Consider the following 191,416-nt stretch of genomic DNA (forward strand, 5'->3'; position numbering starts at 1 on the left):
CCTCACCGAGGTCCTGCGCGCCGCCGCCGCACACCCGGGCACCGCACTCGTGGAGATCTACCAGAACTGCAACATCTTCAACGACGGCGCCTTCGACGCCCTCAAAGACCGCCAGCAGGCCGAGGAGGCACTGATCCGGCTGGAGCACGGACAGCCGATCCGCTTCGGCGCCGAGGGGGCGCGCGGTGTCGTACGCGACCGGCGCACCGGCGACCTGGAGGTGGTCACCGTGACCCCGGAGAACGAGGCGGAGCTGCTGGTCCACGACGCCGGTGCCGCGTCCCCGACCACCGCCTTCGCCCTCTCCCGGCTGGCCGATCCGGACACCCTGCACCACACCCCGATCGGGGTCTTCCGCTCGGTCGAACGGCCGGTCTACGACGAGCAGATGACCGAACAGCTGGACACCGCGATCGAGCAGAAGGGCAAGGGTGACCTGGGCGCGCTGCTCGCGGGCGGCGACACCTGGACGGTCGTCGGCTGACCCCACCCGCCGATACCGGCACACCGCTTCACGAGGCCCGGGACGACCGTTCCCGGGCCTCTTCGCATGCCCGGACGATGGCCGGGGCAATGGCCGGGCGATGACCGGGGTCATATCCGGGCGAGGGTGCACTTTCTTTTAGTTAGCGCTAGCTGTATGGTTAGTGCCCCAGCCCCCTCGCAAGGAGTGTCAGAGACCATGAGCATCGTCGTCACCGGAGCCACCGGACACCTCGGCCGGCACGTCGTGGAGCAGCTGCTGGAGAAGGTTCCGGCGGAGCAGATCACCGCCGTCGTACGCGACGAGAAGAAGGCCGCGGACCTCGCGGCGCGCGGCGTCCGGCTGGCCGTCGCCGACTACAACGCGCCCGAGACCTTCGACACCCTGTTCGCCGCGGGCGACAAGGTCCTGCTGATCTCGGGCAACGAGTTCGCCAACGACCGGGTGCGGCAGCACACCGTGGTGATCGAGGCGGCGAAGGCGGCGGGCGTGGCGCTGCTCGTGTACACCAGCGCCCCGGGCAGCCTGAAGGCCACGCTGGCCGACGACCACCGGGCCACCGAGAAGGTGCTGCTGGCCTCCGGCCTGCCGTACACGCTGCTGCGCAACGGCTGGTACCACGAGAACTACACCGAGCAGCTCGCCCCGGTGCTGGAGCACGGCGCCGTCGTGGCCGCGGCCGGCGAGGGCCGGGTCTCCTCGGCCGCCCGCGCCGACTACGCGGCCGCCGCGGTCGCGGTGCTGACCGGCGAGGGCCACGAGAACCGGACGTACGAGCTGGGCGGCGACGAGGCGTGGAGCTTCGCCGAGTACGCGGCCGAGCTGAGCCGCGCGGCGGGCCGGGAGATCGTCTACAACGCGGTCACCGAAGAGGTGATGGCGGGCATCCTCGTCGGCGCCGGGCTGCCCGAGCCGCTGGCCGCCATCCTCGCCGGGGTGGACCCCTCGATCGAACGAGGCGAGCTGGTGGTCGACTCCGGCGACCTCTCCCGGCTGATCGGCCGCCCGACGACTCCGCTGGCCCAGGCCGTCGAGGCCGCGCTCAAGGACTGACCGGCGCCCGACCTGCGCCTTCTCCTACGCGCCCCCGGCTGTCATGACCGTATGGCGATACGGACATGACAGCCGGAGGCGCGCGGCGTTACCTTCGTGCCCGCGCGCACGTGGGCGCATGAGAAGCGGAGGGAGGGCCCGTGCCCGGGACGTCCAAGGGTGAGCACCGCATAGGTCTGCTGAACGGTTTCGCCGCCTATGGCATGTGGGGCCTGGTCCCCCTGTTCTGGCCGCTGATGAAGCCCGCCGGGGCGATGGAGATCCTCGCCCACCGGATGGTGTGGTCGCTGGTCTTCGTCGCCGTGGCCCTGCTGTTCGTACGGCGCTGGGCCTGGGCCGGGGAACTGCTGCGCCGGCCGCGCCGGCTGGCGCTGGTGGTCGTGGCCGCCGCGGTGATCACCGTCAACTGGGGCGTGTACATCTGGGCCGTGAACGCCGGCCATGTGGTGGAGGCGTCCCTCGGGTACTTCATCAATCCGCTGGTCACCATCGCCATGGGCGTGCTGCTGCTGAAGGAGCGGCTGCGGCCCCTGCAATGGGTGGCGGTGGCGACCGGGTTCGCCGCGGTCGTCGTCCTGACCGTCGGCTACGGCCACCCGCCGTGGATCTCGCTCTGCCTCGCGTTCAGCTTCGCGACCTACGGGCTGGTGAAGAAGAAGGTGGGTCTCGGCGGTGTCGAGTCACTGGCCGCCGAGACCGCGATCCAGTTCCTGCCCGCGCTCGGCTATCTGATCTGGCTCGGCGCACAGGGGCACTCCACCTTCACGACCGAGGGCGCGGGGCACGGGGCGCTGCTCGCCTCCACCGGTGCCGTCACCGCTCTGCCGCTGGTCTGCTTCGGCGCGGCGGCGATCCGCGTGCCGCTGTCCACCCTGGGCCTGCTCCAGTACCTGGCCCCCGTCTTCCAGTTCGTGCTGGGCATCCTCTACTTCCACGAGGCCATGCCGCCCGAGCGCTGGGCCGGTTTCGCCCTGGTGTGGGTGGCCCTACTGCTGCTCACGGGCAGCGCCCTGCACTCGGCACGCCGGTCGAGGAAGACCCTGGCCGCCCTGGAGTCGAAGGTCGCGGAGACCCGGCTCGGAACGCCCCGCACCGAGGCTCCGGGTGGGGCCTCCGTCGACGCGTGACCCCAACACCCGAGGAGCCGTAGGGGCCCGTAGCGGGCTGGTCGTTACCCCTGGTGCGCGCGGGACGGTCACACCGCTCCGTGCTCAGCCGCCCGCTCGGCCCAGGAGGCCCGGTCAGTGAGGCGCAGCATGCGCGCGCGGGGCGGATTCCGGGGGGCGGGGTCATCGGCGGGCGGGGCCCGGTTTCGGCGGAGTTCACCGGCCGGGGCTTCACCGCGCCCTGGGGCGCGGTCACGTCTGCTCGTCCCTCTCCGGCTCTCCTGCGACGGCGGCCGGGTCGGGCTCAGAGGGGTCGGTGCTGATCCGCAGGCACCCGTCCGTGCCGAATAACTCGATCAACTGCGACAGGTGGGCCCGGGCCAGGCTGCGGCCGGAGGGCTCGTCGTCGCTCATCCGCGTCCCTCCAGCTCCGCCCACACGACCTTGCCCCAGCGCCGCTCGTGCGTGCCCCAGTCGGCCGCCAGCTCCGCCACGAGGGCCAGGCCACGCCCGCCCTCCTCGTCGTCCTCCGGCGTGCGCAGTTCGGGCAGTGCGTGAGAGAAGTCCGACACGGCCACGCGGACCCTGTCCGGCGCGGTGCGCTCCACCATGACGCGGATGGACTCCCGCCGGGCGTGCCGCACGGCGTTGGACACCAGCTCGGAGACGACCAGGGCGCCGTCATCAGCCGTCCCGTGCAGGCCCCACGCCGCGCAGGCCGTGCGCACCAGGCGACGGGCGCTGGCCGCGCTCTCGGGGTCACGCGGCAGGGTCTCGCTGTAGCCGGGGCTTCCGGTTGTTTTGGGAGTGGTGGTCACGGTCATCAGGGCCCCTCGTCGGTGAGCGGGAGGTACAGCCCGCTCACGGCAAGGCGGGGCTGCTCCAGAGGGCCGCCGCACTGTCCCTTCCGGTGGCGGTCCACACTCAGTGAACGACGGGATGTGACAGCCTGTGAGGAAATGTCCGGCCGCCGTGATACGCGGGCAACCGGAAATTTCGCGCCCGCTCCAGCACGGCGACCCTGCGATCTCGCTACTTTGAAGCCGTGGACGAGAACAGGCACTTAGCGGATGCGCTCGCCGAAGCGGGGCTCACGCAGGTGGAGTTGGGGGAGGCAGTGAGTGATCACCTGCGGGCGCATGGCCACGCAGGGACCGTGGGTGACCGCACGGTACGCAACTGGCTGACCGGAAAGACGCGTTGGCCTCATTCACGGCAGCGCGAAGCCCTAGAGGCAGTATTCGACCGTACCGCCGAGGAGCTGGGCTTTGTTCCTCCGGTGGACCGACGAAGCCCTACCAGGACGGAGGACCCTGTGAACCGCAGGAATTTCCTCACCGCCGCCACCGGCACGGCCGCCGCCGTGTCCCTGGTCGCCACCCGGCCCTACGCGGTCGGAACCACCGACGTGATCAGGCTCCGTAGCGGCCTGGACGCCCTGACAGCCCTGGACGCCTCCACGGGCGGTCACGAGGCCCTGGAACGTGCCGCCCTCGCCGGCGCCGCCGAAGCCCTGGAGCTACAGAAGCGGGCCGCCTCCCAACGCGTCCGGCAGCGGTTGTACGGCGTCGCCGCCGACTATACGGCCACCGCCGCTTGGTCGGCCGTGGATGCCAGGCAGCGCGACCGTGCCCGGGACCACCTCAACCGAGCACTGCACCTCGCCGGGCTGGGCGCCGCTGCTGAGTCTGAACTCCGCGTGTGGAACTCGCACGCCATGCTGGCCTGCCAGGGACAGCACTACGCCGAAGCCGTGCATGCCGCGCAGGCAGCGCAGGCCACAAGCGCCGCGCGCCGAGACCCGCTGTTCGCCTCCCTCGCGCACGCCCGCACGGCCATCGGGCACGCGGCGTCCGGGGACCGGCAATCCGCCCTGCGGTCGCTGGGGTACGCCGAAGAAGCGCTGACGAAGTCGGCCCTGGACAGCCCGCGCCCAACCTGGGTCGCGTTCTATGGCCCCGCTGAACTGCTGGCCATCACCTCATACGTCCGGGACGACATCGGGGACCCAGCGGGCGCGGAAGCGGCATCCCACCGCGCCCTTGCCGCTCTTCCCCAGGAGTTCCGGCGAAACCGTGCGCTGGCTACCCTCCAGCTCGCTCTGACCCAGCTTCACCAGGGTGACGTGGACCAGGCGTGTGCCACGGCGGAGCAGGTGTTCACGCTCATGCGCGGCAGCACCCTGCCCGGCCGGATGCGCTCATACCTCGGAGACTTCATCCGAGACCTGACCACCCTTGCGCCGGGCTCCGGTACCGCGCGCGAGTGGGAAGACCGCTACCGATCCGAATGGAGCCGAGCTCGATGACGACCTCCGCCTTGGAGCTGCGCCACTACGGCCACGCCGACCTTCCGGAGATCCGGCAAACGCTGATCGATGTGCAGCGGGACGTATACGCCGACGTGATCGAGGACGACGAATTCCGGCAGAAGTTCCCGTGGTTCGTGGACCATTGGGGCAGGAACCCCGGCTTCTCGTGCGTGATCGCGTACGACGGCGATGAGCCGGTGGGCTTCACGTACGGCGCTCCTGGCGTGGAGGGCCGGGAGTGGTGGCGGGAGCACCTGAACCCGGCGCCGGAGAAGTCCCGCACCTTCCATTTCTCCGAGCTTCAAGTCCGCCCTCCGTGGCGGGGCAAGGGCGTTTCGGAGCGGCTGCACCGGGCGCTGATGGATGCCCAGGACGATGACCTGGCGGTGCTGCTCGTGGACGTGACGCACCCGAAGGTCCAGGCCCTGTACGAGTCCTGGGGGTACCGGAAGGTCGGAGAGGACCAGCCGTTCCCCGACTCCCCGGTCTACGCCGTGATGCTCGTGGACCTGCCGCTGTCCTGAGCCGAGCGCTTACACATACGGGAGCACAGCCGGTGAGGACTGCGGCTCCCTGGCCCCTATCTGGAGTGGGGCCTTCCCCGCTGGCAGTCCTCTACTTCCACGAGGCCATGCCGTCCGACCGCTGAGCCGGTGCCCCCCGCACCGAGGCTCCGGGTGGGGCCTCGGTGGACGCCTGATCGTTTCCGCAGCCGTGCGGGGAGCGGTCACGCCGCTCCGTGCTCGGCCGTCCGCTCGGCCCGGGAGGCCCGGTCGGTGAGGCGGAGCATGCGGGCGCGGGCGGATTCCAGGGGCCGGGGGTCGTCGGCGGCGGGGCCCGGTTCGGCGGCGAGGTCGGTCCAGAGGTCTATCAGGTCGCGGCCCAGCCGCAGCCCCTCCTCCGGGTCCCGTACGGCACGCCAGGCGGTCGAGGCGCTCTGCACATTGCCGTAGGCCGCGTCCGCGTCCCGCGCGATGCGGCGCAGTTGGGCCAGGTCCAGGGAGAGCCGGCAGGCGCGTACCGGTTCGCCCGCCAGGTAGGCGATGTAGGCGGCCAGTTCGCGCAGGTGCAGCACCTCGGCGTGGTCGGCGCCGAGGACGGTGACGGCTTCCTCGACCGTGCGCTCGACGAGTTCCGCCGCGTCCTCGATCCGGCCCGCGCGCACGGCCTCGTTGATCCGCGTCATCGGCTCGGTGAGCAGTTCGGCCCCCTCCACGGTCTCGGTGACCGGACCGTCCCCGAGCACCTCTTCGGCCACGGCGTCGAAGCCGCGGGGCGGGGTGGGAGTGGCGGTGGTCGCGGGGACGGACTCGGCGGGCCAGCCGGTGGTGGTCTCGGAGAGCCTCGGCGCGGGCGCGGGCGCGGACGCGGGCGCGGCGGTGAGCGGCCGGGGGGCACTCACGACGGGCGCGGGAGCGATCACGACGGGCGCGGGGACGTCTACGGCGGGCTCCGGTGCGTCCACGACGGGCGCCGGTACGTCCACGACGGGCGCGGCGGAAGCTACGGCGGATCCCGGCACCGCCGCCCCCATGACCGGTGCCGGGCCGAACTCGCCCCTCGGGGGCCGGAGGAATTCCGGTGCCTCGGGCTGAGCGACCCGGACGGCCTTGCCCGTGACCCGGCTGGAGCCGTCCGCGAACACCTCCAGCGGGACGACACAACCGGCGCGGTCGTCCTGGATGGTGGCCCGTATGGGGGTGCCGAGGCTGATGGCGAGGCGCTGGAGGTGGTTCAGGACGGCCTGCTGGATCTCTTCACCCGGTGCCGCCACGACCGCCGCTCCGCCCACGGACGCGCCGCCCGCGCCGTACACCCGGACGGGCACCGCCGCCGGGTGCGCCACGGGTCCCGGCACCCGCTTCTTCTCGAAGCTCAGTCGAGCCATCGGTCCTTCCCTCACTCCCCCGCGCCGCGCACCGGCCGCACGCGTCCTGCGAACCAGTGTGTCCGTTCCATGCCCGCCTCCGCGTCACGCCGACGTCACAGCCTCGTCCCAACGGCCCGCGGGGCCCGGCCGGGAACCGCGACGGCGGCCGCGGATGTGCTGTTCAACGACGCCACCTGAAGGGAGAGACGGCACCATGACCAGTGCTCGGGAGATCGCCGCGGCCGTGCGCTCCGGCGCGGCCACGGCCGTCGGGGCGGTCTCCGCCGCGCTGGCGCGGATCGAGCGCGTCGACCCGGTGCTGTGCGCCTTCGCGGAGGTGTGGGAGGAGGCCGCGCTGCGGGGCGCGCGGGCGGTGGACGAGCGGATCGCGGCGGGGGAACACCTGCCGCTGGCCGGGGTGCCGATCGGGGTGAAGGGGAAGCGGGGGCTGCGCGGGGCGGGGCCGCTGATCGCCGCCGGGTGCGTCCCGGTGGGGGCCACCGCCGTGCCGGGGCCGGGAACCGCCTGGCAGACATGGGGACTTGGGCGGTACGGCCGTACGGTCAACCCCTGGCGGTACGACCGGGCGCCCGGCGGTTCCTCGGCGGGTTCCGCCGCCGCCGTGGCCGCCGGGCTGGTGCCGCTGGCCACCGGCACCGACGGGGCGGGCTCGGTGCGGATCCCGGCCGCGTGGTGCGGGGTGGTCGGCCTGAAGGCGACCAACGGGCGGCTTCCCTCCACCGACCGCACGGGGCTCGCGGCGCCCGGCGTGCTGGCCCGGTGCGCGGCGGACGCGGAGGCGTGCTGGCGGGTGCTGACCGGCCCGGCCGAGACCCCGGGCAGCGGTGAGCGCCGTACGCCCACCGCCCTGTGGTCGGCGGACCTCGGCACGCCCACCGCCCTGTGGTCGCCCGATCTCGGCTTCGCCGGCCCCGACCCCGAGCCGGTCGCGCTCGCCCACGCCGCCGCCCGCCGGCTCGCGGACGCGGGAGCCGTACGCCTGCTGCCGCCCGGAAAGCCCCTCCGCCTCGAAGACCCGGGCCCCGCCTGGCTCGCCCTGCGGGGCGGCGGCGATCTCCGTACGGCCGCCCGCGTCCGTGCCGTCAACGACCGTCGTCTCGCCGCCCTCTTCCGCCGCGCCGACCTCCTGCTGACGCCCACCACCCCCTGCGCCGCCCATGGCCACGACGGCCCGGGAGACCGCTACTCCACCGCTCTCACCTGGGCGTTCAACCTCAGCGGGCACCCGGCGCTCAGCCTGCCCGCGGGGCTCGGCCGGGACGGCTGCCCGGTGGGGCTCCAGTTGGTGGCGGCGCCCGGCCGGGAGGAACTGCTGCTGGCGGTGGCCGGTTCGGCTAGGTGGTGATGTCCTTCGTGGTGAACCGCGCCCACGCCGCCGAGCCGAACACCGCCGCGTACAAAGCCTGGAGGCCGAGGCCGCGGACGAGGTCGTGCCAGTAGACGGGGTCGCGCATCAGGTCGGCGAAGGACAGCCAGTAGTGGGAGAAGAGGTACGGCCGTACGGCGTGCAACTGGGGGAACTGGTCGAGGATCTGGGCGGTGACGACCAGGCCGACGGTGGCCGCCATCGCCGCGATGCCGCTGCTGGTCAGGGTGGAGACGAAGAGGCCGAGGGCCGCCACGCCGATCAGGGACGCGGCCACCACCAGCGCGATCAGCAGGGCCCGCAGCAGGCCGTCGGTGAAGCTGATGGTCGTACCGGAGATGGTCATCAGGTCGCCGACCGGGAAGAGCAGTACGCCGGTCAGCAGGGCGGAGACGGCGACCACCAGCGTGGCCAGCAGGCAGAACGCCACCACCGTCGCGTACTTGACGAGCAGCAGGCGGGTGCGTCCGGCCGGGGCCACCAGGAGGTAGCGCAGGGTGCCCGCGTCGGCCTCGCCCGCGATCGAGTCGCCCGCGACGACGCCGACCGCCATCGGCAGGAAGAACGGAAGGGTCGCGGCCAGCGCCGTGCACACCAGGAAGAGGCCGTTGTCGGTGACCTGGCCGAGGAAGGCGGGCCCGGCCGCGCCGGACGAGCCGCCGCCCGCCCGGACCTTCACCACGACCCCGATCAGCACCGGCACCGCCGCCAGCACCCCGAGCAGTACGAGCGCCCGCCAGCGGCGGAGCGTGGTGAGCAGTTCGCTGCGCAGCAGGCCGAGCGTCCACAGCGGGTGGGGCCCGCGCTCGGCGGCGGCCGTGGTCGCTGTGTCAGCGCGCGACATCGAAACCCTCCCCCGTCAGTGCCACGAACGAGTCCTCCAGGGAGGCCCGGCGGAGGGTGAACCCCCGTACCCGTACGCCCGCCGCGACCAGGGCCGCGTTCACCTCGGCGAGGTCGCGGTCGGGCGGCTCGCCGGTGACCCGGTCGCCGTCGGCGGTGACATCGGCGGCGCCCTGCTCCTTCAGCACCCGGGCGGCCTCCGCCGGGTCCGGGGTGGTCACCACCAGGCGGTCGCGCGCCCCCGCCGCGAGGTCGGCCATGGCGCCCTGGGCGAGCAGCCGGCCGCGGGCCATCACGGCCACATGGGTGCACACCTGCTCGATCTCGTCCAGGAGGTGGGAGGAGAGGAAGACGGTGCTGCCGTCGGCGGCGAGTTCCCTGATCAGGGTGCGGATCTCGCGCATGCCCTGCGGGTCGAGGCCGTTGGTCGGCTCGTCCAGGACCAGCAGCCGGCGCGGTCGCAGCAGCGCGGCGGCCAGACCCAGGCGCTGCTTCATGCCGAGTGAGTACGCCTTCGCCCGCTTGCCCGCGGCCGCCGCGAGACCCACCCGCTCCAGGGCGGCGGCGACCCGGGCGGCCCGGGTGCGCGGGTCGGCGGTCGGGTCGGCCGCGTCCAGGCGCAGCAGATTGTCCCGGCCGGAGAGATGGCCGTACAGGGCGGGGCCCTCGATGAGCGCGCCGACCTGTGGCAGGACCGTCCGGGCGGCCCGCGGCATGGGCAGGCCCAGGACGCGGGCCGTGCCGGAGGTCGGCTCGATCAGGCCCATCAGCATGCGGATGGTGGTGGTCTTGCCGGAGCCGTTCGGGCCGAGGAAGCCGAAGACGCTGCCCGCCGGGACGGTCAGATCGAGACCGTCCACGGCGAGTTGCCCGCCCCGGTAGCGCTTGGTGAGGCCGCGGGTGGCGATCACGCCGTCCGCGTCCCCGGGCCGCACCGGGTCCGAATCGGGCCGTACCGGGTCCGGATCGGGCCGTACCGGGTCCGGATCGGGCCGTACCGGGTCCGGATCGGGCCGTACCGGGTCCATCGGCTTCCCCTCCTCGAATCCCGTCGGCTCCCGACGGCTTCCACCGGTTTCCGACGACTCCCGCGGGCACCCGACGACTCCCGCCGGTTCCCGACGACTCCCCCGTCGACTCCCCTCGGCGGGTGCGGCCTACTTGCCCGCGTCCGCCGCCTTCACCAGCGCGTCCTTGGTGACCGCGCCGGCGTAGACCTTGCCGTCGTCGGTCATCAGGACGTTGACCAGGCGGGTGGAGAAGACCGTGCCCTTGCCGAACTTTCCGGAGACCTTGTCGCCCAGCGAGCCGAGGAAGCCGCCGAGGTCGCCGCCCTTGTCGCCGGTGGGCAGGCCGCCCTTGGCGCCGGAGTCGAAGGTGGCGATGGAGGTCCAGCCCTTGCCGATCACCTTGGGGGCGCCCTTGCCTTCGAGGCCCTTGGCGCCGTCCGTGCCCTCCAGGCCCTTGCCGGGGCCGGGCCGCTCCGCGCCCTTGTCCGCGCCGTCCTTCAGCGAACCGTCCTGCTGCTCGGTGACCTTCGCGCCCTTCGGCGGGGTGAAGGCGAACGTGGAGGCGGCGGGCCGGGCGAAGGAGACCTGGGTGAAGCCCGCGTCGAGCACGGCGGCGCCGCCGCTCTTCGGGGTCAGGGTGAACTTCAGCGGCATGCCGGTCTTCGCGTCCACCGCGATGTTGATCGCGCCGACCGTGGTGCCGGACTGGCGGGGCTTGATCTGCAGCTTGTAGGCGTCGCGCCCGGCGACCTGGGCGGTGCCGTCGACGGTCACCGAGGTGGTGTCGTCCACCGCCTTCAGCGCCTGCTCGGCGAAGTCCTTGGGCGTGGCCGGGGGCTCGGTGCGGTCCTTGCCCGCGGCGGGCGCGGTGCCGTGGGAGACCTGGTCGCTCTTGCTGTCGTAGCCCCAGACGTCCTTGCCGTTGTGGATGACGCTGTACTCGGCGCCCTGCTCCAGGAGCGAGAGCTTCTGCCGGTCCGGGCCGTCGGCCGCGACGCGCAGGGTGTGGGTGCCGGAGAGCAGTTCGGTCAGCCGGGAGCTCGGGTCGGCGGCGGAGCCGGAACCCGCGCCGGAGCCCTGGGCCATGCCGGAGGCGAGGCCGCTCTCCAGGCCGCCGAGGTCCGGCAGGCCCAGATCGGTGCTGATCTTCACGGTGCCGGACAGCTGCTGCACGTCCGACTTGGCGATCTTGTCGATGAGCTGCTGGGCGGTGACCTTGGGCAGGTCCGGGTCGCCGGAGTCGGCGAGCGCCGGGACCAGCCCGATGGTGGCCGCGGCCACCCCGACCACCGCGACCGGGACGGCGTACCGAGCGGCCTTGCGGCGGCCCGAGCGCGTCTCCTCGTCCCGCGCGGCGCCCACTGCGTCGTCGGATTCGTACGGTGCCATGTGTGCCTTACCTCCGTCGTCGGCGGCGGCTGCCCTCACGCTGGTCCACCCGAGCCGCCATTCTCACCCGAATCGGTGAGGAGTGGTGATGTCCGTGGTGTCCATACGACCAAATCCGCGGTGAGGAATCGTCAGCCCTCGGAGCCAACTCGGCGTACGACTGCGGTATGACACGTAGGGCGCACCCCTAGGGGCTCGAACACATCCCGAACACACATCCCTACGGGCAGGATGCGACGGGAAGCGGGGGTACGGCCACCTGGTGGACGCCGAACGGGTGGTTGTCCGGGGCACGGACACGGGCGGTCACCCGGCCCGGTGCACCACCGCGTCGCACAGCTCCGTCAGCGCCACCTTGGCATCGCACTCCCGCAGCGGGGCGAGCGCGGCGCGCGCCTCCTCCGCGTACCGCACGGTGTCCCGGCGGGCCTGCTCCAGGGCCGGGTGGGCGCGCAGCGCGGCCAGCGCCTCGGCGTGCCGGGCGTCGTCGGCGAGGTCGGAGTCCAGCAGCTCGCACAGGGCGAGGTCCTCGGGCAGGCCGAGCCGGGCGGCCCGCTCGCGCAGCCGCAGCACGGGCAGGGTCGGGATGCCCTCGCGCAGATCGGTGCCGGGGGTCTTGCCTGACTCATGGGAGTCGGAGGCGATGTCCAGGTAGTCGTCGGCGAGCTGGAAGGCCACGCCGAGCCGCTCGCCGTACTGGGTGAGCACGTCCACGACCGTCTCGTCGGCGCCGGACATCATCGCGCCGAACCGGCAGGACACCGCGACCAGCGAGCCGGTCTTGCCGCCGAGGACGTCGAGGTAGTGCTCGACCGGGTCGCGGCCGTCGGTGGGTCCCGCGGTCTCCAGGATCTGGCCGGTGACCAGGCGTTCGAACGCGAGGGCCTGGACCCGGACCGCCTCGGGGCCGAGGTCGGCGAGGATCTGGGAGGCACGGGCGAAGAGGAAGTCGCCGGTGAGGACCGCGACGGAGTTGCCCCAGCGGGTGTTGGCGCTGTCCACGCCCCGGCGTACGGCGGCCTCGTCCATGACGTCGTCGTGGTAGAGCGTGGCCAGATGGGTCAGTTCCACGACCACGGCCGACGGCACCACTCCGGGCGCGTAGGGGTCGCCGAACTGCGCCGCGAGCATCACGAGCAGCGGCCTGAAGCGCTTGCCGCCGGCCCGTACGAGGTGCTGCGCGGCCCCCGTGATGAACGGGACCTCGCTCTTCGTGGCCTCTAGCAGGCCTTCCTCGACAGCCGCCAATCCGGCCTGGACATCGGCTTCGAGAGCCTGGTCCCGCACGCTCAGCCCGAACGGCCCGACGACGGTCACGAGGGGTCTCCTGTCTGCTGGTGTCTGCTGCCGATTACGCGGTTTGTCGATAGGTCGCTGCCATCACTCAAGTCAGCGTATCCGGTCCGGTTTCGATCACCGATAGCGCCCACCCCGCACCCACCCGTCCAGCCCGGGCGGTAACGGATCATGACCGGCATACCCCCGCTCGGATGATGACAACGGACATTTATCCACTTAACAGGTAATCGGGAACTTCATCGTGACCTCGGAGATGAGCGGAGTATCGACTCCGCCCCACCGAGGGACGAATCCCCCATGCCCGATTTTCCACAGTTTGCCATTTCGTGAATTGGGTCACCTGGCCGACTTCCCGCCGGTAACCCGCCGACACCCCCTCTCGCCGCGTGTCGTAAGCGAGTTGAGCGTTGGCATTCGCAAAGGATCAAGTACCCCATAGGCTGATGATCAAGGCCAAATGCCTCGATATAACAATTCAGCGCTTGTTCCCGGCATGTGCTCTCGCATACGTTCCCGAGCCATCGGGCGGACGCCTAATCCTGCCGCCGCCCGTACACCCATCGACGAACTCATTCGTACGGCAGGAGCGGGGGACCCAGGTAAGTCGCCGAACCGGACGACTCACATGGCGCAGCGCGTGACACAGCGCGCCGCACCGCGTGTTCGCACCGGACGGCTTGGGGTAAAGCCACGCCTCTCACGGGGCGCGACCGGGCACCTCCCCGCCCGAACCCGACAGCTCACCTCGCAGGCGTAGGAGAGGAAAGCCCCCATGTCTGCTGCCGCTCAGCCGCGTCGTACCCGCGCCAACCGTCTCGTCCGTCTGATCGCCGTCGCCGGCACCGGCGCGGCCGTGCTCGCCATGCCCCTCGTGGGCGCGGCGACCGCGTCCGCCACCACCGGTACGACCTCGGCCGCCACCACGCCCGCCGGGTACCCGAACAACCTCGACGGCTGGATCCGCGAGTCCCTCGCGATCATGGCCGAGAAGCACATCCCGGGCTCCTACAACGGCATCCACCGCAACATCATCCGCGAGTCCTCGGGCAACCCGAACGCCATCAACCTGTGGGACTCCAACGCGGCCAAGGGCATACCGTCCAAGGGTCTGCTCCAGGTGATCGACCCGACCTTCAACGCGTACCACGTGGCCGGAACGTCGTTCAACATCTACGACCCGGTCGCGAACATCACCGCCGCCTGCAACTACGCGGCGGCGCGGTACGGCTCGATCGACAACGTCAACGGCGCCTACTGACCGACGCCGGGCCCCAGGGCCTTCGGCACCCCCGCTGTTCCCGGCCGTCCGGCCGGGAACAGCCTTTCGAGGACGACGGCGATGCCGTCGTCCTCGTTCGACGTCGTGACCTCGTCGGCGACCGCCTTCAGCTCGGGGTGGGCGTTCGCCATCGCGACGCCGTGCGCCGCCCAGCGGAACATCGGGATGTCGTTGGGCATGTCACCGAAGGCGAGGGCGTCCGCCGCGGGGATCCCGAGCCGCTCGGCGGCCCGCGCGAGGCCGGTCGCCTTGGTCACCCCGCACGGCTGGAGCTCCACGGTCCCGGGTCCCGACATCGTGACCGTGGCCAGCGAGCCCACCACCGAGCGGGCCGCCGCCGCCAACTCGTCGTCGGACAGGGTGGCGTGGCGCAGCAGCACCTTGCTGATCGGCGCGCCCCACAGATCGTCGCGCCGGGCCACCCCGACCGCGGGCAGGGTCGGATGCGGCATCCGGTATCCGGGTTCGATCAGGGTGAGCCCGTCCGTGCCGTCCTGGTCGACGGCCGCGAACACCGGGCCCACCTCCGCCTCGATCTTGCCGAGCGCGGTCTCGGCCAGCTCCCGGTCCAGCCGGACCGACCACAGCATGCGGCCGGACCCGGCGTCGTACACCTGCGCCCCCTGCCCGCACACCGCGAGCCCCGTACTGCCGAGGGCGGTCAGCAGCGGGCGGACTCTGGGGGCCGGGCGGCCGGTGACCACCAGATGCCGGGCCCCGGCCCGCTCCGCCCGCGCGAGCGCGGCCAGCGAACGCTCGGAGACGGTGTCGTCGCCGCGCAGCAGCGTCCCGTCCAGGTCGGTGGCGATCAGTGCGTACGCGGGGGAGGAAACCATGATCCGAGAATACGGACCCACCCCCTCCACCGGCCTGTGCGTCCCACCCCGACTCCCGTGTCATTACCCGGACTTGTGTGGGAGGTGACTTCAAGTGGGCTTGGGGGACGTGGTGATGGGGGCGGGGACGGGGGCGGGGGCGGCTGTCCGGCCCCGCCCCGGTGCTCACCCGTGCGCCCCCGCTCCCCGCCACCGGTGCTCACCCGTGCGCCCCCGCCAGATGTCCCGCCAGCCTCGGTGAGGCGAATTCCGTGCCGCACACGAAGCGCATCACCGGGCCGTAGGAGGAGGCGGCCGGCAGGCCGGTGAAGTAGAGGCCGGGGACCGAGGAGACGTAGCCGGCGCCCAGGCGCGGGGTGCCGCGGCTGGTGGCGAGGTGGGTGCGCAGGGTGGGGCCGAGGAAGTCCATCGCGGCGATGTCCACCCGGTAGCCGGTCGCGGCGACGACATGGTCGGCGGTGAGGTGCTCGACGCGGCCGCCGTGCGTGCGCACGGTCAGCACCGGGCCGCCGTCCTCCGCCGCCGCGCCCAGCACCCGCTCGACGTCCGTCACCTGGACGGCGCCCTCGAACCGCTCCCGCAGCCACCAGGCGCCGAGCGGGCCGAGCACCCGGCGCACCAGGAAGTGCCGGGTGGGCTCGGGCAGGAAGCGGTAGGGGTGCGGGCAGTAGCTGAACGCCCACAGCGACCAGGCCCGCCCGAACGGCGACTCGGGACGCAGCCTCGGCTGCTCCCAGGGCGGCGCCCCGAACGCGACCCGGCCGCGCCCCCGCGCCACCACCCGCACCCGGGCCCCGGCCTCCGCCGCGAGCGCGGCCGTCTCCAGCGCGGACTGCCCGGCGCCGACCACGATCAGCTCCTTGCCGGCGAACCGCGTGAGGTCATGGTGCTGGGAGCTGTGCGAGACGGGGCCCCCGGGAGCGGGCTCGGCACCGGCCGCCCGTCGCAGCTCGGCCGGGAGATGGGCGAGGCCGGACAGCCCGGTGGCCACCACGACCGCCCGCGCGACGAACGACTCGCCCGAGTCCAGCTTGAGTTCGAAGCCCCGGCCCGCGTCCCGCCCGGCCGGCTCCACGGAGACCACCCGCACCCGCTCCAGCTGCGGCACGAGCCGCCGCTGGAACCACTCGCCGTACCCGATGAAGGTCTCCACCGGGATCACGTCCTCGTCGCTGACCAGCCGCCGGAGCCCGGCCGCGGCGCAGTAGTCGGCGAGGGTGTGGCCGGGCTGCGGGCAGTCGAGGCTGGAGGCGGCGGGGGTCGATTTCAGCAGCATGCCCTCGGGCATATGGGCGCGCCAGCTGACCATGGGGTCGCCGAAGACCCGTACGGGCAGGCCGCGCGCCCGCAGATGGGCGGCGGTGGACAGGCCGAACGGCCCCGCCCCGATGACTGCAACCGGTCGGATCACGAAGTCCCTCCCCAGGACGCGTTTCCTCATGGCCTGCTTGGGTGTGCCGCATGGCCTACTTGGGTGTGCCGCGGCGACGCTCCTGCCACAGCTGACGCAGATGCCGCGCGCCCGGCCGCACGAAGCGGGCGAGCATGGTGAGGAACGGCAGCGGATCGTCCCCCGCGAACCAGGCCAGCTCCGTCCCGCTCGCCCGCGCCGGCGCGTGCGGGGTCGTATAGCCGCCGCGGCGGTAGGCGAGCAGGGCCGGCAGATCGATGTTCTCCACGACATAGCGCCGCCCGGCACGCTGCTCCCCCTCGGGCACCGGGCGCCCGGTCAGATCGAGGTGCAGCGCCCGTACGACGTCCACGCCCGCCGCGCTCTCGAACAGCCGGAACTGCGCGCCCATCCGCGGATTGAAGTCCAGCAGCTTGTACCGCCCGTCGCGGCGGTCGAAGCGCAGATCCAGGTCGGCCACCCCGCTGAACCCGATCCGCTTCACGAACCGCGCCGCCAGGTCGGCGAGTTCGGGGTTGTCGACGACGTACGCGTGCGCGGTCATGCCCGCGTGCGGCGGCCAGGACCGCACCTTCACCCCGGTGAACAGCGCCAGCGGGTTCGCGTCCCGGTCGAAGCAGGCGTGCACGATCCAGTCCTCGGCCTGCTCGCGCGGCAGGTACTCCTGGAGGATCACCCCGGGGTCCGGCCCCCATGCGCGGGCCAGGGCGAGCAGGCCCGCGCGGGTGGCGATCCGCGTGGTGCCGGCCACGGCGGGCCGGCTGCGGCGCAGGAACGCCTCCCGGTTCTTGGCCACCACCGGGAAGCTCGCGGTGTCGGCGAAGGCCACGACCTCCTCGTACGACCGCGGGAAGGCCGCCGCCGGGCTCGCGAGCCCGTGTCCGTGCTCCTCGCACAGTTCGTGCAGCCCCTGCTTGCTGGCCACCCGGCGCGGCAGCCCGGGGTCCACCGGCGGGCAGAGGAAGGGTCCGGCCAGCTCCTCCCGGTGCTCGGCGATCAGGACGGCCGCCTCCTCGTCCGTCGGGATCAGCACGGCCGGGCGGCCGATCCGGCGGCCGATGCGCAGCAGCCCCCCGACCAGCTGCCCGGCCTCCTCCGCGCCGGTCGTCGGCCAGACGAACGCCCTGCGCAGATAGCGCGAGGCGGCCGCCGGTGTGTACGGGTCCTCGGTGATCGCGTACATGGGCACGCCGAGCCTGCCCAGGCTGCGGATCGCGCCCACCCCGCCGTGGTGCAGCGGGTAGGCGCCGAACTTGACGATCAGTCCCGGCACCTCACGGTCGACCTGCACGGACGCACCGACGGTGTCTTCGGCCACGGGTCCCCCCACGTGTCCCCCCAGGGGAACGGATCCACCCCGTCCGTCTCCCCCGGAGGACGCTAAGCCGGAACTACCGGATCCGACAAGGGTCTTTCGGACATTGCGAACTCTTGAGGCACTACGGGGGCAACCCCCCAGCCACTGCCCAAGACCGGTGTCCCGGCCGTAACGTGTGGCTCGTTCACGTGCAACGCATCGCCATGCATGGCCTGGATGAGAGCGAGGCAGTACCCCGATGCCCCCCTTCGACGTCCCCGAGGGCGACCCCTTCGGCCCGCACAACCTTCCCCTTGGCGTGTTCTCGCCCTCCGGCAGCTCGGAGCGCAGGGTGGGCGTCCGGCTCGGGGACCAGGTCCTCGACGCAGGCGCCGCGGCCGCGGCCCTCGGCTCGCCGCACCAAGCGCTGCTCGCCCGCCCCGTCCTCAACCCGCTGCTGGCGGCCGGGCGCGCCACCTGGACCGAGGTGCGCTCCGCGATCACCTCCTGGGTCACCGACCCCGCGTACCGCGAGACGCTCGCGCCCCTGTTCCACCCGCTGTCCGAGGTGTCCCTGCACCTGCCCTTCGAGGTCGCGGACTACGTCGACTTCTACGCCTCGGAGCACCACGCCCGTAACGTCGGCAAGGTCTTCCGCCCGGACGCCGCGGACTCCCTCACCCCCAACTGGAAGCATCTGCCGATCGGTTACCACGGCCGCTCCGGCACCGTCGTGGTCTCGGGCACGGATGTCGTACGGCCCTCCGGGCAGCGCAAGGGTCCCGCCGACCCGGCGCCGGTGTTCGGCCCCTCGATCCGGCTGGACATCGAGGCCGAGGTCGGCTTCGTGGTGGGCGTGCCGAGCGAGCAGGGGACCCCGGTCGCGCTCGGCGACTTCCGCGAGCACGTCTTCGGGCTGTTCCTGCTCAACGACTGGTCCGCGCGCGACATCCAGGCCTGGGAGTACGTGCCCCTCGGCCCGTTCCTCGGCAAGTCCTTCTCCACCTCCGTGTCGGCCTGGATCACCCCCCTGGACGCCCTGGAGCACGCCCGGGTGGCGCCGCCCGAGCGCACCCACCCGCTGCTGCCCTATCTGGACGACGCTGCGCCCGGCATCGAGCCCGGCGGCTACGACCTGCGGATCTCCGTGGCCCTCAACGGCGAGGTGATCTCCGAGCCGCCCTTCTCCGCCATGTACTGGACCGCCGCCCAGCAGCTCGCCCAGATGACGGTCAACGGCGCCTCCCTGCGCACCGGCGACCTGTACGGCTCCGGCACCGTGAGCGGACCCGAGGAACGGCAGCGCGGCTCCCTCCTGGAGCTGACCTGGAACGGCCGCAACCCCCTCGAACTGCCCGACGGCAAGCGCGCCTTCCTGGAGGACGGCGACGTGGTGACCCTGACGGCCTGGGCGCCCGGTCCTGACGGGACCCGGGTGGGCCTCGGCGAGGTGACCGGCCGGATCGTGCCCTCGGCCTGATCCGGTGGGCGCCGCGGGGCGGGCCGGGGGCGGACGGTTCGCTCCCGGTACCTGACTCGCGGCGCCCCTCTTCGTCATACTGGCGGCAGCACGCACCACCCACGGCGGCCACCCGCGCCGCCCCCTTTCGCGCCACCCGTCCGCGAACCCCCTCTCCGACCAGGAACCGGAGCCCCGGCATGACCGTCTGCCTGCTCCTGCTCACCGTTGTCGCCCTGACGGCGGCCGGGCCGGCACCGCGCGCGCTGACCCGGGCCGACTGGCCCGAGCGGGAACCCGTGGTCGCGCTGTGGGTGTGGCAGTGCCTGGTCGCCACCGTCCTGCTGTGCTGCCTGGCCGCGCTGACACTGGGCACCGCGGCGGTCTTCCACACCGTGCGCGACCATGTGTTCGCCCCCGCGCCGCCCGCCGTGACCGCCGCCTACGACCTGTCCGCCGCGCCGGTGTGGGCCGCCGTCCTCACCGTCCTGCTGGCCGGCGGCGCCGCCTGGACCACGGCGATGCTCGGCCGGGAACTGGTGGAGGCCCGCCGCAGCCGCGGCCAGGCCCGCGCCGAACTGCGCGAACGCGCCCCGGACCTGCCCGCGGGACTGCCGATGGCGCGGGGCCCGATGCTGGTGCTGGAGGACGAGTACCCGGACGCCTGGTGGATGCCGGGGCATCCCCCGCAGCTGGTGGTCACCACCGGCGCGCTGCACCGGCTGACCGGCCACCAGCTGGACGCCGTCCTCACCCATGAGCGCGGCCACGCGCGCGCCCACCACGACTGGCTGCTGCATCTGTCCGGCGCGCTGGCCACGGGCTTTCCCCGGGTGCCGCTCTTCGCCCACTTCCGCGACCAGACGCACCGCCTGGTGGAACTGGCCGCCGACGACGCCGCCTCCCGGCGCTGCGGCCATCTGACCACCGCGCTCGCGCTGATCGAGCTGAACCAGCACCGGGGCGTCCTGTCCTGCGCCTCCAGCCGCCGGCTGCTGGGCGAGCGGGTGGACCGGCTGCTGGAACCGCCCCCGCGGCTGCTGCGCCGCCAGCGCGCCCTGACCACGACGGTCGCCGCGCTGGTACCGCTCCTCCCGCTGCTGATCACCTTCGCACCGGGCCTCAAGGCACTGTCCTGAGCCGCCCGTTCCGGAACGGGCGGCGCCTTCCCGGTCCTGCTATATCCAGTCCTCCGGCTCCGGCTCGTCCTCCGGGCCCGGCCAGTCGTCCTCCGGGGCCTCGCCCGGTGCGGGCGGCTCGGTGGCGGCCGGAGCCGATCCGTTCAGGGAGGACAGCACGGCGAGCACCTCCTCGCCGTACGTCGCCAGCTTCTTCTCGCCGACCCCGCTGATGCCGGCCAGGTCCCGCAGAGAGCCCGGCATGCTGGAGACGATCGCGCGCAGGGTGGCGTCGTTGAAGATGATGTACGGCGGCACGCCCTGCTCCTTGGCCTGCCCGGTGCGCCACACCCGCAGCGCCTCGAAGGCGGGCTGGAGTTCCTCGGGCAGCTCGGCCACGGCGGCCTTGGCCTTGCCGCCGCCCCGCCCGGAGCCCGAGGCGGAGCGGGAGACGGCCGGCTTCTTCGGCTCCTTGCGCAGCGGGACCTCCCGCTCGCCGCGCAGCACCGTGCCGCTGTCCTCGGTGAGCACCAGCGTGCCGTACTCCCCCTCGACCGCGAGCAGCCCCTGGGCCAGCAGCTGGCGGATGGCGCCGCGCCACTCGCCCTCGGCGAGGTCCTCGCCGATGCCGAAGACGGACAGCTGGTCGTGGTCGAACTGGATCACCTTGGCGGTGCGCTTGCCGAGGAGGATGTCCACGATCTGGAGGGCGCCGAACTTCTGGCCGCGCTCGCGCTGCAACCGCACCACCGTGGACAGCACCTTCTGGGCCGCGACGGTGCCGTCCCAGGTCTCCGGCGGGGTCAGGCAGGTGTCGCAGTTGCCGCAGGCCGCCGCGCCGGGCTCCTGGCCGAAATAGGCGAGCAACTGGCCGCGCCGGCACCCGGCGGTCTCGCACAGCGCGAGCATCGCGTCCAGATGGGAGGCGGCCCGGCGGCGGAACGCCTCGTCGCCCTCGCCGGACTGGATCAGCTTGCGCTGCTGCACCACGTCATTGAGTCCGTACGCCATCCAGGCCGTGGACGGCAGTCCGTCACGGCCCGCGCGGCCGGTCTCCTGGTAGTAGCCCTCGATGGACTTGGGCAGGTCCAGATGGGCCACGAAGCGCACATCGGGCTTGTCGATGCCCATGCCGAAGGCGATGGTCGCGACCACGACCAGGCCGTCCTCGCGCAGGAACCGGGACTGGTGCGCCGCGCGGGTGCCCGCGTCCAGGCCCGCGTGGTACGGCACCGCCTCGACGCCGTTGGCGCTCAGGAACTCCGCGGTCCGCTCCACCGAGTTGCGCGAGAGGCAGTACACGATGCCCGCGTCGCCCGGGTGCTCCTCGCGCAGGAAGGCGAGCAGCTGCTTGCGCGGGTCGGCCTTGGGCACGATCCGGTACTGGATGTTGGGCCGGTCGAAGCTGGCGACGAAGTGCCGGGCCGCCGGGAGGTTCAGCCGCTGGGTGATCTCCTGGTGGGTGGCCCGGGTCGCGGTGGCCGTCAGGGCGATCCGCGGCACGTCCGGCCAGCGCTCGCCGAGCAGGCTCAGCGAGAGGTAGTCGGGCCGGAAGTCATGGCCCCACTGGGAGACGCAGTGCGCCTCGTCGATCGCGAAGACGGAGATCTTGCCGCGGGAGAGCAGGTCCAGGGTGCTGTCCAGGCGCAGCCGCTCCGGCGCCAGATAGAGCATGTCCAGCTCGCCGGCCAGGAACTCGGCCTCGACCGTCCGCCGCTCGTCGAAGTCCTGGGTGGAATTGACGAACCCGGCGCGCACACCGAGGGCGCGCAGGGCGTCCACCTGGTCCTGCATGAGCGCGATCAGCGGCGAGACCACCACGCCGGTGCCGGGTCTGACCAGGGCCGGGATCTGGTAGCACAGCGACTTGCCGCCGCCGGTGGGCATGAGGACCAGGGCGTCGCCGCCCGCCACCACATGCTCGATGATCGCTTCCTGCTCGCCCCGGAAGGCGTCGTACCCGAAGACCCGGTGCAGCGTGGTCAGCGCCTCGCTCGCGTCCGCGCCGGGTCCCTCGGTCACCACTGGCATCTCGCTGATCCCGCCCGTCGCATCCATCGTCCTGTCCCCCGCCGGTCCCCCGTGTGCCGTCGTGCGCCCGCTGCCCACCACTGCCTCAACGATAGGGGTCCGCACCGACAGCCCCGGAGTTATCCACAAGCTACGAACAGATGTGCGAGCAAGGCAGGCCCCGAGCGCCGTCCAGGCGCACGACAGTCACTTTACGTGACATAACTGTCACTCGAATGGCCGCCTCCGATGGCCCCGGCCCCCGCCCCGGAACATCCTTCTCGGTGCGACCCCGTCTCCTCCCCCAGGAGCAAGGAGCCCCGCACGATGTCCGCTCACCTGACCAGACCCGTCCTCGCCCTCGTCGCCTCCACCGTCGCCCTCGGCCTCGCGGCCTCCCCCGCCCGTGCCGACCGGGGGCCGGTCGGGCCCGCCGTCCGGAAGCAGCTCGCGACGACGGTGTCGGCCACCGCCAAGTACCGGTCCGTCCCGCTCGCCGTGGCCGCCGGATACCGGCCCAACCCCTGCACCATGGACATGAACGACGGCATGGGCGCCATGGGCTACCACTACATCAACCCCAAGTACTACGGCTCCCTCGACCCCGCCAAGCCCGCCGCCCTGCTCTACGAGGACGACGGCAAGGGCGGCCGCAGGCTCACCGGGGTGGAGTGGATCGTGAAGGCCGGCAAGAGCACCGCGCGGCCCACGATGTTCGGCCGGAAGTTCGAGGGCCCGATCACCGCGCACCACAACTCGACCATCCCGACCCACTACTCGCTGCACGCCTGGCTCTACAAGGACAACCCCAACGGCCTGTTCTACGAGTGGAACCCCGACGTGAAGTGCCCCTACCCGGGCGCCCCGGGCTGAGCCGCACGGCAGCGCGAAGGCCCCGGTTCCGTCCTCCGGAACCGGGGCCTTCCTCGCGCACGGGCGCGGTGAGCACACTCAACGCACTCAGCGCACGAACACACTCGCCTGGTTCGCCAGGTTCAGGAAGTACTGCGGCGCCACACCCAGCACCAGCGTGACCGCCACGCCGAGCCCGATCGCCAGCATCGTGAGCGGCGACGGCACGGCCACCGTCGGCCCCTCCGGCTTGGGCTCGCTGAAGAACATCAGCACGATCACCCGGATGTAGAAGAACGCCGCGATCGCCGAGGAGATCACACCGATGACGACCAGCGGGGCCGCGCCCCCGGCCGCCGCCGCCTTGAACACGGCGAACTTCCCCGCGAAGCCGGAGGTCAGCGGGATACCGGCGAAGGCCAGCAGGAACACCGCGAAGACCGCCGCCACCAGCGGGGAACGCCGGCCGAGCCCGGCCCACTTGGACAGATGGGTCGCCTCGCCGCCCGCGTCCCGCACCAGCGTGACCACCGCGAAGGCGCCGATCGTCACGAACGAGTAGCCGGCCAGATAGAACAGGACCGACGACACGCCGTTCTTCGAGGTCGCGATGACACCCGCGAGGATGAAACCGGCGTGCGCGATGGAGGAGTACGCCAGCAGCCGCTTGATGTCGGTCTGGGTGATCGCCACGATCGCGCCGCCCAGCATGGTGATGATCGCCACCGCCCACATCACCGGCCGCCAGTCCCAGCGCATCCCCGGCAGCACCACGTACAGCAGCCGCAGCAGCGCGCCGAACGCGGCCACCTTGGTCGCCGCCGCCATGAAGCCGGTCACCGGGGTGGGCGCGCCCTGGTAGACATCGGGCGTCCACATGTGGAACGGCACCGCGCCCACCTTGAACAGCAGGCCCATCACCAGCAGGGCCGCGCCGATGAGCAGCAGCGCGTCATTGCCCATGGTGTCGGCCAGCGCCGGGTTCACATCGGTGACCGAGCCGTCCACGACCTGGGCGATGCGCGCGTACGACACCGAGCCCGCGTAGCCGTACAGCAGCGCGATGCCGAACAGGGTGAACGCGGAGGCGAACGCGCCCAGCAGGAAGTACTTGACCGCGGCCTCCTGCGACATCAGCCGCTTGCGGCGGGCCAGCGCGCACAGCAGGTACAGCGGCAGGGAGAAGACCTCCAGCGCGACGAAGAGCGTCAGCAGATCGTTCGCCGAGGTGAAGACCAGCATGCCGGAGACCGCGAAGAGCAGCAGCGGGAAGACCTCGGTGGTGGTGAACCCGGCCTTGACCGCGGCCTTCTCGGTGTCACTGCCGGGCACGGCGGCGGCCTGCGCGGCGAAGGAGTCCACCCGGTTGCCGTGCGCCTCCGGGTCGAGCCGGCGCTCGGCGAAGGTGAACAGGCCCACCAGACCGGCCAGCACGATGACGCCCTGGAGGAACAGCGAGGGGCCGTCGACCGCGATGGCGCCCATGGCGGCGACATGCGCCTTCGTGGTGCCGTACCCGTCGGCGGCGAGCCCGACGACCGCGGCGAACGCGGCGCACAGGGCGACGACCGACACGAACACCTGCGCGTAGTAACGGGACCTGCGCGGCACGAACGCCTCGACCAGCACCCCGACCAGCGCGGCGCCGAGGAGGATCAGCGTGGGCGACAATTGCCCGTATTCGATCTTCGGCGCGCCGATCTGGGGGATGCGGTCGGCCGCGGTTGTCCACAGGCTGTGGACGGCTGGGGTGCTCACTTGGCCGCCTCCACCTCGGGCTTGGGGTCCTTCTTCTGGACGTCGGACATGGTGTGCTTGACCGCCGGGTTGACGATGTTCGTCACGGGCTTCGGATAGACGCCCAGGAAGATCAGCAGCACGATCAGCGGGGCGACGACCAGGACCTCACGCACCCGCAGATCGGGCATCGTGGAGACCTCGGGCTTCACCGGGCCGGTCATGGTGCGCTGGTAGAGCACCAGGGTGTAGAGCGCGGCGAGCACGATGCCGAGGGTGGCGATGATCCCGATCACCGGATAGCGCGTGAACGTGCCGACCAGGACGAGGAATTCGCTCACGAACGGCGCGAGGCCGGGCAGCGACAGGGTGGCCAGGCCGCCGATCAGGAAGGTGCCGGCGAGCACCGGGGCGACCTTCTGCACCCCGCCGTAGTCGGCGATGAGCCGCGAGCCGCGCCGGGAGATCAGGAACCCGGCGACCAGCATCAACGCGGCCGTGGAGATGCCGTGGTTGACCATGTAGAGGGTGGCGCCGGACTGGCCCTGGCTGGTCATCGCGAAGATGCCCATGATGATGAAGCCGAAGTGGGAGATCGACGCGTACGCCACCAGGCGCTTGATGTCCCGCTGGCCGACCGCGAGCAGCGCGCCGTAGACGATGCTGATCAGCGCCAGGACGAGGATCACCGGCGTGGCCCACCTGCTGGCCTCCGGGAACAGCCCGAGGCAGAAGCGGAGCATCGCGAAGGTGCCCACCTTGTCGACCACCGCCGTGATGAGGACGGCGACCGGGGCGGTGGACTCCTGCATGGCGTTGGGCAGCCAGGTGTGCAGCGGCCACAGCGGCGCCTTCACCGCGAAGGCGAAGAAGAAACCGAGGAACAGCCAGCGTTCGGTGCTCGTCGCCATGTGCAGCGAGCCGCTCGCCCGCGCCTCGGCGATCTGCTGGAGGGAGAAGTTCCCGGCGACCACATAGAGGCCGATCACCGCGGCCAGCATGATCAGACCGCCGACCAGGTTGTAGAGGAGGAACTTCACCGCCGCGTACGAGCGCTGGGTGGCGGCCGCCTCCTCGCCCTGGGCGTGGGCGCGGTCCCCGAAGCCGCCGATGAGGAAGTACATCGGGATCAGCATGGCTTCGAAGAAGATGTAGAAGAGGAAGACGTCGGTGGCCTCGAAGGAGATGAGGACCATCGCCTCGACCGCCAGGATCAGCGCGAAGAAGCCCTGGGTGGGGCGCCAGCGGCGGCTGCCGGTCTCCAGCGGGTCGGCGTCGTGCCAGCCCGCCAGGATGATGAACGGGATCAGTACGGCGGTCAGCGCGATCAGCGCCACCCCGATGCCGTCCACGCCCAGCTCGTAGCGCACCCCGAAGTCGCGGATCCAGGAATGGGATTCGGTGAGCTGGTAGCGGGCGCCGCCCGGGTCGAAGCGGACCAGGACGGTGATCGCCAGCGCGAGCGTGCCGAGCGAGACGAGCAGGGCCAGCCACTTGGCGGCGGTGCGCCGCGCGGCCGGTACGGCGGCCGTGGCGACGGCTCCCAGGGCGGGGAGCGCCGCCGTCGCTGTCAGCAGGGGAAAGGACATCGGTATCAGACCGCCCTCATCAGCAGGGTCGCGGCGACCAGGAGTGCCGCGCCGCCGAACATCGAGACCGCGTAGGAGCGGGCGAAGCCGTTCTGGAGCCGGCGCAGCCGCCCGGACAGGCCGCCGAAGCCGGCCGCCGTGCCGTTGACGACCCCGTCGACCAGGCTGTGGTCGAGGTAGACCAGGGAGCGCGTGAGGTGTTCGCCGCCGCGCACCAGGACCACATGGTTGAAGTCGTCCTGGAGGAGGTCGCGGCGGGCCGCCCGGGTGAGCAGCGAGCCGCGCGGGGCGACGGCCGGGACCGGCTTGCGTCCGTACTGCGCCCAGGCGATGCCCACGCCGATGACCAAACACACCATCGTGGCGATGGTGACCTCCCCGGCGCTGACCGGGGAGTGGCCCTCGCTGTGGCCGGTGACCGGCTCCAGCCACTTGAGGAAGCGGTCGCCGATGCTGAAGAAGGCACCGCCGAGGACCGAGCCGACGGCCAGCACGATCATCGGGATCGTCATGGTCTTCGGGGACTCGTGCGGATGCGGTTCATGGCCCTCGGCGTCGGGCTGCCAGCGCTTCTCGCCGAAGAACGTCATCAGCATCACGCGCGTCATGTAGAACGCGGTGATGGCCGCGCCCACCAGGGCCGCGCCGCCGAGGATCCAGCCCTCGGTGCCGCCCTTGGCGAAGGCCGCCTCGATGATCTTGTCCTTGGAGAAGAAGCCGGACAGGCCCGGGAAGCCGATGATGGCGAGGTAGCCGAGGCCGAAGGTGATGAAGGTGACCGGCATGTACTTCCGCAGGCCGCCGAACTTGCGCATGTCGACCTCGTCGTTCATGCCGTGCATCACGGAGCCCGCGCCGAGGAACAGCCCGGCCTTGAAGAAGCCGTGGGTCACCAGGTGCATGATCGCGAAGACATAGCCGATGGGGCCGAGGCCCGCGGCGAGCACCATGTAGCCGATCTGCGACATGGTGGAGCCGGCCAGCGCCTTCTTGATGTCGTCCTTGGCGCAACCGACGATCGCACCGAAGAGCAGCGTGACCGTGCCCACCACGGTGACGACGAGCTGGGCGTCCGGCGCCGCGTTGAAGACGGCCGCCGAGCGGACGATCAGATAGACGCCCGCGGTCACCATGGTCGCCGCGTGGATCAGGGCCGAGACCGGGGTCGGGCCCTCCATCGCGTCACCGAGCCAGGACTGGAGCGGCACCTGGGCGGACTTGCCGCACGCGGCCAGCAGCAGCATCAGGCCGATCGCGGTGAGCTTGCCCTGGGAGGCGCCGTCGACATGGCCGAAGACCGGGCCGAAGGCGAAAGAGCCGAAGGTGGTGAACATCAGCATGATCGCGATCGACAGGCCCATGTCGCCGACGCGGTTGACCAGGAACGCCTTCTTGGCGGCCGTGGCGGCGCTGGGCTTGTGCTGCCAGAAGCCGATCAGCAGATAGGAGGCGAGACCGACGCCCTCCCAGCCGACGTACAGCAGCAGGTAGTTGTCGGCGAGGACGAGCAGCAGCATCGCCGCGAGGAACAGGTTCAGATAACCGAAGAAGCGGCGGCGCCGCTCGTCGTGCTCCATGTACCCGACCGAGTACAGATGGATCAGCGAGCCGACGCCGGTGATCAGCAGGACGAAGGTCATCGACAGCTGGTCGAGGCGGAAGGTGACGTCCGCCTGGAAGCCCTCGACCGGGATCCAGGTCCACAAGTGCTGGATCAGCGTGCGGTGTTCGGCGTTCTTGCCGAGCAGGTCGGCGAAGAGGAGCAGGCCGATGACGAAGGACGCGGTCGACAGCAGGGTGCCGATCCAGTGGCCGACGCGGTCCAGGCGCCGGCCGCCGACCAGGAGGACGGCCGCTCCGAGCAGGGGCGCCGCGACGAGCAGCGCGATCAGTTTCTCCACGATTCTCCCGACCCCTTACAGCTTCATCAGGCTGGCGTCGTCGACCGAGGCCGAGTGGCGGGTACGGAACAGCGACACGATGATCGCGAGGCCCACCACGACCTCCGCGGCGGCGACGACCATCGTGAAGAAGGCGATGACCTGGCCGTCGAGGTTGCCGTGCAGCCGGGAGAAGGTGACGAACGCGAGATTGCAGGCGTTCAGCATCAGCTCGATGCACATGAAGACCACGATGGCGTTGCGCCGGATCAGTACGCCGGTGGCGCCGATCGTGAACAACAGGCCCGCGAGATACAGATAGTTGACCGGGTTCACTTCGACGCCTCCTCGGGCCGCTTGAACGTCTCCGGTTCGATCGGCGTCCGCTCCAGGCGCTCCGTGGAACGCTGTTCCAGCGCCCGCAGATCGTTGATGGCCTCCGTGGACACGTCCCGGATCTGGCCGCGTTCGCGCAGGGTCTTGCTGACGGTCAGCTCGGAGGGGGTGCCGTCGGGGAGCAGACCCGCGATGTCCACCGCGTTGTGCCGGGCGTAGACACCCGGGGCGGGCAGCGGCGGCAGGTGCTTGCCCTCGCGGACGCGCTGTTCGGCCAGCTCGCGCTGGGTCTTGGCGCGCTCGGTGCGCTCCCGGTGGGTGAGCACCATGGCGCCGACGGCGGCCGTGATCAGCAGGGCGCCGGTGATCTCGAAGGCGAAGACGTACTTGGTGAAGATGAGGGCGGCGAGGCCCTCCACATTGCCGTTGGCGTTCGCCTGGCCGGTGCCCGCGAAGTCCTTCAGGGAGGCGTTGGCGATCCCGGCGAGCAGCAGCACGCCGAAGCCGACCCCGCACAGCAGGGCCAGCCAGCGCTGGCCCTTGATGGTCTCCTTCAGCGAGTCCGCGGCGGTGACGCCGACGAGCATCACCACGAACAGGAACAGCATCATGATCGCGCCGGTGTAGACGACGATCTGGACGACGCCCAGGAAGTAGGCGCCGTTGGCGAGGTAGAACACCGCCAGGACGATCATGGTCCCGGCGAGGCTGAGCGCGCTGTGCACGGCCTTCTTCATGAAGACGGTGCACAGGGCGCCGATCACCGCGACGGTGCCGAGGACCCAGAACTGGAAGGCCTCACCGGTGGAGGTCGTATAGGCGGCGAGCTGCGCGCTCATGCGTCCACCTCCTGGTCCGCTGCCTTGTCCGCGCCGGAGGCCCCGGAGCCCTCGGCGCCCTCGGCCTCCTCGCCCTTGGAGACGGCGGCCTGGCGGACCGTGCCGGGCGCGGCCTGGGTGACCAGGCCCCGGTAGTAGTCCTCCTCGGTGGTGCCCGGGAAGATGGAGTGCGGCGCCTCGACCATGCCCTCGTCGAGGCCGGCCAGCAGCTGCTCCTTGGTGTAGATGAGGTTCGCGCGGCTGGAGTCGGCCAGTTCGAACTCATTGGTCATCGTCAGCGCGCGGGTGGGGCACGCCTCGATGCACAGCCCGCACAGGATGCAGCGGGCGTAGTTGATCTGGTAGACGCGGCCGTAGCGCTCGCCCGGCGAGTAGCGTTCCTCGTCGGTGTTGTCGGCGCCCTCCACATAGATGGCGTCGGCGGGGCAGGCCCAGGCGCACAGCTCGCAGCCGACGCACTTCTCCAGGCCGTCCGGATGGCGGTTGAGCTGGTGCCGTCCGTGGAAGCGGGGAGCGGTGGTCTTCTTCTGCTCCGGGTACTGCTCGGTGAGCCGCTTCTTGAACATGGCCTTGAAGGTCACGCCGAAGCCGGCCACGGGGTTCTGGAAACCGGGCTTGGTCTCCTTGGGTTCCTCAGCCATCGGACGCCTCCTTTCCATCCGTGGATCCCTCTGGCGATCCGTCACTCAAAGTGTCGGGCCCACCACTGACAATCAGCTCCCGCTCCCGCCCCGAGCGGCGCCTGGGCACCGGCGGCAGCTCCTGTCCGGGCAGCGGCGGCACCGGGAATCCGCCCGCCATCGGGTCGAACCCGGCCTGGTCCGCGGCCGCTTGCTCGACCGCCTGCGCCTTCTCGCGGAAGATGTCGACGACGAAGGAGATCAGCAGCAGGGCGAGCACCCCGCCGCCCACGTAGAGGGCGATGTCGGCGAAGCCGTAGTGCTCGTTGCGCAGCGCCCGTACGGACGCGACGAGCATCAGCCAGGTCACCGAGACCGGGATCAGGACCTTCCAGCCGAGCTTCATCAGCTGGTCGTAGCGGACCCGGGGCAGGGTGCCGCGCAGCCAGATGAAGAAGAACAGCAGCAGCTGCACCTTGATGACGAACCAGAGCATCGGCCACCAGCCGTGGTTGGCGCCCGCCCAGAAGGTGCTGATCGGCCAGGGGGCCCGCCAGCCGCCGAGGAAGAGGGTGGTGGAGACGGCGGAGACCGTCACCATGTTCACGTACTCGGCGAGCATGAACATCGCGAACTTGATGGACGAGTACTCGGTGTTGAAACCGCCCACCAGGTCGCCCTCGGACTCCGGCATGTCGAAGGGGGCGCGGTTGGTCTCGCCGACCATGGTGACGATGTAGAGGAGGAAGGAGACCGGCAGCAGCAGGATGTACCAGCGGTCGTGCTGCTGGGCCACGATCGTCGACGTCGACATGGAGCCCGAGTAGAGGAACACCGAGGCGAACGCGGCGCCCATGGCGATCTCGTAGGAGATCATCTGCGCGCAGGAGCGCAGACCGCCGAGCAGCGGATACGTGGAGCCGGAGCTCCAGCCCGCGAGGACGATGCCGTAGATGCCGACCGAGGCGACCGCGAGGATGTAGAGCATCGCGATCGGCAGGTCGGTGAGCTGCATCGTCGTACGGGTGCCGAAGATGGAGATCTCGTGGTCGGCGGGGCCGAACGGGATCACCGCGATCGCCATGAAGGCCGGGATGGCCGCCACGATCGGTGCGAGGACGTAGACCACCTTGTCCGCGCGGCGGACGATCAGGTCCTCCTTGAGCATCAGTTTCACACCGTCGGCGAGCGACTGGAGCATGCCCCAGGGGCCGTGCCGGTTGGGTCCGATGCGCAGCTGCATCCAGGCGACGACCTTGCGCTCCCAGACGATGGAGAACAGCACGGTCACCATCAGGAAGGCGAAGCAGAAGACCGCCTTGACGACGACCAGCCACCAGGGGTCGCGGCCGAACATCGAGAGGTCTTCAGCGGCGAGGTACGGGCTCATGCCTCCACCTCCTTGGGGGCCGCCTCGGCGGGGGCCGCCGGGCCGATGCGGACGAGATTGCCGGGCTGTGCCCCGGTGTCGGAGGCGACACCGCCGCCGCCGGAGTTCAGCGGGAGCCAGACCACCCGGTCGGGCATCTCACCGATCTGGAGCGGGAGTTCGACGGTGCCGGCGGGGCCGGTGACGGCGAGGAACTCGCCCTCCGCGACCCCCGCCTCGGCGGCCGTGGCGGCCGAGAGCCGGGCCCGGGCGGCGCGCCGGGTGCCGGCCAGCGCCTCGTCGCCCTCCTGGAGCAGACCCTGGTCGAGCAGCAGCCGGTGGCCCGCCAGTACGGCCTCCCCGGCGGCCGGGCGCGGTACGGCGCCCGCGGCCTCCCGGGGCTCGGTGGCGTACGGCCCGTCCCAGGAGCCGAGCCGGTCGATCTCCGCGCGGATGGTGCGCAGGTCCGGCAGCCCCAGATGGACGTCCATGGCGTCGGCCAGCATGTGCAGCACCCGGGCATCGGTCGGGGCCAGCCGGCGGGTCATCTGCTCCGGCTTGAGCGCGGCCTCGAAGGAGCGCACCCTGCCCTCCCAGTCGAGGAAGGAGCCCGCCTTCTCGGCGACCGCGGCCACCGGCAGGACGACATCGGCGCGTTCGGTGACCTCGCTGGGCCGCAGCTCCAGCGAGACCAGGAAGCCGACCTGGTCCAGCGCCTCGCGGGCGCGGGCCGGGTCGGGCAGGTCGGCGACCTCGACGCCCGCGACCACCAGGGCCGCCAGCCCGCCGTCCGCGGCGGCCTCGACGATCCGCTCGGTGTCGCGGCCGTAGCCCAGCGGCAGTTCGGACAGGCCCCAGGCACCGGCCACCTCGGCGCGGGCGCGCGGGTCGGTCGCGGGGCGGCCGCCCGGCAGCAGCGCGGGCAGCGCGCCGACCTCCAGGGCGCCGCGCTCCCCGGCCCGGCGCGGGATCCACACCAGCCGGGCGCCGGTCGCGGTCGCGGCCCGTACGGCGGCGGTGAACCCGCCGGTGACCGAGGCCAGCCGCTCGCCGACGACGATGACGGCGCCCTCGCCGCGCAGCGCCTCGGCGGCCCGGGTGCCGGGGGCCTCCAGGCCGACGCCGCTCGCGAGCGCGTCCAGCCACTCGGTCTCGGTGCCGGGCGCGGCAGGCAGCAGGGTGCCGCCCGCCTTCTGCAGGCCCCGGGTCGCGTGGGTGGCCAGCGAGAACACCAGCTGCTTGTGCTTGCGCCAGGCCTTGCGCAGCCGCAGGAAGACGCCGGGGGCCTCCTCCTCCGCCTCGAAGCCGACGAGGAGCACGGCGGGCGCCTTCTCCAGCGCGCCGTACGTGACCCCCGTACCCTCCAGGTCACGTCCGCGGCCCGCGACGGTGGCGGCGAGGAAGCCCGCCTCCTCGGCGCTGTGCACCCGCGCGCGGAAATCGATGTCGTTGGTGTCCAGGGCGACCCGCGCGAACTTGCTGTACGCGTAGGCGTCCTCGACGGTCAGCCGGCCGCCGGTCAGGACGGCGGCCCGGGAGCGGGCGGCGCTCAGACCGCGGGCGGCGGCCTCCAGCGCCTCCGGCCAGGACGCGGGCTCCAGGGCGCCGTCGGCGCCGCGCACCAGCGGGGTGTCGAGGCGGTCCTTGAGCTGGGCGTAGCGGAAGCCGAAGCGCCCCTTGTCGCAGATCCACTCCTCGTTGACCTCGGGGTCGTTGGCCGCGAGCCGCCGCATGACCTTGCCGCGCCGGTGGTCGGTGCGGGTGGCGCAGCCGCCCGCGCAGTGCTCGCACACCGAGGGCGAGGAGACCAGGTCGAAGGGGCGGGAGCGGAAGCGGTACGCCGCCGAGGTGAGCGCTCCCACCGGGCAGATCTGGATGGTGTTCCCGGAGAAGTACGACTCGAACGGGTCGCCCTCGCCGGTGCCGACCTGCTGGAGCGCGCCCCGCTCGATCAGCTCGATCATCGGGTCGCCCGCGATCTGGTTGGAGAACCGGGTGCAGCGCGCGCACAGCACGCAGCGCTCGCGGTCCAGCAGCACCTGGCTGGAGATCGCGACCGGCTTCTCGTAGGTGCGCTTGCGGCCCTCGAAGCGGGACTCGGCGTTGCCGTGCGACATGGCCTGGTTCTGCAGCGGGCACTCGCCGCCCTTGTCGCAGACCGGGCAGTCCAGCGGGTGGTTGATGAGCAGCAGCTCCATCACACCGTGCTGGGCCTTCTCGGCGACCGGGGAGGTCAGCTGGGTGCGCACCACCATGCCGTCGGTGCAGGTGATGGTGCAGGAGGCCATCGGCTTGCGCTGGCCCTCCACCTCCACGATGCACTGCCGGCAGGCGCCGGCCGGGTCGAGCAGCGGGTGGTCGCAGAAGCGGGGGATCTCGATGCCGAGCTGTTCGGCGGCCCGGATGACCAGGGTGCCCTTGGGCACGCTGATCTCGATGCCGTCGATCGTCAGCGCGACGAGGTCTTCCGGCGGGAGGGCCGCCTCTCCGCCACCCGCGGGAGCGTTGGTGGTCACGGTCATGCGTTCACCTCCGGGCGGTCCGCCCAGGCCGTCGACTTGGCCGGGTCGAAGGGGCAGCCCCGGCCCGTGATGTGCTGCTCGTACTCCTCGCGGAAGTACTTCAGCGAGGAGAAGATCGGGGAGGCCGCGCCGTCGCCGAGGGCGCAGAAGGACTTGCCGTTGATGTTGTCGGCGATGTCCGCGAGCTTGTCCAGGTCGGACCTGGCGCCCTTGCCGGCCTCGATGTCCCGCAGCAACTGCACCAGCCAGTACGTCCCTTCGCGGCAGGGTGTGCACTTGCCGCAGGACTCATGGGCGTAGAACTCGGTCCAGCGGGTGACCGCGCGGACCACGCAGGTGGTCTCGTCGAAGCACTGCAGGGCCTTGGTGCCGAGCATGGAGCCGGCGGTGCCGACGCCCTCGTAGTCGAGCGGCACATCGAGGTGTTCGGCGGTGAACATCGGGGTGGAGGAGCCGCCCGGCGTCCAGAACTTCAGCCGGTGGCCCGCGCGCATCCCGCCGCTCATCTCCAGGAGCTGGCGCAGGGTGATGCCGAGCGGTGCCTCGTACTGGCCGGGGCTCGTGACATGCCCGCTGAGCGAGTAGAGCGTGAAGCCCGGGGACTTCTCGCTGCCCATCGCCCTGAACCACTCTTTCCCGTTCTTCAGGATCGCGGGAACCGAGGCGATGGACTCGACGTTGTTCACCACAGTGGGGCAGGCGTACAGCCCCTCGACGGCGGGGAAGGGGGGACGCAGCCGCGGCTGGCCGCGGCGGCCTTCGAGCGAGTCGAGCAGCGCGGTCTCCTCGCCGCAGATGTACGCGCCGGCCCCGGCGTGCACGGTGAGTTCGAGGTTCAGACCGCTGCCGAGGATGTCCTCGCCGAGGAAGCCGGCCGCGTAGGCCTCGCGGACGGCCTCGTGCAACCGCCGCAGGACCGGGACCACTTCACCCCGGAGGTAGATGAAGGCATGCGAGGACCGGATGGCGTAGCACGCGATCACGATGCCCTCGATGAGGCTGTGCGGGTTCGCGTACAGGAGCGGGATGTCCTTGCAGGTGCCCGGCTCCGACTCGTCGGCGTTGACGACGAGATAGTGCGGCTTGCCGTCGCCCTGCGGGATGAACTGCCACTTCATGCCGGTCGGGAAGCCTGCGCCGCCGCGGCCGCGCAGCCCGGATTCCTTGACGTAGGCGATCAGGTCGTCGGGCGACATGGCGAGGGCCTTGCGCAGCCCCTCGTACCCTTCGTGCCGCCGGTAGACGTCCAGGGACCAGGAGCGGTCCTCGTCCCAGAAGGCCGACAGCACGGGTGCCAGCAGCTTCTCGGGGCTGGAGTCCTTGAGTTCGGCTGCCACGCTCATCACTCCCCCTCCTCTTCGGCCCGGCGCAAGGACGGCCCGTCCTGGGGTTCCTGGCTGCGGGGATGGACCACGCGCGGGGGTGCGGACTCGCCCTTGGCCAGGCGCAGGCCGACCAGCGAGGCGGGTCCGGCGCTGCCGCCCTCCTCGACGGCTCCGGGCCGCTCGTCCGGGAAGCCGGCCAGGATCCGGGCGGTCTCCTTGAAGGTGCACATCCGCGCGCCGCGGGTGGGCCGTACCTCCCGGCCCGCGCGCAGGTCGTCCACCAGGTCCCGGGCGCTGCCGGGCGTCTGGTCGTCGAAGAACTCCCAGTTGACCATCACGACCGGCGCGAAGTCGCAGGCCGCGTTGCACTCGATGTGCTCCAGGGTGACCTTGCCGTCGTCGGTGGTCTCCCCGTTGCCCACGCCCAGGTGTTCCTGGAGGGACTCGAAGATCGCGTCGCCGCCCATCACCGCGCACAGGGTGTTGGTGCACACCCCGACCTGGTAGTCGCCGGAGGGCCGGCGCCGGTACATGGTGTAGAAGGTGGCCACCGCGGTGACCTCGGCGGTGGTCAGGCCGAGCGTCTCCGCGCAGAACCGCATTCCGGTGCGCGTGACATGGCCCTCCTCGGACTGCACGAGGTGGAGCAGCGGCAGCAGGGCGGAGCGGGAGTCCGGGTAGCGCGCCACGATCTCGCGCGCGTCCGCCGCGAGGCGTTCCCGTACGTCGTCCGGGTAGGCGGGCGCGGGCGGTTCGGGCATGCCCAGGCTGACGCCGTGCTCCGAAGAAGAGGTGGTCACCGGTCGACGCCTCCCATCACGGGGTCGATGGACGCGACGGCGACGATCACGTCGGCGACCTGGCCGCCCTCGCACATCGCCGCCATGGCCTGAAGATTGGTGAAGGACGGGTCGCGGAAGTGGACCCGGTAGGGGCGGGTGCCGCCGTCGGAGACCGCGTGCACCCCGAGTTCGCCCTTGGGGGACTCGACGGCCGCGTACGCCTGGCCCGGCGGGACCCGGAAGCCCTCGGTGACCAGCTTGAAGTGGTGGATCAGGGCCTCCATGGAGGTGCCCATGATCTTCTTGATGTGGTCGAGGGAGTTGCCGAGTCCGTCCGGGCCGAGGGCCAGCTGGGCGGGCCAGGCGATCTTCTTGTCGGCGACCATGACCGGGCCGGGCGCCAGCCGGTCCAGGCACTGCTCGATGATCCCGAGCGACTGGCGCATCTCCTCCAGGCGGATCAGGAAGCGGCCGTAGGCGTCGCAGCTGTCGGCGGTGGGGACCTCGAAGTCGTACGTCTCGTAGTCGCAGTACGGCTGGGTCTTGCGCAGGTCGTGCGGCAGGCCGGTGGCGCGCAGGATCGGGCCGGTCGCGCCGAGTGCCATGCAGCCGGCCAGGTCGAGATAGCCGATGTCGCCCATGCGGGCCTTGAAGATGGGGTTCCCGGTGGCGAGTTTGTCGTACTCCGGGATGTTTCGGCGCATCTTCTTGACGAACTCGCGGATCTGGTCGACCGCGCCGGGCGGCAGGTCCTGGGCGAGTCCGCCGGGGCGGATGTACGCGTGGTTCATCCGCAGGCCGGTGATCAGTTCATAGAGGTCGAGAATCATTTCACGATCGCGGAAGCCGTAGATCATGATCGTGGTCGCGCCCAGTTCCATGCCGCCGGTGGCGATGCACACCAGGTGGGAGGACATCCGGTTCAGCTCCATCAGGAGCACCCGGATGATCTTGGCGCGGTCGGTGATGTCGTCCTCGACGCCGAGGAGCTTCTCGACGGCGAGGCAGTAGGCGGTCTCGTTGAAGAAGGACGTCAGGTAATCCATGCGCGTGACGAAGGTGGTGCCCTGCGTCCAGGTGCGGAATTCGAGGTTCTTCTCGATGCCGGTGTGCAGATAGCCGATGCCGCAGCGGGCCTCGGTGACCGTCTCGCCGTCGATCTCCAGGATCAGCCGGAGCACCCCGTGGGTGGAGGGGTGCTGGGGACCCATGTTGACGACGATGCGCTCGTCGTCGGAGCGGGCCGCCGACTGGACGACCTCGTCCCAGTCGCCACCGGTGACCGTGTAGACGGTGCCCTCGGTGGTTTCGCGTGCCGATGCGGACTCAGTGCTCACGAGTACGACCTCCGCTGGTCCGGAGCCGGGATCTGGGCGCCCTTGTACTCGACGGGGATGCCGCCGAGCGGGTAGTCCTTGCGCTGCGGGTGGCCCTGCCAGTCGTCCGGCATCATGATCCGCGTCAGGGCCGGGTGGCCGTCGAAGACGATCCCGAAGAAGTCGTACGTCTCGCGCTCGTGCCAGTCGTTGGTGGGATAGACGGGCACCAGGGACGGGATGTGCGGGTCGGCGTCCGGGGCGCTGACCTCCAGGCGGATCAGCCGGTTGTGGGTGATCGAGCGCAGGTGGTAGACGGCGTGCAGCTCGCGGCCCTTGTCGCCCGGGTAGTGCACGCCGCTGACGCCGGTGCACAGTTCGAAGCGCAGGGCGGGGTCGTCGCGCAGGGTGCGGGCGACCCGCGGCAGGTGCTCGCGCTCGATGTGGAAGGTGAGTTCGCCGCGGTCGACGACCGTCTTCTCGATGGCGTTGTCCGGCAGCAGGCCCTGTTCCTCCAGGGCGCCCTCCAGCTCGTCGGCGACCTCGTCGAACCAGCCGCCGTAGGGCCGGCTCGCCGGTCCGGGCAGCCGGACCGAGCGGACCAGGCCCCCGTAGCCGGAGGTGTCGCCGCCGTTGTTCGCGCCGAACATGCCGCGCTGGACGCGGATCTCCTCGCCGCCCTGGCCGCGCTGGCCGGGGAGGTTGGAGGCGGAGAGGTCCTTCTCGGGGTTCACCCCGTTCGCCCCGTCGCCGTGGGTGCCGTTCGCGTCGCTCACCGCAGCAGCCCCTTCATCTCGATGGTGGGCAGGGCCTTGAGCGCCGCCTCCTCCGCCTCGCGGGCCGCTTCCTCGGCGTTCACCCCGAGCTTGGTGGACTGGATCTTCTGGTGGAGCTTGAGGATCGCGTCCATCAGCATCTCGGGCCGGGGCGGGCAGCCGGGGAGATAGATGTCGACCGGGACGATGTGGTCGACGCCCTGGACGATCGCGTAGTTGTTGAACATGCCGCCCGAGGAGGCGCAGACGCCCATGGAGATCACCCACTTGGGATTGGGCATCTGGTCGTAGACCTGCCGCAGGACCGGCGCCATCTTCTGGCTGACCCGGCCGGCCACGATCATCAGGTCCGCCTGGCGCGGTGAGCCGCGGAACACCTCCATGCCGAAGCGCGCCAGGTCGTAACGGCCGGCGCCGGTGGTCATCATCTCGATGGCACAGCAGGCCAGGCCGAAGGTGGCCGGGAAGACGGATGCCTTGCGCACCCAGCCCGCGGCCTGTTCCACGGTGGTCAGCAGGAAGCCGCTCGGCAGCTTTTCTTCGAGTCCCATGTCTTATATGGCCCCTCAGTCCCATTCCAGGCCGCCGCGCCGCCATACGTACGCGTACGCGACGAAGACGGTGAGCACGAAGAGCAACATCTCCACGAGCCCGAAAAGCCCCAGGGCGTCGAAGGTGACGGCCCAGGGGTAGAGGAAGACGATCTCGATGTCGAAGACGATGAAGAGCATCGCCGTCAGGTAGTACTTGATGGGGAAGCGCCCGCCGCCGGCCGGCGTGGGGGTCGGCTCGATGCCGCACTCGTAGGCTTCGAGCTTGGCGCGGTTGTACCGCTTCGGACCGATCAGCGTGGCCATGACCACGGAGAAGATCGCAAAGCCTGCCCCGAGGGCTCCCAGTACGAGGATGGGCGCATAAGCGTTCACCGCTCCTCGCTCCTCTCAGTCGGCACTGACTGCTGGCGGTTCGCTGGGCCGATGAAGATCGAGAACATGTGAAGCAGGTCACAAGCCCAACTGCTCCGCATCCTATGCCCGCCGATCTGTGATCTGCGACACGGGGTATTCCACAAGCTTTGTGATCTCCACCACCTGACGAAGGATCATGAAGTCGGATGATGGCTGATCTTCATACACGAAGCGTTCAGTTGATCACCAGAAGTGACAATTTCGCCCGTCACCGCAGGCCAAAGAGGTCGTCTCAATATCAAGAGAGTTCGCCTGCATGCAAATTGGCGCTGGGCACCCGATCTTGATAGTGGATCCCGTTCACACATCAGGGGGAGCCGGAAGGTGCGGTGTGGACGGACGGGAACGCGCGTGCGCGCGTTCACGAGCACCCCACGCGCGGGACGCCGGCCTCCCGGCGAGCGTTCCGTGACCTCGGTCACAGTCACAGCAGCCTCTCAGGGACCGGGGTTGGCCAACCACATCAACCGGTGGTAAGCGCGGGGCAATTCGGACGTAATGATCAAAGACCGTGATCAAGGGCTTGATCACGGGCGTCCGCAATGTCCGTTACGGCGTCAATAAAGGGCGACACGCCCGGGGTTTGAGGTCTCGATCGTGCAACTGTGGCGCAGCACACGTTTCTTGAAGATACGAAGGAGCCCCTGATACCGGTTGTTCTCATGTCCCACACCGCTCACATACGCAGCCACCGGAAGCCCCGCCGCAGCGCGTCGTCCCTCGCGATGCGGGCCGGAGTTGCCGGTGGCGTCCTCAGCACCCTGGCAGTCGCCGGGGCCGCCGGTTCGGCCAACGCGGCCGAGCCGGTGACGCAGACCCTCGAACTGCCCACCCTGACGGCCGATCTGGCCACGCAGGCCGCTCAGTCCGCGGACGCCACCCAGCAGGCCGCGGCGAACTACCAGCTCCAGGCCGAGCGCGACGCGGCCGCCGCGAAGGCCGCGAAGCAGGCCAAGGCGGACCTCGCCGACGCCAAGCAGAAGGCCGCCGACGCCAAGAAGAAGGCCGAGGAGGCCGCCCGCAAGGACGCCGCCGAGCGCGCCTCGCGCAGCACGACCCGGATCGCCCTCACGGCCGACGACACCTCCGGCTCCACCTCTGCGAGCACCGGCACCAGCACCGGCTCCTCCACGGCCACCGGTTCCGCCGCGGCCGTCATCAGCTTCGTCAAGGCGCAGCTGGGCAAGGCGTACGTCTCCGGCGCCACCGGCCCCTCCGCCTACGACTGCTCGGGCCTGGTGCAGACCGCCTTCAAGCAGGTCGGCGTGAGCCTGCCGCGCGTCTCGCAGGACCAGTCGACCGCCGGCACCCAGGTCTCGCTGAGCAACCTCCAGCCGGGCGACATCCTGTACTGGGGCAGCGCGGGCAGCGCGTACCACGTCGCGGTGTACGTGGGCGACGGCATGTTCGTCGGCGCGCAGAACCCGTCCTCCGGCGTCTCGGAGCACCCGCTGTCGTACGACCAGCCGACGGGTGCCGTGCGCGTACTCTGAGGTATCCCGTACCGTTTCGCATACTTGAGGGGCGTTTCGCACCTCACGCAGGGCCGCAGCCGCTCGGGGGCAGCGGCCCTGCGGCGTTCCCTGGCATGCTCGGGCCGGACCGCCGCACGGCGGTTTCGTCCACGAGTGAAGGAGAAGACGCGATGCCACGCGTGTTCGTACAGGGCGCCCCTGTCGCCGAGTTCCCCCGGTACGCCCCCGAGGCCGGGCGCGGCGCGGTGCGCAGGATCACCGAGGTCGGCGAGGCGGTGCTGCACAAGCCGTGCCGGGACGTCACGGAGTTCGGGCCCGACCTCGCGGCGCTCATCGACGACATGTTCCGCACGATGTACGTCGCCGAGGGCGCCGGGCTCGCGGCGAATCAGGTCGGGGTCGATCTGCGCCTTTTCGTGTACGACTGCCCCGATGACGACGGAAACCGGCATGTCGGACACATCGTCAACCCTGTGCTGGAAACGCCACTCGGCGGGCGGCGGCTGCTGGACGAGGGCGAGGGCTGTCTGTCGGTGCCGGGCGCGGTGATGGCACTGCCCAGGCCGGACCGGGCGCTGGTGCGCGGCCGGGACCGGGACGGCAATCCGCTGGAGGTCGAGGGCACGGGCTACTTCGCCCGGTGCCTCGCGCACGAGACGGATCACACCAACGGGTACATCTACCTCGACCGGTTGACCAAGCGGGAGAAAAAGGACGCGCTGCGGCAGATGGGAGACCGGCGGGAGGAGGTTTACGCCCGCCGGTCCGCCCAAGAGGCCGCGCTCAGCGCCTGATCACGCCTTCGGGGTCACCTTCGTCAGGCCGTTGATGATCCGGTCCATCGCGTCGCCGCCCGTGGGATCGGTCAGGTTGGCCAGGAGTTTCAGGGTGAACTTCATCAGAACCGGGTGGGTCAGGCCGCGCTGGGCGGCGATCTGCATGACCTTGGGGTTGCCGATGAGCTTCACGAAGGCGCGGCCGAGGTTGTAGTAGCCGCCGTAGGTGTCCTTGAGGACGCGCGGGTAGCGCTGGAGGGCGATCTCCCGCTGGGCCGGCGTCGCCCGCGCGTGCGCCTGGACGATGACGTCAGCGGCGATCTGGCCGGACTCCATGGCGTAGGCGATGCCCTCGCCGTTGAAGGGGTTCACCAGGCCGCCGGCGTCGCCGACCAGCAGCAGGCCCTTGGTGTAGTGCGGCTGCCGGTTGAAGGCCATCGGCAGCGCGGCGCCGCGGATCGGCCCGGTCATGTTCTCGGGGGTGTAGCCCCAGTCCTTGGGCATGGACGCGCACCAGGCCTTGAGGATCTCGCGCCAGTCCAGTTCCTTGAAGGCGGCGGAGGTGTTGAGGACGCCGAGGCCGACGTTGGACGTGCCGTCGCCCATGCCGAAGATCCAGCCGTAGCCGGGCAGCAGCCGCTCCTGCGAGCCGCGCCGGTCCCACAGCTCCAGCCAGGACTCCAGGTAGTCGTCGTCATGGCGGGGCGAGGTGAAGTACGTGCGCACCGCGACGCCCATCGGACGGTCCTCGCGGCGGTGCAGGCCCATCGCGAGGGACAGCCGGGTGGAGTTGCCGTCGGCCGCGACGACGAGCGGCGCGCGATAGCCGACCTCGCGCTTCTCCTCGCCGACCTTGGCCGTCACCCCGGTGATGCGGCCGGTGCGCTCGTCCACGATCGGCCCGGAGACATTGCAGCGCTCGTACAGCCGCGCGCCCGCCTTCTGCGCGTTTCGGGCCAGGATCTCGTCGAAGTCGTCGCGCTTGCGCACGAGTCCGTAGTTCGGGTACGCCGCGAGGTCCGGCCAGTCCAGCTGGAGGCGGGAGCCGCCGCCGATGATGCGCAGGCCCTTGTTGCGCAGCCAGCCGGCCTCCCCGGAGATGTCGATGCCCATGGCGACGAGCTGCTTGACCGCGCGGGGCGTGAGGCCGTCACCGCACACCTTCTCGCGCGGGAACTCCGTCTTCTCCAGGAGGAGTACGTCGAGACCGGCCTTGGCCAGGTGGTACGCGGTCGCGGAGCCGGCTGGGCCCGCGCCGACGACGATCACATCGGCGGAGTGGTCGGAGAGGGGCTCGGTCACGGCGGGATCTCCCCAAGTTCGAAATCTGCGTGCCGACGGGCACTGGACATGGGCAGTCTATTCAGCGGAATAGATCACCCGGCTGAAGGGCTGCCCTGTGAACCGACCTCTTCCCGCACCGCGGCTGCGCGTTCCCACCCATGAGGACGCCCTGGCCTGGCACCGGGTGTTCGCCGATCCCGAGGTGATGGAGTTCCACGGCGGCAAGCCCGCCCCGCTGTCCGTGTACGAGGAACTGACCGCGCGCCAGCGGCGGCACGACGCCGAACGGGGCTTCTGCCTCTGGACGATCCTGGACGAGTCCGACGAGGTCCTCGGCTTCACCGGCGCCCAGCCCTGGCTGCCGCAGTGGGGTCCGGCGGGCGCGATAGAGATCGGCTGGCGGCTCGGGCGGGCGCACTGGGGCAAGGGGTACGTCACCGCCGCCGCGCGCGAGACCCTGCGGCGGGTACGGGAGGCGGGCGTACCGGAGGTGGTGGCGATGGTACGGCCGGGCAATGAGCGGTCCATCGCGGTGACCCGGCGCCTGGGCATGCGGGCCGCGGAGACGTACCCGCATCCGACGCTGGCCGAGGACGCGCTCTGCTTCCGCCTGGACCTCAACTGCCGTACCGATAACGCAGCGTAGCCATCTGTCACAGTACGACACCGGCGCCTTCCGGCCGGGAGGCGCCGGAGTTACCCTTCCAGTACCGCTGGGGGTGACATCTGTGCACACAACACCCAAAACACCCGATGTGCGTGTGCCGCGGCTGGTCGGTCTGATGGCCGTGGACGCGCGCGAGACCGCACGGGCCCGGGGGCTGTTCCTGACCGCGCCGGACCGCCCGGACTTCCACCGGGCGGTCGTGGACTACGTGGTACGCCAGTACCCGCCGCCCGGGGCGGAGGTGCCGGCGGACTCGGTGGTGTACGTGTGGTTCGACTTCGCGGAGGGCGAGGGCGGCGGAGGCGTGCGCGAACCACGCGTCCCCCGGCCGCCGACGGGCGGACTCCAGCGGGAACTGGGGGAACCGGGGGACGCGTTCGAGATGATCGGCCGGTGAGGCCTTGAGGGCTTGAGGGCGGTGCGGCGGCTCAGTCCTTGAAGCCGCGGTGCAGGGCGACGACGCCACCGGTGAGATTGCGCCAGGCGACCCTGGACCAGCCGGCCTCGCGGAGCCGTTCGGCGAGACCGGGCTGGTTCGGCCAGGCGCGGATGGACTCGGCGAGGTAGACGTAGGCGTCCGGGTTCGAGGACACGGCGCGGGCGACCGGGGGCAGGGCGCGCATCAGGTACTCGGTGTAGACGGTCCGGAAGGGCGTCCAGGTCGGGTGCGAGAACTCGCAGATCACGACGCGTCCGCCGGGCTTGGTGACGCGGTACATCTCGCGCAGCGCGGCGTCGAAGTCCTGCACATTGCGCAGGCCGAAGGAGATGGTCACGGCGTCGAAGGTGTCGTCCTTGAACGGCAGCTTCGTCGCGTCGCCCGCGGTGAACGGCAGCCAGGTGTGGCGCTTCTTGCCGACCTGGAGCATGCCGATCGAGAAGTCGCAGGGCACCACGTAGGCGCCGGTGCGGGCGAAGGGGAGGGAGGAGGTGGCGGTACCGGCGGCGAGGTCCAGGACCTTCTGCGCCGGGCGGGCGTCCACGGCCTGCGCGACTTCCTTGCGCCAGCGTCGGTCCTGTCCCAGGGACAGCACGTCATTGGTCAGGTCGTACCGTTCCGCCACGTTGTCGAACATCGAGGCGACTTCGTGCGGCTGCTTGTCCAGGGATGCGCGGGTCACTTGGCCATTGTCGCAGCAAGGTCCTGGCGGACGGCTTCGGGTGGGGCGTGCGGCGCCCCGTAAGGGGCGCGGGGCTGTGTCGATATGCGGCTGCGCCGTGTGGGCGCGATCAGCCGTATACGGCCCGCAGACGTTCGACGGCCCGAGCGACGCAGTCACCGGCGCCGATACAGCAGCCGACCCCGAATGACCGTCGCCACGCACGTCGACGCCCCCCGCTCCGCCAGCTCCCCCTCGTCCGCGACGTCGAACACGGCGAAGGACGCCACGGACCCCCGTTCCCGAGGCGCCGGTACCTCCGGCGGAACCCCGCACGCGAGGGGATCCAGGGACGGCACCCCGCCGGGACGCCCCGTACGGGGCAGCACGTCGAGCCCGGTGCGCCGTACCGCGTCCACCACCGCCGGACGGCCCAGCGCCCCCGCCACCGCCACCGTCCCGTGCGCCAGCATCCGCTGCACCCCGCGCCGCGCGCTCCCGCCCCACCGGACGTCGTCCGGCGCGAGACGGGCGAGCGCGTCGCCGAAGAGCGGCTCGGTGCCCAGCTCCCCGGCCTCCCGGGGGTCCGGGTGGTACGCCTCCTCCAGCAGCTCCGGGCCGTGGAGGTTGACGAACCCGGGCGTGAGGATCCCCGGCCAGCGCCGCACCCGCGCCCGCGGATACCCGTCGGCCAGTTCCCCCAGCACTCCCGTGCCCACGACCCGCTCCCCCTCGACGGCGAGCGCGTGCCCCCTGGAGTCGGCGTGAATCGTCAGCACGGCGCGCTCAGTTGGCGGAGAGCAGCTTCAGCTCGGGGTGCGCGGTGCCGCCCTCGATCGCCGTGGAGGAGATGTGCGAGACCACGCGGTCGTCGACCGGGTCGTTCGCCGGGTCCTCGTGCACGACCAGGTGCTCGTACGTCGTCGCGCGCTGCGCCGGCACCCGGCCCGCCTTGCGGATGAGGTCGATGATCTCCAGCCGGTTGGAGCGGTGCTTGGCGCCGGCCGAGGAGACCACGTTCTCCTCCAGCATGATCGAGCCGAGGTCGTCCGCGCCGTAGTGCAGGGACAGCTGGCCGACCTCCTTGCCCGTGGTGAGCCAGGAGCCCTGGATGTGCTGGACGTTGTCGAGGAACAGCCGGGCGATGGCGATCATCCGCAGGTACTCGAAGAGCGTCGCCTGCGTACGGCCCTTGAGGTGGTTGTTCTCGGGCTGGTACGTGTACGGGATGAACGCGCGGAAGCCGCCCGTGCGGTCCTGTACCTCGCGGATCATCCGCAGGTGCTCGATGCGCTCGGCGTTGGTCTCGCCGGTGCCCATCAGCATGGTGGAGGTGGACTCCACGCCCAGGTTGTGCGCGGTCTCCATGATCTCCAGCCAGCGCTCGCCGCTCTCCTTGAGCGGGGCGATGGCCTTGCGCGGCCGCTCGGGCAGCAGCTCCGCGCCCGCACCGGCGAACGAGTCGAGACCGGCCTCGTGGATCCGGGTGATGGCCTCCTCGACCGACACCTTGCTGATCCGGGCCATGTGCTCGACCTCGGACGCGCCCAGCGAGTGGATCACCAGCTGGGGGAAGGCGTCCTTGATGGCCTTGAAGTGCTTCTCGTAGTACTCGACGCCGTAGTCCGGGTGGTGGCCGCCCTGGAACATGATCTGGGTGCCGCCCAGCTCGACGGTCTCCGCGCAGCGGCGCAGGATGTCGTCGAGGTCGCGGGTCCAGCCCTTGGCCGTGTCCTTGGGTGCCGCGTAGAAGGCGCAGAACCGGCAGGCCGTGACACACACGTTCGTGTAGTTGATGTTGCGCTCGATGATGTACGTCGCGATGTGCTCGATACCGGCGTACTTACGGCGGCGCACCGCGTCGGCGGCCGCGCCCAGCGCGTGCAGCGGGGCGTCACGGTAGAGGGCGACGGCCTCTTCCGGGGTGATCCGCCCACCTGCGGCGGCACGGTCGAGGACGGACTGGAGGTCGGCCTTCTCGGTCACCGGGGCGTCCCTTTCGTCAAGGGTGATGGACGGACCGGACCAGCCTACGACAGCGCCGTATACGCGCCGATCAGCACCCCGACAAGGGTTCCGCCCAGCAGGAACGGCCCGAACGCGACGCCCGTCTTCCGCGAGGCCTTCCGTACGGCGACGAGCGCACCGCCGTACAGGGCCCCGGCCAGGACCGCGGCGAATGTGCCGAGCAGCACCACGGGCCAGCCGTACCACCCGAGCACGGCCCCCGCGCCGAGGGCCGACTTGGCGTCCCCGAGGCCCATTCCGCCCGGGTTCACCAGGTGCAGCACGGTGTATCCGGCGCCGAGCGCGAGGGCCCCGTACAGCGCGGTGGGCCAGTGCCCGGCGTGTCCGGGCAGCAGCGCGGCGAGCCCCAGCAGCGCGAGGGCGGCGGCGGCGAACGGCAGGGTCAGTACGTCGGGCAGCCGCCGCACCCGGACGTCGACCGCGCACAGCAGCACCCCCACCGGTGCGAGCGGCAGCCAGGCGAGCAGCTCGGGCCGGGGGCCGGTCGCGGCGGCGAGGGCGGCGCAGACCAGGGCGGTGAGGACGGGGAGGAGGAGGGAGGCGGGGGCCGGGCAGCCCGGGCACGCCGTACGCCCCAGCCACCCCCGGATCACGTGCCCGTCCGCGCACCGCTCGCGCCAGGGTTCGTCGTCCGGTACGGCGAACCGGAAGGCGGCCCTGGGCAGTACGGCCCCCGCCGCCGCACCCCAGCACGCGGCGACGGCCCACAGCAGCGCCTCGCTCATCCGGCTCGGCCCGCCCGGTGCCGGGCCGTGGGGGCCGGGGTGAAGTCGTCCGGCAGCCGGGGCGGCGGGCCCTGGGTCCACACCACGCGCAGGGCCGAGGCGGAGATCCGCCAGCCGTCGGCCGTCCTGACCAGTTCGGTGTCGGCGTGCCCGGCGGAGACGAAGACACCGCCCGAGCCGTCCGCGAGGACATGGGTGTTCAGCTGGGCGCCGCGGGCGGTGGCCCGGTCGCCGTCGATCTCGATGACGGCGTTGGTGCCCAGGTGCACGGTCCGGTCGAACAGGGCCATTCCCCGGCGGACATGGGCCAGCAGGGCGGGGCGCCCGTGGACGGTGCCGATGGGCATCTCCGCGGTGACGTCCTCGGTGTGGAACGCGCGCGCCCACTCCTCGTCGAAGTCCCCCTCGTCCAGGGAGCGCAGATAGCGGTCCATCAGGTCGGTGATCTCGGCGCGGTCGGTCAGGGCGCGCACCTGGCGCCGCAGCTCTTCGGTGTCCATGCCGGAAGGCTCCTCCCTCAAGCACTCTTGAGGTCAAGGCTGTTCAGCCGGTCTTCGTCAGCTCGGCCACCGGGTGGCCCTCCGACGCGCTCTCCGAGGTGTACTTCAAGTGGTCGCCGACCGGGGTCAGTTCGATCTGGTGGGGGGCGGGGTCGCAGCCGGGGTGGTTGTCCTTCGCGCCCACCGAGGTCGCGAGGAGCCGGGTCCCGGTGACCTTCTTCAGGGTGAGCAGGTCGGTGCAGACGGCGCCGATCTGGTCGGTCTGGCGCAGCTGCCCCAGGGACTCGCCCACCCGGGCCTGGTGGACGGTGACCCGGAAGGTGCCCATGGGCAGGGTGCCGCCGAGCCCGGTGGCCTCGCCCTCCCAGGTGCCGAGGTAGCGGGCCGGGACGGCACCGCCGGTGGGGGCACCGCCGGTGGTGGGGCTGCCGGTGGTGGGGCTGCCGGTGGTGGGGCTTCCGGTGGGCGCGGGGTCGCCGTCGCCGGGGGCGGGCCCGCCCGTCGTCGGGGCGGTCGAGGGGTGCGGGGCACTGCCCGCCTCGCTGGTGTGACCGCCGCCGGACCACGGGCGCAGCAGCGCGCCGACCCCGACGGTCCCGAGGGCGAGCGCCCCGGCGACCGCGAGCGCCACGGTGCAGCTGATCCGCCGCCCGCCGCCGTCCCCGCCCGGGGAGGCGCTGGCCGCCATGCTCACCGAGAGCTTCCCGGGCCGCCCTCCGTCCCCGTCCCCGCCCCCGTCCCGGGGTGCCGGAACGACGGTCGGGGCGCCGGGAGTCGCGGGGGCGTGGGTCGGCATCCCGGGCGCGGGGGCGTAGGCCGGTGGCGCGGGGAACCCGTGGGCGGGCGCCGACGCGGGCGGGAACCCGGACACCGGCGTCGCGGGTCCCTGCCCCATCACCGGCGCCGGCCCGAACACGCCCGCCCCTGCCCCGGTCCCGTCCACCGAGGGCCCGTCGAAGGCCACCGGCCCGGACCGGACCGAGTCCCCGGTGTCCAGGTTGAGCAGCTGCACCGCGCTCCTGCTGACCTGTTCGACCAGGGGCCCCGGCAGCCAGCCCCCGGCCATCAGGCGGGCCGCGCCCTCGGGGGCCAGTCGGTGGCCGGCCTCCGCCGGGGTGGGGCGGGCCGACGGGTCCTTCGCGAGGCAGGCCGCGGCGACGGACCGCAACTCACCGCTCAGCGATCCCAGTTCGGGTTCCTCGTGCACCACCTTGTACAGCAGCGCCGCCGAGGAGTCGCCCGGGAACGGGGCCTGTCCGGTGGCCGCGTACGTCAGCACCGCGCCGAGCGAGAAGACGTCCGCCGCCCCCAGGACGGCGGCGCCGAGGATCTGCTCGGGGGCCATGTAGCCGGGCGAGCCGACCGAGGCGCCGGTGGCCGTGAGGGACGCCGTCCCGTCGGTGGCCCGCGCGATGCCGAAGTCGATCAGCAGCGGGCCGTCCAGGGTCAGCAGCACGTTGGACGGCTTGACGTCCCGGTGCACCAGGCCCAGAGCATGGACCGCGGCCAGCGCCTCCGCGAGGCCCGCGGCGAGGGCTCGTACCGTGTGCTCGGGCAGCGGGCCCGCGTCGGTGACGGCCGCGGCGAGGGAGGGGCCCGCCGCATAGGCCGTGGCGACCCAGGGCACCGGCGCGTCCGGGTCCGCGTCGAGCACCGGCGCGGTCCAGGCGCCGCCGACCCGGCGCGCGGCCTCCACCTCGCGGCGGAACCGGGCCCGGAACTCCTCGTCCAGCGCGAACTGCGGGTGCACGATCTTTACCGCGACCGTGCGGCCCCCGGCGCTGCGCCCGAGGTAGACCCGGCCCATCCCGCCGGCCCCGAGCCGTCCCAGCAGCCGGTACGGCCCGACGGCCGCCGGTTCGTCCCCAGCGAGCGGCTGCACGGCCTCCACCTCTCCCCCGTAGACCCGACCGCAGCCTAGTGATTACGGGCGGAGCAGTTCCACCTTCACATCGGCGGGGAAGCCGGTCGTGGGGCCGACCCGGCGGGCGAACTCGGCGACCGCGGCCAGCTGGGCGTCGCCGAAGCTGAAGTCCAGGGTGGTGAAGTACTTGGCGAGCGTCTGCGCGTCGAACGCCTCCCAGTGGGCGGCCTGTTCGGCGACCTTGTCGACCTCCTCCAGGGAGATCTTCTTGGACTCCAGGAACGCCTGGTGCACCTGGTGGGTGATGAGCGGCTCGCGCTCCAGGTAGTCCCGCCGGGCCGCCCACACCGCGAAGACGAACGGCAGTCCCGTCCACTCCTTCCACAGCGTGCCCAGGTCGTGCACGTCGAGGCCGTAGCGCGGGCCGTCGTGCAGGTTGGCGCGCAGGGCCGCGTCGCCGATCAGTACGGCGGCGTCGGCCTCCCGCATCATCAGGCCGAGGTCGGGCGGGCAGGTGTAGTACTCGGGCTGGACGCCGTACCGCTCGCCGAGCAGGAGCTGGGCGAGGCGGACGGAGGTGCGGGAGGTGGAGCCGAGGGCGACCTTCGCGCCGTCCAGCTGCTCCAGCGGGACCTGCGAGACGATCACACAGGACATCACGGGGCCGTCGCAGCCCACGGCGATGTCGGGGAAGGCGACCAGGTCGTCCGAGTTCTTCAGGTACTCCACCAGGGTGACCGGGGCGACGTCGAGCTCCCCCTGGATCAACCGTTCGCTGAGCTTCTCCGGCGTGTCCTTGGTCAGCTGGAAGTCGAGGAGCGTGCCGGTTCTCGCGAGCCCCCAGTACAGGGGCAGGCAGTTCAGGAACTGGATGTGGCCGACGCGCGGCCGGGTGCGAGAAATGTCCACATCGCGGGACTCTAGCCCTCGGCTGGTACGGTGCTCGGACCGGCCCCGCCGTCAAACGGGTTACCGGCTTTCAAACATCCGAGTGAAGTGATCTTGCCCTCTATTGCTTTCGGCTGCCTGCATGCTAGGCTCGCCGCAAGTTGCAGTTTGGTTTCCCTTGCAGTACAGAGCCTGCGGAGCATGTGACCGCGGGCTCTCGTCGTTTTCAGACGAATGCAGTGGTGCAGCACGTTTTCGCACCGGCAGGTTCTGGAGCAGGGCAACCCTTTTGGGCCCAAGGAGGGCTTATGGCTACCGGAACCGTTAAGTGGTTCAACGCCGAAAAGGGCTTTGGCTTCATCGCCCAGGAGGGCGGCGGCCCCGACGTCTTCGTTCACTACTCCGCGATCAACGCCAGCGGCTTCCGCTCCCTTGAGGAGAACCAGCAGGTGTCCTTCGACGTGACGCAGGGCCCGAAGGGTCCGCAGGCGGAGAACGTCACCCCCGTCTGATCACTGCCTGATCGCAGAACCTGAGAGCAGTACCCAAGGAGCCCCGCGCCGTCTTCGGCAACGGGGCTCCTGCCTTTTCGCGGACGGTCCGCATACGGAACTATTTCTTCCGCGGTTCGCGATTCGTTCACGAACTACTACGTTTCGGGGCATGACCAAAACTCAGGACTCCCCGGACTTCCTGACCGCCACCCGCGACTTCTACGACACCGTCGCCGAGGACTACGCGGAGCACTTCGCCAATCCCCTCGCCGACAAGCCGCTGGAGCGCGCCCTGCTCGCCGCGTTCGCGGAGCAGGTGGGACCCGGAGCGGCCGTCGCGGACCTCGGCTGCGGTCCCGGCGCGGTCACCGGGCATCTCGCCGCCCTGGGCGTGGACGTCTTCGGTCTGGACCTCTCCGCCGCCATGCTGGCCGTGGCCCGCCGCGAGCATCCCGGGCTGCGGTTCGAGCAGGGCTCCATGCTGGACCTCCCGCTGCCCGACGGCGGTCTCGCCGGCGCCGTCTCCTGGTACTCCTCCATCCACACCCCCGACGAGCGGCTCCCAGAGCTGTTCGCCGAGCTGTACCGGGTCCTGGCCCCCGGCGGGCGGCTGCTGCTGGCGTTCCAGACCGGCACCGAGCCCCGCAGGCTGGAGAACCCCTGGGGGCACCCGGTCACGCTGGATTTCCGGCGGCGGCGCCCCGAGGACATGGTCCGGCTGCTGGCGGACGCGGGGTTCACCCTCGCGTTCCGTACCGTCCGCGAGCCCGACGACACGCTCGGCGAGGGTGTCGCACGGGTCGCACAAGCCTTCCTGGGCGTCTTCAAACCCGTCTGACACCCGCCCCGACACCCGTTCTGACCTGCGCAGCCGAGTAAGGGTCCCGACGGCCTCCCCGGCCCCGGTAACCGGCGGGGACGGCACAGGGACCGCTTCCCCCAAATATCGGTCGTGGCGCCGGGAGAGCCCGGCGACCGGAACCCGGTCCGTCTCTCACAAGGGGTTGCACATGCGTTCCATCGCACTGCGTACGAAGACGGCTCTGGCGGCCCTGGCGGGCGTGGGCGTCCTCGCCCTCGGCGCCGCCGCCGCGCTGCCCGGCACCGGGCTGCACCAGGCCGTGGTGCAGGGCGGCAACCACTCCGTCCAGGCCTCCGACGACCACGGTCCGGGCTTCGTCCGCTCCTGATCCCACGGAACAGCGCACGGCCGCCGCGGCACACCCCCACACTTCCCCCTCGCTCCCCCCACGCGAGCGCCCCTACGGCACCGGCCGGGTCCCCACCCACCGGTGCCGTCGCCGTATCCACCCGAACGACACGACCGGTACCGACGCCGCGTGGGACGGGGGCCGGGGATCACGGGCCGGGGACCGGGAGCTGGGGACCGGGAGCTGGGCACCGAGAACCGGGGACTGCGGGCCGGGAGTCAGGGACTGCGGGTCGGGAGCTGAGGATCGGGAGCTGAGGAGTGCGGGCCGGAAACCGGAACCGAGGTCCGGAGCCGAGGATCGCAGTTCGGAAGCCGAGCACCGGGAGCTGAGAAGTGCGGGCCGGCCGGAGACCGGAACCGGGAACCGGAGCCCGCATACCGGGCGCCGGAGCCGAGAACCGGAAACCGACGACCGCCGGTCGGGGACCGGAAGCCAAAAGCCGGAACCACGGGCCGGGAACCACGGTCGGGGAACCGGAATCCGAGGACCGAAGACCAGGAAACGGAGACTGCGGGCCGCAAGTCGGAGACCCCGGGCCGAGGATCGGAGGCCGAAGACCGGGAGCCGGGAGCCGGAATCCAGAGCCTGTGGCCGGTGATCACAGGCCGGGGCGCGAGGACCGGAAACCGGAGGCCGGGGGCTCGGGGCTGGAGGCTGGGGCTGGGAGCCGGAAACCCGAGAACCGGAGCCCGGGGACCCCAGGCCGCAGGCACCGGACCGCAGGCCGGGGCCTCGGGCCAAGAGCCGGAAACCGGGACCGGACGCCGCAGGCCGGGAGCCGGGGCCGGAGACCGGGAGCCGGGAACGGCGGCCCGCAGGCCACCAGCCACGAGCCACCGGCCACCGGTCACGGCCACCGGCCATCGCGGGCCGCAGGCCACCGGTCACAGCCACCGGACACCGCGGGCCGCGGGCCACCAGCACCAGCACCAGCACCAGCACCAGCACCAGCCAGGACTACAGTCGGCGGCCCGCCTCCGTGACGCCCATGGCGTCGTACAGGGCCCGTGCCTCCGTGTGGTGGCGGTCGGCGGTTTTGTCGTCGTCCAGGGCCTGCGCGGCCTCCGCCATGCCGTGCAGGGCGTGGGCGATCTCGATGCGGTAGCCGTGCCGGGACGCCAGTTCGTGGGCCTGGCCGTGCAGTTCCATGGCCCGCTCGGGGGCGCCGCTGCGCAGATGGACCAGGCCGACCACGTTGGACACCGTCGCCTGCCGCAGCGCCGTGCCCTCCGCGGAGACCAGGTCGAGCGCCCGCTCGGCGTGCTCCGCGGCCGAGCGCAGATCACCGAGCCGCTGGCAGACCCGCGCCCAGTGGGCGAGGACCACCGCGACATTGGCCGGCTTGCGGGACTCGTCGCACAGTTCCAGCGCCTGGGCGAGACAGGCGCGCGCCCGCTCGTCCTCGCCGGTGCCGAGATGGGCGAGGGCGAGGAAGGTCAGCGAGTGGATCTCGTTGTTGCGCTCGCCCAGCCGCCGGTTCAGCTCGGTCGCGCGGGCCGCGTTGCGCGCGCCCTCGGCATGGTGCCCGGTCCAGATCTGCACGGTCGCGAGATTGACCAGCGCCTGCGCCTCCATCCGGGACAGCCCCAACTCCCGGTGCAGCGCGATGCCCTGGTCCAGATACGCGCGCGCCTGCTCGAAGTTGCCGAGCGAGCCGTGCAGCAGCCCGAGGACGTCCAGGCAGATCGCCTCGGAGCGCGGATCGCTGCCCCGGGACAGCTCCAGGCCCTCCTGCGCGGTGGTGATGCCGTCCTGGAAGTCACCGAGCCACCAGTGCGCCACGGCCAGGTTGCACAGGCTGATGCCGAGCAGCGCGTCGTCGTTCAGCTGGCGGCACGCGGCCACCCCGATCCGGCCGACGATCCGGAACTCCTCGTACCGGCCCCGCAGATCGAGGTAGAAGAGCAGATTGCGGGCCAGCAGCGCGGCCGGGCGGTGCAGCCCCTGCGTGCCGGCCTGCGCGACCACCGCGAGCAGCGCCTCGTACTCCCGGTCGAACCAGCGCAGCGCCTGCTCGCCGTCGTCCAGCCGGGGCAGCGCGGGATCGTGTTCGGCCGGCGCCTCGCCGTAGCGGTTGCGGCCGGGGAAGAGGGTCTCGCAGGCCCGGTCCGTGCTCTGGATGTAGTACGCCACCAGGCGCTCGACGGCGGACTCCTCGTCGTCCTCCACCTCGCGCACGCTGAGCGCGTACGTGCGCACCAGATCGTGGAAGCCGTACAGGCCCGCCTCGTGCTGCTCCAGCAGATGCGCGTCCAGCAGGCACTCCAGGAGGTCCTCCGCGTCATGCCCGTCGGTGCCGAGCAGCGCCGCGGCGGAGGGCACGTCGATGGCGCTGCCCGGGTGCAGCCCGAGCAGCCGGAAGGCGGCCCGCTGGTCCTCGTCCATGGCCTGGTACGACAGCCTGAGCGTGGCCTCGACGCTGCGTTCCCCGGCGCTCAGCTCCCGCAGCCGCCGGGTCTCGTCGGCGAGCCGGTCCACCAGGTACTGCACCGTCCAGCGCGGCCGGTTGCGCAGCCGCGCGGTGGTGATCCGCAGGGCGAGCGGCAGTCCCCCGCACAGCCGGGCCAGCCGGTCCACGGCCCGCGGCTCGGCGGCGGTGCGTTCAAAGCCCAGCATCCGGGTCAGCAGGGTGGTGCTGTCACCGGGCGACAGGAGCCCCAGCGACAGCCACTCGGAGCCGTCGAGGTCGAGCATCCGGACCCGGCTGGTGACGATGGCGAGGCAGTCCTCGGACGCCGGCAGCAGCGGCCGCACCTGGGCGGCGTCGGCGGCGTTGTCGAGGAGCAGGAGCAACTTCCGCTGGGCGGAAACGGTTCGCCAGAAAGTGGTACGACGCTCCAGGTCGTCCGGTATTCGATCGTCCGGTATGCCCAGGGTGTGCAGTAAGGAGTGCAGTACGGCGCCGGGTTCCTGGGCCTTCTCGCCGGGGCTGAAGCCGCGCAGGTCCACGAAGAGCTGCCCGTCGGGATACTCGGGCGCCAGCAGATGGGCGGCGTGCACCGCGAGCGCGGTCTTGCCGCTGCCGCCCATGCCGTCCACGCCGATGATCCGGGTGCCGCCGGTGGCCGGGGCGCAGCCCACCGTGACCAGCCGGGCCAGCTCCTCGTCCCGGCCGGTGAAGTCCGGCAGGTCGTAGGGCAGGGTGCAGGGCGCGGGCTCGGTGCCCGAGGTCTGGGTGGCGTAGGGCACGGGGACCAGCAGGGCGGCGCGGTCGGCCACCGACTGCGGTACCCGGGCGGCCACTTCGGGGCTGTCGCGCAGGATCGCCTCGTAGAGCCGGGTGAGTTCGGCGCCCGGGTCGATGCCCAGCTCCTCCACCAGCAGGTCGCGCACCCGCCCGAACTCCTCCAGCGCCTCGGCCTGCCGTCCGGCCCGGTACAGCGCCAGCATCAGCCGGCCGCGCAGGGTCTCCCGCAGCGGGTGCGCGGTGACCAACTCGCGCAGCGGCCCGACCAGTTCGGCCGACTGGCCCAGCTCCAGCTGGAGTTCGAAGTACTGCTCGGCGACCGCCATGTGGCGCTCTTCGAGTGCCGCCGAGGCCCCGCTGATCACGGAGCCCCCGGCGCCCGCCATCACCGGGCCCCGCCACAGCTCCAGGCAGGCACGCAGGTGCCCGACGGCCTCCTCGGGCCGCCCGGCCGCCACCGCCTGCCTGGCCTGTCTCGATCGCTCCGTGAACTCGTAGAGATCCAGCTGGTGTTCGCCGAGCACGGCGCGATATCCGGCGCCGTCGGTGACGATCAGGGCGGCGCCGTCCGGGATATGGGTGCGCAGGGCCGCAACACACTTGCGGATCTGGTGACTTGCGGTCTGCGGCGGCTCGTCGTCCCAGGCCGCGGCGATCAGCCGGGACATCGGCACCATGCGGCCGGGTTCGAGCAGCAGGGTGACCAGTACCCGTTCCTGGGTCGGACTGCCCAGCCTCAACCGGCGTTCCCCGCACCAGCCTTCGAGCGAGCCGAGGATGTTGAAGCGCACGACAGGACGACCGGATGCCGCCGATTCCACGAACCCGTCCCCTCCGCCCCCGCCGCGCCGCCCGGCCCGAGATGTTCGGGACCACCCTAGGTTGTACCCGAACGAGCAACACGGAGGAGGTGATTCCGGCTACCTGGGGTCTTCCTCGGTCCTGGCGAACAGGCTAACCACCTCAGGCGATCTGGAGGAGGGTCGAACGCGCATCCCTGACGAGAGCGGGATCATGCCGCAAGATAGCGCTCTCAACCCGGCGCAGCGCGGGCGAGGGCTGGATGCCGAGTTCCTCGTCGAGCTGGCGGCGCATCCGGCGGAACACATCGAGCGCGTCCGCCTGCCGCCCCGAGCAGTACAGCGCGATCATCAGCTGCTCGCAGAACCGTTCACGCAGGGGGTAGTGGGTATGCGCCTCGGCCAGCTCCGCGAGCACCGCCGCATGCTGTCCGAGCCGCAGTTCCGCGTCGAATCGCAGCTCCATGGCCCGCATCCGGTACTCCTCGTACCGGGCGCCGGCGAGCTGGCACAGGGTCCCGCCGGGGAACCCGCCGAACACCGGACCCCGCCACAGCGCGAGCGCCTGCCCCAGCATCCGGGCGGTGCCCTCCGCGTCGTACGGGGACGCCGATTCCGCCTCCCGTACGGTCCGTACGAACTCGGCGGCGTCCATCTCGCCCTCGTCCACGGTCAGCCGGTAACCGGAGGGATGAATCGTCACCCGAGATACCGGACGCCCCGGTTCCAGGGCCTTCAATTTCCGTCGGAGCCTGCTCACATGCGCCTGGAGGGCGTTGGCCTGGTTGTCGGGCACGGTCTCGCCCCACATCTCCTCGACCAGGCTCTCGCCGGACACCGGCTGTCCCTCGCTGACCAGCAGCGTCTGTACGAGGGTGCGCTGGAGGTCGCCGCTGATCTCCGCCGGGCCGGACACGGTACGGACCTGTAGTGCCCCGAGGATCGAGAACTTCAGCATCCTGGCTCCGCCTCCTGTTGACGTCGCTGGCGTCGTCGTCCTTCTTCCGGCGACGTATCAACAGTGAGGCGCCCTCGTACCGTTTCGTTACCGATCCGGTCCCCGCGGCTCCGGATCAGCTGGCCTCGCCCGCGACCAGCCCGCCCAGCGAGGTCAGCCGCTGGGCGGCGGCCGCCGGGGAGTCGGCGTGCACCACGAAGTGCCCGGGGCGGCGGCCGCCCCGCGCCGGCACGAACCGGACACCGGGAATCGGCTGTTCCGGCCCCGGCGACCGGCTCGATTCGGCCGCGGCGGCGAATCGTTCCGGCCGGGCGACCTCCACGAGTTTTCCGGCCAGTACCCGTACGGCTCCGGCGGCGAGGTCGAATCCCCCGGCCACCCTGAGGAGTTCGGGCACCGGATCGTCCCCGAGCCCCGCCCGGCAGCCGGTGATCACCGGGCCCTGCCGGGTCAGGGTGACCCCGGTGTGCGCGGGCCCGTACTGGTACCCGGTCAGGTCGAGGAGCGCGGTCACCACGGCCCGTACCTCCGCCGCGGTGTCCTCCGTCAGCGGGGCCGGGGAGAGCAGGCCGTACGACATCCGGGCCGTGATCCCCACGGTCTGGTGCATGCCGTGCACGCTCAGTGTCTCCACGGTCAGCCGGGGCGCGCCGGAGACCGCCCCGGCGTCCGGCGACAGCCGGTTGTCCCGGACGAGGCGCTGTACGGCGTCCGGGTCGGCGAGCAGCCGCAGCGCGCGTGCGGGATTGACGAACAGCCCGGCCGCTGCGGCCTCCTTCAGGATGGGCCGCAGCGCGGACTCGTCGTGCGTGTCGGCCCAGGCCGACCGCACTTGTACACCGGCCCGGTGCGCCTCCCTGAGGAGGCGGGGATCCGGGTTCAGCACGAAGATCCGGCTGACGTCGTTGTCTTCTTTCATACCTCTGCTCGGATGACGAAGTCGGCGAGGGTGGAAAGGCAGGCTACGAGCGCGAGTTACCGATCCGGTCCCGGATGGTTCCCCGGCATTTGGTTGCGGACAGAACGCCCCGTACGGTACCGGTCCCACCCCCTCGCCGACCCGTCAATCGCTCACCTCGCGTGTACTTGGGCAACTTGCAAGAAGGATGCCCAGGTGGAGGGGCGAACAGTGAGGTGAGCGGCGGGAAGTTTCGAGTCGCGGATGTGGATGGCGGCGGGGTGCTCGGCGACCTCGACGCAGTCGCCGCCTTCGCCGCTGCTGTAACTGGACTTGAACCACACCGGACTGTCAGCGCTCATGCCGTCTCCGTCTTCTCCGCGTCGAGGAAGGCGGCCCAGGTGGTGGGGCGGATGGTGAGGTGGGGGGCGGTGGGTCGCTTGGAGTCACGGATGTGGATGGCGGTGGGGTGCTCGGCGACTTCGACGCACTCGCCGCCCGCTCCGCCGCTGTAGCTCGACTTGCGCCAGGTGTAGGAGAGTTCGACGCAGTCGCCGCCTTCACCGTCGCTGTAGCTGGACTTGAACCAGGCCAGGCTCTCGGTGCTCATAGCTTGTCCACTTTCTCCGCGATCAGGGCGCGGGATTGCTTGGGAGTCAGCGCCATCGCGCGCATGATCCCATAGCGGTCGGCGATCTTCCGGACCTCTTCCCGAGCGGTGATCAACTGTGGATGACCTTGTGCCTCCAGGTACGCCACCTGCTCATGTCCTTTCGGTACCAGAAGGTTGAACGCGCTGCCCAGGTTGGGATGTTCCTCCACTTTGGTCGGCATCACCTGGATCTCGATGTTCTGCCTATCCCCCAGGGCCAATAGGTGGCGCAGCTGATCGGCATGGACCCTCCGCCCGCCGATCGGCCGGTCGAGCACCACCTCTTCGAGGATGTAGCTGACGATGGGCGCGGGCCAGCGCTCGAAGACCTGCTGACGCGAGATGCGGTCGGCCACTCGTTTCTCGATGGTCTCCTCGTTGAGAAACGGTCGCCGCTTGGCGAATACAACCCGCGCGTGTGCCTCGGTCTGCAACAGCCCATGCACAACGTGGTTGCTGTAGTGGTGCAGCTCCTCCGCTTCCGCCTCGGTCGCGGCATGGTCCCGGTACCAGTCGGGATGCCGGGTCCGCGCCCTCCGCATCGCGTCCTCCACGTCGGGGATGACCGCGATCAGCATCCCGTTGGCGTTGAGGATGGGATCGGCCTTGACAAGGAAGTCCGGCCTCGGGGTCCGTACCCCCCGCTCCATGGCCGAGATATGGTCCGGGCCGTAGCGGACCAGCCTCCCGAACTCCGACTGACTGAGCCCCGCTCGCTCCCGCAGGAGCTTCAACTGCTTGCCCACCATGGCGAAGACACCTGCCGCCCCGTTCTCCTGCCCAGGAGTGTCCGGCCGCCGCTCTTGTTCGTCTACCACTCCGTCCTCCGCTCTCTCCGTACACGCGCCGACTCGTACCCGTACGACTACGCAGAGTCGCCGAGTTCCTCCTGGTCAGCGTAGGGAGAACCGGCCACGCTCGGTGTTGTGAATCTGGAAATCTCCACCCCCCTGAAAGAGTTGATCCAGCGGCTCAGCGCCACCCCACGCGGCGCGCGACTGGCCCGAAGGCTCACCGGAACCGCGCTCGACAACTGGGGCTACCCCTACGACGGGCCGCTGAGCAACACCGCCCAGCTCCTCGTCTCGGAGCTGGCGACCAACGCCGTCACCCACGGTCGCGTACCGGGCCGCGACTTCGAGCTGCGCCTGATGCTCCTGCCCGAGGAGGACACGCTGCGCATCGAGGTGAGCGACACCCGGGGCGAACGGCACCTGCAGATGCTCCGCGCCGCCTTCGGCGACGAACACGACCGGGGCCTGGTCGTCGTGGACGCGCTGTCCCGCACCTGGGGCGTACGCGAACGCATCGTCGGCAAGACAGTGTGGGCCGAGATCCCACTCGCCGGTCCGCCCGGGGCGATCAGCGACCGATGAGACCGCGGACCGCGTCGCTGACCGGGGGCAGCTCGGTGGGCAGGGCCCACTGATGGGCATCGTGCTCGGTCAGGACGACGGGTCCGGTCCACTCGACGGTGACGGCGAAGTTGAACTGTCTGGTGGTGCCGCCACTGCCGCCGCCGTAGTCGAAGTGGCCGACGTAGCCGTCCACTTGGCGGATGGCCAGGCCGGTCTCCTCCGCGGTCTCCCGGTGCAGGGCCTCCAGGAGGGTCTCGCCCTCCTCGACCTTGCCGGACGGGATCTCCCACATGCCACCCAGGAAGTCACCCGCCCTGCGCCGAAGCAACAGGAAGCGGCCGGCATCGCTGACGACGGCGCCGACCACGAACCCGGCGACACCGTCCGCACGCGCGTCCCTGACCAGGCCGGCCAGGAACTTGGGGGAAGCAACGGTCATGCCAGCAGCTCCTTGTCCTCGCGACGGCCGCTCACGGTGTCAGACAGTTCGGGTCGGCGCAAAGGTCTGAAAACACATGCTTGACGACCTACGCTGCTAGGTCGATGGTCATGCAATCGAGCGCAATCACCTCGGCAGAGGGAGACGGCATGAAGCTGCGGTTCCTCGGGATCATCCCGAACACCCCCGTGGACGATTCGCCGACCATCTGGTTGGACGAAGACACCGGGGACCTGTTGATCCAGTCGTACAAGGCGACGGAGGCCGAGGTGAAGGCGTGCCAGGAGATCGGTTCCATCCCTGGCCACTCGACGGACGTCCCGGATCACGAGGCGATCGTCCGGCTTCCGGCAGTGATGCTGAAGTACGTTCCGCGACCGGAAGGCAGCAGCGGTGAAGTACCCCGTCCGTGAGGGCCTGGCACAGGCGCGGCACTCCGCTGTGCACCTGGAGATGCGGGACCGGTACACCCCGGACGACCCCGAGTTCGCCCGCTGGCGAGCGGGGCACCGCTATGCCGGTGATCCCGCCAACTTGCCCGACTGGTGGGGATCCTGGCGGGACCTCGTGGGCGAGACGACGGCTCGCGGAGTCTCGATGCGCCGCGCCCGCGTCGTCTCCGAGCCGGTCACCGACTACATCCGGTTCGAGCACGACCTGACGTTCGCCAATGTGGCGGCGGGGGAACTGGTGCGCTGGCTCCCCCGGCGCAACGCGGCGGACATCGCGCTCCCCGGCACCGACCTGTGGATGTTCGACGGATCGGCCGTCCTGTTCACCTTCTTCTCCGGGGACGGGGATGTGGTGGACCGGGACTGGAACACGGAGCCGGCCGTGCTGGACCTCGTGAACACGGCCTTCGAGACGGTGTGGGCACGAGCCGTGCCGCACGAGGACTACAAGCCGACCTGAACCATGTCCGCCTCAGGATCATCGAGTGTGCAACGAGCCCGGCGTCTGCTCGCCGACCGTCTCAGAGAGTTGGCGAAGGACGCCGGGCTGAACGGCAAGGACGTGGCCGCCCTGTGTGGCTGGCATCCGTCCAAGGTGTCCCGTATATCGACGGCGAAGACTCAGCCGAGCGCCGACGACATCCGCGCGTGGTGCCATGCCTGCGGCGCCGACGAACAAGCCGAGGACCTCGTCGCCTCACTGCACGCCGTCGAGGGCATGTGGGTGGAATGGCGCAGGATGGAGCGCTCGGGACTGCGGCGGGCACAGCAAGCCGTGCTGCCCCTTTTCGAGCGCACCCATTGGTTCCGCGCGTACTCCTCGTGGTTCGTGCCGGGCCTGCTCCAGACCCACGGATACACCGAGGCCGTGCTGCGCGCGGTCCAGCGGCGGCGGGTCTCCGTCGACGACGTGGCCGACGCCGTAGCCGTACGTATGGAACGCCAGCGCGTACTCCACGACTCACCCCGCAGATTCGCCTTCCTGGTCGAGGAGTCCGTATTGAGCAACGGGCTCGGCGACGCCGACACACAGGCCGAACAACTTGAGCGGCTGGTGTCGGTCAGCGCCCTGCCCAACATCAGCGTCGGTGTCGTACCCACCCGTCTCGGTCGGACGCGTCTGCCCGTAGAGGGGTTCTGGATCTTCGACACGACGCAGGTGAACGTCGAACTCGTCTCGGGACATCTCACGTTGACGCGGCCCGGCGAAGTCGGCGCCTATGCCGAGACCTTCACGATGCTCGCCGACATGGCCGTCTACGGCCCGCAGGCGCGTGCGCTCATCCACAGGGCACGGGACTCGCTCGTCTGACTCGTGCGCAATCACGTGCAATCAGACGTGACCCGCTCCCCGCGGCTCAGGTTGAATCAGCGTGAGGCAGGCGCCCTCGCGCTCGCCCTGCCGGAAAGGTGCGCATGAAACGAATCATCGCCCGCGTGTGGAAACTCATTCGCGGCCCTCTGCAATGGCGCATCCTGTGGTTCGCGAACGCCACATTCATGATCGGTGTCACGGGCGTGGTGCGGAACGAGCAAGGTCAAGTCCTGTTGCTGAAGCACCGTATGTGGCCCGCAGACCGGCCCTGGGGGCTGCCGACCGGTTACGCGGTCAAGAGCGAGGAATTCCCGATGACCATCGTCCGGGAGGTCCGGGAGGAAACCGGTCTCGAAGTCGTTCCCGGGCGCCTGGTCCAGGTGACCAGCGGCTACAGACTCCGCGCGGAAATCGCGTACGAGGCACTTCACGTGGGCGGAACTCTCAAGCTCGACGGCTTCGAGATCCTGGAGGCGAAATGGTTCGACCCGGACGCACTCCCGGAGGGGATGCAGGAGTCTCACGTCCAGCTGATCAAGGCGGACGGCACACCGACCTGACGGAACTCGCGCCGAACGAGTCCGTCAACGGCGCGAAGGCCATGGCGGCACTGGCGGCCATACGCTCCGACGCGACACCGCTCATGGCAAAGCATCCCGCCCACGTCTTCCGGCCCCTGCCAGAGACGCTCAGCCGGTGGGAGGCGAGCGGCATCGACACCACGCTCTTCCGCGTCGGCGTCACGCTCGCGGGCCACCGGTACTCCGGGCACGGCCTGGCGAAGTTATTGCCGTTCGAACGGGTACTGATCGGCTCCGAATCCTCACGCCCCGGCGCCTTCGGCGGTTTCCACCACCCGGACCAGGGCTACCGGCACTTCCAGATGATGTCCGTCATCACGATGTACGGACCCATGGAACGCCGGTCCCCCGAGGACCCCGCGTCGGCCCTTCTCGATCTCCTGCGCGCGTACACACATGACTGCCTGCACTACGGGTCGCGACGCCGGTACGTGGAAGTGGCAGGCGTGCCCGTCCGCACCCAGTACGGAATCAACTACCGCCGTACCGGCGGACAGTCCTACTCGGCCGCCGACAGACACGAAAGCCGTTCCACGCGAAATCTCGGAATCGTCATGGAAGGCGCGTGTGACAAGGAAGCGCGCGCCATCACCCGCCAAACAGCGGAACACTTCGGTCTGACGGAACCTCCGGACATCCTCGGCGCGCTCACCTACCGGGACGTGACGGGAACCCTGACGGCGGAAGACACGGACCGCTCGGCGACGGTGCCGGGAAGCGAAGAACAGGCGCGATACATGGCCGCGTTGAGCGGCTATGAAAGAGCCGTCAACCGCCGGTACACGCACTTCCTCGACGAATTCGCCCCCGGGGAAGAGAGCGAGTGCCACGCACGACTCCTCAGAGCCGTCATCAGCGGCGACGCGACCGCCTTGGGGACGTGGCTGGACGACCGGCACGGCCCCGGATCCTTCGCCGGGCTCTTCCGCACACCGGAGTACTTCGACGCGTAAAGGGGTCTTCATGGACCGCCGCACCTTCCTGACCTACAGCGCGATCTCCCTGACCGGACTCGCCGCCCAGTGGGCCACCGTCGAACCCGAACGCCTCGCCTCGGCGCTCGGTGGCAAGCGCGTGGACGCGGAACTCGTGGACCGGCTGGAGGAGACCAGCGGGCGGCTGACGGCCCTGCCCACCGAGCAGCGGCAGCACACCGTCCGGCTGCTGGACGCCCACCTCGCCACCACGACCGAGCTGATCGAGGGCGGGCGCTACGACGAGGACACCGGCCGCCGGCTTCATCTGCTCGCGGCGAATCTGGCCACCACCTGCGGCTGGTACCGCTTCGACCAGGGCCGGCACTGGGCGGCCGGCAAGCTCTGGGGAGCGGCGCTTCAGTCCGCGCACGCAGCCGGGGACCGCGACCACGGGGCCGGGGTGCTCTCGGACTTCGCCTATCAGTCGAACTGGCTGGGCGAGCCGAAGGTCTCCGTCGACCAGCTCGGCCACGCCCTGTCCGGTACCCGGCACCCCACCGCCCGGTCGCTGCTGTTCCTGCGCCGGGCCCGCGCCCATGCCGCCCTGGGCGAGCGCGTCGCCTGCCATCGCGATCTGTCCGCGGCCGAGTCCGCCCTCGCGGCCGGGGCGGCCGATCCCGCCCCTGGCTGGTGCGCGTGGATGAGCCCGGCCGATCTCGCCGTCGACTCCGGGCAGTGCCTGCTCGACCTCGGCCGCGTCGCCGAGGCCCGCGCCCGGATCGCCGAGGGCATCGCCCTGCTGCCCCGCGCCCGCGACAAGACCCGCGGAATCTTCCTGACCTACCAGGCCAGGGGATGCCTGGAGGCCGACGACATCGAGCAGGCCCTGGCCGTCACCGGGGAATCGCTCGACCTGGCCACCCGCATCGGCGCTCCCCGCTGCGTCACCCTGGTGCGCGAACTCGCCCCCGCCTTCGTGCCGTACCGCTGGGTCGACGGGGTTTCGGAGTTCCTGGCACGGCTCAGGGCGGGCTGAACGAACAGCCACGGGCCGACCCCGGGACGCCGTAGCGTGCCCGGGGCCGGTTCGTCGGGGTGGGGGCCAGGGGTCAGCTGTGGTTGAAGGCGACCGAGAAGTTCTCGCCGCTGCTCAGCGCGGAGGTCGTCGCCTTGGTGGTGCTGCCCGAGGCCATGTTGATCTTGTCGGGCGAGTAGTTGCCGATGGCCTGGCCGTTGGCGGTGGCGTTGGTGAAGTTCGCGGTGCCGAAGTTCGACAGCGGCAGCACGCCGGAGGAGCTGGACGGCGCCTCGGCTATGACCTCGGCGGACGCGTTGGACAGACCGCTCTGCGTCTTCTTGGTGGTCTTCGTCCAGCCCTTGGTGCTGTCCGTGAGGGTGAGCGTGTACGAGGTGCCGCTGCGGGTGATCGTCGAGGTGAAGTGGTCACCCGCGCTCACCGCGTTGCTGTAGTTCACCGGGTACGCCGGGTACATCTCGTACCAGGACGAGTAGACCGCCCGGCCGCTGGAGCAGTCCGCCTCGGTGCCCGTCTGCTCCACGGAGTTGCTGCCGTCGCCGTCGATGCCGATCCAGAACGACGAGTACGTGGTCGAGCTGGTGCAGCTGACCGCCGGCTGCACCCAGCTCGCGGAGACGCTGGTGAACGTCGTACCGGTCGCGGCGTAGCCGGCCCAGTTGGAGCTGGTGCTGTTCCTGATGCCACCGACCAGGTGGTGACTGCTGATGTGACCGCTGACCGGGGTCATGCGCAGCGCAGGCGCGGCGACGGCGGCCGCGGGGGAGGTCGCCAGTGCCGACAGGACGGCGGCGGCGACGGCTGTGGCTGCGGTGAGGCGGATCGTGGCAGACATGCTGCTCCTTCTCGCGGGACTCGCGGTGCAGACGTAACTGGCGGCCACCAGTGGGGGGAGACGTGCGCCCGTGGTTGTCAGTGTGCAGTCAACGTGCGTCCCGTTGTCACCCGGCATCCGGGTTTTCACAGCAAAGGTCCTGCCAAGTACCTTCTACAAAAGGCGTGTTGGAGGCGATACCGACCAGCCTCCGCCGTTCCGACGGCCGCTCACACCCCGTCGTACAGCCCCTCCACCTCCCGGCCGAAGTCCGCGAGGATCCGCGCGCGCCGCAGCTTCATGGAGGGCGTGAGATGACCGGCCTCCTCCGTGAAGTCGTACGGCAGGACGGTGAAGCGGCGGATGGACTCGGGCCGGGAGACGAGGCGGTTGGTGTCGTCCACGGCGCGCTGGAGTACGGCCCGCAGGTCCGGGTCGTCGGCGACGAGTTCGGGCGGCACGGGGTGCTTCCCGTTCATCTGCCGCCAGTGGACGATGCCCTCGGGGTCGAGGGTGAGCAGGGCGGCGACGTACGGACGGTCGTCGCCGACCAGCATCACCTGGGAGATCAGGGGGTGTTGGCGCAGCCAGTTCTCCAGCGGGGCGGGGGCCACGGACTTGCCGCCGGAGGTGATGAGGAGTTCCTTCTTGCGGCCGGTGATGGTGAGATAGCCGTCGTCGTCCAGCTCGCCCAAGTCCCCTGTGTGCAGCCAGCCTTCGCGGGTGACGGGGACGACACCGCCGGCCCCCGGGTCCCAGTAGCCGCGCAGCACATGGTCGCCGGAGATCAGGATCTCCCCGTCGGCGGCGATCCGCACCCGGGTACCGGGCAGCGGCCAGCCCACGGTGCCCAGACGGGGTTTGAGCGGTGGCGTGACGGTGCTGGCGCCGGTGGTCTCCGTGAGGCCGTACCCCTCGTAGATCCCGATGCCCGCACCGGCGTAGAACGCGGCCAGGCGGCGCCCGAGCGGGGATCCGCCGCAGATGACGTGTCTGACCCGGCCGCCCATCGCCGCGCGGATCCGGCGGTAGACGAGGGGGTCGTAGAAGCCGCGCTGGGTGCGCAGGACGCGGCCGGGGCCGTCGCCGGTGCCGGACTGGCTCGCCTGGAGCGCCTCGCCGTAGCGCCGGGCGACGGCGGCGGCGCGGTCGAAGACGGCACCCCGGCCGCCCGACTCGGCTTGTGCGCGGGCCGAGTTGAAGATCTTCTCCAGCATGTAGGGGATGGTCAGCAGGGCGGTGGGCCGGAAGGCGGCGAGGTCCGGCAGCAGGTCCTCGGCCCTGAGGCTGGGCGCGTGCCCGAGGCGGACGCGGGCGCGCACACAGGCGATGGCGACCATGCGTCCGAACACATGGGAGAGGGGGAGGAAGAGGAGCACGGACGGGTCGTTGTCGTGCTGTTTGAAGACGGGGTGGAGCAGTTCGATCGCGTTGTCCACCTCGGCGAAGAAGTTGCCGTGCGAGAGGGCGCAGCCCTTGGGGCGCCCGGTGGTGCCGGAGGTGTAGACGAGGGTGGCGAGGGTGGCGGGCCCGAGCACGCCGCGCCGCACCCCGACCTCGCCCTCCGGCACCGGCGCCCCCGCATCCGCGAGCCGCTCCACATGCCCCTTCTCCATGACCCACAAGTGCCGCAGTTCCGGCAGGTGTTGCAGCTCGGGGCCGAGCGCGGCGGCCTGGGCGCCGGTCTCGGTCACCAGGGCGACGGCGCCGGAGTCGTGCAGGATCCAGCGGGTCTGGAAGAGGGAGGAGGTGGGATAGACGGGAACGGTGACGAGCCCCGCGGCCCAGGCGGCGAAGTCGAGCAGCGTCCACTCGTACGTCGTACGCGCCATGATCGCGATCCGGTCCCCGGGCACCAGCCCCTCCGCGATCAGCCCCTTCGCCACCGCGAGCACCTCCTCGGCGAACCGCGCCGCGGTGATGTCCTTCCAGTGGCCGTTTCCGAGCTTGCGGCTCAGCACCACCGCGTCCGGGTCCTCGGCCGCGTTGTCGAACGGCAGGTCGGCCAGCGACCCATGGGTCACCGGCGCCGCGAACGGCGGTACGACGGCCTCCCGTACGGCCCCGTCCAGGCGCCGGGTGTGGGGCGCGACCAGGAGGGGCCGGCCGTCGTGATCGACGGCGGAGACAGGGGAGTTGGGGTGGGGGGACACGAGCGGCTCCTCGGGCGTGCGGCGAGGCGTTCACCGGCGGCCGGGCGCGCGGCGAACGAGCTGAGGTGAGGTGTTACCGCCGGTCAGGCGAGTGATCGTACGGGCCCGTTGTGGGGGCTTTGTGCGGTTCCGGGGACGGTCCGGGGGTGGTACGGGGGTGGTACGGGGACGGGGCTGTGCGGGGTTGTCGCGGCTTCCGGCACTGGCCGACCTGGGCTTACCTGCGGTAACTTTACCGCTCGGTAACGAATTTGTTCCCGCCTTCGGGGGGTTTGATGTCGACCGTCCTCGACAAGTCACCCGCGCTGGGGCCGGTGTTGGCGGCCGGAGCGCTGCGCTCGCTGGGAAAGCGGCCCTCGGCCGGGGCGCCGCACCCGGACACCCGGCTGGTGCTGCCGGGGGTGCGCGCGGACCCGGACCGGCTGGCGAGGTACGCCCGGCTGTGCGCCTTCCCCACCCCCTGCGAGCACCTCCCGCTCCCCTACCCCCATGTCCTCGCCTTCCCGCTGGCGATGCGCCTGCTCGGCGCCCGGGACTTCCCGCTCCCGCTGCTGGGGCTGGTGCACACCTCGATCGAACTCGTCCGGCACGCACCGCTGCCCGTGTCGGGGTCGTACGAACTCACCGCTTACGTCTCGGGGTTGGCCCCGCACCGGCGCGGCACGGAGGCGACGGTGGTGACGGAGGCACGGCTGGCCGGGGAGCCGGTGTGGGAGTCCCGCAGCACATATCTGTCCCGGCACCGGACGGCGGGCGAGGCCGCCTCTCCCCCGGAGCCGCCGGACCCCCTCCCGCCCCTCGCCTCCTGGGACCTGCCCGGCGATCTGGGCCGCGCCTACGGCGCCGCCTCGGGCGACCGCAACCCCATCCACCTCACCCGCCTCACCGCCCGCCTCTTCGGCTTCCCGCGCGCCATCGCCCACGGCATGTGGACGGCGGCGCGCTGCCTGGCGGAGCACGGGGACGTCCGCGCGGCACGGGTGGAGTTCCGGGCGCCGGTGCTGCTGCCGGGGGTGGTGCGGTACGGCGCGGCACCGGAGGGCGGCCGGTTCGAACTACGGGGCCCGGACGGCCGGGTGCATGTGTCGGGGCGGGTGGGCGAGGCGTCGTAGGACGCTGGAGGGCTCGGTAAGGGGCGACCCACGTACCCTCGTCCCCATGCTGCTAGCCGCCATTCCCTCCCCCTCGGTGAACGGTTTCCACCTGGGGCCCCTGTACATCCACTTCTACGGCCTGATGTACGTCGTGGGCATCGGCCTCGCCGTCTATCTGGGCCGGCGCCGCTGGCAGGCCGCGGGCGGGGACCCGGAGCTGGTGGACGAGGTCGCGATGTGGGGCGTGCCGTTCGGCATCCTCGGCGGCCGGATCTACTTCGACCTGACCACGCCGAAGGGCATCCCTCACCACTGGTGGGGGCCGCTGGCGGTGTGGGACGGCGGGCTGGGGATCTGGGGCGGGGTCGCGCTGGCCACGGTGGTCTGCGTGTGGCGGCTGCGCCGGGCGGGGGCCTCGGTCGCCGGGATGATGGACGCGCTGGCCCCCTGCCTGCTGATCGCGCAGGCCATCGGCCGGATCGGCAACTACTTCAACCAGGAGCTGTTCGGCGGCCCGACCAGCCTTCCCTGGGGCCTGGAGATCGACCCCGCGTTCCGCCCCGCGGGCTACCTCCACAACACCACCTTCCACCCCACCTTCCTCTACGAACTGATCTGGAACCTCCTTCTGGCGGCCCTCCTGATCCGTCTGGGCCGCAGCGGCCGGATCCGACCGGGCGGCCTGTTCCCGCTCTACGTCGCCGGCTACTCCGCGTTCCGCGTCTTCGAGGAGTCCCTGCGCGTCGACTACTCCCAGTACTTCCTGGGTCTGCGCCTCAACTTCTACATCGCGGCGCTGGTGGCGCTGGCGGGCGTGGTGTGGTTCGTGCTGCTGCAACGGCGTGCGCCGCGCGAGGCGATCGCGGGGATCACCGAGTCCGCCGAGTCCGCCACGTCCGATGAATCCGCCGAGTCCGGTGAATCCGGTGAGTCCGACGCCGAGGAGACCCCGGCCCGTCCGTGACGCGTGCGCGGTGCGCGGGTGCGTGTCAGCCGGTGACGCCGGGTACGACCAGGCCGGACTCGTACGCGATCACCACGGCGTGGGTCCGGTTCTGGGCGCCGAGCTTGGTCAGCACGTTCCCGACGTGCGTCTTCACCGTCTCCAGGCTGACCCCGCACGACCGCGCGATCTCCGGGTTGGACAGACCGGTGGCCATCAGGCGCAGCACCTCCTCCTCCCGGACCGTCAGCGCCGCCTGCGGCAGGGCTTCGGCGGAGTCCAGCGGGCGGGCGGCGACCAACCGGCGCAGCGCCGCGGGGAAGAGGATCGCCTCGCCCGCCGCGACCACCCGCACGGCCTGGGCGATCTCGGGGACCGGGTGCCGTTTGAGGACGAACCCGGCGGCTCCGGCGCCGAGTGCGGCGGTGACGTAGCCGTCGTTCTCGAAGGTGGTGATCACCACGACCTTCGGCGGCTCGTCCGGTCCGGCGAGGAGCCGCCGGGTGGCCTCGATGCCGTCGAGGCGCGGCATCCGCACATCCATCAGAACGACGTCCGGCCGCAACCGCCGCGCCCGCTCCACCGCCTCGGCACCGTCGGCGGCCTCCCCGACCACCACGATTCCCGGCTGCAGCGCGAGCAACGTACGCAGCCCGCTGCGCGTCACCGCGTCATCGTCGGCGATCAGGAGGGTGACGGCCGCGTTCACATCGGGACCGGCCGCGCTCACGGGGGAGCCGGTCATGCCGGCAGGCGTACTGGCAGCCGGACCGCGAGCCGCCAGTGTTCGGGGCCGTCGGGGCCGGCCGTGATCTCGCCGTGCAGGAGCCGTACGCGCTCGGTGAGTCCCGGCAGGCCGTGCCCGGACGTGGGGAAGGACGCCGTACCCGAACCGCCCCCCGAACCGGTCCGGTTGACCACGCTGAGGCTCAGCGCGTCCGGTGCGGCCGTCACCGTGACCCGGATCGGGCCGCCCGCTCCGTGCCGCAGCGCGTTCGTCAGCCCCTCCTGGAGGATCCGGTACGCGGCCCGGGCCGGCGTCCCCCGCACCCGGGTGAAGTCGCCCGACAGCTCCGGCTCCACCACCGCGCCCGCGTGCCGCAACCGGTCGAGCAGCTCGGGCAGATCGGCCAGGGACCGGGGCGGGGCCGTACCCGCCTGCTCCTCGCGCAGCATGCCCAGCACGTAGTCCAGGTCTTCGAGGGCGGCCCGGGTCGACTCCTCGATGCTGCGCAGCGCGGCCCGCGCCGCCTCCGGGTCGGCGCCGAGCACCTCGCCCGCCACCGCCGCCTGGATCGTGGCGGCCGTCAGCGTGTGTCCGATCGAGTCGTGCAACTCATGGGCCAGCCGGTTGCGTTCGGCCAGCGCCCGCTCCCGCTCGGCCGCCAGCGCGAGCCGCTCCGCCGACGACGGACCGAGCAGCCGGGGCGCCAGCCACCGCAGGGCGCCCGTCACCGCCAGACACAGCAGCGCCGCGAGCAGCAGACAGCCGAGCGCCGCCGCCCAGCTCTGCCAGCCCCGCTCCGGCCGCAGCGACCAGCCGCGCACGCTCACCCCGGCCCGCGCACCGGCCCAGCCACCGGGCAGCAGCAGGCCCGCGCCGACCAGCAGGACGGCCGACTGCGCTCCCGCCCAGCCCAGTGCCACGTGCGACAGCAGCCACAGGGGGGTGCGCAGGCGGTCGGTATCCGGTGCCGTGGAACGGGTCGGTGCCGCCGTGGATCGGGTCGGTGCCGTGGAGCGGGTCGGCTCGGCCGCGGGGTCCGGCAGCGGCACCCCCAGCATCCGCCGGGCGCACGCGATCAGCACCCGCCGCGTCGTACGAGCCAGCCCGAGCACGCCGATCAGCACGGCCCAGACCAGCACGGTCAGGACGATCCGCACGCCCTCGGGAGCGGACGGCCACGCCAGCGCCGGCAGCGCGGCGAACGGCAGCAGGGGGAGGCTCACCAGCGCGCCGCAATAGGCGAAGAGCGCACCCGCGTACGTGGAGCCGCGCAGCAGCGGCCGGAATCCCCTGGTCATAGCCACGTCAGTATGCCCGGACGGCGCACCGGCGGCCTCCCTCGATCGGGGGAGAGGATTCTCCCGCCTTTCCGCGATGTGTTCCGCGCGCGCCGAACTCCACAATCGGGGCTCACCGGTTGACGGGACGGAAGGACGGGCCGATGAACGCCCAGGGAATCGAGACGCACCACATGGCGTCCGCGCGAACAGACGCCGTAGGGACACGGCTCACGGCACCGAGGAACGGACTGGCCACGGCCGCCCTGACGCTGGGCGTCACCGGCCTGCTCACCTCCGTCGTCTTCGTCGGCGGCCCCCTCGCCGTGCTCGGTCTGATCCTCGGCATCGCCGCGCTGATGACGGCCAGAAGGACCGGCGCGGGCCGCGGCAAGGCCGTCACCGCCCTGGTGACGTCGGCCCTCGCCATCGTGGTGTCGGGGCTGGTCGTCGTCTGCGTCGTCTGGTACGCGAACCGGACGCAGGAGTGCTACCGGCCCGACAGCTTCCACCAGTACACGCAGTGCGTCCGCCAGCACCTCGACGGAGGCCGACCGGCCTCCTCCCACCGCTGACCCGGCAGCCCACCCTCCTCGACAAGGACGAGCACACCGTGCGCAACGGAAACACCCGCCGAATCCTCCTCCTCGCCGCCGGCCTCACGGCGGCCTGCCTCTCGTCGCCGATCCCGGCCCCGGCCCTCGCCGCGTCCGGTTCGTCCGGCGTCTCCACCGCCGCGGCCCCCCTGCGGGAGTACACCCAGCAGAAGCTCCACTGGAAGCCCTGCGACGCGAAGAGCCCCCGCGCCCTGCGGTGCGCGACGCTCAAGGTGCCGCTGGACTACAGCGACCCCGGGGGCCGGAAGATCAGCCTCTCGATATCCCGGCTGAAGGCGACCAGTACGACGGAGCGCCGCGGCGTCCTGCTGCTCAACCCGGGCGGCCCCGGCGCACCCGGACTCCAGCTGCCCACCGAGCTCCAGTTCCCCGCGGAGGTGAAGCGACAGTACGACCTCATCGGCTTCGACCCGAGGGGCGCCGGCCAGAGCTCCCCCGTCAGTTGCGGCCTGACCGCCGAGGAACAGGCCGACCATCCGTACAAGGCGGAGACCTTCACGAAGGATGTCGAGTGGGCCCGCACGGTCGCCGAGAAGTGCCGGGCGAAGGCCGGTGACCTGCTGCCGTACCTCATCACCCGCAACAGCGCCCGCGACATGGACGTCATCCGTGCCGTGTTGGGCGAGAAGAAGATCTCCTACTTGGGGTACTCCTACGGCACCTACCTCGGCGCCGTCTACATGCAGCTGTTTCCCGGGCGCGCCGACCGGTTCGTACTGGACAGCGCGACCGACCCCACGCGGATCTACCGGGGGACGTTCCAGGACATGGCGAAGGGCGCCGAGCAGGCGTTCACCCGATGGGCCGAGTGGACCGCCCGGCGCGACCGTACCTATGGACTGGGCGACACCCCCGCCGAGGTCCGCGCGACCTACTGGAAGCTGATCGCGCGGGCGGACCGCGAGCCGATCACCTTCGACGGACAGGCGCTGACGGGTGACGACATCCGCGCCGACAACAGCACGTTCTTCCACGTCGAGGCGGGCGCCGAGCGGATCGCCGCACTGAAGAAGGCCGCCGAGAACGGGACCCCGGCCCCCGCCCCGTCCGGCACGACCGGCACGACCGGCACGACCAGCACGACCGGCACGACCAGCACGACCGGCACGTCCGACCAGGCCGAGGCGCCCGACGACAACTACGCCTCCATCGCCTGGTCCGTCATGTGCGCCGACACCCGGACCTGGTCGCACGACCCCGAGCGCTACCGCCGCGAGGCGATCCGCGACAAGGCCCGCTACCCGCTGTACGGCGACTTCGCGAGCGCCATCACACCGTGCGCCTTCTGGCCGCGGGGCAGCGAGCCGCAGACCACGATCGACAACACGGTCGGCGCGCTGATCACCCAGAACGAATGGGACCCCCAGACCCCCCTGTTCGCCGGCCGGGCCATGCACCATGCCCTGCGCGGCTCCCGGATGCTCACCGTCACCGGCGGCGAGGGACACGGCGTCCTCTACATGCCCGGCGGCAACTCCTGCGCGGACAAGGCCGGCACGCTCTACCTGACCACGGGCAGGCTCCCCGCCGAGGACCTGACCTGCCGGGCCACCGCGAACCCGGCCTGACCTGCCGGGCCACCGAGCTGCCGGGCCACCGCGATCCGGCCCTGAACCGCCGGGAGGTCAGGGCCGGGCGGCCGACGCCACCCCCGGCGGCGCCCACCGGTTGCCGGACATCAGGTTGCCCAGGCCGGACCAGGCGAAGTTCATCAGGGTGGTGGCGGCCTGGGCGGCGGTGGCGGTCGGGATGGTGTTGGTCCGGTCGGCCAGGGATTCGGCGGCGCCGACCAGGGCCACGGCGAGGCCCTCGATCTCCTGGGCGGGGAGGTCACGGGAGTGCGGGGACTCCTGAGCGGCGCTCGCGATCAGACGGGTGACGAAGGCGGTCATCTCCGCGCGCATGGCGTCGGCCTCGGCGGCGAACCGGGGGCCGTGGGTGCGGGCCTGGAGGTGGAGGACGGTCCAGCCGTCGGGGTGCTCGGCGGTGTAGGTGAAGAACGCCCGCACGCCGTCCCAGAGTTGGCGGTCGGCGGGGAGGGCGGGACGCACCGCCGCCCGCACGGCCTCGGTCAGCGCGGCGGCCTCGCGGCGGATGCACGCGGTGAAGAGGTCGTCCTTGGAGTTGAGGTAGAGATAGACCAACGGCTTGGAGACGCCCGCCAGTTCGGCTATCTCGTCCATCGACGCGGCCGTGTACCCGTGCCGGGCGATGATCTCCACGGCGGCGTCGAGCATCTGCCGCTCGCGCTCCGCCCTCGGCATCCGTTTGGTCCTGCCGCCACCCATGTGGGCAAGACTAGAGGGATGCCGGGGCCGCCACCCGGCCTTTGGCGATCTTGATGTTCCCGGTGGCCGGTGCCGGGTGCGACCACGGGCGAGGGGGGCGCTTTACGACGGCTGGCTCTGCGCCCGCGCGCTGTCGTCGGCGGTGTCCTCCTGGCTGCGGTTCGCCTCCAGGTTCGCCTTCATCCGGTCGACCCGGCCGACCACGTGCATCGAGGCCCGGTCCCGCTCCTTGCGCAGCACGACCCAGCTGATCGGCGCCGAGACGACCAGGGCGAGCAGGGCGATCCACAGGCCGTTGGAGTTGCCGAAGCCGCGCGGGAAGATGCCGGAGTAGACGGCTCCCCAGACGACCAAGAGGCAGCCCACGAAGATACCGAGGCGCTTCAGCGTGTAGCGGAGCATCTCAATCCACTCGTCCGATTCCAAAAGGGGTCATCGTCCAGTGAAGCATGTCTCGTGGGCGATCATGCAGCGGGGTCTGCGGGGCGGGACGGGTCAGCCGAGGGACAGCAGCATGAAGATCTCGTCGCGGTCGTCGTCCGGGGCGACGCGGACGGCGCCGGGGACGCGGCCGACCTCCTTGTAGCCGCAGGAGCCGTAGAAGTGCTCCAGGCCGTGGCCGCCGCGGCAGGACAGACGGATCGCCTCGATGCCGGGCGTCGCGCGGGCCGCGTCCTCGGCGGCGGCGAGCAGGTCGCGGCCGTAGCCCTTGCCCTGGTGACGGGGGTGGACCATCACGGAGTACAGCGACAGCCAGTGGGCGTTCAGATGCTGCGGGTTCCCGGTGAGGAACGCCGCCGCGGCGGTCGTGCCGTGCGCGTCCCGGCCGACGAGGAGGCGGGTACGGCCCTCCGCCATGTGCACGAAGTGGCGTACCAGCTCGGGCCGTATCTCCTCGCGCTGCACCGGCGGGACGAAACCGACGGCGCCGCCCGCGTTCGACACGTCCGTCCAGAGGTCGAGGAGGTCGTCGCGCAGGGCGGGGGTGATGGGGGGTTCCAGGGTGAAAGTAAGGGTCACCAGCGCATCGTATCCATTACCCGAGGGTGCGGGCAGCGATTTTCAGATCGGCGAGAAATCCCTGGTAGGCGGCGTCGCGGTCATCGGCGCGGAGCACGGACGACGGGTGCACGGTGGGGAGCAGGCGTTCGGGGTGGCCGTGGATGTCCTGCTCGATGACGGTGCCGCGCACCCGGCCGACCCGGAAGGAGGAGCCGAGCAGCGCCTTGCCCGCGGTGGCGCCGAGGATGATGATCAACTCGGGCTCTACGAGTGCCAGTTCCCTCGCAAGCCAGGGCGCGCAGGCCGACATCTCCCTCAGGGTGGGGGCGCGGTGGATCCTGCGCTTGCCCGGCTCGGACTGCGCGAACTTGAAGTGCTTGACCGCGTTGGTGACGTACGCCCGCGCCGGATCAAGCCCGGCCTCCGCCAGCGCCTTGTGCAGCAGATGCCCGGCCGGGCCCACGAAGGGCCTGCCCTGCCGGTCCTCCTGATCACCGGGCTGCTCCCCCACGAGCATCACCCGGGCGTCCTTGCTCCCCTCACCGAAGACGGTCTGGGTGGCGGGGGCATGAAGGGGGCAGCCCCGGCAGTCCGCCGCCGCCTTACGCAAGGCGTCGAGTCCGCCGCGGGCGGGGACGAAGGGGGCGGCTGTGTAGGCGTCCTCGGGGGTGGGGGCGGGGGTGCGGGCCATGACCGCCGAGTACCCGGCAGCCAGAGCGTCGTGGTGGCGAACGGGCAGTCGTCGGCGGCGTGCCGGCTCTGGTCCTCCCGCGCGTAGGCCGACGCGGCGCTGCCCTGGCCGCCCACGGCGGCCCGGGCCTGGAGCGCCGCGTAGTCAACCAGGTGTGCGCACTCGGTACGGGTGCCCGGCATCGGGAGCAGCTGGGCCGGCGCTGGAGGGGGCTACGAGGCAGCGGTACGGACGGATACTCGGCAGGGACACGCCTTCCGCCTCAGTCGGTCGGTCGAGCGGTGGTCAGCCTCGGTGTGCCGCATGCCGGAGGGCTTCGGCGCGATCGGTGCGTTCCCAGGTGAAGTCGGGGAGTTCGCGGCCGAAGTGGCCGTACGCGGCGGTCTGAGCGTAGATCGGGCGCAGCAGGTCCAAGTCACGGATGAGGGCGGCCGGGCGCAGATCGAACACCTGGGTGACGGCTCGCTCGATGGCGGCCTGGGAGACGGTGGCCGTCCCGAAGGTCTCGACCAGAAGCCCGACCGGCTCGGCCTTCCCGATCGCGTAGGCGACCTGGACCTCGCACCGGGAGGCCAGGCCCGAGGCCACCACGTTCTTCGCGACCCAGCGCATCGCGTATGCCCCACTGCGGTCGACTTTCGAGGGGTCCTTGCCGGAGAAGGCCCCGCCCCCGTGCCGGGCCATGCCGCCGTACGTGTCGACGATAATCTTGCGCCCGGTCAAGCCCGCGTCGCCCATCGGGCCGCCGATCTCGAACCGTCCGGTGGGGTTCACCAGCAGCCGGTGGTCGTCGGCTTCCAGATCGATGCCCTGCTCGGACAGCGCCTTCAGCTCCGCCTCCACCACATACGTGCGGATGTCGGGGGCCAGGAAGGAGTCGAGGTCGATGTCGGCCGCATGCTGGGAGGACACGACGACCGTATCGAGCCGTATCGGCTTGCTGCCCTGGTACTCCACCGTCACCTGCACCTTGCCGTCCGGGCGGAGGTAGGGCAGCACGCCCTCCTTGCGCACCCGAGTCAGCCGCTGGGCCAGCCGGTGCGCCAGTTGGATCGGCAGAGGCATCAACTCCGGTGTCTCGGAGCAGGCGTAACCGAACATCAGGCCTTGGTCACCGGCACCCTGCCGGTCTATCTCATCGTCGGCGACACCGGTGCGCAGCTCGTAGGCGGTGTCCACGCCCTGCGCGATGTCCGGGGACTGGCCGCCGATGGACACCGAGACACCGCAGGTCGCGCCGTCGAATCCCTTGGCGGACGCGTCGTAGCCGATCTCGGTGATCCGCCTGCGGACAAGTGCGGCAACATCGGCGTACGCACGCGTCGTGACCTCTCCAGCGACATGCACCATGCCGGTGGTCACAAGGGTCTCGACGGCGACCCGGGAAGCCGGGTCCTGCTGTAGCAGCGCGTCGAGGACCGTGTCGCTTATCTGATCGGCGATCTTGTCGGGATGTCCCTCGGTGACGGACTCCGAGGTGAACAAGCTGCGGGACATGGGTCTCCCTGGGGTCGCGGCGGCTGCCGGCTCGGACGGAACGCGGGGTGCGGGGCACTGCGGTGGCCGGGGGTCCGCGTGCGGGGGATCACGGGGCCCCCGGCCGGTCAATGGGCGGGCGCTCGGCGGCGGACAGTGTCAGACCGCGCGACAGCGCAGCAGCGCCAGCGTCGGGTTGGCGCGCCAGTCCGCCCAGTACTGCTCGCCGAACGCCAGGACACCCTCGGCGCTCACGTGCACGGGCTCCCAGCCGATGTCCGTGAACCCGGCCGCGCGCAGCGCCTCCTCGTACACGGCTCGGCGCGGGAAGTGCGCGTTGATGGTGATGGCCGGCTCCAGGAGCGCGGTGATCCTGGCCCGGGGACCGGCGTCGGCCTCCCCGTCGTGCTCATGCAGGAAGCCGTACTTGCGTGTCCCCGGCCCGTCAAAGCGGTAGTCAGGGTTCTGCGTGAGGGTGAGGAACTCGCCGCCGGCGACGAGGTTGCGGCGCACGCCGACGCACATCCGCTTCATCGCGGCCGCGGTGTCGGCGTAGTTGAGCAGGTAGGCCGCCGTCACTATGTCGAACGGAGGCTCGTCCACAAGAGGTTCGGCGGCGTCCGCGACCGCGTAGCGCACACCGCACGGACGCGCCGCCTCGTACTGCCGGGCCGCATCGATCATGGCCGCCGAGATGTCGGCCCCCACCACGCGCCCGGCACCGAGCGCCTTGATGCGCCGCGTGTAGTAACCGGTCCCGCACGCCAGGTCGAGCACGGAGCGGCCGATGACGTGATCCAGCATGCCGAGGAAGCTGGGCAGTTCTGAGTACCGGATCATCGGCAGGGACTTGAACCCCTCGTAGGCGACACCGATCTCGTCGTACTGGTCGACGCTCATGGCGCTTCTCTCCTCACCGGGCCCGCCGGGGCCGTAGGACTAGACCGTCAGGCGGTGGGACCGCCCGCGGAGATCTCGGGTGCGGCGCGCCGAGTGCGCAGGGCGACGACCGCTCCCATCAGGGACAGCAGGACGATCGCGGCACCGACGTAGCCGAGCACGTTGACGGCGGTACCGGAGCCGAGCAGGCGCGAACCGGTCCAGGATCCGACCGCGTTGCCCAGGTTGAAAGCGGAGGTGTTGGCGGCCAGCACCAGGGTGGAGCCGCCGCCGGCCGCGCCGAGGGCCCATGCCTGCAACGGCGGCACAAGCGCTCCGGAGGCCACGCCGATGAGCAGGACGGCGATGGTCGTGGGCAGGGTGTGCCGGGCACCGGCCGCGATCAGCAGCAACATCGCGGCGAGCACCGCGAGCATCCCGGCGAGAGTGGTCCGCAGGGACCGGTCGGCCAGCCGTCCGCCGAGCGCGTTGCCGATGAAGCCGCCGAGACCGAAGACGAAGAGCATGGCGGCGGCCACAGATTTGCCGAACCCCGTCACGTCGCGCAGCAGCGGGGTGATGTAGCTGTAAAGCAGAAACCAGCCGGTCTGGGAGACCGCCGTGACGGCCATCGCCCACAGCACCTGGGATCGGCCGAGCACCTTGACCTCGGTGCGCAAGGACACCTTCTGACCGCCGCCGAGTCCGCCGGGCACCAGCGTCCCGATGGCTACGACGCCGACGACCGCGGCGACCGCCACTGTCCAGAACGTGGCACGCCACCCCCACTGTTCACCGATGACCGTGCCGATGGGGCCGCCGAGCACGGTGGCGAGGCCCAGTCCGCCGGCGACCCAGGCGATCGCGGATGCCTGGCGGTTCGGCGGCGAGAGCCGGATGGCCAGCAGGATGCTCGCGGCCGCGAAGGTGCTGTGGGTGAGCGCACCGAGGGTGCGCGCGCCCATCAGAACGCTGAACGAGGGGGCGAGGGCGCCGAGGACGTTGGCAACGGCGAATACCCCGAGCAGGGTCAGCGCCAGAGGCTTGGGCGCAAACCTCGCGGTGAGCACCGTGACGACGGGTCCGCCGATGGCGACCGCGAAGGCGTAGGCGCTGAGTAACTGGCCCGCCTTGGCGACCGTGACATGCAGGTCCGACGAGACGTCGAGGAGCAGTCCGATCAAGGCGAACTCGGCCGAGCAGAGCGCGAAGACGGACAAGGACAGGGCCAGCAGGGGGATCACGGAGAACCGCTCGGCCGCGCCGCCGTCCGGCGGCTCCTGCCCGGGGACGGGCGCCTTGTCTGTGGTCAGAGCGTCGGACTGCGGATTCGTGGGGGCGGACAAGAGGTGGCCTCCTAGCCGTTCGGCCGAGTACGGGGGATGTAGGGGCGGTCGTGCGTCCGACGCGGGATGGGAACGATGTGGGCCGGACGATCGATCTGGCGGTTCGATCTAAGTCGGATCCACTATAGGTCGTTTCGACATACGCCAGTGTAAGGGCGCATCCGCGAACGTCGTCAAGCGGAATTCGGACGGCCACACGGCAACGCCCGGCCCCGGAGCACAGCCGACCCTTCGGCGAACGGCCGGGAGGATGCCGTCAGTCGACCGGCAACGGGGCCGGCCGCGACGACGGCCCCGCGGGCCAGCGCGGGGCGGGCGGACTCCAGCGCGCGACCACGTCCAGGACCTCGTCCGCGCTGTGTACGGGTATGAGGGAACGGCTCTCCTCTACGCTCATGAAGCCGTAGTTGGCGCTCTTGACCGCGAGGGACAGCAGCCGGTTCCAGTAGTCCTCGGTGTTGAGCAGCATGACCGGTTTGCGGTGATGCCCGAGCACCAAGGACGCCCAGACCTCGAAGAGTTCCTCCAGGGTGCCGATGCCGCCAGGCAGGGCGACGAAGCAGTCGCCGAGGCGCTCCATCATCGCCTTGCGTTCCCGCATCGACTCGACCACGTGCAGTTCGCTGAGCGAGGTGTGGGCGACCTCCGCGTCGACCAGTGAGCGCGGGATGACGCCGATCACCTTGCCGCCGTGCGCGAGGGCCGCGTCGGCGACCACGCCCATCAGACCGACGCTGCCACCGCCGTAGACGATGTCGCAGCCGGACTGCGCCAACCGGGCCGCGAACCGGCCCGCCTCCTGGGCGAACACGGGCCGGTTGCCGACCGAGGATCCCGCGTAGACCGTGACTCGCATTGCTGGACCTCCAGGTGAGGGGCTCGCCGGGACCGCGGCCCCGGCGCGGCGGACGGACCTGTCGGGTCAGGGGCTCACCCGTCCGAACTTCTCGAACGCCTGGTGTGTCAGTGGCATCAGTCGCGCGAACTCCTTCTCCATGCCTTCGGCGACCAGCTCGATCTCCCGCTGCGGCGAGGACGGGTAGGCGGCGTCGGGACGGTTGGTGCGCAACCCCAGGAAGTGCATCAGGGCACGCGCGTTGCAGGTCGCGTACACGGACGAGTACGTGGCGACCGGGAGCACCATGCGGGCGATCTCGCGGGCTATGCCGCCGTCGAGCATGCGCGTGTACTCGCGGTAGGCGGCGCCGTAGACGGCCTGGGCGGAGGCATGGACGCCCTCCAGATCACCGGGTGCGCCGGGCACGTACTGGTAGTGGCCGGGCTTGCCCTCCTGGCGCAGCAACCGCGAGGCGTCAGGGACGTAGAAGACCGGGTTCATTTCCCGGTATCGGGCGCTCTCCTCGTTGAACGACCAGGTCCGGTGCCGCATGAGATGCCGCACGGTGAAGATCGGCGCGCTGATCAGGAACGTCATGTAGTTGTGTTCGAAGGGGCTGCCGTGCCGGCTGCGCATCAGGTAGTTGATGAGCCCGGTGGCATAGCTGTCGCCGCGCTCCTCCTGGTGGGCCCGTTCACCCGCCGTGGATACCCGGGCTGCCCGCACCACACCGATGTCGTCGGCACGGTGGTCCACCAGCTCGACCGTGATGTCGCTGCGCAGTTCGATTCCGGCATCCGGGTCGAGGTCCGCGGCAGGCACCGCCGTCTCGGTCAGGGAGGTCATATTTTCCGCCTGGTTCTGTCAGGGAGCCGAGGGCTCCGGTTCGAGAGGGAGATGGTCGTCGGAGACGCTGCGCGTGGTGAGGGACGGCTGGACCGCGAGGGCCGCCGCGGCCAGTACAGCGAGGGAGGAGAGGACCGCGCCGACGCCGTCGTGCACACCGCCGGGCGCCAGGGCGTCGACGGCCAGGGCCCCGAGAGTCTGGCCGGCCACCATGGCCAAACCCGTGACCAGCACGCCGATGCGGCGCACCAGCAGAACAGCGGCGAGCACGAACACCAGCCCCAGCAGCCCGCCCGAGTACAGCGGTACGTCCCCCGGCCAATGGCGTGGCAGACCGCGCCGGGCCACGTCGATGACCAGGGCGACGCCCAGAACGACCGCGGCGAGCAGGAAGTTGAGCGTCACCGACGGCCATGGGGTGCGAGCCGCCACGTTGAGCCGGCCGTTCACGGCCATCTGCCAGGACAGTCCGATCCCGCCCAGGATCGGGAGAACGGTGAGCCACGCCGTCCGGGTACCGATCGAACCGAGCAGCGGTACCGCCACGGCGGTCAGCGCCAGCACCGCGCCGGCCACCCGGCGGGGCGTGACCCGGCACACTCCCGACGGGCCGAGACCGAAGTGGTCGACCCACAGCCCGCTGAGGGTCTGACCGCCGACCAGTGCGACGGTGTAGGTCGCGGCGCCGAGCGCCGAGGTGCTGATGCCCTGGGAGAGCACCACGACACCGCCGACGAGTCCACCGAGGAAGTGGTAGGGCCGCAGCCGCTCGCCGCCGGCCCGGGCGCGCAGCGTCCCTGCCAGCTGTGCGAGGCCGGCTCGGAAGGAGGGCAGGAAGGGGCATACCGCGAGTAGCGCCAGCAGGCCCATGCCGTCGGAGAGAGCGGCCGCGGCGACGCCGTCATGGGTCTCGGTGCCGAGTCGGCCGTTGACCCACGCCTGGAGGGAAAGCACGGCTCCGGCCAGCAGGGCGGCGGACATCGCGGCGGCCCGGGAGGCACGACCGTCGAGGGCGGTCATATCCCGTAGGCGGCGCTGAGCTTGCCGACCAGGTACTCCCCGGAGGTGGTGGGCGGGTGCCGCGGCGGGTTGCCCGGACCGCTGCAGGTGGGGATGCACTCGATGCGTGCCGTGTAGTTGGGCTGCAGAAAGAACGGGATGGAATAGCGCTCGTGGTACGCGGCCTCACGCGGCGGATTGACCACACGATGCACCGTGCTGACCCACCGATCATTGGTCCACACGGCCATCAGGTCACCGATGTTGACGACGAAAGTGCCTTCGAGGGCAGGCACGTCCACCCACGCGCCCGCCTTGTCCCGCACCTGGAGGCCACCCGGTGCCCCGTCCTGGTACAGGACGGTCAGCACGCCCCAGTCACTGTGCACGCCCTTGCGGAGCTGCCCGGGCTCGGGGGGTACCTCCTGCGCGGGGTAATAGTTGGCGGTCATATTGGAGATGTGGTGGTCGATCTTGTCGAGGAACCAATTCTCGTCGAGACCGAGGGCCAGGGCCATCAACCGGGTCAGCTCCCGCGCGAGTTCTTCCATCGTGCGGTAGTAGGCGAGGTAGGCCTCGCGGAAACCCTGCAGCATGGGCCACTTGTTCAGTGTGGCCAAGCCCTTGCGCGCGTGGTGGGGGATGCCGGTCGCCCCCACGTCGCCGAGCCGATTGTAGGTGTAGGTCTCGGACAGGTCCGCCAGCCGGCGCGCGGTCTCCGCGTCCACTCCGTCGTTCGCGGCCGCGAGGTTGCCCGCCACACCGAACCCGCGCATGAGCGGGTCGGACGGGTCCGCCAGTAACTGGCGCTTGACAGCGGTCGGCAGGGCGAAGAAGTTCTGGGTCGCGCGATAGACATCCTGGATCAGCGACTCGGGCACACCATGCCCGGTGACGGCCATGAAGCCGCTCGTCTCGCACACCTCGCCGATGACACGCGCGACATCCAGCCGCTGGGCGCGGTCCCCTCGGCGCGCGGAGGAGATGTCGATGACCGGTACATAGCCGTGTACGAGCGTGACGGGCTCCTGCTCCGCCGTGGCGCCGGAACCTGAGGCATTCGGTTCAGTGAGCATGCGTCAACTTCCTTGTTCGCTGTCGTCGGCGGCCTGCACCAGCGCACAGACCCAGGTCAGACCGGCACCGGCCCCGATGAGCAGCGCCATGTCGCCGGGCGCGAGGATGCGGCCCTCGTACAGGTCGTTGAGGTCGGCACCCCAGTCCCCGCAGCCCAGGTGGCCGGTCAGATCGTCGAAGCGGAGGTACTCGACATCCAGCAGGTCGTTCAGGGCGGGCAGGTACAGCGCCGTGACCCCGCTGGTCCCGATGCGGGGCAGCACCACGTACCGCAGACGCTCGTCGTCCGCGTCGACACCGGCGTCCTGCAACGTCGACGTGACCAGGCTGGTGATGTGGTCGTAGGCCACGCTCGCCAGTAGTTCCGAGCCCGCCCTGGCCGAGTCCAGCACGCTGAAAGGGAGTTCGACCTGCATGGGCATGTCGGCGAACGGGCGGTCGCCACGGACGAGTACTTCGAGGTCAGGGGCCACGTAGGTATTGACCGCGAGTAGCGCGAAGGGGGCGTCCGCACCGGGGGACCGCTCCAGCAGGATGGCGGTCCCCGAGTCGCCGAGCGGCATGGAGGGCTGGAAGTTCCAGCGGTCGATGCCGGGCAGGACGAACCGGTCGGAGGCGGTCACCAGGGCCCGGCGCACCGCGGGATCGGCGGTGAGCCGGAGCGCGGCGTCCTGTAACGCGAGGCCTCCGCCGTCGCAACCCTGGTGCAGGGCGAGTGGCAGGCAGCCCTCAGCCCCGAGCAGCTTGGCGATGTAGTGCGGAGGGGACCACATGTCGTGCCCCTGGTGGTAGATCCATGTGTGCACCAGGACGTCGATGTCGCCGCCGTCCCAGCCGGCCCGGTCCAGGGCGATCCGAGCCGCGCGCACCGCCATGTCGGGTGCCGAGATCTCCGTGGCGATCGGCAGCGCGGTGACGCCCATGCGCTCGGCCACCTCAGGAGGCAGACGGCCTTCCTCCACCGCTTGCGCGGCGGTGTCCAGTGTTTCGGGCAGCCACACGCCGACCGCTCGTATACCTACGTCGGTTCCGAACCTCATTCCGCTTCCCTTCGGGAACGCCGTTGACACTCATGCAAGCATCGGCGCCCTAACTTGTCAATATTGTCAATGACGAAGCAAATGATCCGTCACGGCGGCTCGCGACCTCTTGTGACCGTCAACGGGAACGCGTACGGGCAGCCCCCCAGACGCACTGGGCGGCGACCGCGCCGACCGCTGCCATGCCCCACCAGGCCCGCTGGGCCCACGCCTCGGTGAGCCACCCGAACCCGAACGGCCCGACGGCCGCTCCGAGCGAGACGCCCATCTGGGTCATCGCCGTCGCCTGCTTCTCCCGGCCCGGGTAGGAGACTCCGGCGATGTAGTGCAGCAGCCCGGCCCACCCCCACCCCCCGGCGTAGGCGAGAAACGCCCCGGCGACGCCGGCGGACCGGGTGCCGAGGGCGAGCAACGCCGTGCCGACCGCGCCGGTCAGGAACATCACGCTCAACTCACGCCACGGGTGGCCGTGGTCGCGGTCGGCGAGCCACCCCGCGCCTACGCGTACCAGCACGGACAGGCCGGCCGCGCCCGCCGCCACGAATCCCGCGGTGGCCAGGGTGAAACCGGCGTCGGTCAGCGTGAGGATCAGGAATCCGCCCAAGCTGTTGCCGACGACCGCTCCGAGCAGTCCGGCCGCCGCCAGGGACGCGAGCCGCCGGTCCCAGCGCAGTGGCGTCGCGGCCGCCGGTTCCGGCCGCGTTCCCCGCGGCCCGCGCACGGCGAACAGCAAGCCGTACCCGAGGCACACGGCGCTGCCCCCCGCGAAGACGGTGCGCCAGCCCAGGGGAATCGCGGCGAGGGGCACCGCGACACTGCACAGCAGGGTCGCCGCGGGCACCGCGGCCTGCTTGAGACCGAAGGCGAGTCCGCGCACGGTCGGTGCGCATCGCCGCATCAGCAGGGAATTGGTGTAGGGCTGGCTGAAGCCGTACGCGCAGCCGCCGAGCGTGCCCCCGGCCCACAGTCCGGCCCGGGGTAGCGCGGCGGCCGACGCGAGAGCTGCCGCCGTCGCCAGCAGCGCGAGGAGTACGACCCGCTCGGCCGTGAGCGGTGCGCGGCTCCTGCGGCTGGCAAAGGCACCGGCCAGCGAGCCGAGCCAGTACACCGCCAGGACCGTGCCGAGTCCGCCCGTGCTCCAGCCCAGATCGGCGTCGATGAGGTCGGCCGCGGCACCGGGAAGGAACACCGGGGTCGCGGTCAGCGTCGTCGTGGCCGCCACGTGCCACGCCGTGCCGAGTCCGCGCCGGCCGTGGGGCGAGGCGCCTGGCGGCGGCCCCGCCGCGCCCGGTCCCGGACCGGCCGCGGTGATGGCGGTTCCGCTCATGCCGCCTCCCTCACTCCGACGGGCATCCGCACCGGCACCGCCTGCTCGAACAGCGCGCGGGAGATCGCGTCGGCGTCCAGCACCGTCACGGACCCCGCGCCGGGCCGGATGCCCGCCGCGGTCACCCAGTGGACGCCCTCCGTGGGGACGCCGAAGGCGAAGCGCCGCGAATGCGCCCGCCCAGCGGCGTCGACGAGGCGGGCGGGCCGTTCGGTCACTGCGAGCGCCCCGGTGTCGTAGCCCGGGCCGTCCGGGTCGGGCACCCGGAACGAGGCCGCCTCGCCCCGTGCCAGCAGGTCCCGCAGCAGCGGATCGGTCGTGCGTCGCACATCCGGCTCGGGCAGCCGCGCCTCGATCAGCGCGTCGGCGCGCACCGGCGCCCCGGCCACCATCGGTGACCAGGCGAGGAAGCCACGGCCCGTCGCTTCCGGCTCGACCCGCAGCCGGGGACCGATCAGCCGCAGCACCCCGGCCTCCATCAGGGCCAACGCCTCCAAGGTGCGGCTGCGCGGTGGGCCGATGGAGAGGAAGGCGTTCAACGGAGTGAACCAGCGGCGCAGTTCGTCGCGGTACGAGGTGCCGGTGACCCCCGCGTGATCGACGATGGCGCGCACCTGATTACGCAGATCACGCAGCACGTCCAGCGCCTTCTTCACCGGGTCGGACAGATTGCCCCGCGCCGCCCGTTCGGCGTCCTGCCGCAGATAACCGGCGGCCCACTCCCCGTAATGCTCCGCGCTGCGGAAGGTGCGCCCCAGGTACGGCCGCGCCAGGTGCTCCCAGTCCCAGCGCGCGTCCTCCCCGATGCCGTAGGCGTCGAGCACCGAACGCTCGGCGGCGCTGCCACATGGGGCAGCCAGCACGGCACCCCGGAATGCCTCGGACGCGGCCGGGTCCAGCCCGCGGTTCCGCACCAGGCCGACGTAATAGGCGGTTTCGACCTCCTTGGCAATGTACGGCCACACATGTCGGCGGAAAGACAGACTCCCGTCCCTCCTGGCACGGTGCCGCAGCGAGGCGATCACCTCGGGGGTCAGGACAACCGCCTCGTGCACCCCGGACGGCCCCTTCTCATTGGCACCCCGGGCCTGATGCGGGATGCCGCGCCGGGAGCCGGCGAACAGCAGCGGTTCGCGCCCCGAGGCACGGTAGACGAGTCGTCCGTCCGCCCCGGTCTCGAAGGAGCCTCCGCGCCCTACCGTCAGGAGCGCCATGTGGTCGAAGAAATTCAGACCGAGTCCGCGCAACAGAACGCGGTGGCCAGGACCCAGCTTCGACAGGTCCGCGTCGGCGGGATTGCCGGGCGGCACGTAGCACAGCCCGTGGCGGGCAGCGTGGTCGCCGAGCGCGGTCTCTTCGGCCGTGGGCGCGACCGGCAGGTGTCCCTGGCTGAGCACGACGGCGTCCAGACCGCCCAGCGTCGTGCCGCCGGACAAGTGCACTGCCTGCCCACGGGGGCCCTCCCGCAGCCGCACAGCGCGGTCACGGTGTACCCGGACGGTGACTTCGTCGGGGGCGCGCTCTACGAGGTACCCGAGCACCCAGCGCAGGTACCGGCCGTACTGCGCACGCGTGGGGTAGTCATCAGGACGCGGTGCCCGTGACGCCTCCTGCGGGTCACGGCGCGCCCATTCGTACAGGGACGGGCCGCCCAGCAGTGGGACATCGGATCCCGCGGTCTCGTCAGCGAACACCGTCACCTGGGAGGCGACCGTGTTCATCAGCAGGCAGCCGGCCTGGTCGGTACGCCACACCGCGCCCGCGCCGGCCGGGTGGGGGTCGACGAGGTGAACAGTGACCGATCGCGCCCGCGGCTCTGCCACGGCACGGGCGACGATCCTCTCCAGCACGCACAGTCCTCTCGGACCGGCGCCGACAATGCACACTTCCATGCTCGTGATCACCCAGATCTCCCGATACGCGAAGGAAGCCGGCGGGCCGCTACGGCACACCGCCGGAAGGCACTCCGCGCCCGCTTCGGCCAGGCGCGGTGAATCGGTGGATCAGGGGCAGACGCGCGACGCACGGGAAGGCGGACCCAGAGGGTCAAGGCGCCCGGCGAGGCGTGCAGGCGGCAGGGCGGGCGTCGCGACGAAGCCTCGTGCCGCGCCTCCGATGCGGGAGCGGCGATTCGTCCGCTCCTTGCAGCAGGTCATGCGTCTCCCCCGTAAAACGCTTCCGGCCGATGTAGTCGCGCGGCATTGGTTCGCCCGGCTCGTTTCCGCCGCGCGGCGATCAAGCCGAAAGCATGTTGCCCGACTGTCGAGGCAGACGGAAATAGCTCTTGAGCCGCATTCATAGCCCCTGTGCATGAACGCGACAGCACATGCGCGGAGCACCGCGCCGAGGCAGGCGGCGCAGGCCCGGGGCCCAGCGGCCGTGGCGGTGGGGAGGCCCTCCGTTCCGCGCTCCTCACGACCGGGGCGGGACAGCGCCGGCCGAAGTACCGCGCTGTGGGCGGTACTTCGTGGACGAGTCCTACAGCTCCGTCGAGAAGGGTGCTACGACGATTCCGCCGGAAGCAGTCCAACGACGGCGGAGGCGCGGCGGTAATAGGAGAGCGCGCCGCGCACGTCCCCCTCCGTCTCCAGCAGCTCGGCCAGTTCCAGATAGGCGGCCGCGCTCTGCCGCTCCGCTCCCACGGCGGCGAGCGCGTCGGCCGCTTCCTCGAAGTACCGGACCCCCGCGGCGTCGCCGAGCCGCCAGAGCGCCCGCCCGAGGGCCAGCGACGCATGGGCGCGGGTACGCCGCCAGGCAGGCCCCACGCTGTCCAGCGCCGAGTGCGCGGCATTCCGTGCTCCCTCGGCATCGCCGGTGGCGAGCAGTTCCCTCGACCGTTCAGCCTCCGCCACGGCGGCGTCCAGGGGCGATCCCCAAGCCGCCAGTTCCGCGGCATACGGCTCCAGAGGCGGCTGGGACGCCGGGCCGGTGGCCGTCGCGCTGCGACGGGCGAGCACCTCCGCACCCGCGAGGCGCAGGCGGGCGACCGGGCAGAGGGCGTCGGCACGGTGACAGACCTCCGCACCGCGCCGCGCGAGAGCCACGGCGTGTGCCAGTCGGCCCCTCGCCTCGGCCGCGTCGGCGGCCCTGCCGTACGCCTGTGCCAGATCGGCACGGCCGACGAGGCCGTCGGCCGTGCCGTACGCCTCCTCCAGCAGGTCGAGGGCGGCCGTGTCCTGGCCCAGGTCCCAGCGGAACCCGGCCACGATTCCGGCGAGTTCGAGTCCGACCGGAGTGCCGGACAGAGCCAGCTCGTCCGCCGCCGCGAGTGCCTCTTCCGCCTCCTTCGCCGCCATGCGCGGCGCGCCCGTCTCTCGCTGGCAGCGCAGCAGGGAGATCACCGTCTCCACGCGGAGCACAGGATCGTCGCACCCGTCGGCGAAGAGATCCAGCCACTGCCGGTACAGGTCGGCCGCTTCGGCGAGCCGACCCGCCCATTCCAGAGCCTGGGCTCGGCCGAGGAGCGTCCGCGCCTGGAGGGCCAGGGTGTCGTCGTCCACGGCAGCCAGCTCCGCGAACATCCCGGCAGCCACGTCCGCGCTGCCGGTACGAAGCGCGAGAAGGGCCCGGTTCAGCAGCAGCTCCGCCTCCAGGGGCTGTTCCAGGGTGGGTCGTGACGGGACCACCCCGGTGTCCCCGACCAGCTCAGCGACTGAGATACCCAGCCGGGCGGCCAACTTGACCACGGCTTCCTCGGTGGGCGGGCGCTTGCCGCTCTCCAACAGGCTGACGTAGCTCGCGGAGAGCTCGCTCCCCGCGAGCTCGTTCTGACTGAGCGCGCGCTGCCGGCGCAGAGCACGCAGCCGACGGCCGAAGGGCGTCTCACTCACTGCCCCCACCCTCTCCTGATGGTCATGTCCCTGCGATCGGACTTGTCAAGGAGTAACAACAAGCCCTTGTGGGCACGGCCATGCTAACCCGTGACATGACGCCACAGAGAAAAGAGGGCAAATTGTCATCTGTCATCTACGGACGCACATCCTGTTATGACATGTGTCACATCAAGGGCGGCCCCACCGGGTACCGACCCCCACAGGGCCGGTCGGCGAAGCGTGCCGCCGCTTCCAGCAGCCGATCACCCAGCCGGGGCGGACCGACCGTGTAACCGACGCCTTCTCCCAGGCCGAGCAGCAGATCGACGCCGGCCCGCCGGCCCGCCAGTGTGAAGCGCGTGCTGTCCTCGCCGAGCGGAAGCCAGATGCGGTCGGTCTCGCTCGGGGCCACCCGGAATCCGAGCAACTGCAGTTCCTCACGCAACCGCTCCCGCTCCCGGACCACCGCATCCGCGCGGACCCGCACCTCGTCCGGGCTGCGCAGCGAGGCGAGGGCGACGCCCTGGGCCATCGTGTCGATGTCGGAGGGCAGTATCTGCCGCTGTATCAGTTCGGCCATCTCCGGGTCGCAGGCGGCGTACGCGAGCCGCAGACCGCCGAGCCCATGAGCAGCGGACAGAGAGCGCAGCACGACCAGCCGCCGGTCATGGCCCACCAGTTCCGTGCCGGGGGTGAAGTCGTCGTCACGGACGAACTCCCAGCGGCTCTCGTCCACGACGACCACGGCCTGCTCGGGGACCGCCTCCAGGAATCGCAGCAGGGTGCCGCCTGGCACCACCGCGCCGGTCGGATCGTGCGGGTTGCTGAGGAAGAGGACCACCAGCCCGTCGCCACAGCCCTCGGCAAGGGCATCGAGGTCCTGCGCGCCCGAAGGATCCGGCGGGACCAGGACGCAGCGGGCCGGCAACCGGCGTGCGAGGTCGGCGCAGGCCCCGGCACCCCTCGCCGACGCGCGTACCTCCAGGCACGAGGCGGCCCGGCTCGATCTCAGGGAGTGCAGCAGCGCGAAGGCCAGGCTCGGCGTGCTGGGGCCGAGAACGATGCCGTCCTCGGGGACTTCGGTGCGTGCCGCGATCTCCTCGGTCAGCGCCACGGACAGCGACCCGGCGACGCCCGGCCGGCCTCGCAACGCCTCGCGGGCCGCGCGCAGGGCGCTGGGCAGCGGCTCGTGACCGGTCTCGGCGCTCCCCCGCAGGGAAGGTGGCGGGGCGTACCTCTCCCCCATGATGTTCCCCCTTACGCCCAGTGACTGCGTCACCTCGGGCAACGACATCCTGGCCGGATCGAATAGCTCGGATGCTAGGCGTGGCCGTAGAGGCAAGGGAAATATCAACCACGCCCGATTCATAGCGAAGCCGCATAGATCAGGGCACGGTCACACGTGAACTGGCTGCCTATCCTTCGCTCCTGTCCGACCTGCATTTATGCCGTTTTTGAATAATTAGCCACGGAGAGTCATTTCACCGTGCAGCTTGTCATGACTAGCGTGCAGGTGATCTCTCTCGGATCAACGCCGCCCACACGGCAGCCCAGCCTGAGGAGGCGCGAAAATTGTCGGAAATGGAACTCGGCGACGCGGGGCACGTTTCTTCGCCTGGTAAAGAGCGTCAAATGGAATCGGGGGTTCTATCGGCCCTATGTAAGCTCCTTGACATGGGGATAGAGCTGCATCACCTGAGAGGCTTTCTGACGCTGGCGGAGGAACGGCACTTCACCAGGGCGGCTGACCGGTTACGGCTGTCACAGCCGAGCCTGAGCCGGAATATCAAGCGGCTTGAAGAGCAGCTCGGTGTGCGCCTGCTGACCCGCACCACCCGCCATGTGGATATGACTCCCGCCGGTCAGCGCTTGTACCGACAATTGGCCGAAATTCTCCCCCGATTAGAAGAGGCGCTGCGGCCGGACCGCTCCGGGGAGGTTTTGCGGCTGGGATTCACGTGGGGTTTCCCCGCGGAGTGGGCACATGCCGCCATGAGCGCCTTCGAGCGGGACACCGGCGTGCGTGTCGATCCGGTACGCCGGGACGAGCCGCTGGCCGGCCTCGATCACGGAGAGGCGGACGTGGCGATCGTGCGTGGGCAGGTCACCGCCAAAGGCGTGCGTGTGGTTCCGTTGTCGGAGGAACGGCGCATCCTGGCGGTGGCGGCGAACGACCCGCTCACGGCCCGGCGCAGTGTCGACTGGACCGAGCTGCCGAAACTGCCGCTGGTCATCAACACAGTGAGCGGAACGACCCAGTTGGACGAGTGGCCGCCGGAAAACCAGCCGGTGGCGAGCGCGGTGTGCACCAACTTCGACGAGTGGCTGGAGGCCGTCGCCGCCGGCCGGGGGGTCGGGGTGGTGCCCGAGTCGATCGCTTCCTCGCACATGCACCCGACCGTGGTCTTCATCCCCCTCGGCGGGGCCCCCCGCTGCCTGCTCCAGCTCGTAGTGCCCCGGCATGGCGCGCATCCGCTGACGGGCGCGTTCATCACCCTCGCCAAGGAGGCGGTCTCGTCATGGCTCGACCGCTCCGCGAAATGAGACACGTGGGCACGGAAGCGTCGCGGCCTCGCCCCGGATCCACACGGGCGACATCCTGTCACCCCTTGGGCTCATCGGTCAGCTCCTTCAGCTCCGGGAACTGCTCCTCGCGCCAGACGATCCCCGTCCCCACCCCAGCCGCCTCTTCTCCGCGCAACGACGACCGGCGGATCTTGCCCGACTCGGTTTTGGGCAGGACGGAGCGGAACTCCAGCCGGCGGATGCGCTTGTAGGGGGCGATCCGACGGCGGGCATGCGCGAGCAACTCGCGCGCGGTCTCGGCGTCCGGCCGCCTGCCTGCGGCTAGTTCGACGTATGCCTTGGGTACGGCCAACCGCAGCGGATCGGGGCTGGGCACGACCGCCACCTCCGCCACCGCCGGATGCTCCAATAGGACGCTCTCCAGTTCGAACGGGGAAATACGGTAGTCGGACGCCTTGAACACGTCATCGGCGCGGCCGACGTAAGTGAACCAGCCGTCCTCGTCCCGCACCGCGAGGTCACCGGTGTGATAGAGCCCGTCGTCACCGGGCAGGACGGCGCAGCCGGAGCGGTCGACGTAGCCGGCCGTCAGCCCGATCGGGCCGTCCGCGGGATCGAGGCAGATCTCCCCCTCGCCTCCCGGGCCGGTGTGCCGCTCACCGCTCACCGGGTCCACCAAGAGGATCCGGTACCCGGGGAGTTCGATCCCCATCGAGCCCGGCCTGCCGGGGTGCCCCGGCGGATGGCCGATCTGGGCGGTGGTCTCGGTCTGCCCGTAGCCGTCCCGGACCGTCACGCCCCAGGCGGCGCGTATGCGGTGCACCGTCTCGGGGTCGAGGGGCTCACCGGCACTCACCGCCTCCCTCAGCGCCACCGGCCATCCCTCCGGTCCTTCCCTGAGAATCATCCGCCAGACGGTGGGCGGAGCGCAGAAGGTCGTCGCCTGCTGCTCACACAGGACGGACAGCAAGGTGGCTGCGTCAAAACGCTGTTGGTTGAGGGCGACGACGGTCGCGCCGGCGTTCCACGGCGCGAAGAGCGAACTCCAGGCATGCTTGGCCCAGCCCGGCGAGGAAACGTTGACGTGCACATCGCCGGGTCGCAGCCCCAGCCAGTACATGGTCGACAGATGGCCGACGGGGTAACTGGCGTGCGTATGCTGCACGATCTTCGGCAGCGAGGTGGTCCCGGAGGTGAAGTACAGCAGCAGCGGTGTCTCGGGGGTGACCGCCGGCCGTACGGGCGCAGCCGCTGCCCCGGCCATGAGCTCGGCGAACGGGGTCCAGCCGAGCACACCGCCGTCCAGCGCGATCCGGTTCCGTAGCGTGGGCAGCAGTGGAAACCGATCGGTGTAGACCGCCTCGGTGACGACGTGCCGGACCTTCGCGCGTTCCATCCGGTCCCGCAGGTCGTCCGCGCCGAGATGGTTACTCAGAGGGACGACAACGGCGCCGATCTTGAACGCGGCGAGCATCGTCTCCCACAACTCCAGCCGGTTGCCCGTCATGAGCAACAGGCGATCGCCCTCGGCGACTCCCCGTGCGGCGAGTTCTCCGGCCAGACGGGTCGAACGTTCCGCGAGCTGCGCGTAGGTCAACTGGGAGCAGCGCGATCCGTCGGGTCCGACGTCAACGACGCGAACAGCGACGGAGTGGTTGTAGCGGGCGATCACGTCGAACCAGTCCAGAGCCCAGTTGAAGTTCGGCATCCGGCGCAGCGCGGTGAGGTCGACGGGCCCGGGCGGGCCGCCGGCCGCAGCTTGACGCAGGAGCGTGTCCCGGGCCGCTCGGAAGGTCTCGAAGGCTGCGTACCGATCACGGGGGGACGGCTCCACCCCCGTGTCGGCGCGGGCCACCGAATGGGGACTGGTCTGCATCGATACCTCCATCGGGGGCCGGCTCCGCGTGGTGCGGGAGCGCTACGGCGATTTGACGAACATCGACAGTCTTTGACTCCTGACCATTGTTTGTCAATGACAATATTGACAATGCGGTCGCCCGACTGTTTGCATGACCGCAGCCGACCCCGACGTGAAGGGCCGAACGTCCATGGACAAGCCACAGCCGATCGGAATCGTGAGCCTGGGTTCGTACGTCCCGCCCCATGTCATCGACAACGCACAGATCTCCGCCTGGACCGGGGCCGAACCGGAGTGGATCCTTGAACGCACCGGGATCCGCGAACGGCATTACGCGGCACCGGGGACCAGGACGTCCCAGCTCGCCCACCAGGCGGCCGCGGCGGCGCTGCGCGGCCGGACTGGCGTGGCGTCCGACCTCGGGGTGCTGGTCGTCGCGACCTCGACGCCGGATCAACCACAGCCCTCCACCGCGGTGTTCGTCCAGCACGCCCTGGGCCTCACGACCGTCCCCGCTTTCGACGTGAACGCGGTGTGCAGCGGTTTCCTCTATGCCCTCACCGTCACGGAGTCGATGCTGGCGCACCGTATGTCCGGACGGCACGGTCTGGTGATCGGTGCCGACATCTACTCGCCCATGCTGGACCGCGGCGACCGCCGTACCGTCAGTCTGTTCGGCGATGGGGCGGGAGCCGTGCTGCTCGGTCCGGTGCCGGAGGGCTACGGCGTACGAGGCGTCGAGTTGCAGACACACAGCGAGTACCACGAGCTGGTACAGGTGGTCGCGGGCGGCACGCGTCAACCGCTGGACGCTGTGGCACGTGAGTCCGGGGAGCATCTCTTCCGGATGCGGGGCAGGCCCGTTCGCGACTACGCCCTACGCACACTGCCGAAGGTGATCTCGGCCGCGCTGGACCAGGCCGGTCTCGGGCTGCACGACGTCGGCAGGTTCATCCTGCACCAGGCGAACACCCGGCTGGTCGAGGCATGCACCACCGAACTCGGCGTCGATCCCGCACGGGTCCCGCTGACCGCCCCCCTCCTCGGAAACACCGCGGCCGCGTCGATCCCGCTCACCCTGCACAGCGAACACCTGCGCCGGCATTTCGCGCGCGGTGAGCACCTCGTGCTCGCCGGCGTGGGCGGCGGGATGACGGCCGGTGCCGTCGTCCTGACCTGGTACTAGCACCGCGCCGACAAACTCCGCAGACAGGAAGGCTGCCACGTCATGTCCGCACCCTCGCCCGCCTCGCGGGGCGCCACCCGGCGCCTGTACGAGCTGAACGACCCGATGCCCAGCGAGGTCCGCTCGGGGGCACGCCGCTTCGCGTCCGTGCAAGCGCTCAACGAACTGGTCGGTGTCCTCCCCTTCGCCGCCTGGCTCGGCCGGGCCCCGAGCCTGGCGCGCAAACAGATGCTCATGGCCAAGATCCAGGACGAAGTAGGTCACGGCCATGTCGCGGCCCGGGTCGCCCAGGATCTCGGCGCCGACTGGGAGTCCATCCTCGTCGACTACGTCGAGGGACGCGCCAAGGTCCACAACATCTTCCACTACGACTTCCAGACCTGGGAGGAGTTCGGGCCGGGGCTGCTATTGATGAACTCGGCCGCCATCGTGCAGTTCCAGTCCCTCATGCGAGGCGTCTACCTGCCGTACTCCCGCGCGCTGCGCAAGATCGAGCGCGAGGAGTCCTTCCACTACCAGCACGCACTCGACATGACGCACGAGGTGCTGCACTCCGGTGACACCGTGCAACGCCGAAGGGTGCAGGAGGCGTTCGAGGTGTGGATGCGACGGGTGTTGGCCTACTTCGGTCCGCCGGACACCGACTCGCTGCCCACCAACCCCATGCACGTCGCGGGGCTCAAGCCGCACGGCAATGACGAGCTGCGGCAACTGTGGCTGTCGCGCATAGTGCCGGTTTTCACGGAGCTCGGGATCCATGTCGATCCGGATCTGGTGCGCGAGACCTCCCCAGGCGCCTGGGAGTTCGACATGCCGGACTGGGGCGAGGTCAAGCGGGTCGTCGCGGGTGGCGGGCCGGCTTCCGAGCAGCGGCTGGCCTGGGTGCGCGGCGTGCTGGACCGCAACGCGGCCGACCGGATCGGACGGGGGGTGGCGGCATGAGCGGTGAGACGACGCCCTGCGGAGGCCTCGACGTCTTCGAGGTCTTCCTCCAGACGGGCAGTTCCACCCAGCTCTCGCATGTCGGTTCACTGCTCGCCACCGGCAGCGAACAGGCGTGGCGGCTGGCCCGGGAGACCTACGCACGGCGCGACGACGCCGTACGGCTGTGGGTGATCAGACGCGACCGGGTGCACTCCGCGGAGGCGGACGGCCGGCGGCTGCTGGACGCCAAGACACGGATGCCCTACCGCCTGCCCTCCTATCCGCAGGAACGGCGGCGTCGCCGCTCGGGCCTGCGGACACCCGAGCGGCGTCGGCAGGCCCCCTCGGCCACGGCGCCCGCCCGGCGCCCGGCAACGGATCGATCCCTCGTCGGGAAAGAGGCCTCTGGCACGCTCTGGGCGGCGATGGCCGACGATCTGTTCTTGCACGCGCACCGGCTCGGTGAACACACCGTCGACTACACCGAGTTGGAGGAGGCACTGGCGGTAGGGTCGATCGCCCAGGAAGACCTGGCGCATGCCCGGACCCTGCTCGCTCTCCTCGGCTGGGACGAGCAACACGCCGATACCCACTTCTTCGACCGTCCGGCTGCCCAGTGGCAGCCGACGGTGCTGACCGCGAGCCCACGCGCGGACCGCGTCTGGTCCGTGGCGCGCGGATTGATCCTGGCCGCGGGGACGGCCGCGGCGCTGCTGTCCGCCGTCGACGCGCTGGCCGGCACCCCCGACCACCCTGAGGCCGACCTGAGAATCGCGCTGGAGGCCATGGCCGACGAACAGAAGCTGCACCTCGCCCACTGGGCGTCCAGGGCCGCGCTGTACGACCGGCCGACACACCGGCAGGAGCTGACCGAGGCACTGACGACCGCGGCGGCGGCCGCCGGGGACCTGTTCGGGATGCCCCGGCCGAACGGACTGCCGGACACCGCGCCCGGGCACGGTGCTCCCGCCCTGCCCGCCTTGTCGCCCGACATCCTCACCAAGCGTTTCCAGCGGCTGCTGCACGGCGCCGGGCTCGCCGTCGGCCTCGTACCCGCGCTGCCGTGTCCGCCTCGCCCCCGCGCGAACGGCGACTCGCTCATCGAGGACGAGCGGGCCGCGCTGGACGCGGTCCTCGCAGACCTGCGCAGCGTCCGCGCCGGATACCCGCGGGGAGCGTTCCTGTGACCGGCCGGCGGCCGGTCACCGGTGCGACGGATGCGGCCGACCGGGTCCGGACCGCCGTGTCCGAGGTCCGCGATCCGGAGATCGACGTCACCCTGGCCGACCTGGGCGTGCTGCGCGCGCTGGAGGTGGCCGACGGCCGCGTCCGGGTGGTGCTCGCGCCGACCCGGGTGGCGTGCCCAGGACGGTCCGCGATGGCGGACGGGGTGCGCCGGGCGGTGGCCGGGGTACTGCCGGACGCCGAGGTCGACATCGAGTGGCGGCCCGGTGCCTGGCGCGCCGACCAGGTCTCGGCGCAGGGTCTGCGTGTCCTGCGCTGCGGCGGCTACGGCGTCGCCGGGCGAGAGGTGACCGTGGGCATCCGGCGCTGCCCCTACTGCGGTTCGGGGCAGGTCGCCGGCGCGGGCCGGTTCGGCGGCAGCGTGTGCAAGACACCCTTTCACTGCCGCTCCTGCGGGTCGGCATTCGACGAGCTGGGGTCAGCCGATGATATCGAGTGAGGCGGGACGGATGAGCCTGGCCGGCAGGGTGGCCGTCGTCACTGGTGGCACGCGGGGTCTCGGGCGGGCGATCGCCGAGCGCTTCGTGGATGAGGGCGCCTCCGTGATGTGCGCCGCGCGCAACCCGTACGACGTGGACGACCTCACCGAGCGCGCGGGCGGCCGGGCCCGGTACTGCTACGTCGACGTCACCGACGAGGACTCGGTGTACAAGCTGATGCGCGAAACCGTGGATGCATTCGGCTGCCTCGACGTCCTCGTCGCCAACGCGGGGGTGAGCCGGGACGGCAAGGTCGGGCGGCTCACCCCGCAAGCCTGGCGCGAGATGGTGGACATCAACCTCAACGGGGTCTATCTGTGCACGCATGCGGCGGTGCCCCACATGGAGAGCCAGGGCGGCGGTCGCATCATCAACCTGTCGTCCAGCATGGCCACCCGCGTGGCCGTCGGTGCGGCCGGCTACTGCTCCACGAAGGCCGCGGTGGAGATGTTCACGCGCGTCTCGGCGATCGAGCTCGCACCGAAAGGAATCCTCGTCAACGCGGTGGCGCCCGGCGTCATCGACGAGGGCATGGGTCGTGCTCTCGCCTCGAACACCAAGGTCTGGGAGGTCTACCGGCGGCGGTTCGCGCTGGGCCGGGCCGGACGCCCCGACGAGGTGGCGGACGCCACCGTCTTCCTGGCCTCTGCGGAGGCCTCCTATGTGAACGGGCATGTGCTAGAGGTCAACGGAGGCTTGTTGTGGGCGTGATGGAGTCGACCGGGGCTGTAACGAACGGCAGGTCCGGCGGGACCGCCGCCGCGGCGGACGGGGCTCGGCCCGCCGAGCGGCCGACCGCCGTCCGCCTCGAGGCGGCCGACGGCATCGGCCGCATCGTCCTTGACCGGCCACCGGTCAACGCGCTGGACAGGATCGCGCAGGCCGAGCTGGAGCAGGTGGCACACCAGGCCGCCGCGCGCCGGGACATACGGGTGGTCGTCCTCACCGGCGGGGAACGGATCTTCTCCGCGGGCGGCGACATCAAGGAGATGGCCGCGATGAGCCATGCCGACATGCTCCACCACGCGGCACGGCTGCAGGCGGCGTTCACCGCGGTCGCCGATATCCCGCAGCCCGTCGTCGCGGCGATCAACGGCTCCGCGCTGGGGGGCGGTTGCGAGCTGGCGCTGACTGCCGACATCCGGATCTGCGCCGAGGACTCCCGCATCGGGCTGCCGGAGATCGCTCTGGGGGTCATCCCCGGCGCCGGTGGCACCCAGCGGCTTCCGCGCCTCGTCGGCCTCGCACGGGCCAAGGAGCTGATCCTCACCGGACGGGCGGTGAGCGCGCACGAGGCCCTGCGGATCGGGCTGGTGGACCGGGTAGTGCCGCCGGGCCGGGTCCTGGCCGAGGCCATGGCCGTGGCACGTGGCTTCGCCCAGGGGCCGCAGTTCGCCCTACGCGCCGCCAAGGCGGCGGTGGAGCGCGGCGCCCGCTCGGATCTCGCCTCAGGCCTGGAAATCGAACAGGCTTTGTTCGCCGGGCTGTTCGCGACCGCCGACCGGACGACGGGCATGGACTCCTTCGTCGGGGACGGTCCGGGACGGGCCCGGTTCGGCACGAGCGGACCTGACGCGTGAGCCGACCGGCGACGAGCACCGGGAACCTGCGGGATCTGCTGGCGGGCGGCGGACGCTCGTACTCGTTCGAGTTCTTCCCGCCCCGCACAGAGGGCGGGCTGCGCACCCTGTGGCGTGCGGTGCGCAGGGTGGAGGCGGTAGCCCCGTCGTTCGTCTCCATCACCTACGGCGCCGGAGGCACGTCCCGCGCGCACACCGTCGCCGTCACCCGGCGCATCGCCGCGGAGACGACGCTGCGCCCCGTCGCGCACCTCACCGCGGTGGCCCATTCGGCGGTCGAGCTGCGGCACGTCATCGGCGAGTACGCCGACGCCGGGGTACGCGATGTTCTGGCCCTGCGAGGTGACCCGCCCGGGGATCCACGCAGTCACTGGAGCCCGCACCCCGACGGCTTCCGGTACGCCTACCAGTTGGTCGAACTGATCCGGTCGTGTGGGGAGTTCACTGTCGGAGTGGCGGCCTTTCCGGAGCGGCATCCGCACTCGCCGGACTGGGACAGCGATATCCGGCACTTCGTGGCGAAATGCCGCGCGGGTGCGGACTACGCCATCACCCAGATGTTCTTCCACGCCGAGGACTATCTGCGGCTGCGCGACCGGGTGCGGGCGGCCGGCTGCGACATACCGATCATCCCGGGGATAATGCCGGCCACCGACGTACGGCAGATCCGCCGTTTCGCGGAACTGAGTAACGCCCACTTCCCCGCCGACCTGGCCCGCAGGCTGCACGCCGCCCGGGACAACCCGGCGGTCGGCCACCGCATCGGAGTGGACCAGGCCACCGCGCTGGCCCAGCGCCTGCTCGACGAGGGCGCGCCGGGACTGCACTACATCACGCTCAACCGATCCACCGCCACCCTTGACATCCACCGGAATCTGCACGGCGCCCGCCCCACGGCACCCTCGCGAGCGCCAGAACGGAGCAGCTTTTCATGCGTATCGCCGTGACCGGCTCCGTCGCGACCGACTATCTGGCCACTTTTCCCGGCCGCTTCACGGACCAGTTGCTCCCCGACCAGCTCTCTCATGTCTCGCTTTCCTTCCTCGTGCACGATCTCGAAGTCCGGCGGGGCGGCACCGCGGCGAACGTGTCCTTCGGACTCGGCTCACTCGGCCTCGCTCCGGAACTGGTCGGCGCGGTGGGCAGCGACTTCGCGGAGTACGAGACCTGGCTGATGGCACACGGCGTGGGCACCGGCCATGTGCGGGTATCCGACCGTTTGGGCACTGCCCGCTTCATGTGCACGACGGACGCGGCCGAGAACCAGATCGCCACCTTCTACGCCGGTGCCATGGCCGAGTCCGCCCTCGTCGACCTGCGGCAGGTCCATGAGGCGACGGGCGGACTGGACCTGGTGCTGGTATGTGCCGGTGACCCCACGGCGATGCTGCGGCACACGGCGCAGTGCCAGGAGCTGGGAGTCGCATTCGCCGCCGACCCCTCCCAGCAGCTTGCCACCCTGGACCGGGAGTCCGTCCGCCGCCTCGTCGAGGGCGCCGGACACCTCTTCACAAACGCATACGAGGCGGCTCTGCTGACCTCGGTCACCGGCTGGACCGACGACCAGGTACTCGATCGGGTAGGCACCTGGATCACCACGCGGGGCGCTGACGGCGTGCTGGTGCGCTCGGCCCGGCACGGCCGTATGGCCGTGCCGGCCGTGCCGGTCGAGCGCGTCGCCGACCCGACCGGAGGCGGGGACGCCTTCCGGGCCGGATTCCTCGCCGGGCTGGCCTGGCGGATGCAGGTGCCCGACGCGGCCCGCTTGGGCTGCGCGCTCGCGGCCCTCGCGCTGGAGTCCGTCGGCCCCCAGCAGTACACGGTCCACCCGGGCGACCTGGCAGCCCGGCTCACGAAGACCTACGGCGCTTCGACAGGCCGGCGACTGGTCGGCCGGCCGGAGATCGCGCCGATCGCCTGACGGGGGCGGGCTTCTCAGTCCGCGATGCCGTCGAAGGCGATCACGTTCCGCACGACGGCCCGCACGAGGTACTCACCAGGAACCGAGTTGCGCCTGCCGTAGTCCTCCGCCCGATCGGCGCCCATGTAGCGGGCGCCGAGCCGCGTGGCCCACTCGCGCAGTTGCTCCGGGTCGGCGGTGAACTCGGCGGCACACTCCAGCATGACGTAACCGTAGGGCGCCTCTTGGTCGTCGACGCACAGGGAGAAGCGGGGGTCGCGGCTCAGAGACCGGTACTTCAGCGAATCGTGCCAGGTGGTGAAGACGACGCGCGTCTCGCCCGCGGTGCCGCCATCGTCGAGCAGGAACCACACGGGCGTCACATGGGGCCGGCCGTCGCGCCGGTGGGTCGCCAGTTTGCCGGTGCGGGTTCCGGTCAGGACGAACGTCCGCCATTCGGCGTCAGTCATGACGCGCATGCGCGGTCTCCGATCCGCTGGACGGCGAGGGGGCCAGTTCCTTCAACGTCTCTTCCAGCCAGGCACGTTCGGCCTGTGAGGTGGCCCGGGCGATACGCAGCACTCCGCTGCGGAAGGGGTCGGCCACGTTCTCGGCGGACAGGGGCCGCCCACCGCCGTCGTAGAAATAGCTGCTTGGTTCGTCCAGGAAAGCGAGGCGTCGCTCCAGGACCGTGGCCTGCGCCGTGGGGTCGGGCAGATGGCGCAGGAAAGCGAGCAACGTGAACCAGCGGTTCTCGTCCGTGATGAACGGTTCCGCCGGTTCGCGCAGGCACTGGAACAGTTCGGTGCGGCCGGCCTCGGTGAGACTGAGCATGTGCCGGGGAGCTGCCGCGGCCCCCTGCTGCGCTTCGCGGACCAGCAGCCCGGCCGCCTCCATCCGCCTGATGGCCGGGTACAAGGTGCCGTGGCTGACGGCCCTGACATGCCCGGACAGACGAGCGATGCGCACGCGTAGTTCATAGCCGTGCAGCGGCTCCTCGTACAGGAAACCCAGGATGGCCAGATCCAGCATGCTCGACATGGACAGACAGCATAGGCTCACAACCCGCCATATGTCGATCCGACACAGTCGGGCCGACGGGTGGGTGGGCGAAAGGACGTCAGAGGCGCATCGGCTGAGGGGAGTCCCTGCGCGCCGGGTCCGCCGGGTCGTACTCGCGGATGATCTCGTAGCGCGTGTTGCGTTCCACGGGACGGAAACCGGCGTCGCGGATGAGGTCCAGGAGGTCCTCGCGGGTCAGCTTGTTCGGCGTGCCGTAGTTGTCCGCGTCGTGGGTGATCTTGTACTCGACGACCGAGCCGTCCATGTCGTCCGCGCCGTGCTGAAGGGCCAGCTGCGCCGTCTGGACGCCGTGCATGACCCAGAAGACCTTGACGTGCGGGACGTTGTCGAACAGCAGCCGGGAGACCGCGAAGGTCTTCAGGGCCTCCGCGCCGGTCGCCATCGTGGTCCGCGCCTGGAGCTTGTTGCGGACCTTGCCGTCCTTCATGTCCACGAAGTCGTGCTGATAGCGCAGCGGGATGAAGACCTGGAAGCCGCCGGTCTCGTCCTGCAACTCACGCAGGCGCAGCACGTGGTCCACCCGGTGCCGCGGCTCCTCGATGTGGCCGTACAGCATCGTGGCCGGGGTCTTCAGCCCCTTCTCGTGCGCGAGGCGGTGGATCCGGGACCAGTCCTCCCAGTGCGTGCGGTGGTCCACGATGTGCTGGCGGACCTCCCAGTCGAAGATCTCCGCGCCGCCACCGGTCAGCGATTCCAGGCCCGCGTCGATCAGCTCGTCCAGGATCTCGGACGCCGTGAGACCGGAGATCGTCTCGAAGTGGTGGATCTCCGTCGCCGTGAACGCCTTGAGGGAGACGTTCGGCAGCGCCGCCTTCAGCTCGCGCAGGGACCGCGGGTAGTAGCGCCACGGCAGGTTCGGGTGCAGCCCGTTGACGATGTGCAGCTCGGTGAGGTTCTCCGTCTCCATCGCCTTCGCGAGCTTGACGGCCTCCTCGATGCGCATCGTGTACGCGTCCTTCTCCCCCGGCTTGCGCTGGAAGGAGCAGTACGCGCAGGAGGCCGTGCACACATTCGTCATGTTCAGGTGCCGGTTGACGTTGAAGTGCACGACGTCGCCGTTCTTGCGCGTCCGCACCTCGTGCGCCAGACCACCGAGCCAGGCCAGGTCGTCCGACTCGTACAGCGCGATGCCGTCCTCGCGGGTCAGCCGCTCACCGGAGCGGACCTTCTCCTCCAGCGCGCGCTTGAGCCCGACGTCCATGCCAACACCTTTCTACGACAGCTCGGCCTACGGTATCCCTAGACCTCTTCGGGCAGCTCCCCGACCCGGTTCTCCCACTTCGTGGACAGCACGATGGTGGTACGGGTCCGCGACACGCCCTTGGTCCCGCTGAGCCGGCGGATGATCCGCTCCAGGCCGTCCACATCGGCCGCGCGCGCCTTGAGCATGAAGGAGTCGTCGCCGGCGATGAACCAGCAGTCCTCGATCTCCTTGAGGTCCCGCAGCCGCTGCGCCACGTCCTCGTGGTCGGCCGCGTCGGAGAGCGAGATGCCGATCAGGGCGGTGACGCCGAGACCGAGGGAGGCCGAGTCGACCGTCGCGCGGTAACCGGTGATGACACCGGCCGCCTCCAGCCGGTTGATGCGGTCGGTGACGCTGGGTCCCGACAGTCCGACAAGGCGCCCCAGCTCCGCGTAGGAGGCCCGGCCGTTCTCCCTGAGGGCCTGGATGAGCTGCCTGTCCACCGCGTCCATGCGATCGAAGCCTTCCGCTGAAGAGTTCCGGAGTGATGAAAGGTAAAGCACCTGCCGGGTCGCGGCCGACCACCGGTCACGGCCGGTCCGCGCCACCGCCCAGTTCGCCCCGCCAGCGCCGGTACAGCCCGTGCTCGACGCCCGCCGCGTCCAGCACCCGCCCGGCGACGAAGTCCACCAGATCCTGGATGTGCGTGGCACCCGCGTAGAAGGCGGGCGAGGCGGGGACGACCGCGGCGCCGGCGTCGTCCAGGGCGACGAGATGCCGCAGGGTCTGGCCGTTCAGCGGGGTCTCCCGTACGGCGACGACGAGGGTGCGGCGTTCCTTCAGTGTCACGCTCGCCGTGCGCTGGAGCAGATCCTTGGACAGGCCCAGCGCGACCCCCGCCACACAGGCCGTGGAGGCCGGCACGATGAGCATGCCCTTGGCCGGGTACGACCCCGAGGAGGGGCCCGCCGCGAGATCGCCCGCGTTCCAGTACCGCACCCCGCTGACGTCCGCCGCGAAGGTCCCGGGCTTTCCGTCGGCCCCCCGGGCCAGCCATTCCCGCAGGTCGTCCTGCCAGTGGGCGTCCCGGAACGAGATCCCCGTCTCGTCCAGCAGCGTCAGCCGGGAGGCCCGGCTGACCACCAGGTCGACGGCTTCTCCCGCCGCCAGCAGCGCCCGCAGCACGGCAGCCGCATACGGCGTCCCGGAAGCACCGGACACCCCCACGATCCAAGGCACGCGCCGCGTTTCTCCTGCGTTCACACCTTGAGCGTACCGGCGTGCCCACCCGGGCTCAGGCCGGGTGGGGGCAAGAGGCGGGCGTGTGCCCCGGGTTCGGGCGGTCGGGCCCGGGTTCAGACGGTCAGGCCCCGGACCAGCAGGTCCAGCAGGGCACACACGAAAAGGGCGATGCCGATGAAACCGTTGACGCTGAAGAACGCCCGGTTGAGCCGGGACAGGTCGTGCGGGCGCACGATCCGGTGCTCGTAGAGGAACGCGCCGGCCACGATCACCAGGCCGAGCCAGAAGAAGGCGCCGGCGTGGGTGGCGAGGGCGTACCAGACGAACAGCGCGGTGGTGATCGTATGGCAGGCGCGGGCGCCCCAGATCGCGGCCGGGATGCCGAAGCGGGCCGGGACCGACTTCACACCGATGGCGCGGTCGGTCTCCACGTCCTGGCAGGCGTAGATCAGGTCGAAGCCGCCGATCCAGATGCCGACGGCGAGGCCGAGGATCACCGCGTCCCAGGACCAGCTGCCGGTGATCGCGAGCCAGCCGCCGATGGGGCCCATGGCCTGGGCGATACCCAGGATGGCCTGCGGGAAGTTGGTGAACCGCTTCCCGTAGGGGTAGACCACCATCGGGATCACCGCGATGGGCGCGAGGGCCAGGCACAGCGGGTTCAGGAGCGCGGCGGCGCCCAGGAAGACCACCAGGGCGACGAGCGCGCCGGTCCAGGCGTGCCGTACCGACATCGCGCCGGTCACCAGCTCGCGGTGCGCGGTGCGGGGGTTACGGGCGTCGATCTCCCGGTCGATGATCCGGTTCACGGCCATCGCGAAGGTGCGCAGGCCCACCATGCAGACGGTGACCAGCAGCAGCCGGGCCCAGTGGATGTTCTTGTCCAGCGTGTACATCGCCGTCAGGGAGGCGATGTAGGCGAAGGGGAGCGCGAAGACCGAGTGCTCGATCATCACCAGGCGAAGGAACGCTTTGGTGCGTCCCGGCTGCGGCATCGCGGCGGCCGTACTCACAGGCCGCACTCCGGATCACCCCCGCGGAGGCGGGGAAACCCCGTCTCCGCGCTGCCCTGCACCATCATGTCCGTCCCTCTCACAGTCCGTATTCCTTCCAGCGTCGAGTCACCCGTTCGGCCGTATCCGGGTCCGACAGGACCATCTCCGGCCACCCGCCGTCGCGCGTGTAGCCCTCCTCCGGCCATTTCCGGGTGGCGTCGATCCCGGCCTTGCCGCCCCAGAACTGCTGGTAGGAGGCGTGGTCGAGATGGTCGACGGGGCCTTCCACGACCGTGAGGTCACGGGCGTAGTCGGTGTTGCCGAGGGCGCGCCAGGCGACCTCGTGCAGATCGTGGACGTCGCAGTCGGCGTCCACGACCACGATCAGCTTGGTGAGGGACATCATGTGCGCCCCCCAGACGGCGTGCATGACCTTCTGCGCGTGCTTCGGGTACTTCTTGTCGATCGAGACGATCGCGCAGTTGTGGAAGCCGCCGGCCTCGGGCAGGTGGTAGTCCACGATGTCCGGGACGATGATCTTCAGCAGCGGCAGGAAGAAGCGTTCCGTGGCGCGGCCGAGCGGGCCGTCCTCGGTGGGCGGGCGGCCGACCACGATCGACTGGAGCAGCGGCCGCTTGCGCATCGTCACGCAGTCGATCTTCAGCGCGGGGAACGGCTCCTGCGGCGTGTAGAAGCCGGTGTGGTCACCGAACGGGCCCTCGGGGAGCATCTCGCCCGGCTCCAGCCAGCCCTCCAGGACGACCTCGGCATTGGCCGGGACCTGGAGCGGCACGGTCTTGCAGTCGACCATCTCGATCCGCTTGCCCGCGAGGAACCCGGCGAACAGGTACTCGTCGATGTCGCCGGGCAGCGGCGCGGTGGAGGCGTAGGTGACGGCCGGGGGGCAGCCGAAGGCGATGGCGACGGGCAGCCGCTCGCCGCGGCGCGCGGCCACCTGGTAGTGGTTGCGGCTGTCCTTGTGGATCTGCCAGTGCATGCCGATGGTGCGCTTGTCATGGCGCTGGAGGCGGTACAGGCCGAGGTTGCGGACGCCGCTCTCGGGGTCCTTGGTGTGGGTCAGGCCCAGGTTGAAGAAGGAGCCGCCGTCCTCGGGCCAGGTGAACAGCGCGGGGAGCCGGTCGAGATCGACGTCGTCGCCGTGCAGGACGACCTCCTGGACCGGCGCCTCCTTGATCTTCCTCGGGGGCACATGGGCCATCGCGCCCAGCTTGCCGAACGCCTCGCGCACCCCGACGAAGCCGTGCGGCAGCTCGGGGCGCAGCAGCCCGCCGATCTTGTCCGAGATGTCGCCGTACGACTTCAGGCCGAGCGCCTTCAGGAGGCGGCGGTCGGTGCCGAAGACGTTCATGGCCAGCGGCATCGCCGAGCCCTTGACGTTCTCGAAGAGCAGCGCGGGGCCGCCGGACTTCTGCACCCGGTCGACGATCTCCCCGATTTCCAGGTAGGGGTCGACCTCGGCCTTGATGCGCTTGAGGTCTCCCTCGCGCTCCAGGGCCCGGAGCAGGGAGCGAAGATCGTCGTAAGCCATGCCCCCCAGTATCTGCCACACCCCACCCGGCCCCCGTCACCGGGCCCGGTCCACGGCCGGGCCGGGTGTCGGATCCCGTCCGGGATCTTGTGTGCTTAACCACTTGCCAGTGCCGCGCGCGGGTCGGGTTAATGGTCGTCACCGAGCAGTCAGTTTCTGCCCGACCTCTGGGGGACGACAGATGCAGTACGGCACGGGGCCCGAGCGCCCCGCCCAGGACCTGCCACCCGCACCACCCGCGCCAACCGCCCCGCCGACCACGCCGCCCGCCCCGCCCGCCGCCGCGCCGCCCATGCCCGACGTGCCCGCGCCCTCGCCGCACCCGGTGCCGAGGATGCTCGATCTGCGGGTCAGCAAGCGCATCCTGTGGATCGGCCGGGCGGTGTATCCGCTGGCCAACATCGCCCGTGTGTACTCCTTCGTGCTGCGGCCCAGGCGCAAGGAGGCGGTGCTGCGGTTCCTGCGGTACAGCGCCGGGACCATCGCCATCGCGATGCTCGTGATGCTGCCCAGCCTGCCCGCGCTGGCGCTGGGCGGGTCGGACGGGCAGTCGGGCGCGGCCGGTTACGTCGTCTTCGTCTGGCTCCTCGCCATCGGCGCCGAGATCTTCTTCCTGGTCGACATGATCGGTGTCCTGACCGCGAGCCCGCAGTTTGTGCTCGCGGTGGAGACCTCGGGCGCGTCCACCGCGCTGGTCACCAGCCCGGACCCGCGCTATCTGGACCAGCTGGTGGAGCGGCTCTCGTACGCCATCGAGCATCCGGACACCGAGTTCCGGGTGACGGTGCAGAGCCTCACGGTCTCGCCGAAGAACTACTACTTCGGGGACAACGTCAACATGTACGGCGGCAGCGGGAACACGGGGATCAGCTCATGAGCGGTGACAGCTACTTCTACGGCGACAACGTCAACATGCACGGCGGCACCGGCAATATCGGCATCGTCAAGAACCAGGGCGGCGCGCCGACCGCGCAGGACCCGGCGGTGGTCGCGGCCCTCGCCGAACTCCGGCGGCTGGTGGCCGAGTTGCGGGCCCAGGTGCCGGAGCCCAGCGCGGCGCTGCTCGACGAGTCCGTCCCGGCCGCGACCGCCGACGCCGCCGTACCCGCGCCGGAGCGGCACCGGGCGCTGATGGCCATCGCCGGCATCGCGGCGACCGTCGGCACGGTCGGGCAGCCGGTGGCGGAGGCGGTGCGGGCGATCATCGGGATGATCAACGGCTGATCCCCGGCCGGGGTCCGGCCGGGCCTTGGCCGGACCCCGGCCGGACCCCCGCATGGTCACTGTCGGTTAATCAGTCCCCCGTTCGGCCTGCCACCCGTTCCGTTGAAATGGCGGCGGCGGGCATGTCTCCGCCGCCTCCCACGGCATTGCCTTGGAGGGGGGCCCTATTCAGCAGGGCCCCTTCTTCGATGGGAGACGCGTGCGAATCACTGACATCCAGCGCTGCGGGGTACGGCCGGGACGGCTCGTCGAGTGGACGCTGAGCCCGGCCACCGTGGCGGCGGCGACGCGGCTGCCGGAGGACTCCCGGCCGCCGGCCTACATCCAGGAGTCGCACATCCGGACCGCCAAGTGCGTACGGGAGGACGGGCTGTTCGTGCCGACCTGGCTCGGCACCGCCTTCGATCTGCCGGGCCGGGTCGACCTTGACGTGCTCCAAGAGGCGCTGCGCTCCTGGACGTTGCGGCACGAGACGCTGCGCAGCGGGTTCCGCTTCGCGGGCGAGGAGCTGCGCCGGTTCACCCTCGACCCCGCCGATGTGTCCCTGCACCGCGAGGACGCCGGGGAGTTCGACGACGCGGACCGGCTCACCGCGCATCTCCAGGACCGGTTCGACACCGTCGCCGACGCCCTGCGCTGGCCGAACCTCATCTACACCGCCGTCGTACGCCCCGACTCCACCAGCGTCTACATGGCCTTCGACCACAGCAATGTGGACGCCTACTCGCTGACCCGGATCGCCGCCGAGGTGCACGAGCTGTACGACGCGCTCACGGCGGGGCGCTCCGCCGACCGCCCCGCGCCCGCGGCCAGTTACGTCGACTTCTGCGAGATCGAGCGGGCCGACGCGGACCGGCTGGACGGCGACCATGACATCGTGGCCCGCTGGCGGGAGTTCATCCGGCGCGGCGGCGGCACCCTGCCGACCTTCCCGGTGGACCTCGGCCTCACCCCCGGCGAGCCGCTGCCCCCGCAGGCGATGCTGTGCGAGCCGCTCGCGGACGCGGAGACGGCGGCCGCGTTCGAGGCGTACTGCCGCCCCTACGGCGGGAGCCTGGTCGGCGTGCTGGCGGCGACCGCGCTCAGCGTGCGGGAGCTGGGCGGGCAGTCGGTGTACCGGACGGTCGTGCCGTTCCACACCCGGGTCCGCTCGCGCTGGACCGACTCGGTGGGCTGGTACGTGGGCGGCGCCCCCATCGAGGTGCCGCTGACCGGCACCCGCGGCTTCCCGGACGTCCTGCGGGCGGTGCGGGCGGAGCTGGGCGCGGCCCGCAAGCTGGCCCGGATGCCGCTGGCCCGGGTGCTGGCGCTGCTCGGCGCGGACTTCCGGCCCACCTCGCCCGACCTGTACTCGATCGTCTCGTACGTCGACACCCGGACCGTGCCCGGCGCCGACCGGTGGACGGACATGCGGGCGCACGCGCTGCTGCGGGTGTCGTACGGCGACCAGGTGTGCGTCTGGGTGAACCGGCAGCACGAGGGGCTGTGGCTGGCCAGCCGCTACCCGGACACGGATGTCGCCGCGAAGAACATGCGGCTGTACGTGGAGCGGCTGCGGGACCACATCGTCACGGCGGGCCACGGCAGCCTGTCCGCGGTGTCATGAGCGCACCGCGGTGTCATGGGCACACATCGTTATCCAAACGGGCACCACTGGCCCTGGCACGGAGCAACTACCCCTTTCTACACTGTCGTTGAGGGGGGCGATGCTGTGCGCACACGGTTGCACGGGCGGGGGGCGCTCTTCGACGCCGATCCGGCCGGACTCGCGCCGCGCCTGGTGGGCCTGGTCCCCGGACGCCATCGCGCCCATCCTCTGGAGCACCCGGACGAGCCGCCCTTCGTGGTGCTCACCGGCGCCCGGGGGCTGGGCAAGAGCGCGGTGCTCGACGCGCTCCAGGAGGCCTACCGGGGACATACCCCGGTCGCGTCGATCGACTGCTCGGCCACGCAGTTCGCCGGGCCGCCCGCGGGCCGGCCCGCCGACTCCTGGTCGCCGTCGGCCCAGGCACTGCTGGTGATCGCCGAGCAGCTGGCGGAGCCGGTGACCGGCGCAGGGCGGATCACCTTCCCGCGGCTGATGTCGGGCCTGGTCGCGGTGGCCGCGGGCGGCTGGGGCGACGCCGAGGCGGAGCGGATCCGCCGGGAGGTCGAGCGGATCCTGCTGCTGAACGAGCGGGGCCCGCGGATCGGCGCGTTCGCGGGCCGCTGGGCGGGCAAGGTCGCGGCGAAGGTGGTCGCGGCCGCCACCGGCGCGGGCCCGCTGGTCTCGGGCGCCATCGAGGCCACCCTGGAGTCCGTCGCCGAGGGGTTCACCGGCCACAAGCACCAGAAGGCGTCGGAGTGGTACCGCTCGTACCCGAACGCGGGCGGCAACGCCCAGCGCGGGCTGATCCTGCTGTCCCAGCACTTCCGGGACGGCGACGGCTCGCGCGAGCACGCGGAGCGGTATCTGGTGCGGGCGCTGCTGGCCGACCTCGGCGAGGCGTACACCGGGTTCATGGCGAAGATGCAGCGCCTGGGCCGGCCCCTGGTGCTGCTCGACAACGCGCAGACGACCCCGGGCCCGGAGCTGACCGCGGCCGTGCTGCGCGATCGCGCGGAGGGCACCGGCGACCGGGTGGTGTTCGTGGCCGCCCGGCGCGGCGAGGGCCGGGCCGAACTGCCCAATGCCGTACGGCGGCAGCTGGCCGAGGTCGCCCGGCGCACCGGCTGGACGCCGGACGCGGCCCCTTCCTCGCGGGCGCTGCTGGTCGCGCTGCCGCCGCTGAGCGCGGACGACACCCTGCACATCGTCGGCGCGCTGTGCGCGGACACCGCCGTGCCCTCCCATCTCCCGGCCGCCGCGCACCGGTTGACCGGTGGCAACCCGCTGGGCGTGGTGCTGCTCGCCGAGTCGGCCGCGCAGCATCTGCCCGAGGTGACCTCGCTGGGCGAGCTACTCACCGCGGAGTTCCGCCCGGCCGAGGACCAGCCGGGTTCGCCCGTCCACCAGGCACTGCTGGACCGGCTGGTGCCGGCCGCGTACCTGGAGGAGCTGACCGTGCTGGCCGCCGCCCATGACCATGAATCGGCGTGCGCGCTGGCCTCGGCACTGCTGCCGGACACGTTCGGGCCCGCCGACGTACGGGCCCTGCAGACGCTGCTCGCCGAGGAGGGACTGCCCGTCGTACCGGGCCAGTTCGTCGGCGACCCGTTCGTGCGGACGCTGCTGCTGCTGCGGCTGCATCTGCGCGACGAGGACCACGGGTCATGGCGGCGCGCGCACGAGACGCTGATCGAGCACTACGCGGAGCCGGAGCGGGCGCCGTACCGGCTCTACCACGAACTCGCCCTCGGGGACGCCGAGTCGGCGGTCGCGCGGCTGCGGGACGACTTCGCCGGGGCCGACACCCGGGTGTGGCTGCGCACCCTGCGCTTCATCGCGTCCGCGCCCTACTTCCACGCACATGACGCCGAGGGCCGCGACTTCGGCGGGCGCGGCGACCGGCGGGCCGCGGTCGCGCTCGGTGTGACGGACGCGGGCTATCCGCTGCCGGAGGGCGTGGACGCCGTACTGCATCTGCGGGTACGGCGGTTGCTGCACGCGCTGTGGGAGCTGACGGATCCGCTGGTGCTGCCGGACCCCAAGGTGTGCGATCGGCTCCGCTTCGAGCTGGAGCAACTGTCCAATCTGCGCCCCGCGGCGGGCGCGCTGCTGTGGCGGGCCTCCCGGGACTGGCCGGCGGCCGCGCTGGCCGGGCGCCCGATCGAGGGCCCGGCCGATCCTGAGGACGACGGTCGCGGGGAGGCCTGATGGCGGGGGGCATGGGGACCTGGGTACGCGAGCATGTGTGGGAGATCCCGCTGCGCCGGTATCTGTCCCTGCTGCTGGCGGCGGCCCTGGTGGCGGGCGGGGTCTTCGGGGTGCGCACCCTGATGCACGACGACCGGCGGTGCGCGCCGGGGGTGTCGCGGCCCGCGGGCAGCGACGAGTGCGTGGGCGTGGCGACCGGCGTGTACGACTTCGGGCAGCCCCGCTTCCATCAGGTGGTGGAGGCGATCGGGCGGGAGAACAAGGGCCTGAAGAGCGGGAGTTATGTCACGGTGGCGCTGATGCTGCCGTTCACATCCACCTCGACGACCAATCTGAACGACATAGAGCATCAGCTGCAAGGCGCCTATCTCGCCCAGTACTCGGCCAATCACGACTCCAACGGGCAGTCCCCGCAGATCCGCCTGCTGCTCGCCAACTCGGGTACGGGCAAGGACAGCTGGCGGCCGACGGTGGACCAGCTGGAGGGGATGACCCGGAGCGCGGACCGGCTGCGGGCGGTGGCCGGGATAGGGCAGAGCACCGATCCCAACCAGGCGGCCGTGGCGGCGCTGACCAAGCTCGGCATCCCGGTGATCGGCTCCTCCATCACCGCCGACGAGCTGGCCAACGGGCAGCACGGCAAGAAGCCGGACCCCTACCCCGGCCTCGCCCGGGTGGCGCCGACCAACACCGACGAGGCCCGCGCGCTCGCCTCCTACACCAAGGCCAAGGCGAACCGGTCCAACGAGAACAAGGCCATGCTGGTCTACGACAAGCCGGGCGACCCGTACACGAACTCGCTGAAGCAGTCGTTCAGCACGCTGATGAACGGATCGCCGTACCAGCCGGTCCTGGAGCAGCCGTTCACCCCGCCCGCCGACCGCAGCCAGGAGGGCACCACCGCCAACACCTTCCGGCAGATCACCAACATCGTGTGCGACACCCCCCGGGACACCCACACGATCCTGTTCGCGGGCCGGCACACCCAGCTGCGGCAGTTCGTCAACGCGCTGGGCGACCGCGGCTGCATGGACCGCTCCTTCCAGGTCCTCACCGGCGACGAGGCCTCCTACCTCACCTATGAGAAGGAGCTGAACCGCGACGCCCTGCGGCACAACCTCACCGTGCTCTTCACCTCCCTCGCCCATCCGGACGCCTGGCTGAAGAACCCTCCGAAGACGGGCGGTTCCACGGCGGACTACCAGACCCTCCAGCGGCTGCTGAAGAGTGCCGAGCACAAGCCGGCCGGTCCGATAGGACCGGTCGCCCTGGACGACGGCCAGCTGATCATCGGCTACGACGCGCTCCAGCTCGCGGTGCACGGCATCCGCGAGGCCGTGCCGGAGGGCCGGAGCATTCCGACCCTCGCGGACGTGGGCCTGCAGTGGCCGCAGGTCAAGGGCTCGCTGAAGGTGGCCGGGGCGAGCGGCTGGATCTGCCTGGACGAGCACGGCAACCCGTACGACAAGGCCGTACCGATCGTGCGGCTGACCCCGGAGGGCGACTCGCAGTTCGTCCAGCTGGCCTGGCCGGAGGGGAAGCCGCCGGGGAAGGACTGCCTGCCGCCCGCGTGAGGGCGCCCGGGCCGTCTCCGGCTACGTCCCGGACACCGGACCCAGCATGGCGATCAATTGTTCGAATTTATGGCGCCAGTCCGTGTCCGAGGGCCCCTCGCCCTGGAACTCATGGGTGAAGCGCAGCACGCACTCCGCCGTGCCGTCCCGCTCCAGATGGAACCGCAGCCGCCCGCCGCCGCCCTCGTCGAGGGTGTACTCGGCGACCCGGTCCACGTCCCAGGCGGTGACCCGGCCCGAGCCCAGGCCCCGCAAGGAGACCGCGCCGTCGAGACGGGGTTCGAGAACGCCGACGGCGGTGCACCACGCCCCGATCCCCTCGGGGGTGGCCACCGCCGTCCAGACGTCTTCCATGGGCCTCGGGAGCCGCACCAGGAAATGGAGTATGTGCGTGTTCCCGTGGGTCTGACTGGTGCCCTGTGCGATGGAACCGCTCATGACTCCAGTGTGGGCGAGCCTTCGCTCACACGCCCGCGTAGGAGTGCTTGCCGGTGACGAAGATGTTCACGCCGTAGAAGTTGAACAGCCAGCAGGCGAACGCGATCATCGCCAGATAGGCGGCCTTGCGGCCCTTCCAGCCGGCCGTGGCGCGCGCGTGCAGGTAGCAGGCGTAGGCGACCCAGGTGATGAACGACCAGGTCTCCTTCGGGTCCCAGTTCCAGTAGCGGCCCCAGGCGTCGCCCGCCCAGATCGCGCCCGCGATGATCGTGAACGTCCACAGCGGGAAGACGGCCGCGTTGACCCGGTAGGCGAACTTGTCCAGGGAGGCCGAGGCGGGCAGCCGCTCCAGCACCGAGGTGGCGAAGGAGCCCGGCTTGATCCCGGCCTCCAGCTTGTTCTCGTACGAGTCCTTGAACAGGTACAGGATGGTGGCGACCGCGCCGACGTAGAACACCGCGCCGCAGAAGATCGCGGTGGAGACGTGGATGTACAGCCAGTACGAGTGCAGGGCCGGGACCAGCTGGTCGCTGGCCGTGTAGAGCACGGTCACGGCGAGGCCGAGCAGCAGCAGCACCGTGGTGGTCAGGAACAGGCCCAGCCAGCGCACGTTCTTCTTCAGCGCCAGCAGCACCAGGTACAGGCCCACGGCGACCGTGGTGAACGTGATGCTGAACTCGTACATGTTGCCCCAGGGCGCCCGGCCCACCGAGGCCGCGCGGGCGATCACACCGGCGAGCTGCACCACGAAGGCCAGCACGGTCAGCGAGACCGCGATCCGCCCGTACATGTCACCCTGGGCATCACCGCCGTGCGCGCCGGGCCCGTCCGGCACGTCCCGGGCACCGGCCGCCGCGCGCACTACGACCTTCGGGCGCTCCAGTACGGCGGTGCCGCCGGCCTTCTTCACGGTGACGGCGGGGCCCGCCTGCTGCTTGCCCCCGTCGGTCAGCGCGTTGGCCGTACGGGCCACCTTGCTGCGGCTGCCGAAGATCCACTCGGCGATGTAGGCGAGGAAGGCCAGCGTGTACACGGTCATCGCGGAGTAGATGAGCGTGTTGCTCATGTTCGCGAGATGCTCGTTGGTCGCTGTGGCCAGCTCTGTTGCGGCGGCGAGAGTCACTTCTCAGCCCCTTCGGCAGGTACGACGTGAGGGTCGGGGGAGGTTGCGGGGGCGTCGTCCGGGTCGGGTGCACCCGGCGCCTGGTCGTAGAGGATCCCGGCGAGATCGCCCAGCTCCTCCGGCAGCTTGGCGGACTCGCTGCGGCCGAGCCCGGCCATCTCGACGACGGTCACACCGTCGGCACCGCGCACCGCCCGCACCCACACCCGGCGGCGCTGGATGAACAGGGACGCGGCCAGACCGAAGATCGCGGCGAGCGCGCCGGTCAGGGCCCAGATGCTGCCCGGCTCCTGGACGATCTCGAAGCCGGCCCATTGCTTCACGTCCTTCTCGAACGTGATGGAACCGGCGCCGTTCGGCAGCTTCATGGTGTCGCCGGGCTTGAGCAGCTTCTTCAGCAGCTGGCCCTTGCCGTCCTTGAACGCCTTCATATGGGTCGTGTCGAGCTGGTACACGCTCTGCGGGATGCCCGCGTCCACGCCCAGGTCGCCGTGGTAGGCGTTGACCGCGAGCAGCGGGTTCAGCAGCGCGGGGAACTGCGACATCATCGTGCCGGACTTCGGGTCGAAGGTCGGCACGAAGAACGCCTGGAAGCCGAGCTGCTCGCTCTTGCCCTGCGGGTCCTTGTAGCCGTCCATCACCTTGACGACGCCGTTGGAGGTGACGTTGCCGTCGAGCGGCAGCAGCGGCACGGCGTCCTGGTAGACGACCTTGCCCTTGCCGTCGCGGACGGTGACGACCGGGGCGTAGCCGTGGCTGACGAGGTAGACCTTGGAGTCGCCGATGTGCAGCGGCTCGTTGACCTTGATCGTGGTGGTCTTGCGCTTGCCGTACGCACCCACGCTGTAGTCGATCGTCGCCTGGAAGGTGCGGGGCGTACCGCGGTTGGGGCCGCTGCTCTCGTAGGTGCCGGTGAACTTCTTCAGGTCGAAGCTGAACGGCACCAGGTCGTCGCTCCGGAACAGGCTGCCGGACTTCATGTCGTCGTACATCGGCAGCGCGTTGGAGAAGCCGTCGCCCTCCACCATCAGCTTGGTGCCGTCCGACTTGTACATCTGGCCCCAGGCGAAGGAGACCAGGAGCACGATCAGGGCGATGTGGAAGACCAGGTTGCCCAGTTCGCGCAGATAGCCCTTCTCGGCGGTGACCGCGTCACCCTCGGCGTGGGCGCGGAAGCGGCGCCGCTTGAGCAGCTTGAGCGCGGCCGCGCGGACCTCCTCGGGCTCCGCCGTCGTACGCCAGGTCGTGTACGCGGGCAGCCGGGTCAGCCGCTTGGGCGCGCCCGGGGGCCGGCCGCGCAGCTGCCCGATGAACTGCCAGGCGCGCGGCACGATGCAGCCGATGAGGGAGATGAACAGCAGGATGTAGATCGCGGAGAACCACACCGAGCTGTAGACGTGGAAGAGGCCGAGCTTGTCGTAGATCGGCGCGAGCGTCTTGTGCGCCTGCTGGAAGTCGGCGACCTTGTTGATGTCGGCGCCGGACTGCGGGATCAGCGAGCCGGGGATCGCGGCCAGCGACAGCATCAGGAGCAGCAGCAGCGCGACCCGCATGGAGGTCAGCTGCCGCCAGAACCAGCGGATCCAGCCGATCACCCCGAAGGCGGGCACGCCGGTGAGCGGCTCCTCGCGCGGGGCGGTGGACAGCTGGGACCCGGCGGCGCCGAGCTCCTCCTGGTCCTGGCCCTTGTCGGTTTCGGTCTTGCTCATCGATCAGATCCCCACAGTGAAGCCGTTGGACCAGGTCTGCATCTGCTGCACCAGGCTGTCCCAGGCACCGGTCAGCAGCAGCACACCGGTCACGATCATCATCGTGCCGCCGATGCGCATCACCCACACATAGTGGCGTTTGACCCAGCCGAAGGCGCCGAGGGCCTTGCGGAAGGCCACGGCCGCCAGCACGAAGGGCACGCCGAGCCCCAGGCAGTAGGCGATCATCAGGGTCGCCCCGCGCAGCGCGCTCGACTCCTGCATGGCGAGGATGTTCACCGAGGCGAGGGTCGGGCCGATACAGGGCGTCCAGCCGATCCCGAACAGCGCGCCCACTATCGGCGCGCCGAGCAGTCCGGTCGACGGCCGCTTGTGGAAGCGGAACTCGCGCTGGGTGAACCAGGGCATCAGACCCATGAAGAAGACGCCCATGAGGATCATGACGACGCCGAGCACCTTGGACAGCGTGTCCTTGTGCTCCTGGAGGGTCCAGCCGAAGGAGCCGAACAACGCCCCGCCGGAGACGAACACGGCGCTGAAGCCGAGCACGAACAGGGAGGCGCCGGCCACCATGCGCCCGCGCCGGGCCTCGGCCAGGTCGGTGCCGACCACGCCGGTGACATAGGAGAGGTAGCCCGGCACCAGCGGCAGGACGCAGGGCGAGAAGAAGGAGACGAGCCCGCCGAGCAGGGCGACGGGCAGCGCGACCAGCAGCGCCCCGTGGAGCACTGTCTGGTTCTGCGCGGCCAGCGTCACGGTCTGGCCCAGCGTCACGGTCGTACCCACGTCACTTCTCCGCGACGACCGGCTTGAGCATCTTCAGGAGCGTGGTGTCGTCCAGCGCCTCCAGGGCTCGCGCGGCGACCTTCCCGTGCCGGTCGATGATGAGCGTGGAGGGGATCAGCTGGGGGTTCAGGGTGCCCTTCTTGAAGCGCAGCATGAGCTTGCCCGTGGGGTCGTACAGGCTCGGGTAGGTGATCCCGTGCGCCTTCTCGAACTCGACCGCGGGGGTCGTGCTGGTGTCGCGGGTGTTGATCCCGACGAACCGCACGCCCTTGCCCTCGTACGCCTTCGACACCTTGGCGAAGTACTGGGCCTCTTCGCGACACGGGCTGCACCACGAGCCCCAGACGTTGATGACGACGACCTGGCCCTGGTAATCGGCCACGTCCACCGACTTGCCGTCGATCGTCTTTCCGGACAGGTCCGGGGCCGCGGTGCGCTTGCTCACCGGCACGGTGTCGATGCCGTTGTTGCCGGTGACGAAGTTGGTGTTGCCGCCGCCGCCCGAGGTGCCGCCCTTGCCGCACGCGGACAGGGACAGGGCCGCGGTGACGGCCACAGCGCCGAGCAGGGCGGCGCGGCTACGGGTACTCATGTGAAAAGTTTCGCATGTCGTTCCCGGGGTTCTCGCGCACCCCCCTGCGGGGCGGAAAACCGCATTTCAGGAGCTATTTACACGGGACATTCCGGGCGCGGGCGCCGGGCCCGCGCCCTCGCGTGGCTCAGGCGAGGAACGTCTTCCAGCCACCGGTGGGCCGGCTCCCGACGTCCAGCGTGCGCAGCTTGTCGAGGACCTCGGGCTTCTGGACGTCGATCCAGTCCGTGAACTCCTTGAAGGAGACCATCCGGACGTCGGCACCCTTGTCCCGCTGGGCCGCGATGTGCTTGAACGCCTCCTCGACGGAGTCCATGTAGATCCCGCCGTTCCACTGCTCGAAGTGGTTGCCGATGAAGAACGGCGCGCGGTTCGTCTCGTAGGCCCGCTGGAAACCGGCGATGTACGCCGCCGCGGACTGCTTGCGCCAGCCCGGGTAGTTGTAGGCGGGCGCCTTGGTGGAGTTCATGGACTGGTTGGCGAGCATGTTGTAGTCCATGGACAGCACCTCGAAGCTGTGCCCGGGGAACGGCACGGCCTGGAGCGGGTAGTCCCAGATGCCCTGGCGCTTGACCGGCCACACCTGGCGGCCGCCCGGGGACGAGGCGTCGTAGCGCCAGCCCAGCTCGCGGGCGGTGGGCAGCAGGTTGTCCTGGCCCAGCAGGCAGGGGGTGCGGCCGCCGGCCAGCTCCTTGTCGTAGTCGAAGGGGAGCGCGGGCAGGTCGTGCCAGCCGGTGTTGGTCTTCCACTCCTTGACGAAGGACTTCGCCTGGTCGATCTCGCTCTTCCACTGCTGTGGCGTCCACCACTTCACCGAGCCGTGCGCCTCGCCGCAGAAGTGCCCGTTGAAGTGGGTGCCTATCTCATGGCCCTCCAGCCACGCCCGGTTGACGTTGGTGAGGGTGGCCTTGATGTGCTCGTCGGTGAGGTAGCCGATGTCGGAGGCGCCGCGCGCGTTGTTCGGGGGCTCGTACATCCGCTTCTTCGACTCGGGCAGCAGGTAGAGGCCCGAGAGGAAGAAGGTCATGTGCGCTTCGTGCTGCTTGGCGAGGTCCAGGAAGCGCGGGAAGAGGCCGTTGCCGACCTCGCCCGCGCCGTCCCAGGAGAAGACCACGAACTGCGGTGGGGTCTGGCCCGGCTCCAGCGGCTCGGGCTTCTTCGAGTGGCCGGGCTGCTTGCCGGTGAAGGAGGTGGAGCCGTCGCCGATCAGCTTGGCCGGCCGGTCCTTGCCGCCCTGCACCTGACGGGAACCGTTCGCGTGCCCGCCGCCGTCCGAGGACTTGAGGCTGCCGCAGCCGGACAGGGTGGCGGCGGCCGCGGCGCCCGCGCCGATGCCGAGCATTCCCCTGCGGGAGAGGTTCCGGGAGACGGTGCGCATGAAGGATCCCCGATTCGTCGCGCGTGGTGATGGTGGTCACCCAGACAGAGGGCACGACGATCGGGGAGGTTCCTTTAATTAATATGTTTTTCGCAATAGTCCCGGCAAAAGCGTCCTAACGCCTTTTAACGGACCGTCAGGCGCCGAACGCCTTCCCCTGCCCGCCGCCCTTCTGCGGCTGGGCTCCGGCCCGCAGATGCGCCGGGACCAGATCGATGGCGGGCTCGCTGTAGCCGACCGACACGATCTTGTCGCCGAGGTAGGTGAAGGACGTCAGCGAGGCGAGGGTGCACTGCCGCTTGCGCGGGTCGTGCCACAGCCGCCGCCGCTCCACGTACGACCGGACGATCCACACCGGCAGCTGATGGCTGACCAGCACCGCCTCATGGCCGCGCGCCTGGTCCTTGGCCGCGTCCAGCGCGCCCATCATCCGCACGACCTGGTCCACGTACGGCTCGCCCCAGGACGGCCGGAACGGGTTGACCAGGTGCTTCCAGTTGCCCGGCCGCTGCAGCGCGCCGTCGCCGACGCCGAAGGTCTTGCCCTGGAAGACGTTCTCGGCCTCGATCAGCCGCGCGTCGGTGTCCAGGTCGAGACCGTGCGCCTTGGCGATCGGGGTGGCGGTCTCCTGCGCCCGCTCCAGCGGGGAGGCGCAGACATAGGTGATGTCGCGCGGGGCGAGGTGCTCCGCGACCCGGTCGGCCATCTTCCGGCCCAGCTCGGAGAGGTGGTAGCCGGGCAGCCGGCCGTACAGCACGCCGTCCGGGTTCTCCACCTCGCCGTGCCGCATGAGGTGGACGACCGTGACGTCCTTGTCGCTGCCGCTCACACTGTTCCCGATGGTCACGCGGTGGCCTCCGCAGCCGCACGGGCCGCCGCCGGAAGGGCGTCGGCGATCTTCTGGACGGCCCGCTCGTCATGGCTCGTGGACACGAACCAGGACTCGAAGGACGACGGCGGCAGGTAGACGCCGTTGGACAGCAGCGAGTGGAAGAACGCGGTGAAGCGGTACGACTCCTGCCGCTTGGCGTCCTCGTAGTTGCGCACCTGCCGGTCGGTGAAGAACACCGAGAACATGTTGGACGCGTTCTGCACCCGGTGCGCCACGCCCTCCTTGCTCAGTGCCTCGGTGACCAGCGACCGGATCTGCGCGGAGACGGCGTCCACCTTGTCGTACGCCGCCTCGTCGAGCAGCCGCAGCTGGGCGATGCCCGCGGCGGTGGCGACGGGGTTACCGGAGAGGGTGCCGGCCTGGTAGACGGGCCCGGCGGGCGCGAGGTACGCCATCACGTCGGCGCGCCCGCCGAACGCCGCGGCCGGGAACCCACCGCCCATCACCTTGCCGAAGGTCATCAGGTCGGGCTTGACCCCGTCCACGCCGTACCAGCCGGCGCGGCTGGTACGGAAGCCGGTCATGACCTCGTCGGAGATGTACAGGGCACCGTTCTTGTGGCAGGCGTCCCGCAGGCCCTGGTTGAACCCGGGGGCCGGCGGCACGACGCCCATGTTGCCGGGCGAGGCCTCGGTGATCACACAGGCGATCTCGCCGGGGTGGCGGTGGAACGCCTCCTGCACGGCTTCGAGATCGTTGTACGGCAGCACGATCGTGTCGCTCGCCTGGGCGCCGGTGACACCGGGCGTGTCCGGCAGCGCGAACGTGGCGACACCGGAGCCGGCGGCGGCGAGCAGGGCGTCCACATGGCCGTGGTAGCAGCCGGCGAACTTGATCACCTTGGACCGCCCGGTGAAGCCGCGGGCGAGCCGGATGGCGCTCATGGTCGCCTCGGTCCCGCTGCTGACCAGCCGGACCTGCTCGACGGGCTCGATCCGGGCGACGATCTCCTCGGCGAGCGCGACCTCGCCCTCGCCGGGCGTGCCGAAGCTCGTACCGCGGGCGACGGCGTCCTGGACGGCGGCGATGACCTCGGGGTGCGCGTGCCCGAGGATCATCGGACCCCAGGAGCAGACGAGGTCGACGTACTCCCGGCCGTCGGCGTCGGTGAGGTAGGGACCGCGCCCGGACACCATGAAGCGGGGCGTGCCGCCGACGGCGCGGAAGGCGCGCACCGGGGAGTTCACACCCCCGGGCGTGACGACGGAGGCACGGTCGAAGAGCGCCTGGGAGACGGGCGCTTCGTAGGGATAGGGCGTTTCGCTCAGGGCACTCATGACGTGCGGCTTCTCCGGCCTCTCGGACTCCGGTTGCGGGGTGACCTCCTCAGGGTAGGCCGCCCGCCCGCCGCGGTGACGGCCCGCCCGCGGTTCCGCGCCGCCGCGGCCCGCCATCTGCGAGACTGAGACCTGACACACAGCTCCTGGGCACGGAAGGATCAGGGACCGGGCGGATCCCCGTGGACTGTTGTTCCACCGCACGTTTCGGCGGGCGGCCGTGGGGGAGGTCACTGACACGATGATCGGGTTGCGCGGCGGGGGCCACGCGTCCTAGAAAAGCAGTCGGGTGGAGATATGCATCGCGGTGGCGGACTGGGCGAGGGGACCGATGACCTCGGTCCTCGACGTGCCCGGCGGGGAAGGCACCGGCGCGAAGCGGAGGAACCGACCGAAGCACGTAGAACACAGGGTGCACCGGGTGAGCCCGAACGGTACGACCGGCCAAGCGAACGCCTGCACGACCAGCAGGCGGAGCGGACCGCCGACAGGGCGAAGGACTTCCCGAGAGACCTCAGGGGAGACCGCCCGACGGACTTCCCGAGGGACGCTCGGGGTGAGCGGCCCGTGGACTTCCCGCGAGAGGCCCCGCGAGACCTTCGCGGCGAGCGGCCGGTGGACTTTCCGAAGGACGCTCGGGGTGAGCGCCCGGTGGACTTTCCGAAGGATGCTCGGAGAGAGCGGCCGGTGGACTTTCCGCGCGAGGCCCCGCGCGACCTCCGGGGGACCACCCGGGGAGACCGGTCGGCGGATCCCACGCGGAACCCGGACGCGTCGTCGGACTTTCCCCGGGACCTGCCGCGTGACGTCTCCCGGGACGTTCCGCGCGACCTCCCCCGGGACCTTCCGCGTGACGTGCCCCGGGGTCTCCCCCGGAACACGGGCCTGGGCGGCGGTCCGTCGGACTTCCCCCGTGACCTCCCCTCGGACCCTCCGCCGGAGCGGCGGTCCGGCCGCGCGGGCGGTCGTCGGCGTACCCCCCGGACGGATCGGGTCGGGTCCCTCGGGACGGGCGGCGGGAGTGGTGGCCGGGTGGGGGTGACGTACAAGTACTTCGGCGCACCGGACGGCGCGACCGCGGCCCGCGTCCCCATCTCGATGCGCCCGGAGGAACTCGGCGGCGACGAGCTGGGCATGAACGGCATGTTCACCAAGATCAAGCCGGAGACGATGGCCGCGATGGTCCTGACCGGCATCGAGGGCATCCCCCTGCACAAGGTCCCGCCCCTCGAACTGGTCGTCCTGCACCCCGACTACGCCGTCGTCAAACTCCCGATGACCGTCGTCGACCCCCTGCGCGGCATCGGCGAGGAAGCCGTCGGCGCCGCGGCCTTCATCTGGTCGACCGTCCCTGACCGGGGCGGCCCCCGGGACGCGTTCAACGTGTACCGACTGCTGCACGAGTGGCAGGACTTCTCGCATCGGCTGCATGAGGCGGGGCATCAGGCGTATTGCCTGGTGTGGCCCTGAGCGAGGGGTTCGGCGGGGGTTCGGCGGGGCGGGCGGCCCGGGTGGAGTTCGGGTGGCGCGGGGCAGTGGCCGGATGCCCGTGTCGTCCTGCCTCGCACGGGTTTCCGAGCGCCAGGGTGGCGGACGTCTCGGTGATCATGGGCGGCGACCGTGCCCCTGGGTGCCCGAACGCGTCCTGAGCGCCCGCGGGGCCGATACGCTTGGGCCGCTGCGGCACCCTCCCAACTGATCCGCTCCCGCGGTGAGTCACGGCCTGCGGCGATCCAGACGTCTTTGGGCATGAGGATGAAGAACAAGTGCTTATAGCGGGCCGATACAGGCTGCGGGACACCATCGGGCGGGGCGCGATGGGGGAGGTCTGGCGGGCCTTCGACGAGACGCTCGGCAGACCGGTCGCCGTGAAGCTGCTGCTCCCCCACGACTCCGACCCCACCGCGTCCTCGCGGTTCCGGCTGGAGGCGCAGACCGCGGGGCGCCTCAGCCATCCGAACGTCGTCGGCGTGCTGGACTTCGGGGAGTTCGAGGGCCGGCTGTTCCTGGTGATGGAGCTGGTCGACGGGGGCAGCCTCGACGGGCTGCTCAGCGCCTCCGGGCCGCTGTCCGCCGAGCGGGTGGCCACGATCGCCGCGCAGGCCGCCGTCGGGCTGGCCCTCGCGCACCGGCAGGGCATCGTGCACCGGGACATCAAACCGGCCAACCTGCTGCTGTCCGCCGACGACACCCTGAAAATAGGCGACTTCGGCATCGCCCGCTTCTTCGACGACCCCAACTCCGCGCTCACCGCGACCGGGCAGATCGTCGGCACCAGTCTCTATCTCGCGCCCGAGCGGGCGCTGGGCCGTACCGCGGGACCGGCGTCCGATGTGTACTCCCTGGGCTGTGTGCTCTATCAACTCCTCACCGGCCGACCGCCGTTCCAGGCGGACAGCCCGCTCGCGGTGCTGCATCAGCACCTCGACGCCACCCCGGTCCCGCCCCGGCAGCTGCGCACCGACCTCTCGCCCGCCTTCGAGAACTATCTGCTCGGCCTGCTGGCCAAGGAGCCCGAGAGCCGGCCCACGGCCGACGAGGTGGCGGACTGGTTCGGGCGCGGATCCTGGCGCGGCGCCCCGGAGCCGATGCCGGTCGCGCACCAGGGCCACGGCCGCTCGAAGCAGCCCCTCACTCCCGCCCCGAGGTCCACCCGCCGCGCCGCCACCCCCGCCCGCCGCACCCCTGCTCCCCCGGCCCGCCGCGCCGCCGCTCCCCCGGCCCGCTCCGACAACGCGTACGCCCCAGCGGGCGACACCGAGTGGCAGACGAGCGTGCACCGGGCCGCGAACCGCCGCCCGCGGCTGCCGCTGCTCCGCCGTTCCCGGCTGCTGGCCGTCCTGGGCGGCACCGGCCTCTTCGTACTGGCACTGCTGGCGGGCATGGCCTGGTTCTCACCGAGCTGAACGGCCGGGGCCGCAGGGCCGCGGCAGCGTCAGGAGGCGAGGACGGAGATGCCGTCGCCGACGAGTTTCAGGCCCAGGACGAAGAACAGGGCGGCCATCACGGCGACGTTGTGCCGAGCCGCCCACTCCTTCCAGTCGCCGAGGGTGGTCCTGGCCCGCTCGCCGCCGACGAGGAAGACGCCCAGCGGGGCCAGCAGGCCCAGGGTGGCGATGACGACGAAGATCGCCAGCACCGCGATCTGCTCTCCGACCGGCAGCCCGGCGGAGCCGATCGTGGCGCCCGCGGCGATGGTCAGCGGGGCGTTCTTGGCGTTGAGCGCGGCCAGGGCCAGCCCGAGTGCGAAGATCTTGGCCGGCGCGAGGCGGTCGATCGCGCCCATCCACTTCGGCAGCCGGGCCTGTGCGGGGTCCCGGGGGCGCCGGTGCCATTGCCGGGCGCCGAAGAGGACGAGGAACAGGCCCAGGGCGAGCTTGAGTGCTCCCGCCCAGGTGGGCGGCTGATGGTGGGCGGAGGCTCCGGCGGGGGACGCGATCGCCAGCATCACCGCGCCGAGGACCGCGAGCCCCAGGATCCAGCCGACGGTGAACAGGACGCCGTTGAGACGTCCCCGAGGCGTGGCGAGGATCAGGATGACCGCGATGATCGGGAGCGGGCTGATCGCGACGGCGGCCGCGAAACCCAGCACGTCACCGAGGACTGCGCCCATGGTTGCCTCCGTCCGGGCGTCGGGGCGCCCCTGCGAGCGGGCCACGGCGGCGACCGCACGGAAGCGATACCGAGCAGACCGACCGGGCGCCGTACACGGCACGTCGGACTTCCATCGTCCTGCGCCGGACCACATCTGTCCTCGGGAGCGTCCGGCGGGCCCGGCACCCGCCGCCGCGATCGCCACCCTGCCCCTACGACCCCCTGGTGCCGCTCCGCACAGCCCCCGCCTCCCCCGCCCGCGCCAGCACCTCGTCCACCGACCACTGGTCGTAGGCGTGCTCGCCGTAGCGTGCGGCGATGATCCTGCCCTCGGCGTCGATCAGGAAGTCCGCGGGCAGTCCCAGCCGACCCCCGTGCGGCTGGGCTGCCGGTGCGTGTTCCCGGTGGCGTGGGACGGTCCACGCGCTGCGCAGCACCGCCCGCAGCAGCGGGCCCCATACGCGCGGGTTCAGCAGGGCGCGCGGTGACGACTCCACGCCGAACTCGACGTACAGCCGCCTGTCCGGATCGGCCACGACGGGGAAGGGCAACTCGGTGACGTGCGCGCGCAGTTCGTCGGCGGGCGAGTGGAAGAGGACCACCTCGCGGATGCCGGCCGCCGTCAGTTCGGTGTGCCGCCGTACGACCGACCGCAGATGCAGATTGCAGATCGGGCAGCCGGCGAAGCGGCGGAACTGGAGGTGGGTCAGCCGGGCCGGGTCGGGGTCGGGGAGTTCGACGGGCGGGCCCGTCACGGGAGTCAGGGTGCGCGGGGTGATCGAGGCGCCGGGGGCAAGGCGCCCTCCGGGCAGGGGAGTTGGCATCGACATCGGCCTCCTTGGTAGGCGTACGCCGTACACCCAAGAGGGTAGGCGTATGCCGTACGCTGTCAAGCGCCATGCCACGACCCCGCTCCCTGAGCCACGATCAACTGGCCGCCGCCGCGCTCGCCGTACTCGACCGGGACGGTCTCGCCGCGCTGTCCATGCGCGCGGTCGCCAAGGAACTCGGCATGAGCACGATGGCGCTCTACCGGTACGTCCGCGACCGCGACGAACTGGAGCTGCTCGTCGTGGAGTTCGTGCTCGCGGCGGTCGACACCGGGGCGCCGGACGCCGGCCTGCCCTGGCGGGAGCGGATCGAGGTCCTGGTGCGGCGGATGCGGGACACGCTGGGCGCGCACCCCTCGGTCGTACCGCTGACCATGCCCCACCGGCATCACTCGCTCGCGCTGCTCCGCTGGTCCGAGACGGTCCTCACGGTCCTCACCGGCGCGGGCTTCGACGGCGAGCGGCGGGTCATCGCCCTGCGGAGCCTGATCGCCTACGTCAACGGCGCCCTGCAACTGGAGCACCTGGGCGCCCTCTCCGGCGCGGGCACGGCCGCCATCTCGGCCCTGCCGCCCGAGGACTTCCCGCTCATGGCCGCCACGGGCCGCAGTGCCCGGCAGGTGGACCCGGAGCGGGAGTTCTTCGGCGGGCTGGCCGTCCTGCTGCGGGGCCTGGCCGACCGAGTACCGGACGCGTGAACGACCCGGCTCAGCAGTACGGCGCCTGCCCCGTCAGCGACGCCGCGACCCGCATCCATACCCCGAACTGGCGGTAGAGCGCGGGCAGTTGACCGGTCGCACGGATGGTCCGGGCGTTCTCCGCCGTGACTCCGGGGAGGCCGAGCAGGGTCGTGGGGACGGTGGTGGACTGCCAGCGGACGGTGAGGGTCACCTCGGCCGCAGAGGGGGCCGAGGGGGCTGAGCGCGCCGAGGGGGCCGGACGGGACGGGAGCGGGGCGAGGGCGGCCGCCACCGCGGCCTCGATCGCCGTACGGGCCTCCGCCGCCGGGCGCAGTTCGGCGGCGAAGCGGTCATGGGCGTACTTCACCGGGACCGCGGCCACCGACGGGTCCCACTCCGTCATCTCGGCGCACGCCGCGTCATCACCCGTGAGGGCCACCACCGGTACGCCCAGGGCCGCCGCCGTGGCATGGGCGAGGCCGATCTCGCCGGTCGGGCGGCCGTCCAGCCAGATGTCCTCGATCTCATGGCCCATGAAGCTGTGGCTGAGCACGCCCGGGGCCCCGGCGCGGGCGTGATAGCCGACGCAGACCATCGCGTCGTACTCCCCCGTCAGCCCCTCCAGCATGATCATCTGCTTGGGCTTGCCGCGCACCAGGCGGGCGCGGGGGTGCAGGTCCTCGGGGCGCAGATTGCGCATCGGGCCGTGGGCGTCGTTCACGAGGATCTCGCGGGCGCCGGCCGCCAGCGCGCCGCGCACCGCCGCGTTCACGTCCTCCGCCATCATGGAGCGGCCCCGCTCGTAGTCTCGGCCGCCCGGCTGGACGTCGTCGGCGTCGACGAGGCCCGTGATGCCTTCCATGTCCGCACTCACGTACACACGCATGGCGTCGACCCTACTGGACCCTACGTATTGTAGGTTCCCAATCGGCCGGAGCCGTAAGGCCGTTCATACACCTGTTCCACCACGTCAACGGGGGATCCATGCAGGACACGGAGACGGCGACCAGCGGTGGGGTCTGCGCACGCAGCCTCGCGCCGACCCTCGCCGTACTCGTCGTCAGCCTCTTCGTCGCCGCCGTGGGGGTGTACGAACTGTGCGGCTTCGGGCTGCACAGCCTCGACCGGCGCCCGCACCTGTTCAGCGACGGTCTCGCCACCGGCGGGGTGATCGTCGCGGCGGTGGCCGCCGGGGCCGCGGTGGGCAACCTGGCCTGGCTGCTGGCCTCCGCCCGGCGCGGCTCGGAAAGGACCGGGTAAGAAGCGGGCCCGGTACGCTCCTGTCCCGATAGACAGACCGGCGCATTTTTCCCTACAAGCTGTAGGGTCGCGCCCGTAGTCCCCGTCCCCCTTCCCCAAGGTGACCAGTCACCATGCCCGCTCCGCAGTCGACCGTCCCCTCCGCGCACGCCCCCGCCGAGCGTGCCCCGCGCCGCGAGTTCCCGCCGCTCACGCCCGGCCCCCGGCTGCGCGCCGGCGCGGCCTCGGCCACGGTGTGGTACCTGCGGCTGATCGCCGTGCTCAACGTCCTCGCGGTCCTCTCCCTGCCGTTCCGCCAGGAGGTCCACGAGCACAACACCAGCAAGCTCTTCAACCAGGAGCATCCGCATCACCACGTCGGCGCGTTCTTCACGCCGTACCTGGCCACCGGCGGCCTGGTCTCGGCCGCGCTCGCGATCTTCCTGATGCTGGTGATGCGGCGCCGCAAGCGTGCCGCCTGGCTGACCAACATCGCGCTCGCCGGACCGCTCCTCGCGGTGTACGTCATCGGGCTCATCACCCAGGACCGGTACGCCGACCACGTCTTCAACTGGGTCTCCGCCGGTCTGACCGGCCTGTTCGTGGCCGCCCTGCTGATCGGCAGGCGCGAGTTCAACGCGGTCGGCGACCCCGCCAACCCGAAGCTGGCGCTGGCCGTCGGCGCGGGCGGACTGCTGGCCACCGGCGGCCTCGGCACCCTGCTGGTGCACGCCACCAACAAGCTGCCCGGCGCCCATCTCACCGACGAGATCATCTACACCTATCTGCGCGGCATCAGCGTCGGCATGTTCGCCGACCGCATCGACCATGTGCACGCGCCCCGTTGGACCGACATCACGGTCAACGCCCTGCTCGCCGCGGCCTTCTGCCTCGTCCTCTACGCCTGCTTCCGCTCCCCGCGCGGCAAGCAACTGCTCACCGCCGCCGACGAGGAGCGGCTGCGCGCCCTGCTCGACAGGCACGGCGCCCGCGACTCCCTCGGCTACTTCGCGCTGCGCCGCGACAAGGCCGCCGTCTTCTCCCCCAGCGGCAAGGCCGCGATCACCTATCGTGTGGTCGGCGCCGTCTCCCTCGCCTCCGGTGACCCGATCGGCGACCCCGAGGCATGGCCAGGCGCCATCGACGCCTGGCTCGCCGAGGCCCGTCGGCACGCGTGGATCCCCGCGGTCATGGGCGCGAGCGAGGAGGCCGGCACCGTCTACGCGCGGCACGGCCTGGATGCCCTCGAACTCGGTGACGAAGCGATCGTGGACATCGCCGACTTCACCCTCGAAGGACGCCCGATGCGGGTGGTCCGCCAGGCCCACAACCGGGTCAAGCGGGCCGGTTACACCGTGCGCATCCGGCGCCACGAGGACATCCCGGCCGAGGAGATGGCCCATCTCATCGACCGCGCCGACCACTGGCGCGACGGCGCCACCGAGCGCGGCTTCTCCATGGCACTGGGCCGCCTCGGCGACCCCGGCGACGGCCGCTGCGTGATGCTGGAGTGCCGCGACGGCGACGACCAGCCGCGCGCCCTGCTCAGCTTCGTGCCCTGGGGCGAGCACGGCCTCTCCCTGGACCTGATGCGCCGCGACCGCGACTGCGAGAACGGCCTGATGGAGTACATGGTCGTCGAACTGCTGCTGCGTGCCGGAGACCTGGGGGTCCAGCGGGTCTCGCTGAACTTCGCCATGTTCCGCTCGGTCTTCGAACGCGGCGCGCGGCTCGGCGCGGGCCCGGTGCTGCGGCTGTGGCGCTCGGTCCTCACCTTCTTCTCCCGCTGGTGGCAGATCGAGTCCCTGTACCGCGCGAACGCCAAGTACCGCCCGGTGTGGGAGCCGCGGTTCCTGCTCTTCGCCAAGTCCAGCGACATCCCGCGGATCGGCCTGGCGAGCGCGCGGGCGGAGGGCTTCCTCACGTTGCCGGTGATCGGGGAGCGGTCGCAGCAGTCGTAGCGGTCGGGGCGTCCCCCTGCCCGCGTCCGCTTCGAGGCCGGACGCGGGCGGCCGTCTCACCACCGTCCGGTGCGACGAGTCCGCCGGGCGGGGGCCGCCCGCCCCCAGCGACGGAAAGTCGCACGTGGGGCGCGGGCGGGGGATCCGGCGGGACAGGCCCTACCCCCCGCCCACCGTGAACCCGATCACCGCGCCCCCGCCCTCCCGGCGGTACGCGAACGGCGCTCCGCCGTGGGCCATCGCCACCTCGCGGACGATGGACAGGCCGAGCCCCGAGCCCGGCAGGGAGCGCGCGTCGGCGGCTCGGTAGAAGCGGTCGAAGATGCGGATCAGGTCGCCCTCGGCGATGCCGGGCCCCCGGTCCAGGACCTCGACGCGTACGGTGCCCGGCCGGGCCGGGCCCATGATGTGGACCTCGATCGGCGCCTGGCCCGCGCGGTCGAACTTGGCCGCGTTCTCGACCAGGTTGGACATGGCCCGCTGGAGCATCCCCGGCCGTCCGTCGGTCGTCGTGTCGCCGCTCGCGCGCAGCACGATCTGCCGTCCGGTACGCCGCGACGCCAGCCCCACCACGTCCTCCGCGATGTCGGCGAGGTCCACCCGCTGCGGCGGCTCGGTGTCCGACTGCCCGGCCGCGAGGTCCACCAGCTCATTGACCAGGTCGGTGAGTTCGCGCGCCTCCTGGGTGAGGTCGGCGACGAGGTCGTCCCGGGTGTCCGGGGGCAGCTCGTCGATGCGGCGCAGCAGGGAGATGTTCGTGCGCAGCGAGGTGAGCGGCGTCCGCAGCTCATGGCCCGCGTCCTGGACCAGCCGCCGCTGGTCCTCCTCGGACTGCGCGAGCCGCCCCAGCATCCGGTCGAAGGCCCGCCCGAGCCGCCCCACCTCGTCAAGCCCTGCCACCGGCACCTCGATGCCGAGGCGCCGGGTGCGGGCGACGTCCTCGGCGGCGTTGGTGAGCACCACCAGGCGCCGGGTGATCCGGCGGGCCAGCCACCAGCCGAACAGCCCCGCCGCCACCACCACGGCCGCCATCAGGATCAGCGTCCGCTGCTGGAGCGTGCGCAGCAGATCCTCGGTGTCGCTGAACTCCTGCGCCACCTGCACCGCGCCCCGCCCGTCGCCGAGCGAGACGGTGGCGATGCGGTAGAGGTCGTCGCCGACCTGGACGTCCTTGTGCTCGACCGCCTTGCCGGCCGTCCGCGCCAGCGCCATCGACCTGTCGTGGGAGGTGACGGGCAGCGACGGATCGCCGTGGTCGACGATCTCGCCCTGCGCGCCGAGCACCTGCACATCGGTACGGGCGGGCCGCACCAGATCGTGTCCCGGCCGGGAGGAGGAGAAGTCGTCCGGCTCCATCCTGTGCTGCCGTACCTCGTCCCGTACGTCCTGCACGACCTGGCTGAACACCGACTGCTGGTCGACGCGGACCAGCCGGGCCGCGGAGCCGTACGACACGATGCCGACGAGGATCGCGACGGCCGCGGTGACGGCGGCGAAGGAGATGGCGAAGGTGGTGCGCAGGGAGACCAGCTTGGGCCGGCGCCGAGCGAGCATCCGGCGCAGGCGGCCCACTCAGTCCTCCCGCAGCACGTAACCCACGCCCCGCACCGTGTGGATCAGCTGCGGGGCGCCGGGCTCGTCCAGCTTGCGGCGCAGATAGCCGACGTAGACGGCGAGGTTCTTGGAGCCGGGGCCGAAGTCGTAGCCCCAGATGCGGTCGTAGATCGTGGAGTGGTCGAGCACGATGCCGGCGTTGCGCACCAGCAGTTCGAGCAGCTCGAACTCGGTGCGGGTCAGCTCCAGCTCCCGCTTGCCGCGCCAGGCCCGGCGGGCCTGGAGGTCCATGCGGATACCGGCGGCCTCGACCTGCCGGTCGGAGAGCTGGGGCTCGCCCCGGCCGCCGCCGTCACCCACGGCCGGGCCCGCGGGGACCGGGCTGGTGCGGCGCAGCAGGGCGCGCAGCCGGGCGAAGACCTCCTCGACGTCGAAGGGCTTGACCACGTAGTCGTCGGCGCCGGCGTCCAGCCCCGCGATCCGGTCGGCGGTCTCCACCAGGGCGGTGAGCATGAGGATCGGGGTGCGGTCGCCCTCGGCGCGCAGCACGCGGCAGACCTGGAGGCCGTCGATGCCCGGCATCATCACATCGAGCAGCAGGACGTCCGGCGGCGTCTTGTGGGCCTGTGCGAGCGCCTCGACGCCGTCGGCCACCGCCGTCACCTCATACCCTTCCAGGGTCAGGGCACGTTCGAGGGCGTGGCGGATGGCACGGTCGTCTTCGGCGAGCAGCACAGTCTGGGGCACGGAACCAGTCTGCCAAGGCCGCCGGTGGTTCGGCGGGGGTGGTTGGGCCTACGATCACCCTTTTTACCGCGCTCTCACCGTCACACGGGCAACCGGCGCGGGTCGCCTACCGTCTTCTCACCGAACGGGGTGGGGAAGCCGCGGCTCCTGGGTCGCGCGCAGTGCCGCCAACTGCTCGGCGAAGGGCACCACTCCCGGCTCCTCCCGCCGCTCCGTCTTCGGCATCAGCGCGGCCAGTTCCTGCGCCGCCCGCTCGATCCGCTCCGGCAGGCCCTCCGCGCCCCAGTCCTCCGAGGCGGCGTAGACACCGGTCGGTACGACGACGGCCCGCAGATGGGAGAAGAGGGGGCGCAGGGCGTGGTCGAGGACCAGGGAGTGCCGTGCGGTGCCCCCGGTCGCGGCGATCAGCACCGGCTTGCCGGCCAGCGCGTCCTTGTCGAGGACGTCGAAGAACGACTTGAACAGCCCGCTGTACGACGCGCTGAACACCGGTGTGACGACGATCAGCCCGTCGGCCCCCGTCACCGCGTCCTGCGCGGCGGCGAGCGCCTTGCCCGGGAAGCCGCTGGTGAACCGGTGCGCGATCTCGACGGCGAGGTCGCGCAGCTCGATCACCTCGGTGTCCACGGGCGTCCGGTCCGCCACCGCGGCGGCGAGCCGGTCGGCCAGCAGCCGGGTGGACGAGGGGACGCTCAGTCCCGCCGATACGACGACGAGCTTCATACGGCACTCTCCTGCTTCTCGCGCTTGTCCTGCTTGTCCTGCTTCTCGTTCTCTTCCTTCTCCTCCTTGGCGGCCAGCAGCGACCGGTGCGTCGGCGCGTCCGGCACGTCCGCCGGGCGCCCCTTCGCGAACTCCTCGCGCAGTACCGGTACGACCTCCTCGCCCAGCAGGTCCAGCTGCTCCAGGACGGTCTTCAGCGGCAGCCCGGCGTGGTCCATCAGGAACAGCTGGCGCTGGTAGTCGCCGACGGACTCGCGGAAGGCCAGGGTCCGCTCGATGACCTGCTGCGGGGAGCCCACGGTCAGCGGGGTCTGCTCGGTGAAGTCCTCCAGCGAGGGGCCGTGGCCGTACACCGGGGCGTTGTCGAAGTACGGCCGGAACTCGCGCACCGCGTCCTGCGAGTTCTTCCGCATGAACGCCTGGCCGCCCAGGCCGACGATCGCCTGCTCGGGGGTGCCGTGGCCGTAGTGGGCGTAGCGCGCCCGGTACAGGCCGACCATCCGCCTGGTGTGTTCGGCCGGCCAGAAGATGTTGTTGTGGAAGAAGCCGTCGCCGTAGTAGGCGGCCTGTTCGGCGATCTCCGGGGAGCGGATGGAGCCGTGCCAGACGAACGGCGCCACGCCGTCCAGCGGGCGCGGGGTGGCGGTGAAGCCCTGGAGCGGGGTGCGGAACCTGCCCTCCCAGTCGACGACGTCCTCGTGCCACAGGCGGCGCAGCAGGGCGTAGTTCTCGATGGCGAGGTCGATGCCCCGGCGGATGTCCTTGCCGAACCAGGGGTAGACCGGGCCGGTGTTGCCGCGGCCCGTCATCAGGTCGACACGGCCGTCGGCCAGGTGCTGGAGCATCGCGAAGTCCTCCGCGATCTTCACCGGGTCGTTGGTGGTGATCAGCGTGGTGGACGTGGAGAGGATCAGGTTCTCGGTCCGCGCGGCTATGTAGCCGAGCATCGTGGTGGGGGACGAGGGCACGAACGGCGGGTTGTGGTGCTCACCGGTCGCGAAGACGTCCAGGCCGACCTCCTCGGCCTTCAGCGCGATGGCGACCATGGCCTTGATCCGCTCGCGCTCGGTCGGCGTACGCCCCGTGGTGGGGTCCGTCGTCACATCACCGACCGTGAAGATCCCGAACTGCATGGCCGCTCACCCTCCATTTGGTTGACCATTCAACTACACCCGGCCCAACAGTCCCCCTCACCGGGATATTCCGGGGGCCCTCATGCCAAGCTGCCCCCATGCCGATCCTCCGTTCCGCCGCCCTCTTCGTCGTCGCCGCGATCTTCGAGATCGGCGGGGCCTGGCTGGTCTGGCAGGGGGTGCGGGAGCACCGGGGCTGGCTGTGGGCGGCCGGCGGGGTGATCGCGCTCGGGGCGTACGGGTTCGTCGCGACCTTCCAGCCGGACGCGCACTTCGGGCGCATCCTCGCGGCGTACGGCGGGATCTTCGTGGCCGGGTCGATCCTGTGGGGCGTGGTCGCGGACGGCTACCGGCCGGACCGCTTTGACATCGCCGGGGCGCTCGTCTGCCTCGGCGGAATGGCGCTGATCATGTGGGCCCCGAGGAACGGCGGCTGAGCCTCGCCTACATTGGACGGAGCCGACCGACACACCCGAGGAGCAGCCCATGGCCACGTCCGCCCCGTCCGCCGCCTCCCGCATCGCCGTCGTCACCGGTGCGAGCAGCGGCATCGGCGCCTCGACGGCCCGGCAGCTCGCCGCCGCCGGATACCGCGTGGTGCTCACCGCCCGCCGCAAGGACCGTATCGAGGCCCTGGCGGAGGAGATCAACGCGGCCGGTCACGCGGCCACGGCGTATCCGCTGGACGTGACGGACCGCGCGGCTGTGGACGAGTTCGCGACGGCCTTCCAGACCATCGGCGTCCTCGTGAACAACGCGGGCGGCGCGCTCGGCGCCGACCCGGTGGCCACCGGCGACCCGGCCGACTGGCGCACGATGTACGAGACGAACGTCATCGGCACCCTGAACCTCACCCAGGCCCTGCTGCCCAAGCTGGAGGCGAGCGGCGACGGCGTCGTGGTCGTGGTCTCCTCCACCGCCGGACACGCGACGTACGAGGGCGGCGCGGGCTATGTCGCCGCCAAGCACGGCGCCCATGTGCTCGCCGAGACCCTCCGGCTGGAGATCGTCGGCAGCCCGGTGCGCGTCGTGGAGATCGCGCCCGGCATGGTCAGGACCGAGGAGTTCGCGCTGACCCGCTTCGGCGGCGACGCGGACAAGGCAGCGAAGGTCTACGCGGGCGTGGCCGAGCCGCTGACCGCGGACGACGTGGCCGAGACGATCACCTGGGCGGTGACCCGGCCCAGCCACGTCAACATCGATCTCCTGGTCGTCCGCCCGCGCGCCCAGGCATCCAACGCGAAGGTCCACCGGGAGCTGTGATGGCCGAGGAAACCGGCGGCACGCCCGTGCCGCCCACCCCCGCAGAGGTCTTCGACGAGGAGTTCGACAAGCGCCGCCTCGCCCGCGAGAAGCGGGACGAGCGCAAGGTCTGGTACTTCCTCGCCTACTTCCTCTTCGGCATCCACCTGGTGGCGTTCGTCATGATCTACGCCGTGCGGCACGGCAAGTAGGCCCACCGCCCCACCGGGTCTCGGGTCAGCGGGCCGCCCGGCACGTCGGGTCGTCCACGATCACCGCGTTCGCCGGGACGATCTCGACATCGTCGTCGTCCTTCTGCTGGACGAACTTGGTGGTGGCGTACGCCCGCTTGCCCGCGCCGACGCACTTGGTGGCGAGGTTCCCGAACCCGTCGGGGAAGTTGTAGACCTCGGCGGGCGAGTCCTCCCCGGCGCGGCCCGCCACCGGGGCGTCCGCCTTTCCGCGCTCCTCGTAGTGCTGCCGGGAGCAGCCGCTGAGCAGCAGCGCCGCGCAGACCCCCGCCACGGCGAGGGACGCGCTCAGCCGGCGCATGCCTTGTCCTCCACGATCTGCACGTTCGACGGTCCGCTGGCATTGGTCGTCACATACGCGCGAAACCCGTGCCCCACACATTTGGTGGCCAGGTTCCCGAAGCCGTCGGGCATGTTGTAGACCTCGGCGGGCGTGTTGTCCCCCGCCTTCCCCCGCACGGGCGCGTCGCCCTTGCCGCGCTGGTCGTCGTACTTCTGCGAGCAGCCCACGAGCAGACCCGCCACGATCACCACCAGACCCGCGGCCCGGATCGCCCCGCTTGTGCGCCCTCGGTTCATCGGCCGTCCCTCCCCGGAGAGTTCCCCACGCGGCCGCCGCACGGTCGGCACCCGCACCCTGAGGACAGTGCCGCGGGCCGGTATGGTTCCGGCCCGCGGCGAGCGCTCGCGGCCTCAGCCCTTCACGCAGACGACCTGCTTCAGCTTCGCGACGACCTCCACCAGGTCCCGCTGCTGGTCGATGACCTGGTCGATGGACTTGTAGGCGCCCGGGATCTCGTCCACGACACCGGAGTCCTTACGGCACTCCACGCCCCGCGTCTGCTCCTCCAGGTCCTTGGCGGTGTAGCGCCGCTTGGCCGCGTTGCGGCTCATGCGCCGGCCCGCGCCGTGCGAGGCCGAGTTGAAGGAGCTGTCGTTGCCCAGGCCCTTGACGATGTACGAGCCCGTGCCCATGGAGCCCGGGATGATGCCGAGGTCGCCGGAGCCGGCCCGGATCGCGCCCTTGCGGGTGACCAGCAGGTCCATCCCGTCGTAGCGCTCCTCCGCCACATAGTTGTGATGGCAGGAGATCTCCGGCTCGAACATCGGCTTGGCCTTCTTGAACTCCTTGCGGACGACGTCCTTCAGGAGCGCCATCATCAGGGTGCGGTTGTACTTGGCGTACTCCTGCGCCCAGAACAGGTCATTGCGGTACGCCGCCATCTGCGGGGTGTCCGCGACGAAGACGGCGAGGTCGCGGTCGACCAGGCCCTGGTTGTGCGGGAGCTTCTGGGCCACGCCGATGTGGTGCTCGGCCAGCTCCTTGCCGATGTTGCGGGAGCCGGAGTGCAGCATCAGCCAGACGGCGCCGGTGGTGTCGGTGCAGACTTCCACGAAGTGGTTGCCGCTGCCGAGCGTGCCCATCTGCTTGGTGGCCCGCCCCTGGCGGAAGTGGACCGCCTCGGCGACCGAGTCGAACCGCCCCCAGAACTCGTCCCAGCCGCCGGTCGCCAGGCCGTGGAAGCCGCCCGGCCCGATCGGGTCGTCATGCATGCCGCGGCCCACCGGGATCGCCTGCTCGATCTTGGAGCGCAGCCGGGACAGGTCGCCCGGCAGATCGTTCGCGGTCAGCGAGGTCCTCACCGCGGACATCCCGCAGCCGATGTCCACCCCGACCGCGGCCGGGCACACCGCGCCGCGCATCGCGATCACCGAACCGACCGTGGCGCCCTTGCCGTAGTGCACGTCCGGCATCACGGCCAGGCCCTTGATCCACGGCAGCGTCGCGACGTTCTGGAGCTGGCGCAGGGCGCCCTCCTCGACCGTCGCCGGGTCCGCCCACATCCGGATCGGCGTGCGCGCGCCCGGCATCTCCACGTACGACATGACTTCTTCGTCCCCCCGGACTCGGCAACAAGAAAAGACAACAAAGTGCTTAAAAGCATCAAAAAGGAAAAGCAGCACCAGGCGCGTCGAAAGCGGACCGCGGACCGGCATCCACGGCGGCGCGTGCGATACACATTGTCTCCAGGCCAGCCCCCGCCGCGGCAAGCGAATAACCAGCGGGGACACTGAGGCGACCATCGCGCGCATCCATCGGAGCGCCGCCGTCGAAAGGAGCCCGCCCGTGCAGCGGAAGGCGTACGTAACCGGCACCGCCGCCCTGCTCGCGGCGCTGCTCGCGGGCTGCTCCGGCGGCTCGGGCGGCGGCGGCGCGGCGGACGACGCCAACCCGGGCGACGCCGGGACCGCCACCGTCGCGGCCCAGCCCGGCCGCTACCGCACCCTCCCCGAGCCCTGCGGCGCGGTGAGCCACGGCACCCTCGACGCGCTGCTGCCCGGCATCAAGCAGATCGCCGACCCCGATCAGCGGGACAAGGCGTACCAGGGCGAGGCCGAGCTGACCTACGACACCGACCGCAAGGTCGGCTGCCGCTGGAAGGTCCCCTCCGCCGACTCCACCGACCGCCTCTCCATCGACCTGGAGCGCGTGGTGTCGTACGACAACACGGTCAGCGACGACGACCAGGCGCGGGAGCTGTTCGAGCAGAAGGAGTCGGCGGCCGATCTCCCCGTGCCGAGCGACACCCCGCCGACGAGCACGGGGAGTGACGGCGCCGGTGCCTCCCCCTCGGGCTCCCCGTCGCCCAGCGGCTCCCCGAGCGGCTCCCCCTCCGCGCCCGCCGCCTCGAACTCCCCCTCGGGCGCCATGGCCCCCGAACTCCAGCCGCGCACCCTCTCCGACCTCGGTGACGAGGCGTATCTGGACGACAAGCTCGGCTCGTCCGGCGGGGCGGCCGCACAGCGGACGGTGACTGTGGTGTTCCGCACGTCCAATGTCGTCGTCACCATCCAGTACGAGGAGCAGCCGATGGCCGCCGGCGCCGCGCCCGACAGCAAGGAAATGCAGGACAGGGCCCGTAATCTGGCCGCCAAGCTGGACGACGCGCTGGGCAGCTGATCCACTTCCGGGCCCCTCGCGCCCCCGCCCGCAAAGGTCCCGAACGGAAACCGCACAGCTCCTTCACCGCGTACGGTGGCCCCGCAGGAACCCGCACGAACACCGAGCGTCATGAGTGAAGGAACCATGCAGCGAGCCAAGCGAGACGACCGTGACCGGCTGGAACAGCGAAACAGGCGGCTGCGCCGTGCCCTTGTCTGCGCGGCCGCGGTCCCCGCGGTACTGATCACCGCGGCCTGCTCCTCGGACTCCGGCGATTCCAAGCCCAAGAGCGACGACACGAGCGCCTCCAAGCCGGCGGGCGACAGCGCGTCACCGTCCGCCAGTTCGTCCCCGACGGTGGCGCCGGCGGCGTACAAGACGCTGCCGAACGCGTGCAAGGCGCTGTCGTCCAAGACGCTGGGCGACATGGTGCCCAAGGCCGACTCCGCGGGCAAGAAGGGCAGTTCGGACGACCCGTCCTCCCGTGCCTCCTGCTCCTGGAGCAGCCTGAGCAACAACGGCGTCAAGGGCTCCCAGTTCCGCTGGCTGAACGTCTCCCTGCTGCGCTTCGACTCCGACACCACCCGTGGCTCGGGCAACACCCAGGCGCACACGTACTTCACCAACCAGGTCAAGGACGCCCAGTCGGTGGGCGGCGCCAAGAACGCCAAGGTCGTGCCGGTGTCCGGCACCGGTGACGAGGCGACGTCCGTGCGCTACGACCTGAGCAAGAAGGAGGGTCTCTTCAAGCAGGAGACCCTGGTGGCGCGGGTCGAGAACGTCGTCGTCACCCTCGACTACAACGGCGCGGGTCTGGCGGGCGACAAGACCCCCGACCCCGAGGACCTCGCCAAGTCCGCGGAGAAGGCCCTGAAGGAGGCCGTGAACTCGGTTTCCTCGGCCAACAGCGCGGGTGGTTCCGGGAGTTCGTCCGCCGATCCGTCCACGAAGCCCTCCGGCAGCGCCTCGGCGTCCGCGGGCTCCAAGAAGAGCTGATCGAACGGGCTTACGCCTGACCGGCACCATGTGCGCCGCACACGTGTGCCACCCTGTTGCGCGCAACAACAGGCAACGGGAGGGGAGTACGAGTGGCCGCGCCACCGCAGCTGACTCGGATGCACCGGATACTCATCGGCATGGTCGTGGGCGGCGCCCTGATCATCGCGGGGATCGGCTTCGCCGGTTCCTACGCGGCCGTCCGTGAGCTGGCCCTGAAGAAGGGCTTCGGGAACTTCGCCTATGTGTTCCCGGTCGGCATCGACGCGGGTATCTGCGTCCTGCTGTCCCTGGATCTGCTGCTGACCTGGATCCGCATCCCCTTCCCGCTGCTGCGCCAGACCGCCTGGCTGCTGACGGCGGCGACGATCGCCTTCAACGGCGCCACCGCCTGGCCCGACCCGCTCGGCGTCGGCATGCACGCGGTGATCCCGATCCTGTTCGTCGTCGCCGTCGAGGCGGCCCGGCACGCCGTCGGCCGGATCGCGGACATCACGGCCGACAAGCACATGGAGGGCGTCCGGCTCACCCGCTGGCTGCTCTCCCCGCTGCCCACGTTCCTGCTGTGGCGCCGGATGAATATCTCTATGCCACATTGACCCGTCAGGGACGTACGACACGTCTTGTCACTCATTCGTGGCTCGCAAGTATCTACAACGCGGGAGTCACGTTAGGTACGGCATGGACGCCGACACCTTTCAAGCTGAGCGGGCCCTGTCCCCCAGTGGAGACCCGCAGAGCACCCGGTGGGTCATCCTCGATCCCCAGCTTTCGATCCACCGGGAGGGGACGGACTTCCTGACGTTCCTACACGGTGCTGACCGGTCCGTGAACACCATCAGGGTCTACGCGGGGCGCCTGGCCCTGTTCCTGACCTGGTGCGCCGAGTATGCGGTCGACTGGAGAACCGTCACGCTGGCCTCGATGGCTCGCTTCAGGTTCTGGCTGGAGTCCACAACTGGTAAGCGAGGCAAGTCGCGCTCCGGCGCAACGGTCAACGCCACGATCACGGCGGTAGTGGAGTACCTGCGGTACTGCGCCCTTCACGGCATGATCGAGCCGGAGGTGGCTGACCGCTTGTCGCAACCGCGCTACCTCGCCACCCCGCCGCCTGGCTTCGATGCTGGTGAGCGCGGACAGTTCCGCACGGTGCGTGCGAAAGCGATCAAGTCACGCGAAGTGGAGAAGCCGTACGAGACGCTGTCCGAGGAGCAGGTCGCCGCGGTGGTGGCTGGGTGCCGTACGGTTCGCGACCGGTTCTTGGTCGTGCTGATGCTGGCGACCGGCATCCGCATCGGGGAGGCGCTGGGGCTGCGCAGACAGGACATGCACTTCCTCCCGAACTCTCGCGCTCTGGGTTGCAGCGTTGCCGGAGCGCACATCCATGTACGCCACCGCCGAGACAACGAGAACAAGGCTCTGGCCAAGTCCCGCTACCCGCGGGACGTTCCAGTCGATGGCCCCTCGGTAGCTGAGTACGTGGCCTACCGGGGCGACCGCGACGCCGTGGTCCAGGCCGAAGCAAACGACCTGGTCTTCGTCAATCTCTACCAGCGGCCTCTGGGCAAGGCGATGACCTATCAGGCGGCGAAAGGCATGTTCGAGCGGTTGTCGCAGCAGTGCGGGTTCGTCGTGCGCCCGCACATGCTGCGGCACACCGCCGCGACGGCCTGGGTCAGGGCCGGCGTGCCGATCGACGTCGTGCAACAGCTGATGGGACACGTGTCGGCCGCATCCACCGCGATCTACCTGCACGCCAACGAGCGTGAGAAGCGGGAAGCCGTGGAACGTGTGGCCGCTCAGCGGGAGGTGACGGCGCGATGAAACCCCTGATCGCTGCAGCCCTGCCCGCGCCTCCTGAACCTGCGGCACCGGGCGACGGCTGGCTGGCATGGCTGCGCCAGCACGTGAGGCCCGACTGGCGTCCGGGCGAGTGGGACCACGAGCGGATGTTCTTCGACGGGGACCTGGACAATGGCGCCACCGGTGCTTCGCGCTGCAGGGTTACCGCCTGCCGGGCGCCCTGCCCTGGCCGTGTCGGCCGGTGCTCGCCGTGCAGTACCGCAGCACGGGCGAGCGATCTTTCGGATGCTGAGTTCAACGCGACATACCAGCCGGCCAGAAAGCGACGCGTACGCGGGATGTCTGGTCGCGAGACTTGCCTGGTTTCTGCCTCGGCGGGGCAATGTGCGCGGGAGGCAGTGAGCCACGGGCTCTGTCCCACCCACGCCTCAGCCTTCAAAGAGCGTAGGAAACAGACCCCTGGTCTCCGGGTCGTGGACTGGCAGCGCTCAGCTAAGCCACACCCCGCACCTCACCAGGGGGAATGCCTCGTGGGCGGATGCAACCGCGAGCAACAGCAACTCCGGCTGTGCGGTTCACACTACGGAAAGTGGCGTCGTGAGCTCAGCCTAGGCAACCACACCCCCGACCAGCTTCTGGTCTGGGCGGCCACTACCGGCCCGTTCCTCCAGGTTCAGCAGTTCTGGTGCGGAGGGCTGCACCCCGTCGTCGCCCATGAGTTGCTCCTCGGTCTGCAGGAGCGCGACCGAGAAGGGCTGAGCATCAGTCCGATCGCCGTACGGCTCGCCATCGCGGCCATCGCCGACGTCGACACCTTGTACGGACTTGACCTGTCCTCGCTGCGGTTGGGCAGGGAGAAGGGCAGCAGCCCAGCGCGTGCTCTGCTGGGGCAGGTCCAGCGCATGGTCCAGCGCGCTCGGCTGCAGTACGAGGGCACCGACCCGATGGCAGGTGATGTCTGGGACGCTGCTGCCGTGGGGCTGTGGGCTGCGACCCATCGTCGCTATGACGCGGTGAAAGGCGACATCGACTTCCGTGTCGTCAAGCAGGAGTGGCTGCGCTCGTTGCTCATGGAATGGGGACGCTCAGTTCGACCGACCATCCAGGACCTGCGCACCACCCTCCTGGCCTTCTCCGCCGCCTCTGATGGTCTTGCCCAGCGCGCCGGAGGCGGCGACGCCCCCGAGCGTCTGTACGCCGCAGACATGACTGCGGCTGTCGACGCGATCAAGAAGTCCCGCACGAAGGACGGGAAGCCCCGTGCCGCTGCCACCCAGGACAAGCTGATCAGGGCGTGGTTCGCGGTGCTGGAGTTCGCGCGTGCAAGCGGGCTGATGGACAACGTGCCCGGCACCTTCAGCCGGTCTCGCCATCACCGCGTGGCGCGTGTCGAAATCAATGAAGAACATGCCGGCCGCGCCCTGCCCGACACCGTCATTCGCCAACTTGACGCTCAGCTGTACCTGTTGGAAGTGACCCAACGCGGCTGGCCGAAAGAGGTCTCGCAGCTGTTCCACCAGACGATCTACTGCGTCCTACGCGACACCGGGCGCCGTCTGGGGGAGGTCGCGAGCCTCAAGGTGGGCTGCGTCGAGCAGGTGGACGGCCACTACCAGATGGTCTACGACAACCACAAAGCCAAGCGGAACGGCCGCCGTCTCCCTATCCCGCAGAGCACGGCAGAACTGATCGCTCTCTGGGAACAGCGCCGCTCCGAACTCCCGCTGACCGCGAAAGCCGGACCGTGGCTCTTCCCCAGTGCCATGCACGGCTCCGGCCGCGGCAACGGGCACATCCGAGCCGACAGCATTTCAGCGGCACTACGTACCTGGGTCGGCGCACTCCCCCGCATCGACAGCGGCGTCCCCGGGCCGGACGGACTGCCGCTGCCTTTCGACCGATCCCAGATCACCGCCCACGCCTTCCGCCATACCTACGCTCAACGGCACGCCGACGCAGGTGTCCCCGTCGACGTCCTACGCGACCTCATGGATCACTCCTCGGTCGATACGACCATGGGCTACTACCAAGTGACGCTGAAGCGTAAGCAGGAGGCCGTCCGAGCTCTGGCGCCCCTGGCCGTGGACCGCACCGGCCGGTCGGCTCCTATCCTCCGGAGCAAGTATGAGATCGCCTCGGTCGCCGTTCCGTTCGGTAATTGCACCGAGCCGTCCAACGTCAAGGCCGGAGGCGGCTTATGCCCCCTCCGTTTCCAGTGCTCGGGCTGCACCTTCTACCGCCCTGATCCTTCCTACCTGCCAGCCATCGAAGATCACGTACGTGACCTCAAATCCGACCGCGAATCCGCCGACGCCATGGGGGCAGCCGACTTCGTGGTGACCAACCTCAAGGCCCAGATCGATAGCTTCCAGGCCGTTGCCGCAACCATGCGAGACCAGCTCGCCGCGCTGCCTGACGACGAGCGGCAGCAGATCGAGGAAGCGAGCAAGGTCCTCCGTAAGTCGCGAGCAACCGCGTCCCACAAACTTCTGCCACTGACAGTGATCAAGCAGCGTGAGGAGGCCCAGTGACTGCTCACGAAGCCCGCGCAGCCGCCCTGAAAGCGGCACGCGAGCGCGACAGCCAGGACAAGCGCCGCCGCGTGCTGGAGGTCTTGGACTCACTGCAGCACACGGGAACGAAGATCACATTCACCAAGGTCGCCAAGGAAGCCGGCGTCTCCACTTGGCTCGTATATTCGCCGGGAGTGCGCGAACACATCGAGGCTGCCCGTCAGCGCCAGGAAGACCTCGGCATCGAGGCGACAGCCGACAACGTTCCCCCACAGAGCCGCGTCAGCAACGCCAGCCTCAAGACCGACCTCGCACTTGCCCGGCAACAGGTCAAAGAGCTCCGAGACGAGCGGAACCGGCTGCGCTCGCGGCTACGCCTCCAGCTCGGGACGGAACTGAAGCACACCGACACGAGTGAACTCACGGCCCGTGTGGATGAGCTGAACCGCACGAACGCCGCCCTAGCCAAGGATCTCCAGCAAGCTCAAGCCGACAACAAGGCGCTGCGCTCCACGATCGAGGGCCTGGAGGACGACCTGTCGGCAGCCCGACAGAGCCTGCGCAAGATGATGCGCGCAACGTAGGTTCAGATCAGACCTGCCACCGCTCAGCACGACCTGACGGAATCACCCGCACCATGCCGGTGCTGAGCACGGCCGCATCCAGACGAGGAACAGAGCCATGGCCCCGAGACGAAGCCCAGTACGCCCCGTCCACTTCCTCCTGGCCCCACGGATGGCGCGGCGCCTGTACCTGTGGACGCTGGACAACCCCGGCCTCACCTACCAAGAGGCGCTGAAGTGGGAGAGCCTCTGGCAGCTCGAGCGTGCCCGGCTACGACAGACCTACGGGCGAGGGCTGTGGCACCTGAAGGCGCCCTGGCCGGAACGGACTCCCCTGCGTGCCGGTCTCTTCAGCCCCGACTTTCTCGCCGAGATTCGGTCCGTCCAGAAATCCGCATGCTGCATCTGAACGAAGCGGGGTCAGGCGACCTTTGGGGCTGCGCTGAAATCGCCCGCTCGTCTCGAGGTAGCCGTATCGCAGAAGGGCAGCAAGTGGAGAACCGGTTCGCTGGGGCATGCACCTCGTGTTCCGTGTGGGTGGAGGCGCACGGTGGGTTCTTGCAGAGAAGCGAGAGCAGTACCTGGGAGGTGCGCTGCGCAACGTGCCACCATGTTGACGAGCTCGCTGAGGAAGACCACTTTGACCTCGACGAGATCACCTTGCCCGCGACGCCACCACCTGGAGCCGCCCCCACGCTCCCCCTTCGTGTTCTCGGATTGAACCGGTCTTGCTGGAAGTGCGGGAGAGCCACCACCTGCATCGTCGGCCTGTATCCAGTTCGTCCCGCACGCGGCTACTGCGGGCTCTTCACCACGGAGAACACCCGGACGATGACCCTCGCCGTGCAACTTCTGGAGCGAAACGGCCGGGTGGGTCTGACAGCATCGGTGAAGTCCCGATACAGCAGGACCATGCGCGAACGGCAGCTGACGAACGGATGTCAGCACTGTGATGCTCTCCAGGGCAACCTCCCTGTCCAAGAGGAGGCGTTCGAGCGGGTCGTGACAGCTGGCGGGCCGGACGGACTCGACATACTGCTCGTCGCCGAGTGGCCGGCCCTCGCGCGGCAGGCGGTGGTGCACGACAACGGCGGCGGTGTCATCGCCGTCTGACGCAGGACCGTGCACCCGCGGCACCCGGATCAGACCGAACGTCGGTGCTATCCACCGGGTGCTTCAGGCAGGATTCCCGTCAGGCCGACCGTTCCTCCCGGCCGGAGCTCTGCTGCTCAAGCTGGAGCTCACGCTTGCGTTGCTCCTCCTTCAAACGCTCCACAAAACGCGCAAACTTCCGCAACCTCTCCGGCTCCGTGAGCGGGTGCGCTGCGTCAGGGCCCGCGTAGTCGTCGAGCATGAACTGTGAGGCATTGTAGTGCTTTTCGATGTCATCAGCCGTCGACTGCAGGTTGTAGCCCCGCTCCCGGAACTTGAAGTAACCCGTGATACCAGCGGACACACCCACCAAGGCGCTCAAGGCAGACGTCGCCAAACTCAAGGCTGAGTTGGAGCCCTCGTTCATCGCAACAAGCGTCGACGTCACGATCGACCCCGTGATGATGACGACCTGGAACAAGTTGTGTACCCGGCGGTTCCTTGCGGCCCCCTGTCGGTACTGCTCGATCAGATCGAGCGAGGCCTCCCGATAGATCCTAAGCCCGGACGGCGAATCGAGAGGCAATTTCGCCGCTGCCGTCTGGCGCTCCGAAAGGGCCGCTCGCATAGCGGCGTTCTTCGCGACGAGCTCTTTCCGACCCTTCAGCCACAAGCGGCCCAGCAAGGTCGCCAGGCCCAGAAGGATCACAAGCCCGACGTACCGCGTGATGACCGGCTGGTCGCGCCATAGCCCCACGACCACCGTGTACCCGAAGAGCCCCGCAAGGCCCAGAGCGCCCAACTCTCCAAGGACGTAGAGCCTCTGCCACGTCTTTACGCCCCTGAGCTCGGAGGTGGCTCCATCGTAGTTCTTAGCCGCGTCGCGGTATTGGCGCTGAAGTTCGCGCTCCGCGCTCTCCGACAGCCCCGAAGGCCCGCCATCCATCCCCGCTGTCACACTGCCCCCAAAATACGTGTCACCGACAGGCGACTGGAATCAGCCCGCCACTCGACGTAACTCACCTACCAGGAACGGCACATCGTACTGAACAGTGATGACACCAAGCACATAGAGATAAGGATGAAGCTCTGGGAGCTGCGCTCCTACGAGCAGGTCATCAAGCTGGAGCAGGAGCGCCTCGTCTACCAGGCCCGGCTGCGTTCCCGCTTCGGCCGCGCCTGGCGCCGCAAGGCCCCGGTGGAGTCCCTGATGCCGCTGCGGCTTGCGCGCTACGGCGTCCCGCTCGCGAAGACGGCCCCCTCGGGCCTGCTGGCGGCGGGCATCGAGCCGGTACTGCTGCCGCCGGTGTCCCTCGCGGCGACGCCCGAACTCACCGCGGCGGCGGACGCGATACCTGGGGCCGACGCGATACCTGGGGCGGACGCGATACCGGCGGCGGGCACAGGCACCGCGACACCGGCCACCGCCACCGCCACGGACCCGGCCGCCGTCACCGCTGCGGCCGCCGCCCCGGGCGCTGCCACCGGCCCGAACCCGGGGGCCACCGCCACGGCCCCGGCCGCCCAGGCCGCCGCTCCCGCCCCGGCCACCGCTCCGGGCGCCGCGGCCGCCGTACAGACGTCCGCGCCCGCGCCCCACCCCGCGCAGAACGCCCAGAACCCTCAGGGTCCCCAGCTCCCTCAGCACCCCCAGGGCCCCCGGGGTCCCCAGGGCCCCCCGCAGGACGAGCAGAGCCCCTGGTTCCAGTCGCCTCGGGAGGTCGAGTACCACGGCGGGTACGACCCCTCCTTCGAGCCGCCGCCGGACCCCCAGTACGACCCGGAGGAGCAGTACGAGGACTGGTACGAGGGGCAGCCCCCGGAGCGGTTCCAGCAGCCCTCCCCGGAGGAGACCGGCAGCTTCCCCATCCCGGTCGGCCCCAACCGCACCCGCGAACTGGGCGGGGGCGGCGGCATCCCCGGCGCCGAACCGGACGAGGACGCCTTCTACCAGGTGTTCCGGCAGTCGATAGACGGCAGTTACCCCACCGCCCACATCCTGGGCGAGAACATCCAGGCGACGTACGGCACCCAGCTCAGCCCGGCCGAGCTGAAGTCCCTCGCCGCCCGCTTCCAGCAGCGCCACTCGGCGGAGCTGGAGGAGGACCACATCGCCTGACGCCTCGTGGGCCGTTCCCCGGAGCGGCCCACGAATCACTCCCGGCCCGGTACACCCCCTGGCCAACGCGCGTAGCAACGAGCATCATGGCTTGCGCCAACGCACCATCCCGCACCGTACTTTCGCCTCTCTTTTGTCATGCACCGGTCAATTCGAACCGTTCGACGAAGGGAAACAGCAATGGCTTGCGGATCCACCAGCCTGTGGGCGGGCGAGACCTCCTGGTTCTGCTGCGGCAGTTCCTGGGGCCCCTGCGGCAGCACCGGCACCGGCGCCTGCGGCACCTGCCAGTCCGGCAAGAACATGGCCGCCTGGCCCAACCTCACGGCGGCCTGCTGGAACGTCACCGATCCGGCGGCCTGTGGCGAGAACATGCCCAGACGCGGCTGCGGTTCGGTCGTGAACGTCAAGCACCAGTGCTCCGGCGCCGCCGTCTGCGTCACCCTCGCCGACTGCGGCCCCAACACCCAGATGTGGTGCAGCGAGCAGACCTGCTGCAACGGCGCCTGCCGCACCCACCGGGTCATCGACCTGACCCCGGCGGCCTTCTCGGCCATCGGCAGCCTCAGCTCCGGCCTGCTTCCCGTCTACATCTACGAGTGAGGAGGACCACCGCCATGACCGGACGCCACGGCATCGACCGCCGCTCCCTCCTGACCAGCGCCGCCCTCGGCGGCGCCACCATCGTGGGCGCCTCCGCACTCGGCGGCCTGGACGCGGACGCCGCCTTCGCCGCCCCCATGCCCTCCCTGGACCCGGCGGTCTCCCGGTCGTCGTTCATCGACGGCCGGGTCAGCCGGATCAAGGGCAGCACCCTCGACGTCGTCGAGTCCGACGGCACCCACCGGCTCATCCAGCTCACCAACGCCACCAGCGTCTGGAAGCTGGAGACCGTCACCGCCGAGGCCATCGAGACCGGCGACGGCCTGTACGCGCGGGGCGTCGAGATGCCCGACGGCAGCGTGGCAGCCGACGCGGTCTGGGTGAACATCGTCAACCTCTATGTCACCGTCCGCGGCATCGAGCGCTCCCGGCTGCATCTGAGCCACGGCCGCAACGCCCTGGTCGGCCACATCGTGGCGAAGCGCACCACCGCCTCCTTCCGCGGCGGCGCCCTCACCTCCAACCTCTCCCAGCTCAAGATCGGGCACCACGCCCAGGTGCTCGGCGCCTGGCGGCCCGCGGACGACAGCGTGGACATCGCCCGCATCAGCGTCGGGCACTGAGCCGAGGGGAATCTTCCGATGGCATCGCTCACCACGAACCTCGCGCCCCTGCTGCTCGGCGTCCTGCTCGCCGCCACCGGCGCGGGCAAGGCGTTCGGAAGGCAGGCCGCCGGACAGGCGGCCGGCACCGTGCTGATCCGCGTCCTGAACGACGGCCGCCGCGCCACCCGGGTCCTGCGGGCCACCGGCGCGGTGGAACTCGTCGTGGCCGCGGGCCTGTTGGCCGCGCCGACCACCGTCGTCCCCGGGATCGCCGCCGCCGTCCTCGGCCTCGGCTTTCTCGGCTACCTCGGGTACGCCCGCGCCACCGCCCCGGAGTCGTCCTGCGGCTGCACCGCCCGCGGCGACGGCCCGATCACCTGGCGGGCGTTCGTCCGCGCGGGCCTGGTCGTGGTGGGCGGCGCCGCGGCCGCCGGGGCCCGGACCGCCTGGTGGACCCAGGCCGCCCGGCACCCGGTGGCATCGCTCGCCTTCCTCCTCGTCACCACGGCCGTGCTGGCCGCTTTCTCCAGTGACCTGGACCAGCTGTGGCTGGTCCCGCTGCGCAGGGCCCGGCTGCGGATCCTCGGCCATCCGCTCGGTGCCGGCCGGGACGAGGAGGTCCCGGTGGCCGCCTCCGTCGAGCTGCTGGAGCGCTCGCTGGCCTGGGTCGCCGCCGCGCCCGTCGTCCGCTCCGGGCTGATCGACCACTGGGAGGCCGACGGCTGGCGCTTCCTCCAGTTCGCGGGGGTGCACGAGATCGACGGCACGGCCCGCCCGGTCACCGTGCTGTTCGCGCTGGACCCGCGCGCGACGAGGGACACCACCGACAGACCGGCGGTCCGGGTCACCCTGATCGACGACCGGACCGACGAACCGGTCCCGGTGGACCTGCTCGCCTGACGGGGAAGGGCATGAAGAACAGGGGCCCTCCAGCCGGAGGGCCCCTGTTCTTCGCCTATGTCAGCGCGTCACTGCCCGAGCAGCGCCCGCACCCGCTCCTGGCCCACGGCGAGCAGCAGCGTGGGCAGCCGGGGACCGGTGTCGCGGCCCACCAGCAGCTGGTAGAGCAGCGCGAAGAAGGTCCGCTGGGCGGTCTTGATCTCCGGCGGCAGCTCCTTGGGCGTGGCGTCCGCCGAGAACCCGGCCTGCACCTTCGGCACGCCGTAGACGAGGTGCGTCAGGCCGTCCAGCGACCAGTGCTCGGCGAGGCCGTCGAGCAGCAGCCGCAGCGAGCGCTGGGACGCCTCGTCCAGCGACTTCAGCAGCTCGGCGTCCGGCTCCTCGCGCACGATGGTCCGCTGGTCGGCGGGCACATGCGTGTTGATCCAGGCCTCGGCCTTGTCATAGCGCGGCCGGGCCTCCGCCAGCGAGGACAGCGGGCGCTCCGGGTCCAGCTCGGAGAGGATCCGCAGGGCCTGGTCCTCGTGCCCGGCCGTGATGTCCGCGACGGACGCCAGCGTGCGGTACGGCAGCGGGCGCGGCGTCCTCGGCAGCTCGGCGGCGGCGGTGCCGATCGCGCGGGTGTACGCGGCCACGTCACCGGGCAGCGCGGAGCCGTCGGCGACCTTGGCGGCGAGCTTGTCCCACTCGTCGTAGAGCCGCTGGATCTCCTGGTCGAAGGCGATCTTGAAGGACTGGTTGGGCCGGCGGCGGGCGTACAGCCAGCGCAGCAGCTGCGGCTCCATGATCTTCAGCGCGTCGCCCGGGGTGGGCACGCCACCGCGCGAGGAGGACATCTTGGCCATGCCGGAGATGCCGACGAACGCGTACATCGGGCCGATGGGCTGCTCGCCGCCGAAGATGCCGACGATCTGCCCGCCGACCTGGAAGGACGAGCCCGGGGAGGAGTGGTCGACACCGCTCGGCTCGAAGACCACGCCCTCGTAGGCCCAGCGCATCGGCCAGTCGACCTTCCAGACCAGCTTGCCGCGGTTGAACTCGCTCAGCCGCACGGTCTCGGTGAAGCCGCACTCCTTGCAGACGTACGACAGCTCGGTGGTGTCGTCGTCGTACGAGGTGACCGTCGTCAGGTCCTTGCCGCAGCCGCCGCAGTACGGCTTGTACGGGAAGTACCCGGCACCGCCCGCGGAGCCGTCGTCCTCGGCGGCCGCGCCGGAGCCCTCCTCGGCCTCCAGCTCCGCCTCGTCCACGGCCTTCTGCTGCTGCTTCTTGGCCTTGGGCTTGGTGCGGTACTGGGCGAGGATCGCGTCGATGTCGCCGCGGTGCTTCATCGCGTGCAGGATCTGCTCGCGGTAGACGCCCGAGGTGTACTGCGCGGTCTGGCTGATGCCGTCGAACTCGACGCCCATCTCGGCCAGCGACTCGACCATCGCGGCCTTGAAGTGCTCCGCCCAGTTCGGGTACGACGAGCCCTTCGGGGCCGGCACCGAGGTCAGCGGCTTGCCGATGTGCTCGGCCCAGGACTCGTCCACGCCCGCGATGCCCGCGGGGACCTTGCGGTAGCGGTCGTAGTCGTCCCAGGAGATCAGGTGCCGGACCTGGTAGCCGCGGCGGCGGATCTCGTCGGCGACCAGATGCGGGGTCATGACCTCGCGCAGGTTGCCGAGGTGGATGGGGCCCGACGGGGAGAGGCCGGACGCGACGACGACCACCGGAGCGGTAGCGAGTGATGTCGCTTTGCCCGGGGCCCGGCGCTCCGACTCCTCGATGACCTCATCCGCGAAACGGGAGACCCAGTCGGTGGTCTCGGTGCTCTGAGCCACGATCGGCACGTCCTTCTTTCTCCATCGGGCAGCCGTAGCGGTCGCACGGCTGACCGCTCCATTGTCCCAGGCGGGACCACTTCCGCGAAAACGCCTTTTCAACGCGTGGGACGCGCTTCCCGGGACGCGCGTTCACCCGCGGACCGGAAAATTCGCTTGGGGCCGCGTGGAATACTGGGCGTGACGATCCATCCCCACGAGGAGAACGGCACCTCACCTATGGCCTCGGTCACGTCCCTCAGCGACTCCGTCCAGCAGCAGCTCGCGTCCGCCCTCTCGGCCACCCTGCCGGAGGCCGCCGGCGCGGACCCGCTGCTGCGACGAAGCGACCGGGCCGACTACCAGGCCAACGGGATCCTGGCCCTCGCCAAGAAGGCGAAGGCGAACCCGCGGGAGCTGGCCACCCAGGTCGTCTCCCGGGTGACCACCGGCGCGGTGATCCAGGACATCGAGGTCTCCGGCCCCGGCTTCCTGAACATCACCGTCGCCGACGGCGCGATCACCGAGAACCTCGCCGCGCGCTACGCGGACGAGTCCGGCCGCCTCGGAGTGCCGTTCGCCGCGCACCCGGGCACCACGGTGATCGACTACGCCCAGCCGAACGTGGCCAAGGAGATGCACGTCGGCCATCTGCGCTCCGCGGTGATCGGCGACTCGGTCGTCCAGCTGCTGGAGTTCACCGGCGAGACCGTGGTCCGTCGCCACCACATCGGCGACTGGGGCACCCAGTTCGGCATGCTCATCCAGTATCTGGACGAGCACCCGCACGAGCTGGACCACAAGACGTCCGCCGAGGACACCGCGGCCTCCGGCGAGGAGGCGATGTCCAATCTGGACCGCCTCTACAAGACGGCGCGCAAGCTCTTCGACTCCGACGAGGAGTTCAAGACCCGTGCCCGCCGCCGGGTGGTCGACCTCCAGGCCGGCGACCCGCACACGCTCGCCGTCTGGCAGAAGTTCGTGGACGAATCGAAGATCTACTTCTTCTCCGTCTTCGAGAAGCTGGACATGGAGGTCCGTGACCCCGACATCGTCGGCGAGTCCGGGTACAACGACATGCTGGCCGAGACCTGCCGCCTCCTGGAGGAGTCCGGTGTCGCGGTCCGCTCCGAGGGCGCGCTCTGCGTGTTCTTCGACGACATCCTGGGCCCGGAGGGCAACCCGGTTCCGCTGATCGTCCAGAAGTCCGACGGCGGCTACGGCTACGCGGCCACCGACCTCTCCGCCATCCGCGACCGCGTCTTCAATCTCAAGGCGAGCACGCTGCTGTACGTGGTGGACGCCCGCCAGGCCCTGCACTTCCGCATGGTCTTCGAGACGGCCCGCCGCGCCGGCTGGCTGAACGACGACGTGACGGCCGTCCAGCTGGCCTTCGGCACCGTGCTGGGCAAGGACGGCAAGCCGTTCAAGACGCGTGCGGGCGAGACGGTCAAGCTCCAGGACCTGCTGGACGAGGCGGTCGACCGGGCGACGGCCGTGGTCCGGGACAAGGCCGAGAAGGTGGGCCTGACCGAGCAGGAGATCGAGGAGAACGGCCGGTACGTGGGCATCGGCGCGGTCAAGTACGCCGACCTGTCCACGTCGGCGGTGCGGGACTACAAGTTCGACCTGGACCAGATGGTCTCGCTGAACGGCGACACCTCGGTCTACCTCCAGTACGCCTACGCCCGTATCCAGTCCATCCTCCGCAAGGCCGGCGAGGCCCGCCCCGCCGCCCACCCGGAGCTGGCACTGGCCCCGGCGGAGCGCGCGCTTGGCCTGCACCTGGACCAGTTCGCCGAGACGGTCCTGGAGGTGGCCGCCTCCTACGAGCCGCACAAGCTGGCCGCCTACCTGTACCAGCTGGCCTCGCATCTGACGACCTTCTACGACCAGTGCCCGGTCCTGAAGGCCGAGTCCCCCGCCCAGATCGAGAACCGCCTCTTCCTGGTCGACCTCACGGCCCGCACCCTCCACCAGGGCATGTCCCTGCTGGGCATCAGGACCCCGGACAAGCTCTGACCCCGGTCAGGGCCCCGGGTGGGCCTCGGTGACCGGTTCGCCGGCGGCCTCCGCACCGGAGCCGCCGGCGTTCTGCTGCGCCACCTCTCGCGCCCGCCGTACCAGGGCCTCCCGCACCTCGTCCGGTGCCAGTACCCGCAGCGGTGTCCCCAGCCCGAGCAGATAGCGCGCCAGGCCGTCCGCGTCGACGCCCCCGATGTCGACCAGGGTCGCGTCGGGGCCGTCCGGGCGGTGGGTGCCGACGGTCGCGGGGACGAGGCGGAGCGCCTGGTCGAGGGGGACGGGGAGCCGGACGGTCACGGACAGGGGGTAGGGGCCGTTCGCGATGTTGCGGGAGACCAGACGGGCCGGGTCCGGGGGGTCGCTGAGGTCGGCGGGCCGGCCGGTGGGCTGGAGGCGGTCGACGCGGTCCGCGCGGAAGGTGCGCCACTGGCCGCGGGCCACGTCCCGGGCGACCAGGTACCAGAGCCTGCCCGTGTGGACCAGCCGGTACGGGTCGATGTCCCGGACCGTGGCCCGGCCCTCCGCGTCCGTGTACGACAGCCGGGCCCGCTCCGCTCTGCGGCACACGGCCGCCAGCTCCAGCAGCACCGCGGGGCTGACCCCCGAGCCGCGCGCGCCGGGGAGCAGGACCAGGGCGTCGTCCAGTTCGCCGAGGCGGTCCGCGATCCGGCGCGGCAGCACCGTACGGAGCTTCAACAGGGCGGAGAGCGCGGCCTGGTCGCTGCCCAGGGAGTGGTTCAGGGCCGCCTCGCCGAGGCCGACCGCGACGGCCAGCGCCTCCTCGTCGTCCAGGATCAGCGGGGGCACCCGGGAGCCGGCGCGCAGCCGGTAGCCGCCCCAGGGGCCCGGCTCGGAGTCGACGGAGTAGCCGAGTTCGCGCAGGCGGGCGATGTCCCGGCGGACCGTGCGGTCGGTGACCTTCAGGGACCGGGCCAGTTCGGCGCAGGTCCACGAGGGGCGGGAGGAGAGGAGGTTCAGCAGGCCCAGGAGCCGGGCGGAGGTGGCTAGCACGGGGGTGTCCCGGGGGGAGTCTCGGACAACGGCGGCACAACCAGGACCGTACCTGTCCTGGTCACGTCGTAGCGTCCCCCTCATGACTACGGAGACCACTCCCGCCATCCGCTACGTCGCCGTCACCTTCGACTGCGCCGACCCCGCCGGACTCGCCCGCTTCTACGGTGAGCTGCTCGGCCACCGCACCCTCTTCGCCACCGACGACTTCATCCTGCTCGGCACCGAGGGCGCCCCCGGCCTCGGCTTCACCCGGGTCGCCGACTACCGCCCGCCCACCTGGCCGGACCCCGCCCAGGGCAAGCAGGCCCATATCGAGCTGGGGGTGGACGACCTGGACGCCGCCGAGCGACGGATCCTCGAACTGGGCGCCACCAGGCCGGAGTTCCAGCCGGGCGAGAAGCGCTGGCGGGTGCTTCTCGACCCGGCCGGACACCCGTTCTGCATCACGACGCTGGCCTAGGGCTTCGGCATCAGTTCGCCGTGCAGCTGAACGTGGGCCAGGTGGTCGAGCCGTTCTTCTGCACGGTCAGGCCCCAGTTGTTGCCGCTGCCGTTGGACTTGGCGCTCAGCACCTGGGCACTGGGATAACTCGCGGCCACGTTCCACGTCGACAACACCTTCTCCGGAGCCGGGACATTCGCGGTCACCGTCCAGTTGCTGGCCCCGCTCACCGAGACGTTCAGGTTGTACCGGTCGTCCCACACCTGCCCCGCGGTCACGGTCGCCGTGCAGCCGCCGGTGCCGCCACCGCCGCCGGTGCCACCACCGCCGCCCGAACCGGAGCTGTCCACGGTGATGTTGGAGCTGCCGCTGCTCTGGTAGCCCTCGGTCGCCATGATCATGTAGTAGTTGAAGCTGCCCATGTTCATCCCGTGAGCGGCCCAGGCGTCGAAGTGGTTGCCGGTGGTGATGGTGCCGCCGGTCCGCTTGGACTGCCGCACGCTCCAGTACTGGTTGAAGGTCTTGGTGCCCTCCACCGACGGGGCGTTGGTCCGGGTCGTCTCGTAGATGTCGTACGTCCCGCCGTCACTGGTGACCGTGCCCTTGAAGGTGCCGGTGGGCCGGTAGCTGCCCCAGTTGTCGACGATGTAGTACTCGACCAGCGGGTTCGAGGTCCAGCCGTACAGCGACAGATACGCGTTGCCGGAGGGGTTGAAGGTGCCGGAGTAGGTCACACTGCGGCGCCCGCCGTTGCTCCAGCCCTTGCCGGCCACGAAGTTGCCGACGTTGCTCCAGTTGGTGCTGTAGTTGCCGGCCGACCCCAGGTTCATGGAGACGGTGCCGCCGCCGTCGGTCCAGAACGAGTAGTAGTAGCCGTTGTCGGTGCCGGTCTGGTTCGAGGTGATGACCGTGTCGGCGCCGGCGGTCCCGGCGCCGGGCAGGGTCAGCGCCCCGACGGCGAGCAGGACGACGGCGCAGACACCTCGGAACAGCGAGGTGCGAGGGCCCCGGGGGCGGTGTTCTCTTCGGCTGCGGATCTTCATGGACGTGCTTCCTCCTCATGGATCGATGGAGCCGGATGAGGGTGGAGCGACGCGCTGCGCGATGGTGCATCAGTGTTGAGGTGTACACAAAGGCAGTCAATGGTTTCGGTAGTTATTTCGAAACATTCGGGTCATCAAATCTCCATCTCGGAAAGGGAATTGGCTGGTGAGCGGGCATCTCGCATGAATGTCACAGACTTCTCCGAGACGGTGAAGGGAGCATGACCGAGAGAGGGTGGGGCCACTTCGAAAGTTTCGGAACCCTTGGGGAGCCATTGTCAGACCCTCCCCCTACAGTCACCCCCATGGCGACTCTTCCCAACCCGCTGCCCCGGCTGGCCACCGACCCCAGCGGCCGCAGCCTGGGGCTCCAACTGCCGCCCGGCAGGCTGCTCGACACGACCGAGAACGGCCCGCACCACGAACCGCTGCTCTGGCTCGCGGACAAACCGGCCGGCCCCGGCACCTGGACCGCCCTCGGCGCCCCGGCCGCGCGCGCCGGGCTGCTCCCGGTGCTGGTGGAGACCGGCGGCCCCCAGGGCGGTCCGGAGGACTGGGACTTGATGCCGGACGACGTCTCCTACCCGGGGGACCACGACCCGGAGGAGGTCCTCGCCGAGTACTGGGAGGGCGACGAGGAGTCCGGTCCCGGCGACGAACTCGGGGACCTCGTGGAGCCGTTCGGGCCGGAGTGGCCCGGACTCGCCCCGCCCAAGAAGCTCAGCGCCGACCCGAGCACCCGCGCCGCGCACGCCGCCGACGAACTGACCGCCGACCAGGGCCAGTCCGTCTTCCCCGCCCCGCACCTCGCCCTCGTCCCCGCCCGCCGCTCCGCCGACATCCCGGCCGCGATCGGCTGGAGCGGCCCGCTGAACCACGACAATGACGTGGCGCGGCTGTGCGCGGTCCTGCGCTCCTGGGAGGACCGCTTCGGCATACGGGTCGTCGCGCTCGGCTTCGACGCCCTGCTGCTGTCCGTGGCCGCCCCGCCCACCGACCTGGCCGAGGCCGAGGCGGTGGCGGCGGAGCACTTCGCGTTCTGCCCGGACAACATCACGCAGGGCGCGGACACCCTCCGCGCCTACGCGAAGGAGCTGGTCGGCGAGACCACCTGGTTCTTCTGGTGGGACTGACCCACCGGTGACGACGGCCGTCGGCCACTACTGCGCGGGCGCCCACTTCTCGCCGCCCAGCGGGAAGGCGTAGGCGGGGCGCCCGTTGCTGCCGCTGGTGCGGAAGGGCCGGCCCTTGTCACCGATCTCCAGGGTGCCGTGCCGGCCGCCGCTGGACCAGGACAGCTCCAGGTACCAACTGACGTCGTACGCGGAGGCGTTCGCCGTGATGTAGAAGACCTCGGGGTCCGACTCGCTCACGCTGAGGGGGAAGCCGCGCTGTCCGGCCACCGGCTGGACGGCCGGCCGTACGGCGTCCAGGGCGACGGTGAAGGAGTGGGTGGGCACCCCGCCGCCGCAGCCCACGCCGGGGTAGCCCATGGCGTAGTCGTTCCAGGCGAGCGGCGCGCGCTTGCCCGCCATCCGTACCGACATCCCCTCCAGCACCACGGTCTGCTTGCCGCTGCCCTGCACGGTGAGCGTGACGTACTGCTCGCCCGCCGAGACGGCCTGGTGCACGGCCACCCACGCGGGCGCGTCGTTCTCGACGGGCGGCGGGGACACGGCCGTGGGCGGGCGGTCGATCAGATAGTGCTGGAAGCAGGGGCTCTCCCAGGAGTACGGGTGGGTGGTGATCGCGAGGGGGACGGCCGTGGACTCCTTGTCGTCGGCGGTCGCGCCGCCCGGCGGTCCGCTCGTGGCCGCGTCCGGTCCCGCGGTGCTTCCCTGGTCGGCGGAGGGCGAGGGGTGCCGGGCGGAGCTCGACGGGGAGGGCGAGCCGCTGCCCCGGGTCGCGGTACCGGTACCGGTCGCGGGCGTGCGGTCCCGGGCGGCGGCGGTGGCTCCGGTGGGCGCCGCGCCCTGGTCGGGGCGCCCGCTGTCGGGCAGCCCGAACGCGAGGGCCACGGCACCGAGTACGGCGGCTCCGGTGAGGGCGGCGATGAGGACGGGGCGGCGGGAGCGGGCGCCGGGGCGGGGGCGTGGACGGGGGCCGGGAACGGCGGCTTCCGGAGCCGGGGTTGATGCCGGACGCGGTGCCAGGTCCGCGTCCGGGGCAGGCTCAGGCGCGGGCGCCGGGTCCGGTGCCGCAGCGGATGCCGATGCCGGGCCCGATCCCGATGCCGGGCCCGACCCCGGTGCCGGAGCCGTTGCCGGTTCCGGAGCCGTTGCCGACGCGGGAGCGGACGCGGGGGTCGACGCAGAGGCCGACGCAGGGGCCGACGCAGGGGCCGACGCGGAGGCGGACGCGGAGACTCCCCCCGTCACCGCCTCCCCCACGGCCTCCCCGGCCACCCCCGGCGCGAGCCCCCCGACCGCCCCTGGTGTGGGCCTCTCGGCCGCCCCCGATGCGAGCCCCTCGGCCGCTCCCTGTGCGCCCCCCTCGGCCGCCTTCTTCCCCCGTCCCGCGTCCGCCAGCACCCAACTCCGGTGCAGCGCCACGAGTTCCTCCGGTGACGCCCCGCAGAGCCGTGCCATCCGCTCCACGGGGGCGTAGTCCGTCGGTACGGCCTCCCCGTTGCAGTAGCGGTGCAGCGTCGACGTACTCATGTGGAGCCGCTTGGCGAGCATGCCGTAGCTGTGCCCTGAGCGGTCCTTCAACTCCCGCAGCCGCTCGGCGAACCCGGTCCCCCCGGTGCTTTCCGACACGATCCGTCCCCTCCCCTGTCCCATTCCCCCATTCCAGGGAAGGGACGTTCTTGCAGGTCAACACCTATGTGGCCGTTCCAGCGTCCCGGATCGGCCGCCGGGGCTGGCGGGCGGGACAAAGCGGCCCGCAGGCTGTGGACATCCAAGCACTCCACGACCCGGAAGCGAGAAGCGCCATGCGCAACCGCCTTGCCCTCCGCACCCGTACCCCCCTGCTCGCCGCGGCCGGCGCCGCACTCGCCGCACTCGCCCTCACCGCGTGCGACAACGGCACGGGCACCAAGGACGAGGGCGCCGCCCGGCACACCCCGGCGGCGAGCGCGAGCGGCACGCCCGCCGCCAACCAGCCCTCCGCCGACGCGAATGCGCAGCAGGGGTCGACCGGCTCCACCGCGCACGGCACGCAGACCTCGGCCGGATCCCACCGCGCCACCGGCGGCAGCGGTACCCAAGGAACCCACGCCTCCGGCGGCACCGGTGGTTCCAAGGGCTCGGGCAACGCCTCGGACCCGGAGAACCGCGTCCTGTGCAACGGCTCCAACACCAAGGTCACCGCGCAGGTGCTGTCCCGCCCGCTCAACCACATGATGCTCACCGTCAAGAACACCGGCTCGAAGTACTGCGACCTGACGTACTACCCGGTGCTCCGCTTCGACGGGATGCAGTGGGCGCCCGGCGCCGACGAGTCGACCAAGCCGCAGGCGGTCACCACCCTCGCGCCCGGCGAGTCCGGCTACGCGGGCGTGCTGCTGTCCGCCGCCGACGGCAGCGGCGACGGCGGCCAGACCGGCCACAAGCTGACCGTGTACTTCCAGGGCATGACCCCGAACAGCGACGGCGGCGCCACGGCGAACGTCACCCTGCCCGCGAAGGGCGTCTACTACGACAGCTCGCTGAAGGTCACCTACTGGCAGCAGAACGCGTCCGACATCGCGGGCTGGTGACCCGGAGACGCCCCCGGAAGTCCCTCGGGGGCGACCGCCTAATAGGCGATGGAGATGTGCGCCCGGGGATGCGCGTCGCGTTCGATCTCATCGACGATCGCCAGCGCGAAGTCGGCGCCGGAGATCTCCGACCTGCCCTGCTCGTCGAGCAGGGCGACCTCCCCGCCGACGCGGTACGACCCGGTCCGCTCGCCCGCCGCCCAGGCGCCGTAGCCGCCCGCGGGCGAGATCAGGGTCCAGTCGAGCGAGCCGGGCGCGGCGGTGGTGAGCCATTCCCGGATCGCGTCCATCTCGCGCGCCTCGGACCGGAACTGCTCGGGTACGTCCCCCTCGGCGAACCGGGGCTCGCCCGGCGCGGGGCGCAGCGAGGAGAACCCGCCGATCACGATCAGCCGGGCGCCGTCGGCGGCCGCCGCGGCGGCGATGTCCTGGTACAGGCCGCGCAGCCGGCCCACCAGGTCGCCGCGCGGCGACAGGGCCGCGACCACCGCGTCCCGGCCGGGGACCAGCCGTACCGCGTCCTCGGCCGCGCCCTGGGTGTACGACACCCCGTCGACCGGGGACTTCGGCGCCGACCGTGCGTACGACGCCACCTGATGGCCCCGGGCGACGGCCTCGGCGGCGACGTTCGCGCCGGTGTAGCCGGTCCCGCCGATGATCAGGATCTTGCCCACGGCGACTCCCGCCGGTCAGGGTCAGCGCCAGCCGAGCGCCGGCGCGACATGGGTGAGGATGTTCTCCAGGACGTGACTGTTGTAGTCCACGCCGAGCTGGTTGGGCACGGTCAGCAGCAGCGTGTCGGCCTCGGCGATCGCCTCGTCCCCGGCCAGCTGCTCGATCAGGGCGTCGGGCTCGGCGGCGTACGTACGGCCGAAGATCGCCCGGGTGTCGGCGTCCAGGTAGCCGATGCTGTCGCTGCTGTCGCCGTCGCGGCCGAAGTAGGCGCGGTCGCGGTCGTCGGTGAGGGCGAAGACGCTGCGCGAGACGGAGACCCGCGGCTCGCGCTCCCAGCCCGCCTCGGCCCAGGCCTTGCGGAAGGCCCGGATCTGCGCCGCCTGCTGCACATGGAAGGGCGCGCCGCCCTCGTCGTCCTTGACGGTCGAGCTCATCAGGTTCATGCCGAGTCCGGCGGCCCAGGCGGCGGTGGCGTTGGAGCCCGCACCCCACCAGATGCGCTCGCGCAGCCCCTCGGAGTACGGCTCGATGCGCAGCGGTCCCGGCGGGTTGGCGAACATCGGGCGCGGGTTCGGCTCGGCGAAGCCCTTGCCCTGGAGCACCATCAGCAGCACCTCGGTGTGCTTGCGGGCCATGTCGGCGTCGGTCTCGCCCTCGCCGGGCGCGTGGCCGAAGTACCGCCAGCCGTCGATGACCTGCTCCGGTGACCCGCGGCTGACGCCGAGCTGGAGCCGGCCGCCGGAGATCAGGTCGGCGGCGCCGGCGTCCTCGGCCATGTACATGGGGTTCTCGTAGCGCATGTCGATCACACCGGTGCCGATCTCGATGCGCGAGGTCTTCGCGCCGATCGCGGAGAGCAGCGGGAAGGGCGAGCCCAGCTGGCGGGCGAAGTGGTGCACCCGGAAGTAGGCCCCGTCGGCGCCCAGCTCCTCGGCGGCCACCGCGAGGTCGATGGACTGGAGCAGCGTGTCGGAGGCGCTGCGGGTCTTCGAGTGCGGGCTGTCGGCCCAGTGGCCGAAGGAGAGGAATCCGATGCGTTTCATACCGCCGTGAACAGCGGACCGAACTAATTGATTCCTCAACTATCCCTCGGACCGCCGCTCGCGAGACCACTCCCGGGGCCGCTCACGAGGCCACACCCGAGGCCACACCCGGGGCCGCTCCCGATTCAGCGCAGCTTCTGCGCCACCTCGGTCGCCCAGTACGTCAGGATGTTCCGCGCCCCGGCCCGCTTGATCCCCGTCAGGGTCTCGAAGATCGCCCGGTCCCGCTCGATCCAGCCCTTCTCGGCCGCGGCCTCGATCATCGAGTACTCGCCGGAGATCTGGTACGCGGCGACCGGCAGGTCCACCGCGTCCGCGACGCGCGCGAGGATGTCGAGGTACGGCCCGGCCGGCTTGACCATCACCATGTCCGCGCCCTCGGCGAGGTCCAGCTCCAACTCCCGCAGGGACTCGCGCCAGTTGGCGGGGTCCTGCTGGTACGTCTTGCGGTCGCCCCGCAGCGAGGAGGCGACGGCCTCGCGGAACGGGCCGTAGAACGCGGAGGAGTACTTCGCGGTGTAGGCGAGGATCGCCACGTCCTCGCGGCCGATCTGGTCGAGCGCGTCCCGGATGACGCCGATCTGGCCGTCCATCATCCCGCTGGGGCCGACGATGTGGGCACCGGCGTCGGCCTGCACCTGGGCCATCTCGGCGTACCGCTCCAGGGTGGCGTCGTTGTCGACCCGGCCCTCGGCGTCCAGCACCCCGCAGTGCCCGTGGTCGGTGAACTCGTCCAGGCACAGGTCGGACATGACGAGGAGGTCGTCCCCGACCTCGGCGCGTACGTCGCGCAGCGCGACCTGGAGGATCCCCTCGGGGTCCGTACCGGCCGTTCCCTGGGCGTCCTTGTTGCCGTCCTCCGGCACGCCGAAGAGCATGATCCCGGAGACCCCGGCCTCGACGGCCTCCGCCGCGGCCTTCTTCAGGCTGTCGCGGGTGTGCTGGACGACGCCGGGCATCGCGGCGATCGGCACGGGCTCGCTCACGCCCTCGCGGATGAACGCGGGGAGGATCAGGTCGGCGGGGTGCAGGCGCGTCTCGGCGACCATCCGTCGCATGACGGGCGTGGTCCGCAGCCGCCGGGGACGTGTACCGGGGAAAGATCCGTACTTCGTCATGCCGTCTACGCTACGCCCGCCCGCTCGCCTTCCTTACCGACGCCCTGTCGGCCCGGCGGCCTGGCATTGAGGGGCAAACCGGAACCCCGATACCGAGTTTTTGCGCCCCCCTGGCCATCTCTGGATCCGCGCGCCTCCCCAGCGTTCTACGCGCGTGGTGTCATGCACCCGACACCACACCCCCTGCCTCCCAGAAGGAGTCACGCAATGCTGCGGAAGGCCCTCACCCGCGCCGCTGTCGCCCTCGCCGCCGGCACCGCCGTCGCCGTCGCCGCCGTCCCCGCGAACGCGGCGACGTACTCGGCGTTCGCCTTCTCCCAGGCCGGTACCGGCCAGCCGACGATCTACGACTTCATCAACTCGGCCACCAGCAAGCTCGACATGACGATGTACGAGCTGGAGGACACGACGGCCGTCAACGACCTGGTCGCGCTGGAGAAGAAGGGCGTCACCGTCCGGGTCGTCCTGGACCGGCAGCACAAGAGCGAGGACAACGCGGCGTACACGACACTGACCGCCGCGGGCGTGGGCGTCGTCTGGTCCTCCTCGTCCTACGTCTACACGCACCAGAAGACGATCACCGTGGACGGCACCAAGTCGCTCGTCCTGACCGGCAACCTGACCTCGCAGTACTACACGACCAGCCGGGACTACGGCGTCTTCACCGACGACACCCGCGATGTCGCCGCCATCGAGAAGGTCTTCGACGCCGACTACGCCGGCACCGCGATCACCCCCACCGACGGCGACCACCTGCTGTGGTCCCCCACCGACTCGCGCAGCCGGCTGGTGTCCTTCATCAACGCCGCGACCAAGACGCTGGACGTGCAGGAGCTGGAGTTCAGCGACAGCACGGTCGTCAACGCGATCGTGGCGCGCGCCAAGGCGGGCGTGAAGGTCCGTGTCGTCCTCGAAGACCCCGCCAGTTACGCCAGCGAGGTCTCCGCGGTCAAGGCGGCGGGCGGCACGGTCGTCGGCTACTCCGACCCGAACGGCTTCTACATCCACGCCAAGGCCATGGTCGCCGACTACGGCCTGTCCACCCAGGCGGTGGAGGCCGGCTCCATGAACATCAGCAGCAACTCCCTCAGCAGCAACCGGGAGTTGGGCATCATCATGACCGGCACGGGCGTGGCCCAGCCGGTGGCGCAGACCATCGAGACGACGTTCAGCAGCGACTACGCGGGCGGCACGGCGGCGTAGCCCCGGCCCCTCGACCACGTTCACCCGGCCCGGTCGGGACGGCTCCGCCGCCCCCGCCCGGGCCGCACTTTGTCCAGGCCGTTTACATATGGTTTACGCATCCCTATCCTCCGAGTGTGGGAGCGCTCCCACCCCGTACATCTCTGCCCAAGTCGATCTGCGAAAGGTCTCTCCCCCATGATCAGACGCAGCAGAACGGCGGCCCTGCTGGCCGCGTTGGCCGCCACGGTCTCCGCCTTAGGACTGATCCTCCTCGGCTCGGGGACCGCGTCGGCGCACGGCGTCGCCATGTTCCCCGGCTCGCGCACCTACCTCTGCTACAAGGACGCCATCACGAGCAGCGGCGCGGTCGACCCGACCAACCCGGCCTGTGCGGCGGCCATCGCGCAGAGCGGGTCGTCCTCGCTCTACAACTGGTTCGCGGTACTGGACTCCAACGCCGGCGGCAAGGGCCAGGGTTACGTCCCGGACGGCACGATCTGCAGCGCGGGCAACAAGTCGCCGTACGACTTCAGCGGCTACAACCTGGCCCGCGACGACTGGCCGAAGACGCACCTGACCTCGGGCTCCACCATCCAGCTCCAGTACAGCAACTGGGCGGCGCACCCCGGTGACTTCCGGGTCTACTTCACCAAGCAGGGCTGGTCGCCGACGACCCCGCTCGCCTGGTCGGACCTCCAGCTCGCCTCGACGGTCACCAACCCGCCCGCCTCCGGCTCGCCCGGCACGGACGGCGGTCACTACTACTGGAACCAGGCGCTGCCCTCGGGCCGTTCGGGCAACGCGCTGATGTTCATCCAGTGGGTGCGCTCGGACAGCAACGAGAACTTCTTCTCCTGCTCCGACATCGTCTTCGACGGCGGCAACGGCGAGGTGACCGGCATCCGGGGCAGCGGCGGTACGACCCCGCCCCCGGACGGCGGTGGCGGCACGACCCCGCCGCCCACCGGCGGCACCGGCTCCTGCATGGCCACGTACAACGTGGACAGCTCCTGGAGCGGCGGCTTCCAGGCCACGGTCACCGTGATGAACCACGGCACCGCCCCGACCAACGGCTGGCACGTCGGCTGGACCCCGGGCAGCGGCACCACGATCGGCAGCGTGTGGAGCGGCATCCTGTCCACCGCCTCGGGCGGCGGGGTGACGGTCGCCAACGCCGCCTACAACGGCACGATCCCGGCGGACGGCAGTACGACCTTCGGCTTCACCGCGACATCTTCGTCCGGCAACAACCTGCCATCGGGCACGCTCAACTGCACGACCCCGTAAGCCACTCCTGCCTGTGGGCGTCGGTGCGGGCGCCCACAGGCAGGCGCCCCACGGCGCTCGCTTGCGGCCGCCCGTGAGCGCACGGTACACACCAGCCTCATCCGCGACCACCCGCAGGGTGTCCTCCGCGAGCAGCGCGGCGAGTTACCCCGGCTTCCACAGCAACCACCGCGGCTCACCCGACCTGCCGAGCACCCGGCTCGGTAGCCGCCCCACGGCCGCCGCCACACCCACATACCCAGCCCTGCCACGGCATCGTCCGAAATGCCGGAAGTCGCCAAGCGTCGAATGTAGCCCCGAAACCGCGGCCATCACCGGGGCAGGCCGAACTTGGTGACACGGTCGGTGCGCCTGCCTGCTTCAGCGGACCGTCACGAAGCTCACCACCGGCCCGTCCTCCGTCTCGCTCGCAGCGACCTCGAACGAGCGGTCGGGGAAGGCATCACGCAGGCATCGACGCCAGGAGACGGCGATCTCCCCAGCCAGCGCGGAAGCGGCGGCCTCGGAGTCCCGATCTTCCGGGATGTTGATGTAGAGCGCGAGACGGAACTGGTTCAGTGCCGCCTCGATCGAGGTGGTATCACCCCGCAACTGGTCATACCAGGTGCGGAAGTTGTCTGGCTGGTAGACGCGATCCCACAGGATGCAGCCTTCCACTTCCACAAACCGGGGCATGAACGCGCGTGTGAACGCAGCCCACTCGCCCAGCCCTACCTGCTGCGAGAGGTAGTCGAGGTAATCAGCATCGTCGCCTACGGCCTCCGTCCACTCTCTTACGTCCCGAACTCTCAGCGGATCCATCGTTCGTCCTCCGCACTCACTGAGGAAGCTCATCGGGGCGTGCCGGCCGGGGCATCTTTTTCCACTTGAGGAACACTTCGCCGGTCTTCGGATTCACGTTCCTGGTCGTCTCCAGCGTGTGGGGCGCAGGTACTCCGCCATGCGGCTTGGAATTGGGGTCGACGTCGACCCGTTTGATGGGCAGGCCCTGATCGTCGTAAACAGCGTAGGCCGTCACCGTCCCATCATGCTTTCGGCGCACCAGGATCTCGTTCGGCTTCGCCTCATCGGGGAAGCGGCCACTGTGCGGTGTGGCATTGGACAGGTCGATTCCGCACTGGGGGGCCAGGCCCAGCGGATCCGTCCAGCCGAGGGCGTTGACCACGTAGGCATACGGATTGCTGGAGGGTTCCAGGCCCAGCGGGTCCGGGCTGATGTACCGGGCGGTTTCAGGGTCGTAGTAGCGATGGAGGTTGTAGTGCAGCCCGGTCTCGGGGTCGGCGTACTGGCCCGGGAAGCGCAGCGGGCAGTCGGCCGAGTCGCTGTCGGCCTCCGGGGACGCAAAGCCAGTGCCCCAGAGAGTGGTGCGGTGCTGCCAGACGAGATCTCCTGAGACGGAGACCAACTCCATGGGTGTGCCGATGGAGTCCGTCACCACGGCATGGAACCGGGGTGCGCGGCCGGGATCGGATTCCTCGGCCAATCGGGCGAGAAACGATGTGTTGTCCGGTGCACCTGTCGGAATATGGTCGGTCTGGGCCACCAGGCGATGGGTGCCTGGTGTGTAGTCCCAGGTGATGACCTGCCCGTCCGGAACGGTCTGCTCGGCCAAGGCCGAGTCGTCCCAGGAGAATTCCGTTCGGTCGGTCTCTGAGCCGGCCTCTGTCACGCGGTGCTTGGAGATGCGGCGGCCGAGCGGGTCATAGGCGTAACGCCAGCGGCCACCGTCCGGAGTTGTCACGTCCGTCAGCCGGTCCTCGGCATTCCAGACGTAGGTCCACGTGTGGCTCTGACCATTCAGGAGTTTGCGGGTCTTGCGGATCAGACGGCCGTGCGCATCGTAGGCGTACGAGGTTCGACCGGCTGACCGGACCAAGGTGCCCTCGAACTCGCGCTCACCCTGGGCGGCGTGGTCGGGGGCGGTGGCGTGTGAGACATTCCCAGCCGGGTCGTAGGCGTAGCCCTCGCTCCAGCCGTGCCCTCGAACACCGATGACTCGACCCGTGCCGTCGAGGTCGAAGCGACGCGTGCCCGAGGTCAACTCGCGGATCTCGGTGATGTATCCGTCCGCCCGGTGGGCATAGGTGCGGTGCTGGAGGAGACGGCGTTCGTCGGCTTGCGTTCCCGCGGTCAGGGTCTGCGCGATCAGCCGGCCTGACCCGCTCCAGACCTGCGTCAGGGTTACCTCGGCACCGATGTAACGCGCCGTCTCCCGGCCCGCCGCGTCGTGGGTGAAGTCCAGCGTGCCGGCGGGTGAGCGCAGATTGAGCGGGCGCCCTGCCGCGTCGTACGTCCAAGACGAGGTCAGCCCGGAGGGGGTCACACGCTGGGTCCGGCGACCGAGAGGGTCGTAGGCATGCGCGGTCGTACGCCCGTTGACTATCTCGGACACCACACGGCCAAGCGCATCCCGTTCCAGGATCACAGTGGCATGGCCGTTGTCAGCTTGCGCCAGGCCGCCGTCCGGGCCGTAGGAGAACGTCGAGAAGTCATCCGCGCTGGACCGCTGCTCCACGACGCGGCCCACCGGGTCCCGCGTGAAGTGTACGGTCTCTCCGGCACCGTTGGTGCGGGAGGCCAACTGTCCTGCCGCGTCATGCGTATACGTCAGTGTGCGGCCATTGAAGTCCGTCTCTGCGACCAGACGGCCGGCCTGGTCGTAGGCATACGTCCAGGTCCGCCCCTGAGGGTTGGTGACCCCGGTCAGCCGGAGTTCGGTGTCGTAGGCGAACGCGTAGCGGGTACCGTCCGGTTCGGTCTGCGTGGCGGGTACGTCGAAGTGCGTCGGTGTGTGGTGCGTCGTGTTGCCCACGGGGTCGGTGTGCGTGAGCAGATTGCCCTCGGCGTCCCAGGTCCATGACTCCCGCGTGCCGTCGACCTGTTCCCGCCAGGACGGTTTACCTTCTGCCGTCCAACCCAGGCGAGTGGTGTGCCCCAGCGGGTTGGTCACCTCGGTGATCCGGCCGAAGAGGTCGCGGTGGACCGTCGTCGTGTGGCCAAGTTCGTCCGTCAGGGCGACGGGGAGACCTGCCCCGTCGTATGCGATCTCACGGGTGTGTCCGAGGGCGTTAGTGATCGACGTCGGCCGACCCCCCGTGTCGTATGCGTACCGGGTCTCAGCCCCGAGCGGATCCACGGTCGTCAGCAGGTTTCCCCGCTCGTCATAGGTATGACGCCAGACTGCCCCACCCGGCTCGACCACCTCTGTCGGCACGCCAAGCGCGTTGTAGACAGCCTGTGCCACCGAGCCATCGGGGAGGGTGAGCTCGGTGGGGTTGCCAGCATGGTCGTAGACGTACTGAGTGGTGTGCCCCAGCGGGCCGGTGACTTTAAGTGGCTTGTCACCGTACTCGTCCCACTCCGTACGGGTGACATGCCCCAGCGGGTCCGTCTCCTCCACGACGAGGCCCTCGGCGTTGTAGCGGTGGACGGAGACGTGGCCCTGGGAGTCGGTGTACGTCGTCGTGCGGTTGGTGGCGTCGTAGGTCAGGGTGCCGGAGAGGATGCCGTCGATGCCCTCGGTGCGGGCGACGCGGCCGTGCTCGTCGTAGATGTAGGAGAACCAGGTGCCGTTGCGGTCGGTCCAGCGGGTGACACGGCCTTCGGCGTCATAGGTGAGGCGCAGGGGTTCGCCGCTGGAGTTGATGACCTCGGTGAGGTTGCCGGCGTGGTCGTAGCCGTAGCGCATGACGACCGTGCCCTCGTCGGGTGCGATGGCCGGGTGATAGCGGGAGGGCGGCTCGTCCAGCAGGCGCAGGGCGGTGATGCGGGGGCCCCGGGTGTCGACGGCGACGTAGTAGCCGCCGGAGTGGCGGATGCCGAACGGGACGCCCTCATCGTCGCGTTCGATGTCGATGCGGTTGCCGTTGCGGTCGGACCAGGAGTCCAGGGCCAGGTGGAAGACGCCGAAGGACGGGGAGGGAACCGGGGCGGCGAAGGTGCGGGTCACGCCTGTCGACGGGTCGGTGACCGTCATCGCGCCGTCCGGTCCACCGTCCCACTCCAGGGGCCAGCGGGCGCCCTTCACCGGCATCACCGCAACACCGGGTTCCGGCACCGGGTAGACCAGGCGCATGCCGTCGGCGGCGGCGAAGACGACGCCCTCGCCATCGATCTGGAGGCACTCGTCCAGGGTGGAGATCCAGGTCGGGCCGAAGCAGACACCACCGCGGTAGGAGGAGAGGTGGGTGCGAGTGAACTGGAACGGCAGGCTGCCTGGCAGCGACAGGTCCGTCTGTGTCATCAGCATCGCGCCGGTCGCCACGTCGATCGGCTCACCCACGCACGGGGTGCGCTCGGCGTTGCGGGCGGCCGGGCCCAGATCGACCAGGTCGGGGCGGAGCGACGGCGGACGCAGGAGCAGCGGGGTGGTATCGGCGAGTCCGCCTTCCATGCTCGCCTTCAGCAGGTCGCCGCCCGCGCCCAGGGCTCCCCCGTAGACCATGCCGTCCTTGGCGGCCTGGTTGACCTCGTCCAGGCTGAAGCCGTGCTGCAGACCGGTGACCATCTTCAGCGGCTGGGCCAGGGCGGCATCGACGGTGACCGACTCGACCCCGCCGAACGCGACACCGACGAAGGCGGCCGCGGTGATGTCGGCCACCGCCGCGGAGATCCCGACGCCCACCGTGGCGCCGAACTCGATGACCGCGTCCGCCGCGGCCGCCGCCGCCCCGGAGGCGATACCCGCGGTCATGACGGCCAGGGTGATGCCGCCCGCGATCACGGCGGCGTCGACCGCGATCCGGGTCCAGAGCTTGTTGATCGCATCGTCGATGGCGTCGGCGAGTTTGTCGAGCATGCCGGCCATCTGCCGTGCGGAGTGCGAGAGATCGCTCAGCCAGCCGCCGTCCTTGCCCTGGGCGTAGCGGCCCCAGAACTTGTCGAACGCCTCGATCGACTCACCGGTGTTGTTGTGGATGATCCCGGACGCACTGCGGTGCACCGGGGAACGGACGTCGTCCACCGAATCGGCGAACGCACGCCAGGCCTTCGCGGCGTCCCGCAGCTTGCCGGAGTCGGCCTCCGGCCACCACAGGCCCAACTTGAGCAGGACATGGCGGGCCTTGTCCTCAATGCTCACCGGGACCGCCGCCCTGCTTGCCGACCTTCACTTCCGTGAACATGCCGGCGATGAGCTGATCATTGTCCACATGCCCGTCCGACAGGTCCACCATGGCCTCGTGAATGCTCGTCAGCCCGAGCACCAGGATGCCCGCCGCGCTCTCGATCGACTTCTGATGCGGCTTGTAGACCCCGGCGAACTCCTTGACCGGCTCGTCATGGCCCCACGGTTCACCGAGGCCGTCCAAGGTCTCGATGAGAGTAGTCAGGGCCTTGCCCAGATCGATGGCTCCCTGCTGGAAAGCCGGCGCCGCCGCCTTGATATCGGCAGTCTTGATGTCCAGAACCTTGCCGGGGACCTTGCCATCACCCATTGACACCCCCGACTCCGTTGGCAGCTGCGCCCTCCGACCATAGGGCGGAAGGGCCAAGGAAAACCCATGTCAGGGTAATGCGGGAGTAACATCACGATGCCCGGCATGACTTCAGGCCAAAGCAGTGATCATCGCCGCACCGAACGCGCACTCCGCCCACACCGTCTTGCACGGCACCGGGCCCTGGCGGACGCCCCAGCGGGTGGACAGGGTGTCGACCAGGAGGAGGCCGTAGCCGGATCCGGAGGGGGTGGGGTTGCGGACCGGGAGGGATTCCGCGCGGGTGTCCGTGACCTCGATGCGCAGGACGCCCGGGGCCGTTACCGCCAGGGTCAGGCGGAAGCTGCGGCCCGGGACCCTGCCGTGCAGCACGGCGTTCGTCGCCAGCTCGGCCACGATCAGCCGTGCCGGGTCCAACGGGACGCCCCATGACTCCAGTTGCTCGACCGCGAGGAGCCTCGCCAGGCGGGCACCCCTGCGGGTGGCCGACAGCGGTACGGAGAACTGGCGCGGTGGCTTTTGCGCCAGCTCGGTCTGCTGAGATTCCTGATTCACATCACGCAGCGTGTCCGCACCTGCGTAGCCTGTGAATATCGGTGGCCCGTGCGACCAGTGCCTGTCCGTGAGTTGTCCGGATCCGTCCGGGCTGTACGACGTGACCAGCGACCCGCGTTCGCGGTTGGGCCCGGCAGTTGGCGACGGGAGGGCGGCGGACGTGAGCGACTGGGACGCGGAACTGGAGGACGAGGAGGCCGGGGCCGTCATTCGTACGGTAGCCCGGCAACTCAAGCTGTGGCGCGAGGCGGCGGGCCTCACCCAGGCCGAGTTCGGCACGCTGATCGGGTACGGGGAGGAACTGGTCTCCTCGGTGGAGCGGAGGCGGCGGATCCCCCGCCCCGAGTATCTCGACGCGGCGGACGAGGCGTTGGGCGCCAGCGGCAAGATCTCCGCGATGAGGACGGACCTGGAGGAGGTCCGGTACCCCAAGAAGGTGCGGGACCTGAAGAAACTTGAGGCGGAGTCGACTGAGCTGTGCGCCTACAACAACTCAGCAGTACATGGACTGTTGCAGACGGAGGAGTACGCAAGGGCAGGACTCCGCACGCGTCGCCCGGCCTTCACGGCGGACGAGCTGGAGCAGCGGGTAGCCGCTCGGCTGGCCCGTCAGCAGATCATCAACGACACGTCGCCCCGGCCTGCCTTCAGCTTCGTGCAGTGCGAATCGACGCTACGTCGACCCATCGGGGGCAGGATGGTCATGCGTAGCCAACTCGAACGACTGTTGGAAGTAGCCGAGTTACCTCACGTCGACCTACAGGTACTTCCCCTGAGCCTTGAGGAGAACTCCGGTCTCGACGGTTCGTTCAGGCTGCTCCGACTCAACGACGGCACCACCGTCGGACACTTGGAGGTGCAGCACATCAGCCGGGTGATCACCAACCCGAAAGAGGTGCAGCTCCTAGAGATGCGCTATGGAATCATCCGGGCACAGGCTCTCAACCCCCGAGAGTCGTCGGCCCGCATCGAGAAAGTGCTTGGAGAGACATGAAGCTGGAGTGGATAAAGAGCAGCTACAGCACGCCCGATGGACCGGACTGCGTCGAAGTAGCTGCCGTTCCCGAGCAGATCCTCGTCCGCGACTCCAAGAACCCCACCGGCCCCCGCCTCGCCCTCACCCCCACCACCTGGGCGAGCTTCCTGCCGTACGCGTCGAAGCACTGACGGGAAAAAGCCGCCCGCCCACCCATCAGCCAAGAGCTTCGGGTGGGCGGGTGGGCAAGGACCGCGAAAAACGTCAGGTCGTCGAACGACGCCTCCGCGCCCCCGGTCGCCGCTCGCTCGGACGCGTCACCGGGTCCCCCGACTCCAGCGCCGCGTCGCGGCGCTTCGCGCCGAAGTCGGCCAGGGCCTCGGCCAGTTTGGCGACCGAGGGTTCCGGGGCCATGACGTCGACGCGGAGGCCGTGTTCCTCGGCCGTCTTCGCCGTCGCGGGACCGATGCAGGCGATCACCGTCACGTTGTGCGGCTTGCCCGCGATGCCGACCAGGTTGCGGACCGTGGAGGACGAGGTGAACAGGACCGCGTCGAAGCCGCCGCCCTTGATCGCCTCGCGGGTCTCGGCCGGCGGGGGCGAGGCGCGCACCGTGCGGTAGGCGGTGACGTCGTCGACCTCCCAGCCCAGCTCGATCAGACCGGCCACCAGGGTCTCCGTGGCGATGTCGGCGCGGGGGAGGAAGACGCGGTCGATCGGGTCGAAGACCGGGTCGTAGGGGGGCCAGTCCTCCAGCAGGCCGGCGGCCGACTGCTCGCCGCTCGGGACCAGGTCCGGCTTCACACCGAAGGCGATCAGCGCGCGAGCCGTCTGCTCGCCCACCGCAGCCACCTTGATACCCGCAAAAGCCCGAGCGTCAAGCCCGTACTCCTCGAACTTCTCCCGCACCGCCTTGACCGCGTTGACCGACGTGAAGGCGATCCACTCGTAGCGGCCGGTGACCAGGCCCTTGACCGCGCGCTCCATCTGCTGGGGCGTGCGCGGCGGCTCCACCGCGATGGTGGGGACCTCGTGCGGCACCGCGCCGTAGGACCGCAGCTGCTCGGAGAGCGTCGCCGACTGTTCCTTCGTGCGCGGCACGAGCACCTTCCAGCCGAACAGCGGCTTGGACTCGAACCACGACAGCTGGTCGCGCCGGGCGGCGGCGGAACGCTCGCCGACCACGGCTATCACCGGGCGGCCGCCGTCCGGCGAGGGCAGCACCTTCGCCTGCTTCAGCGTCTGCGCGATGGTGCCGAGCGTCGCGGACCAGGTGCGCTGGCGCGTCGTCGTACCGGCGACGGTGACCGTCAGCGGGGTGTCCGGCTTGCGGCCGGCCGAGACCAGCTCGCCCGCCGCGGCGGCCACCGCGTCCAGGGTCGTGGAGACGACGACCGTGCCGTCGGAGGCGCCGACCTCGGTCCAGCAGCGGTCGGAGGCGGTACGGGCGTCCACGAAACGGACGTCCGCGCCGTCCGCGTCCCGCAGCGGCACACCGGCGTACGCCGGCACACCGACCGCGGCCGCCACGCCGGGTACGACCTCGAAGGGCACCCCGGCCGCGGCGCACGCCAGCATCTCCTCGGCGGCGTCCGTGTCGAGCCCGGGGTCACCCGAAACCGCACGCACGACCCGCCTGCCGCCCCGCGCGGCCTCCATGACAAGATGAGCGGCATCCCGGGCAGGAGACGGGGCAGCGGCGGTGGTTGACGTGCCGTCAACGACCGTGAGCTGCGGCGTGCCCGGTGGCGACGTGGAGAGGTTCCCGTCGGTGTGCACGACGGAGACGCCCTGCCGCGCGTGCGTCCGGATCACATCGAGCACCTCGGGCTCGGCGATCAGGACGTCCGCGTTCGACAGTGCCTCCACGGCGCGCAGAGTCAGCAGTCCCGGATCCCCGGGTCCGGCACCGAGAAAGGTGACGTGCCCGTGTTCCGGACCGGCGGCAGGAAGGGCGGTGGGGCTCAATGTGCTCGCTCCCCCATCAGACCGGCCGCGCCCTGGGCGAGCATCTCGGCTGCGAGTTCGCTACCGAGTGCCAGCGCACCCTCGTGCGTCTGGGGCACGGGACCGGTGGTGGACAACTGCACCATGCGGGTGCCGTCGGTGGTCCCGACGACGGCGCGCAGGCGCATTTCCTTGACAACTACCTGCCCGCCCCCCAACAGGTCGGCCAGCGCACCCACAGGTGCGCTGCAACCGGCCTCCAGGGCGGCGAGCAGTGACCGTTCGGCGGTCACGGCGGCCCGCGTGAACGGGTCGTCGAGCTCGCCGAGCGCCGCGATCAGGTCCGCGCGCTGGGCAGCGCACTCGATCGCCAGGGCCCCCTGGCCGGGGGCGGGCAGAACCGTGTCGACCGACAGGAAGTCGGTCACCTCGTCGATGCGGCCGATCCGGTGGAGTCCGGCGGCGGCCAGCACGACCGCGTCCAGCTCGCCGTCGCGGACGTACCGGATGCGGGTGTCCACGTTGCCGCGGATCGGGACCGTCTCTATGTCCAGTCCGTGGGCGCGGGCGTACGCGTTCAGCTGGGCCATGCGGCGCGGGGAGCCGGTGCCTATGCGGGCGCCGCGCGGCAGGTCGGTGAACTTCAGGTCGTCGCGCGCGACGAGCACGTCCCGCGGGTCCTCGCGCACCGGCAGGGCGGCCAGGACCAGGTCCTCGGGCTCGGCCGTGGGGAGGTCCTTGAGCGAGTGGACGGCGAAGTCGACCTCGCCGCGCACCAGCGCGTCGCGCAGCGCCGTGACGAAGACGCCGGTGCCGCCGATCTGCGCGAGGTGCTCGCGGGAGGTGTCGCCGTACGTCGTGATCTCGACCAGCTCGACCGGTCGCCCGGTCACCCGGCGGACGGCCTCCGCCACCTGACCGGACTGGGCCATGGCGAGCTTGCTCCGCCTGGTTCCCAGTCGCAGTGCCTTGTCACTCATGCCGGTCGGTCCTTCGTTTCTGTGCTGTCCTCGGCCCGGGAGACGGAGGCGACCGTCTCGGGGTCGAGGTCGAACAGGGTGCGCAGCGCGTCCGCGTACCCGGTGCCACCGGGCTCGGCCGCGAGCTGCTTGACCCGTACGGTCGGCGCGTGCAGCAGCTTGTCGACGACCCGGTGCACGGCCTGGCGGATCTCGCCGCGCTGGCGGTCGTCCAGGTCGGGCAGGCGGCCGTGCAGCCGCGCGATCTCGGCGGCGACGACGTCCGCGGCCATGGTGCGCAGCGCGACCACGGTCGGTGTGATGTGCGCCGCCCGCATGGCCGCCCCGAAGGCCGCGACCTCGTCGGAGACGATACGCCGCACCTGGTCCACGTCGGCTGCCATCGGCGCGTCGGCGGAGGCCTCGGCGAGCGACTCGATGTCCACCAGGCGCACCCCGGCGAGGCGGTGCACGGCGGCGTCGATGTCGCGCGGCATGGCCAGGTCGAGGAGGAAGACGACGGGCGCGGGCCGCTCGGCGACCGGCTCGGGGCGGCGCCGCTCGGGAATCCGGCCCACGGTGGCGGCGGTCGCGGCGAGCGCGGTGATCAGCTCGGCGTCCACCTCTGCGGACTCGGTGGTACGACCACCCGCCGGGCGCGTGTTGCCCCCGGCCGCCCAGGTCGCGTGCTGCTCCAGCGTTGCCGCGTCCATCCCGGCCACGGCGGCCTCGCCCAGGACGGAGAAGCCGGGCTGGGCGGCGGCCAGGTCCAGGGGGCAGTTCTCGTCGGCGGCGGGCTGCGGGGCCTCGGGCTTCACGGCCGTGAAAACGGGCTCGGTGACCGGCGGCTGCCCGGTGCGGCCCTCGACGGCCCCTGCGACCGACTCCGCCGTGAGCACCAGGCCCGTCGCCCCGGTACAGGAGACGACGACGTCGGCACGTGTCAGCTCGTCCGGCACGGCATTCATCCGTACCGCACGGGCGGTCACCGCGTTGTCGTCGGCCTCCTGGAGGATCTCGGCGAGGCGCTCGGCACGGTCGAAGGTGCGGTTGGCCACGACGATCTCGGCGACCCCGGCCCGCGCGAGCGTGGCGGCGGCCAGCGAGGACATCGAACCGGCGCCGATCACCAGCGCCCGGCGGCCGGCGGCCCAGCGCTGGACGTCGCCGCCCGCGGCCAGCTGCTCCAGGCCGAAGGTGACCAGGGACTGGCCCGCGCGGTCGATGCCGGTCTCGGAGTGGGCGCGCTTGCCCACCCGCAGGGCCTGCTGGAACAGGTCGTTCAGCAGCTTGCCCGCGGTGTGCAGGTCCTGGGCGCGGGCCAGGGAGTCCTTGATCTGGCCGAGGATCTGGCCCTCGCCGACGACCATCGAGTCCAGGCCGCAGGCCACCGAGAAGAGGTGGTGGACGGCCCGGTCCTCGTAGTGGACGTACAGATAGGGGGTCAGTTCCTCCAGGCCGACGCCGCTGTGCTGGGCGAGCAGCGTGGACAGCTCGGCGACGCCCGCGTGGAACTTGTCCACGTCGGCGTACAGCTCGATGCGGTTGCAGGTGGCGAGCAGCGCGGCCTCGGTGGCGGGCTCGGCGGCGACCGTGTCGTGCAGCAGCTTGGTCTGGGCGTCCGCGTTCAGCGCCGCCCGCTCCAGCACGCTGACCGGGGCGCTGCGGTGGCTCAGTCCGACGACGAGGAGGCTCATGCGGGCATCACGGCGGGTACGTCCCCGTCGGGTCCCTGGTCGGCGTCGTCGCGGGGGGTGACGGCGGCGGCCTTGCCACCGTCGCCGGCCGCGCTCTCCTCGCCGGACTTGCGCTGCTCGTGGAAGGCGAGGATCTGGAGTTCGATCGACAGGTCGACCTTGCGCACGTCGACGCCGTCCGGCACGGACAGCACGGTCGGCGCGAAGTTCAGGATGGAGGTGACCCCGGCGGCCACGAGCCGGTCGCAGACCTGCTGGGCGGCGCCGGCCGGGGTGGCGATGACACCGATGGAGACCCGGTCGTCCTTGATGATCTTCTCGAGGTCGTCGGTGTGCTGCACCGGGATGCCCGCGACCGGCTTGCCGGTCAGGCCCGGGTCCGCGTCTATCAGCGCGGCCACGCGGAAGCCGCGGGAGGCGAACCCGCCGTAGTTGGCGAGGGCGGCGCCGAGGTTGCCGATACCGACGATGACAACCGGCCAGTCCTGGGTGAGGCCGAGTTCGCGGGAGATCTGGTAGACGAGATACTCCACGTCGTAGCCGACACCGCGCGTTCCGTAGGAGCCCAGGTAAGAGAAGTCCTTGCGCAGCTTGGCGGAGTTGACCCCCGCGGCCGCGGCCAGCTCCTCGGAGGAGACCGTGGGTACCGAGCGCTCGGACAGCGCGGTCAGGGCTCGGAGGTACAGCGGAAGCCTGGCGACGGTGGCCTCGGGAATCCCTCGGCTGCGGGTCGCCGGTCGGTGTGTTCGGCCAGTTGCCACGGTGCTCCTGATGGTAGAGCGGGGCTGCGGGCGGTCATACGTCCCCAGACCGCCCCGTCGACAGCAGGCTATGTCTTTGTGAACGCGTGCACAAAGATGGTGTCCGATTTGCCCGGCAGAAGTGACCGGGGTCACGCACCTTTCGCGCCGTTGGCGGGAACCGGCGGGCACACACCGGCGTGCCTTCGTTACTGGGGGCAAAACCGCACACGCTCCTCACGAATCCCGCCCCCGAGACCAAACCGCCCGTAGATCCTAAGCGACTTTCGGGACCAGTTGGACTACTCGGTCAGTGCTTTGCGGAGTCGATCGGCGTTCACGCGCCAGAAGGTGTGCTGCTCGCCGTCGACCAGGACGACGGGGATCTGCTCCCAGTACCGGTCGTACAGCTCCTTGTCCTCGCTGATGTCCTTCCGGTCCCACGGCACCCCGAGTTCCCCGCAGACCTTCTCGATCACGGCCTGCGCGTCGTCGCACAGATGGCAGCCGGGCTTGCGGATCAGAGTGACCAGCCGTTCGCCGGGCTCGGTCTTCGCGCTCTTGTCGCCGTTACGTCGGAAGAGTGGACTCATACCGGCCATTCTCGCGCGCCGCCCCGGCACACCCGGTTTAACCCTTGCCTCACCCAGAGTTCACGGCCTTCGAACCTTCCGGCTCCGGAAGCACCGAACAGACTGGCTATGCTCACGACATGGCCGCTCTCGGATGGCTCACTCCCCGTAGGCGCTCCGCCACGGCGCGGAGCGTGTTGGCAGGCGAGGCCTCGGCCGAGGCCGCCCGCAAGTCCTCGGAGGAGGCACCGGAGACCGCGCGGCCCGACGCGGAGGAACCGGCTTTCCCGGTGATCGGCGACACCAGCGCGGCCGCCTTCTTCGACCTCGACAACACCGTGATGCAGGGCGCCGCGATCTTCCACTTCGGGCGCGGCCTGTACAAGCGGAAGTTCTTCGAGACCCGCGACCTGGCCCGCTTCGCCTGGCAGCAGGCGTGGTTCCGGCTGGCCGGGGTCGAGGACCCCGAGCACATGCAGGACGCCCGCGACTCGGCGCTGTCCATCGTCAAGGGCCATCGCGTCGTCGAGCTCCAGACCATCGGCGAGGAGATCTACGACGAGTACATGGCCGACCGCATCTGGCCGGGCACCCGCGCGCTCGCCCAGGCGCACCTGGACGCCGGGCAGAAGGTCTGGCTGGTCACGGCGGCGCCGGTGGAGATCGCCACGGTGATCGCGCGCCGGCTGGGCCTGACCGGGGCGCTCGGCACCGTCGCGGAGTCGGTGGACGGCATCTACACCGGCCGGCTGGTCGGCGAGCCGCTGCACGGGCCCGCCAAGGCGGAGGCGGTGCGCGCGCTGGCCTCGGCGGAGGGGCTCGACCTCGACCGCTGCGCGGCGTACAGCGACAGCCACAACGACATCCCGATGCTGTCGCTCGTCGGCCACCCGTACGCCATCAACCCGGACGCGAAGCTGCGCAAGCACGCGCGGGAGAAGGACTGGCGGCTTCGGGACTATCGCACCGGGCGCAAGGCGGCGAAGGTGGGGATTCCGGCGGCGGCGGGGGTCGGCGCGGTGGCCGGTGGCACCGCGGCGGCGATCGCCTTGAGTCGCCGGCGCCGGTAGGTCCTGGCCGAGGGGGGTCTCGCCGTAGAAGGTGGGCGCCTCCCGGCGGCCCTCCACGCGCCCGGAATTATGCCGCGGCCATTTCAAGATGCCCTGGAGTTCGCAGAAACACGCCCCTTTTCGGTCAAGAAATGATCAGGTTGCGTAACGGGTTAGGGCAACAACCGGTTACAGATGCGACGCAATCGGTGATTTGAGCAACTCGGTGTAGCAGGGCCTGCACGAAGCGTTATTCTCCTCAGACGCAAACCGGTACCCCTCCGTCGCCACGACGGGTGAACGGTTCCGCACTGCACGTGATGAAAGCTCTGCCTCTGGGAGTCCCGTGTACCCACACGTCGGGGTTGACGCCTCGGGCCTGGCTACGCTGCGCGCAACTGTCGCAACGGTCAAAGAGACGCTGCTGCGCGGCCTCGTCCCCACCGCGCTCACCGTCCCCGCCCTCGCCATCGCCGCGCCCACGGGCCCGTGCTACGCACTGGCCGACGGCGGTGCCGCCATCGCCAGACGCGGCCGCCCCGCGGGTGCCGGCGGCGGCGCCACCACCGCCCGCCGTCCGGCCGCCGACAGCGACAGCGCCCGGATGATGGATCTGGTCGAGCGCGCCCAGGCGGGCGAGGCCGAGGCCTTCGGACGGCTGTACGACCAGTACAGCGACACCGTCTACCGGTACATCTACTACCGGGTGGGTGGCCGCGCCACCGCCGAGGACCTGACCAGCGAGACCTTTCTGCGCGCCCTGCGCCGGATCGGCACCTTCACCTGGCAGGGCCGCGACTTCGGCGCCTGGCTGGTGACGATCGCCCGCAACCTCGTCGCCGACCACTTCAAGTCCAGCCGCTTCCGGCTGGAGGTCACCACCGGCGAGATGCTGGACGCCAACGAGGTCGAGCGCTCACCGGAGGACTCCGTCCTGGAGTCCCTGTCGAACGCCGCGCTCCTGGACGCGGTACGACGCCTCAACCCGCAGCAGCAGGAGTGCGTGACGCTCCGCTTCCTCCAGGGCCTCTCGGTCGCGGAGACCGCCCGGGTCATGGGCAAGAACGAGGGCGCGATCAAGACCCTCCAGTACCGCGCGGTGCGCACCCTCGCCCGGCTGCTGCCGGACGACGCCCGCTGAAAGCACCCGGCCCCGGCCCGCCACTCCGGGCGACCGCCAACTCACCTTCCGTAAAGGCGCGTTGACTTTCCGTACGGATCATCCGGGGTCCGTAACCCAAGTGCCGCGCCAGTCGTTGTGCGGGATACAGGCTCCCTGTGGTCACCTCCCGGCCAGCCCATCGCTCGATCGGGTGGAATGGCCGGGGGCGTGCAACCCTCAGGACCCCCTGGGGAGTCGACCGTCATGACGAGAGGAGGTGCCGCCAGTGATCGCGAACGTATCGGCGCACCGGCGGGCGAACGCCTTCGCCCAGGCCCTGGAGGAGCAGCCCGACCGGGACACGGCGGCCGAGCAGTCCGACGAACCGGCGGGTTCCCCGCCGACCACCGAGGAACTGACCGAGCAGGGCCGTCTGCTGGCCCTCGCGGACGGACTCGGCGCGCTGCCCAGGCCGCAGCTCGACCCCGACGTCAAGGTCGTCCAGCGCGCACAGCTGGTGGCCGCGATGGAGGCCATGCTCCAGGAGGGGACCGGGGCGGAGCCGACCGTACCGGGTCAGCGGAAAGCCAAGGGCACGCATCGGGCGAGCCCGCTGGGCAAACTCCGGCCGCGGACCAGGCTGACCAAGGGCCTCGCGGCCGGCGGACTCAGCGTGGGCGTGGCCGCGGGAGCCTTCGGCGGGGTCGCCGCCGCCAGCTCCCACGCCCTGCCCGGCGACTCGCTGTACGGACTGAAACGCGGCATCGAGGACTTCAAGCTCGACTATCTGAGCAATGGCGAGGACCAGCGCGGCCAGGTCTACCTCGACCAGGCCTCCACCCGGCTCGGCGAGGCCCGCCGGCTGATGGAGCGCGGCCGCGGCGGCCATCTCGACCATGAGTCCATCGGCGAGATCCGCCGCACCCTGTCCGGGATGCAGCACGACGTCACCGAGGGCCACCGGCTGCTGCACGCGGCCTACGAGGCCGATCCGGACCAGCTGGGCCCGATCCAGGCGCTGTCCACGTTCTCCCGGTCCCACCGCGAGGCATGGAGCGCGCTGAGCGACAAGCTGCCGGTGCAGCTCGGGGACGTCAAACAGCAGGTGTCGTCGGTGTTCGACGCCATAGACCAAGAGGTCGCCCCGCTGCAGTCCCTGCTGCCGCAGCAGTCCTCCCCGGGCGGCGACGGCAGGCATCGGGGCTCCGGCTCGGCGTCCCCCGGCACCCCTCGCTCCACCCCGCCGCGCCACAGCGCCCCGTCCGCCGGTCACAGCACCACTGAGCACCCGACCGGCACGGCCAGCGAGGGCACCGACGACGGGCTGCTCGGCGGCAGCACCGGCGGCCTGCTCGACCCGCCGAAGTCCAGCGGCGACAGCAGCACCCCGCCCACCACCAAACCCCCGGCCACCGCCCCCGACGTCACCCTCCCCCCGCTCCTCCCGGGCCTCCTCCCGGGACTGGGGATCGACAACGACCAGGCGAACTAGGGAAGTACGACAGCAAGGGCGCCCCCACCCGAGCGGGGGCGCCCTCGTCGTCGTACCGCGGCCAGAAGCCGTACCGCGGACCGGAGTTCGTACCGCGGGCTAGAAGAAGACCGACCGGCGCTGGACCAGCAGCTTGTACAAGGTGTGCTGGATCTGTTCCCGCACCTGGTCCGTGAGGTTGAACATCAGCATCGGGTCCTCGGCCGCCTCCGGCGGATACCCGTCCGTCGGGATCGGCTCGCCGAACTGGATCGTCCACTTCGTCGGCAGCGGCACCGCGCCCAGCGGCCCGAGCCAGGGGAAGGTCGGGGTCAGCGGGAAGTACGGGATGCCCAGCACCCGCGCGACCGTCTTCGCGTTGCCGATCATCGGATAGATCTCCTCCGCCCCCACGATCGAGCACGGAATGATCGGCACCCCCTGCCGCATCGCCGTCGACACAAAGCCGCCCCGCCCGAACCGCTGGAGCTTGTACCGCTCGCTGAAGGGCTTGCCGATGCCCTTGAACCCCTCGGGCATCACCCCCACCAGCTCGCCCTGCTCCAGCAACCGTTCCGCGTCCTCCGCGCACGCCAGGGTGTGCCCGAGCTTGCGCGCCAGCTCGTTGACCACCGGCAGCACGAACACCAGGTCCGCCGCGAGCAGCCGCAGATGCCGGCCGGCCGGATGATGGTCGTGGACCGCGACCTGCATCATCAGCCCGTCCAGCGGCAGCGTCCCGGAGTGGTTGGCGACGATCAGCGCCCCGCCCTTGTCGGGGATGTTCTCGACGCCCTTCACCTCGACCCGGAAGTACTTCTCGTACACCGGGCGCAGCAGCGACATCAGGACCTGGTCGGTCAGCTCCGCGTCGTACCCGAAGTCGTCGACCTCGTAGTCCCCGGTCAGCCGCCGCCGCAGGAACGACAGTCCGGCCGCCACCCGCCGCTCCAGGCCGCCCTCGTCAGCGGGATCGGGCCGGTCCACCGGCCGCTCGTCCTCGCCCACCGGGCCGTCCTGCGCCGCAGGCCCCCGCCCCGGCAGCCGCTGCACCTCCCCCAGCTCACCGGTCCCGGCCCCGGCGTCGCCGCGGCCACCGCGCCGGCCGCCCGCGCCCCGCCGTCTCCCGGACCGCTGTGGACCACCACCGCTCCCGCTCCCCCGGGACCGGTCGTCGTCGAAGGGAATGACCTTGGCGTCCGCCATCGTTACCGCGCTCCTCGGTCGGCGCTCTGCGTCGTGGACCGGCCGCCGCCCGGCAGGGCGAGCGCGGCGATCCGGTCGACGGCTCCCGCGACGGCCTCCGGCGGCAGCAGCCCCGCGCCCTGGCCCCGGGCGAAGTCCGCGAACGCCTCCGCCGTCGCATAGCGGGGCGTGAACCCCAGCGTCTCGCGCATCTGGACGGTGTCCACGACCCGCCCATGGGTCAGCAGTCTGAACTGCTCCGGTGAGAAGTCCGTCATACCCAGCGTACGGACCAGGGAACCGGCCCAGGTGACCGCGGGCAGCAGCAGGGACACGGTGGGCCGCCCGAGTCGCCGGGAGCACTGCGAGAGCAGCAGCACCCCGTCCCCGGCGATGTTGAACGTGCCGCTGTTGAGGGTGCCCCGGCGCGGCTCGTGCGCGGCGAGCCGCAGCACCTCCACCACGTCGTCCTCGTGCACGAACTGGAGCCGCGGGTCGTAGCCGAACACGGTCGGCAGCACCGGCAGCGCGAAGTACGAGGCGAGCGGGGTGTCCGCGGAAGGCCCCAGGATGTTGGCGAACCGCAGCACGCACACGGCCACATCGGGCCGCCGCCGGGCGAACCCGCGCACATACCCCTCGACCTCGACGGTGTCCTTCGCGAACCCGCCGCTGGGCAGCGACTTGGCCGGGGTGGTCTCCGTGAACACGGCGGGATCGCGCGGCGCGGAACCGTACACATTGGTGCTGGACTTGATCACCAGCCGCCGCACCGCCGGCGACTTCTGGCAGGCACCGAGCAGCTGCATGGTGCCGATGACGTTGGTCTCCTTGACCGTGGCGCGGTTGCCGCCGCCCAGCGCGGTGCCGGTGACATCGAGGTGTACGACGGTGTCGGCGCCGGTCTCGGCGAGCACTCTGGCCATGGTCGGCTGCCGGATGTCGGCCTGGATGAAGTCGGCCCCGCCCAGCTGGTGCGCGGGCGGCACCGCGTCCACCGCGATCACCCGCTCGACCTCCGGGTCCCGCTGGATCCGCCGCACGAACCGGCCGCCCAGCTGCCGGGCGACCCCGGTGACGAGCACGACCTTGCCCAAGATCAGCGCCTTCCTTCCCGCGTTACGCATGTTCCGCGTTCCCCGTGGGGGCCAACTTAGCGGGTGGATGTTGCGCTGTGATGACTGCCCGATGCGTGAGGTGACGGAAATTCCCCGGCCGGAGTCGGCCGGATCGCCACCAGGTCACCAGGTCACCGGGGATACGCCTGTGGCCCCCCATCATTGCCGATGGGGGGCCACAGAACACGCTCTCGCGTCGCCGCTTACTTCTTGTTGCGGCGCTGAACGCGCGTGCGCTTGAGCAGCTTGCGGTGCTTCTTCTTGGCCATCCGCTTGCGCCGCTTCTTGATAACAGAGCCCACGACTACCCTCGCTCACTTCTCATCACTCGGTTGTTTGGGCGCCATGGGCCCACACGACCTACGAGGGGCTAGCCTACCCAACCGAGCGCTGAGGTCGTAATCGAGGGTCTCCGGGGATCCCCCGGAGGGGATCGTCAGGCCGTCTCCACCCCCACATAGCTGTCGCGGAGGTACTCGTGGACCGCTTGCTCGGGGACGCGGAAGGACCGCCCCACCCGGATCGCGGGCAGATGACCGCTGTGCACCAGGCGGTACACGGTCATCTTCGACACTCGCATCACCGTGGCGACCTCCGCCACGGTCAGGAACTGAACCTCGTTCAGAGGCCTCTCGCCAGCTGCAGCCATGACACACCTGAACCTTCCGCACTCGACGGCCACCGGCTTCCCCTTCCGGTGACTCTTCGTCGTTGCGTGCTCACTCCCCAGACTAGGGGCGGGTGATGCGAGTGGGGAAGAGGTGCACCCATCGGCGGCCTACTGTGACAGACATGCGCGTTTGAGTACGTAGCGGGTGAGTGGCAGGTAGTGACTAGACCGGACTCCGTCGTCCAGGGGTACGACGACCCGGACGGTGCCCTCCGCCTGTCCGACGAACGGCGCGGGATCGTCGGAGTCGGCCGGACCGATCGCCTCGAACCCCAGCTGACCTGCGCCGCAGAGCCAGCCGTGGTCGCCGACGACCAGCTCGGGCAGCGGACCGCCGGCGGCCGCCGCGACCTGAAGGGCGACCCTGACCGGCAGCGGCGAATGGCAGTGCGCGCCAGGCTCACAACCGGGGCGCCCGCCCTCGGTTTCCCGCACCAACGCGACGCGTCGTACGTAGTCGATGCGATGCGTGCGTAGACCGAACTGGGTCAATATGTCGACACAGCGACCCTCCGCGGGGGTGAGGACCTCACATCCCGCCGCCGAGAGGGCGTCCGCGAGGGCGGCGTAGAAACCCAGCAGCGAGCGCGGGTGCCCGGTGCCGAACAGCACCGGTGCGTGACGCCGCGCGGCCGCCGCGAGTCTTTCCGCGAAGGCGTCCAGCGCGGCGAGCGTCCGCGCCGGATCGATCACATCCGGCCCCGAGCGGTGCCGAGGATCGGCCGAAACACCGCACCTGCGCGCCATCAGCCCGAGCAACTCCGGCTCGCCCCAGGCCCCTTGCGGGTCGATCCCGAGCAGCACCCGGGGATCGCGGGCCGCGAACTGACGGTACCTCCGCAGACTCCGCTCCCGGGGGGTCTCGACGACCCCGGCCAGCCGGGCGGCGGACAGGTAGGTCAACACGCTTGCGATGGTGGCGCATCGGCATGCCCGGTAAGGGAAATACCGGGGTATTTGCGCACGGTTGGCGTAAGGGGCCCCGGCGGGTTCCCGGGACTTTTCTAAGGGAGCAGGCCCCGCAAGGGGAAGGCTGCGCGGCGGGTCGCCAGGACGGACTGGTCCAGGCGGTCGGCGGGGTCGTAACCCCCCTCCCACGGCGCCCAGGAGACCGGCCAGCGGCCGTCCGTCATCCGCTGGGGAGCCAGCTCGCGGGTGCGGGCGTAGACCTCCTGGCGCCAGCCCTCGGGGATCACCGTCTCCGGAGTGACCGGCCGCCCCGCCGCGATGGCCACGAGATGCGTCCAGGAGCGGGGTACGACGTCCACCACCGCGTAACCGCCGCCGCCCAGCGCGACCCACTTCCCGTCGGCGTACTCGTGGGCCAGCTCATGGCAGGCCAGTTGCACCGCCCGCTGCGCGTCCAGCGAGACCGCGAGATGCGCGAGCGGATCCTCGAAGTGCGTGTCGGCCCCGTGCTGGGAGACCAGCACCTGCGGCCGGAAGTCCGCGAGCAGTTCGGGCACCACCGCGTGGAACGCCCGTACCCACCCGGCGTCCCCGGTCCCGGCCGGCAGCGGCAGATTCACCGCTGCCCCCTCCCCCGCCCCGGCGCCGGTCTCCTGCGGCCACCCGGACTGCGGGAACAGCGTGCGGGGATGCTCGTGCACCGAGATCGTCAGCACCCGGGGGTCCTCCCAGAACGCGGCCTGCACCCCGTCCCCGTGGTGCACGTCCACATCCACATACGCGACCCGCTCGACGCCCAGCTCCAGCAGCCGCGCGATGGCGAGCGCCGCGTCGTTGTACACACAGAACCCGGACGCGGCCCCCGGCATCGCGTGGTGCAGCCCGCCGGTGAAGTTCACGGCGTGCAGGGCCTCGCCCCGCCACACCGCCTCCGCCGCCGCCACCGACTGCCCCGCGATCAGCGCGGACACCTCGTGCATCCCGGCGAACGCGGGATCGTCCAGCGTCCCGAGCCCGTACGACGCGTCCGCCCCCGCCGGGTCCGCGGAGGCGGCCTTGACCGCCTCGATGTAGTCGTCCCGGTGGACGAGGCGCAGCGTGGACTCCCCGGCCGGCTTCGCCGCGACGATCTCCAGCTCCCGGTCGACTCCCAGGGCACCGACCAGCTTCCGGGTCAGCGCCAGCCGTACCGGGTCCATCGGATGCCCGGGGCCGAAGTCATAGCCCGTTACTGCCTCGTCCCACATCAGCTGTGCGCGGCCGCTCATGCCCGCCACCGTATCGGCCCCCGCTCGTCGCGAACGACCTGGCGTACGCGAGCGTCACCAGCACCAACACCATCGGCAGCAGCATCGCCCCGCGATAGCTCCAGGCGTCTCCCACCGCGCCCACCAACGGCGATCCGACCAGGAAACCGACGTAATTGAAGATGTTCAGCCGCGCGACCGCCGCGTCCGACGCCCCGGGGAACAGCCGGCCCGCCGCCGCGAAGGTCTGGGGCACCAGCACGCACAGCCCGAGGCCCAGCAGCGTGAACCCGAGCATCCCCACCCATGCCCCGGGTGCCACCGCCACCACCGCGAACCCGGCGGCCGCCACCAGCGCCCCGAGCCGTACGACCGCCGCCGCGCCGAACCGCCGTACCCCGAAGTCCCCCAGGGTCCGCCCGGCCAGCGTGGTCACCATGTACACGTTGTACGGCACCGTCGCCAGCTGCTCCGAGCTGCCCAGCACGTCCTTCAGGTATTTCGCGCTCCAGTTGGAGACCGTGGAGTCCCCGATGTACGCGAAGGTCATCACCAGGCACAGCGGCAGCAGCAGCTTGAAGACCACGCCCCCGCCGCCGCTGCCCTGCGCCACCGGCGCCGCCGCGTCCCCGTCGACGTACCACCGGCTGCCCACGAGCGTCGCCGGCAGCAGGACGGCCACCACCGGCAGGTACGACACCCACAGCGCCAGCTGCCAGTGCGCCCCGGCCCACGCGAGCGAGGCCCCGACGATGCCGCCCAGGCTGTACGCGGCGTGAAAGCTGAGCATGATGCTGCGCCCGTACGACCGCTGGAGGCTGACCCCGAGCATGTTCATCGAGGCGTCCAGCATCCCGACCGCCAGCCCGAACACACCGAGCGCCACCGCCACCGCGGCCAACTGCCCCTGCCCGCCCGCCCCCGCGGCCAGCAGCGCGAGCAGTACCACCGGCTGGGACCAGCGCAGCAGCCGGCTGGGCCGGACCCGCTTGACCAGCTGCTCGGTGGTGACGCTGCCGACGCCCGCGAGCACCGGCACGGCAGCCAGAAAGACCGGTAGCAGGGCATCGGAGATGCCGTACCGGTCCTGGATGGCGGGGATGCGCGTCACCAGCAGGGCGAAGGCGGCGCCCTGGGCGAAGAAGGCGAACGCCAAAGAGGCCCTGCCTCGCCGCAGCAGTTCAGTCATGGCGGCGAGCGTAGGGCCCCGGCTTACTTGTGGGTAGACATCGCCAAAGGTGAATTTCCTTCAGCTTCGACGGTGGCGGTCCCGGTGGCGGCCTCCGCCTCCAGCAGCCGCTCCATCGGGCCCGCGGCCAGCACCCCGCTGATCCGGAAGGCGACCACCATCGTGGCGATCAGGACGACGGTGCCGAGCCAGACCATGGTGTCCACGGGGACGGTGTAGGCGCCGACGACCCGGGCGACGCACTCGGCGAGCAGGGCCACGCCCCAGACGAGGGAGAACAGCCGCTCCCGCCGCCGGAATTCCGCGGACCGCACCGAGGTGCCGCCGGTCAGCCGCTGCCAGGCGGCCTCCTTCACCGCGTCCCCCTTGACCAGGAAGGGCAGCACCGCGGTGGTCATCATCGGCCGGCCGAGCCAGACGGAGACCAGGATGCCGATGCCGACGGTGCTGCTGACCGCGCCGTCCTTGGCGAGCATCAGCCGCGGGTCCCCGGCGAGCGTGCTCACCAGCAGGGAGACGAGGTTGACCACCAGGATCAGGCAGGCCAGCGCGTTGGCCCGGCGCTCGCGCACCAGGCCCCACACGGTGCGCGCCGCCGGGACCACACTGCTCCAGGCGAGCGCCGCGATGGTGCTCGCGCCGAGGCCGTCCTTGAGGACGTAGTACGCCCCGATGGGCACGGCCACATCGATGATGAGCGGCCGGAGGTTGTCCAGCATGCTCGGGTTCTGCTGCGTGTTCCGGCTGTGGTTCCCCGTGTTCTTCGTCATGCCCTCAGCTTCCCGTCCGGCGGGGGTGTGCCGGTAGAAACGTTCGTCCGGACGACGGCATGACAGATGTCAGGCACCGGCGGATGGCACGGGTCATACCGCGGGTCATTTCAGCAGGTCGGGCAACTCCCCCATGTCCGCGAACAGTTGGGTGGCTCCGGTGAGCCGCTCGGCCGGGGTCATCGCGGTGAACCCGTAGACGTCCATCCCGGCCGCCACGGCCGCCTGGACTCCCAGCGGGGAGTCCTCCACGACCGCGCACCGCCCGGGGGCGACGCCCATCCGCTCGGCCGCGTACAGGAAGAGGTCGGGCGCGGGCTTGCCCTTGCCGACGTCCTGCGAGCTGAAGATCCGCTCCTCCCGGAACCACCGGTCGAGCCCGGTGGCGCGGTGCCCCACCCTGATCCGCTGATGGCTCCCGGAGGAGGCCACGCAGTACGGCACCCCGTCCGCGGCCAGCTTCTCCAGCACCTCGGCGGCGCCCGGCACGGGCCCCAACTCCCGCTCGAACGCGGCGAAGACACGCGCGTGGAAGACATCGTCGAAGTCGGCGGGCAGCCGCCGTCCGGTGCGCTCCAGGACGAGATCGTGCACCCGGTGCATCGCCGAGCCCATGTAGTCGCGCAGGGAGTCCTCGTACGACGTCTCGATCCCCAGCTCGGTGAGGTAGGCCGCCAGGTGGCGGTTGGAGATCGGCTCGCTGTCCACCAGGACGCCGTCGTTGTCGAAGATGATCAGGTCATAGCGCATGCCCCCAGCCTAAGAGCCGGTGGCCAGGCCTCCTTCGCGGAGCCGCCCCAGGATGGCGTCCCAGAACCGGGCCCGCTCGCCCAGCGCCTCGCGGACCGCGTGGGTGCACTCCTCCCATTTCCGGCTGTCGTCACCGCAGAGGTCGACCAGCATGCGCATGGCCATGGGGGTGTGCTCGTCGGCGTCGACCTCGATGTGCCGGTGGAGGTAGTTCTTGAACTTGGCGAGGCTTCCGTCGCGGTCGTCGATGCGGACGACCTGCTCGAACATCTCCGGGATCAGGTCCTCGCGTCCGAAGGCGAACACGGCGGCCTGGATGTGCACCGGGGCGGTCTCGATGACGTGCCAGGTGGCACCGACGAAGTCCCGCACCGGGAGCGGCGCTTCCGCGGCCACGAGGGCCTTGGGGACGGGGGTGCCGGACCGGATCAGGTCGAGGAAGGCGTCCAGCGGGCGGGGGTCGGCGCCGACGTCATCCATCGCGGCCCGGTACAGCTCGAAGTGGGAGATGAATCCCTCGTCCAGTTCGTCGCTCTCCTCCACCAGGGTGATCTCGTTGATCAGCCGGCGGGAGGCGACCGGGCCCTGCGGCACCCACGGCACGCCGGTGCAGGTCAGCTGCCGCTGGAGGCTCTTCAGCAGGGACATGAAGTCCCATACGGCGAAGGCGTGGTGCTCCATGAACACCGCGACGTCCCGGCGGCTGCGGAAGCTGGTGTAGAGGGGGTGACCGGTGACCTCGGTGCGGACGGCCGCGATGTGCTCTTTGAGCGCGAGGACACCGGGGTGTTCGACGGAGGACTTATAACGGGACATCGTCATGGGCTGATAACGTGCCGAGCTCTTCAGAGGACACTGTTGGAATTGTCCCGGAACGCAGAAAACCCCCGCACCAACGGTGCGGGGGTTTCCCTAAAAATTGTTCGGCGGCGTCCTACTCTCCCACAGGGTCCCCCCTGCAGTACCATCGGCGCTGAAAGGCTTAGCTTCCGGGTTCGGAATGTAACCGGGCGTTTCCCTAACGCTATAACCACCGAAACACTATGAAACATTCAACCAGCAATGGTTGTTCGTGGTTTCAGAACCAACACAGTGGACGCGAGCAACTGAGGACAAGCCCTCGGCCTATTAGTACCGGTCACCTCCACCAGTTACCTGGCTTCCAGATCCGGCCTATCAAC

General features: G+C 70.8%; 182 protein-coding genes, 1 rRNA gene, 4 pseudogenes and 1 riboswitch. Of the genes and pseudogenes, 72 read left to right on the plus strand and 115 right to left on the minus strand.

Annotation, left to right across the window (positions count from 1 at the left end; all coding sequences use genetic code 11):
* From AB0N90_RS28810 to rarD, 3 genes and pseudogenes are all read left to right on the plus strand, one after another.
* A pseudogene (locus AB0N90_RS28810) lies at positions 1-484 on the plus strand (2-oxoacid:ferredoxin oxidoreductase subunit beta); the annotation flags it as partial.
* A 198-nt stretch (positions 485-682) separates the two neighbouring features.
* Complete coding sequence (locus tag AB0N90_RS28815; protein ID WP_365201534.1) at positions 683-1,537, plus strand: SDR family oxidoreductase; 855 nt, start codon at positions 683-685, stop codon at positions 1,535-1,537.
* Between the two features lie 140 nt (positions 1,538-1,677).
* A complete protein-coding gene (gene rarD / locus AB0N90_RS28820) occupies positions 1,678-2,664 on the plus strand; it encodes an EamA family transporter RarD (RefSeq protein ID WP_365201537.1) in 987 nt (328 codons plus the stop codon).
* Positions 2,665-2,895: 231 nt separating this feature from the next.
* On the opposite strand, the gene AB0N90_RS28825 is transcribed toward rarD, so the two are convergent.
* Positions 2,896-3,057, minus strand: a complete 162-nt coding sequence (locus AB0N90_RS28825) for a hypothetical protein (RefSeq protein ID WP_365201539.1) — start codon at positions 3,055-3,057, stop codon at positions 2,896-2,898.
* On the minus strand, positions 3,054-3,467 hold the full coding sequence (locus tag AB0N90_RS28830; protein ID WP_365201542.1) for an ATP-binding protein: 414 nt from the start codon (positions 3,465-3,467) through the stop codon (positions 3,054-3,056). Before AB0N90_RS28830 ends, AB0N90_RS28825 begins: the two co-directional genes overlap by 4 nt.
* A gap of 221 nt (positions 3,468-3,688) precedes the next feature.
* On the opposite strand from AB0N90_RS28830, the gene AB0N90_RS28835 reads away from it, so the two are divergent.
* Positions 3,689-4,951, plus strand: a complete 1,263-nt coding sequence (locus tag AB0N90_RS28835; RefSeq protein WP_365201545.1) for an XRE family transcriptional regulator — start codon at positions 3,689-3,691, stop codon at positions 4,949-4,951.
* Positions 4,948-5,478, plus strand: a complete 531-nt coding sequence (locus AB0N90_RS28840; RefSeq protein WP_365201548.1) for a GNAT family N-acetyltransferase — start codon at positions 4,948-4,950, stop codon at positions 5,476-5,478. Before AB0N90_RS28835 ends, AB0N90_RS28840 begins: the two co-directional genes overlap by 4 nt.
* A 203-nt stretch (positions 5,479-5,681) precedes the next feature.
* On the opposite strand, the gene AB0N90_RS28845 is transcribed toward AB0N90_RS28840, so the two are convergent.
* Positions 5,682-6,842, minus strand: coding sequence for a hypothetical protein (locus AB0N90_RS28845; protein ID WP_365201551.1), 1,161 nt, complete (start codon positions 6,840-6,842; stop codon positions 5,682-5,684).
* Positions 6,843-7,038: 196 nt separating this feature from the next.
* Between AB0N90_RS28845 and AB0N90_RS28850 the strand changes: the two genes are divergently transcribed.
* A complete protein-coding gene (locus tag AB0N90_RS28850; RefSeq protein WP_365201554.1) occupies positions 7,039-8,190 on the plus strand; it encodes an amidase in 1,152 nt (383 codons plus the stop codon).
* On the opposite strand, the gene AB0N90_RS28855 is transcribed toward AB0N90_RS28850, so the two are convergent.
* The 4 genes from AB0N90_RS28855 to AB0N90_RS28870 all read right to left on the minus strand — a co-directional run bounded on the left by AB0N90_RS28855 (position 8,180) and on the right by AB0N90_RS28870 (position 12,770).
* Positions 8,180-9,055, minus strand: a complete 876-nt coding sequence (locus tag AB0N90_RS28855; protein WP_365201556.1) for an ABC transporter permease — start codon at positions 9,053-9,055, stop codon at positions 8,180-8,182. The two genes, AB0N90_RS28850 and AB0N90_RS28855, sit on opposite strands and share 11 nt — an antisense overlap.
* Positions 9,042-10,082, minus strand: coding sequence for an ABC transporter ATP-binding protein (locus AB0N90_RS28860; RefSeq protein WP_365201558.1), 1,041 nt, complete (start codon positions 10,080-10,082; stop codon positions 9,042-9,044). The genes AB0N90_RS28855 and AB0N90_RS28860 overlap by 14 nt, the downstream gene beginning before the upstream one ends.
* A 129-nt stretch (positions 10,083-10,211) precedes the next feature.
* Positions 10,212-11,453, minus strand: coding sequence for a sigma-E factor regulatory protein RseB domain-containing protein (locus tag AB0N90_RS28865; RefSeq protein ID WP_365201561.1), 1,242 nt, complete (start codon positions 11,451-11,453; stop codon positions 10,212-10,214).
* A 306-nt stretch (positions 11,454-11,759) separates the two neighbouring features.
* A complete protein-coding gene (locus AB0N90_RS28870) occupies positions 11,760-12,770 on the minus strand; it encodes a polyprenyl synthetase family protein (RefSeq protein ID WP_361683152.1) in 1,011 nt (336 codons plus the stop codon).
* Positions 12,771-13,303: 533 nt separating this feature from the next.
* Positions 13,304-13,519, plus strand: a riboswitch (cyclic di-AMP (ydaO/yuaA leader).
* A gap of 5 nt (positions 13,520-13,524) precedes the next feature.
* Here AB0N90_RS28870 and AB0N90_RS28875 point away from each other — a divergent pair.
* Positions 13,525-14,010, plus strand: coding sequence for a transglycosylase SLT domain-containing protein (locus AB0N90_RS28875; RefSeq protein WP_361683154.1), 486 nt, complete (start codon positions 13,525-13,527; stop codon positions 14,008-14,010).
* Here AB0N90_RS28875 and AB0N90_RS28880 read toward each other — a convergent pair.
* The 3 genes from AB0N90_RS28880 to AB0N90_RS28890 all read right to left on the minus strand — a co-directional run bounded on the left by AB0N90_RS28880 (position 14,004) and on the right by AB0N90_RS28890 (position 17,596).
* Positions 14,004-14,867 (minus strand): HAD family hydrolase, encoded by an 864-nt coding sequence (locus tag AB0N90_RS28880; RefSeq protein ID WP_365201564.1) that lies wholly within the window; start codon positions 14,865-14,867, stop codon positions 14,004-14,006. The two genes, AB0N90_RS28875 and AB0N90_RS28880, sit on opposite strands and share 7 nt — an antisense overlap.
* A gap of 199 nt (positions 14,868-15,066) precedes the next feature.
* Positions 15,067-16,278: an FAD-dependent oxidoreductase gene (locus AB0N90_RS28885; RefSeq protein WP_365201567.1), complete on the minus strand. Its 1,212-nt coding sequence runs from the start codon at positions 16,276-16,278 to the stop codon at positions 15,067-15,069.
* Positions 16,279-16,333: 55 nt separating this feature from the next.
* Positions 16,334-17,596, minus strand: coding sequence for an ATP-grasp domain-containing protein (locus AB0N90_RS28890; RefSeq protein WP_365201569.1), 1,263 nt, complete (start codon positions 17,594-17,596; stop codon positions 16,334-16,336).
* A gap of 238 nt (positions 17,597-17,834) precedes the next feature.
* Between AB0N90_RS28890 and fahA the strand changes: the two genes are divergently transcribed.
* A complete protein-coding gene (gene fahA, locus AB0N90_RS28895; protein WP_365201572.1) occupies positions 17,835-19,055 on the plus strand; it encodes a fumarylacetoacetase in 1,221 nt (406 codons plus the stop codon).
* Positions 19,056-19,234: 179 nt separating this feature from the next.
* The gene (locus AB0N90_RS28900) at positions 19,235-20,173 is read left to right on the plus strand and encodes a M56 family metallopeptidase (RefSeq protein WP_365201575.1); all 939 of its coding nucleotides are present in this window, start codon (positions 19,235-19,237) and stop codon (positions 20,171-20,173) included.
* A 39-nt stretch (positions 20,174-20,212) separates the two neighbouring features.
* On the opposite strand, the gene recQ is transcribed toward AB0N90_RS28900, so the two are convergent.
* A complete protein-coding gene (gene recQ, locus AB0N90_RS28905; protein ID WP_361683165.1) occupies positions 20,213-22,183 on the minus strand; it encodes a DNA helicase RecQ in 1,971 nt (656 codons plus the stop codon).
* 306 nt (positions 22,184-22,489) lie between these two features.
* On the opposite strand from recQ, the gene AB0N90_RS28910 reads away from it, so the two are divergent.
* Positions 22,490-23,035, plus strand: coding sequence for a hypothetical protein (locus AB0N90_RS28910; RefSeq protein ID WP_365201578.1), 546 nt, complete (start codon positions 22,490-22,492; stop codon positions 23,033-23,035).
* Positions 23,036-23,122: 87 nt separating this feature from the next.
* On the opposite strand, the gene nuoN is transcribed toward AB0N90_RS28910, so the two are convergent.
* The 14 genes from nuoN to AB0N90_RS28980 are packed head-to-tail and all read right to left on the minus strand — an operon-like array spanning position 23,123 to position 39,031.
* Entirely contained in the window at positions 23,123-24,772 is a 1,650-nt protein-coding gene (nuoN, locus tag AB0N90_RS28915) for an NADH-quinone oxidoreductase subunit NuoN (RefSeq protein WP_085566064.1), read from the minus strand.
* Positions 24,769-26,340, minus strand: coding sequence for an NADH-quinone oxidoreductase subunit M (locus tag AB0N90_RS28920; protein ID WP_086808994.1), 1,572 nt, complete (start codon positions 26,338-26,340; stop codon positions 24,769-24,771). The genes nuoN and AB0N90_RS28920 overlap by 4 nt, the downstream gene beginning before the upstream one ends.
* A gap of 5 nt (positions 26,341-26,345) precedes the next feature.
* Positions 26,346-28,241, minus strand: coding sequence for an NADH-quinone oxidoreductase subunit L (gene nuoL, locus AB0N90_RS28925; protein WP_136100170.1), 1,896 nt, complete (start codon positions 28,239-28,241; stop codon positions 26,346-26,348).
* A gap of 15 nt (positions 28,242-28,256) precedes the next feature.
* Positions 28,257-28,556, minus strand: a complete 300-nt coding sequence (nuoK, locus tag AB0N90_RS28930; RefSeq protein WP_037658575.1) for an NADH-quinone oxidoreductase subunit NuoK — start codon at positions 28,554-28,556, stop codon at positions 28,257-28,259.
* Entirely contained in the window at positions 28,553-29,395 is an 843-nt protein-coding gene (locus AB0N90_RS28935; RefSeq protein ID WP_136100171.1) for an NADH-quinone oxidoreductase subunit J, read from the minus strand. Before AB0N90_RS28935 ends, nuoK begins: the two co-directional genes overlap by 4 nt.
* Positions 29,392-30,036: an NADH-quinone oxidoreductase subunit NuoI gene (gene nuoI / locus AB0N90_RS28940; RefSeq protein WP_365201583.1), complete on the minus strand. Its 645-nt coding sequence runs from the start codon at positions 30,034-30,036 to the stop codon at positions 29,392-29,394. The genes AB0N90_RS28935 and nuoI overlap by 4 nt, the downstream gene beginning before the upstream one ends.
* Positions 30,029-31,405, minus strand: coding sequence for an NADH-quinone oxidoreductase subunit NuoH (nuoH, locus tag AB0N90_RS28945; protein ID WP_365201586.1), 1,377 nt, complete (start codon positions 31,403-31,405; stop codon positions 30,029-30,031). The genes nuoI and nuoH overlap by 8 nt, the downstream gene beginning before the upstream one ends.
* A complete protein-coding gene (locus AB0N90_RS28950) occupies positions 31,402-33,906 on the minus strand; it encodes an NADH-quinone oxidoreductase subunit G (RefSeq protein WP_365201588.1) in 2,505 nt (834 codons plus the stop codon). The genes nuoH and AB0N90_RS28950 overlap by 4 nt, the downstream gene beginning before the upstream one ends.
* The gene (gene nuoF, locus AB0N90_RS28955; protein WP_365201590.1) at positions 33,903-35,252 is read right to left on the minus strand and encodes an NADH-quinone oxidoreductase subunit NuoF; all 1,350 of its coding nucleotides are present in this window, start codon (positions 35,250-35,252) and stop codon (positions 33,903-33,905) included. The genes AB0N90_RS28950 and nuoF overlap by 4 nt, the downstream gene beginning before the upstream one ends.
* Entirely contained in the window at positions 35,249-36,031 is a 783-nt protein-coding gene (gene nuoE, locus AB0N90_RS28960; RefSeq protein WP_365201593.1) for an NADH-quinone oxidoreductase subunit NuoE, read from the minus strand. Before nuoE ends, nuoF begins: the two co-directional genes overlap by 4 nt.
* Complete coding sequence (locus AB0N90_RS28965) at positions 36,028-37,350, minus strand: NADH-quinone oxidoreductase subunit D (RefSeq protein ID WP_136100176.1); 1,323 nt, start codon at positions 37,348-37,350, stop codon at positions 36,028-36,030. The genes nuoE and AB0N90_RS28965 overlap by 4 nt, the downstream gene beginning before the upstream one ends.
* Positions 37,347-38,105 carry an NADH-quinone oxidoreductase subunit C gene (locus AB0N90_RS28970; RefSeq protein ID WP_365201596.1) on the minus strand — a complete coding sequence of 253 codons (759 nt, stop codon included), beginning with the start codon at positions 38,103-38,105 and terminating at the stop codon, positions 37,347-37,349. The genes AB0N90_RS28965 and AB0N90_RS28970 overlap by 4 nt, the downstream gene beginning before the upstream one ends.
* A complete protein-coding gene (locus tag AB0N90_RS28975) occupies positions 38,102-38,656 on the minus strand; it encodes an NADH-quinone oxidoreductase subunit B family protein (RefSeq protein WP_009190037.1) in 555 nt (184 codons plus the stop codon). Before AB0N90_RS28975 ends, AB0N90_RS28970 begins: the two co-directional genes overlap by 4 nt.
* 15 nt (positions 38,657-38,671) lie before the next feature.
* Positions 38,672-39,031 carry an NADH-quinone oxidoreductase subunit A gene (locus AB0N90_RS28980; protein ID WP_030494815.1) on the minus strand — a complete coding sequence of 120 codons (360 nt, stop codon included), beginning with the start codon at positions 39,029-39,031 and terminating at the stop codon, positions 38,672-38,674.
* A gap of 704 nt (positions 39,032-39,735) precedes the next feature.
* On the opposite strand from AB0N90_RS28980, the gene AB0N90_RS28985 reads away from it, so the two are divergent.
* The gene (locus AB0N90_RS28985) at positions 39,736-40,566 is read left to right on the plus strand and encodes an NlpC/P60 family protein (RefSeq protein ID WP_365201598.1); all 831 of its coding nucleotides are present in this window, start codon (positions 39,736-39,738) and stop codon (positions 40,564-40,566) included.
* Positions 40,567-40,718: 152 nt separating this feature from the next.
* The gene (gene def, locus AB0N90_RS28990; protein ID WP_365201601.1) at positions 40,719-41,342 is read left to right on the plus strand and encodes a peptide deformylase; all 624 of its coding nucleotides are present in this window, start codon (positions 40,719-40,721) and stop codon (positions 41,340-41,342) included.
* Here the strand turns inward: def and AB0N90_RS28995 are convergent, their stop codons facing one another.
* Entirely contained in the window at positions 41,343-42,626 is a 1,284-nt protein-coding gene (locus AB0N90_RS28995) for a geranylgeranyl reductase family protein (protein WP_365201604.1), read from the minus strand.
* Between the two features lie 97 nt (positions 42,627-42,723).
* On the opposite strand from AB0N90_RS28995, the gene AB0N90_RS29000 reads away from it, so the two are divergent.
* Positions 42,724-43,254: a GNAT family N-acetyltransferase gene (locus tag AB0N90_RS29000; protein ID WP_365201606.1), complete on the plus strand. Its 531-nt coding sequence runs from the start codon at positions 42,724-42,726 to the stop codon at positions 43,252-43,254.
* A gap of 109 nt (positions 43,255-43,363) precedes the next feature.
* Complete coding sequence (locus AB0N90_RS29005) at positions 43,364-43,672, plus strand: PASTA domain-containing protein (RefSeq protein WP_365201609.1); 309 nt, start codon at positions 43,364-43,366, stop codon at positions 43,670-43,672.
* A gap of 31 nt (positions 43,673-43,703) precedes the next feature.
* Here the strand turns inward: AB0N90_RS29005 and AB0N90_RS29010 are convergent, their stop codons facing one another.
* The 7 genes from AB0N90_RS29010 to AB0N90_RS29040 form a co-directional block, all read right to left on the minus strand.
* The gene (locus AB0N90_RS29010; RefSeq protein WP_361683190.1) at positions 43,704-44,396 is read right to left on the minus strand and encodes a demethylmenaquinone methyltransferase; all 693 of its coding nucleotides are present in this window, start codon (positions 44,394-44,396) and stop codon (positions 43,704-43,706) included.
* 155 nt (positions 44,397-44,551) lie between these two features.
* Positions 44,552-45,154 (minus strand): hypothetical protein, encoded by a 603-nt coding sequence (locus tag AB0N90_RS29015; RefSeq protein ID WP_365201612.1) that lies wholly within the window; start codon positions 45,152-45,154, stop codon positions 44,552-44,554.
* A gap of 7 nt (positions 45,155-45,161) precedes the next feature.
* A complete protein-coding gene (gene mqnC, locus AB0N90_RS29020) occupies positions 45,162-46,361 on the minus strand; it encodes a cyclic dehypoxanthinyl futalosine synthase (RefSeq protein ID WP_361683194.1) in 1,200 nt (399 codons plus the stop codon).
* A 44-nt stretch (positions 46,362-46,405) separates the two neighbouring features.
* Positions 46,406-47,128 (minus strand): A24 family peptidase, encoded by a 723-nt coding sequence (locus AB0N90_RS29025; RefSeq protein ID WP_365201614.1) that lies wholly within the window; start codon positions 47,126-47,128, stop codon positions 46,406-46,408.
* A complete protein-coding gene (locus tag AB0N90_RS29030) occupies positions 47,125-47,628 on the minus strand; it encodes a nuclear transport factor 2 family protein (RefSeq protein ID WP_365201616.1) in 504 nt (167 codons plus the stop codon). Before AB0N90_RS29030 ends, AB0N90_RS29025 begins: the two co-directional genes overlap by 4 nt.
* 43 nt (positions 47,629-47,671) lie before the next feature.
* Entirely contained in the window at positions 47,672-49,510 is a 1,839-nt protein-coding gene (locus AB0N90_RS29035) for a protein kinase (protein ID WP_365201618.1), read from the minus strand.
* Positions 49,511-49,552: 42 nt separating this feature from the next.
* On the minus strand, positions 49,553-50,401 hold the full coding sequence (locus AB0N90_RS29040) for a menaquinone biosynthetic enzyme MqnA/MqnD family protein (RefSeq protein ID WP_085566044.1): 849 nt from the start codon (positions 50,399-50,401) through the stop codon (positions 49,553-49,555).
* Between the two features lie 287 nt (positions 50,402-50,688).
* Between AB0N90_RS29040 and AB0N90_RS29045 the strand changes: the two genes are divergently transcribed.
* The 3 genes from AB0N90_RS29045 to AB0N90_RS29055 all read left to right on the plus strand — a co-directional run bounded on the left by AB0N90_RS29045 (position 50,689) and on the right by AB0N90_RS29055 (position 52,064).
* Positions 50,689-50,892, plus strand: a complete 204-nt coding sequence (locus tag AB0N90_RS29045) for a cold-shock protein (protein WP_003992177.1) — start codon at positions 50,689-50,691, stop codon at positions 50,890-50,892.
* A gap of 151 nt (positions 50,893-51,043) precedes the next feature.
* Positions 51,044-51,712 (plus strand): class I SAM-dependent methyltransferase, encoded by a 669-nt coding sequence (locus AB0N90_RS29050; RefSeq protein ID WP_365201621.1) that lies wholly within the window; start codon positions 51,044-51,046, stop codon positions 51,710-51,712.
* Positions 51,713-51,884: 172 nt separating this feature from the next.
* Complete coding sequence (locus tag AB0N90_RS29055) at positions 51,885-52,064, plus strand: hypothetical protein (RefSeq protein WP_085566043.1); 180 nt, start codon at positions 51,885-51,887, stop codon at positions 52,062-52,064.
* A gap of 981 nt (positions 52,065-53,045) precedes the next feature.
* Here AB0N90_RS29055 and AB0N90_RS29060 read toward each other — a convergent pair.
* The 6 genes from AB0N90_RS29060 to AB0N90_RS29085 form a co-directional block, all read right to left on the minus strand.
* The gene (locus AB0N90_RS29060) at positions 53,046-56,066 is read right to left on the minus strand and encodes a BTAD domain-containing putative transcriptional regulator (protein ID WP_365201624.1); all 3,021 of its coding nucleotides are present in this window, start codon (positions 56,064-56,066) and stop codon (positions 53,046-53,048) included.
* A gap of 172 nt (positions 56,067-56,238) precedes the next feature.
* The gene (locus AB0N90_RS29065) at positions 56,239-57,033 is read right to left on the minus strand and encodes an AfsR/SARP family transcriptional regulator (RefSeq protein WP_085566041.1); all 795 of its coding nucleotides are present in this window, start codon (positions 57,031-57,033) and stop codon (positions 56,239-56,241) included.
* A 115-nt stretch (positions 57,034-57,148) separates the two neighbouring features.
* The gene (locus AB0N90_RS29070) at positions 57,149-57,952 is read right to left on the minus strand and encodes a hypothetical protein (protein ID WP_365201626.1); all 804 of its coding nucleotides are present in this window, start codon (positions 57,950-57,952) and stop codon (positions 57,149-57,151) included.
* A gap of 152 nt (positions 57,953-58,104) precedes the next feature.
* Positions 58,105-58,293 carry a DUF397 domain-containing protein gene (locus AB0N90_RS29075; RefSeq protein ID WP_365201628.1) on the minus strand — a complete coding sequence of 63 codons (189 nt, stop codon included), beginning with the start codon at positions 58,291-58,293 and terminating at the stop codon, positions 58,105-58,107.
* A complete protein-coding gene (locus AB0N90_RS29080) occupies positions 58,290-58,541 on the minus strand; it encodes a DUF397 domain-containing protein (RefSeq protein WP_365201630.1) in 252 nt (83 codons plus the stop codon). Before AB0N90_RS29080 ends, AB0N90_RS29075 begins: the two co-directional genes overlap by 4 nt.
* The gene (locus AB0N90_RS29085; protein WP_365201633.1) at positions 58,538-59,332 is read right to left on the minus strand and encodes a helix-turn-helix transcriptional regulator; all 795 of its coding nucleotides are present in this window, start codon (positions 59,330-59,332) and stop codon (positions 58,538-58,540) included. The genes AB0N90_RS29080 and AB0N90_RS29085 overlap by 4 nt, the downstream gene beginning before the upstream one ends.
* Positions 59,333-59,509: 177 nt before the next feature.
* Here AB0N90_RS29085 and AB0N90_RS29090 point away from each other — a divergent pair, with 177 nt between their 5' ends.
* Positions 59,510-59,959 (plus strand): ATP-binding protein, encoded by a 450-nt coding sequence (locus AB0N90_RS29090; RefSeq protein WP_365201635.1) that lies wholly within the window; start codon positions 59,510-59,512, stop codon positions 59,957-59,959.
* On the opposite strand, the gene AB0N90_RS29095 is transcribed toward AB0N90_RS29090, so the two are convergent.
* A complete protein-coding gene (locus AB0N90_RS29095) occupies positions 59,946-60,380 on the minus strand; it encodes an NUDIX domain-containing protein (RefSeq protein ID WP_365201637.1) in 435 nt (144 codons plus the stop codon). The genes AB0N90_RS29090 and AB0N90_RS29095 overlap by 14 nt on opposite strands.
* Before the next feature lie 149 nt (positions 60,381-60,529).
* Here AB0N90_RS29095 and AB0N90_RS29100 point away from each other — a divergent pair, with 149 nt between their 5' ends.
* The 6 genes from AB0N90_RS29100 (at position 60,530) to AB0N90_RS29125 (ending at position 64,681) form a co-directional block, all read left to right on the plus strand.
* Positions 60,530-60,793 carry a hypothetical protein gene (locus tag AB0N90_RS29100; RefSeq protein WP_365201640.1) on the plus strand — a complete coding sequence of 88 codons (264 nt, stop codon included), beginning with the start codon at positions 60,530-60,532 and terminating at the stop codon, positions 60,791-60,793.
* Positions 60,774-61,292 carry a DUF6879 family protein gene (locus AB0N90_RS29105; RefSeq protein WP_365201642.1) on the plus strand — a complete coding sequence of 173 codons (519 nt, stop codon included), beginning with the start codon at positions 60,774-60,776 and terminating at the stop codon, positions 61,290-61,292. Before AB0N90_RS29100 ends, AB0N90_RS29105 begins: the two co-directional genes overlap by 20 nt.
* A 3-nt stretch (positions 61,293-61,295) precedes the next feature.
* The gene (locus tag AB0N90_RS29110; protein WP_365201644.1) at positions 61,296-62,144 is read left to right on the plus strand and encodes a helix-turn-helix transcriptional regulator; all 849 of its coding nucleotides are present in this window, start codon (positions 61,296-61,298) and stop codon (positions 62,142-62,144) included.
* A 104-nt stretch (positions 62,145-62,248) separates the two neighbouring features.
* A complete protein-coding gene (locus AB0N90_RS29115; RefSeq protein ID WP_162133983.1) occupies positions 62,249-62,707 on the plus strand; it encodes an NUDIX domain-containing protein in 459 nt (152 codons plus the stop codon).
* Positions 62,708-62,748: 41 nt separating this feature from the next.
* The gene (locus AB0N90_RS29120; protein ID WP_365201646.1) at positions 62,749-63,681 is read left to right on the plus strand and encodes a hypothetical protein; all 933 of its coding nucleotides are present in this window, start codon (positions 62,749-62,751) and stop codon (positions 63,679-63,681) included.
* A gap of 10 nt (positions 63,682-63,691) precedes the next feature.
* A complete protein-coding gene (locus tag AB0N90_RS29125) occupies positions 63,692-64,681 on the plus strand; it encodes an XRE family transcriptional regulator (protein WP_365201647.1) in 990 nt (329 codons plus the stop codon).
* A 73-nt stretch (positions 64,682-64,754) separates the two neighbouring features.
* Here the strand turns inward: AB0N90_RS29125 and AB0N90_RS29130 are convergent, their stop codons facing one another.
* Together AB0N90_RS29130 and AB0N90_RS29135 are read right to left on the minus strand one after the other, a co-directional pair.
* Entirely contained in the window at positions 64,755-65,516 is a 762-nt protein-coding gene (locus tag AB0N90_RS29130) for a G1 family glutamic endopeptidase (RefSeq protein ID WP_361683230.1), read from the minus strand.
* 209 nt (positions 65,517-65,725) lie between these two features.
* Complete coding sequence (locus tag AB0N90_RS29135; protein WP_365201650.1) at positions 65,726-67,648, minus strand: AMP-dependent synthetase/ligase; 1,923 nt, start codon at positions 67,646-67,648, stop codon at positions 65,726-65,728.
* 275 nt (positions 67,649-67,923) lie between these two features.
* Between AB0N90_RS29135 and AB0N90_RS29140 the strand changes: the two genes are divergently transcribed.
* Positions 67,924-68,760 (plus strand): MaoC/PaaZ C-terminal domain-containing protein, encoded by an 837-nt coding sequence (locus AB0N90_RS29140; RefSeq protein ID WP_365201651.1) that lies wholly within the window; start codon positions 67,924-67,926, stop codon positions 68,758-68,760.
* Between the two features lie 46 nt (positions 68,761-68,806).
* Complete coding sequence (lgt, locus tag AB0N90_RS29145; RefSeq protein ID WP_365201654.1) at positions 68,807-69,706, plus strand: prolipoprotein diacylglyceryl transferase; 900 nt, start codon at positions 68,807-68,809, stop codon at positions 69,704-69,706.
* 25 nt (positions 69,707-69,731) lie between these two features.
* Here lgt and AB0N90_RS29150 read toward each other — a convergent pair whose 3' ends face one another.
* Together AB0N90_RS29150 and AB0N90_RS29155 are read right to left on the minus strand one after the other, a co-directional pair.
* Positions 69,732-70,430, minus strand: a complete 699-nt coding sequence (locus tag AB0N90_RS29150; RefSeq protein WP_365201655.1) for a response regulator transcription factor — start codon at positions 70,428-70,430, stop codon at positions 69,732-69,734.
* Positions 70,427-71,710 (minus strand): histidine kinase, encoded by a 1,284-nt coding sequence (locus AB0N90_RS29155; RefSeq protein WP_365201657.1) that lies wholly within the window; start codon positions 71,708-71,710, stop codon positions 70,427-70,429. Before AB0N90_RS29155 ends, AB0N90_RS29150 begins: the two co-directional genes overlap by 4 nt.
* A gap of 143 nt (positions 71,711-71,853) precedes the next feature.
* Between AB0N90_RS29155 and AB0N90_RS29160 the strand changes: the two genes are divergently transcribed.
* The gene (locus AB0N90_RS29160) at positions 71,854-72,264 is read left to right on the plus strand and encodes a DUF4190 domain-containing protein (RefSeq protein ID WP_365201659.1); all 411 of its coding nucleotides are present in this window, start codon (positions 71,854-71,856) and stop codon (positions 72,262-72,264) included.
* Between the two features lie 38 nt (positions 72,265-72,302).
* Entirely contained in the window at positions 72,303-73,874 is a 1,572-nt protein-coding gene (locus AB0N90_RS29165; protein ID WP_365201662.1) for an alpha/beta hydrolase, read from the plus strand.
* A gap of 57 nt (positions 73,875-73,931) precedes the next feature.
* Here AB0N90_RS29165 and AB0N90_RS29170 read toward each other — a convergent pair whose 3' ends face one another.
* From AB0N90_RS29170 to AB0N90_RS29245, 16 genes are all read right to left on the minus strand, one after another.
* Positions 73,932-74,594 (minus strand): TetR/AcrR family transcriptional regulator, encoded by a 663-nt coding sequence (locus tag AB0N90_RS29170; protein WP_365201665.1) that lies wholly within the window; start codon positions 74,592-74,594, stop codon positions 73,932-73,934.
* A 102-nt stretch (positions 74,595-74,696) separates the two neighbouring features.
* Positions 74,697-74,996: a DUF4229 domain-containing protein gene (locus AB0N90_RS29175; RefSeq protein ID WP_365201667.1), complete on the minus strand. Its 300-nt coding sequence runs from the start codon at positions 74,994-74,996 to the stop codon at positions 74,697-74,699.
* Positions 74,997-75,089: 93 nt separating this feature from the next.
* Positions 75,090-75,614 (minus strand): GNAT family N-acetyltransferase, encoded by a 525-nt coding sequence (locus AB0N90_RS29180; RefSeq protein WP_365201669.1) that lies wholly within the window; start codon positions 75,612-75,614, stop codon positions 75,090-75,092.
* 16 nt (positions 75,615-75,630) lie between these two features.
* Positions 75,631-76,287, minus strand: coding sequence for a UdgX family uracil-DNA binding protein (locus AB0N90_RS29185; protein ID WP_365201670.1), 657 nt, complete (start codon positions 76,285-76,287; stop codon positions 75,631-75,633).
* Between the two features lie 285 nt (positions 76,288-76,572).
* Positions 76,573-77,784: a methionine adenosyltransferase gene (gene metK / locus AB0N90_RS29190; protein WP_365201672.1), complete on the minus strand. Its 1,212-nt coding sequence runs from the start codon at positions 77,782-77,784 to the stop codon at positions 76,573-76,575.
* Positions 77,785-77,922: 138 nt separating this feature from the next.
* A complete protein-coding gene (locus AB0N90_RS29195; protein WP_365201675.1) occupies positions 77,923-78,663 on the minus strand; it encodes a class I SAM-dependent methyltransferase in 741 nt (246 codons plus the stop codon).
* Between the two features lie 47 nt (positions 78,664-78,710).
* Positions 78,711-79,988: an MFS transporter gene (locus AB0N90_RS29200; protein ID WP_365201677.1), complete on the minus strand. Its 1,278-nt coding sequence runs from the start codon at positions 79,986-79,988 to the stop codon at positions 78,711-78,713.
* A gap of 256 nt (positions 79,989-80,244) precedes the next feature.
* Positions 80,245-80,844, minus strand: coding sequence for a TIGR00730 family Rossman fold protein (locus AB0N90_RS29205; protein WP_365201680.1), 600 nt, complete (start codon positions 80,842-80,844; stop codon positions 80,245-80,247).
* A gap of 66 nt (positions 80,845-80,910) precedes the next feature.
* Complete coding sequence (gene thyX / locus AB0N90_RS29210) at positions 80,911-81,672, minus strand: FAD-dependent thymidylate synthase (RefSeq protein ID WP_365201683.1); 762 nt, start codon at positions 81,670-81,672, stop codon at positions 80,911-80,913.
* Between the two features lie 18 nt (positions 81,673-81,690).
* On the minus strand, positions 81,691-82,692 hold the full coding sequence (locus tag AB0N90_RS29215) for a DMT family transporter (protein ID WP_365201685.1): 1,002 nt from the start codon (positions 82,690-82,692) through the stop codon (positions 81,691-81,693).
* On the minus strand, positions 82,689-83,747 hold the full coding sequence (locus AB0N90_RS29220; RefSeq protein ID WP_365201688.1) for a 2OG-Fe(II) oxygenase family protein: 1,059 nt from the start codon (positions 83,745-83,747) through the stop codon (positions 82,689-82,691). Before AB0N90_RS29220 ends, AB0N90_RS29215 begins: the two co-directional genes overlap by 4 nt.
* 3 nt (positions 83,748-83,750) lie before the next feature.
* A complete protein-coding gene (locus tag AB0N90_RS29225) occupies positions 83,751-84,788 on the minus strand; it encodes a ketoacyl-ACP synthase III family protein (RefSeq protein ID WP_365201691.1) in 1,038 nt (345 codons plus the stop codon).
* 118 nt (positions 84,789-84,906) lie between these two features.
* Positions 84,907-86,115: an MFS transporter gene (locus AB0N90_RS29230; protein ID WP_365201693.1), complete on the minus strand. Its 1,209-nt coding sequence runs from the start codon at positions 86,113-86,115 to the stop codon at positions 84,907-84,909.
* Complete coding sequence (locus AB0N90_RS29235; protein ID WP_365201696.1) at positions 86,112-88,007, minus strand: FAD/NAD(P)-binding protein; 1,896 nt, start codon at positions 88,005-88,007, stop codon at positions 86,112-86,114. Before AB0N90_RS29235 ends, AB0N90_RS29230 begins: the two co-directional genes overlap by 4 nt.
* A 609-nt stretch (positions 88,008-88,616) precedes the next feature.
* Positions 88,617-89,945: a helix-turn-helix transcriptional regulator gene (locus AB0N90_RS29240; protein ID WP_365201699.1), complete on the minus strand. Its 1,329-nt coding sequence runs from the start codon at positions 89,943-89,945 to the stop codon at positions 88,617-88,619.
* Between the two features lie 166 nt (positions 89,946-90,111).
* A complete protein-coding gene (locus AB0N90_RS29245) occupies positions 90,112-91,173 on the minus strand; it encodes an aminotransferase class I/II-fold pyridoxal phosphate-dependent enzyme (protein WP_365201700.1) in 1,062 nt (353 codons plus the stop codon).
* 428 nt (positions 91,174-91,601) lie between these two features.
* Between AB0N90_RS29245 and AB0N90_RS29250 the strand changes: the two genes are divergently transcribed.
* Positions 91,602-92,471: a LysR family transcriptional regulator gene (locus AB0N90_RS29250; RefSeq protein WP_365201703.1), complete on the plus strand. Its 870-nt coding sequence runs from the start codon at positions 91,602-91,604 to the stop codon at positions 92,469-92,471.
* A gap of 58 nt (positions 92,472-92,529) precedes the next feature.
* Here the strand turns inward: AB0N90_RS29250 and AB0N90_RS29255 are convergent, their stop codons facing one another.
* On the minus strand, positions 92,530-94,329 hold the full coding sequence (locus AB0N90_RS29255; protein ID WP_365201705.1) for an AMP-binding protein: 1,800 nt from the start codon (positions 94,327-94,329) through the stop codon (positions 92,530-92,532).
* Between the two features lie 133 nt (positions 94,330-94,462).
* Between AB0N90_RS29255 and AB0N90_RS29260 the strand changes: the two genes are divergently transcribed.
* The 8 genes from AB0N90_RS29260 to AB0N90_RS29295 are packed head-to-tail and all read left to right on the plus strand — an operon-like array spanning position 94,463 to position 101,646.
* A complete protein-coding gene (locus AB0N90_RS29260; protein WP_365201708.1) occupies positions 94,463-95,497 on the plus strand; it encodes a ketoacyl-ACP synthase III in 1,035 nt (344 codons plus the stop codon).
* A 42-nt stretch (positions 95,498-95,539) separates the two neighbouring features.
* Positions 95,540-96,439 carry a Phenylacetic acid catabolic protein gene (locus AB0N90_RS29265; RefSeq protein ID WP_365201709.1) on the plus strand — a complete coding sequence of 300 codons (900 nt, stop codon included), beginning with the start codon at positions 95,540-95,542 and terminating at the stop codon, positions 96,437-96,439.
* On the plus strand, positions 96,436-97,608 hold the full coding sequence (locus tag AB0N90_RS29270) for a Phenylacetic acid catabolic protein (RefSeq protein WP_365201712.1): 1,173 nt from the start codon (positions 96,436-96,438) through the stop codon (positions 97,606-97,608). Before AB0N90_RS29265 ends, AB0N90_RS29270 begins: the two co-directional genes overlap by 4 nt.
* On the plus strand, positions 97,605-98,105 hold the full coding sequence (locus AB0N90_RS29275) for an iron-sulfur cluster assembly protein (protein ID WP_365201714.1): 501 nt from the start codon (positions 97,605-97,607) through the stop codon (positions 98,103-98,105). Before AB0N90_RS29270 ends, AB0N90_RS29275 begins: the two co-directional genes overlap by 4 nt.
* Positions 98,106-98,115: 10 nt before the next feature.
* Positions 98,116-98,856 carry an SDR family NAD(P)-dependent oxidoreductase gene (locus AB0N90_RS29280; protein ID WP_365201716.1) on the plus strand — a complete coding sequence of 247 codons (741 nt, stop codon included), beginning with the start codon at positions 98,116-98,118 and terminating at the stop codon, positions 98,854-98,856.
* Positions 98,856-99,725 (plus strand): enoyl-CoA hydratase-related protein, encoded by an 870-nt coding sequence (locus AB0N90_RS29285; protein WP_365201718.1) that lies wholly within the window; start codon positions 98,856-98,858, stop codon positions 99,723-99,725. Before AB0N90_RS29280 ends, AB0N90_RS29285 begins: the two co-directional genes overlap by 1 nt.
* Positions 99,722-100,672, plus strand: coding sequence for a methylenetetrahydrofolate reductase [NAD(P)H] (gene metF / locus AB0N90_RS29290; RefSeq protein ID WP_365201721.1), 951 nt, complete (start codon positions 99,722-99,724; stop codon positions 100,670-100,672). Before AB0N90_RS29285 ends, metF begins: the two co-directional genes overlap by 4 nt.
* On the plus strand, positions 100,657-101,646 hold the full coding sequence (locus AB0N90_RS29295) for a carbohydrate kinase family protein (RefSeq protein ID WP_365201724.1): 990 nt from the start codon (positions 100,657-100,659) through the stop codon (positions 101,644-101,646). Before metF ends, AB0N90_RS29295 begins: the two co-directional genes overlap by 16 nt.
* A 14-nt stretch (positions 101,647-101,660) precedes the next feature.
* On the opposite strand, the gene AB0N90_RS29300 is transcribed toward AB0N90_RS29295, so the two are convergent.
* The 7 genes from AB0N90_RS29300 to AB0N90_RS29330 all read right to left on the minus strand — a co-directional run bounded on the left by AB0N90_RS29300 (position 101,661) and on the right by AB0N90_RS29330 (position 107,677).
* Entirely contained in the window at positions 101,661-102,095 is a 435-nt protein-coding gene (locus AB0N90_RS29300; RefSeq protein WP_365201726.1) for a PPOX class F420-dependent oxidoreductase, read from the minus strand.
* Complete coding sequence (locus AB0N90_RS29305; RefSeq protein ID WP_365201862.1) at positions 102,088-102,657, minus strand: PadR family transcriptional regulator; 570 nt, start codon at positions 102,655-102,657, stop codon at positions 102,088-102,090. Before AB0N90_RS29305 ends, AB0N90_RS29300 begins: the two co-directional genes overlap by 8 nt.
* An 88-nt stretch (positions 102,658-102,745) precedes the next feature.
* Entirely contained in the window at positions 102,746-103,909 is a 1,164-nt protein-coding gene (gene mqnE, locus AB0N90_RS29310; protein WP_365201729.1) for an aminofutalosine synthase MqnE, read from the minus strand.
* 38 nt (positions 103,910-103,947) lie between these two features.
* Entirely contained in the window at positions 103,948-104,403 is a 456-nt protein-coding gene (locus AB0N90_RS29315) for an Lrp/AsnC family transcriptional regulator (RefSeq protein WP_037658649.1), read from the minus strand.
* Positions 104,404-104,479: 76 nt separating this feature from the next.
* Positions 104,480-105,130, minus strand: coding sequence for a UbiX family flavin prenyltransferase (locus AB0N90_RS29320; RefSeq protein ID WP_365201731.1), 651 nt, complete (start codon positions 105,128-105,130; stop codon positions 104,480-104,482).
* A 116-nt stretch (positions 105,131-105,246) separates the two neighbouring features.
* On the minus strand, positions 105,247-106,128 hold the full coding sequence (gene mqnP / locus AB0N90_RS29325) for a menaquinone biosynthesis prenyltransferase MqnP (RefSeq protein WP_086808845.1): 882 nt from the start codon (positions 106,126-106,128) through the stop codon (positions 105,247-105,249).
* A gap of 97 nt (positions 106,129-106,225) precedes the next feature.
* Entirely contained in the window at positions 106,226-107,677 is a 1,452-nt protein-coding gene (locus tag AB0N90_RS29330) for a menaquinone biosynthesis decarboxylase (RefSeq protein ID WP_232988423.1), read from the minus strand.
* 181 nt (positions 107,678-107,858) lie between these two features.
* Here AB0N90_RS29330 and AB0N90_RS29335 point away from each other — a divergent pair, with 181 nt between their 5' ends.
* The 5 genes from AB0N90_RS29335 (at position 107,859) to AB0N90_RS29355 (ending at position 114,271) form a co-directional block, all read left to right on the plus strand.
* Entirely contained in the window at positions 107,859-108,554 is a 696-nt protein-coding gene (locus tag AB0N90_RS29335; RefSeq protein WP_365201733.1) for a DUF6232 family protein, read from the plus strand.
* A complete protein-coding gene (locus AB0N90_RS29340) occupies positions 108,551-108,901 on the plus strand; it encodes a hypothetical protein (RefSeq protein ID WP_365201735.1) in 351 nt (116 codons plus the stop codon). Before AB0N90_RS29335 ends, AB0N90_RS29340 begins: the two co-directional genes overlap by 4 nt.
* A gap of 199 nt (positions 108,902-109,100) precedes the next feature.
* Complete coding sequence (locus AB0N90_RS29345) at positions 109,101-110,507, plus strand: condensation domain-containing protein (protein ID WP_365201737.1); 1,407 nt, start codon at positions 109,101-109,103, stop codon at positions 110,505-110,507.
* Between the two features lie 105 nt (positions 110,508-110,612).
* On the plus strand, positions 110,613-112,697 hold the full coding sequence (locus AB0N90_RS29350; RefSeq protein ID WP_365201738.1) for a hypothetical protein: 2,085 nt from the start codon (positions 110,613-110,615) through the stop codon (positions 112,695-112,697).
* Positions 112,698-112,708: 11 nt separating this feature from the next.
* Positions 112,709-114,271 (plus strand): hypothetical protein, encoded by a 1,563-nt coding sequence (locus AB0N90_RS29355; protein WP_365201740.1) that lies wholly within the window; start codon positions 112,709-112,711, stop codon positions 114,269-114,271.
* 21 nt (positions 114,272-114,292) lie between these two features.
* Here the strand turns inward: AB0N90_RS29355 and AB0N90_RS29360 are convergent, their stop codons facing one another.
* The 8 genes from AB0N90_RS29360 to hemL form a co-directional block, all read right to left on the minus strand.
* A complete protein-coding gene (locus tag AB0N90_RS29360) occupies positions 114,293-114,709 on the minus strand; it encodes a hypothetical protein (protein WP_365201742.1) in 417 nt (138 codons plus the stop codon).
* A 25-nt stretch (positions 114,710-114,734) separates the two neighbouring features.
* Positions 114,735-115,832, minus strand: coding sequence for a c-type cytochrome biogenesis protein CcsB (gene ccsB / locus AB0N90_RS29365; protein WP_365201745.1), 1,098 nt, complete (start codon positions 115,830-115,832; stop codon positions 114,735-114,737).
* Positions 115,829-117,541, minus strand: a complete 1,713-nt coding sequence (locus AB0N90_RS29370; protein ID WP_365201748.1) for a cytochrome c biogenesis protein ResB — start codon at positions 117,539-117,541, stop codon at positions 115,829-115,831. Before AB0N90_RS29370 ends, ccsB begins: the two co-directional genes overlap by 4 nt.
* A gap of 3 nt (positions 117,542-117,544) precedes the next feature.
* Positions 117,545-118,309 carry a cytochrome c biogenesis protein CcdA gene (locus AB0N90_RS29375; protein WP_106979982.1) on the minus strand — a complete coding sequence of 255 codons (765 nt, stop codon included), beginning with the start codon at positions 118,307-118,309 and terminating at the stop codon, positions 117,545-117,547.
* A gap of 19 nt (positions 118,310-118,328) precedes the next feature.
* Positions 118,329-118,919: a TlpA disulfide reductase family protein gene (locus AB0N90_RS29380; RefSeq protein WP_365201751.1), complete on the minus strand. Its 591-nt coding sequence runs from the start codon at positions 118,917-118,919 to the stop codon at positions 118,329-118,331.
* 127 nt (positions 118,920-119,046) lie between these two features.
* Positions 119,047-120,297: a hypothetical protein gene (locus AB0N90_RS29385; RefSeq protein WP_365201753.1), complete on the minus strand. Its 1,251-nt coding sequence runs from the start codon at positions 120,295-120,297 to the stop codon at positions 119,047-119,049.
* Positions 120,298-120,433: 136 nt separating this feature from the next.
* Positions 120,434-121,087: a histidine phosphatase family protein gene (locus AB0N90_RS29390; RefSeq protein WP_365201864.1), complete on the minus strand. Its 654-nt coding sequence runs from the start codon at positions 121,085-121,087 to the stop codon at positions 120,434-120,436.
* A gap of 53 nt (positions 121,088-121,140) precedes the next feature.
* A complete protein-coding gene (gene hemL / locus AB0N90_RS29395) occupies positions 121,141-122,457 on the minus strand; it encodes a glutamate-1-semialdehyde 2,1-aminomutase (RefSeq protein ID WP_365201865.1) in 1,317 nt (438 codons plus the stop codon).
* Between the two features lie 1,041 nt (positions 122,458-123,498).
* Between hemL and AB0N90_RS29400 the strand changes: the two genes are divergently transcribed.
* Both AB0N90_RS29400 and AB0N90_RS29405 read left to right on the plus strand, forming a co-directional pair.
* Positions 123,499-123,936 carry a hypothetical protein gene (locus AB0N90_RS29400; protein WP_046417215.1) on the plus strand — a complete coding sequence of 146 codons (438 nt, stop codon included), beginning with the start codon at positions 123,499-123,501 and terminating at the stop codon, positions 123,934-123,936.
* Positions 123,937-124,232: 296 nt separating this feature from the next.
* Entirely contained in the window at positions 124,233-125,372 is a 1,140-nt protein-coding gene (locus tag AB0N90_RS29405) for a serine/threonine-protein kinase (RefSeq protein WP_365201756.1), read from the plus strand.
* 29 nt (positions 125,373-125,401) lie between these two features.
* Here the strand turns inward: AB0N90_RS29405 and AB0N90_RS29410 are convergent, their stop codons facing one another.
* Together AB0N90_RS29410 and AB0N90_RS29415 are read right to left on the minus strand one after the other, a co-directional pair.
* A complete protein-coding gene (locus AB0N90_RS29410) occupies positions 125,402-126,079 on the minus strand; it encodes a GAP family protein (RefSeq protein WP_365201757.1) in 678 nt (225 codons plus the stop codon).
* A 193-nt stretch (positions 126,080-126,272) separates the two neighbouring features.
* Positions 126,273-126,884, minus strand: coding sequence for a peroxiredoxin-like family protein (locus AB0N90_RS29415; protein ID WP_365201760.1), 612 nt, complete (start codon positions 126,882-126,884; stop codon positions 126,273-126,275).
* 74 nt (positions 126,885-126,958) lie between these two features.
* Here AB0N90_RS29415 and AB0N90_RS29420 point away from each other — a divergent pair, with 74 nt between their 5' ends.
* The gene (locus AB0N90_RS29420; RefSeq protein ID WP_365201762.1) at positions 126,959-127,588 is read left to right on the plus strand and encodes a TetR/AcrR family transcriptional regulator C-terminal domain-containing protein; all 630 of its coding nucleotides are present in this window, start codon (positions 126,959-126,961) and stop codon (positions 127,586-127,588) included.
* Positions 127,589-127,598: 10 nt separating this feature from the next.
* Here the strand turns inward: AB0N90_RS29420 and AB0N90_RS29425 are convergent, their stop codons facing one another.
* Positions 127,599-128,456: a M55 family metallopeptidase gene (locus AB0N90_RS29425; protein ID WP_365201764.1), complete on the minus strand. Its 858-nt coding sequence runs from the start codon at positions 128,454-128,456 to the stop codon at positions 127,599-127,601.
* Between the two features lie 98 nt (positions 128,457-128,554).
* Between AB0N90_RS29425 and AB0N90_RS29430 the strand changes: the two genes are divergently transcribed.
* Together AB0N90_RS29430 and AB0N90_RS29435 are read left to right on the plus strand one after the other, a co-directional pair.
* Positions 128,555-128,830: a hypothetical protein gene (locus AB0N90_RS29430; protein WP_365201766.1), complete on the plus strand. Its 276-nt coding sequence runs from the start codon at positions 128,555-128,557 to the stop codon at positions 128,828-128,830.
* 113 nt (positions 128,831-128,943) lie between these two features.
* Positions 128,944-130,770 carry a phosphatidylglycerol lysyltransferase domain-containing protein gene (locus AB0N90_RS29435; RefSeq protein WP_365201769.1) on the plus strand — a complete coding sequence of 609 codons (1,827 nt, stop codon included), beginning with the start codon at positions 128,944-128,946 and terminating at the stop codon, positions 130,768-130,770.
* Positions 130,771-130,929: 159 nt separating this feature from the next.
* Here AB0N90_RS29435 and AB0N90_RS29440 read toward each other — a convergent pair whose 3' ends face one another.
* The 4 genes from AB0N90_RS29440 to AB0N90_RS29455 form a co-directional block, all read right to left on the minus strand.
* Positions 130,930-132,342 carry a HAMP domain-containing sensor histidine kinase gene (locus AB0N90_RS29440; RefSeq protein WP_365201770.1) on the minus strand — a complete coding sequence of 471 codons (1,413 nt, stop codon included), beginning with the start codon at positions 132,340-132,342 and terminating at the stop codon, positions 130,930-130,932.
* Positions 132,343-133,059, minus strand: a complete 717-nt coding sequence (locus AB0N90_RS29445) for a response regulator transcription factor (RefSeq protein WP_085565988.1) — start codon at positions 133,057-133,059, stop codon at positions 132,343-132,345.
* A gap of 129 nt (positions 133,060-133,188) precedes the next feature.
* Complete coding sequence (locus AB0N90_RS29450; protein ID WP_365201773.1) at positions 133,189-133,794, minus strand: FMN reductase; 606 nt, start codon at positions 133,792-133,794, stop codon at positions 133,189-133,191.
* Complete coding sequence (locus AB0N90_RS29455; protein WP_365201775.1) at positions 133,791-134,927, minus strand: LLM class flavin-dependent oxidoreductase; 1,137 nt, start codon at positions 134,925-134,927, stop codon at positions 133,791-133,793. Before AB0N90_RS29455 ends, AB0N90_RS29450 begins: the two co-directional genes overlap by 4 nt.
* Before the next feature lie 98 nt (positions 134,928-135,025).
* Between AB0N90_RS29455 and AB0N90_RS29460 the strand changes: the two genes are divergently transcribed.
* From AB0N90_RS29460 to AB0N90_RS29470, 3 genes are read left to right on the plus strand one after another with little or no spacing between them, the layout of a single operon-like run.
* Positions 135,026-135,364: a YnfA family protein gene (locus AB0N90_RS29460; RefSeq protein ID WP_365201778.1), complete on the plus strand. Its 339-nt coding sequence runs from the start codon at positions 135,026-135,028 to the stop codon at positions 135,362-135,364.
* 49 nt (positions 135,365-135,413) lie between these two features.
* Positions 135,414-136,190 carry an SDR family NAD(P)-dependent oxidoreductase gene (locus AB0N90_RS29465; protein WP_037663451.1) on the plus strand — a complete coding sequence of 259 codons (777 nt, stop codon included), beginning with the start codon at positions 135,414-135,416 and terminating at the stop codon, positions 136,188-136,190.
* Complete coding sequence (locus tag AB0N90_RS29470; RefSeq protein ID WP_365201780.1) at positions 136,190-136,381, plus strand: hypothetical protein; 192 nt, start codon at positions 136,190-136,192, stop codon at positions 136,379-136,381. Before AB0N90_RS29465 ends, AB0N90_RS29470 begins: the two co-directional genes overlap by 1 nt.
* A 25-nt stretch (positions 136,382-136,406) precedes the next feature.
* Here AB0N90_RS29470 and AB0N90_RS29475 read toward each other — a convergent pair whose 3' ends face one another.
* The 3 genes from AB0N90_RS29475 to AB0N90_RS29485 all read right to left on the minus strand — a co-directional run bounded on the left by AB0N90_RS29475 (position 136,407) and on the right by AB0N90_RS29485 (position 138,307).
* On the minus strand, positions 136,407-136,721 hold the full coding sequence (locus AB0N90_RS29475) for a hypothetical protein (RefSeq protein ID WP_202441970.1): 315 nt from the start codon (positions 136,719-136,721) through the stop codon (positions 136,407-136,409).
* A complete protein-coding gene (locus AB0N90_RS29480; protein ID WP_365201782.1) occupies positions 136,709-136,999 on the minus strand; it encodes a hypothetical protein in 291 nt (96 codons plus the stop codon). The genes AB0N90_RS29475 and AB0N90_RS29480 overlap by 13 nt, the downstream gene beginning before the upstream one ends.
* Before the next feature lie 114 nt (positions 137,000-137,113).
* Positions 137,114-138,307, minus strand: coding sequence for an RtcB family protein (locus AB0N90_RS29485; RefSeq protein ID WP_365201784.1), 1,194 nt, complete (start codon positions 138,305-138,307; stop codon positions 137,114-137,116).
* A 241-nt stretch (positions 138,308-138,548) separates the two neighbouring features.
* On the opposite strand from AB0N90_RS29485, the gene AB0N90_RS29490 reads away from it, so the two are divergent.
* The 7 genes and pseudogenes from AB0N90_RS29490 to AB0N90_RS29520 all read left to right on the plus strand — a co-directional run bounded on the left by AB0N90_RS29490 (position 138,549) and on the right by AB0N90_RS29520 (position 146,352).
* The gene (locus tag AB0N90_RS29490; RefSeq protein WP_365201786.1) at positions 138,549-139,382 is read left to right on the plus strand and encodes a DUF3558 domain-containing protein; all 834 of its coding nucleotides are present in this window, start codon (positions 138,549-138,551) and stop codon (positions 139,380-139,382) included.
* Positions 139,383-139,508: 126 nt separating this feature from the next.
* Positions 139,509-140,360 carry a DUF3558 domain-containing protein gene (locus AB0N90_RS29495; RefSeq protein WP_365201788.1) on the plus strand — a complete coding sequence of 284 codons (852 nt, stop codon included), beginning with the start codon at positions 139,509-139,511 and terminating at the stop codon, positions 140,358-140,360.
* A gap of 92 nt (positions 140,361-140,452) precedes the next feature.
* Positions 140,453-140,938: pseudogene (locus AB0N90_RS29500) on the plus strand (DUF2637 domain-containing protein); the annotation flags it as partial.
* A 103-nt stretch (positions 140,939-141,041) separates the two neighbouring features.
* Positions 141,042-142,184: a tyrosine-type recombinase/integrase gene (locus tag AB0N90_RS29505; RefSeq protein ID WP_365201790.1), complete on the plus strand. Its 1,143-nt coding sequence runs from the start codon at positions 141,042-141,044 to the stop codon at positions 142,182-142,184.
* Positions 142,185-142,693: 509 nt separating this feature from the next.
* Complete coding sequence (locus tag AB0N90_RS29510) at positions 142,694-144,694, plus strand: site-specific integrase (RefSeq protein WP_365201791.1); 2,001 nt, start codon at positions 142,694-142,696, stop codon at positions 144,692-144,694.
* Positions 144,691-145,260: a DUF6262 family protein gene (locus AB0N90_RS29515; RefSeq protein ID WP_365201794.1), complete on the plus strand. Its 570-nt coding sequence runs from the start codon at positions 144,691-144,693 to the stop codon at positions 145,258-145,260. Before AB0N90_RS29510 ends, AB0N90_RS29515 begins: the two co-directional genes overlap by 4 nt.
* A gap of 810 nt (positions 145,261-146,070) precedes the next feature.
* Positions 146,071-146,352, plus strand: coding sequence for a hypothetical protein (locus AB0N90_RS29520; RefSeq protein WP_365201797.1), 282 nt, complete (start codon positions 146,071-146,073; stop codon positions 146,350-146,352).
* A gap of 79 nt (positions 146,353-146,431) precedes the next feature.
* Here the strand turns inward: AB0N90_RS29520 and AB0N90_RS29525 are convergent, their stop codons facing one another.
* Positions 146,432-147,289, minus strand: coding sequence for a DUF4231 domain-containing protein (locus AB0N90_RS29525; RefSeq protein WP_365201799.1), 858 nt, complete (start codon positions 147,287-147,289; stop codon positions 146,432-146,434).
* A gap of 120 nt (positions 147,290-147,409) precedes the next feature.
* Between AB0N90_RS29525 and AB0N90_RS29530 the strand changes: the two are divergent.
* The 4 genes and pseudogenes from AB0N90_RS29530 to AB0N90_RS29545 all read left to right on the plus strand — a co-directional run.
* Positions 147,410-148,450 (plus strand): annotated as a pseudogene (locus AB0N90_RS29530) (hypothetical protein); the annotation flags it as partial.
* A gap of 180 nt (positions 148,451-148,630) precedes the next feature.
* On the plus strand, positions 148,631-149,053 hold the full coding sequence (locus tag AB0N90_RS29535; RefSeq protein WP_361683318.1) for a hypothetical protein: 423 nt from the start codon (positions 148,631-148,633) through the stop codon (positions 149,051-149,053).
* Positions 149,054-149,067: 14 nt separating this feature from the next.
* On the plus strand, positions 149,068-149,676 hold the full coding sequence (locus tag AB0N90_RS29540) for a cell wall protein (RefSeq protein WP_365201801.1): 609 nt from the start codon (positions 149,068-149,070) through the stop codon (positions 149,674-149,676).
* Positions 149,677-149,694: 18 nt separating this feature from the next.
* On the plus strand, positions 149,695-150,558 hold the full coding sequence (locus AB0N90_RS29545) for a MauE/DoxX family redox-associated membrane protein (protein WP_365201803.1): 864 nt from the start codon (positions 149,695-149,697) through the stop codon (positions 150,556-150,558).
* Positions 150,559-150,626: 68 nt separating this feature from the next.
* Here AB0N90_RS29545 and lysS read toward each other — a convergent pair whose 3' ends face one another.
* Positions 150,627-152,390 (minus strand): lysine--tRNA ligase, encoded by a 1,764-nt coding sequence (lysS, locus tag AB0N90_RS29550; RefSeq protein ID WP_365201806.1) that lies wholly within the window; start codon positions 152,388-152,390, stop codon positions 150,627-150,629.
* A gap of 210 nt (positions 152,391-152,600) precedes the next feature.
* On the opposite strand from lysS, the gene argS reads away from it, so the two are divergent.
* A complete protein-coding gene (gene argS, locus AB0N90_RS29555) occupies positions 152,601-154,382 on the plus strand; it encodes an arginine--tRNA ligase (protein ID WP_365201867.1) in 1,782 nt (593 codons plus the stop codon).
* A 6-nt stretch (positions 154,383-154,388) separates the two neighbouring features.
* On the opposite strand, the gene AB0N90_RS29560 is transcribed toward argS, so the two are convergent.
* Entirely contained in the window at positions 154,389-155,396 is a 1,008-nt protein-coding gene (locus AB0N90_RS29560; protein WP_365201809.1) for a YafY family protein, read from the minus strand.
* A gap of 82 nt (positions 155,397-155,478) precedes the next feature.
* Here AB0N90_RS29560 and AB0N90_RS29565 point away from each other — a divergent pair, with 82 nt between their 5' ends.
* The gene (locus AB0N90_RS29565) at positions 155,479-155,859 is read left to right on the plus strand and encodes a VOC family protein (RefSeq protein WP_361683308.1); all 381 of its coding nucleotides are present in this window, start codon (positions 155,479-155,481) and stop codon (positions 155,857-155,859) included.
* A 10-nt stretch (positions 155,860-155,869) separates the two neighbouring features.
* On the opposite strand, the gene AB0N90_RS29570 is transcribed toward AB0N90_RS29565, so the two are convergent.
* On the minus strand, positions 155,870-156,883 hold the full coding sequence (locus AB0N90_RS29570; protein ID WP_365201812.1) for a glycoside hydrolase family 11 protein: 1,014 nt from the start codon (positions 156,881-156,883) through the stop codon (positions 155,870-155,872).
* Between the two features lie 305 nt (positions 156,884-157,188).
* Here AB0N90_RS29570 and AB0N90_RS29575 point away from each other — a divergent pair, with 305 nt between their 5' ends.
* Entirely contained in the window at positions 157,189-158,016 is an 828-nt protein-coding gene (locus AB0N90_RS29575; protein WP_365201814.1) for a DUF4253 domain-containing protein, read from the plus strand.
* A gap of 27 nt (positions 158,017-158,043) precedes the next feature.
* Here the strand turns inward: AB0N90_RS29575 and AB0N90_RS29580 are convergent, their stop codons facing one another.
* Entirely contained in the window at positions 158,044-158,901 is an 858-nt protein-coding gene (locus tag AB0N90_RS29580) for a hypothetical protein (RefSeq protein WP_365201874.1), read from the minus strand.
* 537 nt (positions 158,902-159,438) lie between these two features.
* Positions 159,439-159,666 (minus strand): annotated as a pseudogene (locus AB0N90_RS29585) (helix-turn-helix transcriptional regulator); the annotation flags it as partial.
* Between the two features lie 152 nt (positions 159,667-159,818).
* Here AB0N90_RS29585 and AB0N90_RS29590 point away from each other — a divergent pair.
* Positions 159,819-160,586 carry a DUF4232 domain-containing protein gene (locus AB0N90_RS29590; RefSeq protein WP_365201816.1) on the plus strand — a complete coding sequence of 256 codons (768 nt, stop codon included), beginning with the start codon at positions 159,819-159,821 and terminating at the stop codon, positions 160,584-160,586.
* A gap of 38 nt (positions 160,587-160,624) precedes the next feature.
* Here the strand turns inward: AB0N90_RS29590 and AB0N90_RS29595 are convergent, their stop codons facing one another.
* From AB0N90_RS29595 to hemB, 3 genes are all read right to left on the minus strand, one after another.
* Positions 160,625-161,260 carry an NAD(P)H-binding protein gene (locus AB0N90_RS29595; RefSeq protein WP_365201819.1) on the minus strand — a complete coding sequence of 212 codons (636 nt, stop codon included), beginning with the start codon at positions 161,258-161,260 and terminating at the stop codon, positions 160,625-160,627.
* A gap of 21 nt (positions 161,261-161,281) precedes the next feature.
* Entirely contained in the window at positions 161,282-162,304 is a 1,023-nt protein-coding gene (locus AB0N90_RS29600; protein ID WP_365201821.1) for an LLM class flavin-dependent oxidoreductase, read from the minus strand.
* A 125-nt stretch (positions 162,305-162,429) separates the two neighbouring features.
* Positions 162,430-163,422: a porphobilinogen synthase gene (gene hemB / locus AB0N90_RS29605; RefSeq protein ID WP_136100252.1), complete on the minus strand. Its 993-nt coding sequence runs from the start codon at positions 163,420-163,422 to the stop codon at positions 162,430-162,432.
* A gap of 207 nt (positions 163,423-163,629) precedes the next feature.
* Between hemB and AB0N90_RS29610 the strand changes: the two genes are divergently transcribed.
* Positions 163,630-164,625, plus strand: coding sequence for a phospholipase D-like domain-containing protein (locus AB0N90_RS29610; protein WP_361683292.1), 996 nt, complete (start codon positions 163,630-163,632; stop codon positions 164,623-164,625).
* A gap of 177 nt (positions 164,626-164,802) precedes the next feature.
* Complete coding sequence (locus tag AB0N90_RS29615; RefSeq protein WP_365201824.1) at positions 164,803-165,894, plus strand: lytic polysaccharide monooxygenase; 1,092 nt, start codon at positions 164,803-164,805, stop codon at positions 165,892-165,894.
* 360 nt (positions 165,895-166,254) lie between these two features.
* Here AB0N90_RS29615 and AB0N90_RS29620 read toward each other — a convergent pair whose 3' ends face one another.
* The 4 genes from AB0N90_RS29620 to AB0N90_RS29635 all read right to left on the minus strand — a co-directional run bounded on the left by AB0N90_RS29620 (position 166,255) and on the right by AB0N90_RS29635 (position 171,893).
* Complete coding sequence (locus AB0N90_RS29620) at positions 166,255-166,695, minus strand: hypothetical protein (protein ID WP_365201827.1); 441 nt, start codon at positions 166,693-166,695, stop codon at positions 166,255-166,257.
* A 16-nt stretch (positions 166,696-166,711) separates the two neighbouring features.
* Positions 166,712-170,974, minus strand: a complete 4,263-nt coding sequence (locus tag AB0N90_RS29625) for a DUF6531 domain-containing protein (protein ID WP_365201829.1) — start codon at positions 170,972-170,974, stop codon at positions 166,712-166,714.
* Positions 170,964-171,329, minus strand: coding sequence for a hypothetical protein (locus AB0N90_RS29630; protein ID WP_365201832.1), 366 nt, complete (start codon positions 171,327-171,329; stop codon positions 170,964-170,966). The genes AB0N90_RS29625 and AB0N90_RS29630 overlap by 11 nt, the downstream gene beginning before the upstream one ends.
* A 111-nt stretch (positions 171,330-171,440) precedes the next feature.
* Positions 171,441-171,893, minus strand: a complete 453-nt coding sequence (locus AB0N90_RS29635) for an ATP-binding protein (RefSeq protein WP_365201869.1) — start codon at positions 171,891-171,893, stop codon at positions 171,441-171,443.
* Positions 171,894-172,044: 151 nt separating this feature from the next.
* Here AB0N90_RS29635 and AB0N90_RS29640 point away from each other — a divergent pair, with 151 nt between their 5' ends.
* Positions 172,045-172,878, plus strand: coding sequence for a DUF5753 domain-containing protein (locus AB0N90_RS29640; RefSeq protein WP_086808411.1), 834 nt, complete (start codon positions 172,045-172,047; stop codon positions 172,876-172,878).
* Positions 172,875-173,051: a DUF397 domain-containing protein gene (locus AB0N90_RS29645; RefSeq protein WP_153813556.1), complete on the plus strand. Its 177-nt coding sequence runs from the start codon at positions 172,875-172,877 to the stop codon at positions 173,049-173,051. The genes AB0N90_RS29640 and AB0N90_RS29645 overlap by 4 nt, the downstream gene beginning before the upstream one ends.
* Before the next feature lie 73 nt (positions 173,052-173,124).
* Here AB0N90_RS29645 and AB0N90_RS29650 read toward each other — a convergent pair whose 3' ends face one another.
* The 5 genes from AB0N90_RS29650 to AB0N90_RS29670 form a co-directional block, all read right to left on the minus strand.
* Entirely contained in the window at positions 173,125-174,828 is a 1,704-nt protein-coding gene (locus AB0N90_RS29650) for a bifunctional uroporphyrinogen-III C-methyltransferase/uroporphyrinogen-III synthase (RefSeq protein ID WP_365201836.1), read from the minus strand.
* The gene (gene hemC / locus AB0N90_RS29655; protein ID WP_365201838.1) at positions 174,825-175,787 is read right to left on the minus strand and encodes a hydroxymethylbilane synthase; all 963 of its coding nucleotides are present in this window, start codon (positions 175,785-175,787) and stop codon (positions 174,825-174,827) included. The genes AB0N90_RS29650 and hemC overlap by 4 nt, the downstream gene beginning before the upstream one ends.
* Positions 175,784-177,463, minus strand: coding sequence for a glutamyl-tRNA reductase (locus AB0N90_RS29660; RefSeq protein ID WP_365201841.1), 1,680 nt, complete (start codon positions 177,461-177,463; stop codon positions 175,784-175,786). The genes hemC and AB0N90_RS29660 overlap by 4 nt, the downstream gene beginning before the upstream one ends.
* On the minus strand, positions 177,460-178,224 hold the full coding sequence (locus AB0N90_RS29665; protein WP_086806697.1) for a redox-sensing transcriptional repressor Rex: 765 nt from the start codon (positions 178,222-178,224) through the stop codon (positions 177,460-177,462). The genes AB0N90_RS29660 and AB0N90_RS29665 overlap by 4 nt, the downstream gene beginning before the upstream one ends.
* A gap of 281 nt (positions 178,225-178,505) precedes the next feature.
* A complete protein-coding gene (locus AB0N90_RS29670; RefSeq protein WP_365201844.1) occupies positions 178,506-178,796 on the minus strand; it encodes a glutaredoxin family protein in 291 nt (96 codons plus the stop codon).
* A 119-nt stretch (positions 178,797-178,915) separates the two neighbouring features.
* Here AB0N90_RS29670 and AB0N90_RS29675 point away from each other — a divergent pair, with 119 nt between their 5' ends.
* The 3 genes from AB0N90_RS29675 (at position 178,916) to AB0N90_RS29685 (ending at position 182,418) form a co-directional block, all read left to right on the plus strand.
* Entirely contained in the window at positions 178,916-179,845 is a 930-nt protein-coding gene (locus tag AB0N90_RS29675; protein WP_361683278.1) for an HAD-IB family hydrolase, read from the plus strand.
* Positions 179,846-180,170: 325 nt separating this feature from the next.
* On the plus strand, positions 180,171-180,965 hold the full coding sequence (locus AB0N90_RS29680) for an ECF subfamily RNA polymerase sigma factor, BldN family (RefSeq protein ID WP_361683276.1): 795 nt from the start codon (positions 180,171-180,173) through the stop codon (positions 180,963-180,965).
* Between the two features lie 247 nt (positions 180,966-181,212).
* Entirely contained in the window at positions 181,213-182,418 is a 1,206-nt protein-coding gene (locus tag AB0N90_RS29685; RefSeq protein WP_365201847.1) for a DUF5667 domain-containing protein, read from the plus strand.
* 99 nt (positions 182,419-182,517) lie between these two features.
* Here the strand turns inward: AB0N90_RS29685 and AB0N90_RS29690 are convergent, their stop codons facing one another.
* The 11 genes from AB0N90_RS29690 to rrf form a co-directional block, all read right to left on the minus strand.
* Positions 182,518-183,603 carry a lysophospholipid acyltransferase family protein gene (locus AB0N90_RS29690; protein WP_365201850.1) on the minus strand — a complete coding sequence of 362 codons (1,086 nt, stop codon included), beginning with the start codon at positions 183,601-183,603 and terminating at the stop codon, positions 182,518-182,520.
* 2 nt (positions 183,604-183,605) lie between these two features.
* Positions 183,606-184,679: an NAD-dependent epimerase/dehydratase family protein gene (locus AB0N90_RS29695; RefSeq protein WP_365201871.1), complete on the minus strand. Its 1,074-nt coding sequence runs from the start codon at positions 184,677-184,679 to the stop codon at positions 183,606-183,608.
* 224 nt (positions 184,680-184,903) lie between these two features.
* Complete coding sequence (locus AB0N90_RS29700; protein ID WP_003948845.1) at positions 184,904-185,002, minus strand: AURKAIP1/COX24 domain-containing protein; 99 nt, start codon at positions 185,000-185,002, stop codon at positions 184,904-184,906.
* Positions 185,003-185,136: 134 nt separating this feature from the next.
* Positions 185,137-185,349, minus strand: a complete 213-nt coding sequence (locus tag AB0N90_RS29705; RefSeq protein WP_046417307.1) for a helix-turn-helix domain-containing protein — start codon at positions 185,347-185,349, stop codon at positions 185,137-185,139.
* A 129-nt stretch (positions 185,350-185,478) separates the two neighbouring features.
* Positions 185,479-186,285: a phosphatase gene (locus AB0N90_RS29710; protein WP_365201873.1), complete on the minus strand. Its 807-nt coding sequence runs from the start codon at positions 186,283-186,285 to the stop codon at positions 185,479-185,481.
* Between the two features lie 89 nt (positions 186,286-186,374).
* Positions 186,375-187,547: an acetoin utilization protein AcuC gene (locus AB0N90_RS29715; RefSeq protein ID WP_361683270.1), complete on the minus strand. Its 1,173-nt coding sequence runs from the start codon at positions 187,545-187,547 to the stop codon at positions 186,375-186,377.
* Positions 187,498-188,715, minus strand: coding sequence for an MFS transporter (locus tag AB0N90_RS29720; protein ID WP_365201853.1), 1,218 nt, complete (start codon positions 188,713-188,715; stop codon positions 187,498-187,500). The genes AB0N90_RS29715 and AB0N90_RS29720 overlap by 50 nt, the downstream gene beginning before the upstream one ends.
* Before the next feature lie 23 nt (positions 188,716-188,738).
* Entirely contained in the window at positions 188,739-189,485 is a 747-nt protein-coding gene (locus AB0N90_RS29725) for a VC0807 family protein (protein WP_365201856.1), read from the minus strand.
* Between the two features lie 105 nt (positions 189,486-189,590).
* A complete protein-coding gene (locus AB0N90_RS29730) occupies positions 189,591-190,235 on the minus strand; it encodes an HAD family hydrolase (protein WP_365201859.1) in 645 nt (214 codons plus the stop codon).
* 9 nt (positions 190,236-190,244) lie between these two features.
* Complete coding sequence (locus AB0N90_RS29735; RefSeq protein ID WP_365201860.1) at positions 190,245-191,057, minus strand: DUF3050 domain-containing protein; 813 nt, start codon at positions 191,055-191,057, stop codon at positions 190,245-190,247.
* Between the two features lie 99 nt (positions 191,058-191,156).
* A 5S ribosomal RNA gene (rrf, locus tag AB0N90_RS29740) occupies positions 191,157-191,273 on the minus strand.
* Between the last annotated feature and the right edge of the window lie 143 nt (positions 191,274-191,416).

This window comes from Streptomyces sp. NPDC093018, from assembly GCF_040684035.1.
Lineage (GTDB): Bacteria > Actinomycetota > Actinomycetes > Streptomycetales > Streptomycetaceae > Streptomyces > Streptomyces murinus.

Bases quoted from the DNA above. Each gene is read 5' to 3' on its own strand.
- AB0N90_RS29065 (WP_085566041.1), bottom strand. From the start codon at position 57,033: ATGCTGAAGTTCTCGATCCTCGGGGCACTACAGGTCCGTACCGTGTCC.
- AB0N90_RS29300 (WP_365201726.1), bottom strand. From the start codon at position 102,095: ATGACTGACGCCGAATGGCGGACGTTCGTCCTGACCGGAACCCGCACC.
- AB0N90_RS29630 (WP_365201832.1), bottom strand. From the start codon at position 171,329: ATGGGTGATGGCAAGGTCCCCGGCAAGGTTCTGGACATCAAGACTGCC.
- AB0N90_RS29085 (WP_365201633.1), bottom strand. From the start codon at position 59,332: ATGGTGGGCAAGCAGTTGAAGCTCCTGCGGGAGCGAGCGGGGCTCAGT.
- AB0N90_RS29265 (WP_365201709.1), top strand. From the start codon at position 95,540: ATGTCCGCACCCTCGCCCGCCTCGCGGGGCGCCACCCGGCGCCTGTAC.
- AB0N90_RS29245 (WP_365201700.1), bottom strand. From the start codon at position 91,173: ATGGGGGAGAGGTACGCCCCGCCACCTTCCCTGCGGGGGAGCGCCGAG.
- AB0N90_RS28875 (WP_361683154.1), top strand. From the start codon at position 13,525: ATGTCTGCTGCCGCTCAGCCGCGTCGTACCCGCGCCAACCGTCTCGTC.
- AB0N90_RS29215 (WP_365201685.1), bottom strand. From the start codon at position 82,692: ATGACCGCCCTCGACGGTCGTGCCTCCCGGGCCGCCGCGATGTCCGCC.
- AB0N90_RS29725 (WP_365201856.1), bottom strand. From the start codon at position 189,485: ATGACGAAGAACACGGGGAACCACAGCCGGAACACGCAGCAGAACCCG.
- nuoH (WP_365201586.1), bottom strand. From the start codon at position 31,405: ATGAGCCCGTACCTCGCCGCTGAAGACCTCTCGATGTTCGGCCGCGAC.
- AB0N90_RS29705 (WP_046417307.1), bottom strand. From the start codon at position 185,349: ATGGCTGCAGCTGGCGAGAGGCCTCTGAACGAGGTTCAGTTCCTGACC.
- AB0N90_RS29130 (WP_361683230.1), bottom strand. From the start codon at position 65,516: ATGTCTGCCACGATCCGCCTCACCGCAGCCACAGCCGTCGCCGCCGCC.
- AB0N90_RS29305 (WP_365201862.1), bottom strand. From the start codon at position 102,657: ATGCTGGATCTGGCCATCCTGGGTTTCCTGTACGAGGAGCCGCTGCAC.
- AB0N90_RS29730 (WP_365201859.1), bottom strand. From the start codon at position 190,235: ATGCGCTATGACCTGATCATCTTCGACAACGACGGCGTCCTGGTGGAC.
- AB0N90_RS29195 (WP_365201675.1), bottom strand. From the start codon at position 78,663: ATGAGCGTCGACCAGTACGACGAGATCGGTGTCGCCTACGAGGGGTTC.
- AB0N90_RS29735 (WP_365201860.1), bottom strand. From the start codon at position 191,057: ATGACGATGTCCCGTTATAAGTCCTCCGTCGAACACCCCGGTGTCCTC.
- mqnP (WP_086808845.1), bottom strand. From the start codon at position 106,128: ATGCCGCAGCCGGGACGCACCAAAGCGTTCCTTCGCCTGGTGATGATC.
- AB0N90_RS29570 (WP_365201812.1), bottom strand. From the start codon at position 156,883: ATGAAGATCCGCAGCCGAAGAGAACACCGCCCCCGGGGCCCTCGCACC.
- AB0N90_RS29545 (WP_365201803.1), top strand. From the start codon at position 149,695: ATGGCATCGCTCACCACGAACCTCGCGCCCCTGCTGCTCGGCGTCCTG.
- AB0N90_RS29155 (WP_365201657.1), bottom strand. From the start codon at position 71,710: ATGACCAGGGGATTCCGGCCGCTGCTGCGCGGCTCCACGTACGCGGGT.
- AB0N90_RS29285 (WP_365201718.1), top strand. From the start codon at position 98,856: ATGGAGTCGACCGGGGCTGTAACGAACGGCAGGTCCGGCGGGACCGCC.
- AB0N90_RS29720 (WP_365201853.1), bottom strand. From the start codon at position 188,715: ATGACTGAACTGCTGCGGCGAGGCAGGGCCTCTTTGGCGTTCGCCTTC.
- AB0N90_RS29645 (WP_153813556.1), top strand. From the start codon at position 172,875: ATGAAGCTGGAGTGGATAAAGAGCAGCTACAGCACGCCCGATGGACCG.
- AB0N90_RS29055 (WP_085566043.1), top strand. From the start codon at position 51,885: ATGCGTTCCATCGCACTGCGTACGAAGACGGCTCTGGCGGCCCTGGCG.
- AB0N90_RS29360 (WP_365201742.1), bottom strand. From the start codon at position 114,709: ATGAGCGGTTCCATCGCACAGGGCACCAGTCAGACCCACGGGAACACG.
- AB0N90_RS29390 (WP_365201864.1), bottom strand. From the start codon at position 121,087: ATGCGGCACGGCGAGGTGGAGAACCCGGACGGCGTGCTGTACGGCCGG.
- AB0N90_RS28825 (WP_365201539.1), bottom strand. From the start codon at position 3,057: ATGAGCGACGACGAGCCCTCCGGCCGCAGCCTGGCCCGGGCCCACCTG.
- AB0N90_RS29315 (WP_037658649.1), bottom strand. From the start codon at position 104,403: ATGGACGCGGTGGACAGGCAGCTCATCCAGGCCCTCAGGGAGAACGGC.
- AB0N90_RS28900 (WP_365201575.1), top strand. From the start codon at position 19,235: ATGACCGTCTGCCTGCTCCTGCTCACCGTTGTCGCCCTGACGGCGGCC.
- AB0N90_RS29520 (WP_365201797.1), top strand. From the start codon at position 146,071: ATGACCCTCGCCGTGCAACTTCTGGAGCGAAACGGCCGGGTGGGTCTG.
- AB0N90_RS29415 (WP_365201760.1), bottom strand. From the start codon at position 126,884: ATGCCAACTCCCCTGCCCGGAGGGCGCCTTGCCCCCGGCGCCTCGATC.
- AB0N90_RS29385 (WP_365201753.1), bottom strand. From the start codon at position 120,297: ATGCGCACCGTCTCCCGGAACCTCTCCCGCAGGGGAATGCTCGGCATC.
- AB0N90_RS29070 (WP_365201626.1), bottom strand. From the start codon at position 57,952: ATGAAAGAAGACAACGACGTCAGCCGGATCTTCGTGCTGAACCCGGAT.
- AB0N90_RS29355 (WP_365201740.1), top strand. From the start codon at position 112,709: ATGGGGACCTGGGTACGCGAGCATGTGTGGGAGATCCCGCTGCGCCGG.
- def (WP_365201601.1), top strand. From the start codon at position 40,719: ATGCCACGCGTGTTCGTACAGGGCGCCCCTGTCGCCGAGTTCCCCCGG.
- AB0N90_RS28860 (WP_365201558.1), bottom strand. From the start codon at position 10,082: ATGGACCCGGTACGGCCCGATCCGGACCCGGTACGGCCCGATCCGGAC.
- AB0N90_RS29575 (WP_365201814.1), top strand. From the start codon at position 157,189: ATGGCGACTCTTCCCAACCCGCTGCCCCGGCTGGCCACCGACCCCAGC.
- AB0N90_RS29425 (WP_365201764.1), bottom strand. From the start codon at position 128,456: ATGCGTGTGTACGTGAGTGCGGACATGGAAGGCATCACGGGCCTCGTC.
- AB0N90_RS29590 (WP_365201816.1), top strand. From the start codon at position 159,819: ATGCGCAACCGCCTTGCCCTCCGCACCCGTACCCCCCTGCTCGCCGCG.
- AB0N90_RS28840 (WP_365201548.1), top strand. From the start codon at position 4,948: ATGACGACCTCCGCCTTGGAGCTGCGCCACTACGGCCACGCCGACCTT.
- AB0N90_RS29140 (WP_365201651.1), top strand. From the start codon at position 67,924: ATGTCGACCGTCCTCGACAAGTCACCCGCGCTGGGGCCGGTGTTGGCG.
- AB0N90_RS29235 (WP_365201696.1), bottom strand. From the start codon at position 88,007: ATGGAAGTGTGCATTGTCGGCGCCGGTCCGAGAGGACTGTGCGTGCTG.
- AB0N90_RS29675 (WP_361683278.1), top strand. From the start codon at position 178,916: ATGGCCGCTCTCGGATGGCTCACTCCCCGTAGGCGCTCCGCCACGGCG.
- AB0N90_RS29610 (WP_361683292.1), top strand. From the start codon at position 163,630: ATGCTGCGGAAGGCCCTCACCCGCGCCGCTGTCGCCCTCGCCGCCGGC.
- AB0N90_RS29485 (WP_365201784.1), bottom strand. From the start codon at position 138,307: ATGTCGTACGTGGAGATGCCGGGCGCGCGCACGCCGATCCGGATGTGG.
- lgt (WP_365201654.1), top strand. From the start codon at position 68,807: ATGCTGCTAGCCGCCATTCCCTCCCCCTCGGTGAACGGTTTCCACCTG.
- AB0N90_RS29160 (WP_365201659.1), top strand. From the start codon at position 71,854: ATGAACGCCCAGGGAATCGAGACGCACCACATGGCGTCCGCGCGAACA.
- AB0N90_RS28815 (WP_365201534.1), top strand. From the start codon at position 683: ATGAGCATCGTCGTCACCGGAGCCACCGGACACCTCGGCCGGCACGTC.
- AB0N90_RS29465 (WP_037663451.1), top strand. From the start codon at position 135,414: ATGGCCACGTCCGCCCCGTCCGCCGCCTCCCGCATCGCCGTCGTCACC.
- AB0N90_RS29715 (WP_361683270.1), bottom strand. From the start codon at position 187,547: ATGAGCGGCCGCGCACAGCTGATGTGGGACGAGGCAGTAACGGGCTAT.
- AB0N90_RS29150 (WP_365201655.1), bottom strand. From the start codon at position 70,430: ATGACCGGCTCCCCCGTGAGCGCGGCCGGTCCCGATGTGAACGCGGCC.
- AB0N90_RS29540 (WP_365201801.1), top strand. From the start codon at position 149,068: ATGACCGGACGCCACGGCATCGACCGCCGCTCCCTCCTGACCAGCGCC.
- AB0N90_RS29100 (WP_365201640.1), top strand. From the start codon at position 60,530: ATGAAGCTGCGGTTCCTCGGGATCATCCCGAACACCCCCGTGGACGAT.
- AB0N90_RS29470 (WP_365201780.1), top strand. From the start codon at position 136,190: ATGGCCGAGGAAACCGGCGGCACGCCCGTGCCGCCCACCCCCGCAGAG.
- AB0N90_RS29620 (WP_365201827.1), bottom strand. From the start codon at position 166,695: ATGGATCCGCTGAGAGTTCGGGACGTAAGAGAGTGGACGGAGGCCGTA.
- AB0N90_RS29480 (WP_365201782.1), bottom strand. From the start codon at position 136,999: ATGAACCGAGGGCGCACAAGCGGGGCGATCCGGGCCGCGGGTCTGGTG.
- AB0N90_RS29250 (WP_365201703.1), top strand. From the start codon at position 91,602: ATGGGGATAGAGCTGCATCACCTGAGAGGCTTTCTGACGCTGGCGGAG.
- AB0N90_RS29170 (WP_365201665.1), bottom strand. From the start codon at position 74,594: ATGGGTGGCGGCAGGACCAAACGGATGCCGAGGGCGGAGCGCGAGCGG.
- AB0N90_RS28910 (WP_365201578.1), top strand. From the start codon at position 22,490: ATGTCCGCTCACCTGACCAGACCCGTCCTCGCCCTCGTCGCCTCCACC.
- thyX (WP_365201683.1), bottom strand. From the start codon at position 81,672: ATGACCTCCCTGACCGAGACGGCGGTGCCTGCCGCGGACCTCGACCCG.
- fahA (WP_365201572.1), top strand. From the start codon at position 17,835: ATGCCCCCCTTCGACGTCCCCGAGGGCGACCCCTTCGGCCCGCACAAC.
- AB0N90_RS29225 (WP_365201691.1), bottom strand. From the start codon at position 84,788: ATGAGGTTCGGAACCGACGTAGGTATACGAGCGGTCGGCGTGTGGCTG.
- AB0N90_RS28845 (WP_365201551.1), bottom strand. From the start codon at position 6,842: ATGGCTCGACTGAGCTTCGAGAAGAAGCGGGTGCCGGGACCCGTGGCG.
- AB0N90_RS29505 (WP_365201790.1), top strand. From the start codon at position 141,042: ATGGACGCCGACACCTTTCAAGCTGAGCGGGCCCTGTCCCCCAGTGGA.
- hemB (WP_136100252.1), bottom strand. From the start codon at position 163,422: ATGACGAAGTACGGATCTTTCCCCGGTACACGTCCCCGGCGGCTGCGG.
- AB0N90_RS29205 (WP_365201680.1), bottom strand. From the start codon at position 80,844: ATGCGAGTCACGGTCTACGCGGGATCCTCGGTCGGCAACCGGCCCGTG.
- metK (WP_365201672.1), bottom strand. From the start codon at position 77,784: ATGTCCCGCAGCTTGTTCACCTCGGAGTCCGTCACCGAGGGACATCCC.
- AB0N90_RS29370 (WP_365201748.1), bottom strand. From the start codon at position 117,541: ATGAGCAAGACCGAAACCGACAAGGGCCAGGACCAGGAGGAGCTCGGC.
- AB0N90_RS29660 (WP_365201841.1), bottom strand. From the start codon at position 177,463: ATGAGCCTCCTCGTCGTCGGACTGAGCCACCGCAGCGCCCCGGTCAGC.
- AB0N90_RS29450 (WP_365201773.1), bottom strand. From the start codon at position 133,794: ATGAAGCTCGTCGTCGTATCGGCGGGACTGAGCGTCCCCTCGTCCACC.
- AB0N90_RS29535 (WP_361683318.1), top strand. From the start codon at position 148,631: ATGGCTTGCGGATCCACCAGCCTGTGGGCGGGCGAGACCTCCTGGTTC.
- AB0N90_RS28880 (WP_365201564.1), bottom strand. From the start codon at position 14,867: ATGGTTTCCTCCCCCGCGTACGCACTGATCGCCACCGACCTGGACGGG.
- AB0N90_RS29460 (WP_365201778.1), top strand. From the start codon at position 135,026: ATGCCGATCCTCCGTTCCGCCGCCCTCTTCGTCGTCGCCGCGATCTTC.
- AB0N90_RS28985 (WP_365201598.1), top strand. From the start codon at position 39,736: ATGTCCCACACCGCTCACATACGCAGCCACCGGAAGCCCCGCCGCAGC.
- AB0N90_RS29280 (WP_365201716.1), top strand. From the start codon at position 98,116: ATGAGCCTGGCCGGCAGGGTGGCCGTCGTCACTGGTGGCACGCGGGGT.
- AB0N90_RS29120 (WP_365201646.1), top strand. From the start codon at position 62,749: ATGGCGGCACTGGCGGCCATACGCTCCGACGCGACACCGCTCATGGCA.
- AB0N90_RS29220 (WP_365201688.1), bottom strand. From the start codon at position 83,747: ATGCTCACTGAACCGAATGCCTCAGGTTCCGGCGCCACGGCGGAGCAG.
- AB0N90_RS29125 (WP_365201647.1), top strand. From the start codon at position 63,692: ATGGACCGCCGCACCTTCCTGACCTACAGCGCGATCTCCCTGACCGGA.
- AB0N90_RS28935 (WP_136100171.1), bottom strand. From the start codon at position 29,395: ATGAGCGCGCAGCTCGCCGCCTATACGACCTCCACCGGTGAGGCCTTC.
- AB0N90_RS29230 (WP_365201693.1), bottom strand. From the start codon at position 86,115: ATGAGCGGAACCGCCATCACCGCGGCCGGTCCGGGACCGGGCGCGGCG.
- AB0N90_RS29380 (WP_365201751.1), bottom strand. From the start codon at position 118,919: ATGAGTACCCGTAGCCGCGCCGCCCTGCTCGGCGCTGTGGCCGTCACC.
- argS (WP_365201867.1), top strand. From the start codon at position 152,601: ATGGCCTCGGTCACGTCCCTCAGCGACTCCGTCCAGCAGCAGCTCGCG.
- AB0N90_RS29075 (WP_365201628.1), bottom strand. From the start codon at position 58,293: ATGAGCGCTGACAGTCCGGTGTGGTTCAAGTCCAGTTACAGCAGCGGC.
- AB0N90_RS29330 (WP_232988423.1), bottom strand. From the start codon at position 107,677: ATGGCTTACGACGATCTTCGCTCCCTGCTCCGGGCCCTGGAGCGCGAG.
- AB0N90_RS29600 (WP_365201821.1), bottom strand. From the start codon at position 162,304: ATGAAACGCATCGGATTCCTCTCCTTCGGCCACTGGGCCGACAGCCCG.
- mqnE (WP_365201729.1), bottom strand. From the start codon at position 103,909: ATGGACGTCGGGCTCAAGCGCGCGCTGGAGGAGAAGGTCCGCTCCGGT.
- AB0N90_RS29080 (WP_365201630.1), bottom strand. From the start codon at position 58,541: ATGAGCACCGAGAGCCTGGCCTGGTTCAAGTCCAGCTACAGCGACGGT.
- AB0N90_RS29335 (WP_365201733.1), top strand. From the start codon at position 107,859: ATGCAGTACGGCACGGGGCCCGAGCGCCCCGCCCAGGACCTGCCACCC.
- AB0N90_RS29565 (WP_361683308.1), top strand. From the start codon at position 155,479: ATGACTACGGAGACCACTCCCGCCATCCGCTACGTCGCCGTCACCTTC.
- AB0N90_RS29495 (WP_365201788.1), top strand. From the start codon at position 139,509: ATGCAGCGAGCCAAGCGAGACGACCGTGACCGGCTGGAACAGCGAAAC.
- AB0N90_RS29410 (WP_365201757.1), bottom strand. From the start codon at position 126,079: ATGGGCGCAGTCCTCGGTGACGTGCTGGGTTTCGCGGCCGCCGTCGCG.
- AB0N90_RS28975 (WP_009190037.1), bottom strand. From the start codon at position 38,656: ATGGGACTCGAAGAAAAGCTGCCGAGCGGCTTCCTGCTGACCACCGTG.
- AB0N90_RS28950 (WP_365201588.1), bottom strand. From the start codon at position 33,906: ATGACCGTGACCACCAACGCTCCCGCGGGTGGCGGAGAGGCGGCCCTC.
- AB0N90_RS29430 (WP_365201766.1), top strand. From the start codon at position 128,555: ATGCAGGACACGGAGACGGCGACCAGCGGTGGGGTCTGCGCACGCAGC.
- AB0N90_RS29115 (WP_162133983.1), top strand. From the start codon at position 62,249: ATGAAACGAATCATCGCCCGCGTGTGGAAACTCATTCGCGGCCCTCTG.
- AB0N90_RS28830 (WP_365201542.1), bottom strand. From the start codon at position 3,467: ATGACCGTGACCACCACTCCCAAAACAACCGGAAGCCCCGGCTACAGC.
- AB0N90_RS28920 (WP_086808994.1), bottom strand. From the start codon at position 26,340: ATGTCCTTTCCCCTGCTGACAGCGACGGCGGCGCTCCCCGCCCTGGGA.
- AB0N90_RS29455 (WP_365201775.1), bottom strand. From the start codon at position 134,927: ATGCAGTTCGGGATCTTCACGGTCGGTGATGTGACGACGGACCCCACC.
- AB0N90_RS29420 (WP_365201762.1), top strand. From the start codon at position 126,959: ATGCCACGACCCCGCTCCCTGAGCCACGATCAACTGGCCGCCGCCGCG.
- AB0N90_RS29025 (WP_365201614.1), bottom strand. From the start codon at position 47,128: ATGAGCGAGGCGCTGCTGTGGGCCGTCGCCGCGTGCTGGGGTGCGGCG.
- hemC (WP_365201838.1), bottom strand. From the start codon at position 175,787: ATGAGTGACAAGGCACTGCGACTGGGAACCAGGCGGAGCAAGCTCGCC.
- AB0N90_RS29260 (WP_365201708.1), top strand. From the start codon at position 94,463: ATGACCGCAGCCGACCCCGACGTGAAGGGCCGAACGTCCATGGACAAG.
- AB0N90_RS29095 (WP_365201637.1), bottom strand. From the start codon at position 60,380: ATGACCGTTGCTTCCCCCAAGTTCCTGGCCGGCCTGGTCAGGGACGCG.
- AB0N90_RS29270 (WP_365201712.1), top strand. From the start codon at position 96,436: ATGAGCGGTGAGACGACGCCCTGCGGAGGCCTCGACGTCTTCGAGGTC.
- AB0N90_RS29030 (WP_365201616.1), bottom strand. From the start codon at position 47,628: ATGGACACCGAAGAGCTGCGGCGCCAGGTGCGCGCCCTGACCGACCGC.
- AB0N90_RS28855 (WP_365201556.1), bottom strand. From the start codon at position 9,055: ATGTCGCGCGCTGACACAGCGACCACGGCCGCCGCCGAGCGCGGGCCC.
- AB0N90_RS28850 (WP_365201554.1), top strand. From the start codon at position 7,039: ATGACCAGTGCTCGGGAGATCGCCGCGGCCGTGCGCTCCGGCGCGGCC.
- AB0N90_RS29475 (WP_202441970.1), bottom strand. From the start codon at position 136,721: ATGCGCCGGCTGAGCGCGTCCCTCGCCGTGGCGGGGGTCTGCGCGGCG.
- AB0N90_RS29435 (WP_365201769.1), top strand. From the start codon at position 128,944: ATGCCCGCTCCGCAGTCGACCGTCCCCTCCGCGCACGCCCCCGCCGAG.
- AB0N90_RS29295 (WP_365201724.1), top strand. From the start codon at position 100,657: ATGCGTATCGCCGTGACCGGCTCCGTCGCGACCGACTATCTGGCCACT.
- AB0N90_RS29110 (WP_365201644.1), top strand. From the start codon at position 61,296: ATGTCCGCCTCAGGATCATCGAGTGTGCAACGAGCCCGGCGTCTGCTC.
- AB0N90_RS28865 (WP_365201561.1), bottom strand. From the start codon at position 11,453: ATGGCACCGTACGAATCCGACGACGCAGTGGGCGCCGCGCGGGACGAG.
- AB0N90_RS29690 (WP_365201850.1), bottom strand. From the start codon at position 183,603: ATGGCGGACGCCAAGGTCATTCCCTTCGACGACGACCGGTCCCGGGGG.
- AB0N90_RS29045 (WP_003992177.1), top strand. From the start codon at position 50,689: ATGGCTACCGGAACCGTTAAGTGGTTCAACGCCGAAAAGGGCTTTGGC.
- nuoI (WP_365201583.1), bottom strand. From the start codon at position 30,036: ATGGCTGAGGAACCCAAGGAGACCAAGCCCGGTTTCCAGAACCCCGTG.
- AB0N90_RS29340 (WP_365201735.1), top strand. From the start codon at position 108,551: ATGAGCGGTGACAGCTACTTCTACGGCGACAACGTCAACATGCACGGC.
- AB0N90_RS29615 (WP_365201824.1), top strand. From the start codon at position 164,803: ATGATCAGACGCAGCAGAACGGCGGCCCTGCTGGCCGCGTTGGCCGCC.
- AB0N90_RS29255 (WP_365201705.1), bottom strand. From the start codon at position 94,329: ATGCAGACCAGTCCCCATTCGGTGGCCCGCGCCGACACGGGGGTGGAG.
- recQ (WP_361683165.1), bottom strand. From the start codon at position 22,183: ATGCCAGTGGTGACCGAGGGACCCGGCGCGGACGCGAGCGAGGCGCTG.
- AB0N90_RS29050 (WP_365201621.1), top strand. From the start codon at position 51,044: ATGACCAAAACTCAGGACTCCCCGGACTTCCTGACCGCCACCCGCGAC.
- AB0N90_RS29185 (WP_365201670.1), bottom strand. From the start codon at position 76,287: ATGGCCCGCACCCCCGCCCCCACCCCCGAGGACGCCTACACAGCCGCC.
- AB0N90_RS29175 (WP_365201667.1), bottom strand. From the start codon at position 74,996: ATGCTCCGCTACACGCTGAAGCGCCTCGGTATCTTCGTGGGCTGCCTC.
- AB0N90_RS29670 (WP_365201844.1), bottom strand. From the start codon at position 178,796: ATGAGTCCACTCTTCCGACGTAACGGCGACAAGAGCGCGAAGACCGAG.